The following is a 227,234-nucleotide window of genomic DNA, read 5'->3' as shown; positions in this document are numbered from 1 at the left end:
CTCCTGGCGGGTACGGGCCTTCCGGGCGCGCCAGTGCCGCGGACCCGCGGTGGCGAAGCCGTCGACCATCGCCACCAGGTCGCGCGCCGTCGCCCGGCCGTCGTCCTCCCCGCGGGGCACTCCCGCCCAGTCGCAGACGGCGCGGGTGATCAGCACACTCGCCTCTGTGAACAGTTCGATCCTCGGCCGGTGTGCCCACTCGGCGACGGCGGTGTCCCACTCCTTCACGGCCTGTCCGGCAAGGGCGTCGACGCCCTGCGCGTCCTTGAGGAGCGAGACGAACAGCGCCTTGCGGGCCCGGTGCGCCGAGCCGTCGAGGGTGTGCACCGCTCCCCGGCCGAAGAGCGTGTCCAGGACGGGCGCCGGCAGCGCGGAACGGCGTGCGATGTGCTGCTCGTCGTAGAAGAAGGGCACCGCGTCGAGGCCGTGCAGGGCGATCGCCGGGCGCCCCATGAGCCGCGTCCGCACGGGGGCGCCGCCGTTGCGCCGCAACAGGTCGGGAAGCCAGGCGTACCCCTCGAGAAGCGCGGGCACGGTGGCGTCGGGGCGAAGGATCTCGCGTAGTTCCATGCGGAGAAGGGTTCCCCGCCGCTACTGCGAAATGCCCTCATTCGCCCCGATGTGGTCACTGCCGGTGGTGCTGCCCCCGCAGACTGCGGCCCCTGCTGCGCACGATCTCCGCCGCCACTTCGCTCAGCTTGCGGTTGGTCCGCTGCGAGAAGCGCCGCAGGACGTCGAAGGCCTCGGCCGGGCCGCAGCCCAGGGCATGCATCAGGATGCCGCTGGCCTGGTCGATGACGGCGCGTGAGTCGAGCGCCGTCTCGAGCTGGTTCACCTGGGCGAGAGCCGCCCGGTAGAAGTGGTCACGCACCAGTCCCTGGGCGAACTGCTCGCCCAGCACGACCACCGGATGATGCGCCAGACGGGCGAACGCCCCGGGGTGGAAGCTGTAGAGACTCAGGGTCACCTCCACCTCGCTGCGCCGGAAAGGCATCGTGACGCTGGAGCGGATACCCGACTCCAGGGCTGCGGCGCGGTAGTCGGGCCAGCGTTCCTCGTCCAGCAGGTCGATGGCCGCGACGGGCTCGCCGGTGTCCAGGGCGCTCGAGGTCGGGCCCTCGCCCGAGTCGAGCTCGACGGAGATCAGCGTCGTCAGATCGGGGTGGGTGGCGGCGGCACGGCGCTCGGCCGAGCCGTCGGTCACCGTGGTCGCGGCGCCGCAGCAGGGCTCCACGCAGCGCATCGCCGCTTCCGTGAAGTCCGAGAGCTCGCGGGCGCCGGCGGCGGGTCCCACGGTCAGGTCCGTCGGGGGCAGCATTGCGTGTCCTCCTTCCGCGGGTGCGGCTGCCCGCCCCCTCGCACCACAAACCCCCGGCGTCTCGTGCCGAACTCCTGGTCGTCGCATTGCGCCGCCGCTCGGTCGGATAACTTTCTCCCATGGCGCAGAGCGATGAGTTCGGCGGCGACCTCGAGGATTTCGTCCGCCGGGTGGCTGAGCTGAGAGCCGCGCGAGGGCTGCCGCCGGACGAGCAGCAGACCCTTCTGGACGCGGCCCTGTTCGAACTCCAGCACGTTTCGGAGACCCTGTGGCCCAAGTACGAACGCCTGGCGGCACAGGGGCCGGCCCGGGCGTCGGCGGACCGCACCGAACTCCAACTGCTCCGGGCCCTCTTCCAGCGGCTGCCGCTGCCCGTGGCCCTCATCGGGGGTGACACGGTCGTCCGCCGGATGAACCTCGCCGCCACGGACCTCACCGGCGTACGGGCCGGCTTCGCCGCCGGCCGGCCGCTGTCCAGACTGCTGCGCCCCGGCGACCGCGGCGCCCTGCGCACGCAGGCGGCCGCCGTCGCCAGGGGAGAGGGGCCGCGCAGTCTGCGCGTGCATCTCCAGAAGCGTCCGGAAGAGCCGTTGCGGGCCACACTCACCGCCCTGCGCCCGCCGAACGAGCCGCACCCCGCCGTGCTCATGGTCCTGCAGTCCGACAGGGACCACGACCGGCCCGAAGGCGGCACCCCCGGCCCGCCGGGGACCAGGCTGCGCCGCGCCACCGCCCCCGACCTCGCGGAAGCCGCCGCGCACGCGGCCCAGATGGACCTCCTGGACAGTATGACCACCGCCCTGCTGCGCGCCCCCGGCGGCGAACCGGAAGCCGCGCTCGGCGCGGCCGCGGCGGTCCTCGCCGCCCACGGCGCGGACTGGGCCGTCGCCGACCTCGTCACCGGCGCCGGTCTGCGGCGTATCGCCGTACAGGGCCCGGCCGACGACGAGGCGGCCGCGCTGGCGGCACGGATGGCTGCGCAGGACCCGGCCGACTGTCCGATCGTCGTCGACTGCGCCGGCGAGGGATCCTCGCTGCTCCAGGTGCGCCCGGAGCACCTCGACTGCTTCGGCCGTGACGCCGACGGGGACTCCGTCCTCGTCCAGGCCGACGTGACGTCCCTGCTGTGCGTGCCCGTCCAGGAACGCGGTGAGGCAGGGGGCAGGGTCCTCGGGGTGCTGTCGCTGTTCCGCAGCGGAGGCACGCCCCCGTTCTCGATGGCGCACGCCCGGACCGTCGACGTCGTCTCGCGGCATGTCGCGCTGGCTATGCGGCGCGCCGCATGACGTCCTCGTGCACGGTCTCGTCCCGCATGACCTCGTTGCGCAGTTGGTCGCAGCTGCGGCTGATCAGCCGGGACACGTGCATCTGGGAGATGCCCAGCGTCTGGGCGATGCTGCTCTGGGTCATGTCGCGGAAGAAGCGCATGTAGAGGATGTTCTGTTCACGCTCGGGCAGCTTGCGCAGTCCCGGCTTCACCGCCTCCCGGTCCACGAGCACGTCGATGGCCGGATCGGCCGCACCCAGCGTGTCGCTCAGCGAGTAGCCGTCGTCGGCGCCCGGGAGTTCCGCGTCGAGGGACAGCGCCGTGAAGCTCTCCAGAGCCTCCAGGCCGACCAGCGCGTCCTCCTCGGACACGCCGGCGCGTTCGGCGATCTCCGCGACCGTCGGGGCGCGCCCAGAGACGGTCTGCACCAGGTCCTGGCGGGCGAACCGGACCCGGTTGCGCAGGTCCTGGACGCGGCGCGGCACGTGCAGGGCCCACATGTGGTCGCGGAAGTGCCGCTTCACCTCGCCCACGACGGTGGGCACCGCGAAGCTCTCGAACGCGCCGCGTGAGGGGTCGTACCGGTCGACCGCCTTGACCAGGCCGAGAGCGGCGACCTGCTGAAGGTCCTCGATGGACTCGCCGCGGTTGCGGAACCGGCCGGCGATCCGTTCGGCCATCGGCAGCCAGGCGGACACGATCTCCTGGCGTACCTCCTGCCGGTCGGGCCCTTCCTCGAGTTCCGCCAGCCTGCGGAAGGCGGCCGCTGTGTCGGGGGCGTCGGAGTGAGAGTGCTTGGTGTGAGCGAACGTGGGCATGATGTCGCGACTCCCTGGGATGTGGGGGCTGCTATGCCGGAAAAACGAGTCACCCGGGGACACGGACAGGGGCTTGACGCACCCGGAGCATCCGCTCCCACGGGGCGTGCCTGCTGTCCGAAGCACAACACGCACCTGCCCGGGCGTGTGCCGCCAAAACCTCTCAGCCGACGGCAGGAACGTCGATCCGCGCGTCGACGGGGAGGTGGTACACGGCGAAGGCGTGGCCGATGACCGGTTGCGCGACATTGCGCACCTTGACGCCGCCGGCGGTCATCCCGTGCTCGGTGCCCATGTGGGCGTGACCGTGCACCGCCAGGTCCGCCTCCGCCTCGTCGACCGCCTCAGCGAGGAGGTACGTGCCCAGGAACGGGTAGATCTCCAGTGGCTCCCCGGCGAGCGTGTCGGGGACCGGTGAGAAGTGCGTGAGGGCGATGAGGACCTCGCAGCCCTGTTCCCGCAGATCGAGCAGGGAGCGCGCCAGATCGGCCGCGCACCGGCGGCTGTAGCGGACGAAGGACCTCATCTCCGGCTCGCCGAACTCACCCGCGTTGCGGCCCGCGAAGCCGCCTCCGAAGCCTTTCGTACCGGCGATGCCGACCTTCGTGCCGCCGACGTCGAGCACGGTGCCCTCGCCTTCGAGGACGGTCGCACCGGCGCGCTCCAGCACGGCCGTCACCTCGTCCTGAAGATCACTGTGGTAGTCGTGGTTCCCCAGCACGGCGACGACCGGTACGGGCAGCCCCTCGATCTCGTCGGCCACCACCCGCGCCTCCTCGACGGTGCCGTGGCGGGTCAGGTCGCCCGCCAGCAGCAGCATGTCGGCACGGTCGCCGAGCGTCTCCCAGGCGGGGCGCAGCAGCCCCCGGCTGTCGGACGCCAGATGGATGTCCCCCACGGCAGCAACACGGATCACTCGAGCTCCTCGGGCCGTTCGGGGGCCGTGGCGACGGCGACCGAGAGGTCGGCCCGCACCGGCAGCCCGCCGAGTTCGGTCTCTGCGATACGCAGGATCTCGCTCCTGCACGCGGCCGTGGACACGGTGCCCCACAGGTGCACGTATCCGCCGCGCATGTCGATCTGCACGCCCAGTTCCGAGATCTCCTCGTCCGCGAGACGTTCACGCAGACGCGCGATCCGGTACTCGGAAGCCTCAGGTTCCTTCATGTGGCACCTCCCGCGGCGGGATGACGTCCAGCCGCTCCAGCAGATACAGGAACGCGTCCGGCATCGGCGAGGAGGAGTGTTCGCGGCGCAGCCGGTCCCAGTCGACCCGCTCGCGCAGCGCCCGGGCGATCGGCAGCAGCGCGCCGAAGTCGCAGTGGTGCTCGGACAGCGCCGCGAGCCGGCTCTCCAGCAGGTCGGACGGGGCGAGCACCGGCATGTGTACCGAGTCGACCGGCAGGATCTCGGCCCGGTCGAGCATCTCCTTGGTGACGGGGCGGTGGGCCAGCTCGAAGATCAGGTCGATCTGCTCGCCACCCGCTCTGGCCTTCACCAGCCAGTCCTCCGGCGGGGAGACGACCTGGATCCCCCCTTCGACGAGGGTTCGGACGACGCCTTCCGCGTCTTCCCTGCGGAGGCAGAAGTCGGAGTCGTGCTGCAGCCGGATGGGCACTCCGTGCGCGTAGGCCGCGACGCTGCCCACCAGGGCGAAGGGGTACCCCGACGCCTTGAGCAGTGCGCCCACCTGCTTCGTCGCCTGGAGGATCGCCTGGGTGTGGTCCTGAGGCAGGTCGTCCGGGGCGCTCGCGGCCGGCTGGACGGCGGCGACCGCGTCGAGCGCTCCGCCGGGCCCGGAGGCTCGGGGCAGAGTTCCCGGCCGGGCCGTGTCCTGGGGGTGGTTCATCGCCGGTTCTCCGTCCTGGGTCGGTCTCGGAGGCCGTTGGCCTGTTTTCCCGCTGCTCCCGCTGTCCGCAGACGTCGTGAGGACACGACAGGTACCCCATCGACGGTAATTGATCCGTCCCCGGCCGGTCCCTGTCCGCCGGGCCGCCCGGCGGACAGGGACCCGGCGCCCCACCGCGGCCCCGCTGCGCCGCTCTTCGAGAGGCGGCTGTCCCGAGGCGGCGGGACGGCGGTGTGGCACCGCCCTCGGCGGGTACCCGCACGATCGCGGGTGGCCGCTGCCGAGCAATGCGGCAGCAGTCGGAATGCCGGTACGAGTGTCGAGGAGGCTGGGGCCCATGGTCTCGCGAGCCACCAGGCCGCCGGGGGAGGAATCCGCCGCCGGAGGTGAGCGGTTCGGCGTCGCCGCCGCACGGCGGGGCGACACCGCCGTGCTCTCCCTGAGCGGTGAGCTCGACCACGACACGGCCGAACCCTTGCGGGAGGCCGTGGAGGAGCATCTGCGCAAGGGCGCCAAGCGGATCCTCGTCGACTGCGCAGGCCTCGATTTCTGCGACTCCACCGGGCTGAACGTCCTGCTGCACGGGCGATTGGCCGCCCAGGAAACGGACGCACGGGTGGAACTCGCGGGCCTGCGGCCCCCTGTGGCGCGCATGTTCGAGATCACGGGGGCGCATGCGGTGTTCCGGGTGCACGCCGGCGTGGAGGAAGCGCTGGCCGACGAGCCGTCGACCTGACGGAGGAGGCCTGATGACCACGGGCCCCGGAGGGCACGGGCAGACCCGCCGACTGGCGCTGTTCGGCACGAAAGGGGTCGTCAGCCGGTGTCGTGACTTCACCGAGCAGGCGCTCGCCGACTGGGGGTGGACGGCGGCCGGCCCCGAAGGACCCAGCGACGTCGTGGAGGACGTACTGCTGCTCGTGTCCGAGCTGGTGACGAATGCCTGTCTGCACGCGGGCGGACCCGAGGAACTGGTGCTCAGCAGGTCCGCCGGGTGGCTGCGGGTAGAGGTGGCCGACGCCGACCCGCGCCGCCCCCGGCGCAAGGTGCAGAACGACCTCTCCCGGCCGGGCGGCCACGGGCTGCTCATCATGGAGCGGCTGGCGCACAGCTGGGGCTCGGAGCCCCGTGGCACGGGGAAGGTCGTCTGGCTGGAGGTGCGGCTCAGTCCCGCACGGGGACAGCGGACGAGTCGTCCATGATCCCGGCTCGCAGCTTCTCGAGGATGCGTGCCAGCAGCCTCGACACGTGCATCTGGGAGATGCCCAGGCGCTCGCCGATCTCCGACTGCGTCAGCTCCTCGCGGAAGCGCAGCGAAAGGATCAGTCTGTCGCGCTCGTCCAGCATGGCGATGAGGGGCTTGAGCGCCTCGAGGGAGTCGATGATGTCGAAGGCCGGGTCGTCGATGCCGAGGCGCCTGGTGACGGTGTTCGACACGTCCTCGTCGTTCACCGTGGCGTCGAGGGACTGCGCGGTGTAGCCGTTGGACGCCCGCTCCCCTTCGAGCACCTCCTCTTCGCTTACGTGCAGGTACGCCGCCAGCTCGGCGGTGGTGGGCCTGCGTCCCAGCCGCTGCTCCAGGACGTCGAGCGCCTTGGCGAGGTCGATCCGCAGCTCCTGAAGCCGGCGCGGCACCCGCACCGACCAGCTGGAGTCCCTGAAGAACCGTTTGATCTCACCGATCACGGTCGGGAGGGCGAACGAGGCGAACTCGACCTCGCGGTCCAGGTCGAAGCGGTTGATCGCCTTGATCAGACCGATCGTGCCGACCTGGATGATGTCCTCCATCGGTTCGGCCCGGTTGGCGAACCGGAGCGCCGCGAACTTGACGAGGCTCAGATTGAGTTCCACAAGTGTGTTGCGGACGTACGAGTACTCCGGGGTGCCCTCTTCGAGGTCCGTGAGCCGGGCGAACAGCGTGGTCGACAGCGCGCGGGCGTCCATGGGACTGACGGCCCGAGGGTCGGGGATCTCGGGGAGGCCGTCGGGAACGGCGCGCCCGTCCATCGCGAGGATCGGCTCCGGGCCGCCGGCTGATCCGGGGGTTCCACCGCGGACGGATCGCCGGGTGTGGGTCGAGTCGGACATCGAGGCTCCTTCGACGGGGCGGAGGCCGGCGCTGTCGGGTGCAGCGGGACCGTCGGGCGAGCTCTTTATCTACTGATGATTCCCCTTTGAGGTGCTTTGAAGCAATCGTTCGAGGGCACGCGATTCGTATGGAACGGGCGTCTGAGCAGCAGATCTCCGCCAGCCGCCGCTTCCCCCTCAACGGTGGGCGGGGCGTCGTGGCACGGTGCCGTGATCTGACACGCGAGGCCCTGGACGACTGGTTCGGCATGTCGGGCGCCGACGGACGTGTCCGGGCCCAGGACGCACTGCTGCTCGTGTCCGAGGTGGTTACCAACGCGTGTACGCACGGTGGCGCTCCGTACGAGCTGAGGCTCGACCGCGGCCCCGGCCGGATCCGGGTACAGGTGAGCGACACGGGCACGGCCGGGCCGCGGCCCCGTGGCCCGCACCATCCGGCCCGTGCCTCCGGGCACGGTCTGTATCTGCTCGACCGCCTCTCCGACGAGTGGGGATGGGCGCCCCAGGGGACGGGCAAGGCCGTCTGGTTCGTTGTCACGGTCCCCGATTAGCCCCTCCGCCCCCTCATGCCGTGCCGCCGGCCGCCGGGGTGTCATGACACTGCCCGCGTGCCACAGTGGAGGAGGCCGTGGGCGACGCTGCTTCCGCGGTGACGGGCCCACGGTGCAGCACGTCACGACAGCCGAGGTCTGCGATGGACGCGTCCAGCAGTACGCCCGAGCCTCTACGGGGCCGCGCGGAACTGAGCGAGGAGGGCCTCACCAAGCTGCTGGCGGGGCTCACCGCCGTGCGCGACGGTGACCTCTCCGTCCGCCTGCCCTACGACTCCGGCCTGCTCGGCGAGATCGCCGCCATCTACAACGGCATGGTGGACCAGCTCTCCCTCGTCACTTCCGAGGTGACGAGGGTGGCCCGTGAGGTCGGCAGCGAAGGACGGCTGGGCGGGCAGGCGGAGGTCGAGGGCGTCTCCGGCACCTGGAAGCGGCTCACGGAGAAAGTCAACGAACTCGCCGGGAACCTGACCCGGCAGGTGCGGGCCATCGCCGAGGTCACCAGAGCGGTCGCCGAGGGTGACCTCACCCGCTCCGTCACCGTCGAGGCACCCGGCGAGGTCGGCGACCTCAAGGACAACATCAACGCCATGGTGGAGTCGCTGCGGGCGACGATCCGCGCCAACGAGGAACAGGACTGGCTCAAGACCAACCTCGCCCGGGTCTCCGGCCTCATGCAGGGCACCAGGAGCCTGACCAGGGTGGCCGAACTGATCATGGACGAGGTGCCGCCCCTGGTCCGCGCCCAGTACGGCGGCTTCTTCCTCGCCGAGGAGGGCGAGGAAGGGACCGAACTCGTCATGATCGCCGCGTACGGGGCATCCGGCGGCCCCGCCGGATGCCGCCGCCGGATCCGGCTCGGCCAGTCCCTGGTCGGGCAGGCCGCCCGCAGCAGGCGCACGATCGAGGTGCACGACCTGCCGCCCGGCTACGCGACGGTCTTCTCAGGCACCGGCAGGACGGACCCGAGCCACCTCGTGGTGCTGCCCGTCGTCCTCGAGGACCAGTTGCTGGGCGTCGTCGAACTCGCCGCCGTACAGCCCCTGACGGGCGTCCACCGCGACTTCCTCGACCGGTTCATCGAGTCGGTCGGCGTCAACGTCAGCTCGCTGATCGCCAACACCCGCACCGACGAGCTGCTCGACAGGTCCCAGCGGCTGACCGCGGAGCTCAGCAACCGCTCCAACGAACTCCAGGCCCGCCAGGAGGAGTTGCAGCGCTCCAACGCCGAACTCAAGGAGAAGGCGGCGCTGCTCGCCGACCGCAACCGCGACATCGAACGCAAGAACCTGGAGATCGAGCAGGCCCGTCAGGAGCTGGAGGCCCGCGCACAGCAGCTGTCCCGGACCTCGATGTACAAGTCCGAGTTCCTGGCCAACATGAGCCACGAGCTGCGCACACCGCTCAACAGCCTGCTGATCCTGGCGCAGTTGCTCGCCCAGAACATCGAGGGCAATCTCACCGAGAAGCAGGTGGACTACGCCGAGGTCATCCACTCCGCGGGCTCCGACCTGCTGCAGCTGATCAACGACATCCTCGACCTGTCCAAGGTCGAGGCCGGAAAGATGCCCGTCCACCCCGCGCCCTTCCCCCTCAGCGGGCTCATGGAGCACGTCGAGGCCACGTTCCGGCCCGTGGCGACCGAGCGCGAGCTCACCTTCGAGGCCGTGACGGAGCCGGACGCGCCGCAGTGGCTGACCACCGACGAGTCGCGGCTCCGCCAGGTGCTGCGCAACCTGCTGTCGAACGCGCTGAAGTTCACCGACCAGGGGCGGGTCGAACTGCGGGTCGCCGCCGCGGGCGAGGAGGAGGTGCCCTCCTTGCTGCGGGACTCCGGACCCGTCGTCGCCTTCCGCGTCGTCGACACCGGCATCGGCATCCCCGCCGACCGGCTGCAGAGCATGTTCGGCGCCTTCCAGCAGGGCGACGGCACCGCCTCCCGCCACTACGGCGGCACCGGGCTCGGCCTGTCGATCAGCAGGGAGATCGCCCGGCTGCTGGGCGGCACCATAGAGGCCCAGAGCACCCTCGGACGCGGCAGCTGCTTCACCCTGTACCTGCCGGTCCACCGTCGCGGCTCCACCCGGGTCGAGCCCGGTGAGGTGAAGGGCGAACCCGGCGCCGGGGGCACCGGGCCGGTCGCGCCGGTGAGGGACCGTACGGTCCTGGTGGTCGACGACGACACGCGCAACGTCTTCGCGCTCACCGAACTGCTCGAACGCGAAGGCGTGCACGTCATCACGGCCGACAACGGCAGGGCCGGCATCGAGCTGGTGCGGACCCGTCACGACATCGGGCTCGTCGTGATGGACGTGATGATGGCGGGGACCGACGGCTACTCCGCGATGGAGGCGATCAGGAAACTGCCGCACGCCGCCGACGTGCCGATCATCGTCGTCACGGCGAAGGCGATGGCGGGCGACCGGGCAAAGGCGCCGGCGGCGGGAGCGGACGACTACGTGTCCAAGCCGGTCGACACCGACCGGCTCATGGCGAAGATCCGGCTCCGGCTGGAACAGGGCCGCTGACAGGGCCTCACCGCCACTGCCTCGGGTTCCGCGGTGGCGACCTCAGCCGACGCGTACGGCGATCAGACTGGTGTCGTCGTCCGTGTCGCCGGTCGCGTCCCGCAGCAGCCGGTCCACCTGCTCGTCGACCTCACAGGCCGTGAGCTTCTCGGCGGTGCGGCGCAGTGCCGCCAAGCCCTCGTCGAGGCCGTCGTGGCGGCGCTCGATCAACCCGTCGGTGAAGAGCAGCAGTGTGTCGCCACGGCGCAGCTGCGTCGTCGCCTCCCGGTAGACGGGCGCGAGGGTGGCGCCGAGCAGGATGTCCCGCGGGGGATCCAGCAGCCGCGCCCTGCCGTGACGCAGCAGCAGGATCGGCAGATGGCCGGCGCTCGCCCAGCGCAGCGTCCTGTCGCCCGGGTCGTACAGCGCGCAGAGCGCCGTGGCCGTGGGATGCCCCGCGGTGTGCAGGGTGACCTCGTTCAGCCAGGCCATCAGTCGGGCGGGGGAGTGGCCGGTGAAGGCCAGGCCGCGCAGCGCGTTGCGCAGGGCCACCATGCCGGTGGCCGAGTCGATGCCGTGGCCGGCGATGTCACCCACCGCCATCAGCACCTTCCCGTCGGGCAGCGGCAGGATGTCGTACCAGTCCCCGCCGACCCGGTACTCCTGCGCCGCGGGGCGGTAGCGGGCCGCCACGCTCAGCCCAGGCAGCTTCGTGAGCGACGGCATCTCCGGAACGATCGCCTGCTGGAGCTGGAGCACCAGCCGGTGCCGCAGCGTCGCCTGCGCCCGCACGGCCGTGAGCTGGTCGAACGTCGCCGTCAGCGCGACCTCCGCGTGGTACTCGGCCGAGATGTCCTGGTAGACGCCGGTGATCCCGCACAGGTCCACCCCGTCCAGCAACGGCTCAGCGGCGATCCGGACATGACGCAGCCCGCCGTCGCGGCGGACGACGCGGACGACGGCCGCGGCGCCCTTGCGCCGCTCGACCAGATCGGTGAGGAGTTCGCGCAGCTCGCCGGCGTCGTCCGGGTGCACACGCGGTTCAAGCTCGATCAGCGGGACCGGCGCCGATCCGAAGGGCATCCCGAAGATCGCGTACGTCCGCTCCGTCCAGGTCGACCGGCCCGAGCCGAGGTCGTCCTCGAAGAGCGCCAGGCCCTGCAGCCTCCCGACGGCGCGTCCGCCCGCCGTGCGGTGGTCGCTCCGGGTGTGCCACAGCACGACGGTCCGGTCGTCGCCCGCCGGCAGCACCCGTACATCCACCAGCGGCGCGCCGGCACCGGACCTGTGTTCTGCGGGCAGCCGCGCGGCCCGCTGCGGGGTGCTCGCGTGCCCGGCCCGGCGGGACATGGCCTCGAGATCGACATGGAGCAGCGGGAACGCGGCCTCCACCGGCCGGCCCACCGCCCGGTGCGAGCCGCCCAGCGCCTCGCCGGCCGGACCGTTGACGTGCTCGACGAGCAGGGAGCCGGTCCTGGGGTCACGTCTCAGGGTCACCGCCGGATGGACCAGCGCGTCCAGCAGGTCGTCCAGTACGGGCTGCTCGGACGGCCTTGCCTCCTCGGCCGTCAGCACCCGCGCGGCGACCGCTACCAGGCCGGTGAGCGCGCCGCGCAGGGAGTCCTCCAGGTCGGCGGCGGCGGGCCAGACGGCGAGCGCCAGTCCCACGGTCCTGCCCCGCGACCGCAGCGGGAACAGCGCTCGGGCCGCGCGGTCCGAGGGGCCGGGCAGCGTTTCTCCCGGCGGCGGACCCGTCGGCAGCCACACGGGCGCTCCGTCCGCGAAGGCGGCGCGGACCGGTGCGGGAGCCGCCGGGGGGATCCACTGCCACTGCGACGCCTCGAGAGCGCTCACCCCCGCGTGACCCGCGAGCCGAAGGCACCCGGACCCGGTCAGCCGCCACAGCCACAGCGCTTCCACACCGAGCGGCCGCAGTCCGCTCTCCAGCAACGTGGCCGCGCCCTTGGACACGGTGGCGGCGGCCTCGACGGTCGTGACCACCTGGCGCAGGCGGCGCGCCTCGGCGTGCGGCGGGAGGCCTTCGCCCTGCGCGTCGCCGGGGTCGGCGGCCGTCGGACGGGGTGCGGTGACGGTGATACCGCCGGCCACGCCGTTCACGATGTCCGCGGCGATGTCCTCACGGCTCAGTGAGGCGGACTCGGCTAGGTGGGCGAGATGCTCCGCGGCCTCCGACGGCGCCATGCGCAACTGGGCGGCGAGGATCCCGCTTGCCAGATCGGTCAGATGGCGCCGGGACAGTTCCTCGCGGAGTGCGGCGTTCTCCTCGCCGAGGCGGTGGACCGACGACGCCCGGCCGCTGCGCCCGCCGCCCGCGGGTCCTTCGGCAGGCAGGACCACGACCACTCCCATCTCGAGCAGTCACTGCGACCAGACCATCGGGTGGACGCGCCCCGTCAGGATTTTACGCGCGCCCGTCGGGCCCGGCAGAAGTCGTCCGCCGCCCTCGCGGCGGGCTCTGCCAGACGCCTGGCCGGCCGCCGGAATGTCCCTCGGAGCGCGGGGTACACGCAGTACCCGATCGGCCGCGCCCGAAGTCGCGGCGATTGCGGCACCATCCGGGCGCGGCGCACGGTGGAGGGGTTGATTTCCCGTCCCCGGTCACAAGATCCGGTCGCTAAGGAGTGGTCATGCCACGCGGTTCGAGTTCCAAGAGGGAACGACAGTACGAGCACATCAAGGAGGGGGCCGAGGAACGCGGAGCGAGCGAGAAGCGCGCCAAGGAGATGGCAGCGCGCACGGTCAACAAGGAGCGTGCCCGTTCCGGCGAGTCCAAGAGCGCGAGCAAGACCTCCACGCAGGACATGTCGTCCTCCCGGCGCGGCGGCAAGCGCTCGCAGAGCGGCTCGGAAGGCCCCACGTACGACCAGCTGTACGCGGAGGCGCAGCGCCGCAACGTGCACGGTCGCTCATCCATGAACAAGGACGAACTCAAGCGGTCACTGGGCAAGTGACCGGCCGGCGGGGATGCCGGACGCTACAGGAGGCCGCGGCGTCCGGCATCCGCATGTACGGGCCCGCCCGCTACGCCGGTTCACCGCGATCCGGCCGGCCCGCCCCGGTCGGCCGTTCACGACCCGCCCTTACCGTCGGCCCGGGGGCCCGGCGCCCGTGACCCTTGCCGTCGGCCCGGGGGCCCGGCGCCATTCAGGCGGCCGCGTGTTCTTTCACTGAACCGGCGAGTTCCTTGTCGAGCGCGGCCCGTACCAGCCCTGCCGCGAGGTGCGCCGCGTCGGCGTCGTCCGCCAGCTTCAGCAGCGTCGCCGGGTCGTCGGCGACCCCGAGCCGGCGGGCGCCCTGCAGAGCCTTCTCGTCCAGCAGCGGCCCTGCCTCCGGCCACACCGCCTGCACCTCCCGCAGGAAGATGTCCGCGCCCGCCGGACCGATGCCGGGAACCTCCCGCAGGAGGTGCCGCAGTTCGTCGACGTCCCCGCCGGCCTGCGTCCGCATCCGCCGCAGATCGCCGCCGTACCGCTCGATCAGCAGCTCTGCCCCGTCGCCCAGCTGTGTCGCCGTGCGCTCGTCGTAACGGCGGTAGCCACCGCGGCCGAGGGCGTCGACGCGTTCCTGCCACGACGCCTTCTTCATCGCTTCGGGGGTGCGCATGCCGGCGTCGCTCAGCTCACGGGCCGCCGCGACCGCCACGGAGGCCCGGATACGCGCACTCAGCAGATGGGCGAGGACCAGCAAGCGGTACAGCGGCTGCGGCGTGTCCCGAAGCCTGATGCCGGCCTCCTCCGCGTACGTGCGCCCGTGGTCCTCGAGGAGCGTGTGCAGCACGGCGCGCTGCTGCTTGTCCTTGCCGCCGCTCCCTCGCGTGCTCATCGCCGTTCGCCCTCCTCGTACGGCCAGCGCAGCAGTGCGCCCAGTCCGCCCACCGGCACGTCGTGGGAGCCGTCGGCGGGGACGCTCTGCACCTCGGCGCCGGTCACCACGGCCGAGCGCAGCAGCGCGTCGTCGGCGCGGGCCGCGGAGGGCCGGGTCTCGCCCAAGTACTGCGTCTCCGTGCGGCGTACGGCCAGCTGGTCGGGCTCGTTGCCGACCCAGACCTCGCGCTGGGTGTCGGCACCGTCCGGCCTCACGAACAGCTCGGCGATCCGGTGCTCCCGGGCGGCCTCCACCAGGTCGGGGACGGTCTGCGCGACCGAGTCGTGGGCGGCGCGGAACCGGTCGAGCTCCTTCTCGGCGGTGCGCAGGGCGAGCTCGTGCAGTGCGCTCTCGATGTCCTTGTCGAGCAACCGGGTGGCCGCGCCCTCCGCCCGGCCGCCGTGCTCGGTCTCCACGGCGATCGGCCGCAGCCGCGGGGGCAGCTTGTCGTGGACCGCCCTGCGCTCACGCGCCCCGCCGGCGAGCACGATCAGGTCCGCCTTGACCTCCTGCTCGCGTGCGGCGATCGCGGCCGCTATCTCGCCGGCATTGTGCTCCCAGGTGTTCTCGACGCTCCGCTGGAAGTGCCACTCCGACCAGTCGTCGCGGCCCGTCCGGTGCACCGGCCAGTCCCAGCCCTCGGCCTGGCCGGCGGGGTGGGCGGCGACGGGGGTACGCACCTCCAGGTCCGCGCCCAGCCGGTCGATGTACGCGACCAGGCACACCGGTTCCCGGGCACCGAGGTCGAGGAGCGGCGACACGTGCGGCAGGGCGGACCACCGTACGTCCGCCGATACGGACGGTGGCGTGGCGAGCGGCGGATCGAGGATTACCTCACCCGCGGTCGCGAACACGGCGCGCCCCGGCCCGTGCGTCGGCCCCGGCCGTGACATCAGGGCGTCGTAGACGGCGCGCCAGGTCGCCTCGTCGGCCCCCTGCCGTCCGAGGGAGTCGCACACGTCGCGGGCCTGCAGCTCACGCCGCCTCGTGGTCGACTCGTTCTCCCATCCGGTGTCGAGATGAACGCTGGCCCATGGACCTGGACGCTCGTAGAGAGGGGTGAGAAACGACAGCTGCATGACTTCCTCCCTCGGAGGCCGGGTATCGCGTCACCAGCGGGTACCCGCAAGGTCAACCCACACACGCCACGACCAGCACGACTCGGAAGGGACGGTTGCCGTGAACGAGAGCGAGCACGGGCACAGGGGCGTCGACCCGGCGGACCTCAGCGAACAGGACCTGCTGCGGGAACTCGAGACCATCCACCGCAGCCGCCACGACACACTCCTCTACGGTTCGGCCGCCGCCCTGGAAGCGCACAATGTGCGGATGGCGGATCTGGAGGCCGAGTATCTGCGGCGGCACCCCGACCGGCCGGTGGCCGCGGGCCGTACCCGTGCGGGGGCCCGGGAAAGGACGCAGTGATTGTCCGCGGGACGGACGTCCGGGACACGGAGCAGGCCCCGGCGCACGGGGGCCTGCTCCGTGTCCCGCTTGCCCGGACCCGGGCAGCCTCGAGCGTGTGAACGCGCCGGGCGCGTCCACACGTGGTGTCCGGCGGCTCAGCTGCTCGCGCCGACGCCGGAAGCCTTCGCGAACTCGGTGGTGAACGCGTCGCAGAACGCCTCGAGGTCGCCCGGTTTGCGGCTGGTGATCAGCGTGCCCGGGGCCGCCTCGCAGACGCGCACCTGCTCGTCCACCCACTCGCCGCCCGCGTTGCGGATGTCGGTACGCAGACTGGGCCACGAGGTGAGACTGCGGCCGCGGACCACGTCCGCCTCGATCAGCGTCCACGGCGCGTGGCAGATCGCCGCGACGGGCTTTCCCGCCTCGAAGAACGCCTTGACGAAAGCCACGGCGTCGGCGTCCAGACGCAGCGCGTCGGGATTGGCCACACCACCGGGCAGCACCAGCGCGCCGAACTCGTCGACCGACGCGTCCGCGACCACCTGGTCGACGGGGAAGGTGTCCGCCTTGTCGAGGTGGTTGAACGCCTGCACCCGGCCGGAACGCGTCGACACCAGCTGCGGTTTGTCGCCGGCGTCCGACACGGCCTGCCACGGCTGCGTGAGTTCGACCTGTTCCACTCCTTCAGGGGCCGTCAGAAACGCGACCAGCATGATCAGCTCCTTTCGTTGTTGCTCTCCGCGACGCTGATCTCCGCCAGCGCGGAGTGCGGGTCCTGGGCGGCGGCGAGGTCTCCGAGGCTCACTACGCCGAGCGGGCGGCCGTCCTCCACGACCGGCAGCCGACGCACCGCGTGGGTGCGCATCAGCCGTACCGCGGAGCCCACCGAATCGTCGGGGGCCACGCACACCGGGTCGGGGGTGCACGCGGAGGAGGCACTGACGCCTGCCGGATCCGCGCCCTCGGCGACCGAACGGAGGGTGATGTCCCGGTCGGTGAGCATCCCGACCACCTCGTCGCCGTCGGCGACCAGCACGTCGCCGATGTCCAGGTCCCGCATCAGTCGCGCCGCCTCGACGAGTGAGGCGTCCGGCCGCACCGCCGCCACCCCGGCCGTCATGACTTCTCTTACGAGCTGTGCCATCGCTGTTCGCCTTCCACTCGTCCCTCACCAGCCCGTTCGGGGCGGCTGCCGGGGCCGGGTACCCCACTCCACCGGCACCGACACAGGAAGGGACCGGGCAGGCGCGGTGTTTTCCGACGGTCAGGTTTGGACCCGCGGAGGGCGGGGACCCGAAGATCGGCCGAGCGGCCATGGGATGGGAGAACGGGCCGGGTGCGCGGATCGGCGGAACCGCGCACCCGGCCCCGCCATGCGCCCGAGGCCTGCCGCTGCTACGGCTGCCGCGGCTCCGGCTGTGCGAAGGCTTCGAGGATGCGCTCCGCGGCGAGCGTGGCGGTCAGCCGCCCGTCGCGGACCTGCTCCTCGAGACCGGCCGTCAGCTCCCGCACTCCCGGGTGCCTGTGCAGCCGCTCCAGCAAGGTGTCGTGGACCATCGCCCACGTCCAGCCGATCTGCTGCTCGCGGCGCTTGGCGTCGAGAGCGCCGGTCGAGCCCAGGACCTTACGGTGCTGCTCCAGACGCTCCCACACAGCTTCCAGCCCGGTGCCCTCCCGGGCGCTGCACGACAGCACGGGCGGTGTCCACGCGGCGTCGGCGGGGTTCATCAGGCGCAGGGCCCCGGCGAGTTCGCGTGCCGCGGAGCGGGCGTCGCGCTCGTGCGGACCGTCGGCCTTGTTGACGGCGATCACGTCGGCCAGTTCCAGGACGCCCTTCTTGATGCCCTGCAACTGGTCACCGGTGCGGGCGAGACTGAGCAGCAGGAATGAGTCGACCATGTCCGCCACGGCGGTCTCCGACTGTCCGACGCCCACCGTCTCCACCAGTACGACGTCGTAGCCCGCGGCCTCCATCACGACCATCGTCTCCCGGGTCGCCTTTGCCACCCCGCCCAGCGTCCCCGAGCTGGGGGAGGGGCGTACGAACGCGGCCGGGTCCACCGCCAGGCGTTCCATCCGGGTCTTGTCGCCCAGGATCGAGCCGCCCGTGCGGGTGGACGACGGGTCGACGGCGAGCACCGCGACGCGGTGTCCGAGCCCCGTGAGCATCGAGCCGAGCGCGTCGATGAACGTGGACTTACCGACGCCGGGCACCCCGCTGATACCCACTCGCCTGGCCGCCCCCGCGAGCGGCAGCAGCTCGGTCAGCAGCCGTTGCGCGAGCGCCCGGTGGTCGGGGCGGGTCGACTCCACCAGCGTGACGGCGCGGGCGATGTACGCCCGAGAGCCGTCCCGCACGCCCTTCACACAGGCGTCGATGTCGATCTTCGGTGGCATGGGCAGGCCCTACGACAACGCGTGGCCGAGCGAACCGGCCAGGGTCCGCACCAGGTCCCGCGCCGCGTCCGGGATCACCGTCCCCGGCGGGAACACTGCCGCGGCGCCGGCCTCGTGCAGCGCGGGGACGTCCTGCGGCGGGATCACACCGCCGACGACGATCATGATGTCGTCGCGGCCCTCCGCCGCCAGCTCCTCGCGCAGCGCCGGCACCAGCGTCAGGTGCCCGGCCGCCAGGGACGAGACGCCGACGATGTGGACGTCCGCCTCCACCGCCTGCCGGGCGACCTCGGCCGGCGTCTGGAACAGCGGGCCGACGTCCACGTCGAAGCCCAGGTCGGCGAACGCGGTCGCGATCACCTTCTGGCCGCGGTCGTGCCCGTCCTGGCCCATCTTCGCGACCAGGATGCGCGGCCGCCGGCCCTCCGCCTGCTCGAACTCGCCTACCAGGGCACGGGTCGCGTCCACCGCGGGCGACATGCCTGCCTCGTTCCTGTACACACCCGAGATCGTACGGATCTGGCCGGAGTGCCTGCCGTACACCTTCTCCAAGGCGTCGGAGATCTCCCCGACGGTCGCCATCGCACGGGCCGCGTCCACCGCCAGCGCCAGCAGATTGCCCTCGAGGCCGCCGCCCTTGACGTGGCCGGCCGACGCGGCCGCGGTAAGGGCCCGCAACGCGTCCTGGCAGGCGGCCTCGTCACGCTCGGCGCGCAGCCGCCGCAGCTTCTCGATCTGCTGGGCCCGCACCTGTGAGTTGTCGACCTTCAGCACGTCGATCTGCTCGTCGGACTCCACCCGGTACTTGTTCACCCCGATCACCGGCTGGCGTCCGGAGTCGATACGTGCCTGGGTGCGCGCCGCGGCCTCCTCGATGCGGAGCTTGGGGATGCCGGCGTCGATGGCCTTCGCCATGCCGCCCGCGGCCTCGACCTCCTCGATGTGCCGCCAGGCGCGCCGGGCCAGGTCGTGCGTCAGCTTCTCGACGTACGCGCTGCCGCCCCACGGGTCGATGACCCGGCAGGTGCCCGACTCCTGCTGGAGCAGCAGCTGGGTGTTGCGGGCGATGCGCGCGGAGAAGTCGGTCGGCAGGGCCAGCGCCTCGTCGAGGGCGTTGGTGTGCAGCGACTGGGTGTGCCCCTGCGTCGCGGCCATCGCCTCGACACAGGTGCGGGTGACGTTGTTGAAGACGTCCTGGGCCGTCAGCGACCAGCCGGAGGTCTGCGAATGGGTGCGCAGCGACAGCGACTTCGGGTTCTGCGGGTCGAAACCCTTCACCAGCTTCGCCCACAGCAGCCGTGCCGCCCGCAACTTCGCGACCTCCATGAAGAAGTTCATGCCGATCGCCCAGAAGAACGACAGCCGCGGTGCGAACGCGTCCACGTCCATGCCCGCCCCGATCCCGGCACGCAGGTACTCCATGCCGTCGGCGAGCGTGTACGCGAGCTCCAGGTCGGCCGTGGCCCCGGCCTCCTGGATGTGGTAGCCCGAGATGGAGATGGAGTTGTATCGCGGCATCTTCTGCGCCGTGTACGCGAAGATGTCCGAGATGATCCGCATCGACGGACCGGGCGGATAGATGTAGGTGTTGCGGACCATGAACTCCTTGAGGATGTCGTTCTGGATGGTCCCCGCGAGCTTCTGTGCCGGTACGCCCTGCTCCTCCGCCGCCACGATGTACAGCGCGAGGACGGGCAGCACCGCGCCGTTCATCGTCATCGACACGCTCATGCGGTCCAGCGGAATGCCGTCGAACAGCTGCCGCATGTCGTAGATCGAGTCGATCGCCACACCGGCCATGCCGACGTCGCCGGTGACCCGCGGGTGGTCGCTGTCGTACCCGCGGTGCGTCGGCAGGTCGAACGCGACGGACAGACCCTTCTGGCCCGCCGCGAGATTGCGCCGGTAGAAGGCGTTCGACTCCTCGGCCGTGGAGAACCCGGCGTACTGCCGGATCGTCCAGGGCTGGTTGACGTACATCGTCGGATACGGGCCGCGCAGATACGGCGCCACACCCGGATACGTACCGAGGAAGTCGACGCCGGCCAGGTCCGCGTCCGTGTACAGCGGTTTCACCGGAATGCCTTCCGGCGTCTCCCACACCAGCTCACCGGCCTCCTTGCCGGTTGCGGCCTCGAGCGCCGCGCGCCACTGCTTCTCGTCGGCCGTGCCCGCGGTGGCGGGCCCCAGCTCGATACCCGTGAAGTCCGGGATGCCCATCACGCCACTCCGATCCGGTCGAGGGTTCCGGTCAGCACGGCGACCGCGTCGCCGCCCGCGACGACGAACTCGTCGATCCCGGCCCTCTCGTACGTCTCACGCTGTTCGCCGGGCCGCCCGGCGAGGAACACCCGCAGAGCACCGGCCGCCTTCAGGGCCGCAGCCACCCCCGCCGCCTGCTCCGCGTAGAGCGCGTCGCTGGAGCAGATGCACGCCACCTGCGCGCCGCTCGCGTTGAAGGCCGCCGCGGCCGAGGACGCGTCGACACTCACCGGGTCGTGCACCGTTTCGATGCCGCCGGCCTGGAAGAGGTTGGCCGCGAAACCCGCCCGCGCGGTGTGCGCGGACGCCGGGCCGAGCGCCGCGACGAACACCCTGGGACGGGTGCCTGTCGCCGCCAGATGCGCGTCGGAACGGGCCCGCAGCTCCTCGAACGCCTCGTCGCGGCGGACCACCGGCAAGCCACCCGACGGCCGCCGCGGAGCCGGGTCGCGTTCGACCGCCGGCTCACCGAGCAGCGGGAACTCGCTGACGCCGGTCACCGGTTCACGGCGGGTGTCGAGCCTCCTGCGCCGGCTCTCCCACGTCGCGCCGAGGCGCTCGGCGACGAGTCCGCCGCGCAGCGCGGCGGCCTGGCCGCCGGCGCGTTCGATCTCCTGGAACCACGCCCAGGCCGCCCGGGCGAGCTCGTCCGTGAGCCGCTCCACGTACCAGGAGCCGCCTGCCGGGTCGACGACCCGGCCGAGGTGCGACTCCTCCAGCAGGATCGAGGACGTGTTGCGCGCGATGCGGCGGGCGAACGCGTCCGGCAGGCCCAGCGCGTGGTCGAAGGGGAGCACGGTCACCGCGTCGGCGCCGCCCGCGCCGGCCGCCAGCGAGGCGACCGTCGTGCGCAGCATGTTCACCCACGGGTCCCGCCGCGTCATCATCACCGCGGAGGTCACGGCGTGCTGGCGCTGGGCGGCGGCGCCGCCGGTCACTCCGCACACCTCGGCGACGCGGGCCCACAGCCGGCGGGCCGCCCGCAGTTTGGCGATCGTCAGGAACTGGTCCGCGGTGGCCGCGTACCGGAACTCCAGCTGCCCGCAGGCCGCTTCGGCGTCCAGCCCGGCGGCGGTCAGGTCACGCAGCCAGGAGACACCGGTGGCCAGCGAGCAGCCCAGCTCCTGGGCGGCACTGGCGCCGGCCTCGTGGTACGGAAGGGCGTCGACGCTCACCGCGCGCAGATTGGGATACGTGGTGCTGGAGAGCACGGCGAGCTCGGCGGCGACGGCGGTCCGCTCCTCGATGTCCGCGTGGTGGCCGGTGCGTGCGGCGTGGCCCAGCGGGTCCGCGCCCAGACTGCCGAGTGCCGACTCCGGGGCCGTCGCCCGCTTCCCGTACAGGCGGAGGAGTTCGCGTGCCGCGGCCTCGAAGTCGCCGCCCGCGTCCAGAACCACGGGAGCCAGGTCCAGGTGGACGCCCTCCAGGGCCGTGGCCAGGCCGTCGACGGGTACGCCCGCCTCGCCGACGGCCAGCCACACGGAGGCCGCGCCGTTCTCCAGGTCGGCGAGGATCGCCTCGTTGGTCCGGGCCGGGTCCGGCCGTTCGTGACGCTGGCGTACGTCCCAGCCCGCGACCGAACCGCCCTCCGGAGTGGCGCCGCGGGTGAAGGGGGCGAAACCGGGGAAACCGGCCGAGTCGGCACCGCCGGCGGACGTGTAGAGAGGACGGGTGGTGATCCCGTCCTCCAGCGCCGTGGACAGTGCGTCCTCTGCCGCCGCGCCCGCCGCGTCCTTGCCTGCCTTGCGCAGTACGCCTTCGACCAGGCGCTGCCACTGCTCGTGGGTCGCATCCGGAAACTCGGCGGCCAGTGAGAACCCGTCATCGGGGAGGACCGTCATGCCCCGGATGTTAGGTCAGTACCCACAGTCACAGCAGGTCCGGCGGCTGTGACCTTGCCCTCTCCGGGGCGCTCTTGATCCATTGCGCCCGGTGCCCTATCCGCCTGCCGTCAGAGGGGGGCCGCCCGGTCCCCATGCATGGCGCTACCTCAGGCGGGTACCCGCAACGGACCGGATGACAGGGACCAGAACGGACCGCAGAACTGACAGAAACAGGTGAGTCACATGGGTCTTGGCGGATGCATCATCCTGATCGCCGCCGGAGCGATTCTCACGTTCGCCACCGACTGGGAGGTGGAAGGCGCGAACCTCGACGTGATCGGGCTGATCCTCATGGCCGTCGGCATCATCGGAGTCGCGACCTTCACCAGCATCGCCCGGCGCCGGCGTGTGGTCGTGCCGCCCTCGACGCCGGTCGTCGAGGACAGGCCGAACCCCCGCACGTACGAATGAGGACGGGGCTCGCACGTACGACGACAGGGCGAACCCTGGGACGTACGAATGCGGACGGGCGTGGACCCCGCACGTACGAAGCCGGACCGGCGCAGGCACGGAGGACCGCCGCACGGGAAACGCCCGGGCCCGGCCCGGGGCGTCAACGGGGCGGTCAGGGTTTGACCGGCGGCGCCGGGGGCACCCGGAGCGCGCTCGATGCGCAAGTCCCTTAACCGTTCACGTTCATAACGGAGCCGATCGTGAGCCGTTCCCGTGTCGTCGTCGTGGGAGCCGGGTTCGCCGGTTTCCACGCGGCCCGCACCCTCAGCCGGACCCTCCGCGACGACGCGGAGGTGGTCCTGCTCAACCCGACCGACTACTTCCTCTACCTGCCGCTCCTGCCGCAGGTGGCGGCCGGCATCCTCGAACCCCGCAGGGTCACCGTGTCCCTGCCCGGTTCGCTGCCGCGGGTCCGCCTGGTCCTCGGCCGGGCCACCGGGGTCGACCTCGACGGGCGGTACGTCCACTACGAAGACGCCGAGGGAGGGACGGGCCGGCTCGGCTACGACCGGCTCGTCCTCGCCGTCGGCAGCGTCAACAAGCTGCTCCCCGTTCCCGGCGTCGCCGAACACGCACACGGCTTCCGCGGACTGCCCGAAGCCCTCTACCTGCGTGACCACGTCACCCGGCAGATGGAGCTCGCCGCCACCGCGGAGGCCGAGGCGGAGCGCACGGCCCGCCGCACGTTCGTCGTCGTCGGTGCCGGCTACACCGGCACCGAAGTCGCCGCCCAGGGCGCCCTGTTCACCCGGGCGCTGGCGGAACGGCTGCGCACCGGCCACCGGGAGCCCCCGCCGCGCTGGATCCTGGTCGACATCGCGGAACGGATCCTTCCCGAGTTGGACCGCAGGCTCTCCGACACCGCCGGCCGGGTGCTGCGCGAGCGGGGCGTCGAGGTCCGCACCAAGACCTCCGTCAAGGAGGCCACGGCGACCGGGGCGCTGCTCGACGACGGCGACGACATCGCCACCCGCACCCTCGTCTGGTGCGTGGGTGTGCGGCCCGACCCGCTCGTCTCCGAGGTCGGGCTCCCCGTCGAGCGCGGACGGCTGGTCGTCGACTCCAGGCTCACTGTGCCCGGCCACCCCGAAGTCTTCGCGTGCGGCGACGCCGCCGCGGTCCCCGACGTGACCAGGCCGGGCGAGTACACGCCGATGACGGCCCAGCACGCCTCCCGTCAGGGCAGGACGGCCGGCCACAACGTCGCCGCCTCACTCGGCCGCGGCACCCCCCGCGCCTACTCCCACCACGACCTCGGCTTCGCCGTCGACCTCGGAGGCGTCAAGGCCGCCGCGAACCCGCTCGGCGTGGCCCTGTCCGGGCCCCTCGCGGGCGCGGTCACCCGCGGCTACCACCTCGCCGCGATGCCCGGCAACCGGGTGCGCGTCGCCGCCGACTGGGCGCTCGACGCCGTACTGCCAAGGCAGGCGGTGCAGCTGGGGCTGGTGCGTTCCTGGTCGGTCCCGCTGGACACCGCTTCGCCCGAACTGGCGCGCGTCGGCGGCGCCCCTTCCAAGGAGCAGTGAGATGCAGGACGGACAACTCACGGAGCTGGCCCAGCAGTTGCGGGTGGACGCGGTGCGCGCCGCCGATGCCGCGGGCTCCGGGCACCCCACCTCTTCCATGTCCGCGGCCGACCTCGGCGCCGTGCTGCTGGCCCACCATCTGCGGTACGACTTCGGCCGGCCCGAACACCCGGGCAACGACAGGCTCGTGCTCTCCAAGGGCCACGCGTCACCGCTGCTCTACGCGATGTACGTGGCGGCCGGGGCCATCGACGACGAGGAACTCCTCACCTTCCGCAAACACGGCAGCCGCCTCGAAGGGCACCCCACTCCGCGGCTGCCCTGGGTCGACGTGGCCACCGGCTCGCTCGGCCAAGGACTGCCCGTCGGGGTCGGCATGGCCCTCGCCGGCAAGCGGCTGGACCAGATCCCGTACCGCGTGTGGGTGCTGTCCGGCGACAGCGAGATGGCGGAGGGCTCCGTCTGGGAGGCCGTGGAACACGCCTCGTTCGAACGGCTGGACAACCTGACGCTGATCCTCGACGTGAACCGGCTCGGCCAGCGCGGCCCCACCCGCTTCGGTTGGGACCTCGACGCGTACGCCCGCCGGCTACAGGCCTTCGGCTGGCACACCGTCGAGATCGACGGGCACGACGTCAGGGCCGTCGACGAAGCCCTGTCCGAGGCCGCCGGCACGGTCGGCCGCCCCACCGCCGTCATCGCCCGCACCGAGAAGGGCCACGGCGTGGCCGCCGTGGCGGACCAGGAGGGCAAGCACGGCAAGCCCCTGGCCGACGCGTCGGAGGCGATCGCCGAACTGGGCGGCGTGCGCACCGCCAGGATCGAGGTCCAGCAGCCGCCGGCGGCCCGGGTCCTGCACGAGCGGCACACCGAAGGTCTCACCCTCCCCACGTACGACACCGGCGGCAAGGCCGCCACCCGCACCGCCTACGGGCAGGCCCTGGCCGCCCTCGGCTCCGCACGCACGGACGTCGTCGCGCTCGACGGCGAGGTCGGCGACTCCACGCGCACCCAGTACTTCGCCGAGGCGCATCCCGGCCGCCACTTCCAGTGCTACATCGCGGAACAGCAGCTCGTGGCCGCCGCCGTCGGCATGTCCACACGCGGCTACGTCCCCTACGCCGCCACGTTCGCGGCCTTCCTGACCCGCGCCCACGACTTCATACGCATGGCCGCCGTCAGCCGCGCCTCCGTCAACCTCGTCGGATCCCACGCCGGCGTCGCCATCGGCCAGGACGGGCCGTCACAGATGGGACTCGAGGACCTCGCGATGTTCCGCTCGGTGCCCGGCAGCACCGTTCTCTACCCGTGCGACGCCAACCAGACCGCACGGCTCGTCGCGGCCATGGCCGACCTGCCGAACGTGAGCTACCTGCGCACCAGCCGCTCCGACATGCCCGTGATCTACGGCCCCGAGGAGGACTTCCCCGTCGGCGGCTCCAAGGTGCTGCGCGCCTCGCACCGGGACCGCGTGTGCGTCATCGCCGCGGGAGTGACCGTGCACGAGGCGCTTGCCGCCGCCACCGTCCTCGAACGGGAAGGCATACCGGTACGCGTCATCGACCTGTACTCGGTCAAGCCGGTCGACGCGGGCACCCTGCAGAGCGCCGCCGACGACACCGGCTGTCTGCTCACCGTGGAGGACCACCGCACGGAGGGCGGCCTCGGCGACGCGGTGGCCGAAGCGTTCTCCGACGGACGGCCGATGCCGCGGTTGATACGGCTCGGGGTGCGCAACATCCCGGCGTCCGCCGAGCCCGCGGAACAACTGCACACCTCCGGCATCGACGCCGAGTCCATCAGCGCGGCCGTGCGCCTGCTCGTCGCGGAAGCCATGGTGCGCCCGTGACGAAGGAGCGGACCCACCCCGTGCGGGCCGGCGGGCGGACCGTCGAGATCCAGCGGCCGGACAAGGTGCTCTTCCCCGACGACGGCATCACCAAGGCCGGTCTCGCCGAGTACTACCGGGCGATCGCACCGCACATGCTGCCGCATCTGCGCGGACGGCCACTGATGCTGGAACGGCACCCCGACGGCATCGGCGGGCCCCGCTTCGTACAGAAGAACACCCCGGAGAGCTACCCGGACTGGGTGCGCAGGGTGGAGGTCGGCAAGGAGGGCGGCACCGTGGTCCACACCGTGTGCGACAACACTGCCACCTTGATGCACCTGGTCGACCAGGCGTGCATCACCTTCCACCGCTGGCAGTCACGGGCCGGCCGGCTCGAGCGGCCGGACCGGCTGGTGTTCGACCTGGACCCCTCGGGCGACACGGCCGACGACTTCGGGACGGTGCGGCGCGCGGCGCGGCAACTCGGTGAGCTCCTCGATGATCTGCGCCTCAACTGGGTCCTGATGACCACCGGCTCCCGCGGGCTCCATGTGATCGTGCCCCTGTCCGGCGACGCAGACTTCGACGGGGCGCGGGCCTTCGCCCAAGAGGTCGCGGAGACCCTCGCGCGACGTGACCCCGACCGCTTGACCACCGCGGTGCGCAAACAGGCCCGCGGCGACCGGCTCTATCTGGACGTGCAGCGCAACGGCTATGCGCAGACGGCGGTGACGCCCTACTCCGTGCGTGCCAAGGCCGGGGCGCCGGTCGCCGTGCCGATCAGCCGGGACCAACTGGACGATCCGCGGACGGCCCCCAGGCGGTGGACGGTCGCGGACGCGCTCGAACAGGCAAGCACCGACCCGTGGGGCGACGCGCTCGGCGGCCGGCGGGCACTGGGCCCGGCCGGCCGCCGGCTTGCCGCCCTTCGATAGGAGCGGCCTTTCGTCACTCGTCTACCACCTGTACCAGCGTGACCGCCCGCCACCCGCCGTCGTGCTGCGCATCAGGAATCCCAGCAGCCAGATGACCAGGACGGCGAGGGCGATCCACCACAGGACCTCCAGCGCGAATCCGGCGCCGAAGAGAACGACGGCGAGAAGGAGAACAAGCAGGATAGGAACCATTGTCTGCACCTCCATTACGGCGGGTGCCCGCATTTTCCCGCCGCACACACTGTCCGATGCGAATGGAGTCTGAGCGTAATGGACCGGAAAAGGGGCAATGGCAATGGAAAGGGAAATGAAGTACGCGGCCGCGACGAGACAGAGGAAGAAAGGGCCGACCGCAGGTGGGCCGACCTGCTCCAGGAATTGCGGGTCGCGCAGACCGGCGTGCAGATCCTCTTCGGTTTCCTGCTGACGGTCGCGTTTCAGCCACGCTTCGTCGATCTGTCGCAGACCGACCAGACGATCTACTCCGTGACCGTCGTACTGGGCGCCGCGACCACCGGGGTGCTCATCGGTCCTGTGGCGTTCCACCGGATGCTCACCGGCCGCCGGCTCAAGCCGCAGACGGTCTCCTGGGCCTCCCGCCTGACCGTGCTCGGCCTCGTGCTGCTCCTGTGCACGATGGCGGCCGCCCTCCTTCTCATCCTCCGCGTCGTGCTCGACGACACGATCGCGCTGTGGCTCGTCGTCGCCATGGTGGTGTGGTTCGTGGTGTGCTGGTTCGTTCTGCCCGCGTGGACCCGCGCGACGCGCCGCGGACTCGACTGACGCGATTTCAGCCGCCCTGTCCCACAAGGGGATGGGGCGGTTGTGGTGCCATGAGGCGTCAGCGGTACTGTGCGCGCACCGCCAGACGCATTGGCGCGGTAATCGTGGAGGAATCAGTGATTGAGACCAGAAGAACGTGGCGGCGTACGGGAGCGCTCATAGCCGTCGCTTCGGCCGGCGCGCTCGGCGTCGGCCTTTCCGCCGCACCGGCGATCGCACACACGCCGGTGTGGTCGGTGACCTGTGACGAGGTCAGCGTCGACCTGACCGCGTACAGCCCCACCGAGGAGAACACCGTCACCATCACGGTGGACGGCAAGGAACTGCTGCCGACGAAGACCTTCAAGAAGGAATTCCACGACAAGCTCGACCTTCCCGAGCACGACAAGGAACTCACCGTCCGTCTGATCGTCGTGGCCGGCGACGGCGACCAGTTCTCGCGCGACGAGTCCAAGACCGCGCCGGTCTGCGACGAGACCCCGAGCCCGACGCCGTCGACGACGCCTCCCTCGCCGACGCCGAGCGAGACCTCGCCCACCCCCAGCGAGACGCCCAGCACCAGCGCGCCGGCCACCAGCGCCCCCGCGACCAGCCCCGCGACGCCGCCGAGTTCCGGGACGCCGGGCGGCGGTCTGGCCGAGACCGGTGGCTCCAGCGCCACCCCGGTCATCGCCGGAGCGGCTGCCGCGGTGATCCTCGCCGGCGGCGGCATCATGTGGGCCGCGCGCAAGCGCCGTAGCGCCCAGCACTGACATGACGCAGGCGGGCGGGCCGTGACGGTCCGCCCGCCTTTCGCCGTCCCGGACCACGCCGCCGTGCCGCCGCCCACGCGGCCCCGGCGCATCCCGCCGCCGTCGCGGCCGGTCACCCGTCGCCGCGCGGCGGGGACCGCGCCCGGCTGAGCCCGGTCCGGCCGCTCAGGGTCCGGCCGAGGAGCGGCGGCGTACGAAGAGTGCGCCTTCTGGGCGTTCTCCCTGACGGTCGGTGCTCGTGCCGGGGGTGATCGGCCGCGAGATCAACGCACCTCCCGCACCGGGCCGCCTTTGTCGCCGAGCCGGAGGTGTCGAACCGGCCGTCCGGGCACCGACCATGACGCCGCGTCCTACGGGTCCCGCCGAGGGTGCCGCGCGTCGGCTGCCGCTTCTGGGTCCGCCGACTCACCGGCGCCGGCCGGGCGTTCGGACGCCATGGCCCCAACCGCTCCGGAACAGCGCAGGCGGCAGGGCGGCGGCGCGCGTCCCTCACGGCGAACACTCAGCGGCACGGACGTCGCCCGGCTCGTCGCAGTCGACCGGCACCGTCGTGTTGAACCGGAGTGCTGATGCCCCGTCACGGGAAGATCTTTGTGCGTCCCTTGTGTTCTCCTGTCCTTCATCCCGACCTCTGGCGCGATCCTCCCGGCCCGGCGATGCTGTCCGCCGACAGCGCTTACTGCACGCTCAACCAGCCATCCTCCAGGAGTACTTGTGGGCCTTGGCAGAGCTAGACACACCGTCGTGCTGGCCGCGACGCTGTCCGCACTCGTGGCAGGGGCCGCCGCCCCCGCCGTCGCTGATCCACCGCCCCCGCCGCGGCAGTCCGCCGAAATGCTGAGGCCCGTCGCACCGCCGCCGGCCAGCGCCCCGGGCGGCAGCCGGACATCCGTCGCCGACCCCGACGGCATCCAGACCGCCCACGCGTCCCGGCCGGTCGCACCCGGCGTGCGCCTCACCTCGTACGACCGCCTCGAGGCCGACAAGTGGCTCCGCGTCGACGCGCTCTCCGTCGACCTGGGCAGCGGCATCCAGGCCGACTACCTGTCGTCGGGGAAGGTCGCCGACCGCGGCAGTGTCTCCGAACTCGCCGCCCGGCACGACGCCGGCGAAGGCCGCCGCACCGTCGCCGCCATCAACGGCGACTTCTTCGACATCAACCAGACCGGCGCACCGCAGGGACCCGGTGTCAAGGACGGCGAGATCACCCACTCGCCCGCACCGGGAGCCCACCGGGCCGTCGGCATAGGCCCGAAAGGCGCGGGCCGGGTGCTGCAGATGTACTTCGAGGGCACCCTCACCGTCCCCGGCGGAACCCATCCGCTCGGCGCGTACAACGCCGCCAACGTGCCGGTGGGCGGGATCGGGGCGTACACCTCGGCATGGGGCGAGGCCGACCGCGCCCTCACCACCGACACGGCGACGCCCGTCGCGGAAGCCGTCGTACGCGACGGCAAGGTCATGGAGCTGCGCGACCGGCCCGGCACCGGCAGCGTGCCCGCGGGCACCACGGTCCTCGTCGGCCGCGAGGCCGGGGCCGGCGTCCTCGCGGCCCTGCGGCCGGGCGACGCGGCGAAGGTGGAGTACCGGCCCCGTACCGACAACGGCCCCGTGCCGCGCACCGCGGTCGGCGGCCGGGAACTCCTCGTCGTCGACGGCGTCGCCCAGAACCACGACGGCGCCGGCAACAACACCGCCGCGCCCCGCACCGCCGTCGGCTTCTCGAAGGACGGGCGGGCCATGCAGATCATTACCGTCGACGGCCGGCAGGCAGACAGCGGCGGCGTCACCCTCACCGAGCTCGGCCTGATGATGAAGAAGGCAGGCGCGCACAGCGCGCTGAACCTGGACGGCGGCGGCTCGTCCACCCTGGTCGCCCGCGAACCGGGCAGCGACGCCCTCCAAGTGGAGAACAGCCCCTCCGACGGCAGCGAGCGCGAGGTCCCCAACGGTCTCGCCCTCACCGCCCCCGACGGCAGCGGCACACTGCATGGCTACTGGGTCGAGACCGCCGTACCGGCGTCCATGGCCCCCACCGCCGACCCGGTGCGCGGCGGCCACCCGGAGCGGGTGTTCCCCGGGCTCACCCGCAGGCTCACCGCCGCGGGCTACGACGAGACGTACGGACCGGCAGCGGGCACCCCGCACTGGCGCGCCCTGCGGCCCTCCGTCGGCCGGGTCGACCAGGACGGCGTCTTCCGGGCACGGCGCAGCGGCACGACCGACGTACGCGCCGAACGCGCCGGCGCCGAGGGCGGCATCCGGATCACGGTGCTCGACGACCTGGCCCGCATCGAACCGACCACGCGACGGGTCTCCCTCGATGACGCCGGTACGGCCGGCACCTTCGGTGTCCTCGGCCTCGACGCCCAGGGCAACAGCGCGCCGATCGAGCCCGCCGACGTACGACTCGACTACGACCACGCCCTGTTCGAGGTCCGCGACGACGGACGCGGCTCCTTCACCGTCACCGCGCGGACCGGAGGCGGCACCGCCGGGCGCATCACCGCGACCGCCGGGGGCGTGAGCACCACGCTCGCCGTGAGCGTCGGCCTCGCCGAGCAGGCTGTCACCGGCTTCGACGACGCCGGCTCGTGGACGTTCAGCCAGGCCCGGGCGAGCGGCTCCGTCGCGGCGACACCGGACGGACACGACGGCACCGGCCTCCACATCGCCTACGACTTCACCCGGTCGACGGCGACGAGGGCCGCCTACGCCAATCCGCCGCAGCGTATCCCGGTCGCCGGACAGCCGAGGTCCTTCACCCTCTGGATCAAGGGCGACGGCAACGGCGCCTGGCCCACCCTCCACCTGAAGGACGCCGCAGGGTCCGATCAGCTGCTGCGCGGGCCCTACGTCACCTGGAGCGGTTGGCGGCAGGTGAAGTTCGACGTGCCGCAGGGCGCGGCGATGCCGCTGGCGGTGCACCGGTTCTACCTGGCGGAGACCGCAGCGAACCGGCAGTACACCGGCGGGATCGTCATCGACGGACTCGACGTGCAGGTGCCCCCCGCGGTCGACCTGCCCCGCGTGCCTCCCGTCGTCGACCCCCTGATCGATCCCGCGACCGTCACGGAAGGGCGCGACTGGCAGTTCGCCGTCATGTCCGACGCCCAGTTCGTCGCCCGCGCCCCGGACAGCCCGATCGTCGCCCAGGCCCGGCGGACCCTCCGGGAGATCAAGGCGGCACGGCCGGACTTCCTCGTCGTCAACGGCGACCTCGTCGACGAGGGCTCACCGGCCGACCTGGCGTTCGCCCGCCGTGTCCTCGACGAGGAACTGGGGGACGACCTGCCTTGGTACTACGTGCCCGGCAACCATGAGGTGATGGGCGGGAAGATCGACAACTTCGTCGCCGAGTTCGGGCCCGCGCAGCGCACGTTCGACCACCGGGGCACCCGCTTCGTCACCCTGGACACCTCCAGCCTGACGCTGCGCGGAGGCGGACTCGCCCAGATCAAGGAGCTCCGCGCCCAGCTCGACGCGGCGGCGGCCGACGCGGGCATCGGGTCCGTGATGGTCGTCGAGCACGTCCCGCCGCGAGACCCGACCGGCCAGCAGGCCAGCCGGCTCGGCGACCGCAAGGAGGCCGCGCTGATCGAGAACTGGCTGGCGGACTTCCGCCGTACGACCGGCAAGGGCGCGGCGCTGATCGGCAGCCATGTCGGCGTCTTCCACGCCGCGCACGTCGACGGCGTGCCGTACCTCGTCAACGGCAACTCCGGCAAGGCGCCGGCCGGTCCGGCGGACGCGGGAGGCTTCACGGGCTGGTCGCTCGTCGGCGTCGACGGCGTCTCCCGCGCCGAGCAGGCGGCTGCGCGCCGGGCGCCGTGGGCGGCCCGGCCCGACTGGCTCTCCGTCCAGACCCGCACGCACGTGGACGTACTCGAACTGGAGGCGCCGGCCGCGCTGCGGCCCGGCGAGAGCGGGGACGCGAAGGCGACGGTCGTCCAGGGCACACGCCGCGTTCCCGTGGCGTTCCCCGTCAGCGCGGACTGGTCCGGCTCGCCCAACGTCCACATCGGCCCGGCGGACGGCGCGCGGGGCCGCCATGTGGCCGCCTTCGACCCGGCGACGGGCCGCCTCACGGCGCTGCGTTCCGGGGAGTTCACGCTGGCGGTGACGGTGAACGGCGCGACCACCGAGGTACGCAGGAGCGTGGTGACGCCGCGGGACAGGGCGGCGTGACGCGGAAGGGGGCGGGGTCCTTTCCCACCCCGTCCCCTTCCCGTCCACGGCCGTGGCCCCGGACGGACGCGGACCGTGGCCAAGGAGGAGGGCAAGAGCCTTGTCTCCGGGGTCAGTTGGCGAGTCCGAGGCCCGGCTCGCCCGCCGCGAGAGGGGCGAAGTGCCGTTCGACGTCCCTCTCGGGGACCGCGTCCAGCCGCGCTGGCGACCACCGCGGGTCGCGGTCCTTGTCGATGAGCTGGGCGCGGATGCCTTCGACCAGGTCCGGCGCGGCGAGGGCCGTGCAGGAGACCCGGAACTCCTGCTCAAGGACCGGTTCGAGCGCGCCCAGCTCACGGGCTCGGCGCACCGCGGCGAGGGTCACCTTCACAGCGGTGGGCGACCTGCTCAGGATCGTCTCAGCGGCTTCCTTGGCGGCGGGCTCCCCGCAGTCCGACAGCCGTTCGACGATCTCTTCGGCGGACCCGGCGGCGTAGCAGTGGTCGATCCACCCGCGATGGGGGGCGAGTTCCGCCGCCGGGGCTTCGGCCGCGTACCGGCGCAGCGCCTGCGCGGGATCCGCCGACCGGAGGGACCCGGCGAAGCCGGCGAGGCGGTCGCCGGGCACGAAGTGGTCGGCAAGGCCCAGCAGCAGCGCGTCGCCGGCGCCGACCGCGTCACCGGTGAGCGCCAGGTGGGTGCCGAGTTCGCCGGGTGCCCGCGCCAGCAGATGGGTGCCGCCGACGTCCGGCACGAAGCCGATCCCGGTCTCCGGCATGGCGACGGCCGAGCGCTCCGTGACGACCCGGACGCTGCCGTGCGCGGACACCCCGACGCCGCCGCCCATCACGATGCCGTCCATCAGCGCCACGTACGGCTTGGTGAAGCGGGCGATCCGCGCGTTGAGCCGGTACTCGTCCCGCCAGAAGGCCACCGACGCCCGGCCGCCGGCGCGCGCGTCATCGTGGATGGCGCGGATGTCCCCGCCGGCGCAGAGCCCTCGCTCACCGGCGCCGGAGACGACCACGACGGCGATGTCGTCATCGTGCTCCCAGGCTTCGAGCGCGGCGTCGACGGTGCGCACCATGGTGTGGGTGAGCGCGTTGATGGCCCTCGGGCGATTGAGCGTGATGTACCCGGCGCGCCCTTCGGTGCGCAGCAGCACCGAGCCGTCGGGCGCCGAGCCTTCGCGCAGCGGTGCGGAAACGTCGAGGGGCATCGCGTCGTCCTTCCGGGGCCGGGAGCGTGCGGGTCCATCCTCGCTCACCGGCGGCGAACGCCCGTACGCCCCCTTCCCTCCCAGTCCGACCAGTCGGTATGTTCACTCCGACGTGCACGACGAGGTGACGGAGGAATGCCGGCCATGGCGGAGCGACCCAGCAGCGCGGAGCGACCCCTCACGATCGAAGGCCACTGCGACGAGCGATTCTCGGCGGTCCGCGCCGCCTTCGAGGAGAACTTCACCGAACGGGGTGAGCTCGGCGCCGCCGTGACCGTCCTCGTCGGCGGTGAAACGGTCGTCGACCTGTGGGGCGGCTGGGCGGACGACGCCCGCACCGTACCGTGGCGGAGCGACACCGTGGTGAACGTGTGGTCCACGACCAAGGGACCGACTGCACTGTGCGCCCACGTCCTCGCCGACCGCGGGCTGCTCGACCTGGACGCGCCGGTCGCCGACTACTGGCCCGAGTTCGCGGCGGCGGGCAAGAAGGGCGTCCTCGTGCGCCATCTGCTCTCGCACCGGGCGGGCCTCGCCGGATTGCGTGAGCCGCACTCGCTCGAGCAGCTCTACGACTGGGAACTGACCTGTACCCGGCTGGCCGCGACGGAGCCCTGGTGGGAGCCCGGCACTCGCTCCGGCTACCACGCGCTCACCTACGGCCACCTCGTCGGGGAGGTGGTGCGCCGGGTCAGCGGGCTGCTGCCGGGGGAGTTCCTGCGGCAGGAGATCACCGGACCGCTGGGCATCGACTTCACCATCGGCCTGCCGGAGCGGGACTTCGGCCGGGCCGCCGAGCTGGTGCACCCGGTGGCCGCCGGGAGCAGTGAACAGGCGGCCGCATTCGCCCGGCTGGAGCCCGTCGCGGTCGCCGCCCTGGCCAACCCGCCCACCGGCGCCGGTGCGGCGAACTCCGCCGGATGGCGGGCCGCCGAGATACCCGCCGCCAACGGTCATGGCACCGCCCGTGCGGTCGCCGCGCTGTACGGCATCCTCGCCGGACAGGAGCAGTCCGACGGGCACCGGGTGCTGTCGCCGGAGGCGGCGGAACGGGTGCGCGAAGGCCAGGGCGGCTGCCGCGATCTGGTCCTCGCGGCCGGCTTCGCGCACGACACCGAGGCCGGCCTCGGCCTCTGGCTGAGCGGCAGGAACGGCTCGTACGGGCCCAACCCCCGGGCCTTCGGTCACGACGGCTTCGGCGGCTCCTGCGGACTCGCCGACCCCGAAGCCGGCATGGCCATGGGGTACGTGATGAACCGCATGGGCCCGCACATCGCGGACGACCCGCGCAAGATGGCCCTCGTCGAAGCCCTCTACGCCTCGCGGTAGCGCGCCGGGCACGGCCCTTCCGGATTCTTGCAACACGTTCTACTGTGTGCGCGCCGCCGCGCAAGGGGCGCACCGCGAGACGCCTGGAGGGGCCGTGCACCTTCAATACACGCCGCAGCAGGAACAGTTACGCGCAGAACTGCGCAGGTACTTCGTGGGGATCGTCCCCGACAACGCCTACGCCCGGTACGCCGAGCCGACCGCCAGGAAACGCTTCTACCGTCGCACGATCCGCCGGCTCGGCTCCGACGGCTGGCTCGGCGTCGGCTGGCCCGAACAGTACGGCGGCCGTGGTCTGAGCCCCATGGAGCAGTTCATCTTCTTCGACGAGGCGGCCCAGGCCGGAGTGCCGCTGCCGCTGATGGCACTCAACACCGTCGGCCCGACGATCATGCAGTTCGGTACGGACGAGCAGAAGGCGTACTTCCTGCCGAAGATCCTCTCCGGGGAAGTCGACTTCGCCATCGGCTACAGCGAACCGGACGCCGGCACCGACCTCGCCGCCCTCAGGACCCGTGCCGTGCGGGACGGGGACACGTACGTCGTCGACGGACAGAAGATCTGGACCACCAACGGCGACACCGCCGACTGGATCTGGCTCGCCGTCCGCACCGACCCCGAGGCCCCGCCCCACAAGGGCATCACCATGCTGCTCGTACCGACGTCCGACCCCGGCTATTCGTGCACCTTGATCAACACCCTCGCCTCGCACGACACCACCGCGAGTTATTACGACAACGTGCGCGTTCCCGTCGCCAACCGGGTGGGGGAGGAGAACAAGGGCTGGCGGCTGATCACCAATCAGCTCAACCACGAGCGGGTCACCCTCGCCGCCCACGGCACCATGGCGATCCGCGCACTGCGCGACGTCCAGCGCTGGGCCGCCGACACCAAGCTCACCGACGGCCGCCGTGTGATCGACCTCGGCTGGGTGCGTGGCCGTCTCGCCCGCACCCACACGCGGCTCGACGCCATGAAACTGCTCAACTGGCAGATGGTGAACGCCGTCCAGGACGGCACCCTCACCCCTCAGGACGCCTCCGCGGTCAAGGTCTACGGCTCGGAGGCCCGGCGCGACGCCTACGCCTGGCTGATGGAGATCGTCGGCGCGGCGGGCCCCCTCAAGGAAGGTTCGGCGGGCGCGGTCCTCGCCGGCGAACTGGAACGCGGCTACCGCTCGGCCGTGATCTTCACTTTCGGAGGCGGCAACAACGAGATCCAGCGCGAGATCATCGCGTGGATCGGACTGGGGATGCCCCGGGTCCGACGCTGACCGGCTGGGACGAGGACCGGTAGTGGGCGCCGAAGAGGGATCGTTGGCGTCAAGGTCACCAACCTTCCTCAAAGGTGACGGCGCATCACTTCGCTGTGCTCGATGGTGGCCGTGCCGCGGTCGGTCACCGTGCGACGGCCGGCGACGTCGCTCACCGGGGCCCTGCTGTCTCGCCTGCGAAGGGCCGAAGGCGCGTACACGTGGATGCCGTCGGCCGCGGTGCAGGCGGTGACGTAACCGATCCCGGTTCAGCGAGCCACGTACTCGAAGACGGCCGGGTCCAGGGTGCCGCGGCCCTCGGCGTCGTGGGCAAGCTCGAGGACGGTCTCGCTGTGTCAGGCGGATGGCCCGCGTTCACACCCGGAGGGGATGAGACGCCGCACCGATCAGCGCCAGCCAGTCGGTCAGCCCGGCCGGGTCGACCGTCCCGCACTGGAAGCCGACATGCCCGTCCGGACGGACCGCCACCAGACCGCGGCCCGGGCTGTTGGCCAGCCGCAGGACGGTGACGTAGGAGCCGGTCACCGCCTGCGGCGGCGGGGGAGCCGCGTCGCACTGCAACAGCAGGTGCACACCCGGGCCGGCCAGAAGCTGGTGGAGCCGCCGTGGAGCCCCTCCGAGGCTGACGGCCGCGTCCGGCAGGCGGTCGCCTGGGCGGGGTGCACCCCGCAGGCGCGGTGTTCCCTGCACCGACAAAGGGCTGTGCCGGTAGTTCACCCGCAGCTGGGAGATGAGACGGACGGCATCGGCGACCAGCCTGCGCCGGTCCAGCAGGGCGGGTACGACCGGGGCTGCTCGCGGGGCGGCCACTCCGCGCAGCCAAGAGGGGATCCGCCCGGTCGACGCCTCCGCCCAGAACGCCACATGCGTAAGGAGGATCCGGTGGTGGGCAGCCGGTCTGCGCTCCTGGTCGTAGGAGTCCAGCAGCACGTCATCATCGGGCTCGCCCTCGGCGTGGCCCGCCGCCAAGCCCAGTTTCCAGCCGAGGTTCACCGCATCCTGAATGCCGGCGTTCATGCCCTGGCCGGTGGCAGGCGAGTAGTTGTGGGCCGCGTCCCCCGCGAGGAAGAGCCGCCCCTGACGGAACCGCCGCGCGAGACCGCACCGCAGCGGGACCCGCGCGGACCAGGCCAGGCGCTCGATCCGCGCCGGCAATCCCGCGTCGCTCAGAAGCCGCTGGAGCTCGGCTTGCGGTACGGCGGCGCCGGGCTGACCGAAGTCCCGCCCGGGTTCGCCGGCGGCCGCCCGCGTGGCCAGCAGCCGCCAGGCGGCCTGCTCTCCGAGCGGGAAGAGGAACACCAGCCCATCACGCCCCGCGAACACTTGAGCACCGGAAGGACCGGCGCGACCCGCGGCACCCGCAAGGTCGAGGTCGGCGAGGATCACCTCCACGGCGTACGGTCTGCCGTGCCAGCCGATGCCGGCAAAGGCCCGCACGGTACTGGCGGGCCCGTCACAGCCGACGACGAAAGGACAGCTGATCTCTTCCGTGCCGCGCGGCGATCGCAGGACGGCCGACGCGTCGTGTCCGTCGTCGCGGGCAGCGATCAGCTCAGTGCCCCGTTCCACGCGCACCCCGCGGTCGGCGAGCGCCCGAGTCAGCACTTCTTCGACGTCCGTTTGCCGGATGAGGGACAGATGAGGGAACGCCGTCTCGGGCAGCGCGAAATCGGCCAGCCTAGCTTCGACGACGCGGGAGCCGAGACGGAGAACGGCCGCCGGGGCGGTGTCCGCGCGTTGCAGCACGGCGTCGGTGACTCCGAGGGGGCGCAGAACTTCCAGGGTGCGTGGATGCAGGATGAGGGCGCGGGAGGGCCGGAAGGGCTCGGGCCGACGCTCGACAACCCGGACCCGTGCCCCGTGGTCATGCGCCTCCAGTGCCAGGGTCAGGCCGGTCGGCCCCGCCCCGACGATCAGGACGTCCACCGTCATCATCGCGTTTCGGCTGTCGGACGCCACCAGTCCGAGGGATCGTCCCGCGCCGCACCCTCGACCGGACCGGGGTCCGCGAGGACATCGTCGCGGCGCAGTCCGGGCAGTACGGTGTAGGCAATGGAGCCGGGCACACTGACCAGGGCAAGTACCCGCCACAGAGAACGTGCGTAGTGCTCGGCGCGCTGCGGGTCGTCCCACTCGTACAAGCCGCGGTAACGGCCGTGCTCGTCATGGGGCAGCCACAACTTCGAGGCGAAGCCCGGGAAGCCCACGAACAGCGGGGTGTTCAACAGGCTCTCCGCCCGGAACAGTGCGTGTCCGGGACCGCGGACCAGGCGCAGCCGGAAGACGACCACCAGCGTGCACGGATCCTTCGCCAGGCCGCTGCCGAGGCGGGTCTCCCGGTAAACCCGGGCCGAGGTGCCGTCGGCGAGGCGGATACGCGTTCCCACCCGGTCAATCGACAGATGGACCAGGCGCCGGGCGAGGAACATCCAGGAGGCGAGGAAGCATACGGCGACAGCGCGCCATGCCTCCAGAGGGGCGAGCGGCCCTTGTTCGCTCACGGTGGCCTCCTCCCGAGGGGGACCGGCCTTACAACCACGATGAGGGAACGTGCCACGTCGCGCGAACCCACGAGCGGTTCGGTCGCGTCGGCGTCGCGCCGAGCCGCCGTCGACGGCTCGGCGCGGGCGGCTCGGACGGGATCGTGCCGCGCGCCGACTGCGGGGTGGAAGCGCGACTCATGGGAGTGCCCGGCGGCCACGAGGACCGTCACCCGGGCGGTCAGCGGGTGCCACCACTGGAGGAGCGCGACGGCCGCCGGGCCGACGGCGGTGGCGAAGGCCAGGACGGCACTGCGGGTGGCCTCCCGCCACAGGAGGTTCGGACGGCCCGAGCCGGATCCGGATCAGGGCGTCGAGGACGCGACGCTGCTCATTCTGGAATGGCTCATTGAGCAGAGTGGCGGGGGCCAAGATCCGCGGACACGGCCAGGTCGGTGCTGCGTTGTGCCGTGCCGGGTGGAGCGGGTGGCCGCGATGTCGGCGTCGGCGTGGGCGCGCAGGAGGAGTGCGACCCAGCTGCGGTAGGGCGTCCACCGCTCGGCGATCCGGGCCAGCGCCGGGACACCGGCCGCTCGGCCTTCGAGTGTGTAGGCGTGGGCCATGGCGGCGTGCAGGCGGGGTTCGTGGCGGGGGAAGTGGTCGGGGTGGCCGGCGCCGCGGATGAGGATGAGTTCGGCGGAGAACGGCCCGATGCCGGGCAATTCCTGCAGCGCGGCGAGGGCGTCCTGGGCCGGCAGCGCCCGCAGGCGGGCGGGGTCCAGTTCGCCGGCGATCGCGGCTTCGGCCACTGCGTGCAGCCGCCGGATCTTCTCCTGCGTCAGGCCGGGGAAGCTCGTGATCTCCCGTAGGACCGGCGGGGCGGGAAACGCGGACAGCTCTTGGCCGGCGACCGCGACTCGGTGGCCGTGCCGTTGGGCGAGCAGGCGCTTGACGGCGGCGGCGTGGCTCATACGGACCCGGTTGCCGATGACCGCCCATGCCGCTGCCTCATAGGGGGAGTTGAAACAGACCGGCCGTAGGCCGGGGAACTCGTCCACCAGTTCGGCGACCACCGGGTCGGTGGATCCGAGCGCGAGGAAGCGGGTGGCGTCCACGTCGAGAGAGAGGATCCGGGCCACGTCGGCAGCGGCCTCGCCGAAGCCGTCGCCGACCACGGGAGAGGCCGGTGTGGCGCCGTGGGCGCCGGTGGAGTGGAGCGTGACCTCGGCCCGCACCGCGCCGGCCGGCGCGGCCGTCGTCGTTTCGTCCTGCTGCACCGCGGCGGTGACGGTGAAGCAGCCGTCGGCCGAGGGAAAGGCCAGCCGGAGAGTGCGGTCCTGCCCGCTTCGGTACGGGGCCGGGGTGAAGCCCTTCAGGAAGCCGAGGCCGGCTGCGAGTGAGAACGGGCCGCGGGGAGTGAAGACGACGACGGCCATGGTCAGACTCCGTGGACGGTGAGCCGGTAGCCCTCGGGGCCGCTGAAGGTGAACGTGGGGCCGAAGGGGCTGTCCTGCAGGGCGGTGACGTCCGGGACCCCGGCGTCCAGCAGTTGCTCGTGCAGCTCTGCGGCGTTGGTGGTCCGCAGCCACAGCGCGACCCCCAGGCCCGGACGGGCCTCGCCGCCCGGGTCGATGCCCGGGAGCGGCTCGCGGACGGCGAACGGGATGGGGCTGCTGGCGAAGACCACCGCGCCGGGCGGCGAAGCCGGGGCACGGCGCATGCCGAGGTGCTCCTCGAAGAAGGCCGCTGCGGCCTGAACGTCCTTCACCTGCAGGGCTATGAAGTCGGGGCCGTCGACAGTGGCGGGCATGGTTCCTCCCGGAACGTTGATGTCAGGACTTTGACATAGCGACTGTAGGTTCCACCTCTCGCATATGTCAAAATGCTGACATGGAAGATCGTGCACCCGCTCCGCCGCCCCACCCGGCCGAGGACGTCACCGAGCACGTGGGATACCGCCTCAAACGCGCCTCCGCCGCCCTGCGCACGGCCATGGACAAGGCCCTGCGCGCACACGACCTCACCGTCCCGCAGTACTCCTGCCTCGAACTCCTCGACCAGCGGCCGGGCCTGTCCAACGCCGACCTGGCCCGCGGCACCTTCGTCACCCGCCAGTCCGCCAACGTCGTCCTGCGCGGCCTCAAAGAAGCCGGTTTCATCACCCGGCCCGCCACGACCGATCAAGGCCGTGCTCTGCCGGTCCACCTCACCCCGGCGGGACGGCAGCGCCTGCACACCGCCCGCGCCGCCGTCTATGCCATCGAGGAACGCATGATCAGCGCCATTCCGGGCAATCGCCTGACCGCTCTCCTCAAAGACCTCGACGCGATGGCCGAGGCCCTCGGCGAGTAAGCAACGCACTTCGGCGGGGCCGGCTCCAGGCGCGCCCGCGAGGAGTCCGGTGCCGCAGGCGGGCCCCGAAGCGGTGCCGTCCGAACGTGCCCCCTGCGTAAGCTGCACGGATGGCGCCGGTCAGCGGGCCTCGTGGTTGCGTCGGTTTCGGAGTCCGCGTGCCGAGGGCCGACATGGACGACGGGGTTGGCGTACTCCCGCACCCTTGTGACACAGAGGCGCTTCTCCGTGCTGGAGAGGATGTCGCGTTCGGCCTGCAAGAAGACCGCACGGGCGTGCGACACCCTCACCATCCCCGGCAGCGACCTGCGCATGCCGTCTGAACCGCACCACCGGGCACCAGGACCGCCGATCAGTTCGAGCTGCTGACCACCATTGGCGTCCAGAACCTGACCCGCCCCACACACCGGTAGCAGCGCGGCAGTCGAAGCAACGAGAAAGGACGAGCCACGGGATGCGCGGACGCCCGCAGGGCCGTCATGGCGTTCAGCGTGTTCGTCCGAGAGAACGCCGCGGAGCGTCACCAGGCGGCCCTGGCGGTCGCAGTCCTCGCAGCACTTCGGAGGAATCGTGTGGTGAGTGCCGGCGGGTGTCACGTTGGTTTCGGTCCCCCGGGTCCGTGGCGGGCCGCACGGCCCCCCAGGCCGCAGCAGGACATCAAGCTACCCCGCGGCCCCGCCGCCTGCGTGCCCCGAGCCAGTGGACAGCGTCGTACTTCCTCGGGCGGAGCGCGTACATGGCCGCAAGAACCCGCTGCCTGCCGACCGGGCTACTCACCACTGCTCACCGCGGCACTCGGCCGGTCGATGAGCTCAATGACCTCGTCGTTGGGCCCGTAAACGAACGCCGCCTGGAAGGTCATGGGATCATCGCCCGCGGTGGTGATGGTCACAGGGGCACCCATCGGACGGGCGCCCGCCGCGAGAGCCCGCTTGAACAGTGCGGTGACGTCGTCGGCACGGACGGCGAAGTGGACCACTGCGGCCACGCGGCCGCGGTCGGCATCACTGGGCCGGCCATTGGGATTCAGCGCCTGCGGCGACCCGCCCGGCGGGGTCGAGACGGCGTCGAACAGCTCGATGAGCCGGTCGTCGCCCGCGTCGAGGAAGACGGCGCGGTGCACGCCTCCCCCCGGCACACTCCACTCCCGGACGAAGCGGAACCCCAGGCCGCGGGTGTAGAAGTCCACCGAGGCGTCGAGGTCGTAGGCGCGGACGGCCATGTGGTCCAGTCCCCGGTTCAGGGCGTCGCTGGTCATGTGCGTTCCTTGTCAGGAGGCCCCGGTCGGCATCGGGGTGGAGTGGTGGGTGCGGCGCTCAGCGGGGCGCCGACGCCGTGGCGGAGTGCCGCTACGACCTTGCTCCGGGCGTTGTCCTCATTGAGCAGCCGGCCGAGGTCGGCGTGTCCTGGGTGGCACACCCGGCGGCGGGAGCCACCGGGTGTGTCGTTGTGCGTCACGGGGTGAGGGAGGTGAGGGTGCCTCCTTCGACCTTCAGTGCCGCGCCGGTGGTGGCCGAGGCCCGGTCGGAGCTGGTGAAGAGGATGAGGTCGGCGACCTCGGAAGGCCGAATCAGCCGCTGGATCAGGGACGTCGGGCGGAAGCGGGAGATGAACTCGCGCTGCGCGGCGTCGAAGGACTCCGCCTCGGGGATGAGGGCGGTGATGTATTCCTCGATGCCTTCGGTGTGAGTTGGGCCGGGCAGCACGGAGTTGACGGTGACGCCGGTGCCGGCCGCGGCCTTGGCCAGGCCGCTGGCCACCGCCAACAGGGCGGTCTTGGTCACGCCGTAGTGGACCATGTCCAGGGGGGTGTCGATGGCCGTCTCGCTGGAGACGAACACGATGCGGCCGAAGCCGCGCTCCATCATTCCGGGCATGTAGTGGCGAGCCAGCCGTACGCCGCTGAGGACATTGACCTCGAAGAAGCGACGCCACTCCTCGTCCTGGATCTCCAGGACCGGGGTGGAGGCGAAGATGCCGGTGTTGTTGACCAGGACGTCCACCTCGGGCACCGCTGCCAAGAGCGCCTGAGCGCCCTCGGCCGTGGACACGTCGGCGGCCACGGTCACGATGTCGGCGCCGGGCACACGCTCACGGATGCCGTCGGCCGCTGCCTCGAGGCGGGCCTCGTCGCGGCCGTTGAGGACGGTGCGGGCTCCGGCGCGAGCGAACGCCTCGGCGGTGCCCAGGCCGATGCCCAGCGTCGAACCGGTGATCAAAGCAGTTCGGCCGGTGAAGTCGATGTGCATGCTGTCTTCCCTCGATAGTCCGGCGACGGGCAGAGAATCCCGTCGAGCCGTCCGTCTGAGACGGAACGTTCTCACTGAGAATGAGACGGAACGTTCTCTCTTGTCAAGCCTTGCCAGTGAGAACGTTCTGTCTCATAATGAGGGCGGCCAGTACCGAACCTTCATCCCGAGGAGGTCCCCCGTGGCACGACGTTCGCCGGAGGAGACACGACGGCACATCCTGGAGGTCGCCGGTGAACTCTTCTACGGCCGGGGTGTCCGCGCGGTCGGCATGGATCTGGTGATCAGTACCGCCGGCGTGGCCAACGCCACGCTCTACCGCCAGTTCGCGACCAAGGACGAGCTGGTCACCGCCTACCTCGTCACACGCAACGAGCACTGGTGGAAGCGCCTGCGCGAATCCGCCACCGCGCTCGACGCCCGCGGGAGGATCAGGGCCCTCTTCGACCTCACCCGCGAGGACATGGCCGTCCCGGGCTACCGCGGCTGCGCCACCCTCAACATCACGAGCGAGTTCCCCGACACGGACCATCCGGCCCACGCTGCCGCTGTCGCGCACAAGACCGAAGTGCAGGCCTGGATGCGCGACCAGCTTCGCGAGGCCGGCGACCCGGATCCCGAGGACACGGCCGGCAAGCTCCTGGTCATCCTCGACGGCGCACAGGTCCTGGCGGCCGCGCTGGGGACCGACGCCCCCGGTGACCATATGATCCAGCTGGCCGAGCAACTCCTCGACGCGCGGCTGCCCACCACCCACTGAGCCTGCCGACCGGCACAGGCCCGTACGAGAGGCGGGACCCAGCCGGTTCGACCAGGGGCGGCAGCTCGAGGCAGTAGCCGGACGGGGGAGTTGCAGCCTCTGCCCGCTGGGAACAGCGGGACAGCCTCGATCGATGTCCACGCCTTACCGCGTCGCTGATCCTCCATGAGGGAAAGATCATCGTCCGGAAGACGGGAGCCGCACGCGCCCCGGCCCTGCACGCCTGGGTCGAACAGGCCGTGCACCGAGCGCCGTGCGAGGGCAGACGGCGCAGAAGCTCCTGGACGACGCGTATGCCGGCCGGCGCGTGGCCCTGCCTCCGTCTGAGGGGCAGGACCGTGGGCGCCTCCCAGGTGGGATGTGATCTCGTGCGCGGGTAAGCCGGCGGACCGGCCGCTGACGGCCACGCGCGGGCCGTGCGGGCGCCCCGCGTTGCTGAATCGCGGGGCGTCGGCGCAGGAGTGGTCAGGCGGGAGTGACGTTCTCGGCCTGGGGCCCCTTCGGTCCTTGGGTGACCTCGAATTGCACCTTCTGCCCCTCGGTGAGCTCGCGGAATCCGGTCGCGCTGATGGCCGAGTAGTGGACGAACACGTCCGGGCCGCCGCTGTCCTGGGCAATGAAGCCGAAGCCCTTCTCCGGGTTGAACCACTTCACCGTGCCGGTAGCCATCGTGCTGATCTCCTTCGTGCGGGGCGGGAGAAGGCCCGCGTCGGGCGTTGCCAAGCGATCGTCACGGTTGCCCGGTTTCCTGAGCGGCCGACACGCCAACACGTCTGAGTGAGGTGCATGTTTGCGATCCTGAGCAGAGCCTTCTGCCCGGCTCAGGATCGAGCCGGGCAGGGCAGGGCTTTCGGCTGTTCCGCAATCGCTTGAGCGGGTCTTCGCGGGCGGCCGACGTGCACGGTCAGGCCCGCTCCACCAGTGCCGTGGCGCGGAATCGCCACCCGCTACGAGAAGACCGCCACCATCCACCCGGCCGGATTCCACATCGCGGGCATCTTCCTCGGGTCCGCCCGATGATCCGAACGAAACGGCCTGGTCTAGCGGCCGGCCGCGGGCGGTGGTTGCCTGTAAATGACGGAAGGAGTCCTGGTGCAGACGTGGAGAAGCGGTCCGTGAACCGCGCACCGCGCAATCAGGATCCGCGAGAAGCGGATGGGACTCCTTCCGCCGCCTGCTGTGATCCGCACTGCCTCTACTCTGTGCCCCTGCCTCTGCGGGCGCTGCGCGATCCGACAGCCACACCTCGTGTGCCGGTCCCCTCACGGTCCCGAGGTCCGGCGGCGACGTTTCGTTCACACCGAAGGGTGCATCATGCAGAACACGGTCACCGTAGGCATAGACGGCTCCGCCGAGAGCAACGCGGCTGCCGACTGGGCGGCTCGTGAGGCGACACTTCGAGGACTGCCTCTGACCTTGCTCCAGGCGGGCTACGAACCGACTCCCCGCACGCACCTGCCCGAGGTCGACGTACCTGCCGAGCGCGTGAACCGAGCACTGGACTTCACAGCCAGGAGGCTCCTTGCCGACCACCCCGGTCTGAACGTCGTTCCCCATCGGACGGCCGACGCGCCGGTGACAGCCCTTGTGGCCGCGGCGGAGGCCTCCAGTTTGCTCGCCCTCGGATCGCGAGGGTTCACCAGCCTTGCGGGCTTCATGATCGGCTCCGTGGCCCTGGACGTCACCGCCCAGGCACGAGGCCCGGTTGTACTCGTCCGCGCCGGTGAGCGTTCGGAGGACGAACATACCCACGTCTCCACGATGGAGGCCGCCGCGGGGACGGCTTTCCGACCCGTGGTCCTGGGGATCGATCTCGAGCACCCGGGGGAGGAACTGCTGTCGTTCGCCTTCGAGGCAGCCAAGGCGAGGGCGACGTCACTGACGGCCGTACACGCGTGGAGGACGCGTGCTTCGCAGGCCTACAGTCGGGCACACGACCCCATGCCGACCGCCGAGGACGGCACCATGCGGAACGAGATGCGGCTGTCCCTGGCCGCGGTACTGCACCGGTGGCGCGAGGAGTATCCAGAGGTGCCGGTCACCGAGCGGCTCGCCGAGGAACGCGCCGCCCATTGCCTGCTCCTCGCCGCAGAGGACGCGAGCCTCCTCGTCGTCGGTCACCGCGCCTCGGCCGGTGAGCGCATCGGTCCTGTGACGCACGCGATGATCCACCATGTGTCCTGTCCTGTGGCTGTGGTGCCGCACGCCCTCTAGGGGGAGCAGCGCGTGCGTGGAGGCTTCGGTACTCGTCATCGGCCGACCCTCCTGGCAAGTGCCCGCCTCCGGAGTGCGCCGACGAAGGGACGAGGACCCTGGGGCCGTACGGGTATCAGTAGTGGCCCGACCGGCCCTGGGAACGGGCACGTACTGCGTGTGACGGTGAAAAGAGACCTTCTGACCCTTCGGTGAAAGGCGGTGGGGACGATGGAGTCGCCCCTGGTTGTAGGCGTGGACGGTTCCGAGTCCAGTTTCGTGGCGACCGATTGGGCAGCGGACGAGGCCCTTCGCCATGGTCTACCGCTACGCCTGGTGTACGCGTCCTTGTGGCAGCGTTACGAAGGCGCCGCCCTGGCGACCGACCTCCACCGTCGCGACGGGCAGGTGCTCGCCGACAACATCGTGGGAACCGCGGCAGAGCGCGTCAGGCGCCGTACGCCTGACGTCAAGGTCGTCACCGATGTCCTTCCTGAGGACACGGTGGGCGCCCTGCTGAGAGAAGGGCGGCATGCCTTCGCACTGGTCACCGGGTCACGAGGCCGTGGCAACATCGCAGGACTGCTGCTGGGCTCGGTCAGCCTCGCTGTGGCCGCCGGTGCCCACTGCCCTGTCATCGTGGTGCGAGGCGACAAGGCGGGACTGGCGGGCACGCACGATCGCATCACGCTCGGCGTCGGTGATGCCGACGTCGACTCGCCAGCGGTCCGGTTCGCCTTCCGGGAGGCGGAACTGAGGGGATGCACCCTGGACGTGGTCCGCGCCTGGCGCTGCCCGGCCCACGAGACGACGGACCACCCGCTCCTTGCCGGAGATCCCGATCGCTACCACGAGGACCGGGCCTCGGCCCTGCTCGACGAGGCACTCGAGGCGGCCGTGCAGGCACATCCGGACGTCCGCGTGAAGCGAGCCACGGTCGAGGGACCGGCGCGGAAAGTTCTGCTCGAGAGGTCGGCGACGGCCGACCTGCTGGTCGTCGGTGCACGTCGTCGGCACAGCCATTTCGGCATGCAAGTGGGAAGGGTGGGGCACACCGTCCTGCACCACGCGTCCTGTCCCGTCGCGGTGGTGCCGGGCTCGTGACACGTCGCCTGGATGGCAGGGCCGTACGGCGGGGCCGCTCGACCCTGTCGGGTGCCGTGGACGTGGCACAGGCTGACAGTGAAGGGATCTGCGTCCTTGCGCAGAGCCGATGCACTCCCGGAGGGAACGTGCCGTGAATCGCCGAACGCCGCACACCGTCAGCGACGTGATGACCTCGACCGTCGTCGCTGTGGAGTTGGACGCCACGTTCAAGGAGATCGTGACCGCCATGAAGCAGTGGCAGGTCACCGCGGTGCCCGTTCTGGAGAGCGAGCGGCGCGTCGTAGGAGTCGTGTCCGAGGCGGATCTCCTGACCAAGGAGGAGCTGCGCGACACCGAGCCCACGCTGATCGGCCAGAAGGAGCGCCTGGCGGACTACGCCAAGGCCGGGGCGGTCACCGCGCGGGATCTGATGTCGGCTCCCGCGATCACCGTTCCCGCCGACGCCGCGCTGCCCCGAGCGGCCCGCCTGATGGCACAGCACCAGGTGAAGCGTCTGCCGGTTGTCGACGAGCGGGGATTCCTGAAGGGCATCGTCAGCCGGTCCGACCTGCTCAAGGTCTTTCTCCGGGCGGACGAGGACCTCGCCGAAGAGGTGAAGCACGAGGTGGTCGACCGCTTCTTCCCGGTCTCGCGCGCAGGGATCCAGGTGGACGTCGACAGGGGATGCGTGACGATCACAGGCACCGTCCGGGACGCCTCGCTGATCCCGGTTGCGGAGCGCCTGATACGCGCGGTCGAAGGGGTTGTCGACGTACGCTGCGACCTCGTCGCGCCCACCGCGCTCGACGTTACCGAGCACCTGTGACCCGCCCGAGCGAGCCTCACCTGTCGCCCGCCGGGCGCACGATGACCACCGGGCACGCGGCGTGCTGAGCACAGCGCTGACTGACGGAGCCCAGCATGGCCCGACCGAAACCACCGCGGCCTCTGCTGCCGATCACAAGCAGCTCGGCTCCTTCGGAGGCACGCACCAGGACTTCGGAGGGGTCACCTCGGACCAGCATTTCCCGGACCTCTACCGGTTTGTCATCCTGGAAGACCGCCTGGATCTCCTCGGTGAAGCCGCTGCGGGCCTGCTCCAGATCGAAACCTGGTTCCGTCGCCGGTCCGGCCCAACCGGACTCCGACGGCGTCTCCCATGCGCAGACGGCCTCCACCACGCCGCTGACGAGTTCGGCCTGCCGGGCTGCCCATCGCAGGGCTTCCTGCGACGACGCGGAACCGTCGACCCCTACAACGATGCGGGGGGCTGCTTCACTGCGGTCCATAACGATCTCACCTCTCACCGGGCCCGTCCCCCGGTCCACGCTGCCCGCTTCGCATGCTTTACGCCAACCCGGACTGCTCTCTCCGGTCAGGGCGCACTTCCAGCGCCCGGCTGATGCCGGCCGCCCACGCATCGATTTCCGCCCGATCCCGGTGATCCCCGTAACGGCAGCCGAGCAGGCGGAACAGCAGGGCCCCCTTCCGGCTCAGGTGCCCGCGCCGGATCACACCGGAGAAGCGATGGTGCTCGCGGGGGTGGACGAGATCGACGAGCCGCGCGATGTGCGGCTGCTCGGCTCGCGCGGCAAGCGCACGCAAGGGTCGAGGCAGTGCGGCGGTCATGCCCACGCTGTACATCCACACAGGCCGGCTGGCCAGTTCCTCGGCGTATTTCCTGACGAAGTGCTCGGCCTCCGGCAGCCAGGCACCGTCGTGAACGGCGCTGCCGATCACTAGGGGGCCGACCGGCGGGAACCATGTCTCGCCGGGACACAGCGCGTGCACCTCAACTTCATGGCCACGTTCGCTCAGCCGGGTCCCGACCCGGTCGGCGATCTCCTTTGTCGAGTGATGTTCCGACGCGACGACGATCCGTACGGAAGCCATGGCACCTCCTCCGTGCCTCCAGTCTGCGCCTGCCATGGCGGCCCGCCCGGGTGTCGCCCCTCGAGGGACGGGTGGCGCATCGCGCGAAGAGCCCGTTCGGCCGCCCTCCAGGGCCGTTCCCCCTGGTGAGCGGGGCCCCCGGGTGTGAGAGTCGAAGTGAGAAACCAGCGGCCTCATCGATGTGGAGGAGGTCATCATGAATCGACTGACCGGCAAGACGGCTCTGGTGACCGGCGGTGCACGTGGCATCGGCGCAGCTGTCGTCCGCGCGTATGCGGATGAGGGCGCGCTTGTCATGATCACTGATGTGCTGGAAGAAGAGGGCGAGGCCCTCCGCATGGCGGTGGGAGAAGCAGCTCGATTCCGCAGCCTGGACGTGACGAGCGCCGCGGACTGGTCAGCTGCGGTGGCCGAGACCGAGCGTGCGTTCGGCCCGGTGTCGGTGCTCGTCAACAACGCGGGTGTGGTCGAGTTCGGCTCCATGGAAGCCACGGAACCGCAGATGTTCCGGCGCGTGATCGACATCAACCTCTACGGCCCCTGGCTCGGCATGCGCGCCACCGCAGCGTCGATGAGGCGGGCGGGCGGCGGTGCGGTTGTCAACGTGTCGTCCACAGCGGGCCTCATGGGCTACGCCGACCTCGGCGCGTACGTGGCCAGCAAGTGGGGTCTGCGAGGTCTGACGAAGACGGCCGCCTTGGAGTTGGCCGCATCCGGGATCCGTGTGTTCTCCATCCACCCAGGACCGATCGCGACGCCCATGACCGCGAGCGTTGATCCCGCGATCGTCGCCGACCAGCCGATTCCGCGCTTCGGCACACCGGAAGAGGTGGCCGCCATGGCGCTGTTCCTGGCGGCAGACGCGACGTACTCCACCGGGTCGGAGTTCGTGATCGACGGTGGCGCGACGACCGGAAGCATGATTCTGGCGGGTACCGGGGACTGACTGCGGGGCACATGCAGCCGCCCGGCGAGCAGGGCGGCACACCGGGTCCTACGTGATGTGCCCCGGCCATCGGACAAGCGGACGAGGCTCGGCTCCTGGAGGTACGGGCCAATGCCGACACGCCCGAGGACGTCGCCGGGGGCGCGCGGCCCCTTCAGGCCACATGGCCCATCCAGGCGGATGAGCCGGGGCTTGCGATGCGACGACACCGTTCCCTACCCATGAGGGGTTGCCCCTCAAATGCTCCATGAGCTCGGACGGCTGGAGTCCGTCGCGGCGGGCGTGTGCGTTGACGTCCGTGCGGATGGGAGCGGTGCAGACTGTCGGCATGGCCGAGAATGAAGCGCGGCTCAGCCCTCCCGAGTCGCTGCTGCAGTTGATCGACAATCTCGCGCGGTTTCATCGCGAGCATGAGGAGTACTACTCGCACGCGCCGCTGCGGCAGGCAGGTGAGCTGCAGGCGCGCTCCCGGGTGCTGAAAGCGCTGGCCGACCGGTGGAGCGTGGTAGGCGTGGGTGGGCAGGCGTCGGCGGTGGGGTTTGCCGGCACCGAGGACCTGAATGCCCCTGGGCTCGTCGCGGAGTCGGGAGTTCTCTTCATGGAAGGTGACGGCGAGCCGGCGGAACTGCAGCGGTTGAAGCGTGAGGTCCGGCTGGTGGCAGATGACGCCGAGCAGACGGGTCGCTGGCTGGCTCAGGCGATGGAGCAGGCCTGGGAGATCGCGGGCAGCTTGGCTGCCTACCCCGCTCTGGCCGACCTGCTCGGGGAGCGGCACCGGATCATCGCCAATGACTGGCAGTCGGCCGCACTGCAGTCTCTGATCGCGCGGATGTTGCGGCGCGTCCTTGACCTGCTGGCCAAGGTCGACTTCGCACCGGCGGCACTTCGGGCCGATCTGGGAGGCGAGCGGAGGGCCCCCGCCTACTTGTATTCGGCTTCCGAACTGCTGGACCGGGCGGCGGACCTGATGGCGGAGTCGGCAATGCTGGTGCATGACAACGAGCGGCGCTGGCGCATCTTCCGTGCTCGAGTTCGCGAGTTGCAATCCGCGTAGGCGCATGGCACGGTCCGCCGCGACAGAGGAGGAGTCCGGCGCCGAGGCCGCCGCCGGGAAGACGACCACGATCGCCGATGGTGGCTACCTCGGCACCGGGCTGGTCATCCCGGACCGCCCGACAGCGTCCCTCACGCCATGCTCGGCAGCGCCGCCTCCCTACGTCGTCCGTGCAGGCTGAACGAGACGTCGTCCGCGCAGGCTGAACGCGCCACACCGCATGTCAGCAGGCAGGCAGAACCGGACAGCCCTTAGCGTGTGGAGGACGGGACGCGTGCCGGAACGGCAACGCCGTCTTTCTCGCATCGTGCCCGCCGGCCTGACGTCGTCAAGACAGGAAGTGAGCCGTGATGTCCGACCGACAGCAGACCGGTCCGGCAGACCCAGGACACCGGGCCCGGGGCGACATCGGCAGGCGGGTGGCGGCGCGCCGCGAGCAATTGGGTCTCTCCCGAGAGGAGGTCGCCCGGCGAGCAGGTGCGGCGCCCGAGTACCTCGAATACGTGGAGACGCACCCCGCCACGCACGGCATCGGCTTCCTGCTCCGACTGGCCGACGCTCTCGAAACGAGCGTCGACGACCTCACCGGTGGCAAGACCGATCTTCCCCCCGGCGTAGGCCGGGCCGCCCTTCACCCGGAGCTGGTGGAGCTCGGCAGCGAGGAGTGCTGGGAACTGCTCGGCAGCAACGGCGTAGGGCGCGTCGCAGTGACCACAGAGTCGGGACCGGCGATCCTCCCGGTCAACTACCTCGCCCTCGGCGGAGAGGTCGCCTTCAGGACATCACCCGATGCCGCACCGGCGAAGGCCGCCGGTCACGAGGTCGCCTTCGAGGTGGACCGCATCGACGAGGCGTTCAGCCGGGGGTGGAGCGTCCTCGTCGTCGGCGCGGCACACGAGGCCACCGAACCCGAAGCCGTACGGAGGCTCGAGACGCACAGCCGCAGCGCACCGTGGGCCGGTGGTGCGCGTAACCTGTGGATCACCGTGACGCCCGGTCGGGTGACGGGGCGCCGGATCGTCGTGCGGGACCGGTGAAGCGCGGCCTGGTCGCCGTACAGCGTCAGGTGATGACCAGGACGTCGGACACGGGTCTGTGCGGGGTGGCGCGAGCCTTGGGGCCGTAACCGAAACGGATCCCCATCTGCGGGTATCCCGTACCGGATTCCGGGTTGCGCAGCGCCCAGCGCAGGTCCGGCCATTCCACAGCCTGCGAGTTGAGCGACGTGGCGAGGCCGTCCTGCGTCGCCTGCGGCAGCACACGCTCCATGGCCCGAGGCCCACCGTCGGGGTAGTGCGTCGGGGGAGAAGTGGTCGGAACGCACCACCACGACGACAGCCCGCTCATGACATGCGCTGGTCCGACACAGGAAGGGTCACGCTGTTCTTCCCGGGGCCGGATGCCCACTGTGGACACCTGTGACAGGAGGTGCATGGGTAGCGCCCGCACGTTCGGTGCGAGCGCCGCGCGTGCGCCTCCGTCCACTCTCTGTCAGTGCGCGATCCGTTCCTCACTGGCGCAGGTCGAAGCGGATGTCCACGACTCCCTCGACCGCGCGGACCGCTTTCGCCAGCAGCGGCACCAGAGCGCGGTCCCGCAGAAGGCCACCCAGGGTCACCACACCGTCCGCGACCTCCACGTCAAGCCCAGCCGTGGTCGGCAGATCCGGTAGGACGGAGTTACGGATCTCGGCCGCGATCTCCTCGTCGGACCGAAGGAAGACCTTCAAGAGGTCGCCTCTGCTGACGACGCCCTCCAGCAGACCGAGGTCGTTCACCACGGGCAACCGCTTCACATGCCGTCTCGCCATGATCCTTGCGGCTTCGGCGATGGTCGCGTCCGCGTGGACGGTGACAGCGGGGCTCGACATGAGTTCCTCCGCATACAGCGCGCCGGCTTTGGCGGTGTCTCCGAGCGGTCGGTCGCGAAGCACCTCGTCGTCGACGTGGTACTCCTCTTTGACCAGGAGGTCTGCCTCGGAAACCACGCCGATGACGCGTCCTTCGCCTGCCACCACGGGCAGCGCGCTGACTTTCCACTGGTCCATCAGCTCGACGATCTCCTTGTACGACGCCCGGCTCCCCACTGCCACAGCGGTGTGGGTCATGACGTCGCTCACAGTGTGTGGCGATGCGGACATGGCAACCTCCTTGAGTAGGTGCACCGGCGCTCACCAGCGCTGCGGCCGCTCCTCGACATCGGCTTCAGGTGAAACGGCGACTCCATCGCGGTTCGACCTGATCCCATTCGGCATCCCAGCCGGCCGCGCGGCGCCGTTCGTAGGCCCCTCGGGCGAGCACCGCGGCGAACGCTCCGGCGGTCACTGTCAGGGTTGCTCCGCCCAAGCCGGCGGTCAGTGCACCGACCCAGATGTCGCTGTCGTTCAATGGCGCTGCGGCGACTCTTCCCTCCCGGTCCAGCCAAATGTCCTTGCGCTCCCCACGGACGGTCCCGGGCGGCACCCGGATCGTTCCCTTGACCTCCTCACCGCCGGCGGCGGTCCACCGAGCCGGTACGGGAAGTGCGGCCGGGCGTGAAGTCTCATCGGCCCAGGACGAGGGTTCGGGAGCGTCTGCAAGGACTTCCGCCCGCACCGGTTGCAGGGTGGCTGCCTGCCCCGCGGCGACCGCCCGGTCGTGACCGTAGACGGACCAGCCCGCGATCGTTCCGACGCACGGTGCGCCGACCAGGACCACGGCGCCGACGGCCAGGAGGAACCGAGCTTCGAGAACATCCACCCGGCGGCGCATCGGATGCTCGCGCCATCGGCGGCTCCAGACTGCCGGGAGCATGGGGTCATGATCCTTCCGGGAGTGCCTTGATCTCGGCGGCCACGGTGCCGGCCCACTGCGCGATGCGGTTCAAGTCCCGGAAGTCGCCACCGCGGCCCTCGTCGAGGATCGCCTTGGCCATACGGCCCTTCGCTCCGGCCACGAGCCGTCCCCCGAACGTCACGTGGCCGAGCGCGTCGGTGCGCCGCTGTGCCCGGCGGGCACTTGCAACAGGAGGAATGTCCCGCTCCGACGCCGAGGGGTCGAGCGGGCCGCTGCTGAACAGCCAGACGGGACGTCGGCAGAGGGCTTGAGCGTGCTGCCGGGTGAAGCGCCGGGCGTCCCGGTGCCAGCGGCCCATGTAGAGAGCGCCGCCGATCACCACCGCGTCGTACGGAAGGACGTCCTCCACCTCGGACGGCGGCCGGACCTCCGCCTCCAACCCCTCGTCCCGCATGACGGTGGCGATGATGGCTGCGATCTCGGCGGTAGAACCGTTCTTCGTCCCATACGTGATCAGCACACTGCGAGGCACTGTCCCCACCGCCCTTCCGTGATACGCGGGGAGGCGCGCTGAGCGCGTCGCCCGCCCTTTGTGTGCTTCTACTTCGAGCATGCGCCATCGTTCCGCGAGTGTTGAAGGGACTCCGAGGCAGAGGTCGGGGGCCGAACGGCCCTCCTCCGGCACACGCGGTAGTTCGGAGCCCCCGCGCCTGCTCCGGCCCGGTCACCGGGCCCGAGGGCGCCGGACGTCCCTCCGCACTGCTACGTCCGCCTCTCCTTCCGGCGCGAGCCGGGTGCGACGCCCCTTCGACATCGACACCGCCGCCGACTTCGGCGGCGACCTGGACGAGGCAGCAGCGGAAGAACGCGAAGCCATGATCCAAGACGCGCTCAAACGTGCCGCCGGGCGTGCGGAAGGCCGCCGTCGGCAGGACCCTCACGATCTCCGACGGCGGCTGCCCGGGAATCGGACTGGTCATCCCACACCGCCGCCGGCGCGGCCAGACCGAGCCCCCGGCTTGGAAAGAGGACCACAACAAGTCCCACAAGCAGGTCCGAGCCCGGGTCGGGCACGTCTTCGCCCGCATGAAGACCTGGAAAGTCCTCCGAGACTGCCGCCTCAAAGACGGTCTGCTCGACGGCTCCACGGGGGCGTCCAGGCCGCGGCGCGACATCGCCAGGGAAAATCTCAGGTGCGGTAGCGGGCCAGCTCCCATGGGTCGTGCGCGGAGAAGATCTCGACCTGGTCACCGTGGTCACGGACCAGCTCGCGCAGTCTGGCCTGAGTTCCGAGCCGCAGGTCGCGGTGTGCCTGTGAGTGCGTCTGGACGATGTCGAGCAGCGGATGGGGTTCCTTCGATTCGCCGACTTCCCGGTGGTAGTAGTAGGCGTCGCCGCAGTGGAGGAGCCACCGGTCGCCGTTCAGCACGGCGACCCCGGTGTGGCCGACTGTGTGACCCCCGAGGGGGATGAGTTTGATCTCCGGTGGCAGTCCCTTCGGCTCCAACGCGGTGAAGCCGAACCACTGCTCGCCAAGCTCGTGATCGTAGGTGACCCATTTGGGTTCGTGTGCCCAGTGGGCCGGGCGGTAGCGGAAGCTGGGCGCCTCGGCGCGCGCCACGGCAAGTTCGGCGGCCATCACGTGGACCTGGGCGCCGGGGAAGTCGGGAAGGCCGCCGCTGTGGTCCACATCCAGATGAGTCATGATGATGTGGCGCACGTCGGATGGTGCATAGCCGAGCCTGACGACCTGCCGGATGGCCGTCTCCTCCTCATCGAGCACGGGTTGTGCCATCTCGACCCACTCGGCGCCGAGCGTGCCGCCCGGATCCCCGACGTTGCCGAGACCCAGTCCGGTCTCGACTAGGACCAAGCCGTCGGCGTCGGTCTCGACCAGCAGGCAGTGATTCACGGCAGGCGTGGGCTGTGGGCCGTCGTAGGTTGCTTCGATCGTGCGGACCGATCCGCAGTTCAGGTGATGGATCTTCATGCCGACTAGGCTGCAACTTGAAGCGCGGTTCAAGTCAAGGAGACGTCGATGGATGAAGCGTTGCTGGACATCGCCGAGGTCGCACGGCGCTGCGGACTGACGCCCTCAGCCCTGCGGTTCTACGAAAAGAAGGGCCTGATTGCCCCCGCGGGCCGCAACGGCCTTCGCCGCACCTACCATCCGGACGTGCTGGAACACCTGGGGCTGATCACATGCGCGCGCAGCGCCGGATTCTCGGTTGCCGAGATTGGCCGGTTCCTCGTGGCTCGGCCCTCCGACGCGGATCTGCGCGTCCGCATGGCCGCCAAGGCCCGCGCCTTGGACGAGCAGATCGGCCGGCTCAAGCGGCTCCGTGACAGCCTCCGCCACGCCGCGGTCTGTGATCACGAGCGGATCGTTGACTGTCCCGGCTTCAAGCAGGCCGTCGGCAGCGTGCCCGCACCGGCATCTGGCACAACTGGACCACCGGCGCCGTGATCGAACGATTCCTGATCGCCTACGACCACTGCGACATCGGACTCATTCATCCAGTGGCGAAGAGGGGAGAAGCCGGCGCCGGTCTCGCGGATGCTGCCCCAGAAGACGAGACGGTCGACGATGGCCGCACATCCCCCGGCGCGGCGGGCCCACCTGGGACCCCCGCAGGCACCTCGGTGTGGCGTCCGCCGTGCTCACCATGTCCGCCTCCTTCTACGTGTTGTTGCACGCCGGCCGGCAACCCGGCGACCCCACCGGACAGGGCAGCGCCCTGCACGACGCCTACCTGACGGCCACGACCACCACTTCGCCGGGATCGTGACATGCCATGTGGGCACCGCATTCGCTGCCAGAACCGATCACGCGCAGTAGATGAGATTCGGAGTACGGACCAACCCCCAGCCGCTGTACCGAACAGGCCTTTGTACATGCGGGAAATGGATGAGGATGCCGGTGAAAACGACTTCGACGACGATGCCGGCCAGCAGTAGGGCCACGGACGAGGTGCGCTGCAAGGCACGATGCCGACGGTCCGTCAAGCAGGCTGATGCCGCGATCTCTACGGGCCGCACAGGGACCTGAGGGCCCGGAGCGGGGCCGGACGGTCCCTCCTTGGGTGCCGTCCGGCTGTGTCAGCGTGCACGGAGAGTGCTTCTCGACAACCATGGCCGGGACGAGTTCGGAGGGGATCCGCCGGTACCGGGAGCGGACATGGCGGAGAGCCGAGGACTTCGGCGCTGCGTGGCCGGAACCGACCCGGTTACACGTCGAGATATCGGAGAAGCCCCGGCTCATCGACGGAGGAAACACATGCGCAAGGCCAAGCGTCAGCATCGCTCCGAGCTGTCCGACGAGGAGCTCGCCGCGCTCGACGCCCACTGGAGGGCCGCCAACTACCTGTCGGTCGGGCAGATCTATCTGATGGGCAATCCGCTGCTCAGGCGACCTCTGGAGCCGGCGGACATCAAGCCGCGGCTGCTGGGGCACTGGGGCACGTCCCCCGGGCTCAACCTCGTCCACACACACATGAACCGGGTCATCCGGCGGCGGGGCCTCTCCGCGCTGTGTGTCTGGGGGCCGGGGCACGGCGGTCCCGCCGTGCTGGCGAACTCCTGGCTGGAGGGCAGTTACAGCGAGACCTACCCGGACGTGAGCCGGGACGAAGCCGGTATGGAGCGGCTGTTCCGGCAGTTCTCCTTCCCCGGAGGGGTCCCCAGCCACGTCGCACCCGAGACCCCCGGGTCCATTCACGAGGGCGGCGAACTGGGCTACGCCCTCTCGCACGCCTACGGCGCCGCGCTCGACAACCCGGAGCTGCTGGTCGCCTGTGTCATCGGTGACGGCGAGGCCGAGACCGGGCCGCTCGCGGCCTCGTGGCACTCCAACAAGTTCCTCGATCCCGTACACGACGGCGCCGTCCTGCCGGTGCTCCACCTCAACGGTTACAAGATCGCCAACCCTACGGTGCTCGCCCGGCTGCCCGAAGCGGAGCTCGACGAGCTGCTGCGCGGCTACGGGCACGAGCCGCTGCACGTCACCGGCGACGACCCCGTCGCGGTGCACCGCGCCATGGCGGCGGCGATGGACACCGCCCTCGAGAGCATCGCCCGGATCCAGCGGGAAGCGCGGACCGGCGGCACGTTCGTACGCCCGCGATGGCCCGTGATCGTGCTGCGTACGCCCAAGGGATGGACCGGTCCTGCCGAGGTCGACGGCCTGCCGGTCGAAGGAACCTGGCGAGCGCACCAGGTCCCGCTCGCGGGCGTACGGGACAACCCCGCCCACCTCGCGCAGTTGGAGGAATGGCTGCGTTCGTACCGGCCCGAGGAACTCTTCGACGAGTACGGCCGGCCCCGGCCCGAGGTCCTGGCCTGCGTGCCCGAAGGCAGCCGCAGGCTCGGCGCGACTCCGCACGCCAACGGCGGCCTGCTCCTGCGGGAACTGCCCGTCGAACCGCTCGAAGAGTTCGCCGTACCCGTCGACAAGCCCGGCGCGACCCTGCACGAGCCGACCCGCGTTCTGGGCGATCTGCTCGAAAGCGTCATGGCGGCCACCGCCGGCCGGCGCGACTTCCGGCTCGTCGGACCGGACGAGACGGCCTCGAACCGACTCCAGGCGGTCTACGACGCCAGCGGCAAGGCCTGGCAGGCCCGGACACTGGAGACCGATGAGCATCTGGACCGGCACGGTCGTGTGATGGAGATCCTCTCCGAGCACACCTGCCAGGGCTGGCTGGAGGGCTACCTCCTCACCGGCCGACACGGGCTGTTCTCCTGCTACGAGGCCTTCGTCCACATCGTCGACTCGATGGTCAACCAGCACATCAAGTGGCTCAGGACGTCCCGGTCACTGCCCTGGCGTGCCCCCGTCGCCTCCCTCAACTACCTGCTGACCAGCCACGTCTGGCGCCAGGACCACAACGGCTTCTCCCACCAGGACCCCGGCTTCGTCGACCACGTCCTCAACAAGAGCCCCGAAGTCGTACGGGTCTACCTGCCGCCGGACGCCAACTCCCTGCTGTCCGTCGCCGACCACGCGCTGCGCAGCCGCGACCACGTCAACGTGATCGTCGCCGGCAAGCAGCCCTGCTTCGACTGGCTTTCCCTCGACCAGGCCCGCCTCCACTGCGCGCGCGGCGCGGGTGTCTGGGAATGGGCCGGCACCGAGAGCGCCGGACAGGAGCCCGATGTCGTGCTGGCCTGTGCGGGCGACGTCCCCACGCAGGAGGTACTCGCGGCCGCTGATCTGCTCCGCCGCCATCTTCCCGACCTAGCCGTACGCGTCGTCAACGTCGTCGACCTGGCCCGCCTCATGCCGCACGAGGAGCATCCCCACGGCATGACGGACTCGGAGTACGACGCTCTGTTCACCACCGGCAAACCGGTGATCTTCGCCTACCACGGCTACCCGTGGCTGATCCACCGGCTCACCTACCGCCGCACCGGCCACGCCCAGCTGCACGTACGCGGCTACAAGGAGATGGGGACCACCACCACGCCCTTCGACATGGTCGTGCGCAACGACCTCGACCGCTATCGCCTCGTGATGGACGTCATCGACCGCACCCCGGGACTCGGCGTGCGCGCGGTGACCGTCCGGCAGGCCATGGCGGACGCCCGCACACGCCACCACGCGTGGATCCGCGAACACGGCACTGACATGCCCGAGATCACCGACTGGGCCTGGGGCGGGTGAGCGCGGTCGTCCCCGACGCGGAGCCGACGGACCATTGTCGGGCTCGATACGGCGGCCGTGTGGACCGGTGACGGCGGAGGAGGCCTCGTGGGCCTGGAGAGGCCGCGTGAGGTCGCGCATCCGCAGCCGGTGAGCCGCTGCGTGCGCCGTCCGGATCGGTCAGGCGGGCCGAGGCCTCGCGGCAGGTTCTCGAGCACGAGAGGCTCCGACAGCGGGGGAATACCTGGTGACACGGTCAAGAAACATCGATCCGGCCGATCATGGTTCGCGGCCGGCCGGCCGGCCGGGCGTGCCTGCCGCCCGGTCACGCAGTGATCAACTGGATGGCCTTGCGCACGGCCGGCAACGCGGCGGAACGGCGTTCGGGCGTGCCCGGCTTGTACGGCGGATATCGCACATCGTCGGTCGCGGACGCAGACATGACACCCGGCCCAATGCGCACCGTACTATGAAATAGCTGATGCAACGCACTCTCCTCCGGCGGAGGGAGGCCACCGTGCCTGCTGAGCCCCTCAGCGGCCAAGAGGCACCCCCTACGGTGCGCATTCCCGGGAGCGCCGACACCCGCGGGTACCTGCCGGTCTCGGAACACGGGCTGATCGGGGACCTGCGCAGTGCCGCTCTCGTGGGAACGAACGGCACGATCGACTGGTACTGCTGCTCCCGCTTCGACGCTCCCAGCGTCTTCGCCTCGATCCTGGACGCCGAGAAGGGAGGGAGCTTCGAGCTCGCGCCGGACGTGCCTGCCCGCACGAAGCAGTTCTACTTCCCCGACACCAACGTGCTCATCACCCGCTTCTTCGCGGATGACGGCGTGGCCGAGATCCAGGACTTCATGCCGATCGTCGACGACTCGCGCGAGGCGGACCGGCACCGGCTGATCCGCAGAGTGGTCTGCGTCCGCGGATCACTGCCCTTCCGGGCCAAGGTCTCACCACGGTTCGGGTACGGCACCGAGCCGCACACCGTACACACTGAGCACGGCTTCCTGATCTTCGAGTCGGCCTCGCTCTCTCTTGCCCTGACGTCCAGCGTGCCGGGGGAGAACGACGGACGGGACGTGTGGTCGCTCTTCAAACTCCACGAGGGCGAGAGTGCCGTCTTCGCACTCGACCGTATCGGGGACACGGTGGCTCCGAAAGTCTGCGCCGAGGCCGAGGCGGAGGAACTGTTCCAGGCCACCGTCCGGTACTGGCGACGCTGGCTGTCCACGTCCCGCTACCGCGGCCGCTGGCGCGAAATGGTGCACCGCTCCGCGCTGACGCTCAAACTGCTCACCTATGTGCCGACCGGCGCCATCGTGGCTGCGCCGACGACGAGCCTGCCCGAGCAGATCGGCGGCGAACGGAACTGGGACTACCGCTACGTCTGGATCCGCGACTCTGCCTTCTGCGTCTACGCGCTTCTCCGGCTCGGTTTCACAGAGGAGGCGCAGGCGTTCATGCGCTTCCTGATCGAGTTCGCCCACCTCTCCGACTCCGGGACGGGCCCCCTGCAGATCATGTACGGCGTCGACGGCCGCCGCGAACTGCCCGAGCGTGAGCTGCCCCACCTCGAGGGCTATCAGGGCTCCGCCCCCGTGCGCGTGGGCAACGACGCGGTCGGCCAACTGCAACTGGACATATACGGAGCCCTCATCGACTCGATCTATCTCTACGACAAGTGGGGGGAGCCGATATCCAGCGCACACTGGGACACCTGCTGTGAGCTGGTCGACTGGGTCTGCGACAACTGGGACCAGCCCGACGAGGGCATATGGGAGACCCGTGGCGGACGCAGGAGCTTCCTCTACTCGCGCCTGATGTGCTGGGTGGCGATCGAGCGGGCGATGCGCCTGGCCCAGCATCGCGGGCTGCCGGCCGACATGGCGCGCTGGAGCGGCCAACGCGACGCCATCTACCGACAGATCATGGACAGTGGTTGGTCGGCGGAGCGCGGGGCGTTCCTCCAGCACTACGGCGACAGCGTCCTCGACGCCTCCGTTCTGATGATGCCGCTGGCGAAATTCATATCCCCGACGGATCCGAAATGGCTTTCGACGCTGGACGCACTGGGCGAAGAGTTGGTGAGCGACTCGCTGGTCTATCGATATGACCCGCAGGCCAGCCCGGACGGACTACGGGGCGAGGAAGGCACGTTCTCGATCTGCTCCTTCTGGTACGTGGAGGCGCTCAGCCGCGCCGGACGCCTCGAGGACGCGCGACTGGCGTTCGAGAAGATGCTCACGTACGCGAACCATCTCGGGCTGTACGCGGAAGAAATCGGCCACACCGGCGAGCAGAGCGGCAACTTCCCCCAGGCCTTCACGCATCTCGCCCTGATCAGCGCGGCATTCAACCTCGACCGGGCGCTGGGATGAGCGGTGCGACGCCGGGTGGCGACGGGGACGAGCTGGGCATCCCGCGAGGTGCCCGGCTACCGTCGCACATGGTGTGATGGCACCGTCTTCGCTCCTGCTCGGGCGACGCTGACCGGAAGGCATTCTTGAACATGACTGGGCGACGCGACCGTTGGGCGGAACTGACCGGTGGACAATCCGGAGAGGATTACGCTCGGCGTTTCGCGCAGCTCGCCGAATCAGGTCAGGACGTCCACGGCGAGGCCACTTTCTGCACCGCATTGCTGAAGCCCGCCGCCCGGGTACTCGACGCCGGCTGCGGCACCGGCCGGGTCGCTGTCCGACTCGCGGAGCTGGGCCACCGCTGCACCGGCGTGGACGTCGACTCCTCGATGCTCGCCGTAGCCCGCCGAAACGCCCCCTCGCAGGAATGGCTCCTCGGTGACCTGACCCGTCTGGACACCCTCGGCCTGCAGCATGACTTCGACTTGGCGCTCGCCGCCGGAAACGTCATCCCCCTGCTGGCCCCCGGCACCGAACCCCTTGTCGTCCGGCAACTGGCCGCCGCGCTGCGCCCCGGCGGTCTGCTGGTCACGGGCATGGGACTGGACGCAGCGCACCTGCCGCTGCCGGAACCGCCGGTGACCCTCACGGAGTTCGACCACTGGTGCACGCAGGCCGGACTGACCCTGAGGCAGCGCTACGCCACCTGGAGCGGCGACCCCTATTACCAAGGCTGTGGCTACGCCGTCAGCGTGCACTGCCGCCCGGCCCCGTGAGTCCGCTCATTCCTGCGACGGCCCGGCCCAGGCCCGCGCCCGATTGTTTCGAACGCCCGTCGCCACAGGCATGTGACGGATGCGACGGTACCGCGACGGCAATGATCAACCGGGAGATCGGCAAGCAGCTGAACGATCCGTCGTCAGGAGGGCGGGACCACCGCCACGGGGCACGGGGCGTGGTGGAGGGCGGCGTGGGCGACGGAACCGATGCGGGTGCCCACAGGAGAGCTCCGCACCCGGCGGCCCACCACCAACAGCCCGGCGCGCGAGGCGGCCCACAGCAGGACCTGCCCGGGGCTTCCGATCTCGACATGCTCCGTCACAGCTACGGAGGGGAACCGCTCACGCCAAGGCACGAGTGCTTCCCGAAGCGTCTTCTCCTCGAACGGCACGAGCCCTCCCGCCTCGTCGACGAGCCGCATCCACCCCGGGCTGTAGGTGAAGAACGGCGGCAGACTCCAGGCCCGTACCGCGCGAACCGAGGCGCCTCGTACGGCAGCCGCCTCGAACGCGAAACGCAGCACCGGCTCGCTCTCCTCCGGCGTACCCTGCTGGCCCACGACGACCTCGCCGGTGTCCGCCTCGGGCATCTCCTTGCTCCGGTGGCGCACCGACACGACGGGAATCGTCGCGGCGGCGATCACCTGTTGGCCGTACGAGCCGAGGAGGAAGCCCATCAGCGCCCCGTGCCCCCTGGAACCGAGCACCAGCATGTCGGACTTCTCCGCCTCGCCCAGCAGAGCGCAAGCGGGCACGTCCGGCACCACTTCGCCCGTGACGGAAAGTCCTGGGTACCGGCCGCGCACACGGGTCTCGGCTTCGTGGACGACGGCGTCCGCGGACATGGCCTGCGCCTCCCGGTCCTGGTCGACCGGTGCGTCCGATGGCTGCCCGAGCCGGGCATGCACGATACGGAGCGGTGCCCCACGCAGCGTGGCTTCGCGTGCCGCCCAGTCGGCCGCCGCCAGACTCTCCGGAGATCCGTCTACGCCTGCCGTTATCGCGCGGGTCATCGGAGAGCCTCCGTACGGTTCGACGGGCACGGCCACCGCGGCTCGCCCGATGCCGTCCAGCATCGGGGAGCGGTGCTCGGTAGGCGAGGGCCGACCGGCCCGGGACGCAGCGGTTCGCTCCGGTGACGGCTGTCGTCCGGGCACCGTTGCCGAGGATCCTCCCCGTCGAGCCGGATCGTACGGAGCGAGCCGGAGCGATTCCGCCGAACGGGTTGCGCGGAACAGCCCGCGCGACGGATCCGGGCCCGCGGCCGGCGCCTACGACGACGGAGCTCGGTCTCGAGGAAACGACGCCTTGGAGGCCAGGGCGGCGTCATTCAGGAACAATGTCCGTCCTGGTGCCGGTTCAGGCATCTGACGCGGCTGCGGGGTTCGCGGACCAGGCTGGAACGGGTCTTCACAGGTCGATCCACCCGCGTCCTGCGTAATCGCTTCACAGATGCCTACGAGCCGGTCGCGCCGCTCGGCCCCCCGGCTGTCCGCAACCCCGCCGGCTCCTTGTGCAAGGTGGCCACCGCCGCGAACGGCACCGACCTGAGCTACCTGCGGGCGGGCGCCCGGTATCGCCAAGCCCGCGACGAACCCCCGCCATCCAGACCCTCGCCCGCCTCAGCACCCTGGACGGAAATCTCATGGCGGGGTGCCGTCTTCAGGCTGAGGACGGCAGGCGCGGGTGGTCGCAGTTTCGAGGGGGCACGCGGGGCCGCGACCTCACGCCTCGGGCGGTGCCTCACTCTCCCGGCGCTGCCGCTGGCGGTAATTGCGCATGGATACCTGGGAGCCGCAGCCGGTACTGCAGTACAGCCCTGCCCCGTTGCGAGTGCGGTCGAAGAAACCGAAATGGCACGGGGGGTTGCGGCACGCCTTGATGCGGCCCCAGTCGCCGGTCTGCGCGAAGGTCGTCACCGCGGCCAGTACGGTCCCGAACACACGCGGCACCCCTGCCTGTGGCGACGCCAGCTCGACACCGCGGGCTGTGACCACCGTCGCCAGCGGATAGAGCGCACCTGCCCGCCGCAGGTGTTGCTCGGCGTGCTGGAGCGGCTCGCCCAGGCTCTCCTCATCGCCCGAGTGCGCGAGCAGCAGGGTCACCAGGGCGTCACGCAGCTCGCGTGCGGCCGCGGCATCGGCGTCGGTCGCCACGGTCTCGCCGCCGCACTCGTCGTGCTCCGCGAGCCACGCCGCGAACGAGCGCCCGTCCCCGAACAGCTCTCGCCGTCCGCCTCCGTCCGCGCGCGTGTTCACGAACGCGAGCACGGTCTCCACTGCGGGCATGACGGTGCGGGGGCTGGGTTTCGGAGATCCGGCTGCAGCACTGCTCATCACCCCATCCTACATCAGCAAGACGAGGTACTAAGCCGCCTAACGAGCAACGTAGGGCGCCCCTTTGGTTGACTCGTTATGAGCTAACAGCTTACGGTCGCAACATGAATGGAACTTCGAACCAGCAGATCAGCCCCCGCACATGGCTCATCACCGGCGCGACCTCCGGCATCGGCCGCGAACTGGCCCTCCAGGCACTGGAGAACGGCGATGTCGTCTCGGCGATCGCCCGCGACACCGCTTCCCTGGACGAACTGACCGAAGCGCACGGCGACCGCCTGCTCCTCGTCCGGGCAGACGTCCGTGACGAGCAGTCCGTCCGGGAAGCGGTGGAGCGCACGCTCTCGCGGTTCGGCCGCATCGACGTGGTGGCCAACAACGCCGGCTACGGACTCTTCGGAGCCGTCGAGGAAGCCTCCGACACGCAAGTCCGCGCCGTGTTCGACACCAACGTCTTCGGCGTGCTCAACGTGCTCCGCGCGACGCTGCCGGTACTCCGCGCCCAGCGATCCGGACACATCCTCCAGGGCTCCTCGGTCTACGGGCAGTCCGCCCACCCCGGCGTGGGACTTCTGGCCGCGACCAAGTACGCGGTCGAGGGACTGTCGGACGCGCTGGTGGCAGAGGTCGCACCGCTCGGCATCAAGGTCACGATCATCCAGCCCGGAATGACCGCCACCCCCTTCCTGTCCAACCTCGACGTCGCGGCCGGCCTCGACGACTACGACCAGACCGTCCGCGAGGTCCAGAAGGGCATCGGAGAACTGCCCCCATCCGCGTTCTCCTCCGCAGCCCGGATCGCCGAAGGCATCCGAACCGCGGTCGACAGCCCCAACCCCCCGCTGCGCCTGGCCCTCGGCACCTCCGGCGCCATCGGCATGCGCACCGCCCTGGAGGCCCGCACCGCAGACCTGGACAACTGGAATCGCGTGACGGACGCCGTCGACAGGTGATCGCACGTCCCGCAGGGGCCTCGGCGCTGACAGCAGAGGCCCCCTCGGCGACGCAATCCGCACACGCCCGGCCCGAACACAGCGCCCGAACCGCGCCCAAGCACACCCCGCCGACAGTCATCCGACCTGGACCCGGGAAAGGATCTCCAAGTTCAACGCAACGGCCGCGCCTCGGCGCGATGTTGCCGCAGGCCGGCCAATCTCGCCGGTTGACCGCTGAGCAGGCGCACGCCGACTTCGCCGCCCTCCACGCCGGCCGGGTCCTCGCCTCTCCCTCCCTGACCGGCCACAACTCTGATTACAGGGAGCTGCTTGTCACTTCACGGCAGCTTCGGGAGAACGGGCCCGGGACCGGGCTTGATGGCGGCGTCGCCAGTCGGACCGGCCGAGCCGATGGGCATCGCTGCACGACACCCTCCCGTGGCTCACCGCTGTGAGGTGCGGAACCGCCGACTTGGCCTGAGCGTCGAAAGGCCATGACTGAGAGAGCTGGACAAATCATCTTCGCCCTCACGCTGGCTGCTGGGGTGCTCACGGGCTGTGCCCCGGCTGACGAGGGCTCAGACGCCGTCCGGGCGACACCGTCCGGCCGGACGATTTCCTTCGACCTCTATACGCATTGCGGGATCGACGAGGCCCGTATCGGCTCGACGTATTTCGAAGCGGAGACCCCACTCTCCGATGGCTCGGGAAACCCGCCCGAAGGGTGGGACAACCCCACCCAGCGCGGCACGATGACCTTGAAGTCCGAGACGGAGGCCGTCTTCACCGACGATGCTGGGCATGAGGTGAAGTTCCGCGCCCGGCCCGGTGCGAGTGCCTTCAAGCGCATCTGCAGTTAGACCGTGTCCTACGTGGTGAGGCGGAGGAGTTGTTTGTAGCAGCACAAGGCTGCGGCGAGGCCGAGAAAGGCCAGGTAGTTGCGGGGGTTTTGCTCGTAGCGGTGGTTGAGTCTGCGGTAGCCGGTCAGCCAGGACATGGTGCGCTCGATGACCCACCTTCGGCGCCCCAATCGCTGGCTGGACTCGATGCCTTTGCGTGCGATGCGGACGCCGATGCGCTTACCGCGTAACCATCTACGCAGGTCAGCCCGGTCGTAGGCCTTGTCGGCATGCAAGCGCTGAGGCTTGAAGTGGCGGCCGCGATGCGGGTCGTGTCTCGTTTGGTGGGCGGCCAACATCGGCTTCAAGCCTTCGCTGTCGTGGACGTTCGCGGCGGAGACGCCGACGACCAGGGGCAGCCCCTTCGCGTCCGACAAGACGTGCATCTTGGAACCCGGCTTACCCCGGTCCACGGGGCTCGGACCTGTGTGTTCGCCCCTTTTTTGCGCGCACGTGGGCGGAGTCCAGAACGACGCGGGAGACATCGATGAGGCCGGCATCGTCGAGCCGGTGCACGATCTCCTCGTGCAGCCGGCCCCACACGCCGGCACGCGACCAGATCACGAACCTGCGGTGAGCCGTCGACTTCGACATCCCGAAGCAGGGCGGCAACGCGCGCCAGGCGCATCCGCTGACCAGCACGTAGATAATCGCCGCGAACACCGTCTCGTCAGGCATGTCCTGCGTCCCGCCACCCTGCGGCCGCACCCTCGACGGCGGGATCAACGGCTCCGCGATCTCCCACAGTCCGTCCGGAACAATCCAACTCCACGTACCCCGCCCCATGATCAGCCCAACGACCGCCTCACCACGTAGGACACGGTCTTAGACGTCGTCTCATTTGGTGAGTACGTGCGACGATTCGTCGGCCGGTCGGAAGCCATGAACAGGGGCGAGGCCGATGCGGTACGTCGATCTCGATGCGGAGTTGGGCGACCTGGCAGGGGTCTTGGACCCGGCTCCCGGTATCTCGACGGAGCATGGGCCGTGGAACTCCACCTTGGGGAGCCTGGTGCCGTTACGCCACGGCCTCCGGCCTGGAGGTCGAGATGGGTATCGGGTCCCCGGGGTGGGCGGCGACGGATCCCGTCGATCCAGGAGCGCACCGTGTCCGGCGCCCGCGTGCTGCACCACCCGCCGGGCAGCCTCGCGGAGTTGCTCGCCGCTTGCCGGGCCGAGAGTCGTACGAGCGATTGATCTTTGCCAACCCGATGCGAGGCATCAAGGGGGGCAAGGTGGCGATCAAGATCCCCGCGTCCCTCACTGCTGACGAAGTAGAATCCGTTGCTCGCGCCGCACTGCAGGATCCGGCCCTTCGTGTGGTCGTGGCCTTGTCCGCCATCCGTGGACTGCCAGCCCGCCAGATCCGCTCGATACTGCTCGAGCAGGTGGACTCGCCGGACGCCCGAGCCGATCCGGACAGGCGATCTCCGACTACACGGCCATCGCCATCGCCGATGGCCCAACAGCACCAACTCACACCTGCTGATCCGCCGGAACACAGCAACCAGGCGGTCGGCACGTTCTGGATGGACAGGCTGGTCAAGGATCTGCCGGTGGGCGTCGACCGGCTGAGGCAGGACCGCATCCTCGAAGAAGCCCTCGCCAACGGCGCCGACCCGCTCCACCTCGCGAATGCCGTCTCCCTCGGCGTCAAAGCAGGCCTCTGTTACACCAGCGCAGTGAGCCCACCGGATGCAGAGCAAGCATCGAACACCCGCCGATGAGCAGCCTCGATGCCCCGCTGGCGACTGAGGGGGAAGGGCCACGGCATCATGGCGGAGCAGCCAATCGGGCAAGGGAGCACATGACCATCTTCATCGTCCACGACGATCCTGTCGGTCGTGCCGCCAGCAACTACATTGCCCAGGCAGATCTGGCGCCGTTCGGGCTCCACGGACAGATGGAACAGATCTGGCTGAAGCCCCTCGACGACGGCACGTTCACCATCGCCTGCATACCGTTTTGCACCTACGGCCTCGCGCTCGGAGACCGCGTACTCCTCTCAGACGATGACCAGGTCACGGAGGTCGTAGGGCTCTCCGGACAGCGTGTCCTGCGTATGCTCCTCATGCCCAGCCCAGACCCGGAGCGACTGCACCAGGCCATCACACGCGTCAAGAACACGATCAAAGAAGCCGGGTTGCTGAGCGAATGGAACGGCGACCGCCACGTCGCCGTCGACATCTCCTCCCAGATGAACCCCTCGAAGCTATTCGAGGTCATGGACCGCGAGGTCACAGAGGCCGGCGCAGTCTGGGAGTGGGCCGATGCCAAGTCCTTCTCTGCCGGAAGCTGATCCGCGTCCGTCGACCGGCGCTTGCCTGCGCCAGGGGAACCGGCCCTTCCCGCTCGACGGAGTCGCCTCGTGCCCCTGAGTTCGCGTTTGTGCTCCTTCGGATTTCCTGAATGCAGGAATGTTGGCATCGAGACTTCTACTGCCGACCCGGAATCGAAGGCGCCTCTGCGGCTGCCCTCGATCCGTCACGAGTTCTGCGACATCGCAGACCGGCAGCAGATGACCTACCGCGGTTTCCTCGCCGAGGTGCAGATGGCCGAGTGCGACGATCGGGCCCGGCGCCGCTCGGAAAGGCGGATCAAGGCGGCGAGCTTCCCCCGGGACAAGTCCCTGCGGGCCCCATGAAGGGCTTCCGTGTCCGTTACACGCTCGCTGTCGGGGTGCTCCTCAAAGTTCATGTGTACGCCGACACTCGCGGCCAAGCTGGTGAACGAGTTGGTCGAGGCCGCCGATGAGAAGCAACTGAACAAGGCCATCGCCCGCTTCGGGCGCGTCGACCTTCTCTGCCTCGATGAGCTCGGCTACATGGAATTCGACCGCCGTGGCGCCGAACTTCTCTTCCAGGTCCTGACCGAGGCCGAGGAGAAGAACAGTGTCGCCATCGCCTCGAATGAGTCCTTCGGCGGCTGGACCAAGACCTTCACCGATCCCCGCCTTGCGCGGCCATCGTCGACGGCTCACGTTCGACGGCACCACCATCGAAACCGGCACCGACTCCTACCGCCGTGCCAGCACCCGAGCCCGAGCGGAGGAGCCCACCAAAGCCGGCTGAACCTCTTCGGGGCAGTTGCACGGGGACGGGGCCAGTGCGTCAGTATTGTCTGGCATGACCTATGTGATTACCGCAGCTCATCCTGACGACGCCGCGACGTTGGGGCCCTTGCATCTGCGGAACTGGCTGCGGAACTACCCCAACGCAGACGCAGAGGTCGATGAGTCCTGGATCCGTGAGCACCGCGGTTCGTCCGCCACTGCGGAAGGCATCGCGCAGTGGCGAAAGTTCATCGAGGTAGCAAACCAGCACCGTGCCCCGCACTTCTGCCGTGTCGTCCGGTCCGAGACGGAGATCGTCGGCTATCTCTGCGGCCACTGGGAAGAATTGGAAGAATCGGTCACCCTCGGACCGATGTATCTGCTGGACCACGCCCAGGGCCACGGACTCGGTAGCCGCATGATGACCGAGTTCCTTACCTGGGCAGGACCCGCACGCATCCGCCTGGGGGTCGCCGACTACAACGAAAGCGCGATCCGGTTCTACCACCGCCACGGCTTTGAGATCACAGGCGAGCGTTACCTCTGGCGAGGAAGACTGCCGACCCTGCCGATGACCCGCGAAGCCCTATCGGCCGCCGACGTCAGCTGAGCACAGACATCGGGGCGTGGTCACGGCACCGCACTCATTTTTCGGGTTCTGTTCAACTTCTGTGGCGCGGCCACGCTGAGTGACGGCTGAGCTTCTCCGGGCAGTGAGCGTTTCTCATCCTGAGCGCCAGGCGATCTCGATGGCGTGAACGGCGGCGACCGCTTGCCGACCTGACGATGATTCAGCCCAGCAGGTCGCGGATCTCCCGGACGAGGTCGATGGAGGCGTCGATCTCCAGTTTGCGGTTGGTGAGGCTCTCGACGTTGATCCCGAAAGGCAGGCCGAGGCGGCGGCAGTACGCGATCAGGGCCCGGGCGTTGAGGAGGCACTGCTCGTACGACGCGGCGAGGGGGTCGCCGCGGGTGATCTCGGCCTGGAGCCATCGCGGGACCTCGATGCCGAGCCAGGTCATGAACTCCAGGGTCTTCACCGACCCGCACGGGGCCAGGGTCAGCACTACCGGCTTCGGGTCCAGGCCCTGGTCGCGGCAGCCGTGGGTGTAGTCGGAGAGCATGTTGCGGGTGTGGTCCAGGTCGTAGCAGACCTGGGAGACGAAGAACTCGCAGCCGGCGTCCTGCTTACGCAGCATGCGTGCGTGCTCCGTCCCCGAGGCGGCGTGCCGTTCGGCGATGACCACGCCGCCCATCCGCGGCGGGAGGGAGAACCCGGCATGCCGGCGGTAGGCCTCGGGAAGGCTCGTCCGGACCACCTGGTGCCGGGAGGCCGCGCCGACCAGGACGGTCAGCACCCGGTCGCGGTCGGCTTGCGACCACCAGCGGTCCAGCTGGTCGCCGGTGTACTTGCCCACGGCGCGGTAGACGATCACCGGGCCGGCCCAGTCGGCGAGGTGGCCGTCGAGGAAGTGGGCCGGGTCCATCATCGGCATGAACGGGAACGGTCGCGGGGCCTCGGTCCGGTCGGCCTCGGCGTCCACGTCGTAGAGGATGAGCCCGTCGACCTGCACCGACCGGAGCCGGGTCAGAGCCGCGGCGGCGACGGCGTCGGCCTGCTCGGGGGTGGTGGTCTGCCGTGGCGGGGTCAGGCCGAAGAGCAGGACGCCGTCACGGGTGCGGTCCATGAGCTCGGCGGCTGTCACGGTCTCGGGGGAAGCCATTCGTGCATTATTTCATCCCACGAACGCTTCTGATCTTGTGGTTCGCGGGTGGTGGCGACTGGCGGTCGGGGTCCGTAACGCGGCAGGGCTCCTGGTCGTTGCGCTGGTGATCTCACTCGCCAACGTCTCGACATAGGAGCCCTGTTGGCCCCGTATCGTGCCATGCTCGACGTCCCTCACGAGGTCGTTGAGCACGTTTCCTGGCTCATCTACGCCCGAAGGTGTGAGGTGAGCTCCCGCTGGCGCAAGCTGGGCTGCTTCAGGCAGGCCCTGCTCGTCCTGGTGCACCTGCGCAAGAACGAGACCCTGGCCCAGGTCGCCGCGGGGTTCGGCGTCTCCACCGCCACCGCCGGTCGGTACGTGACTGAGACTGTCGAGATCCTCGCCGAGCGCGCTCCGAGCTTGCACGAGGCTCTGTGCGAGCTGCCACCAGAGGGGTTCGTCATCCTCGACGGCACCCTGATCGCCACGGACCGCATCGCGGCGGATGGGCCGTACTGCTCGATGAAGCACCGCCGTCACGGGATGAACGTGCAGGTCGTGGCTGCCTCGGACGGCAGGCCGCTGGGGTTCTCGCGGGCACTGCCCGGCCGCACGACCTGACCGCGGCCCGCGCGCACGGTGTGATCCAGGCATGCCTGTCCCGTCAGATCCTCGTCTTCGCCGACCGCGCCTACCGTGGAGCTGGTGCCACTATCCGCACCCCGTACTACGGCCGCGACCTGCCCGAGAAGTACGCCCAGTTCAACCGCGACCACACTCGGCTGCGGGCCCCGGGAGAACGCGCTTTCGCCCGCCTCAAGCAATGGCGAATCCTCCGCAAAGCACGCTGCAGCACCAACCGAATCGGCCGCACGGTCGCCGCCGTTCACGCCATCGAGATCGCCTGGCGCTCAGGATGAGAAACCCTCAGTGAGCCCTTTCCAACCTGATGGAGCGGCAGGTTTCGGCGGGATGGGTTGCACGACGAGGCGAGGCTGCTGGCCATCGACCGCATTGCCGCGGACCGCCCCTTCTCCTGCGGCGAACACAAGCGCCACGGTATGAACGTCCGGGTCCTCACCGACCCGTTCGGACGCCTGCTCCGGGCCTCACCCGCGCTGCCGGGCGCCGTTCACCACATCAGGGCCGCCCGGACCCACGGCATCATCCGAGCGCTTACGGAAGCCGACGTCCGGGCCTGGGCGGACAAGGGCTACCAGGGAGCCCGGGGCACGATCCGCGTGCCCTGCCGGGGCCGCTGGAGCACGCTCCCTGCCGGCAAGCGAGCGGTGAACTCCTTCCATGCCAAGGTCCGCGCCATCGGCGAGCAGGCCAACCCCTCCATCAAAGGCTGGTGCCTCCTGCGCAAACTCCGTTGCAGCACCACCCGCATCACCGACATCGTCATGGCCGTCCTGACCTTGCAACTCACAGCGTCAGTCTGAGGCCGGCGAGGCCGCTCACAGTGCGAACGAGCAAAATACCGCCATCAACTACATCAAGGGAGCCATCACCGTGGCAGAGGTCAAAGTCACCTATGACAAGTCCGTGAACGCGGCGTACGTGTACTTCACCGAACCCCAGGCCCGAGTGCAATCCGCGAGCATGTACGCCTGCGACCCGGTGGACGTCGACGGCATGATCAACCTCGACTTCGACGAGCAGGGCCGAATCATCGGCATCGAAGTGTTGGCGGCCAGTTCAAAACTGCCCGAGTACCTGCTCCGGTCCGCAGAGCGACTGGACGCCGAAGGCGCATGAAGTGTTCGAGCATGGCAGCGCGGCCACCCTGCCGCGTCATGCCACGGGTTGGAAAAGCTCAGTAGGTAAAGTCGCCCGAAAGTGAGCCGTGGTCAAAGCGGTTGGGATGACAGTTCGAGGCCGTGGAAGAGATCCCGACTGTCAGTGCCATGCACCACTATCCGTCCATGGCCAGCGTGGTCGATTTGCCGCCGTCCCGACGCGTCCAGCTTCTCCTCCGGTGACGGTGAACTGCTCGGAGTGGTCCTCGGCGAGCCTCCGGGGGGCGACCCGGCATCCGTACGGGACGCCCATGTCACCCTGATGGGCCGCGACCCGGTCCACCGTTCCGCGCCGGTCGTCTCCCCGACCCCCGACGTGTTCACCAACGCGGTGCGACAGTCCACGCCCCTCCCCATGGCCACGCCCTCCGATCCACTCACCGTCACGGTCATGGGCTTCGCCCCGCAGTTCGACAGCAGCGTGGAGGGCGGCCGCTGGTTCTGCGATCTGGAACTGGACACCAAGGACGCCTGCCTGCCGTTCGTCCGGCTCGCCCTGGTCCGCTACCAGCCGGACGCCGTCCCCGGGGCCGAGATGTCGCCGGTCGTCCTCGCCGACCTGGTGCGCACCCTGCCGGACCGGGAACTGCGCGTGCGGACCGGGGAGTCGCTGGACGTCAGTGTCACCGGCCCCTCCTGGGACCCCACCGGTTCGCTGCCGCCACGGATCACCGCCACGCTGCAGCGCCGCCACGGCGCCGTCACCGACGAGGATCTGGGCTGGGTCGACGTCGAGGACACCGTCACCGAACTGACCTCGATCGACGCGGAGTCCGCCACTCGGCCCTTCTACACGGGTCAGGTGCCGGTTCCGTCCACGCGACGCGGAGGGCCGCTCCGTCTGCTGGTCGTGGAGACCGAGGGCATCCCGGCCGACGGCCCCGTACCGACCACTTCGCAGGGGCCGGTGGTCTACTGCGACACCGTCGAGATTCCTTCCGGACGGCGCGAATTCGAGGACCACCACCGAGACGAGGGACGTGAAGGCCGCGACGGGCACGACGACCACCGCGGGCGGCATTCGCACCACGACAGGTTCCCCCACCGCTGATCCGCGGAGCGCGAGCGTCGCCCGGGGCCGCGTGCACGCTTCGGTGCGTCGGGCCGCATGCACGCTCCGGATTGTGGCTCGTGCTTCCGGTGCAGCGGGGTGCTCCGGAGTTCGTCGATCGAGCCGCTGACCGCGTCGGCGAGCCCGGTGATCCCGGGCAGCGCCTCTGGATCGGTACGGATGGCCCACGCCTGCCCTTGCCCGCGTAGGAGATCACCGGGGCCAGAGCCTTGCGGTACCTGGCGGCATTGTGCGCGTGGGGCGAACACGCTGTCCTTCACGCTGCCGAGCCTTGTGTCAGGGCGCCGGCGCGGGCGGCGGCGAGCGTGATCCGCACGGCCTGGTCGGCGGTGTCCTCCTCGATCGGATCGGCACTGACCAGCAGCCGGAAGTAGATCGGTGCGGCCAGCGTTTTGAGCAGCTCGACCGGATCCGTCTCCGCCGGGAGTTCGCCTCGCTCGATGGCGCGGGTGATCACCGGTTCAGCCCGCCGGAACCGGTCGGCGAGGACCCGGCGCCGCGCCTCGGCAATCTCCGGCAGCCGGCCTGCGTCGGAGTACATCGCGGTCTGCACCGCCCTGCCCACCGGGCCTGTCATGCTCTGCGCGAGCGCCCGCGCGAGCGCTTGCAGGTCGGTCTCGATGGCTCCGGTGTCCGGGGTCGGGATGTCGGTGGCGAAGTGCTCTGCAAGCGCGTCCACGACCAGGCTCGCGCGATCCTTCCAGCGCCGGTAGACCGTCGTCTTGTGCACCCCGGCCCGCTGGGCCACCCCCTCGACGGTCAGCTCGGCATATCCCCGATCCAGCAACTCGGCGAGGGTAGCCGCGCGCACCGCCGCCTGCGCCTTGCGGCCGCGCCCGACCGGACGTGCAGGACCCGAGGAACCCAACTCCATTGCAACTCCCAGTTGCGTTAGTGGCCGATTGCATGCCAGGCTCCAGCCTATCGCAACTGGAAGTTGCGCTGAGCCGGGTCCTGTCCAGCTGTGTACCGGACGCCTCAACCCGCGAGCTGAGAAGGAGAGCCATGCCCAGCGCTTCCCGCACCTGGACCCTCGACGCCATCCCCGACCAATCCGGCCGCCTGGTGGTGGTGACCGGAGCCAACAGTGGTATCGGCCAGGTCACAGCCGAGGTGCTCGCTCGCCGAGGCGCCCACGTCGTGCTGGCCTGCCGTAGTCCCGAACGGGGGCAGGCCGCCCTGGATCGGCTCCTCGCCCGGGCACCCGGCGCCCATGCCGAGGTGCGCCGCCTCGACCTGGCCGACCTTGCCTCGATACGCGCCTTCGCCGACGGCTGGGACCATGATCGGCTCGATCTGCTGGTCAACAATGCCGGCGTGGCGATGGTGCCGTTCGCCCGGACCGCCGATGGCTTCGAGTCGCAGTTCGGGATCAACCACCTGGGCACCTTCGCCCTGACCGGGCTGATGATGCCCCATCTGCTCGCCTCGTCTGATCCGCGGGTGGTCACCGTCAGCAGCGAAGGCCAGCGGTTCGCCCGCTTCGACTTGGGCAACCTCAACGCCGAGCGCCGATATCGGGCGATGTTCACCTACCTGCAGTCCAAGCGCGCCAACCTCTACTTCGCCACCGAACTGCAACGCCGCGCCGACGCCGCCGGCCTGAGGCTGCGCAGCATGACCGTCGCCCCCGGGCTCACCCGCACCAACGTTCTCACCGGCGGCGCCAACGCCGACCGTGGTCGACTCTATGGAGCGTCCATCCGGTTGCTGGTTCGCGTCGCCTTCCGCCCAACCTCCGAAGGCGCCAAGACATCCCTGTACGCCGCGACCGTCCCGGACCTCCCGGGCGGAGCGTATGTCGTGCCCGACGGACCGCTGCAGCTACGCGGCGAGCCGATCCTGCGTAACCGGGAGCGCGCCATCCGTGACACCGGCACCGCCCGCCGGCTGTGGGAGCTGTCCGAGAAACTCACAGGCGTTCCCTTCCGGCTGTCCGACGATGCCACATGCCCCGCCCACCCAAGAGTCCTGGATGAGTGAGCCCGACGCCTCAATCGGCACATACGCAATCAGAGATCGGTTGACCTTGGCACCGATGCCCCAGTCGTGCCGGATGCCGGCTGGGGCGAGACGGCGTTGGCCGACCTGCCGGCGAATGTGCCGGCGGGGGTTCTCCGCCGTGTTGTTCCAGGCTGAGCCGACCGTTGAGACTGTCGAACCCTGCCTTGACCAACACTGACGGACAGGTCCAAGTCGGCGTGCCACAGGCTCGTTCTTCCGGTCCGGCCGTACAAGGTGGACGCCCGGGCGCTCGGTGAGAAACGCCTGGGACTCCCGCCCGGCACAGCCCTCGTCCGCGAGGATGACCAGCATGGAGAAGCACCCGCGGTAGGTGGCGGAGGGCGCACGGAGGTTCTGCCGCACGCCGACGGTCCGGGGTGGACGGTCAGCTCGTTCCCGAGACCTTCGTCCGCGAGCAGCTCGAAGAGTTCCTCCATCCTGGAGGACACGGCGGTGGTCGGCTTCACCGGCCGCCCGGACCGAGCCGCCGTCCTCGTGCCCTTATAGGGCGACGGAGCCGTCAGCCGTCCACCGGCAGGCCGGCCGGTTCCTTGATCCGCTTCATGATGATCTGCGAGTTGACCTCGGTGACGCCGGACAGGGCCGTGAGCTTCTCGATCCACAGCTGCTCGTATGCCCGCAGGTCTGCCACCGCGATGCGCAGCAGGCACCCCGGGCTGCCGAACAACCGGTACGCCTCGATGACGTCCGGGATGTCCTGGAGCGCCGCCTCGAATGCCTCGACCGCCTCGCGGTCACGCCGCACCTCGATGGAGACGAGCACTTCGAAGCTGCGCCCCACGGCCTCGGGGTCGATCATCGCGCGGTAGCCCTGGATCACGCCGTCCTGTTCCAGTTGCCGGACCCGGCGCATGCAGGGCGAGGGCGTCAGGCCCACTCGCTGCGCCAGGTCCTGGTTGCTGAGCCGTCCGTCCTTCTGGAGCTCACGCAAGATTGCACGATCGATGGCGTCCATTGCGCAATTATCTACCACACTTTCGCTAACTTGCGAGCCGAAGAGGCAATCATATTGCGGGATAATTCGCCTATCGTTGCGTCACGCTCGAACCACCGCCCCCAGGGCATCGACGAGGAGAACGCAGATGGGACGTATCGTCGTCATCAGCACCGGCGGAACCATAGCCAGCCGCTGGCAGGGATCCGGATTCGCCGCCGATGCCCACGGCCATGAGGTCATGGCGACCGCGGCGGTCCCCGAGAACGTCACCGTCGAGGTCGTCGACCTGTTCAGCGTGAACAGCCCCCGTATCACCACGGCCCACCAGCTCACCCTGCTGCGCACCGTCCACGAGGTGCTCGCCGACCCGGACGTGGACGGCATCGTCGTCACGCACGGCACCGACACCCTGGAGGAGTCGGCCTTCCTGGTCGACCTCCATCACGACGACCCGCGTCCCGTCGTCTTCACCGGCGCCCAGCTGCCGCTCGACGCCACCGACGGCGACGGCCCCGGCAACCTCCACGACGCGCTGCTGACCGCCTCGACGACCCGCGGCCTCGGCGTGCTGGTCGCCTTCGACGGCAAGGTGCACGCGGCACGCGGCACCATCAAGACCCAGACACTCGCGGCAGATGCCTTCGCCGACCCCTCCGGCGCCCGGATCGGAAACGTGGGCTTCGGGCGCGTCTCGGTCCTTCGCCACCCCCGGCGTCCTGCGGGCCTGCCGCTCCCGGCCATGCCCGACAGCCCGCCACGCGTCGACATGGTGATGCACCACTGCGACGCCGACCCGTATCTGCTGAACGCGGCCGTCGGCGCCGGCGCACAGGGCATCGTCCTGGTGGCCACCGGCGCCGGCAACGCCACTCCGGAGACCGTCGAGGCCGTCGCCGCCGCGGTGTCCCGCGGCGTGCTCGTCGCCCTGACCAGCCGTGTCCATGCCGGCCCCGTTTCCGAGATCTACACCCACGGCGGTGCGGTCGACCTCGTAGCCGCCGGGGCCGCGCCGGCGGGCACGCTGCGCGCCGGCCAGACCCGTGTAGCAGTGCTCAGCGCGCTGCTGGCCGCCACCGACCCGCGCGAGCGCGACGAGGTACTGCGCCACGCCCTCGCCGTCCCCGTGCCGGCCGGCGCCGCGTCGCCGTCCGAACTCACCCGGGCCTAGGCCATGCGGCCGCCGCGCACCGCGCGGACCGGCGGCCGTCATTGCGAAAGTCTCGCCCGGCGCCACCCGTGCTCCCGGGCCCCTTCACCCACGCCCCACCGGCGTACCCACGCAACAGGAGAGTCCGAACCTCCATGGCCACGCCCCAGGACCACGTCCACCCCGCGACGCGTACCGAGCACGACCTGCTCGGTGACCGCGACGTCCCCGCCGACGCGTACTACGGCATCCACACCCTGCGGGCGGTGGAGAACTTCCCCATCACCGGCACGACCGTCTCGGCCTATCCGGATCTCGTCACCGCCCTCGCCTGCGTCAAGCAGGCCGCGGCACTCGCCAACCGCGATCTCGGCCTGCTGGACGGACGCAAGGCGGACGCGGTCGTGGCGGCGTGCGAGGAGATCCGGGCCGGGCGGCTCCACGACGCGTTCGTCGTCGACGTGATCCAGGGCGGCGCCGGCACCTCGACCAACATGAACGCCAACGAGGTCGTGGCCAACCGCGCCCTGGAGCTCCTGGGTCACCGCAAGGGCGAGTACGCGCACCTGCACCCGCTTGAGGACGTCAACGCGGGCCAGAGCACCAACGATGTCTACCCGACCGCCGTCAAGATCGCTCTCGACTTCACGGCCCAGCGGCTGCTGGACGCCATGGAGGTGCTGCGCTCGGCGTTCGCGTCGAAGGCCGAGGAGTTCGCGGACGTCCTGAAGATGGGCCGCACACAGCTCCAGGACGCGGTTCCCATGACGCTGGGTCAGGAGTTCGCCACGTACGCCGTCATGCTGGCCGAGGACCACAAGCGGCTCACCGAGGCACGGGAGCTGATCCGCGAGATCAACCTCGGCGGCACCGCCATCGGCACCGGGCTCAACGCCCACCCCGAGTACGCGGCGCTGGCCTGCCGTCACCTGCGCACCGTGACCGGGCTGCCGCTGACGGTCGCCGACGACCTCGTCGAGGCCACTCAGGACGCGGGGGCGTTCGTCCAGCTGTCGGGCGTGCTGAAGCGGATCGCCGTCAAGCTCTCCAAGGTCTGCAACGACCTGCGGCTGCTGTCCTGCGGGCCCCGCGCGGGCTTCGCAGAGATCAATCTGCCTGCGGTGCAGGCGGGATCCAGCATCATGCCCGGCAAGGTGAACCCCGTCGTCCCCGAGGTCGTCAACCAGATCGCCTTCGAGGTCATCGGCAACGACATGGCCGTGACCATGGCCGCCGAAGCGGGTCAGCTCCAGCTGAACGCCTTCGAACCGGTCATTGCCCACAGCCTCCTCAAGAGCCTGTCGCACCTGCGGGCCGGCTGCCTCACCCTCGCCGAACGCTGCGTCGCCGGCATCACCGCGAACCGTGAGCACCTCGCCCACCTCGTGACTCACTCCATCGGCCTGGCGACCGCGCTCAACCCGCACATCGGGTACGAGCAGGCCACCGCCGTCGCCCAGGAAGCTCTGGTGACCGGCCGGAGTGTGCGCGAACTCGTCCTGGCCAAGGGCCTGTTGACCGAGAGCGAGCTCGAGCTCGTCCTCCACCCCGACAATCTCGCCCGCCCCCACGTCCTGACCGCGGCTGCGAGCCCGGCCCTCGGCTGAGCCGCCCGACGGCGCGGCCGGGCGGGTGGCCCGGTTCACGAGAACGGACCTCGCGGCCCCGTAGGTTCGCTCCCCGGAAGTCAGGGTGCGGGGGACGACGAGGACCCACTCGTACGGCTCGTGTTCCAGGGCGCGTTTGAAGGAATTCCTGATGCTCGCCAGGCGGCCGCGCCCTGCGAGGCCGTCCGGGCAGTACTTGCTGCCCCGGTTGCTCAAGGGCCGCACCCATGGGCCTCCGTAGTGACGGCCTAGTCGTGTACGACGACGCCTGCTCGCCGCCCCCGCATTGCCTCGGGCCGCCCGGAAGGAGTCCCGCCACCCGAGGTCTCCGGTCCGCGCAGAGGCGCCGGACAAGGCAAGCGGAGCGTGGGTCACGGCCGACCCGCCGCCGGCACGGGGACCTCTGTCGTGAGGACCTGGCCGCTGCCCGCCGGGACCAGCTCCGGTCCGTCGCTCCACCGGGCCGCGACCACGAACAGTGTCGTGCCGTCGGGGCCGCCGAGCGCGCAGGCGAAGCCGCCTCGGTCCAGCTCGACGGTCTTCAGGACCTGACCGCCCTCGGCGACCCGTACGCACCGCTTGCCGGGCACGTCCGCGTACCAGACGGCGCCCTCGGCATCGAGGCAGATCCCGTCCGGGGTGCCGTCGCCGAGATCGGCCCACACCCGCCGGCCGGAAAGCCCGCCGTCGGTGTCGATGTCGAAGGCCGCCAGGCTGTGGCCGTAGGACTCGGCGACGACGAGGGTCGAGTTGTCGGCCGTCACCGCCATGCCGTTGGGGAAGGCGAGTCCGTCGGCCACCTGCCGAACCGCTCCGTCGGGCGTGGCCAGCGTGACGACGCCTGTCTCGTACGGCGCGCCGGCCATCATGTCGAAGCCGATGCTGTTGACGTACGCGTTCCCGCGGCCGTCCACGACGATGTCGTTCCAGCCCGGCCGCCTGCCCAGCTCGGCATGCGTGACCAGCGTCCCGTCCGGCTCACGGCGCAGCAGGAGCCCGTCGGGGGACGAGACGAGCAGCATCCGCCCGTCGGGGAGGAAGGCGGTGCACAGCGGTAGTGACTTCAGGCGCGCGATCGTCTCGCTCCGGCCGGCGAGGTCCACGGCGATCACCTCGCCTGCGGACCAGTCGGAAAAGTAGAGCCGATCCCCGTGCCATCGGGGCGATTCCACGAGGCCGTGTCCGGTGAGCAGTGTTCGCAGAGCCATTTCTTGCCTCCGTCGTCGGCCATGTACCGGTTCTGACCGCCGGCGGACGGGAAACTCATCGCCCGTGGGCGCCGAGCCGCACCACGGACCGCCGTCGGCGCATGGGACCTGGATCGAGGCTGCTCACGCGGGCCCTCTGGGCGGCAGTGACCCCCGGCCCTTCATTCAGGCCCTGGGCGCCTGTCACGAAGCCCAAGGTGCGGTACGGCTGAGCCGATACATAGCAGCCCGTCTTGCAGCCCGGCAGCGCCAACCCGGTTGACCTGCTGGATCCCTGTCCCGCCGGCGCGTGGGCCCGCGCGTTCCTCGCTCCGCTCGACCGCCTGCCCCCCACCCACGCTGCGGACCTCCGCCGCACGCTGCCCGTGGCATTCAGCAACCCCTGCACCGAGGCCGCGCGCATCCTCAGCGTGCACCGCAACACGGTCGCCTACCGGCTCGCGAGGGGTGCCGCGGGCAGGTACTCATGCCCGTCGAGACGCGGATCATCATGGCGGCGACCCGCAGTGATGCCGATCTCGTCACCCGGTTCACGTGTCCTTCGTAACGCCGGAGTTCCAGGGGAGGGTGAGACCGGCCGTGACGGCGTCGAGGTCCTGGCGGAGGAAGCCGGCGAAGCCCTTCATGGGCTTCGGCGGGCCTTGTTCGGCCTGCCCGATCCACTCCAGCAGGAGGTATCCGCGCTGGTGGCGGACCAGTTCGGCGAAGACGAGTCCGCGCCGGGACGGCCCTTGAGCCGGGCTGCGAACGTCTCGGAGGTGGGGTCGGGCAGCGCGTCCAAGACTCGGCCGGTCTCGACGTCGACCCGCCCGGTGCCGTAGGTGCAGCCCTTGCGGCAGGCGAAGTCGTCCACCCCCAGCACCCGGGGGGCGCGGTCCGGCAATGCCGGCGCCGTCAGCAGCCTGAGTAACCGGGTCCGGCCCGCGGTCAGCCGCAGGCGTCGGCACAGCCGTGCGGCGGGACGGCCCCGTCGAGCTCCGTCGCACCCGACCGCAGCCGGCCTCACGGTCGGGTGCGGTGCCAGGACGAGTGCCTGGCGGATGGTGGAGCACCGATCGGTTCAGCGGTCGCGCCGATTGTGCTCGCGTACTCCGGTGACGAGCACTCCGACGGCGAAGAGTAGGACGAGGATAAAGATGGCGATACCCAGGACGTCCTGGAGCCCACTGGCCAGGCCGCTGTAGCCCACGTCGACTCCGACAATCACAGAGCACACACCTGCGACAAGGGCCGTCCAGCCCAGCCAGCCAGCGACCCGGCGACTGGCGAGGATCGCAGTCCCGAAGAGGGCGAGGGTCAGCCCGAGCAGGATGCGGAAGTAGCTCTGGAGTCCCCATTCCAGCCAGCGCACGGTCTCGGCATTGGCAAAGCGGCTCGTCTTCTCCGCGCCCGACGCGCTGACCCATGAGTCCACGGCCTGCTTCAGTCCCACGCCGTCCAGCCCCTGCAGGACAGCCCAGATCGCGGCGGTCGCAACGGCTGCTGCGGCCGCGAGCTGCGCAAGCAGGGAAGACCTGTCGACGCCGCGCAGGACGCGGTACAGCACGAGCAGGCCGCTCAGTGTCACCAGGACGCCAATGAACTGGCCAAGATGAACGGCGATCCAAGCGCCGCTGTCGGCGTACTCGGTGAAGATCTCAGGGTGGTTGTCTTCCTCCCCAGAGGGATGAAGCGTTGCGGTCAGGATGACATTGAGAAGGAAGCCACCGAGCATGAGTCCGCCGGCGATCGTCAGCGTGCGGCTTCGCGAGCCGGCCGTATCCGCCCCTTCGCCAACGCGCATGTTCCGACCCATGAGCAGACCCCAGTCCTCTCGATGCCACCGACCGACATCCTTGAGGATCACCAGATGCAGCCGCTCTCCCAGGACACGCGGCGCCGCCTCACCCGAATGAAGTCTGATCGCGGCCGATTGCGCGAGCTCCCTGGGGTCGTCGGCACCGGACAAGCAGATCCAGTCGAGGACCGCGTTCCGGTGTCGTCGGCGCCGAAGCCGGGATGCTCCTGGCAGACGCCTCGGACGAGGGTCTTGCAGCCGGGGCAGGCCAGCGGGGGAATGAGATTCTTCTCTGCGTCTGAGCAGCCCTTCCCCTGACTGCAGGTCAGACACGCGTAGGCGGCCGTGACCGGTTCGGGCAGGCCGAGCTGTCGTTCGCGCAGCGCGGTCTGGATCGTGGCTGCTTCGGCGTCCCGGTTGGGCCGGCGGGCGCGGGCCAGGACGGCGGTGATCCGGGTGGGGGTCAGCTTCGCCCCGGCCTGCGGGGTGGGGGCCTTGATCAGCAGTTGCAGGGCGTCCGTGCTGGTCAGTGTGAGGTCGGCGTAGGCGTTCAGGGCGGCGGGGTAGTACTCGCGCAGCGTGCTGCGCAGCCGCTGGAAGGTGCGGGTGCGTTCCCGGATCAGGGTCTGGTGGGCGCGGGCGACGACCAGCCCTCCACGCCCTTGGGCAGCCTCGCGGCGGTCAGTCTCCGGCCGGTGTCGTCCTGGACCTCGACTGTGGTCTTCCGCCCAGTCATCGCCGATCAGCAGCAACTCGTCATCAGGAACATTCGGCCGGTTGCGTGCTTGCTCCGAGGGCGGTGACGGCGGCTGCGGCCGAGAGGACGGCGAGCAGGGCGAACAGTGCGGGGTAGCCGCCGATGGGTCCGGCCAGGAGGGCACCGGCGAAGGGAGCTAGGGCCGCTGCGGCGTGTGCGGGTGCGCCGAGAAGGCCGGAGAGCCGGCCGTAGTGGCTGGTGCCCCAGCGGTCGGTGACGGCGGTGGCTTGGAGGAGGGTGAGGTTGCCTCGGATCACCCCGGCGAGGACGGATACGCCGACGAGCAGGGCGTACGGCCCGGCCACGGTGGCGAGGGCTGCGGTGGTGAGGGCGCCGAGCGCGATCAGGGTGACCGTGCGCGCTGTGACGTTGAGGTGGCGGGCGAGGGTCGCGTACAAGGTACGGCCGAGGGTCTGGCCGACGCCGCCGAGGCCGAGGGCCCACGCGGCTTGGGTGGTGGTGTAGCCGCGCTCCAGGAGGAGGGGGACGAGGCCGATGACGAAGGCGTACATCGCGAACGCGGACAGGGTGAAGGTGACAGCCAGCATCCAGAACGCCCGGCTGCGCACCACCTGCTCATGGCCGCCGGTGACGTTCGGCGGGCTCGGCGGGGCCGGCGGCCACGGGGCTTTCAGTGCGATCGCGTGGGCCGGGACGGTCAGTACGGCGAGGATGCCGGCGAGCACGGTGTACGTGGCGCGCCAGGACATGTGGTCGGCGAGTATCGCGGTCAGGGGTGCGAAGACGGTGGAGGCGAGTCCGCCGGCGAGGGTGACGACAGTGAGGGCGCGGATGTGGTCGGGGCCCCACCAGCGGGTGAGGGCGGCGAAGGCGGGCTGGTAGAAGATCGCGGCCATCGCCCCTCCGGCGAGCAGCCACCCGGCGCAGAAGACGGCCGGGCTGGGGGCCGCGGCTATCACCAGCAGGCTCAGCGAACCCAGGACGGAGCCTGCCGTCATGACGGTACGGGGGCCGCGGTGGTCCAGGACGCGGCCGACGTAGATCCCGGCGACGGCGGAGACGACGAGGGCGGCGGAGAACGCCGCGGTGGTCGCGCCCGCGCTCCAGCCGGTGTCGGCGGTGATGGCCGGGTTGAGGACGGGGAAGGCGTAGTAGACGATGCCCCAGCTGGTGATCTGAGTAAGGCAGAGGGCGGGCAGGACGGCGCGTGGCCGCGACCGGACCCCCGTCCCGGTCGCGACCACGCCGCTTTGAAGGTCGCTCACCTCAGCAGCCGCGGGAGGAAGCGGGAGAGGGAGCGGCGCCAAGGGTGAGGGTGGCAGGGGCCGCGCAGCACCCGCCACCGGTCTCCTCCGCGGCTGTGGGCTCGTCGAAGAGGCCCGCGCCGCCGCACACGCCGGTTTCGGGGAGGGTGAGTTCGACGCGCTCGGCGGCTTCCTGGTCGCCTGCGAGGTGGGCTGCGATGGAGCGGACCTGCTCGTAGCCGGTCATGGCGAGGAAGGTGGGGGCTCGGCCGTAGGACTTCATGCCGACGAGGTAGACGTCCTTCTCGGGGTGGGAGAGCTCGTTGACGCCGTGGGGGTAGACGGTGCCGCAGGAGTGCTGGTTGGGGTCGATCAGCGGAGCCAACTCAACCGGGGCATGGAGCCGCTCGTCCAGGCCCAGGCGCAGCTCGTCCAGGAAGGACAGGTCGGGGCGGAAGCCGGTGAGGACGACGATCTCGTCGACCGGGTCCAGGCGGCGGCCGTCCTCGCCCACCAGGGCGACGCGGCCGTCGTCGGTCTTCTCGATGCTGTCGGTTCGGAAGCCGGTGACCGCGTCGGCGTAGCCGCCATCGACGGCTGCCTTTGCCGCCAGGCCGAGGGCGCCGCGGGCGGGCAGTTGGTCGGCCTCGCCGCCGCCGAAGGTCGAGCCGGAGATCCCGCGGCGCAGGATCCAGGTGGCGTGAGTCCCCTGGCCGTCGTCGGACTTGGCGAGATCGGCGAGGTAGGCGAGGGCGGTGAAGGCGGAGGCACCGGAGCCGATGACTGCGGTGCGCTTGCCCGCGTACCGGGCGCGGACGACGGGGTCCTTCAGGTCCGGGACCCGGTAGGTGATGCGGTCGGCGGCGGCCTTCTCGCCGAGGGCGGCCAGTCCGCTCCCGCCGGCGGGGCTGGGGGTGGACCAGGTGCCGGAGGCGTCGATGACGGCGCGGGCGAATACGCGCTGCTCGCGGCCGTCGGCGTTGTCGTAGTGGACGACGAAGGGCTGGGCCTCGCGGTGGGCGTCGACGACGCGGTCGCGGCCGGTGCGGGAGACACCGGTGACGCGCGCTCCGTAGCGGACCTGCTCGCCGAGCACGTCCGCCAGCGGCTGGAGGTAGCGCTCGACCCAGTCACCGCCGGAAGGGTAGGTGTCCTCGGCGGGCTTGGCCCAGCCGGTCGGGGCCAAGAGCTTCTCAGCGGCCGGGTCGACGAGCTCGCCCCAGCGGGAGAACAGCCGCACGTGAGCCCACTCGCGCACAGCGGCCCCGGCGAGCGCGCCGGCTTCCAGGACGAGGGGTGTGATGTCGCGTTCGAGGAGGTGGGCGGCGGCAGCAAGTCCGGCAGGGCCGGCCCCGATGACGACGACGGGCAGCTCGGCGGTGGTCTCGCTCATGACATGTCTCCGGGTCTTCGTGCTGGTGGGTGGGCGGGGACTTCGGGTGGTCAACAGCAGCCGGCGCCGGTGGCGACGGCCTGGCGCTCGGCTCGCGGGGAGCAGCAGGCTCCCGCTGCTTCCGCACCCTCGCTGGTGCCACAGGAGGGTGAGGACCGGGCGGGCGCCACTTCGGCGGCGGGCTGCGCGGGGGTGGGGCCGCAACAGGAACCCGCCTCGGCGCGACTCGGGCTGGTGTGGGTGACCGGCTTGTTCATGGCGGCTCCCTCGTGTTTCGAAGTTTGTCTATGGCTTGCGTGAGCAGCATGGCACCTGTATCGATAGACGTCAACATAGACATTCATCTATCTTGGAGTCGTCGTGGAACACGTGGAAGCCGTCGTCATCGGGGGCGGGCAGTCGGGGCTGGCCACAGCGCAGGCGCTGGTCAGGGCAGGACTGAAGCCGGTGGTACTGGAGGCATCGGACCAGGCGGCGGGGTCATGGCCGCACTACTACGACAGCCTCACCCTGTTCTCCCCCGCCCGGTTCAGCGCGCTGCCCGGCATGCCGTTCGGTGGGGATCCGGACCGCTACCCGCACCGGGACGAGGTCGTCGCCTATCTGATCGCCTACGCCGCCCGCCTGCAGGTCGACATCCGCACCCGCCGGCACGTGACGGCGGTCCGGGTCGACGGCACCGGGTTCACGGTCGAGCTGGAGAATGGCGGGCGGCTGTGGGCGCGAGCGTTGGTCGCCGCCTCGGGCAGCTTCGGCCGCCCGCACCGACCTGCCCTGCCGGGCCTGGAGACGTTCGCCGGCCGGGTCATGCACGCGGCCGACTACCGCAGCCCGACCGCGTTCGCCGGGCAGCGTGTGGTGGTGGTCGGGGCGGGGAACTCCGCGGTGCAGATTGCCGCCGAGCTCGCCCGCGAAAGCCGCACGAGCCTGGCCACGCGGGCGCCGGTGAAGTTCGCCCGTCAGCACCTGCTGGGCAAGGACCTGCACTTCTGGCTCACCCGCACCGGCCTGGATACCGTCCCGCTGGGTCGGCTGCTGAGGACTCCGCCCGCCCCGCCGGTCCTGGACGACGGCCGCTACCGCGCCGCCCTCACCGCCGGTGCCCCCGACCGGCGCCCGATGTTCAGCCGCCTCGCCGACGACCAGGTCGTGTGGGCCGACGGCACCACCGAGCGGCTGGACGCGCTGATCCTCGCCACCGGCTACCGGCCCCACCTGCCCTACCTTGCCGGACTCGACGGTGCCCTCGACCCGGCCGGCCACCCGCACCACCGCGGCGGCGCCTCTCCCGCGCATCCGGGCCTGGCGTTCGTCGGACTGGAGTGGCAGCGCAGCCTGTCCTCGAACACGCTGCGCGGGGTCGGCCGGAATGCCGCCCGGGCGGCCCGCCGTCTGGCCGCCCACCTGACCCGCGCCTGACCCCCTGCCCCTCTTGGTTCGATGTGTGTCAACATAGACGTATGTCGAATGTGAAGGTTCTGCCGTTGCTGGAGCCCGACGTCGTCGCGGCCTGCTGCCCGCCGCTGAAGGAGCGCCCGATCTCGGCCGAGGAGGCCGAGGTCGCGGCGAAGATGTTCAAGGCCCTCGGTGACCCCGTCCGCCTGCGCCTGTTCTCTGCCGTCGCCTCGCACGAGGGCGGGGAGGCGTGCGTGTGCGACATCTCCGATGTGGGTGTCTCCCAGCCCACCGTCTCCCACCACCTCAAGAAGCTGAAAGAGGCCGGGCTGCTGTCCTCCGAGCGCCGGGGCACGTGGGTGTACTACCGGGTCGAGGCGTCCGTGCTCGCGGCCATGGGCGCGCTGCTGGCCGGCGCCGAGAAGACGGCGTGACCGCGGTGCGGATCGAGGCGCTGCTGCCCGAGCACGCTGAGCAGGTGCTGGCCATCTACCAGTCGGGGATCGACGATGGCAACGCGACCTTCGAGACACAGGCCCCCGACTGGGCCGCGTTCGACAAGGCAAAGCTGCCCAGCCACCGCTTCGTCGCCGTCGACGACGGCAGGGTGTTGGGCTGGGTCGCGGCGAGCGCGGTCTCGGACAGGTGCGCGTACGCGGGCGTGGTCGAGCACTCCGTCTACGTCCACCCCGACGCGCGCGGCCGTGGCGTCGCCCGCGCCCTGCTGGACGCCCTGATCGCCTCGACCGAGACCGCGGGCATCTGGACCATCCAGTCCGGGATCTTCCCCGAGAACACCGCGAGCCTGGCCCTCCATGCACGAGCCGGGTTCCGGATCATCGGCATGCGTGAGCGCATCGGCCGCCATCGCGGGGTCTGGCGCGACGTTGTGCTGCTGGAGCGCCGCAGTTCAGTGGCGGGCTGACTGCCCGGCACGCGGATTCGGTGTCGGCGGGCGGGGGCGCACTGTCCGGCATGGGCATCGATGTCGCGTGGGCCCGCGCCGAGCTGGACCGCTTCCTGGAGCTGACCGAGCGGCGCCGTCCGAACCATTCCCCCGTGACATCGCGGTCATCTCGCCGAGGAAGACCACCAGCGGCGCATCGTCGCCGGCGCCCAGGTGGTCGAACAGATCCTGGCCCGCTTCCTGCCCCGGTGGCGGGACAAGGTGCCCATCAACTCCCGCGTCAACCGCTGGTGCCAGCACCGCGAGGCCGCCCACCGTGCGAACGTCGTCCTGGAACGCGACGCCGAGATACGCCAGCGCCTCGGTGACGACGCCCGAGCGCCGGCGCCGTGCACGCCTGAGCCTGGGGAGCCGCGCGGCCCCTTGTGGCAGAGCGGCCACTTCCGGGAGGCGGTCAGAGCGACCGCACGAAAGATCAAGGCGCGGGGAAATCCCAGGTGGGCTGCCAGGCGCCGCCTCGGCGTCGAGGATGACGTGCTCGATACCCAGGCGGCGCAGGTGGTATCCGGCGGCGAGCCCTCCTTGGCCGCCGCTGATCACCACCACGTCCGTGCGCTGCGTCATGCCGAGGGCATGCCGCTGTCCGTCTTGTCGCGCATGAAAATGGCCGCCACCAGGGCGAGGCCCACTACGGCACCGATGAGCTGCATGGCGATGAAGCCGGGCACGGAGGCCGGTGCGATGCCCGCGAACGTGTCGGTGAAGGCGCGGCCGATGGTGACTGCCGGGTTGGCGAAAGAGGTGGAGGAGGTGAACCAGTAGGCGGCGCCGATGTACGAGGCGATCGCGACGGGGGCGAAGCGGAGCCGGTCGGTGCGGGCCAGGCCGAAGATCAGCAGGATCAGACCGGCCGTGGCGACCACCTCGCCGAGGAGAAGGTTCCCGGCGGAGCGGTCGTGCTGCGACCACTTGATCAGCGGTTCGCCGAACATCGCGTCCGCCAGGATCGCGCCCGCGATCGCGCCGGCGATCTGCGAGGGCACGTACGCGGCGAGCTCGCGGGCGGTGACGCCGGCGCCGCCGCGGCGGGCGGTCCACCACTCGGCCAGCGTGACGGCCGGGTTGAAGTGGGCGCCGGAGACCGGGCCGAGGAGGACGATCAGCACGCCCAGCCCGAAGACGGTGGCGGTGGAGTTGGCCAGCAGCTGCAGGGCTACGTCGTCGGTGAGGCCGGTGGCCTGGATGCCGGAGCCGACCACGACCGCGACGAGGGCGGCCGTGCCGACCAGCTCGGCGGTCGCGCGGGCGACCAGAGGGGCTTTGGGCGGGGTGGCGCCGGGCGCCGGCTGCGGAGCGTCGGCGGTTGTGGCGGACTCCGCCGCAGGGGCGGTGTCGGCGGGCACGGTGGCGGTCAAGGCAGGTTCTCCTCGGGCAGGTGAGACGGGAGCGGGGGTTAGGGGCAGGCCCGCTTGAGGTTCGCTTCTGCGGTGGCCCGCGCGGTCTGAGCGAGGTCGGCGAACTGACCGGCGAGGGCTTCGATGACCTCCGGGCGCAGGCGGTAGTAGATGTACCGGCCGCATGGCTCCGTCTCCACGACCCCCGACTCCCGTAGCACCTTCATGTGGTTGGAGAGGTTCGTCTGCTTCGCGCCCGTCTCCTCCACCAGGTGGGTGGTGCACAGGGTCTCGCGGGCGAGCAGGGCCACGATCTGGAGCCTGAGGGGGTCGGCCAGAACTCGGATCAGATCAGTATCGACTGACGTCATCATGGGCTGATACTGTCACATCAGCTGGGGCTGACACCAGCCTGCACTGACCTTATTGGCTCCTTTGAACGGGATCGCCATGCCCGCGCTTTCCTCGCTCCTCCTGTCGGACGAACGCCTGCCCGCCGGGGCCGCCCGTCTCTCCACCCGATTCGCCGGCCGCTTCGCGCCGGACCCTCAGCCCCACAGATCCCCATCGCAGTCGCCTCACCCCTAGGAAGAACAGATGTCCACCGCTCCTGCCGCCTCCGTCCTGTTCGTCTGCATCCACAATGCGGGCCGCTCCCAGATGGCGGCCGGGTTCCTGCGCCACCTCGCCGGCGACCGCGTCGAGGTCCGCTCCGCCGGCTCCATGCCCGGCGAGCGGATCAACCCCTCCGCCGTCGCCGCCATGGCAGAGCTGGGCATCGACATCTCGGACCAGCGGCCGAAGGTCCTCACCCCCGAGGCCGCCCAGGCCTCGGACTACATCATCACCATGGGCTGCGGCGACGCCTGCCCGTACTTCCCCGGCAAGACCTACCTCGACTGGCAGCTCGAAGACCCGGCCGGCCAGGGCGTCGAGGCCGTCCGCCCCATCCGCGACGAGATCAAGGGCCTCATCGAGGACCTGATCGCCGAGATCGACGCCAAGCCGAAGGTCTGAGGCACACCACGTGACCGAGACGACCCCGACCGACGACGTCCGCGACGTCATCGTCATAGGCTCCGGCCCCGCCGGATACACCGCCGCCCTCTACACCGCCCGCGCCCAGCTCAAGCCCCTGCTCTTCGGCGGCTCCGTCTTCGTCGGCGGCTCCCTCACCACGACCACCGAGGTGGAGAACTTCCCCGGCTTCCCCGACGGGATCGACGGGCCCGACCTCATGGCCGACATGCGGGCCCAGGCCGAGAAGTTCGGCGCCGAGATGATCGACGACGACATCGTCTCCGTTGACCTCACCGGCGACATCAAGGAAGTCACCGACTCCGAGGGCACCGTCCACCGCGCGAAGTCCGTGATCATCGCGACCGGCTCCGGCTACCGCAAGCTCGGCCTGCACAAGGAGGACGAGCTCTCCGGCCGCGGGGTCTCCTGGTGTGCCACCTGCGACGGGTTCTTCTTCCGCGACCGCGACATCGTCGTGGTCGGCGGCGGCGACACCGCCATGGAAGAGGCCACCTTCCTCACCCGCTTCGCCCGCTCGGTAACCATCGTCCACCGCCGCTCCGCACTGCGCGCCTCCAAGGTCATGCAGAAACGGGCCTTCACCGACGACAAGATCTCCTTCGCCTTCGACAGCGAGATCGTCGAGATCAAGGACGCGAACGGGATGCTCTCCGGCGTCGTCCTGCGCGACGCCTTCACCGGCAAGCTGCGCGACCTCGACGTCACGGGCCTGTTCATCGCCATCGGACACGACCCGCGCACCGAGCTGTTCACCGGGCAGGTCGACCTCGACGACGAGGGCTACATCAAGGTCGCCTCGCCCTCGACCCGCACGAACATCCCCGGCGTTTTCGCCGCCGGCGACGTCGTCGACCGCACCTACCGCCAGGCCATCACCGCAGCCGGCTCCGGCTGCGCCGCGGCCCTCGACGCCGAGCGCTACCTCGCCGCCCTCAGCGACCAGGTGCAGGACGCGGCCGAAGTCCTGGCCTGAGCCGACAGACCGGGCACGGAGCCCGGGCACGGACCGTCAGCCGACAGCACGGGCGGACCGCGCCCGGTCCGCCCGTGCCCTGCGCACCGAGCCACAGGAGCGGCCCCTCGAATGATCCATGGTTCCTCGGCGCGCCGGGCGGAAGCCGAAATCCCGGCCGGCCGGTCGGGAGCCACGGACCCTCTCGTCCGAGAGAGAAGCACGCCCTACGGGGCTGGGCCGCGGCCGAGGTGACGCTATGCTCCCCGGCATGGTTGTGGCCCGGGCGACCCGTAGCGTGCCGCGGTCCCGCTCTCGTGCAGCGGGCCCGTGGCGAACGTGGGTGCTCTCAGCCCTTCTTCTCATGCTGATGTACAGCCACGGTGTCAGCGCGGAGAGCGCCGCAGGCCACGCCCATCTCGGGGCGCCCACCAGCGCGGCAGCCCTGAACGCCCAGGACCCAGGTCCCGCCGGGCACAGCCACGAGGCGCCCGGCCCGCACTCCGGCTGGGGGCATACCGGCCACCAGGATGCTCCGGAGCCCGATCACGCTGCTCACCAGTGTGTCTCCGGCCAGCCCCAACAGGGAGCCGCGCTACTCGTCCCGTGCGAGGCCCAAGCCGTTCATCGGCCTCCGTACGCGCATGCAGCCGGAGCTGCTCGACCTGTCACGGCCCTCTTGGCATCTGCCCCCGTGCCTGACTCAGTGGTCCTACGCATCTAAGCCTTCAGGCCGGCCAACCGGTCGATGACCTGTCGGGCGCAACCCCGCGAGCCCCATCTCCGCCGGGGAATCGGCGGCGGCTCGGCCATGCCGTGCGATGCGCCTTGGCCGCAACGGGGAGGGCGTGCGGCGCGGAGCCATGGCTTGCTCACTGCGCTGCGCCCGGCGAGTCCGATCTTCAACCCCGTCCTTCCCGCCTGTCTCGTTGAGAGTCCCAGGCCCCACTGAACTTCCCTTGAAGGGTCCGCTTTGTCCTCTTCGCCCAGTGTCGCCACGACGACCCCGCCTCCGACCCCGCCCCAGCCGACCCGCAGCCAACGCCGCTCCAACAGCAGACGGGAAGGCGCCGCCCTGCCGTGGCGCTATCTCGGCTACGTCGGCTACTACGTGGGTGCCGGCCTCATCAGCGGAGCCGTCGTCCACCACCCCATGGCCCCCGCCCGCTACTCGATGATCGCCGCGTCCGGCGTACTGGTCTTCCTGCTCGCGACCGTCCTCAACGACATCATCCTGGCGTCCGAGAGGCAGCCCCTGACACGCATACTGCGCGTGCTCGGTACCTCGACGATGCTCTCGTTCGGCCTGGGCATGCTCAGCGGCGGCATGCAGCATTTCGCAGACCTGCCGGAACGCTGTGCCGTGCTGATACCGCTCGGCATCGTCCTGTCCTTCGTCGCCTTCTTCCTGAAGGAGGCCAAGAGGCCGTGGCGGCGCATCTTCGGCCTCATGGGTTTCGCAATTCTTGTCGTGACGGCCCTCACCTTCCTGGGCCTTCGCCACATCGCCCCCACCATGGCCGAGTCCGGAGGCGGACACAGCCACAGCGATGTCGTGCCCGAGAAAGGAAGCGGCGAAGGCCAGGAGGGTGACCGCGGCACCGACACCACCAATCCGACCTCCCAGCCCACCGGCTCCCCGAACGCCACCCACCCCGGCAAGGAGCCCGGGCACGACGACGGACACCAGCACTGAGCCAACCTGCTTCCGCGGTCAGAAGACAGATCAGAGTGAAACCCGGCAGTCCGAGGCCGCGCGGCCCAGTGTCGGACCAGTCGGTGAGCGGATCGACCCGACGCCAGACCCAGGTGTATCGGCCCGCAGCGTTGTTCACGCGGGTGATGGGGTGGGTGTCCGTCGAGTGCTCGGGTGGGTTGTTCGACAGCGGGTGGGGTGGCGGCTCGGGCTCGCGGCAAGATCTGTTCGCAGACGGGCGCCAGGTTCTGCTGAAGCTCGGCCCCGGGGCGGACCCCGCGGAAGTCCGGCCGCGACGACTACGGCCGCGGACATCGACCAGGCGCGCGCGGTGGCCGGGCGCCTCGCCGAACGCGGTGAAGTCGGCGCTGGGCTGCGGGGCCATGGGCCTGCGGGCCTGATCGACGCATGCCGCGACACCCGCCGTTCGAGGGAACGGCGGGTGTCGCGTCTCTGGAGCTGCGCCCCCGGCTCGTACGTTCGGTCGGTATGACGTACGCATCAGGCGATCGCACATCCGGCCCCACCCGTCGCGCCGCACTTGCCGGACTTGTCGCCGGGACCGGGGCCGCGTTGGCCGCCGGCTGTACGCCGTCCGACGCGAGGCCCGCGCACGCGCCCAACCCCAGCCCGACGGCGACGGGCACCGCACCCGCCGGCGAGCCCACGCCGGGCGTGATGACCCTGTTCAAAGACCCGGCGTACAACTTCAGCGGGCTGCTCGCGCTCGGCGCGTCCGGTCAGAGATCCGCCGAGGTGGGCGAAGTGCTCACCGCGGTGAACTCGATCAACAAGGCCGGCCTCTCCGCGCAGACGTACGTCGAGACGTTCAGGAAGCTCGGCGACCGGCTGATGGGGGCGCCCGAGGGCGCCAAGCCCGACGAGCAGACCACGCGCTTCCGTGCGCTGCGCGCCGCGCAGTACTACGCCCAGGCGCTGTTCTTCGTCCTCGGCTCCGACGATCCCGGCAGCGAGGAGCGGCTGTACAAGGCCGGGCGAGGCGCCTGGGACAAGTTCTGCGGCCTCTGCGACCCGGCAGCCGTGAAGGCGAACGTCCCGTACGAGAAGACCCCGCTGCCGGTGTGGTTCTTCCGGCCGGACGAGTCCACCACCCGGCGCCCCACCGTGATCCTCACCAACGGCAGCGACGGCCAGAACGTCGACATGTGGACCTATGGAGTCCAGGCCGCGCTGGAGCGCGGCTGGAACGCGCTCGTCTACGACGGCCCCGGCCAGGGGCAGCTGCTCTTCGTGGACCGGGTGGTCTTCACACCGACCTGGGAGAAGGTGGTCACGCCGCTCGTCGACTGGCTGGTGGCCCGCCCGGACGTGGACCCCGAACGGATCGCCCTCACCGGCCTGAGCATGGGCGGCGACCTGGCCCCCCGCGCCGCGGCCTTCGAGAACCGGATCGCCGCACTGGTGGCGATGCCCGGCTGCGTGGCGCCCTGGCTCGGCTTCCCCTCCGAGCTCAGGGAGATCCTCCAGCCGAGCAAGGAGGAGACCAACAACATCTGGAACAAGGAGGTCGTCCCCGAGCTGCGTGCCGACGATGCGGCGACGATCAAGAAGCGCTTCGAGCCCTTTTCCGTCCAGGCGATGCTCGGTGCCCGCGAGGGCAAGATGTTCACCGACTTCTACACCGCGGCCAAGCGCGTCGAGGCCCTGACGATCACGGACGTCGCGGGCCGCATCAAGGCGCCCACGCTGGTCCTGGACTACGACTTCGAGCAGTTCTATCCGGGTCAGCCCCGCGAGTTGTTCGACATCCTGACCTCGCCCAAGGAATACGTGAAACTCACCGCGGCCACCGGGGCGCAGTTGCACTGCTCCCCGATGGCGCCGCAGCAGCACTGCGAGGTCGTCTTCGACTGGCTCGACCAGACGCTGTCGGTGCGCTGACTCACTGATCGTTTCAGAGTGGAGTTCGTTGTCGGGCTTGGCAGTTGGGCGTTGTGTCGGCAGGATCGGTGGGGTGTCTGCTGATCTTGTGCCTGATGACCTGTGGGAACGTGTGGCTCCGCTGTTGCCTGCTCGTCCGCCGCGGCGCAAGCGGTGTCCCGGGCGGTTGCCGGCGGATGACCGTGCTGGGTTGCGGGGCATCGTTTACGTGCTGTGCAAGAGCGTGAGCCGGCGGGATGTTGCGGCTGAGCAGGTCGGCTGCAGCGGTGTGACGGCCTGGAGGCGTCTGCGGGACTGGTGCCGAGGGCCGGTGTCCGGCCCCGCCTCCACGAGGTGCTGCTGACTCAGCTGCGGGCCGCGGGTCTGCTGGACATGGACGAGCGGCCGTCGACGGCTCCTCCGGTGGCGAGTGCGCCGGCAGGAGCCCCGTCGACCGGGCCAAACTCGGCTTCAAAAGGTCGCAGTTGACGGATGGGTACGGCATACCGCTGGTCACCGACCCCGCGCCGGCCAACACCCGCGATCACACCCTGCTGCCCGCCACCCTCAACCGCTTCACCGACCTGGAAGCATCCCTGGGGCCGCTGCCCCAGCACCCGCGACTGAGCCTGGACGCTGGATACGACTACAGCATGGTCCGCCTCGACCTGAAGGCCAGAGGAATCACAGGCCAGATCGCCAAGCGCGGCGCGAAGACCGCGATCCGGACCGGCGGACGGTGGGTGGTGGAGCGCACGAATTCCTGGATGAACAGCTTCGGCAAGCTCCGCCGCTGCACCGAACGACGAAGAGCCCCGTCGAGTTCTTCATCGCCCTGGCCAGCACCATGATCACCGTCCGTTGCCTGATCCGACGTGCCTGGCCCCTCTACCGCTGGGACACCCGCCCACGAAGCTCCCGCGTCCGGTAACCCACTGGCGGCCACTCTCAGACGTTCAGTCAATATTGGCAGCACGAGGAGCCAAGCCGGTTATGAGAGGAGGGTGTTGCCTATCCGGCCGGAGCGGGGAGAGACTGCTTGCGAGCCGAGAGTAGGTGCGCCCGTGGCAGCAGCCGAACCGGAGCACATCGCATGGTTGTCCGAGAGGCAGCTGGCCCGAGCCTGGCCGACCATCCGGGCGACCTGCCTGGACGCCACCGCGAATGCCAACGGAGTCCGCAACAACCTCCTTGTATCGCACTCCACTTGGGGCGAGAGCAAGTGGCGCACGTACCACCCCGCGGACGTCGCCCGGGTGGCCAGGGCGATCGCCGACGGCACCGCGGAGCTCCAGCCGCACTGGCGGAACGACACCCCCGAGGCCAAGCTGCTCGATCAGCGCCTTCGCAGGAAGAACCTGCCCGGTGCCATCGGGTGCGCCCTGCTCGTCGCCGTCCCGTTGGCGATCATCGTCATTCTCCTGATCATCTTCTGGAACGGCTCCGGATCGTCTTCGCCCTCCTACTGGCACTGACCCACAAAGAGTCCGCTCGGTCGAGATCCGCTTCGCCGCCCTCCGCGAACAGCTCCGAGTGCGCCTGGGCGAGCAGCAGATATCGCCGTTGACCTTGATGCCCAGGCGCTCCTGCCTCCGTCAGATCGCGCCTGACCTTGGCCGGGACGCCCGCCGGCAGCGAACCGGGCGGGATCTGCATGCCCTGCGGCACCACCGCGCCGGCCGCTTCAGCGAACCAGCGCGCACCCGCGCGCCGTTGAGCCCAGGGCGCCCACCCCGACCAGCACGCCGTCCTCAATCGTGCAGCCGTGCAGCACCGCCGCCCCAGGCCAGCCACCTCGCCACTCTCGCGATCAGCCGGTTCGACCTCTGCGGATCTCGGGCAAGCCGCTCGGCGTGCTGCTGCACACTCGCGTTCTGTCTACCCAGCTGCCTCACCTACTGGCGGACGCATTGAGAAACGCGAACTCGCCAACCTTGCTGGCGACCACCCTGCTGATGTCGCCGACGCCACCGAACAAGGCATCCACCGCATCAATCAGAACCGGCAGCTGCCCTGGTCCTTCCTCGCCCGCACCGGCCTGACCATCCACCCTCCAACCCCACTGGATCAACGAAAAGATCAGTAAGGCCACACGCCGTAAGACATTGGGTGTGCGGCAGTGGGCCCGAGGGCGGCCTGGGTGTACGGGTGCGGCAGGTCGGATGTCTCGTCGGCCTGCGGGCTGGTCTCGGTCATGCCGTCGAAGCTCCTTGCCTGATCGAGCATGGCGGAGACCTAACGCCACAACCATCAGCAGCCTCGGCTGAGCCGCCGCTGCGGACAGAGACAACGTGGTGGGCGGGGGTGGGAGAGCGGGAGTCATCCCCACCTGCCGAAGCCGAGCTCCTCGAAGAACCTGCTCCATTCGCCGTCCTCGCTGGCGAAGGGGGTGTGGTCAGCTCCGGCGAGACGCTCGCGGAGGTGCTCAACCGCGTCTTTGCGGGCTTGGTCGTCGTCGGGGAGCCTCTTGAGCTCGGTGAGCCCTGTGTCGCCGACGGTGAAGCGTATCGGCGTGCGCATCGCCCGCAGAGGCATCGAGTCCAGCGAACGTCTCGGCTGCGGCAGGCGGGTGATCGAGCGGACGTCGTCCGAGCTGTCCGGCTACCGCCGACTCAGCGCCCGCTACGAGCGCCACTCCCGCAACTGCCTGGCCTTTCTCGGCCTCGCCGCTGACCTGTGCTGCTACAAGCGACTCGTCCGCCTCACCACATGGGACACCTCTAAGCGCCGCAACCGGGAGCCTCCTCCGGTTTGGCGTTCCATGGCTCCGGACTGACCATGCGGACAGAAGTCAGGGACTGCTCCCAGCCCGCGGACCGGCGGAGCGGGCCTCCGCCGGCGCGGATCCATGTCCTTCCCTCGGAGTCCATGAACTCCAGTCGCAGGCGAGTGAGATCGGCGTCTTCGACCGTCACATGGGGCACTGACTCCGACATGGACATCTTGAGCAGAGCCGGCGGAATGTCGATCTTCTGACAAGGCGGCACGGCCTGCAGGTCCCACCAGACGCTCGGCTGCTCCAGCGACAGGCGCATGGCGATGAGGCGGTTGCTGCCATTGAGCACGGTGATCATCGTCGGCGTCCGGTAGTAGGACACCATCTTCGCGTCCACCTGCTCGGCCTCCTCGGTGGTCCGCAACTCCGCCCTGATGCCGAGGACCAGACCGCCGATTGCCGCAAGGACGGTGAGCGCGGCCGTCACGGCGCGTCCTGTCTGGACGAGCGCGGAATCGGAGGAGCCGGGAGAAGGCGTGGGCCGGTCCAGCTCGGCGGCAGGCCGCTGCCGCGCGTCATGGGCGGGCGGCTCGGCCGCATCCCGGCCGGTGTCGCGGTCGGCCTCGCCGTGATCGTTGGCTGATCCGGCACGGGCACTGGCACCGGTGGTGTCGCCGGATCCACTACTCTCACCTGTGCGGTCACTCTCGCTGGCGCCCCCGTTGCCGTTGTGTCCCGTGCCGGTGGGCAGCTCCCCGGCGGCTGAGCCACTGCTTGCCCGGGCTCCTTGGATGTTGTGCCCGTCCGGCTCGGCGTCAGTATCAGCGAGCGGCCGAACCATGGACGCGGCAGCCTCGTCCCCGGTCCCCGAGTCGGCATCCTGGTCGTCTCTTTCAGACATGCCTGATTGTTGTCCGGCTGTCCCGCGCGTATGCCGACAGGTCAGGAAGTCTTCGTCCCGCGCCGGAATGGACGCTGCCGCACCGACATGCTTCCCGCCCCGCGGGGCGCACCCCCGGCCGGGCCTGCGGCCCGGATGTGAAGCCGGGACCCGGCCGTCCGCCGTGCGCATCCGTGAAACGATCCGATGCCGGATGTCGGGCAGGTGCGAGGGCGCCGCGCGAATCCGGCAGGCACCCCGACCCGGGTGGGCGAATGTCCGGGCGGGGGCCCGGGGCGGGTCAGGCGCCGCGCAGGCGTAGGGACTTGCGGGCGATGTCGTATGCCATGGTCGCGATGGGCAGCGCGACGAGGGAGTACACATAGACGGGTTGGGTGGGCGCGTACCCGGAGGCGATCGCGCCGGCGCAGGCTGCTGCCGGTCACCGCGGTCGCCCCGGTGAGGCTGACCGACAGGGCGATCCGCCGGTCCGTGCGCCCGGTGGCGCCGGCGCCCTTCGCGCGGGGCGTGGTCGTCTTGCGGGCGGGCTTGCTGTCCGCCGTCTCGCCGACGTGCCGGGCGGCGCCGACCTGCTCGCCCTGCGCGCACTCACCGGCTCGCCGGCCGCCCTCGTCAAGCTGCCCACCCCGCCCGGCGGATTCGCCGACGCCTGGCGCCGGGGCGACCAGGAGGTCATCGCCACCCTCAGCGCGGTCGCCCTCGCACACACAGGCCTGCGCCCCTGACGAACACGCCTCCCACGGCGAGGGACAGCCGACGGACGGATACAGACCGGGGGACCGGGGCGCGTACGGGCCGGTTGGGCCGCCACAAGGTCCTCGGCGACGAAGCCTTCCACGAACTCTTGTACACGACGGTCGAGATCGGCGATCGCGAGACGTGGGTCCTGGGGGTCTGGGGAGGGTGAAGCGGCCGCGGTGGAGTAGGGTCTTCGCCGGGTCGCCCAGGTCGCGGCGCTTCCCATGCAGGTGGACACGGGTGGCGCGCAGCCCCGTCGGGGACGTCCCCCACATCACGTTGGACCACACCGCATCGAGGACCAGCCTTTGACTCCACATTCCCTGGCGTTCTATGTGGACGTCGTCACCACCGGCACATTGCTCGGCGTGGGCCGCGCGGATTCTCCCGACCACGTCACCAAGGTCCTTGGGTCGGACTTCGCTGAGAACACCTTCGGCGACCACACCATGTGGCGTGACTACGGCCTCGCCGAGTTCTACTGGGACCGCACTTCCGCCGACCACCCCTGGGCCGGCCACCACTTCACCCTGCAGGTGCACCGGCTCGCGCACCGGGATCGTGCCCTCGTCAACGACGCCCTTCGTGCCCGGTACGGGCGGTTCACTCCCAGGCTCCGATTCGAAAAGCTGCAACGTCTGCTGGCGCGACGCGGCGTCCCTCTGCTGGAGATCCCCGAAATCCCGGCGAGCGCACCGTATTTCCGCACGTTCTGGCAGCCCGTTTCCCATGTGGCCGTCTCCGTCATAGGCACCTACGGCGGGCACAGCACCCCGGACCACCTGCGGGTCGGCGACGTGTACAGCGTCCGGGCCCCGATGGCTGCCGAGGAAGTGGAGTGGCGGAAGGCACAGGTCGGGTAGCACAGGACGGCTTGCCGGCCGGCCGACGGTGTTCAGCGCGCGGAGGCACTCCTCCCACGGAACGTCTCCGTGACCGGTGGAGACGAAGTCCCGGGCCCGGCGCAGGTCGCCCCGGCGAGGTGCAGTCGATCCTGCGTTCCTCGGGGTCGGTGACGCTCACATGGTAGTGAAGGTGTCACCGAGCTGGATGAGGGCGTGCAGGCAGAGGCCGGAGTCGACCATCCGCCGCGGTGACGCGGCGTGCACGCCGGTGCGTAGCCTCCGAGGGACAGGCGGAGCCTGTCCCTCGGAGGCTACGCACCGGCGTCGGGCCGGCGACAGAACCTACGAGTGGACGACGAGGCGACCATCCGCATAGGGGAGGGTCTTGGCGCGGGGAAGATGCACCAGGAACTCCTCGAGCGCCGGGATTCCGTCCTCCCGTGGCACCTTTGCCCGGATAGGCTGGCCGGTCACCTCCATCTCGAGGACCCGCTGCGGACCGTGGTCTTGGACGCTCCGAAGCCGGGCGGGAAACGTATTGGCCCCGGGTTCCGTGACGATTTCGACGTACTCGGGCCGGATTCCCACTTGGCTCTCGATGGCGTCTTCCGGAATGTCCCACGCCATGGTCAGGGCCCGGCCCCCAAGAGTGACGTTCCCGTGGGCCCGGTCCACGGTCAGGAAGTTCATTGCCGGCGATCCGATGAAGTAGCCGACGTACGTTGACGAGGGGGCCTCGAAGAGCTGCTCCGGGGTGCCCTGCTGCATGGCTCGGCCGTCCTTCATGACCAGCACTTCCTGCGCAATGCTCATTGCTTCGTACTGGTCGTGGGTAACGTAGATCACGGTGGGCCGGAACTGCTCGGTGATCTCACGGATCTTGCGCCGCAACGAGTGCTTCAGCTGTGGATCGATGACCGTCAGCGGCTCGTCCATCAGCACGGCCGCCACGTCGTCGCGGACAAGACCGCGGCCGAGCGAGATGAGCTGTTTGTCGTCGGCCGTGAGCCGCCGGGCGGGCTGTTTGAGCCGGTCGTCCAGGTCCAGTGCCTCGGCGACCTGATGGACCTTGGCATCGATCCTTGCCTTGTCCCACCGGCGGCACTGCAGGGGGAAGGCGAGGTTCTCGTACACCGTCATCGACTGGTAGATGACGGGAAACTGGAACACCTGGGCTATGTTGCGCGCCTTCGTGGGCAGAGCCGTGACGTCAGCGCCGTCGAAGAGGACCTGGCCCTGTGACGGCCTGACCAGCCCGGACAGGATGTTCAGAAGCGTGGTCTTGCCGCAGCCCGACGGTCCGACCAATGCGTAGGTCCTGCCGGCCTCGAAGGTCAGTCCGAGTGGCTTGAGAGCCCACCGCTCCTCCTCGGACCCGGGCGTGTAGCTGTGCCCGACGTCGACGATGTCCAACTGCGTCATATCAACGTCCTTCCACCGGAGCGAGATCGTAGGAAGGCGTCCGCACGAGCGACCCTTCCTCGTCGAAGGCGAACAGGCGCTCAGGACGCAGTCGCAGTTTCACCAGGTCACCGAGAGCGACGTCATGAATGCCCTCGATCTGTATGACGAACGGGGTCTCGCCCACGGCCGCGTGGACGAACGTCTCCGAGCCGGAGATCTCGACGAAGGTGACCTCGCCCTCGACGCCGGCGGAGGCCAGGCTGACGTCCGTCGCGCGCAGGCCGAACTGGTAGACCCCGTCGGGCAGGTCGGCGAGATGCGCCGACACGTGAGTGGCATGGAAGCCGGCCACCGTGACCTGTCCGCTCTCGATGCGTCCCGTGAAGATGTTCATGGGCGGATCGTTGATGATGGAAGCCACCGTGGTCGTCGCCGGGCGCTCGAAGACCTCCTGCGGCGAACCGATCTGCAGGATCTGTCCTTCGTGCATGACCAGCACCACGTCACCGAGCATCATCGCCTCGGCGGGTTCCGTGGTGGTGTAGATGACCACCGTGTCGCCCTGGTCCGAGAAGAGGGTTCTGAACTCGTCGCGCAACTGTTCACGCAACTTGTAGTCCAGATTTGCCAGCGGCTCGTCGAGCAGGAGGATGCCCGTGCCGCGGGCCAGGGCCCGAGCCAGCGCAACCCGCTGCTGCTGGCCACCGGAGAGCTGAGACGGCTTGCGCCGCTCGAAGTCGGCCAGCCCGACGCGTGCCAGGCTGCTGGTGACACGTCGCCGAATCTCGTTTCGCGACAGTCCCGCCCGCCTGAGCGGGAAAGCGACGTTGTCGAACACGTTGAGATGCGGGTAGTTGATGAACTGCTGGTAGACCATGGCGGTGTCGCGTCGCCACACCGGCGTTTTGAGGAAGTCGGCTCCCTCCCTCGTCAGTGCGCCGGAATCCGCTGCCTGGAGACCGGCCAGGACCCGCAGCAGGGTCGTCTTCCCCGCCATGGTCCGGCCGATCACGGTGTGGAGCCGTCCCGGCACGAAGGTCGCGGTCACCTGCTTGAGATGGTCGACGCCGTCGACGGTCAGGCACAGATCAGTAGCACTCAGGTTCATCGGACCGCTCCCGAGAGGTTTCCCTTGGACAGATAGCGCTCGACCCAGAGGGCGAGAAGGATCAGCGGCGCCACGCCGAAGAGGGCAGCCGCGGACAGGGTCCACCAGGGTGGGATGGAGGAGTTGAGGGCGACGACAGCCTGCGGCAGGGTCTGCACCTCGGTGAAGGTCAGCCGGAAGGCGAAGAAGAAGTCGTTCCAGCCGAACACCGCACAGAACATCGCGGCCACGGTCAGCCCGGGCAGGGAGTTCGGCAGGATCGCACGCACGAAGGTCTGGAACGGGCCGCAGCCGTCGAGCATGGCCATTTCGTCGATCTCACGCGGAATGCCGTTGAAGAAGTCGACCATCACCCAGACCGCGATCGGCAGCAGCAGGGCAACCGTCACGATCACCAGGCCCAGGATCGTGTCCAGCAGGCCCGTCCACTGCAACAGGTAGAAGAACGGGATCACGAGGACGACGGGCGGCATGATCCGCTGTGACACGAAGAAGAAGACGATGTCGCTGTTCTTGATGAAGCCGAACTTGAAGCGGTACCGGGACAACGCGTAGGCGGCCAGGGACCCGAGGACGAGGCTGATGGCCGAGGCGGCGAGGGTGACGACGGCGCTGTTGAAGAAGGGCTGCATCACATCGACACCCCCGGCTCCGCCGAAGATGTTGCGCCACCCGACGACGGTGGGTTCGTACTGCAGCCACGGGAGGTAAGTGGCGCCGCCCTGGACACCGTTGACGTCCTTGAAACTGGTCGTCATGGCCCAGAAGAACGGCCCCGCGACGAAGCAGGCCCACAAGGCGATCACGGTGTACTTGAACACGGGATAAAGGCGTGACCTCATGAGTCCCCCTTCAACTTGAAGGCCCTGGCGAGCAAGGCCGCGACAACCGTGAGCGTGACGATCATCAGGACCAGGTAGGTGAGGGACATCGCCCCGCTGTAGCCGGTCTGCTGATCCCTGAGCCCCTGGATGTAGAGGTAGTAGCCCGGCGTCTCCGTGGAGGAGCCCGGCCCTCCGGAGGTCAGCACGTAGACGCTGTCGGAGAGCTTGGACGCCTCGATCAGCCGGATGATGATCGCTGCGACGGACACCGGCGCCATGAGCGGGAACGTCACCTTCCGGAAGGTGCGCCAAGCGTCCGCCCCGTCGATGGCCGCGGCCATGAACGGTTCCTTGGGGAGGCTCAACAGGCCGGCCAGCAGCAGCAGGAACATGAACGGGGTCCACTGCCAGACCTCGACGGTCATCAGCGCGACCAGCGCCGGACCGGACTCGGTGAGCCAGGGCACCTCGGCGAGGCCGAGCATCCCGAACAGATCGTTCACCGGCCCCAGCGACTCGTGGAAGATCATCTGCCAGATGGCGGCCATCACCACGGGAGTGGTCATCATGGGGACGAGGAACAGCACCCGCCACAGACGACGGCCGCGTGCCTCACGCCAGACGAGCAGGGCCATCCCGAATCCGATCACGTACTGGATCAGGACCGTGCCGCCGGCCAGCAGGACCAGGCGCATGATCGAGGCCCAGAATCGGCTGTCGTGCAGCATCGTCGCGTAGTTGGCCCCGCCTATGAAGTCCAACTGGGGGTTGCTGACGTTCCAGCCGGAGAAGCTGACACGAATGGTGAACAGAAGCGGAAAGATGATGATGAGTGCGAGCGTGAGCAGTCCTGGGAGGAGGAACATGCTCTTGTGCCGGCGTAGAGCTTCCATGGTTGTCCTTGCGGAAGTGGGCGGGCGCCCCCGGGTGGCCGACGGGCTCGGCCGGCCATCCGGGGCGCCCTGCGATCAGGTCAGTTGTCCTCGAGGGCGACCACATGTCGATAGGCGCTCCGGACCTTGTCCTTGCCGATCTGGTCGGTGATCCTCTCCCACTCCGCGGCCACGTCGTCCAGCGCGCGCTGCGGAGCCTTCTGCCCGGCGAGTGCGGCGGCGACGCCGTTGGCCAGTGCCGACATGTACCCGTTGACACCCGGTACGCGCAGGTCGAAGACGCGGTTGGTACTCGACTCCATGCCGGAGAGCGTGCGGACGTACGACTCGGCGACGTCCTTGTCCCAGCCCTGCTGCTCCCAGAAGTCCGCGTCGAAGTGCGCCTTGCGGTAGGGGTTGACACCGAAACGGCCGATGGTCAGGTCCAGAGCCGTGTTGGCCTCGTTGCTGAAGAAGCACAGATAGTCGAAGGCCATGTTCTGGTTGCGCGCGGCCTTGGCCACCGCCGACGTCCAGCCCCAGGTGAAGTAGGGCGCCTGGTTGGGCTTCTTGTCCCACGCCTTCGTGGTGCGGTTGTAGACCTCGTCGGATCCCGGCAACTCCGCCGCCCGGATCTTGTTGCGGATCGTCCCGTCCGGCTGCTGGGCCTGGATGAAGGCGTCGTCCCATGAATAGGACATCAAGCTCTGGCCACCGCCGAACGAGAGGATCTCGTCTCCCAGACCGAAGTTCGCGCCGCCGGGTGCCCAGGTCGACCTGGCCTTCACCATGTCCTCGAGTGCGCGTACGAAACCGGGCGTGTTGATCAGCGGCTTCATGGTCTCGAGGTCGAAGAAGAGGCCGCCGTCGACGTCCGGGTGCTTGACGTACGGTGCCGCCCGGCTGATGAACGCCGAGAACGTCAGGTCGTCACGCTTCGTCACCTCGGCACTGCCGAAGTTCGGCTTGCCGTCACCGTCGACGTCCTTGCCGCTGAAGAACGCGGCGATCTCCTGGTATTCGGTCCACGTCCTCGGAGTCCGGAGGTCCTTGCCCGTGGCCGCCTTGTACGCCGCCTGCCGCTTCGGGTCCTCAAGGACATCCGTCCGGACCTTGAGGTAGTGCCTGTCCCCGTCCACGGGGTACTGCACGACCTTCCCGTTCCAGGTCGCCACGTCCATGTAGGCCTTGGTGACGTCCTTCATGGCGGGAGTGTCCAGATACTTCTTCGGTACCGGGGCCAGATGAGGGGCCATGTCGCCGATCCACAAGGAGGGGTAGAACATGACGTCGTACGCCGGCTGGCCTGCTTGCAGAGGTGTGAGGATCTTCTGGTGCAGCTCCCCGAAGGGGACGTTGATCACCTCCACCTTCGCCCCGGTGATCTCCTCGAACTGCTCGGCATGCAGTTGGGTCGGCTCGCCGATGACGGGGATGGCATGGCTGATGATCTTCAGCGTCTGCCCCGAGTAGTCCTTGCGGCTGATCGACTCGTAGCTGCAGGGACCCGGGACGTCCCTGACCTTCGTCCTGGGGTAGCTCTTGCTGTACTTGCTGTAGCTGATCTCCGAACCCGGCTTGAACAGCGCCGGCTTGTCCGGCTTGTTCTCGACAGGACCCTGACCGGTGCAGGCGGTGGCGCTGAGAGCCACGACGATCGCGGCGGCGACCACGCTCTTGTACGAACTGCTGCGCATGGGGGTACTCCTTCGACCGTCAGGGAATCAAGATCGCTCTGCCGCGTACGGCACCGGCGGACAAGTCGTCGATGGCGTCCTTGAAGGACGCGAGGGGGTATCGCTGGGTGTGCAGGCCGACCTTGCCCTGGGCCGCCAGTACCATCAGCTCGGACAGGTCGTTGTAGGACCCGACGAGGTTTCCGATGAAGTTGATCTCTGTTGAGATGACATCGATCGTCGGAACGTCGAGCCGGCCGCCGTAACCGATCACGTAGTAGTTGCCGTTACGGCGGAGGCAGGCCACCCCCGCCTCCACGGCGCCGCCCTCACCGACGAAGTCCAGAACCGCTTCCGCCCCGTGCCCTCCGGTGAGCTCCAGTACTCGCTCGGTCTCACTGCCGTCGGCGACCAGCGTGTGATCGGCCCCCAGCTCCGTGGCGAGGGCGAGGGCATCCGCGCTCCGGTCGATCACGATGATCTCGACCGGAGAGAGAGCCCGGAGCACCTGAATACCGATGTGCCCGAGGCCACCGGCGCCGATCACCACGGCCCGGTCACCCGGTCGCAGGATCCGGGCCGCCTTGGCAACGGCGTGGTACGCCGTGAGCCCGGCATCGGCCAGAGCCGCCACCGAGGCCGGCTCGAGGGACGAGTCGAGTGCCACGACCGAGCGGGCGGTGGTCTTCAGGTACTCGGCGTAGCCCCCGTCCGCGTCGATCCCCGGGAAGCCCGAACTCATGCAATGAACGTCGTCACCGGCCCGGCAGGCCCGGCACAGACCGCAGGTCACGAGGGGATGCAGGATGACCGGGTCGCCGACCTTGACGTTGGTGACGGCCTGGCCCACCTCCTGCACCCAGCCGGCGTTCTCATGGCCGATTGTGTACGGCAGGACGACCCCGCTCTTGGCGGCCCACTGTCCTTCGAGAATGTGAAGATCGGTGCGGCACACCCCCGCACCTCCTACCTTCACGATCACATCCAACGGACCGGTGATCTGCGGATCCGGCACATCCACGAGCACTGGCGGCTCGTCGTACTCGATGACCTGCACGGCTTTCATGGCGCTCCCTGCGAATCGGCGGGTGGACGGTGCGCCGATTACACAGGCCGCTGCTCGTGGGCCGATGTCTCAAAAACGGTCCGTGGATGTCTCAATGTGATACACGGCATAGGCGCGGCGTCATCGAGCTGTTCCAATCAGTTCATCGAGGGATGACGCGCGATACGGAAGTGTTAAATGCCCCGACGCCGGCCTGGCAGCTCGCTGACTGCGGCCAGAGAGCTGTATCTGGAAGTCACCAAGGATCCGAGCGCCCGTCCGCTCGTGGTCGCTTCGTGGCAGCGCTCGATCGAGTACGAGGTGAAGTCGGGCAGCATCAATGCTCCGTACCTCGAAAATCCCAATCTGGACTGCCCGCTCGCCAGGGCGGCGCTGCCGATCGTGGACAGACTGCACGAGCAGCTCGCCGACGACCCGGTGTCCACGATGATCACGGACCGGGACGGCGTGGTGCTGTCCCGCAAGCTTTCCCACGAGGGTCTGACGACACGGCTCAACCGAGTGCAACTGGCCCCGGGCCATGTGTTCGCCGAGCGCTATGTGGGCACCAACGGCATCGGGACCGCGCTCGCCAGCGGCCGTCCGGTCATGATCGCCGGAAGCCAGCACTACGTCGAGGAACTGCGGGACTTCCACTGCGCCGCCGTGCCGATCCTGCATCCCGTCCGGCGCACGCTGCTGGGGGCCTTCAACCTGACCACGGTCCGTCAGGGCTCCGCCGGGATGCTCATGGCCCTGGCCCGCTCCGTCGCGGGTCAGATCGAGGGGGAGATCGCCGCCATCAGTTCGCGGCGGGAGCGGGCCCTGTTCCAGGCCTACATGGACGCGTGCTCCTCGGTGCGGCCGGGACCTGTGCTGGCCCTCAACGGGGACGTCGTCATGATGAACGAGCAGTTGAGCTCAGCCGTGACAGGGCCGGATCACTACGCGCTGCTCGACCACACACGGGAGATCGCCGCCGATGCCCGTTTCGAAGGGACACGGAGTATCGCCCTCCCTTCCGGACGAGTCGCCGAACTCAGGGTCGGCCGAATCCGTCGCGAGGACAGCGACGAGGGCGCCGTCTTCCGCGTCCGGGTCATCGGACGTCCTCAGCCAGGACCCGCTCCTTCCGCCGGTCCCGGACGATCGCGCCTGGGGCTGGTGGGCTCCTCTCCGCAATGGCTGCGCGCGGTCGCAGAAACCGAGGCGGCGTTCGTCGCCGGATCCTGGCTCCATCTCGTCGGCGAGACCGGCACCGGCAAGCGGACGCTGGTACACGCCGTCCACCGGGCCCACAGCGCCGGGCGCCGTCTCGAGGTGGTCGAAGCGCCACTGTCGGAGACACCGAATGCCACCGAGCATTGGCTGCACGGGGTCCGCGAGTTGCGCGCCAAGCCGTCGACCGTGGTCCTCCTGCGCGATGTCCACCTGCTGGGGGATCGGCTGCGCCGGCAGCTCACAAGCATCCTGGCGCATCCCGGCGGTACCGCCACCGGGCAACTGATCATGACCAGCCAACCGTCCATGGTCACGACCGCCGACGAGCTCGACCGTCTGTGCGGCGCCTCGGTGGAGGTGCCGCCCCTGCGTCATCGTTATGGCGACATCGAGCACCTGATCCGTTTCTTCCTCCTCAAATACCGGCCGGGCGGCGAGAGCAGCTGCTCCCCGGATGCGCTGGCGATGCTGGAGCGCTGCCCGTGGCCGGAGAATGTCCGGCAGCTCGAGGGGGTGATCCGCAGCTTCGGACGGCGCCCGATCGGCGCGATCATCCGTGTGGAGGATCTTCCGCCGGAATGCCGGGTCTCGTCCCACAAGGTCCTCACCGCCATCGAGGCGCTGGAACGGGACGCCATTCTGCGTGGGCTGATGGACCGCAACTCCAACGTTCAGCGGACCGCGCAGGACCTCGGCATCTCCCGCGCCACCATGTACCGCAAGATGCGACGTTACGGGATCGTTCCGTCCAGCCTCACCTAGGCTTTCTCGACTCCTGCTCCGCCAGCCGGCCGGCTCGGCCGCTGAGGTGCCGGTGGCTGATGAGAGTTGCGGCGATGCCGACGAAAGGGAGGAAGTGCTCGGCGCTGACGACGTCCCGGAGCAGCCCACCGTCTGCGCGGGGACATGCCTTCACACACGACGTCGTTGCGCTGGAGGCCCGCAAAGTCGCCGAGGCCGGCGGCCGGTCCCCGACCGTCAGCGCCGACACCCGAGTCCCGAGCCTCCGGCGACTGCCACGGATCCGCAGGCCACCAGCCTGACCATGAGGCAGGTCGCCCAGCCTGCCCATCGATAACCGACCGCTGCCCGCTCTGGAGACATGGGACCAGCTCCTGCGGGTCCCCGGAAGAGTCGTCATGACCAGCTCGAACCACACCCTGACCGAGCCGGCCTCGGCCGCCGCCCTCGACACCGCATGCCGGGTGCTCCGGCTTCCCGCGATGGGGCCCAATTCCCGGACATCGTCAGCCGGGCCGAACGCGAGCACCTGTCCTAGCGAGGACATCCCCGTGGGTTCATGGAAACCGTGGGTTCTTCAGCGCGAACCCACGGGTGTACCGGTGTGCGTCAGGCCGAAGCATCCGTGGGTTCGGGTGAAGCGCGAGGATGCTGAGCGATGCGAGGGGTTCGGCGGTAACGTCGGCCGCACGTCCTGGGGTTATGACGGCCGCCCACCGAACTGCCAGTTGTGCACCTCTATGTCGGCGTACCGGTCCGGGGTCAGGATGGCGCGTGCCACGTCCGGGTCCGGAGCCCGGACCAACGCCGCCGTGCCCAGCCAGGTGGCGCCGTCGTCGGACAGCAGCGGCCCGTAGGCGATCAGCTCGTTCCGGTCGGGCGGCACCGCGAGGTCGGCAGCCTGCCCCGTGCCGAGGCCGAGCACCAGGTACCGGTTGCCGCCGGTCCGGCCGCCGGGGAAGTCCCACATGTTGCGCCCCAGTATGTTGCGCCACCGTCGCAGCAGCACGTCCCGGTAGACGCCGGCCTGGTAGTTCGGCTCGTCGAAGGCGAACGCGCGGGCCGCGGCCGGATCCGGCAGGTCGACGATGTGCACGCTTCCGGTGGGTGAGTCGCCGTCGTCAGCGAGGGTCGGACCCCGGGCGATCATCTCCTTCGCGTACCGGTCCATATAGGACCAATGCTCTTCCAGCAACTCGTAGCGCAGCGGCAGGGAGCCGGGCCGATCGTGGTGGTAACAGAGGAACTCCATGTCCGAAGGATCTCTTTACTGAGGTGACCATGTCGAGCGGGTCTCTCTGCGATGACTGCTCGGCAGCCTCACCCAGGAGCACGCGTGCCGAGCCGCGTAGGCCGGCGCGCCGCTGCTTCCGTCCGCGGACCGCGGCTGCCGATACACCAGCACCGAATTCGCGGCTTCGGGCGAAGAGTTCGGCATCCAGCTCGCGTTCGGCCGCACCGGGCAGTGCTGGGACAACGCCCTCGCCGGGTCGTTCTTGGCAACCATCAAGCGAGAGTTGCTCGACACCACCGCCTGGCCCAGCCGGTCCGTAGCCCGCACAGCGATCTTCGAATTCATCGAAGGCTGGTACAACGTGCACCGGCTGCACAGCAGCCTCGGCTACCTCGGTCCCGCCGACTACAAGGCCGCCCTCGCGGCCTGAACATTCTGATCACGCTGCGAGGGCGAGGTTGTTCATGTGTGCCACGGCCTGGACGGCGTGATGGAGACCGCTGCCTCGCTGTCGGCAGTCGCGGAGGATCTTGTAGTGCTTCATGCGGGCGAATTCGTGTTCAACGCGGGCCCGAACTCGGCGGTGCTCGGCGTGTCTTCTTCCCCTCAGCCAGCAGGGGCGGCCGGGGCGTTTGCGGTGCGGGACGACAAGGCCCGTGTTGATGTACGCACCGTCTCCCAGCACCGTGACGCCCTCGCGCTGCTCGGGCAGGCCGGAGTCCCGCCAGGCCTTCGCATCCGCGGTGGTACCGGGGACCGGCCGGGCGGCGGCGATCACGAGTTTCGTGTCGGCATCGATGATGACCTGCACGTTTGCCGAGAACCGGTAGTTGCGGCTTGAGGCACCGACCTTACGGTCGCGGACCGGGATCAGGGTGCCGTCCACCCACAGCAGTTCCACGGCGTCGGCGGGCCGATGGGCAGGTTCGATGGTCAGAAGCGGCCGCAGCCGGCTGATGTCGCCGTCGATGCGGACGGCGACGTCGAGGTCCGTGGCGACGTCGAGGTCCACGGCGAGGACGAGGCGCTTCTTGAGGGTGGCTTCGATCCTGGATTCAGTTCCTGACGCTACGTCAATAAGGGACCGCCGCCTCTTGGACTGTGCCCTTGGTGACGGCCGGGCCGGCGGCTTCTCTCGCGCAGGGGACACCCTTGGGTGCGTCTCTTCGGTGCTGCAGTCGACTCCTGCCGGTGCGCACGCTCTGTAGCAGGGTTGGGGATCGGGGCGATTCCGTGGGAGGCCGTGGCAGGTCGACAGTGGGCGGTGGAGGTACAGGGTCGTGCGTCGGCGGCGTGTAGAGGGCTGCTGCACTTGGTGCTGCGCGGATGATCGCCGCCACCTGGTCGGGCGGGCGGAACCGGAGGGGTGGTGCGGGTGCGGGCGTCATGGCCGGGTGGACTGCCGGCGTCGGCGCGGGCAGGTGTGAGCGGTGGCGAGAAGTGTCTGGATGCGGTCGCCGACTTCAGCGGCTGCGCGTACGGGGGCCGAGAAGGGCACGCGGATGTCGCGGTGACCGCGGGCATATTCGAGCCTCAGTGTGATCCCGTACCGGTCGAGGCGGAGCGGCCACACACGCAGGACGCCGTGGAGATGGCGCAGGTCCACCAGCCTCGCGAGCTGTGCCACCGAGTCGGGGTGCGCGTCAGTCAGGTGGAGGAGCAGTCCCGCCTCGTGGCCGGCCAGCGGATCCGCCTCCGCCAGGACGAGTTCATCGAGGCCCACGACCAGGATGCCTTCCTCTGCTTCGAGGGTGGCGCGCACGAGGTCCAGGCGTAGTTCGACGGTGGTCCCCTCGAGTTCCGGGCCGACCGGGGTCAGCCAGCCCGACAGGACGACACGGGCGCGCACCCGGTCCCGGACGGCGGTGGGTGCGACATCGGTGAACTCGAGCATTGCGGCCAAGTTGCCGCGAGGGGCGCAGGCGACAGCGACGGCGAGGCGGCTGGCGGCCGACAGCTCCAGCGTCACCCGGCCCCGGGTGTCGAGGGAGTGCAGGCCCACCAGGTCACAGCGGTGTCCGTTCGTCGTCACCGTCAGGGACTCCGCGGCGGCGAGCACGGAACGGACCCGTTCCGCGCCGGTCGGCTGGGCTGCGCGGAGAGCGGCAGCGTTCGTCATTTCCTGACCTCCATCAGGTTAGGCTTGCCTAACTTAATGGATGGTCGGGTGGTTGGCCACCCCCTGTCGGCTCAGGAGAATCAGGCTGGTGATAACGAGGTGCTGCGGCGCTCCCGTGGTTTCTCCGTCAGGTCCCATGACGCGGTGGCGGTCGCCTCGCCGCGGCTGGAGGTCTTCGTTGCGGGACCGGCGAGGCGGGGTCTGCCGCCGGTGCGGGTGTTATGGACCCGGGTTGACGCTGGTAGCCGTAAAGCTCACGGGGGCAGCGGTCCGCGAAGTCGGCCGGGAACCCGGACTTGTCGAGGAGGGTCCGGGACTCGGCCGGGTCGAGCCGGGCGACGGCTCGTCGAGGAGGAGTACGCGTCGGGCGCCAAGGGGGTCCGGTGAGGGCCAGACGCTCCTGTTTTCTGCCGGAGTGTCAGCGGTCCGGGTCGGGCGTATCAAGCTGCGGCGTATGCGGCATGGGTGGACATTGTGAGCGTGGCCGGAACGACGGGGCGCACGGCGGTACGCGCGGACTTGACACCCCGTGCGGTCTAGGGGAATTTAGGCACGCCTTACCTTAGTAGCAGTCTCTACTGTGGCCGTGTGGTGCGCGGCCGACTCAGTCGTATGATCGAACGGAAGGACCAGCATGTCGGGACGTCGCGAGGACAGCGGCCAGGCTGAGGGCGGCGCCGCCCGGGATCTGGTCGGCATAGGTTTCGGTCCGTCGAATCTGGCTCTGGCCATCGCCGTCGCCGACCACAACCGCCGCGACCCCGAACGGGCGCTGCAGGCACGTTTCGTTGAGCAGCAGGAGCGTTTCGGCTGGCACCGTGGCATGCTCCTGGAGGGGGCGACGATGCAGGTCTCCTTCCTCAAGGACCTGGTCACCATGCGTGACCCCAGCAGCCGCTTCTCCTTCCTGATGTACCTTCAGGACCGAGGGCGCCTCGCCGACTTCATCAACCAGAAAACGTTCTTCCCCACTCGGATCGAGTTCCACGACTACTTCGAATGGTGCGCCGCCGAGTTCGGCGACAGCGTCGACTACGGGCGGCGGGTCACCGAGATCCGCCCCGTGCGCAACGGAGACCGAGTCGAGGCCGTCGACGTCGTCTCGGAGAGCGTCTCCGACCCGTCCGACCGAGAGGTGCTCAGGGCCCTCAACGTCTCCGTCGGTACCGGTCTCAAGCCCCGCCTTCCCGAAGGCGTGACCCAGGGCGAACACGTCTGGCATACCCGCGACCTGCTCTTCCGCGCACCGCAGTTGAAGGACCTCCGGCACCGCAGGTTCGTCGTGGTGGGTGCTGGACAGTCCGCCGCCGAAGCCGTCGACTACCTGCACCGGACCTTCCCCAACGCGGAGGTCAACGCTGTCTTCACCCGCTACGGCTACAGCCCCGCCGACGACAGCCCCTTCGCCAACCGCATCTTCGACCCCTCGGCGGTCGACGACTTCTTCACCGCGCCCGAGAACGTCAAGCAGGACCTCTACGGCTACCACCGCAACACCAACTACTCCGTGGTGGACGGCGACCTCATCGAGCAGCTGTACCGCACGCACTACCAGGAGAGGGTCAGCGGCCGGGAGCGGCTGCGGTTCCTCAACACCACCGAGCTCGGCGGGGTCGAGGCCCTGCCCGACGGGGTCCGCGTCCTGGTCCGCTCGCTGACGACGGGCCAGCAGGATGCGCTGGACTGCGACGCAGTCGTGATGGCCACCGGCTACCGTCCGGTCGACCCGCGCGACCTCCTCGGCGACCTTGCTGCCGACTGCCTCACCGACGAGCAGGGCAGGGTGCACGTGGACCGCGACCACCGCGTGCTGATGAGCGAGCATGTGGACGTCGGCGTCTACCTCCAGGGCGGCACCGAGCACACCCACGGCGTGACGTCCTCGTTGCTGTCCACCCTTGCCATCCGCTCCGGTGAGATCGCCGACTCCCTCCTACTGCGCCGTACCGCCCAGGCGTTGCGCGCCGACCGTGGCCGGGAGATCGACGCGTTGCTCGGCTGAGCACACGGCTGACGAACTACGAAGCCGCCCTCCACACCGTTCACGGTGTGGAGGGCGGCTTCGTATGTCCGCCTGCTAACCCCATCCCTCGGTGCGCTCGGTCAACACCGCCGCGATCCGCCGCAGCGCCGATGGGTCCAGCAGACCGTCGTGGTCGTCCGCGACGGTGTGCACGACGACCTCGCCGTCCGTGTACGCCGCCCAGTCCTCGGCGGGCCTTGGGGCGTCGGAGGCGCGGAAGTGGAACAGCGTGCCCTGGTACCGGGCGGGGGAGTAGGCCGACAACAGGCTGGTGGCCGCCGCATGGTTGGCGTGCATCGCCGTCACGGTCGTCTCCTCCAGACCCAGCCCGTCCACCGCCGCCTCAACGGCAGCCGCGCCGGCGTCGTCCGCGGTCGCGTCCCCGTCCGCAACGGAGTAGGAATCGAGCAGCGCCAGCAGCTCCACGCGCTCCCCGCGGGCCTGGAGACGGCATGCCAAGGCGTGAGCGACGACACCGCCCAGCGACCAGCCCAGCAGCCGGTACGGGCCGTGCGGCTGAACCCGGGTCAGCTCCGTCAGGTGGGCTTCGACCAGCTGTTCCAGGGACTCCACGGCCGGTCCGCCCGCCAGGTTCGGCGCCTGAAGAGCGTGGATCGGTACCTCATCCGGAACGTGCGCCCGCAGCGCCGCGTACCGCCAGCCGAGTCCCGTCGCGGGCGCCGGGCACCACAGCGGTGCCTGGTTGCCCGCGGACCGCAGACTGAACAGCACGTCGAGGCCCGCCCCGGTGTGCACCTGCTCGTCCGCCGTGGACCGCAGCCGGCCGGCGAGCGCGGCCGCCGTCGGATGACGGAAGAGGTCCGCCACCGCCATCTGCCGTCCGGTGGCGCGCTGCAGCCGGTCCCGCAGCCTTACCAGCAGCATCGAGTGGCCGCCGAGGTCGAAGAAGTCGTCGTCGATGCCGACCTCTGGCAGGTCCAGCACCTCGGCGAAGATCTCGCAGACCAGGGCCTCGACGAGATCGCGCGGTCCCCGGCCGGTCCGCGACTCCACCGCCTGTGGTGCGGGCAGCGCGCGCCGGTCGAGCTTGCCGTGGTCGGTCAGCGGCAGCGCGTCCAGCTCCACGAACGCCGACGGCACCATGTAGTCCGGCAACATCCGGGTCAACTGGGCGCGCAGCGCGGACGGGTCGAACTCGGCGCCCGCCGCCGGGACGACGTAGGCGACGATGTGCTTGCCGCGCGGGCCGTCCTCACGTACGTCGACCGCCGCTTGGAGGACGGACGGGCCCGCCGCCAGGGCTGCGGTGATCTCGCCGAGCTCGATGCGGAACCCGCGTATCTTCACCTGGTCGTCGGTGCGGCCGAGGTAGTCGATGGTGCCGTCCGGCATCCAACGCACCAGGTCGCCTGTGCGGTACATCCGCGTGCTGGGCGGGCCGAACGGGTCCGCCACGAAACGCTCGGCCGTGAGCGAGCGCCGGTCGAGGTAGCCGCGGGCGAGACCCGCCCCGGCCAGGTACAGCTCGCCGATGACACCGGCCGGTACCGGCTGCAGACGGGCGTCGAGGACGTACGCGGTGGTGTTCGCCGTCGGCCGCCCCACCAGCGGCCGCTCGCTGCCGGCCACGCCAGCGGCCAGCGCGTCGACCGTGCACTCGGTCGGCCCGTACAGATTGAACCCGGCCGTGCCCTCCAGCTCGCGCATGTCCCGCCAGAGCGGGGACGGCACGGCCTCACCGCCCACGCCCAGCGCGAGCAGCGGACAGCGGCCGTCCCTGATCAGCCCGGCGCCCGCCAACTGCATCGCGTGTGACGGAGTGACCTCGATGAAGTCGATCGCGTACGACTCGATAAACGACACCAGCTGGTCCGGGTCGCGCAGCGTGTCCTCGGTGACGATGTGCAGCGCGTGCCCATCGAGCATCCACAACTGCGGCTGCCACGCCGCGTCGAAGGCGAACGACCACCCGTGCGCCACCCGCAGGCTCCGTCCGTCCGCCGCCGCGACCGTCGGCCGGTAGAGCAGCTCTCGGTGGCTGTGGAAGAGGTTGGCGATGCTGCGGTGCTCCACGACGACGCCCTTGGGCAGGCCCGTGGAACCGGAGGTGTAGATGACGTACGCCGGGTGTTGCGGCAGCGGGTGCGGCAAGTCGCCCGTCGGAGCGGCGCTTTCGTCGGAGAGCAGCGCCTGGGTTTCCGCCGCGTCCAGGATCAGGGTCTCCGGGCCGCCGCCTCCCGCGAGATCCGCGAGCGCCCTGGTGGTGATCAGCAGCCTCGGCGCGGAGTCCCGGAGGATGTGCTCGATCCGCCCCGCCGGGTAGCCCGGGTCGATGGGGACGTACGCGCCACCGGCCCGCATGACCGCCAGCAGCGCGACCACGGTGTCGGCTCGCCGGGGCAGCAGCATGGCCACCATCCGTTCTGGCCCGACGCCGCGGTCCTTCAGCAGCCGGGCGAGGCGTGCCGTGCGCCGCTCCAACTCGGCGAATGTGTATGCGATGTCGCCGCACACCAGCGCCGTGGCGTCGGGCGTACGCTCCACCTGACGGGTGAACAGCTCGGTCAGCGTCGCTACCGGCGCCTCGACCACGTCGCCCTTCCAGTCGACGAGCACCTGGCGGCGCTCGTCGGCGGAGAGTAGCTCCAGGCTGCCGAGAGGACGCTCGGGGTTCTCGGTGACGGCCTGGAGCACCCGCAGGAAGCGGGTCGCCATGTTCGCCACGGTGTCGTGGTCGAACAGGTCGGTGCTGTACTCCACGCCCAGCCGCATCCCGTCCCGGCCATGCTCCTCGGTGATCTCGAAGGCCAGGTCGAACTTGGCCGTTCCCATGTCCACCGGCTCCTGCCGGACTGCGACCTCGCCGAGCGCCAGGTCCATCGGTGGCCTCGCCTGGTGGCTCAGCATCACCTGGAACAGCGGGTGCCGGGCCATGGACCGCGCCGGGTTGAGCAGCTCGACCAGTCGCTCGAACGGGATGTCCTGGTGCGCGTACGCCGCGAGGTCGGTCTCCCGGACCCGGGCCACCAGCTCCCGGAAGCCCGGATCGCCCGACGTGTCGGTCCGCAGCACCAGCGTGTTGGCGAAGAAGCCCACGACCTCGTCGACGGCGTCGTCGCTGCGGCCCGCGATCGGTGTGCCGATCGGGATGTCCGAACCGGCGCCCAGCCGGGTGAGCAGCGTGCCGAGGGCCGCGTGCAGCACCATGAACACACTGGCATCGCAGCGCCGGGCCAGGGCCCGGACCGCCTGGTGCAGCGAGGCCGGAATGTCGACGTCGACGGTCGCGCCGCGCAGGCTCGGTGAGGCGGGCCGCGGACGGTCCGTGGGCAGCGGAAGCTCCTCCGGCAGCCCCTCCAGCGTCTTGCGCCAGAACTCGGCCTGGCGGTGCAGCAGTCCGTCGGGGTCCGACTCGTCCCCGAGCAGCGCGCGCTGCCACACCGCGTGGTCCGCGTACCCCACCGGAAGCGGGACGAAGGAGGGGCTGTCGCCCCGGCTGCGCGCGGTGTACGCGTCCGCCAGGTCCCGCAGCAGCGGCAGCGCGGACCAGCCGTCGGCTGCGATGTGGTGCAGCACCAGGATCAGCACGTGGTCCTCGGGGCCCACGGCGAACAGCCCGGCCGCGAAGGGCGCTTCCTCGTCGATACGGAAGCGGCGTGAGGCCGCGTCCGCGAGCCGGTCGGCCAGTTCCTCCTCGGTGACCGGCGTGACTGGGAGCTCCGGCCGCGCCGACTCCGCGCCGAGGATCACCTGCCGGGGCGTGCCAGCGTCATCGGGCAGCACCGTCCGCAGCGCCTCGTGCCGGTCCGTCAGGTCGCCCAGGGCTGCTCGCAGCGCGTCGGCGTCGAGGGCACCGGTGAGCCGCGCCGCGAACGCCATGTTGTACGCCGGGTTCGGCCCTTCCAGCCGGTAAAGGAACCACATGCGCTGCTGCGCGAACGACAGCGGGAGCGGATCCGGGCGCTCCCCGGCCCGCAGCGGCGGCCGGGTGCTGCGCGTGCCCAGGCGCTGCGCCAGCGCGGCCACCGTCGGCGCGTCGAAGACCGTCCGCAGCGGCAGTTCCACCCCCATGGTGGAGCGGACCCTGCTGGCGAGCCGGGTCGCGAGCAGCGAGTGCCCGCCCAGAGCGAAGAAGTCGTCGTCGATGCCGACCTCGGGCACCCCGAGGACCTCCGCGAACAGGTCGCAGAGGATTTCCTCCGAGGGGGTGCGGGGGCGCCGGCCCGCCACTGCCGGGCCGCGCTCGGGCGCGGGCAGCGCCCGGCGGTCCAGCTTGCCGCTCGGCGTCAGCGGAAGCGCGTCCAGCACGACGAACGCGGACGGCACCATGTGCTCCGGCAGCGATCCCGCCAGATGGCGGCGCAGCTCTGCGGCATCGGCGCTGCCGGTCGTGTAGGCGACCAGTATTGGCTCACCGTCAGTACCGAGGTCGCGGCGGGCCACCACGGCGGCCTCCCGGACGCCGGGGTGCTGCGCGAGCACACCCTTGATCTCACCGGGCTCGATGCGGAATCCGCGGATCTTCACCTGGTCGTCGGTCCGGCCCAGGTACTCGATCACCCCGTCCGCGTCGCGCCGGGCCAGGTCTCCCGTGCGGTACATCCGGGTGCCGGGCGGGCCGTACGGGTCGGCGACGAACCGCTCGGACGTCAACCCCTGCCGCCCCAGGTAGCCGTGCGCCAGCTGAGGGCCCGCCAGGTAGAGCTCACCGGGCACGCCGGCCGGGACCGGGCGCAGGGCCGCGTCCAGGACGTACGCCGAGGTGTTCCACACCGGGCGGCCGATCGGCACGCCGTCGCGGTCGGCGCCGTCGGCCGGGCACGGCCAGGCGGTGACGTCCACGGCGGCCTCGGTGGGCCCGTACAGGTTGTGCAGCTCGACCGCGCCGCCGAAGAGGCCGTGGAAGTCGCGCACCAGGTCGGGGGTGAGCGCCTCACCGCTGCACAGTACCCGGACCAGGCCCGTGCAGCGCGCCGCCTCCGGCTCGGCGAGGAAGGCGCGGAGCATCGACGGGACGAAGTGCGCCGTGGTGATGGACTGCTCCTGGATGAGCCGCGCCAGGTACTGCGGGTCCAGATGGCCCTGCGGGCGGGCCACCATCAGCGTCGCGCCGGTGATCAGCGGCCAGAAGAACTCCCACACCGACACGTCGAAGCTGGACGGCGTCTTCTGGAGCACCCGATCGGCGGAGGTGAGCCCGTACTCGCCCTGGGTCCACAGCAGCCGGTTGACGATGGCTGAGTGCGGCACGACGACGCCCTTGGGGCGGCCCGTCGAGCCGGAGGTGTAGATGACGTACGCCGGATCGGCCGGGCGGACTGCGGACGCGGGGGCACCCTGCGCGGAGGGGAGGGCCTGCGCCTCCGGGCCGTCCAGAGTGAGGGCCGTGGACACGTCGGGCAGCAGGCCCAGCGTCGTGGTGTCCGTCAGGGTGGCCACCGGACGCGCGTCGTCCAGCATGAAGGCGATGCGGTCCGCCGGGTAGCCGGGGTCCACCGGGAGGTAGGCGGCACCGGCACGCAACACAGCGGCCAGAGCCACGACCAGGTCCGCAGAGCGCGGCAGCGCGACCGCCACGACCGCGCCGGGGCCCGCGCCCCGCAGGGCCAGCCAGCCGGCGACCCGCTCGGCCCGCGCGTCCAACTCGGCGTAGCTCAGCCGGTCGTCCTCGAAGACCACGGCGGTGGCGTCGGGAGTACGGGCCACCTGCTCGGCGACGAGCGCCGTGAGGGTGGTGTCCGGTACGGGGTGGGTGGTGCCGGGCGCGGTCAGCAGGCGAGCCTCGTCCTCGCCCAGAAGGTCGACGCGGCCCAGTGGTTCGTCCGGCGTGGCGGCGAACGCCTCGAAAGCGCGGCGCAGCCGGTCGGCGAGGGACCGCACCTCCTCCTCGTCCAGCGCGTCGGGCCGGTACCCCAGCTCCAGCCGCAGGCGCGTTCCGGGCAGCACGGTCAGCGCGAGCGGGTAGTGCACGCCCTCGTTGCCGCCGGCGGCCTCCAGACGCAGTCCCGGTGCGAGTTCGGCCAACGACTCCGGATCGAACGGGTAGTTCTCCACCACGGCCAGGGTGTCGAACAGCTCCCGCCCGCCGGCCAGCCGCTGCACCTCGGCCAGGCCCAGGTGCTGATGGGAGACCAGCGCGGACTGCTCCTCCTGGAGCCGGGCCAGGGCCTCTGCGAACGGCTCCGCCGGAGACAGGGCGGCCCGCACCGGGACGGTGTTGACGAAGACGCCCACCATCGACTCGACGCCCGGCAGGTCGGCCGGCCGGCCGGACACCATGGTGCCGAAGACGACGTCGTCGCGACCGAGGGACCTGGCCAGCGTGAGCGCCCAGGTGCCTTGGACGACGGTGCCCAGGGTCAGTCCGCGGGCCCGTGCGACGGCGGTGACCGAGGAGGTCAGCGTGGGGTCGAGTTCGACGACGACCTTCCGCGGCGGCTCGGTCACCGACTCGGACGCGCCGGGCGCGATCAGCGTCGGGCCGTCCAGGTCCGCCAGTGCCGTCCGCCACGCGGCCCGGGCGGCGCCCCCGTCCTGCGCGGCGAGCCAGTCCAGGTACACGCGCGGGGAGGCCGCCGGAGGCAGCGGGCGAGCGGCGTCGCCCGCGTAGTGGGCGAACAGTTCCTGCACCAGCAGAGGCTGCGACCATCCGTCGAGGATTATGTGGTGGTTGGTCAGGACCAGTCGGTGCAGCTCCGCGCCCAGCCGCAGCAGCGTGAAACGGATCAGGGGCGGTTGCCCCAGGTCGAATCCACGGTCCGAGTCCAGGACGGTGAGCCGCTCGGTCTCCCGCTCCCGCTCGTCCTCGGGCAGCCCGGAGAGGTCGGTGAAGCTCCACGGCACGTCCACCCGGGACGGGACGAGTGCGGCCGCCTTGCCCTGCCGGTTGCGGCGGAACACGGCCCTGAGGCCCGGCTGGCGGTCCAGCAGGGCCTGGGCGGCGGCCCGCAGCCGCGGCTCGTCCACCGGCCCCCGCAGCGTCAGCGTCAGATGGCCCGCGTACACGTCTCGGCCGTCACCGTCGAGCTCCGTCCTGAACAGCAGACCCTCTTGGAGCGGGGTCAGCGGGAGGATGTCCTCCAGCTTGGCGCGGGCAGTGCGGCCAGTCACGAAAGCCTCCAGTCGGCTTCGAAGTCGTCGATCTCGTCCTGGCTGAGGGAGATCAGTGAGAGGTCGGAAGGCGTCCAGCCCCCCGCGTCGGGCTCGTCGGTGTGCGCCACCAGAGCCGCCAGGTATGCCAGCCAGCCGTCGGCGAGCGACCGGACGACATCCGCGTCCAGGGCCTCGCCCGCGTACGACCAGGTGGCGCTCAGTCGGGCTCCTCCGGGCGCGGCCGCCACATGGACGTCGATCTCCAGCGCGTGCGCGAGCGGCAGCGCCGGGTCGACGCCGTGGAACATGCCCTCGTCACCGGCGACCGGCTGCCACGGGCTCTCCGCATCGCCCGAACCGAACCGCCCCAAGTAGTTGAAGCAGATCTCGGGCACGGCCGGCGCGGCCAGACGCTCAGCGGTCTCCGGGTTGAGATGGCGCAGCGCGCCGAACCCGAGACCGCCGTCGCCCACGGCGCGCAGCTGCTCCTTGACCGCCTTCAGCGCCAGGCCCGCCGCGGGACCACCCGCTCGCACCTCGGCGAGGTCGACGGGCCCCGGGTCCAGCCGTACCGGGTGAACGGTGGTGAACCAGCCCACGGTCTGCGCCAGGTCGACGCCTTCGGCGACCGTCTCCTCACGGCCGTGCCCCTCCAACTGCACGCTCAGGCCCGCGTCCGCGACTCCCGAAAGGCGACGGTGGTCGGCGACGGAGAGGGCGAGCGCGGTCAGCAGGACGTCCTCGACGTTGGCGTGGAACGCCGCGGGCACCCGGGTCAGCAGCGCCTCGGTGTCCTCGGCGCCCACGGACACGGTGTGCCTGCGGAGGGTCCCGGAAGTGTCCCGGGCCGGGTCCAGGGCTCGGCCGGCCAGGCGCGTCCCGCCGCCGAGGGCACGAGCCCAGTGGTCGGCCTGCCGGACAGTCTCCTCGCGCCGGGCGTACGTGCGCAGCAGCCCGCTCCAGGCACGCAGCGAGGTGCCGGTGGGCGGCGTCAGTTCGCCGCGCCACGCGGCGTCGAGGTCCGCGCACAGGACGCGCCAGGACACGCCGTCGACCACCAGGTGGTGGACGACGAGGACGAGCCGGTTCTCCGGCTCCAGCCACACCGCCTGCACCATGACGCCGGACTCGGGACGCAGCCGGTCCCGGGCGGCCGCGGCCTCGGTCGCCGGGTCCGACTCGGCACGCCGCAGCAGGTCCCCGGCCTGCACCGAACCGGGCGCCGGGACATCCAGCTCCCAGGTCCCGTCGGCCGCGCGCACGAGACGGGCCCGCAGCGCCGGATGCCGGTCCAGCACCGACTGGAGGACGTCGGTGAGCCGTTCGTACGTCAGCCCGGCCGGGGTGCACAGGGTCATGCCCTGGCTGTAGCCGTCAATGGAGGCGGTGGTGGAGGCCGAGTCGGCGAGTTCCCGCAGCCACGCAGTGATCGGCGTCTCCGGCACCCGGCCCACACCGTCGTCAAAGGCTTGGCCCGTCGCGGCCTTCTCCGGCCGGGCGACGGCGGCCAGGGCGGCCGGCGTCTGGTGGCGGAAGACGTCACGGGGGCCGAGCTTCCAGCCCGCCGCGCGGGCACGGCTCACCAGCTGGAGGGAGATGATGCTGTCGCCGCCCAGCTCGAAGAAGTTGCCGTCGGCGTCCACCGTCTCCTGGCCGAGCAAGGCGGCGAACAACTCGCAGAACAGCTTCTCGGCCTCGGTGACGGGCGCCCGTCCACCGCCCTGCTCGGGCAGTTCGGGTACCGGCAGCGCGGCGCGGTCCACCTTGCGGTTGGCCGACTGGGGAAGCCGCTCCATGGGCACCCACAGCGTGGGGACCATGTGCTCCGGCAGCAGGGCCGCCGCATGGGCGCGCCATACATCGGTGTTGGCCGTGTGGCCCGGGGTGGGCACCACGTACGCGACGAGGCGGCGCGACCCCGGCAGGTCGTCGCGGGCGATGACCGCGACCTCGGTGACGCTCTCGTGCCGCCCGAGGACGGCCTCGATCTCGCCCGGCTCGATGCGGAAGCCGCGGATCTTGACCTGGTGGTCGGCCCGGCCCAGGCACTCCAGTTCGCCGTCGGCGGTCCAGCGCGCCAGGTCACCCGTACGGTACATCCGCGCCCCCGGCGAACCGTAGGGGTCGGCGGTGAAACGCTCGGCGGTCAGCGCCGCACGGCCCAGGTAGCCGCGGGCCAGACCGGCGCCCGCGAGGTACAGCTCACCCGTCACACCGGGCGGCACGAGCCGGAGCCGGTCGTCCAGCACGTACGCCGCGGCGCCCCTGATGGGCCGTCCGATCCGGGGCGCGCCCTCACCGGTGACCCGGGCGACCACCGAGTCCACGGTGCACTCGGTGGGACCGTAGAAGTTGTACGCCGTCGTCGCCGGGTGCGCGCCGAGATCGCGCCACAGCGACTCCGGCATGGCGTCCGCGCCGGGCCCCAGCAGGGCGGGCCGGTGCCTGCCCTCGTCCAGCAGGCCGTGCTTGATGAGCTGCTGGAGGTGGGCCGGGGTCAGGTCGAGGTAATCGACCCGCTCCTCGGCGACGTACGCGGCCACGGCCTCCGCGTCCGGGTACGTCGACTCGTCCAGGACGTGCAGCTCGTGCCCGCCCACCATCAGCAGCACCGGGTCGAGCGAGGCGTCGAAGGCGAAGGAGGCGATGTGCCCGACCCGCAGCCTGCGCCCGCCGACCTCGGGCACCTCGGGCGGGAACAGCGTCGAGGTGTGCGCCGCGTACAGGTTGGCGAGGTTCGCATGGGTCACCACCACGCCCTTTGGGCGCCCGGTGGAACCCGAGGTGTAGATGACGTACGCGGCGTCGCCGGGCCTGGCCTCTGCCAGGGTGACCGGCGACGCCGGCTCCTCGGCGTCCACGAGGACCACGGGCAGGTCCGGCCTGTGAGGGAGCGCCTGGGCCAGCTCACGGGTGGTGAGCAGGCAGACGGGCTTCGCGTCGTCCAGTGTCTGCGCCAGCCGCTCCTCCGGATAGTTCGGATCCAGCGGCAGGAACGCGGCACCCGACCGCAGCACACCGAGCAGCGCGGCGACCGTCTCGTGGCGGGGCAGCGCCAGGGCCACGAACCGCTCCGGGGCCGCGCCGTGTGCGGCCGCCAGTCGTGCGATCCGCTCCACGCGGGCGTCGAGCTCGGCGTACGTGATCCGCTCGACGCCACCCGATCGGGAGCCGAGGACCAGCGCGACCGCGTCCGGTGTCCTGCGGGCCTGCCGCGCGAACGCCTCGTGCAGCGGCGGCGCCTCCGGCGCGGCCACGGGCGGCGCCAGCAGAGTGCCCCTCTCCGCCTCCGTCAGAATGTCGTGGTCGCCGATCGGCAGCTCCGGCCGGGCGACGGCGGCGGACAGCAGCCGCACCAGGCGGTCGGCGAGGACCTCGACCGTGTCCGGGTCGAACAGGTCCGCACTGTACTCGGCGAAGCCGCTCACCTCGTCGGCGTGGCTGTCCGGGTCGAACCGCTCGATGAACGTCAGGCTCAGGTCGAACGTCGCTGTGCCGGTGGCCACCACGTGCGGCCGGGTCCGTAGACCCTCCACCGGCAACTCGGAGGCGGTACCGGCCTGGTGCACCACCATCACCTGGAACAGCGGGTGACGGGCCGTGGACCGCGGCGGGTTGAGGATCTCCACCAGCCGCTCGAACGGCAGGTCCTGGTGCTCGAACGCCGCGACGGCCGTGTCCCGCACGCGCCGCAGCAGCGTCTCGAACGACGGCGCCCCGGACACGTCGGTGCGCAGCACGAGCGTGTTGACGAAGAAACCGACGAGGTCGTCGAGCGCTTCCTCGCCGCGCCCGGCAACGGGCGTGCCGACCGGAATGTCCTCCCCGGCGCCGAGCCGGGTCAGCAGGGCGGCCACCGCAGCCTGGTACACCATGAACGGGGTGATGCCGAGCGAGGCCGCGAGCGTCCGTACCTCGCGGGCCAGTTCGGCCTCGACCGTGAACCGGACCATGCCGCCCCGGTTGGACGACTCGGCCGGGCGGGGCCGGTCGGTGGGCAGCCGCAGCTCGTCGGGGGCGCCGAGCAGGGCCTCCTTCCAGTACGCGGCCTGCCGGGCCGTCAGGCTGCTCGGATCGTGGGCGTCGCCGAGGAGCTGTCGCTGCCAGATGGCGAAGTCGGCGTACCGCACGGGCAGCGCCGCCCACTCCGGGGCCCGCCCGGACAGCCGTGCCCGGTAGGCGTCGGCGAGGTCGCGGACGAGGACAGGGAGGGACTGACCGTCACCGGCGATGTGGTGCAGCAGGAGGAGCAGCACATGCTCCTCGGGGCCGGTCTCGAACAGGACCACGCGCAGCGGCGGTTCCTCGGCCAGTGCGAACACGTGGGCCGCCGCAGCGGCCAGGTCGGCCTCCACGGTCTCGGGCGCCGAGCGGAGCACCTCCAGTCGGGGGCCGCGCTCCGGCTCCAGCACGACCTGGTACGGCGATCCGTCGCGCTCCGGGAAGACCGTACGCAGGCTCTGGTGGCGTACGGCGACGTCGGCGACGGCGTCGGCGAGGGCGGACGTGTCCAGCGGCCCGCTGAGGCTCAGCGCGGTGGGGATGTTGTAGGCCGGACCCGGCTCCTCCAGGCGGTGGAGCAGCCACAGCCGCTGCTGCGCGAACGACAGGGGCGCGGGATCACCGGTGCCGCCGGCGGTGTCGGCCGTGAGCGCGGGCCGGGCGGTTTCCTCGTCCCGGCCCTGGGCCTCGTCCAGTACGTGGGCCAGCGCGGCCGGGGTCGGAGCGTCGAACAGCGCCCGCAGGGCGGGCCGGACGCCGAACTCCGCTTCGACGCGTGTGATGAGCCGGGCGGCGAGCATGGAGTGGCCGCCGAGCAGGAAGAAGTCGTCGTCCGGCCCGACCGCCGGAAGCTCCAGCACGGCGGCGAACAGCGCGCACAGCGATGCCTCGCGTGCCGTGGCCGGCTCCCTGCCGGCGGAACGCCCGTACACCGGCGCGGGCAGCGCCCGGCGGTCCAGCTTGCCGTTGCTCGTCAGCGGCAGCTTTTCCAGCGTGACGATCGCCGCCGGCACCATGTGCGCGGGCAGCACCGCGGCCAGGTCCGCGCGCAGCCGATCGGTGTCGGGCGCGGTCGCGCCCTCGGCGGGCACCACATAGGCGACGAGGCGCGGGTCCCCCGGCTGGTCCTCGCGGGCGATGACGGCCGCCTGCGCGATCCCCGGCTCCCGGCGCAGCAGTTGCTCGATCTCGCCGGGCTCGACGCGGAAGCCCCGGATCTTGACCTGGTGGTCGACCCGGCCCAGGTATTCCAGGACACCGTCCCCGGTCCAGCGCGCCAGGTCGCCGGTGCGGTACATCCGGGTGCCGGGGGCGCCGAACGGGTCGGCGACGAACCGCTCCGAGGTCAGCCCCGGGCGGCCGAGATAGCCGCGGGCGAGCCCGTCACCGGACACGTACAGCTCACCGGGCGAGCCCGGCGGCACCGGGTGGAGTCGGTCGTCCAGCAGGCGGACGGCCGTGTTGTGCACCGGGGTGCCGATCGGCACCACCGGACCCGAGTGGTCCGGACGGCAGGTCCACAGCGTGGCGTCGACCGTCGTCTCGGTGGGCCCGTACGAGTTGTACATCCGGGTGGTGGCCGACCAGCGCCGCATCAGCTCCGCCGGGCAGGCCTCGCCCGCCACGATCAGCGTGGCCCCCGCGGGCAGCGACCGCTCGTGCGGCAGCGTCGCCAGCACGCCCGGGGGCAGCGTCAGGTGGGTGACCGCGTGCCGCGCGCAGAACTCTGCGAGCGGCGGCCCCAGCCGCTTGTCGGTGGGGACGACGATCAGCGTGGCGCCGGTGAGCAGCGCCATCGTCCATTCCCACACCGAGGTGTCGAAGCTGAACGAGGCGAACTGCAGCACGCGGCTGCCCGGGCCCGCCCCCAGCTCCTCCGCCATGGTGGACACCAGGCTCGGGATGCCCTCGTGGGTGACCACGACGCCCTTGGGGCGTCCGGTGGACCCCGAGGTGTAGATCAGGTACGCGGCGTGACCCGGCGTAGAGGGGCGAAGCGGGCTTTGCCTGCTACGGGAGGGGCGTGACGTGTCGTCGAGCAGGACGACCGGGAACTCGCCCTGAGGAAGCCGGTCGGCGGACCTGGAGTCGGTGACCAGCAGGCCCGGCCGCGCGTCGTCGAGCATGAGGGCGATGCGGTCGGCCGGGTACTCGGGGTCGACCGGCAGGTACGCGGCTCCTGCCTTCATGACGGCGAGCGCCGCCACCAGGAAGTCCCCCGAGCGGGGGAGGGCCACGGCGACGACCTGCTCCGGTCCGGCGTCCAGCGCGGCCAGTTCGCCGGCCAGCGCGTCGGACCGCTCGTCCAGTTCGGCGTAGCTGAGCCGGTGCTCCTGACCGGCGTCACCCTCGGTCTCCCAGACGAGCGCGGTGGCGTCGGGGTTCTCGCGCACGCGGTCCCGGAAGAGGTCCGGGATGGTGGCGCGCTCCAGCGGACGCCGGTCGCTGCCCCACGTCGTCAGGACCCGCTCGCGCTCCTCCTCGGCGAGCAGGTCCAGATCGCCGAGCGTCGTGTCCGGGGCGTCCAGCACGGCCGCGAGCAGCCGCTCGAAGCGGCCGAGTAGACGTCCGACCGTCTCCTCCCGGTACAGGTCGCGGCGGTAGGTCGTGTCGAGGGTGAGCGTCCCGGCCGCGTCCAGCACCGCGGAGACGGCCAGGTCGAACGCGGCCGCGTTGCCCGGCACCGGCCTTTCGGCCGGCCGCACGCCGGGTAGCTCGAAACCCTCCCAAACGTCACTCCGCAGCGAGAACATGACGTCGAAGAAGACGTGGTGCCCGGCCGTGCGCTCCGGGCGCAGCTCCTGAACAAGGGTGTCGAACGGGACGCTCTGGTGCGCGTAGGCACCCAGACAGACGTCCCGCACCTGCTGCAGGAACGAGCGGAACGTGGTGTCCGGGGTGGCCCGCGTACGCAGCACCAGTGTGTTGCCGAAGTTGCCGACCAGCCGCTCGGCGCCAAAGTCCGTGCGCAGCACGGCGGGCGATCCGACGAGGAGGTCGGGCGCGCCGGCGGCTCGGTGGAGCAGTGCGTTGAACGACGCGAGGAGCGCCATGAAGGGGCTGACGCCTTCGGTCCGGCACATGGCGTGCAAGCGCTCGCGCAGCGCGGCGGGCAGCGTGCGTACCAGCCGCCCGCCCTCCTCGGCGCGGTCCGGCGAGCGGGGGAAGTCGGTGGGCAGGGGCAGCGGCGCGGGCGGGTCCGCGAGCAGCTCGCGCCAGTGGGCGAGGTCGGCGGCCGTCCAGGGCGCGCGCTGCTGTTCGCGTGCGGCGAGGTCTGCGTACTGGAGGGGGAGTTCGGGGAGCGGCTGCCCGGTGTAGACGGCCGCGACCTCCTGGAGCAGGACCTGCCAGCTGCCGTCGTCCCAGGCGATGTGGTGGGCGACCAGCACGAGGACGTGTTCGTCCTCGTCGAGCCGCAGGATCTCCAGGCGGACGGGAGTGTCCGCCGACAGGTCGAAGGGGCGTGCCGTCAGCCGGGCCGCGGCTTCGTCCACCGCCGCCTCGCGGTCCGCGGCTGCGACCGCGGACAGGTCGGTCTCGCCGATGGCCGGCTCGGCCTCCGGTAGCAGGATCTGGACCGGCTCGCCGTCCTCACCGGGCCGGTAGACGGCACGCAGGACGTGGTGCCGCTCGATCACGGTCCGCAGTGCCTGCCGCAGCCCGGATACGGACAACTCGCCGGAAAGGCGCACCGCCACGCATATGTTGTAGGCGGTGCCGTGCGGCTCCAGCTGGTGCAGCAGCCACATCCGGCGCTGCGCCGAGGACAGCGGAGCCGGCCCCTCCGCCCGGACCGGGGGCTTCTGCGGGGATGTGTCCGCTCCGGGCTGCCTGGCTATTCCGCGGGCAGCCAGTTGACGGCGCAGCAGCTCGCGGCGTCGTTCGTTCGCGTCTGCGCTGTGGCCGATGTTCGCACCCGACAAGAAGGTTCACGTCCCCTCAACTGACTGATGGGCCGAACCATAACTTAGGATAGCCTTATCTTGCTATTGTGAGCCCGCTCGCCGGGCTGCCGCCTCGGCGGGGGAGACCCCCAGAGGTGGAGGAACGGCATTGCGCATCAGAGAACTGGCCCTGGATCTCTCCCCGTTGCGGGCCGGCGGGCCCCTCGGCCTGGTTCTCGCCACCCGCGTGCTCGCCCTCCTGTGCATCGGACTCACCTCGGTCGGTGTGGTCGTACAGGTCTACGAGCAGACCGGTTCGTCGGTCCAGGTGGGCGCCGTCAGTCTCGTGCTGGGCGCGGGACTGTTGCTGGGCTTCCTGGCAGGTGGGGTCCTCGCCGACCGCAGGGACCGCAGAGGGCTCATCCTCGTCGGCAGCGGTTGGGCCGTCGTCACCTTCGCCGCTCTGTCGGCGAACGCGGCGGCCGACCGCCCCGCGCTGTGGGTCGTCTACGTCTTCGGAGCGCTGTTCGGTTTCACCGAGGGAGTCGCGGAGACCGCGCTCACCGCGGTCGTTCCCACCTTCGTGAGCGAAGAGCACATACCCGCCACCGGTGCGCTCGTCACCGTCACCACCACCCTCGGATCGATCGCCGGTCCCATGCTCGGCGGTGTGCTCATCGCCGGACCCGGCCTCGCCACCACCTTCGGCCTCGCGGCCGCCGGCACGGCGATCACCACGCTGCTGCTGACCCGCCTCGGCCCCATGCCGCCGACAGGCGTGAGCACACCTTCGCCCGGCGATGCTGAACCGTCCGGCGTACCACCCGCCAGGGCGAAGGAGAACGAGGCGCCGACGGCCGCAGAGACGGGGCAGCCCGGAGTCCTGGAGTCCCTACGGGAAGGGTTCCTCTTCATCCGGGGCAGTCGCGTCGTCGCCGCCGTGCTCGTCGTGGACCTGTGCGCCGCGCTCTTCGCCACGCCGACCGCTCTGTACCCGGAGTTCGCGGAGGAACGGTTCGGCGGCGGGCCCGAGTTGGTCGGCCTGCTCACCACCGCTCCGATGATCGGCGCGGCCGTGGCCTCGCTCGCCTCCGGCTGGACGGGCCGTACACGCCATCAGTGGCGGGTGCTGTGTGCCACGGTGGCCGTGTGGGGCCTTGCGTGTCTCGGCTTCGGCCTCAGCCCGCTCCTCGGCTTCGGTCTGTTCTTCCTCGCCATCGGCGGCCTGGCCGACACCTTCTCCGAGATCATGCGCCGCACGCTGCTGATGCGGCACACCCCGGACCCCCTCCAAGGCCGGGTGAGCAGCCTCTGGCTCGCCCAGGCCATGACCGCGCCCGCGCTGGGAGGCGTCCTGGCCGGCCTCGCCGCGTCGGCGGTCGGCCCGTCCACCGCGGTCGCCGCGGGCGGAGCCCTGTGCGTCGGGACGCTGTGCCTCGTTGCGCTGCTCTACCGTCAACTGTGGCGGGAAACCGACGAGTCGACCGAACAGAAGAGCGATCGCTCGCAGGGTGTTCCGGCAGATGGTGGCAGCCCGAGGAGTAACAGTGACGCAACGGCGGCCACCTGAGCCTTGATGGCCGGTACTTAGGTATGGCTATCCTTTGCTTCGTGCTTCCGTATTCGCAGAGCCGGTCCGCGGCGTCGCCCGTTCGACCCACCGAGACGGTTCCGCGACGGACCTCCGTACACCTCGTCGCCGTCCCCGTGTGCCTGGTCGTGCTCGGGCTGCTCTGCCTGTGCTCCATCGCCCTCGGCACCAAGTGGATCGAGCCGGAACGCGTCCTCGAACTCCTGTGGAGCCCGGACGGCTCGGAGGAGTCCGGGATCGTCCATCAGATGCGGGTACCGCGTACCGAGTTCGGCCTCGTCGTCGGCGCCGCGCTGGGCGTGGCGGGAGCCCTGATGCAGGGGCTGACCCGCAACCCGCTCGCCGACCCGGGACTCCTCGGCGTCAGTGCCGGGGCCTCCCTCGGCGTCGTCCTCACCACCGGCCTGCTCGGCATCACCGCCCCCCAGGGCTATGTGTGGTTCGCCTTCGCCGGCGCCCTGGCCGCGATCGCCCTCGTCTACGCCCTCGGCAGCGCCGGAAAGGGCGGAGCGACCCCCGCCAAACTCGCCCTCGCCGGCGCCGCCGTCACGGCGCTGCTCCAGTCGCTCGTCAACGGCGTCCTCCTGTTCGACGCCGCGGCGCTCGGCGACTTCCGCTTCTGGGTCGTGGGTTCGCTGACCGGACAGCCGGCCGAGGTCCTCGTCGACGTGCTGCCCTTCATCGCCGTCGGAGCGGTGCTCGCCGCCACCACCGCCCCCGCACTCAACAGCCTCGCCCTCGGCGAGGGTGTCGCCACGGCCCTGGGACGGAACGTCGGTCTGGTGCGGCTGCGCGGCGCAGCGGCCGCCACGCTCCTCGCCGGAGGCGCGGTGGCCCTGTGCGGGCCGATCGCCTTCGTGGGGCTGGTGATTCCCCAGCTCGCCCGCCTCCTCACGGGCCCCGACCACCGCTGGATCATGCTGTACTCCGCGCTGCTCGGCCCCAGTCTGCTGCTCGCCGCCGACATCGCCGGGCGCCTGATCGCCCGGCCCGACGAGCTCCACGTCGGCATCGTCGTCACGGTGATCGGGGCGCCGTTCTTCATCGCGCTGGTGCGCCGCCGTCGACTCCGGGAGCTGTGAGCCGTGACCGTCACCGACACCACGCGCGGCGCCGCTGCCGTCCGCAACGCGGGCGGGGCGGTGATCCGGCTGCCCCGGACCAGGGCCTCCTGGATCGTCCGGCCGCGCAGCGTCCTCGTGAGCCTTCTCCTCGCCGCAGCGGTGGCCGCGGCGTTCGTCGTCGAGGTCGCCTTCGGCGAACTCGACCTGCCGCTCCCCGACGTGGTCCGCAGCCTCGCGGGCGGCGGCGACCCGACGACCGCCCTGGTCGTCCACAGCCTGCGCCTGCCCCGCGCGCTGGTGGGACTGCTCTGCGGCGCGGCCTTCGGCGTCGCGGGAGCCATCTTCCAGACGCTGACCCGTAATCCGCTGGCCAGCCCGGACGTCATCGGCGTCTCCGCCGGAGCCGGTACCGCCGCCACCGCCGGACTGCTGATGGGCCTCGGTTCCGGACTCGGCCTGCAGACACTCGCGCTCGTCGGGGGCCTCGGCGCGTCGGTGCTCATCTACGTCCTCGCCTGGAAGAACGGGACGACCGGGTACCGCATCGTCCTCGTCGGCATCGGCATCGCCGCGCTGTGCACCAGCGCCACCAGCTATCTGCTCCTCAAAGCCGGCGTCTACCAGGCCCAGCAGGCCCTGATGTGGCTCACCGGGAGTCTCAACGCGCGCGACTGGGAACACGTCGGCCCGCTCGCCATCGCCCTGGCCGTGCTGCTCCCGTGCGTGGTGCTGCTCGCGCCGTGGCTGGGCGGGCTCCAGTTCGGCGACGAGATGGCGAAGGCGCTGGGACTGCCCGTGCAGACCGCGCGCATCGCGCTGCTCGCCGTCGGCGCCGGGCTGGTGTCGTTCGCGACGGCCGCCGCCGGCCCCATCGCCTTCGTCGCTCTCATCGCGCCGCAGATAGCCGTACGCCTCGTCGGCGTGCCGGGCCCGGCGCTGCTGCCGTCCGCTCTCGTCGGCTCCTTCGTGGTCCTGGCGGGCGATGTGGTGGGACGTCAGCTTCTGCCGGGCACCGAACTTCCCGTCGGCGTCGTCACCGGTGTGCTCGGCGCCCCCTGCCTGCTCTGGCTGCTCGGCAGGTCCAACCGCACCGGCTCAGGAGGGTGACCGTGGAAAAGCGATCGCAGGGGCTCACCGCCGAGGGCCTGACCCTCGCGTACGACGGCCGCAGCGTGGTGAACGCCCTCGACGTGACGATCCCTGCCGGGCGGGTGACCGCGGTGGTCGGCGCGAACGCCTGCGGCAAGTCGACGCTGCTGCGCGGGCTGTCGCGACTGCTCACGCCGAAGGAGGGCGCCGTCTACCTGGACGGCCGGCTCATCCACACCATGCGCGGCAAAGAGCTCGCCCGCCAACTCGGCATGCTGCCGCAGTCGCCCGTCGCGCCGGACGGCATCACCGTACTCGACCTGGTCAAGCGCGGGCGCAGCCCGCACCAGTCGTGGTGGCGCCAGTGGTCGCCCGACGACGAGCAGGCGGTGTACGGTGCCCTCGAGGCGACCGGCCTGCTGGAGCAGGCCGAACGCAGCGTGGACGAACTCTCCGGTGGCCAGCGCCAACGTGCCTGGATCGCCATGGCGCTGGCGCAGGGCACACCGGTCCTGCTGCTGGACGAACCCACGAACCACCTCGACCTCGCGCACCAGATCGACATCCTCGACCTGGTCGTCGACCTCAACCGTGAACAGGGACGAACCGTCGTCCTGGTGCTCCACGACCTCAACCACGCCTGCCGGTACGCCGACCACGTCATCGCCATGAAGGACGGACGGGTCGTCGCCGAGGGTGCCCCGCCCGAGGTGATCGACCGGGAGCTCATCGCCGAGGTCTTCGGCCTGAGCTGCACGGTCATCGAGGACCCGGCAGGAGGCGGCCCGCACATCATCCCCTTCGGCCGCCACCACGGCGGCAGGGCCGGTCACGAGCCCGCCGTCACCGCCCGCTGACAACCGCTCGCCACGATCCGCACCACCCAACCCCCCGCACGAACACCCCGCACCGCTCACCCTGCACGACCTGCGGCACGCCCGCTCGGAAGGACAGTCATGCCCCTTTTCAGAACTCCCGCGATCGAGTCCGGTCAGGCGGCCCGGATGGACCGCCGCCGCTTCCTCGCCCTCGGCGGGGCGCTGGCCGCCACGGGGCTGCTGGCCGCCTGCGGTGACTCCGACAAGAGCAAGGGCTCCGGCAACAACGGTTCCGACAAGTCCGCCTCCGGCCCGTGGACCTTCACCGACGACCGCGGCAAGAAGATCTCTCTGCCCAAGCGGCCCGAGCGGATCGTCGCGCAGTCCCACCCGGCCGCCGCCCTGTGGGACTTCGGCATCCAGCCGGTCGGCCTCTTCGGCCCGCAGAAGACCGCTGACGGCAAGCCCAGCCCGCAGATCGGCAACGTCGACCTGTCGAAGACCACCTCGGTCGGCACGGCGTTCGGCGAGTTCCAGATGGAGAAGCTGATCTCCCTCAAGCCGGACCTGATCGTCACCATCGCCTACGGCCCGATGGTCTGGTACATCCCGGACGAGGTCTACAAGAAGGTCGAGGAGGTCGCCCCGATCGCCGTCATCCAGCTGATGGGCGTGGCCGTGCCGGACGCCGTCAAGCGCTTCGGCGAGCTGGCCGCGGCGCTCGGCGCGGACCCGAAGAGCGCCGAGGTCGAGAAGGCCAAGGCCGACTTCGAGAAGGCCGCGGCGGGCGTCACCGCGGCCGCCAAGGCGAAGAAGGGCCTGTCGGTCGCGGTGGTCTCGGGCACGAAGGAGAGCTTCTTCGTCGCCGACCCGGCCTTCCACGGCGATGTGAAGTACTTCCAGCAGCTCGGTCTCGACATCGTCAAGCCGGCGAAGCCCGAGGCCGGTTTCGAGGCGCTCAGTTGGGAGGAGGCCGGCCGCTACAAGGCGGACCTGGTCCTGGAGGACGCCCGCCCCGAGGGCGGCCTGACGCACCAGCAGCTCGGCGCCTACCCGACGTGGAAGGGCAGCCCGGCGGTCAAGGCCGGTCAGGTGTCGGACTGGCAGACGGAGACGCCGTTCACGTACCAGCGTTTCACCAAGGTGCTGAACGACCTCGCCACCACCGTGAGCAACGCCCGGAGCAACGTGGTGTGACGCTCGCTTCGGTCTAACACATCGGCCCCTGCCACGCGCGCGTGGCAGGGGCCGATGTGCTTTTTCCGGTCTACTGAGCGTCGATCAGGCTCTTCGGGCGCAGATCGGTCCAGTTGGCCTCGACGTGGGCCAGCGCCTCGGCGCGGCTCACCGGGCCGAGGACCGACCGCCAGCCGTCGGGCGCGGTCTGGAAGGACGGCCACAGCGAGTGCTGTCCCTCGTCGTTGACCAGGACCAGGAAGGAGCCGTTCTCGTCGTCGAAGGGGTTCGTCATGGGGTGACGCCTTTCTCGGGTGGGGCGGTAACAGGAGGGGGACGGCGGTATGCGGCGCTGCCGGGGGTCAGGACCCGTCGCCGCCGTCGCGCTCCGCGAGCATGCGGCGCAGAGCCTTCTTGTCGATCTTTCCGATCGCGGTGAGCGGCAGGTCCGTGACCGTCTCCACCCGGTCGGGCAGCTTGAAGGCGGCCACACCGCGCTCCAACAGGAAGGCCCGCAGCGCCTGAACCGTCGGCGCCGAGCCGTCGGGGACGACCACCGCGCAGATCCGCTCACCCTCGCCGACGGGGTCGGGCACGCCGACCGCGGCGCAGCGCCGGACCTGCGGATGGGCCGCGACATGGCTTTCGACCTCCTCGGCGGAGACGCTTTCACCGTTGCGGTCGATGGTGTCCTTGACCCGTCCCTCCACGATCAGGTGGCCGGACGCGAGCTGGCGGACCAGGTCACCGGAGCAGTAGAAGCCGTCGGGGGTGAAGGCGGTGGTGTTGGCTTCGGGGGCGCGGTAGTAGCCGCGCAGCGTGTACGGGCCGCGTACCAGCAGCTCTCCGGCCTCGCCGGGCGCGACGGAGCGGCCGTCGGCGTCCACGATGCGCAGCTCGTCGTCGGCGCTGAGCGGCCGGCCCTGGGTCAGGGCCACCGTCTCGGGATCGTCGTCCGCGCGGGTGTAGTTGAGCAGGCCCTCGGCCATGCCGAACACCTGCTGCACCGAGCATCCGAGCGCGTCGGGGATGGTGCGGGCGAGGTCGGCCGAGAGCTTCGATCCGCCGGCCTGAAGGACGCGCAGGCTCGAGATGTTCGCCGGGTCCCACTCCGCCGCGTCGATCCACAGCGGGATCAGCGGCGGCACGAGCGCGGTGTGCGTGACACGTTCGGCCTCGATCAGCGGGAACGCGTCACCGGGCGCGGGGGAGGCGGAGAGCACGACGCGGCCGCCCACCGACAGGGTGCCCAGCATGCCGGGGCAGGCCAGCGGGAAGTTGTGCGCGATGGGCAGGCAGGCGAGGTAGACGGTCTCGTCCGACAGCTCGCAAGCCTCGGCGCTTGCACGGGCGTTGTACCCGTAGTCGTTGTGGGTTCGGGGGATCAGCTTGGGGACGCCGGTGGTCCCGCCGGACACCAGCAGGAGGGCGATGTCGGCCGGGTCGGGGTCGGGGAACTGCCGAGGCTCCGCGTCGACCTTGGCGAGCGCGGTGTACGGGCCCGGGTCGCCCGCGACCAGCACGTGACGCAGCTCGGGCGCCTCGGCCTGCACGGCGGCGGCCAGCTCCCGGTAGTCGAACGCGGCGTACTCATCGGCGATGACGTACGCGACTGCCCCGGACACTCGGGCCAGGTGGCCGATTTCGGTGAGGCGGTGCGCGGGCAGGGTGAGGGCCGGGATCGCGCCGAGGCGGGCCAGCGCGAAGAACAGGACGGGAAACGCGCCGGTGTTGGGCAGCTGCACGAGGACACGGTCGCCGGCGCGTATGCCGAGGTCCGCCAGCCCGGCGGCCATTCGGTCGGCGCGCTCGTCCAGCTGACGGTAGGTGAGCCGGTCGGCTCCGGCTACGATCGCGAGCCGGTCGCCGTACTGGGTCGCCCAGTCGCGCAGCAGGACTCCGAGGGTCCGGCCGTCCCAGTGGCCGGACGTGACATAGCGGGCCGCGGTCTCCGCGGGCCACGGGGTCAGCCCCGAGGGCAGGGGCGAGGGGGGCTCGGTGGCGATAGGGGGCACGTTCGGCTCGACTCTCGTGGCCGGAGGGCGACTGGCGCTCCTCGCTGGTTTCCGCTCGTCATGGGGCGCGGAGACCGGGGTCGTTCCCGGCATCCACAAACAGGTGTGGTTAGGTTAACCTAAGTCCCGTCGTTGCACACCTCCCGTCGCGAAGGGTGCTACTGGTGTCCATACCTGGCTGGTTAGGGGCGATTTGAGGACGGTTCGCCCTTCCTCGCGCCGAACGGTAAGGACACCCACAGCCGTCCGGAACACGACTCCGATCACGACACGACGTCCTTAGGAAGAAGCCGCTTCATGCTGTCGATCGACGACCTCCGGCGTGTGGTCACCGACTTGCTCGGCCCTGGTGCCGAACCCCCCGGTGACGAGGACAACCTCATCGAACTCGGCCTGGACTCGCTCAAGCTGATGAGGATCGCGGATCGCTGCCGACGGACAGGACTGGACATCGGCTTCGCCGACCTGGCAAGGCGTCCCACCCTGGCCGGCTGGGGCGGCCTGCTCGCCGAGGCGGGGGGCGCAGCCGGATCCGCCGCACCGGCGCCCGACGACAGCCCCCCGGCCGTTCCCGCGGCGCCGCCCGCCGCCTCCTCGGAACCCGGCGACGGAGAACCCTTCCCGCTGGCGCTCATGCAGCACGCGTACTGGGTCGGCCGCGGTGGCTCCCAGGCCCTGGGAGCGGTGGCCGCCCACCTCTACACCGAGTTCGAGGGTTCCGGCGTCGAACCCGCCCGCCTGGGTGCCGCCGTCGCGGCGCTGGCGGAGCGTCACCCCATGCTCCGTGCCCGCATCCTCGACGACGGACGCCAGGTCATCGGAGCGTGGACCCGTGGCACCGCCCTCCCCGTCCTCGACCTGCGAGACGCCTCCCCGCACGAGGTCGAGGAGCGGACCGCCCGCCTCCGCGAACAGCTGTCGCACCAGTTGCTCGACGTCGAGGCCGGGCAGGTCTTCGACATCCGCGTCAGCCTGCTGCCCGAAGGCCGCACCCGCGTCCACGTCGACGTCGACATGCTCGCCGCCGACGCCCGCAGCTACCGCACCCTGCTCGCCGATCTCGTACACCTCTACGAGCACCCCGAGCGGCCCCTGCCGCCCCTGGACTACACCTACGCCCGGTATCTGGCCGAGCGCCGCGCGCAGCCGCCACGCGACCAGGACGTGCGCTGGTGGCGAGAGCGTCTCGGTGAGCTGCCCGGCGCCCCCACCCTGCCCGCCCGCCCCGAGGCCGAGCACGGCGCCGCCCACCGGGTGACCCGCCTGCACCACTGGCTCAGCCCCGAACAGCGCGCCCGCCTCACGGACCAGGCACGGCGTCACGCCGTGACCCCGGCGGTCGCCGCCGCCACGGCCTTCGCCGAGGTCCTGGGCGCCTGGAGCGGCGAGCCCAGGTTCCTGCTCAACGTCCCCATGTTCGACCGCCGTCCCCTCCACGCCGATGTGGACCGCCTCGTCGGCGACTTCACCAGCTCCCTGCTGCTCGACGTCGACCTGAGCGAGAGCCGTACGTTCGCGGAGCGCGCAAAGGACGCACAGGACCGGATGCACCGCGCCGCCGCCCACTCCTCGTACTCGGGCGTCGAGGTGCTGCGCGACCTCTCCCGTGACCAGGGTTCCCAGGTCCTCGCTCCCGTCGTCTTCACCAGCGCTCTCGACCTCGGCGAGCTGTTCGGGAAGGACGTGGAGCGGTGCCTCGGCGAACCCGTGTGGATCGTCTCCCAGGGCCCGCAGGTGCTCCTCGACGCCCAGATCACCGAGATGCATGACGGCCTCCTGGTCAACTGGGACGTTCGCGCGGACGCGTTCCCCGACGGCGCCGCCGAGGCCATGTTCGCCGCGTTCACCGACCTGATAGGCAGGGTCGCCGACGGCGCCGCATGGGACGTTCCCGTTGGGCCACTCGCCACGGAAGCCCAGCTCGCCGTGCGCGCAGAGGCGAACCGCACCGACGGGCCGCTGCCCGAGCAGCCGCTCCACCAGGCGTTCTTCGCCCACGCCGCCACCGCTCCGGACGCCCCGGCCGTCCTCTCCGCCGACTCCACGGTCCTGACCTATGGTCAGCTCGCCGAGCGAGCGCTCCGCGTGGCCGGGGCCCTGCACGCGCGCGGCGTCGAGCCCGGTGACGCGGTCGCGATCCGCCTGCCCAAGGGGCCCGACCAGCTCGTCGCCGTCCTCGGCGTCCATGCCGCGGGCGCCCACTACGTCCCGATCGGCGTCGAACAGCCACCCGCCCGCGCCGAGTCCATCCGCACCCGCGCCGGAGTCACCGTCGTCCTCTCCACCATCGACGGCGGTCGTGATGCGGCCACCCTCCCGCTGGCAGAGGCCGCCGCCTGGCCCACACCCCTGGCCGAACCGGTCCTCGCCGACCCGCGGTCCGTGGCCTACGTCCTGTTCACCTCGGGCTCCACCGGCGAACCCAAGGGCGTCGAGGTCTCCCACCGCGCCGCCGCCAACACCATCGACGACCTCGTCGAACGCCTCGGCCTGGGCCCAGCCGACCGAACCCTCGCGCTCTCCGCCCTCGACTTCGACCTGTCCGTCTTCGATATCTTCGCCCCCCTGTCGGCCGGCGGAGCCGTCGTCACGGTCGACGAGCGGACCCGCAAGGACGCCACCGTGTGGACCGGCCTGGTCCGGCAGCACGCCGTGACCGTCCTCAACTGCGTTCCCAGCCTGCTCGACATGCTGCTCACCGCGGCCGAGCACGAGCCTATGGGCGCGAGCCTGCGCGCGGTGCTGCTCGGCGGCGACTGGGTCGGCGTGGACCTCCCCGTACGGCTGCACGCCCACGTTCCTGGCTGCCGCTTCCTCGGCCTCGGCGGCACCACCGAAACCGCCATCCACTCCACGATCCAGGAGGTCGTGGGCGGTGAGGTGCCCACGCGGTGGACGAGCGTGCCGTACGGAACCCCGCTGCGCAACGTCCGTTGCCGCGTGGTGGACGGCCAGGGCCGCGACTGCCCCGACTGGGTGGCCGGCGAACTGTGGATCGGCGGCGCCGGTGTGGCCGACGGCTACCGGGGCGACCCCGAGCGGACCGCCGACCGCTTCGTCGAGATCGACGGCTACCGCTGGTACCGCACCGGTGACCGCTCCCGCTACTGGCCCGACGGGACCCTGGAGTTCCTCGGCCGGGCCGACAACCAGGTGAAGATCCGCGGCTTCCGCATCGAACTCGGCGAGGTCGAGGCCGCGCTGGCACAGCACCCGGCCGTCCGCCGGGCCACGGCCCTGGTCATCCGCACCGGGCCCACGCCGCGCCTGTGCGCCGTCGTCGCCACCGGCGCCGCGGCCGGACTGACGGAGGACGGCCTGAGGGCCAAGGCCGCCGAGCGGCTGCCCGCCCACATGCTGCCGGACACCATCGCCGTCCTGGACGAGATGCCGCTGACCGCGAACGGCAAGACCGACCGCCGCGCACTGCGCGAAGTGCTCGCCGCCCAGGCCGAGGAAGGCGAGCACGAGGACGCACGGTCCTCTCTGGAGGAGGTCGTCGCCCGGGTCTGGGCCCGTGTCCTCGGCACGGGCCGCGTCGGACGCCAGGACGACTACTTCCAACTGGGCGGCGACTCCATCCTCGCCACCCGGATCACCGCGCAGCTGCGCGAGGCCCTCGACACCGACGATGTGTCCGTCCATGACGTGCTCTCGTCCCTCACCGTCGCGGAGCTCGCCCGGACCCTCGCGGCTCGCGACGCCGACGGCCGGCTCGAACTCGTCGCCGAGATCTCCCTGGAGATCGACTCCCTGTCGGACGAGGAGATCGACGCCCAACTGGGCGACGTCCCGCAGCAGGCGGAGCACCTGGGGCGCGCCGATGGCTGAGCCGCTCGCCGGCCCGGCGGCAGCCGCCGCCGACGCCTGGTTCCGGCGGTACGCGCCGAGGCCGGACGCCTCGGCACGCATCGTGTGCTTCGGCCCGGCCGGAGGCGCCCCCGCCTTCTACCGCGACTGGGCCCGGGCCGTATCCGACGATGTCGAAGTGCTGTCCGTGGTCCTCCCCGGTCGCGAACGCCGCGCCGCGGAACCCGCGCTGACGGACATGGAGACGCTCGCGGACGCCGTGACCGCCGCGCTGCTTCCGGTGCTGGACAGGCCGACCGTGCTGTTCGGCCACAGCATGGGGGCCTCGGTCGCCTTCGAGGTGACCCGCCGCCTGGAGGCGACCGGCGGCCCCCGCCCCGCCGCCCTCGTCGTCTCCGGCAGGCCGAGCCCGCGCCGGCTGCTGGAACGCCCCTCGCCCGTGGCGGAATACGACGACGAGCAGATCGTCGCGTACCTGCGCGGCCTCGGCGGCACCCCGGACGAACTGCTCGACGACCCGGAGGCACGGGAGTTGATCCTCCCGCCCTGCCGGGCCGACTTCCAGGTCATCGGCCGCTACGCCCCCGAGCTCCACCCCCGCGTCGCCACCCCGCTGCGCGTCCTGCTCGGCGACCGGGACGAGTCCGTACCGGACTGGGACGCGTCGCGCTGGAGCGAGGTCGCCACCCGGCTGAGCGGGATACACGTCCTGCCCGGTGGCCACTTCTACCTGGTCCCCGAGCGGACCGCCGTCATCGACCACGTGCTGCGGTCGCTCCACGGGACCGGTGACGCACCCGTCGCCGTACCGCCTGCCGAACTGCCCCGCTCCACCGCCCCCCACGAGGGAAGCGCCCGCCAAGCCGGACGAGCCGACTCCGGGAAAGAGAGAGAAGCCGTGACCTTCGCCCCTGCCTACCACGAGCGCCGAATAACGCTGACCGGCGACGCGCTGAGCACCGCGGCGGCACTGTCGGAGACCTCGGCCGACGCCTACGTTCTCTACGAGAACCGGGGCGCCGTCGGCTGGGCGGAAGGCGAGTACGGCACGGTCGTCGTCCGCGCCGGCGGGACCACCCTGCGCCTCGGCGAGGCCGACCCGGTCGAGTTCCCCGCCGACCGCGGCGTGCTCCACGCGCTCGACCAGGCCCTGGCCGCAGTGCGGGTCGAAGGCTGGCGGGCCTACGGCTGGGCAGCGTTCGAGCTGAGCTACCCCCTGCACGGCCTGCCCGCCCCGGCCGGTGATACTCCGCTCGCCCACATCGCCGTGCCTCGGCGCGAGGTCAGGATCGAGGACGGCGGCGCCCTGCTGCGCGTGCTGGACCCCGAGGACCTCGACGCGCTGGAGCAGCGGGTGCGTTCGGCGGCCGCCCTCGGCGGTGCGGTCGGCAGCACCGAGCGTGTGACCGCCGACGTCGAGCAGCATGACGCCGACGTCTACCGGGCCTCTGTGGCGGCGGCCGTGGAGGAGATCCGCGCCGGCAAGCTCACCAAGGTGATCCTCTCCCGCGTCGTGCCCGTCACCTCTCCCATCGACATGCCCGCCACCTACCTCGAAGGCCGCCGCGGCAACGACCCCGCCCGCTCGTTCCTGTTGCGCCTCGGCGGCTGGGAGACGGCCGGTTTCAGTCCCGAGATCGTCGCCCGCGTCACGGGCGAGGACGGCCATGTCGTCGCCCAGCCCCTGGCGGGCACCCGCGCCCTGGTGGGTGACACGGAGGCGGACCGCGGCCGCCGCGCCGAGCTCTACCGCGACGAGAAGGAAGTCTTCGAGCACGCGGTCTCCGTGCGCCTGGTGGCGGAGGAACTGGAACAGGTCTGCACCCGGGAGTCCGTCGCCGTCGACGACTTCATGTCGATCAAGGAGCGGGGCAGTGTGCAGCACCTGGCCTCGCGCCTGTCCGGTTCCCTCGCCCCCGGCAGGACCGCCTGGGAGGCGGTCGGCGCTCTGTTCCCCGCGGTGACGGCCTCCGGCATACCCAAGGCCGAGGGGTGCGAACTCATCCGCCGCGCCGAGCGCCGACCCCGCGGGCTCTACAGCGGCGCCGTGCTCACGGTCGACGCGGACGGCACGGTCGACGCCGCCCTGGTGCTGCGCAGCGTCTACCGCCATGAGGGGCGGACCTGGATGCGGGCCGGCGCGGGCATCGTGGCGCATTCGACCCCGGAGCGCGAGCTGGAGGAGACGCGCGAGAAGCTGCGCAGTGTCTCGCGCTTCCTGGTACCGGCGGCCGAGACCGAGGGAAGGCCCCTGGCGTCCGCCCTGGACGAGCAGTCCGCAGCGTTGGCCCGTTGAGCTCGACGGGGAAGGACCGGGGCGGTCGTCTGCGCGCGTTCGTGCGCGGCCGACCGCCTCGTACGTCCGTACCGCAATGCGTCAGGGACGCGCAGCAACAGGAGAGTCGTGCAGTACGAGCACAGAGTTGACCTGCCCGGGTTTCCCCCGGGACCCGGCCGACCGCACCCGGGTGTCGTGGAGGTCTGGCGGTTTCACGCCACCCCTGAGGAGGTGGATGCCGCCGAGCGAAGGGCGGACCTTCTCGGTCCTGAGGAGCGGCGGCGTGCGGCGGCCTTCCGGCGTCCCGCCGACCGCGATCTGTACCTCGTCTCCCACGTGGGACTGCGGGTGCTCCTCGGCTTCCGACTGGGGATGGCGCCCGCGTCCGTCGAACTGCGGCGCGCGGCCTGCCCGCTGTGCGGTGGCCCGCACGGGCGGCCGGAGGCAGCGACCGCTCCCGACCTCCACTTCTCTCTCTCGCACGCCCACGGGCTCGCACTGTGCGCCCTCGCCTGCACGCCGGTCGGCGTCGACCTGGAGGCGGCCGCCTCCGTCCCGGACGCGAGTCTCGTGCCTCAGCTTCACCCTGTCGAACGCGCCGCGATCGGACGGCTGCCGGAGAGCCGCCGCGCGGACGCCTTCCTGCACTGCTGGGTTCGCAAGGAGGCTTATCTGAAGGGCATCGGCACGGGCCTGGGGATCGATCCCGACACGGTCCATGTCGGTCTGGGCCCGCGGCATGGCGACACGTCGCCCCCGGAACTCGACGGCTGGGGGCTCGCCACGGTGCCAGTGCCCCTGGGCCATGCGGCGGCGGTCGCCCTGCGGCATCCGGACGCATTCGCTGTCGAGGTCCGCGCGGCCTCGCTCGCTTCGCTCCCCACGGCTTGCGCCGTGTGAGGGGACACGACAACGGAAAAGGCCGCGAGAGTCGGCGACCGCACGGCCTTCCATCCTGGGAGTTCAGGAACTCGGGGTCTCCTCGTTGCCTGAACGCAGCTCCAGCGTGCAGCACTTCACGCTGCCGCCCGCCTTCAGCAGCTCGGAGAGGTCCACCCCGATCGGGTTGTAGCCACGGCCCCGCAGCTGTTCGGCGAGACCCGTGGCGTTGTGCGGCAGCACGACGTTGCGGCCGTCGGAGGTGGCGTTGAGGCCGAAGACCGCCGCGTCGTCGCCCGTGGCGATGACCGCGTCGGGGAACAGCCGCTCCAATACTGCGCGGCTGCCGGGGGAGAAGGCCGGCGGGTAGTACGCGATCGTGTTCTCGTCCAGGACGGTGAGTGCAGTGTCCAGGTGGTAGTAGTTCGGATCGACGAGTGTCAGGCTGATCACCGGACGGCCGAAGAACTCCTGCGCCTCGCCGTGGGAGCGAGGGTCGCTGCGGAAGCCCGTCCCGGCGAGGAGCAGGTCGCCCACGAGGAGGTAGTCACCCTCCCCCTCGTTGACCAGCTCGGCCGTGCGCAGATCGGAGATGCCGTGCGCGCGCAGCCAGTTGCGGTATGCCGGTGCCTCGTCGACGCGCTCGGCGTCACGGAAACGGGCGACCAGAGCTCGCCCGTCCACGACGGTGGCGCCGTTGGCGGCGAAGACCATGTCCGGGAGGCCCGGCACGGGGTCGATGACCTCGGCGGTGTGACCCAGCTCCAGGTAGACCTCACGCAACCGCTCCCACTGTGCGATCGCCAGGGGGGTGTCGACGGGCTTCCGCGGGTCCATCCAGGGGTTGATGGAGTAGACCACGTCGAAATAGGTGGGCCTGCACATGAGATAGTGCCGGGGACGTGCTGTGCGCATGGGTGTAAGTCCCTGAGAGTCGTGGGCGGTTCGGAGTCGGTCACTCGTCTGGGGGGCAAGGCGCCGAAGGTTGGCCGGGCCGGCCCGGGTCTGCTCGACCGGTGCGGCAGGTGTCGGAGGTGCCCGTCGCGGGTCATCTCCGGGGGCGCCGCGGGGAAGCGCAACCAGTAAAGCAAGGCTTACCTAAATATGGCAATGTCGCGCTACGATGGGCTGGTTGTCGGCCCGACGCGGCCGCGATGCCCAACCCACCTCGCGATGCCGTTTCGCTGTTGTGCGGATCGGCTCTTTCCACCCCAGGTGCTCTCATACGGAAGGCGGTCGGCATGTCCAGGGACATGGATGCGCTCGCCGAGGACGGTCACCGGACCGTCGCCGAGCTGGATGAGTCGATCATCGACCTCGTCCGCAGGCGTACCGCCCTGTGCCGGGAGCTGACGGCCCTGCGACGGGCGGCGGGAGCCCCCGCGATCGAACTCTCCCGCGAGAACGCGGTGCTGCGCCGCTACCGCGAGGCGCTCGGTCGCGAGGGAACGTCGCTGGCGATGCTTCTGATCGAGCTGGAGCGGCGGCCGCGTTCCGTCCAGGTGCCGGCGGCACGTCCGGCGCCCTTGGGCGAACGGCTCGTTCCGGCCGAGCGGCATTGAGTCCGAACGCCTCAATGAGGCCGAGAGCGGTACCGGGGCTCGAGCACCTGCCATTTTGCAGTGAGGCTTTCCGGGCCGGGAGCCGCAGCCCAGCGCTCCCACGTGCACCTGCCGGGGGGATTGTGCCTGCCCCAGTCGGTGGGAGACGCCGGGCGGTCGGCAGTCAGGCTATGTCGTCCAGCTTCCCGGCCTTCGCCTCCTCGATGAGGGAGGCGAACTGGTCGGCGCTCATCTGCACGCGCTGGCCGAAGCCGTCCGTCAGAACCACACGGCGCTCTGCGAGGGCGCCCGGGTCGACGAACAGCTGCGGACATCCGCAGTTGCGGTTGCCGCAGAAGGCGGCCACCGGCTCGAGACCGCTGATGTCGCTCATCGTCCACAACCTCTCAGGGATCCACGGCAGTCGAAGTGGAGAGTGACCGCCCTGGGTTGCCTGGTGCATACCCCTGCTGCGTGCCCACAAGTACCACCGTGGAAGGCGCACCGCTGCCTGAACGCACTGGGCTCCGGCCCCGTACCCCACATTGCGAGGACCACCGCAACCCTCGGTAGGGCCGGCCCAAGGGAGCGGATTAGCTATGGCCGAGAAGCGCGACACCGTCACCGGGACGAGCTGCGGGCATTGCGCGGCGAGCAGCACCGAAGAAGTTGCCGGCGCCCTTACCCGGCCTCCCGTCGGGCCATGCCTGTGTCCACGGCGGCTCCTGTTGCCCGTTGACCCGCGGCCGGCGCCACGACTGGCCAAAGGCTGTCCACTGCCTGTACTTGGAGAATCCCTCAACACGGCGAGCAGCGACGGGACGGACCCGGGACCGGGCCGCTGATGGAGATCTCTGCTCGGGCCGCTCGGCCGCCGACCCCGGTCGGCGGCCACCTGCCACGTGCCGCGCGGGGCGCAAAGACGCATAGAAGGCGTAAGTCGCGGCGCAACGCCGTATTGCCGCTGGGGGACTTGTGTAGGTTGACCCCCGTGCAGGGACCGGGAAGCAGCGCCAAGCGGGTCATACGTGGCCTGACAGCCGCGCTGCTGTGTCTGCTGCTCGGCTGTGTGAGCCACGTCTCTGCAGGTGGGCGGCTTCCCGGGTGGGGATGGCTCGCCGCCCTGTTCACGGTGCTCGCTCTGGTGGGCGTGGTGCTGTGCCGTAGCCGTCGGGGCTTCGACGTCCAGGTACTGGTGTTGGGTGCTGCCCAGTTGGTGGTGCACATCGTCTTACACCTGGCCGGGAAGGCGGCTGCCGAGGTCGCGGCCATGTCGCCGGGACATGCGCACCTTCACGGCGTGATGGTGTCCAGCGCGGCTCCGGTCAGTGGTGGTGGTCACCACGCGATGTCGGTGGATATGACGGTGGCCCATGGTGCGGCGGCCCTGGCGACAGCGGTCTGCCTGGCCTACGCGGAGCGGCTGGTGCGGCGGCTGGCCGCGATGGTCGTTCCCAGGTTGGGCTGCTTGCGGCTGTCGCCGCTACCGGAGCCCGCGCCGTGGTTGCTGCCGTGCGGCCCGCGGGTGCTGGGCGCCAGGTACTCGGTGCTGCTCGCGCGTTGCCTGCCCCGCCGAGGCCCTCCGCTGTCGATATCGGCCTGACGACACTTCGCTCCACGTGCTTTCACCATCCCCGCACAGCCACCGCTGTCCGGGGGCGGGTGCGGCATGCTGTTCTTCCTTGAGCGCGGCGTCAGGCCGGTTGCGCGGCTTCTGCCGCGATGTGCGCCGCGCTGCTCATGCAGCGGCGGTCCTCGATTCGACTTCGCGCTGAGCGCCTGCGGCATGTCCGACGGGCGCGTCCTTGGAGTTCCGCATGTCCACTTCGCCTGAAGATCCATCCATAGCAACATCTGCTGGACTCACCGACCAGCCATCCGAAACGGGCAGTTCTGCGACGAGCACAGCGGCACCGCCCCGCTCATCCGCCGTCGACGCCCCCCGGTCGAAGAACCGTTCCCGGCAGGGAGCGCGAGCGCTGCTGATGCGCCTGCACTTCTACGCGGGCGTGTTCGTCGCGCCCTTCCTGATCGTTGCCGCCCTGACCGGGCTCGCCTACGTCTTCGCCCCGCAACTCGACCAGCTGGTCTACGGCGACCAGCTGACCGTCGAGAAAGTCGAGGGCAAGCCGCGTCCGTTGGCGGACCAGGTCGCCGCTGCCCGCGCCGCTCATCCGGAGGGGGCACTGGCCTCGGTCCTCACTCCGGCAACCGAGGAGGAGACCACCCGGGTGGTGCTGGCTGTCCCCGAGCTGGGTGAGAAGCAGCGCACCGTGTTCGTCGACCCCTACACGAACGAGGTCAAGGGTGAGCTGACCACCTTGTTCAACGCCACACCGCTGGCCATCTGGCTCGGCGAACTGCACCGCAGCCTGCATCTGGGAGAGGTGGGGCGGCTGTACTCGGAGACGGCCGCCAGCTGGCTGTGGGTCATCGCCGCCGCCGGACTGGTGCTGTGGCTGGCGCGCAGCCGGTCCAAGGAGGGCAAGTCGGTCCGACGGTCGCTCCTGCCCGACCGCAGCGCCCGCGGCGTGCGCCGCACCCGCAGCTGGCACGCCACCACCGGCCTGTGGCTGGCCGTGGGCCTGTTCTTCCTCAGCGCCACCGGCCTGACCTGGTCGAACTACGCAGGCGCCCGCTTCGAGACCCTGCTGGACAAGGCCCACGCCCACGCCCCCGAGCTCAACACCTCCCTGTCCTCCGGCCCTGGCGGCTCTGGCGACTCCCACGGCAAGCACGAGAACCACGGCGGGTCGGCCTCGTCCAATCAGGCAGCCGATCCCATCGACGACATCGGCCCGGTGCTGGCCACCGGCAGGGACGCCGGGCTCACCGGCCCCCTCAAGCTGACACCCCCGGCGGACGAGCACAGCGCCTGGTCCGTCGCCCAGGACGACACCGTGTGGCCAGTCCACCTGGACGAGGTCGCCGTCGACGCCAAGACCCGCGAGGTCACCGCCCGCAGTCGGTGGGCTGACTACCCGCTGCTGGCCAAGCTCACCAAGCTCGGCATCCAGGCCCACATGGGGAGGCTCTTCGGCCTGGCCAACCAGCTCCTGCTCGCCGCCACAGCCATCGGATTGCTGTTCACCACCGCCTGGGGTTACCGCATGTGGTGGCAGCGTCGACCCACCCGGGCCGACCGCAGCGTCCCCCTCGGCAAGCCGCCCGTGCGCGGAGCCTGGCGGCAGCTGCCCCTGCCGGTGCTTCTCCTCGGTATCCCGGTCGTGGTGGCCATCGGCTGGGCGTTGCCGGTCCTCGGCATCACCCTCGTCGGCTTCCTGGCCGTGGACATCGCCCTCGGCCGCATCCACCACTATCGCCATAGCCGCAGCAGCATCGACGCGTCGACCAGGTAGCCGACCGTACCCACCTCTTCAGGAGTCACTCTTGACAGAACGTCCCGCTCAGGTGTGTACGGCGCGCCGATGGACCGCCCTTACCGCCACCGCCACCGCGGCCGTACTGGCCGCCGCTGCCCCTGCGTTCGCACACGTGGGGGTCTCCGCCAAGGACGCTCGCGCACTGGCCACCGACGTCCGCCTGGAGTTCATGGCGGAATCGGAGTCCGCCTCGGCCGGCATCACCAAACTCCAGGTGTTCCTGCCCGACGGCATCAAACCGGCCGACGTCCGCTACGCCGACGGCCCGAAGGACTGGAAGCTCACCCGCGAGGAGAGGACCTTCACCGTCTCCGGCCCAGCCGTGGCCACCGGCAAGGACGCCGAATTCACCGTCACCATCCGCCAACTGCCCAACACCAAATCGCTGGTGCTCAAGACCCTGCAGACCTACAGCGACGGCCGCATCGACCGATGGATCGAACGCGAGGAATCAACCGGCCACGGGCACGGCAACGCCGCCGCCCCCCGGCTCGACCTGAAACCCGCCGCCGCAACAGCCAGTCCCACCTCCACCGCCAAGGAAACACCCTCACCCAGCAGCAGCGCGACGACGCACACACCCAGCAACACCGCCGGCCCGGACACTGACCGGAAGGACACCGCAACCCGGCAGGACGACGCCACCTCCCCGCTCCTGCCCGTGGCCCTCGGCGTGCTCGCGCTCGCCGCGGTCGGCGGCGGGATCCGGTGGCGGCGCCGTAGTGCCGCCACCCGCCGCTGACCCACCAAGCGGTGCCCGGCCCCCACGGGGTCGGGCACCAGGGAGCGTCACGCCGTGTTCTCGTACAGCTGTGGAGGACGTGTTCCCAGGGCACCACCGCATCCTTCCTCGGCGCGGAGGCCGTCATCTGGGACCGGTCCCCCCGCCAGGCTCGACTCGACGACACCGCCGGCGCTCGCCGACGCCGGTGCGGGCAGGCGAACAGACGGTCGCCAGTGTGCCGGCCAGTGGGAGGGCGCGGTCAGCGGACTCGGGTGCCGCGGGTCCACGGGAGGTGGATTGGGTTGGGAATCCATGAGGATCCCTTTCGCGAGCAGGGACTGACAGTTCGAGCAACCACCTCATGTCCAGCGGGCCCGGCCGGGCCGCCTCGCCAGGCGGCACTGGGTCAGCTGTCGCGGCGCACCAGTCGGTAGCCGAACCTCCGGCCTGTGCCTTCCGATTTGCGCCGGGCTGCGTTGTTCCTGAAGCCCTGCGCTGCCGTGACGAGCCGGTCCACGCGAAAGTTGTCCCGGCGCAAGCGCTGGAATGCCGAGCGTGACATGCCGATCTGCGCGGAGGCGTCCCAGGTGGTTCTGCCGTCGCAGATGGCCTTCAGCACCACGGCGAGGCCCAGCGGATTGATCGCGGGACCGTTGAGGTGGTGATGCTCGGACATGGCTCGGGCCGCTTGCATGGCGGTGGCGAAGGCCACGTCATCCGCCAGCCATTGGCTCAGGGTGTTCTGTGGTACCCCCGCAGACTCCGCGCAGGCGGCGTGGGGCAGCCCCATGGCCGCCCCACGCAATGCCTCAGCCCGGCGCAGTGCGTTCTCCACCTTGAGGTCCGCGACTGGATAGCAGGCGGCGAACAGGGCTCGTTGCGCATGGTCGGCGGCAACCGAGGCGGCGATCACGTCGTCCGCCCACCCCTGGTCGTGGCGAGGCTCCTCGTCGCGTGTATCGGTCACCGGGCCTGCCTTCGTGCGAAGCGGAGGCGGTCACGGTTGCTGTGCCTCTGCGGGAGGGACAGGGAGCCGGAGTCGCGGCGCAGGAGGAGGACGGCGGTGGTGGCCGGTCCGGTCAGGGTGCCGAGCGAAATGCCGACGATGTCGCGGTTGGGCGCGTAGGGGAGGAGCCAGGAAGCGCTGAGTCCGAGGGACAAAGAGCCGATGACAGTCATGCGGAAGCCCTCCTGGAGAAACCCGTCATCGCGGTGTCGGTGGGCGTCAGCGCCACCTGTTCGAGCTGGGTGAGGACGAGCACGGCGAGGTTGTCCAGGGCGCTGCTGTCGCGGGGAACGGTGGTCAGCATGGGTTACCGGTTTCTGCGGGGTTTGGTGAGGAGTTCCTCGATCTCGCGCTCCACCTCGGCGTTGAGGAGATCGCATTCCTCTGTCCACTCGTCGTTGAAGACGGTGTCCATGGACTCCTCCCCGCCGTCGTTGATGAGGGCGACCATAGTCGTTACCGGGGGCAGCGAGGACAGGTGGGTCAGGGCTGCGTATACCGGCCGGCTCACGCTGGACGGCCGGCCCTGGCGAGCGGCACTCAAGCAGACACGGGTCACCGAGCGCCGCGACCGCTTCAGCAACTTCCGGAAACGCCGGTGTGAGACCTGTCGACCCCTTTGACCAGCAGTGAGAGGCTGACGTGAGCCAGTACTGCGACTTGGGCGATCAAACCCTGTGGAACCCGTCCGACGGGGCGTCCCGGCGGTGATCGCCGACACCATCGACGGACCAGTCCAGCTCAAGGCCATGGGAAATGCCGACTACCACCTGGGCTACCACGATTCCACCATCCTCAGCCTCCACGAGTGGTTCACCAGCCACCGGAGCCCGGTTCCCCACGCTTTGGGCGTCGACCAGCCGTCGCAGGTGTACTTCCCCGCAGTGCTCTCCGCGACGCGGATGCACGTGGACCCCGATGCCGGCACCCACAGTTCGCCGTCGTCACCGGCGCTGATGTCCCAGGCGGTGACTTCGTCCGGGCAGTGGGGCCGCCGGCCCGCAGATCGGTGATGACGACTCGCACGAGTGCGGCGGCTGCCGTCGGGTCCGATCGGGCAGCTTGGTGCGCCACCATCGGTGCTCGTCCATGTTCTGCCAGCCTCTCGCGCGCATCTTCGCTGCACCCTCGGGCGTTTGCTCGTGGTCTCGGTCCTTGACGGCGACGTGGAACTGGTAGTTCGTGTCCGGTGGGGTTGAAGGACGCGATCATGGTGCGCCTCCAGTCCGTGACGCCCAGCGCTTGATGCTCGCGTAGTCGCCGGGAGCCTGTACGGGCATGTGCCACGCCCAGGAGGCGAGTCGCAGGTCAGCCGTAGCTGCGGCCAGGGCCGTGACGGTCCAGCTGCCACGTGTAGGGCAGCGGCCCGAGTCGACGCTCCAGAACTCGTCCCGGGCGAACGATTCCGCCCGATGCGCGGACAGGGTCGCTTCGCCGTGGTCCCCGGAGAGCAGCAGTGTCCGCTCGCGGCGAGCCGGCCGTTCGGTCATGGGGGGATGCTGCCGAGGTGCGATCCAATTGAGGCGCGCATTCGCCCGCACGCTGTGCCCGCATACTGGTCGACCCGGTGCCCGGCCCACCCGTGCGGGTAGCGTCACGCCCGGCACGGATCACCTGGGGGGTAGGGCATGGGCTGGGAAGCCGCACCACTGGCAGGCGCACATGTGCGGCTGGAACCGCTCGCGCACAGTCACCACGACGACCTGTGCGAGGCGATCCGTGACGGCGAGTTGTGGAACCTTCAGGTGACGCTCGTTCCCCACCCCCGCGACGTGGGCGCCTTCATCGACGATGCGCTCGCCGCTCACGCCGCCGGTACCCAACTCGCGTACGCGACCGTCGACCTGGCCGGCGGGCGCATCGCCGGGTCGACCCGGTTCATGGAGATCAATCTGCCGCATCGCCGACTGGAGATCGGCTTCACGTTCCTCGGCCGGTCCTGGCAGCGCACCGCCGTCAACACCGAGGCGAAGCTGCTCATGCTCACCCACGCCTTCGAGACGCTGGGCATGAACCGCGTCGAGTTCCTCACCGACGTACGCAACAGCACTTCGAGGGCCGCAATCACCCGTCTCGGCGCCACCCAGGAGGGGGTCCTGCGCCAGCACATGGTGATGCGTGACGGCTGGATCCGCGACTCCGCGCTCTACAGCCTTACACGCTCCGAGTGGCCGGACGCGAAGAACGCCCTCACGGCCCGCCTCGCGCACGAGCCGCCCGCTTTCTGACGGATCGTCCAGGTCGCCTTCCAAGCCGTCGGAGGCAGATGATGGCACCGGTTGCAACGCCTCGACTTCCGGCAGACAGGTGCGGCGCACACCCCGGGCGGACGCTGCCGTTGTGAGCGCCTTCCCGAGTGCCCGGCGTCGGAGCACGGTGTGGAGCAGGTCGTCGGTGATGACCGGCGGCCGGCCGCCGTGCTTGCCCTTGCGTTCTCCCGCTCGATTCTCCGCCGTCGCGGCGAAGAAGCGAACAGCAGCTTGCCCGGCCCGGTGGGGTCGTAGATGCCGGCAGGGGTCCGGCGAGCATCTCCAGGATCAGGCCGTGGGTGGTGAAGTGGTCGGCAAGCGCGGTGAGTTCGGCGGCATCGCGGTCACGGCGCTTCATCTCGTAGACAGTGAAGATGACCCGGCAGTGCGGAGCGTGCGCGTTGACCTCTTGCGCGGTCCGCAGCGCCTCCTCGAACTGGGGGCGCAGCCGCACCCGAGTGCTGGTCTTCTCGCTGAAGATCTTGTCCCTGGGGATGCCGTGCTTACTGAGGGCGTCCAGCTGGGAGTCGAGTTCGTGCCCGAGGGTCGAGCACCTTGCATACCCGATGCGGATGTCCGCGCTTGGCAGGTCGGGGTCGATCGGCGGCGAGGTGCCGGGCCGCCACGGCCGGCCCGGGCCGCGGTCGGCCGGGGTCGGCACCCGCAGCGCCTTCTTCAGTCGGGGCACCATGGGGAAGCGGCGGGTGTGACAGGCGGAGGCGACCGCGCCGCCGCGAGCGGCACGGCGAGCCGGGCGGAGCGTCACACTTCTGACAGGCCTGCTGCTCGACGTTGTCCGCGTCCGACCGGTCGGCCGGGGAGATCTGCTGAGGGCCCGTCATGGGCCCGGATCTTCCACAATGCAAGTCGCAGAAGGGGGTCCGTCCGACCTTTGAGCGAGAACAGGTTCTGAGAACGAGTCCGGAGCCGGCGAGGAGCGGACCACCCGTTCTGGATCTTGTTCGCGCGAAGGACCGTTTGTGAAAAACGTGTGACGTGAAAGCGTCACCGCGGGTTCGGATTTCACCGCCCCTGCAGGTGACAGACGTACTTGTCAGAAGGGGTGCCCCTCGCTGGAGGGGCACCCCTTCTGCATGGGACTGTCTCACCTTGATCCGGCCCGGCACCCTGTGGATCAGCCTGTGTGGACCAGGCGTGGACCACCTGTCGAGGCCAGCGAAGCCCACCCCGCAGAAGGAGTCACTACGCCACCTTGCCGCCGATGAGTCCCACGATCGCCCCGAAGCCCATCATGTAGGTCGTGGAACATGCCTCAGCGGCGGCTTTCACTTGCTCGGAGTCACCGCCGAACGCGGCCAGGAGCACATTCAAGATCAGTGCTAGGACCGTCAGCGCAGCCACCGTGCAGGGGACAAGCATGCCCGAGTAGCCGGACCGCGTACGGCCCCCTGGCCATGCCCGACCCCCAACCGGGCAGGACACCGGCCAAGCCGCTCCGGCCGGACGTGATCACACCCGCGCCACCCACACCAACCCCACCGGCCACGAGGCAAACCGCTCCGCTCCTCTCAACTCAGCTTCACAGGAGCCAGGTTGGTCACGAGCCTGCATCCAGGCACGACGAACACCCCGGTACCATCGGCACCGGAATCCTGATCAGGGCTTCCGCGACCGGACCACCCCCCGCTGTCCAGGCTCAGGGGTGGTCCGGTCTTCAGTTGTTGTGCATTGGACTCCAGCGGCGTCAGCAGACGGACGGGCCACGCTCAGCTCAAGGCCTTGCCCACCTCGTAGATGGTCGGCCGGTCCTCAGGCGCGAAGCTGACCATTGCCTCGACCAGGCCGCCCAGCTCCCCGGGCACGGTTACGGAACGACGTCGTCCGTCCGCGACTGCCTGCCGCTGCACCGGACGCGGTGCGTCGTCGGGATACTCGACCGCCCGCCAACCGGTGGCGGAGATCATCAGGGACGCGCCGAGGGCGTAGACGTCAGCAGCCTGCGTCGGCTCCGCTTCTCCGGTGGCGAGCACGCTGCGCGAGATTTCCGGCGCCTCGTAGTGGACGAGACAGCCCCGGAACGGGAAATCGAATCCCGCTGGAACGTGCCCTCCACGCGCAAGCGCCAGGTCGATGAGATGTGTCCGCTCCGGCCCGACGATGAAGTGAGCCGGTTGCACATCCCCGTGAGCCCAGCCCGCCGCGTGCAGTTCGGCCAGGGCCTCCACACAACCCAGGACCACACTCATATGCGGTTCGACGGACGAACCCTCAGTACGGCACGGCTCCCACAGCCGGTACAGGTCCGGACCCTCACGCCACGGCTGGACATTCCACGTTCCGTGCTCCCACTCCCCGTACGCGATGCCATCGGCACCGAGTCGGTGGAGAACCGCACCCTCACGGGCCGGCGCGAGAGCGGTCCAGGGCTGGCCCGGCCACTCGGCGGTGGCCTCGATCGGATACCCGAGCTTCACCGCGTGCCGACCGCGAGCCCCGTCCACCTCCCAGACCGAGGATCCACGGCGGTTGAGCACGAGGCGCTGAGACGTGGGCATGAGCGCGTCGAGCACCACGATCGGCAGTTCTGGAGTCAGACCGGACAAGATCGTTGTCTCCCTTCATGGGCGCAGCGGCCGACCCTGAGCAGAGGCCGGCCGCACACGGTCGCCGCGGACTACGCCTTGCCGTAGGGACGGCCGCAGTCGGAGTCGCACTGCGCCAGGTTCTCGCCATTCACGGTCCACAGGTCGTCGAAGACCATGAACCCAGCGGCCTTCATCGCCTGTGCCGAGGCGGCCACCATCTCCGGGTCACGCGCGCCGCCGCCAGGCTTCGGGTTGTGGTGCAGGAAGCGACCCGCGTACTTCTCGCAGAGCCCGGCGTACTCCTTCGTGTGGAGGATGAGCGCGTGAAGCCCGAGATCCACGTCATCGGACGGAACCATGGGAACGGTGGCCGTGGCTGCCGTCACCAGGAAGGCCACGGCCTGGTCCGTGATCCGCTCGGCGCGTTCGGGTGTCTGTCCGTCGTGAACGACCACGAAGTGGGCGAGGCTTTCGAACAGCTCCTCGCCGGCCATCGCGCGACCCGTCCTCTGGTCGTTCGCCGTTGCCGTCATGCGTACATCTCCTTGTGTGAGGCGATACACGGGCATCCCGTCCCCCGGCCGTCGAGCTCGGCTCATAGACGACTGGGGAGCGGGCTTGGAGGCCAGCCCCGGACGGGGACGGGGAGCAGTGGAATTGGCACCCTTCCGGGGCGGACCGGTCTAATGGCTGGTGCCGAGGGCCGTCCCCGCCACCAGGCCGGACGCGCTGCTGATGCCGATGATGAACAGCAGCCCGGTGTACCTGCCGATTGCCGCCATCACAGGCCGACCTCGCTGTTGTGGTCCTTCACGGCCAGGCGTTCGCTCAGCTCGTCCCGCGCCCCGAGTGCCACGACATCGTCGGGCATGGCGTCCCACTCCATGCCGCCCTGAACCGGCCGCATCTGCACCCGTCCGCCGAGCTCCCCCATGATCGCCCCGACTCGTCCCGTGGCCACGTCCTTCGCCACGTCACCGATGCCAGGTCGTGGCTGCTGCGGATGGTCCAAGCCCGATAAGGGCGTTGCTTTGTGCGTGGTCATCGCCATGCCCCCTTGTGGTGAGCCTTTGCCGTCACAGCAAGCATCGAGGCGGTCACAGGGCGGGACTAGTGTGATCTCTAGTGTGAAGTTCCCCCAGGGCTTGGGCACTTGAGTTCCCTCGTGGCACTTTCGGAGGAAGATGGACAGCATGAGGATCGGCGAGCTGATCAGAGAGCTGCGTAACGCCCGCGGATGGTCGCAGGGTCGCCTGGCGTCGGAGATCAACGACGCACACGGCACCTCGCTCTCGCGGGAGTACGTCAGCAACTGGGAGTGTTCCAAGATTCAGCCCGGAGAGTTCTACCTCCGCGCACTCTCCGCTGTGCTTGACGTTCCCCTAGCCGTACTCGAGGACGATGTGAAGCGCCGAACCTTCCTTACCGACGTGGCCGGGGCTGCGATAGCTCCGGTCGTTGCCTCCGACCTGCTCACCATGGGCTTTGCGGCCCGCCTCCAGGGCGGCCCCACAACCGAGACATGGGAAGCCAAGCTAGCCACGTATGGCACCCAGTACATGTCCATGGGAGCCGCAGACATGCAACGCCGGGTCGCCGGCGAACTGGTCGCAGTCCAGCAGCAACTGGAGCAGCCCCAACTCTGGTCCGTCGCTTCACGATTGATGACCCTGTACGCCAAGACGTTCCCCGGTTCAGACGGGGCCAAGGCAGTGCACTGGTACCGAATGGCCGCCCAGTCCGCCGACCAGTCGGGCGACGACGACGCCCGCGTCTGGGTCCGAGGACGGGCGGCAATCGCTCTCGGGTACGAAGGCGCATCGCTCGGCGTCGCAGACGTTCTCGCCGACCAAGCCATGGCGATCAGCAAGAAACCTTCCCTTGGCCTACTCAACGCGATCATGGGGAAAGCGCACGCAGCAGCCATCCGGGGCGACCGCACCACCGCCGTGTCCCTGGCCGAGGAAGGGCGTCGCGTCTTTGATCGCGCAGGCTCTCACGAGCAAACGTCGGACTACGCGGTGCCGTGGTGGCGTATGAACGTGTTCCTGTCTCTCCTGCTCGCACGCTTGGGTGACGAGAAGGGCGCAATCGAAGCCCAAGAGCAAGCCGCACGAGAACTGCCCGAGACGCTTCCCCGGTTTGCGACGCACCTTGAGATGCACCGCGGCTTGATGATCGCCCGCAGTGGTGACCCTCACGGAGGCGTCGAGTACGCCCGAGCCGCCATGGCGGCCCTACCGCCGGAGAAGCACTCGCTCACCCTCCGACTCCTGATGACAGAGATCGAGCAAACATGAGTGGAGGACGCTGCCTCGCGAAGCAGGCAGCATCTCCGGAGCGATGCCGGGGGATGTTAAGGCGCTAGAAGATCAGTCTGCATTGGCAGGTACACCGGTCGCCCTGCCCGCCTGGATGCAACATCACGTCATGCGGGCCATCGGTCGGCTGACTCCCGTCGAACTCGAAACCGTCATGACCACCCCGGCCCCCCAAGCCGCGTGCCCCAACCTGCCACCCGAACCTGCATCAGACCCATTCCATGGGGAAGCATCCGCGCGGAGGGTGAAGAGGACATCAGAGTCGTTTACCGAGTGTGCACCGGACAACACGTCACAGACGCAACCGAGTTCCCGCTCGCAAGAGAGGGGTGTCGCGAAAGTGACGCTCAGCCCGCCAGCATCTGACCGGATGATGCAGCTCGCGACCTCGTCTTGGAGGACGGCGGTATGAAGCAATATGGCGAGAGCATGCTTCAGCAATAGTCGGAGCATCTCAGCGAGCGACGAGCAACGTCCCTCCAAAATGGGGGCAGCTGCCGGCCGCGCCTGTCACGCTGCGGCCCATCATTGGAGTTCGCTGAAGCGTTCGGTGTGCCGGGTGCGGCCCGCGACGATGATGGTGTCGTCGGCTTGGACGACGGTGTCAGCCGTCGCGTAGGTGAAGCCTTCGCCCGGGCGTTTGATGGCGACGACGGTCAGGCCGAAGCGGGTTCGGATGGCGCTGTCGCCGAGGCGTTTGCCGATGACGTCGGCGGGTGGATTGGTCTTGGCCATGGCGAAGTCGTCTTCAAACTCGATGTAGTCGAGCATGCGGCCGCGCACCAAATGGGCGACGCGCTGGCCCATGTCGTGCTCGGGGTAGACGACGTGATGGACGCCGAGCTGGGTGAGGATGCGGCCGTGGGCGTCGCTGATCGCCTTGGCCCACACGTCCTGGATGCCGAAGGAGACGAGCAGTGAGGCGGTGAGGATGCTGGCTTCCAGATCGGTGCCGATGGCGACGACGGCGCGGTTGAACTCGTGGACGGCCAGTTGCCTCAGTACGTCCTCCTTGGTGGAGTCGGCGCGTACGACGTGGGTGAGGGAACCGGCCAACTGCTGGACGAGTTCGGGGTTCTCGTCGATGCCGAGGACCTCTGTATCTTCGTCGACGAGCTCGAGCGCCAGGGCCCGTCCGAAGCGGCCCAGACCGATGACCACGACGGAGTCGTCGTGGTCAACGGGGCGGGATTTGGGGCGGCGGTTCCTAGCCAATGACGGGTCGCTCCTCGGGAAGGTCGTACATGCGGACGCGCCGGCGCAGGGCGAGCGCGGAGGCCACGGTGATGGGTCCGAGGCGGCCGATGAACATCAGCACGATCAGCAGGACCTGTTCGGCGGAGGGCAGATCCGCGGTGATGCCCGTGGACAGGCCCACGGTGGCGAAGGCGGAGATGACCTCGAACAGTGACCGGTCGAGGTTGATGTCGGTGAAGACCATGAACACCACCGTGGAGCCGACCACGGCGCCCACCGAGAGCAGCACGACGGTCAGGGCTTGGCGCTGGGTGTCCCCGTGCAGGCGACGGTGGAAGATGTTGACCGCGCTCTCACCGCGTACTTCGGCGTAGATGACGAAGAACAGCACGGCGAAGGTGGTGACCTTGATGCCGCCCGCGGTGCCGGCGCTGGCACCGCCTACGAACATCAGGACATCCATGCCGAGCCAGCTGGCGGGATTCATCTGGGCGGTGTCGACGCTGTTGAAGCCCGCGGTGCGGGGCATCACGCCCTGGAAGAAACCGGCCAGCAGCTTGCCAGGTGTGTCGAGCGGCCCCAGGGTCGCCGGGTTGGTCCACTCGATCGCGGTGATGAACACGCTGCCGCCGACCAGGAAGACACCACTCGCCCACACCACGATCTTGGTGTGCAGCGACCAGTCCCACGGTCTGCGCCAACGTCGCCGCAACTCGAAGAGCACGGGGAAGCCCAGGCTTCCGGCGATGACCGCGAACGCGATCGGCAGGCAGATCCACGGATCGGTGACGAACCCCATCAGGCTGTCCGAGTAGAGAGCGAAGCCCGCGTTGTTGAACGCCGAGACGGCATGGAAGACGCCCAGCCACAGTGCCCTTGGCCACGACGCGTCATGGCCAAGGGCGAAACGCAACGTCAGTACCAGTGCGGTGAGCGCTTCCAGCAGCAGGCTGACCTTGACCACGCCGAAGATGACCAACCGCACATCGCCCAGTCCCAGGGTCTTGGTCTCGGCCGCCGCGGTCAGCCGGGCACGCAGCCCGATCCGGCGAGAGACAAGTACCACCAAAAGCGACGCGAACGTCATGATGCCCAGGCCGCCGAGCTGGATCAGGCCGAGGATCACGACCTGACCGAACCCGGTCCAGTACGTCGGGGTGTCCACCACGACCAGCCCTGTCACACACACGGCGGAAACCGAAGTGAACAGGGCTTCCAGCACGCTCGCTCCGCCGGGACCCGTTCTGGCCGCCGGGAGCATCAGCAGCACCGTGCCCACCAGGATCGCCGTGGCGAACCCGGCCACGACGACCTGCGCCGGATGCCGTAGTCGGGGCCACCGCCGGCTCACCACGGCAGCTCCGCACTGTCGCCGGACCACAGTTCGATCACTCGCACCGGACGACGATATCCACCTGGACAGCGTTCTGTACGCGTCCCTGACGCGAGCCCAGCGCATCTATACGCAGCCCTGACGCGTCGACTCGCCCACGAGTGAGGAGTCGCGGCCTAGCGTTCCCCCATGACCGCGTCACGCTTTCCACCGACACCATATGTGCCCGGTGCAGTCGGGGCGCCGGGCCGCTGGAGGGCGGCGACGTGAAGATCAGAGGTAACGATCGTGGCGCCCGCCTCACCATGTATGGGCTCTCCCTGGCCGGGACGACTCTGATCGTCTGTGGCTTTCTCATCGAGGCAGGGTGGCTTGTCGGAATCGGTGGCTGGATGGTGATCACCGCTGTCCTCATTGAGTTCCTCTAACAGCGGCTAAGAGAGAGCCGCTGCCGCCGCCCTGGCCCGAGCGGTCGCCGGGGCCGAAACCAGCGGACGACCGGCTGTGTCGGCAGGGGATCCTGTACGTCCTGCACCAAGACACCGCGTTGCAACTTCTGCCCCTAGAGCTGGGTTTCGGCTCGGACAGACCTGCCGGCGGCGCCTGGACCGCTGGCGACCGGCGGCCGGCCACCGTGCTTGCCCCTGCGGGCTGCGGTGTCGAGCCCGTCCAGAGTGGACTCGCGGATGTTCTCCCGCTCGGTCTCCGCCATCGCGGCGAAGAACGCGAACAGCAGCAAGCCGTTTGTGAGGATGGAAGGGCACACTGCCGACCGCCGCGGCGGGGACGGCATCTTCTAGCACGGCGGCTTCGCTGTGCACTTCTTCGACCGCGGCTTCGTCAATGACCTCGCCAACGGCTGGGACCTGCAAGAGGTCCATGCCTTCGAGGAGGGGGAGCTGCAGCGGCATTCGTGGCGGGTCACCCAGAGCCTGCACCGGTAGCGGCCGGCAGGCTGTTCGTTCAGCGGGTGTCGGGCCGGTGCTCGGTGATCCACCGGGCGGCGAGGAGCCCGGAGGCGGCGGTGAGGACGGCGGCGGCGATGACGGTGGCGTTCAGACCGAGGGCGTCGGCGAGGATGCCGGCGACGAGCGCTCCGGCGGCGTAGCCCATGTCGCGCCAGAACCGGTACGTCCCGAGTGCGTTGGCCCGCCACGCTGGGTGGGCGTGGTCGGAGATGGACGCGATGAGGGCCGGGTAGACCATCGCGGTGCCCAGACCGAGGAACACCGCGGACAGGATGCCTGCGAGCAGGGGGCGCTCCAACAGGGTGAGGGCGAGGACGAAGCCGACGGCCTGGACGAGCATGCCGTAGACGATCAGGGGTTTGCGGCCGATCCGGTCGGCGAGGTGACCGGTGGGGATCTGCCCGATCCCCCACAGGATCGGGTAGAGCCCCTTGATCAGGCCGACCGCTGCAAGGCCGAGGCCGTGGTCGGTGAAGAGCAGGGGGAAGACGCCCCAGGTCAGGCCGTCGTTGAGATTGTTGATCAGGCCGGCCTGGCTGGCTCCGCGCAGCGAGCGGTTGCGCCAGGAGGTGCGGGTGAACGTGGCCTTCAGGCCGGTGTCCTCGTCCGTGGGCAGGGGCTTGGTGTGGTTGGCGAGTTCGAGGGCGACGTGGGCGGCGGTGTCGCGGACGACCAGGGCCAGGGCGAGGCCCGCGGCGACGAAGACGACGCCGATAAGTTCGGGGACGGGGCGCAGGCCATAGCTGGTGGCGAGGTAACCGGTGAGCAGGGCGGTGACGCCCACCGCGGTGTAGCCGGCGGCCTCGTTAAGGCCGGTGGCAAGTCCTCGGCGGGAGGGGCCGACGAGGTCGATCTTCATGTTGACAGTCATCGACCAGGTCAAACCCTGGTTCAGGCCGAGGAGGACGTTGGCCGCCACGATCCAGCCCCAGGATGGTGCGTAGGCGAGCGCGAAGGGGACAGGGATGCCGAGCAGCCAGCCGGCCACCAGTAGCTGCTTGCGGCGGAAGCGGGCGGTGAGGGCGCCGGCGGCGAGGTTGGTGAACGCCTTGGTGAGGCCGAAGGCGATGATGAAGGAGAAGACCGCCAGGTCGCTGGTCAGACCGAAGGTCTCGGAGCCGATGAGCGGGACCGTGGTGCGTTCCAGACCGACCAGGCCGCCGACGCAGATGTTGACGATGACCAGCAGGGTGAACTGCACCCAGTTCTCCCGCAGGCCGAGCCGGACGGGCCGCCCCTGAGAATCGGTCGGTGCAGCCGCGGTAGGCGTGGTGCTCACGAGCGGGTGCCCGCCGTGCCCTCGACGAGTCGCTGACCGTGGGCAACGGTGTAGTCGGCCGGTCCGCCGTCGAGGACAGCGACATCGGTGTGGCCTGCGCGCTCCAGCAGGCTGGCGGCAGTCATTGCGCGCTCACCGTGCCCGCAGGCCACGACCGATCCGGTCGGGGCGTGAGCGGCGGACTGGTTCAGGGCGCCCAGCTCGATGTGCACCGCGCCGGGGACGTGCCCGGCGGCGAACTCGGCTTCCTGCCGGACATCGACGTAGGGGCGGCCGGAGGCACGGTCGGCGGCGAGGAACGCGGTCGAGGTCTGGGAGTTGCCGTCGGCGAGCCAGGCGGTCATGCCGCCCGCGAGGCGGCCGGCGAGACGCTCGTAGCCGATCTTGTATGCCTGCCAGACGATTTCGCTCAGGTCCTGGTCTTCGCCGGTGACGAAGGCCAGGGGCGCGGTGTCGGGCAGGAGCCAGCCGAGCCAGGTCGCGAACTGCTCGCGCAGCGGGATCGACAGAGAGCCGGGGATGTGACCGGCGGCGTAGTCGGCGGCCGGCCGGACGTCGACTACGTGGCCGCCGTCGGCCATCAGGGCCCGCACTTGCTGCGCGGACAGGGAGGGCAATGTCGGCTGCGCGGTCAGGACCGCCGGGCCGCGCCGGTTGATCTCGCCGAGCCGGTCGAAGTACGCGGGATAGGTGCCCAGGCTCGCAACCAGCTGTGCCACGAAGCTGTCCTCGTCGGGCGCAGCGAGCAGCGGATTGGCCTGCTTCTGCGCGCCGATGGTGGTGGTGCGCTCGGTGCCGGGCGGCGCGGAGCAAAAGGACCCGGCGCCATGCGTGGGCCACACCGCCGTCTCGTCCGGCAGCGCGGTCAACCGCTTCAGCGACCGGTACTGGGCGCGGGCGAGTTCCTCGGTGCGGTCCGCGCCGAGGAGGTCGGTGCGGGCGGCGGAGTTCACGATCAGCGACCCGCCGGTGAACACGCCGAGTTCCCGGCCACCGTCCAGCAGCAGGAAGGACAGATGCTCGTCGGTGTGGCCGGGGGTGGCCAAAGCCCGCAGGGTCAGCCCGCCGAGGTCTACCTCGTCGCTGTCTACCAGCGCCTGGTGCGCGAAGGCCCGGCGGCCGGCGGCGGAGGCGAGCACAGTCGCCCCGGTGTCGTGTCCGAGCTGGACGGCGCCGGAGAGGAAGTCGGCGTGCAGATGCGTGTCTGCGGCGAAGGCGATCTGCAGTCCGCGCCGCTCGGCTGCCGCTCGCAGCGCGCGCAGGTCGCGGCTGGCGTCCATGGCCAGGGCGCGGCCGTCGCCGAGGTCGAGCAGGTAGGCGCTGTTGCCCAGTCCTTCGTCGACCAGCGGTATGAGGTGATCGTCCGCGAAGCCCACGGCGTCCTCCAGGATCTCGGGAGCGGGGGCGTGTGGTCACGCCCACCAGACTCAACTACAATAATCCATAGATTTATGGAGGATGTCATGTCGGAGAACACGAAGAGCACGACGAAGGCGCGGTTGTACGACGCGTTCGCGGCCAGCGGCAAGGCGCTGGCCAGCGGAAAGCGTCTGGAGCTGCTGGATCTGCTGGCCCAGGGCGAGCGCACCGTCGACGCGCTGGCGAAGGCGGCCGGGCTGAACCTGACCACCGCGTCTGCGCACCTGCAGACCCTCAAGCAGGCCGGGTTCGTCGCCACCCGCCGCGAAGGCGTGCGCATCCACTACCGGCTCGCCGGCGACGACGTCGCCCAGCTGTTCGCCCTGCTGCGCAAGGTCGCCGACCGCCACCAGGCCGCCGTACCCGCCGCCCGGGACGCCTACCTCGGCGAGGACACAGCCGTCGAGCTCAGCCGTGATCAGCTGCGGGTCCGGATCGCCGCCGGGGACATCGCCGTGCTGGACGTGCGGCCGGTGGAGGAGTACCAGGCCGGGCACATTCCCGGCGCCCTCTCCATCCCGGTCGACGAGCTCGCCGACCGGATCAACGAGCTCCCCGAGGAGCTGGAGATCGTCGTGTACTGCCGCAGCGAGTACTGCGTTCTGGCCTACGACGCGGTGCGGCTGCTGACCGACCGCGGGCGCCGGGCGATCCGCCTCAACGACGGCATGCTGGAGTGGCGTCTGTCGGAGCTGCCCGTCGACGCCTCGGACCTGACGTGACCGCCCCGGGCGGCGACCTGCCGCCGCATCCGGGGCTGGCCGGTGGGCCGGTCTACCTGGACTACAACGCCACCACTCCGGTCGACCCGCGCGTCGCCGCAGCGATGTGGCCGCACCTGAGGGACTTCTTCGGCAACCCCTCCAGCAGTCACCCCTTCTCCCAGGAGCCACGCCGGGCGCTCGCCGCAGCACGCGCCCAGGTCGCCGACCTGATCGGCGCCGCGCCCGGCGAGATCGTGTTCACCGGCTCCGGATCCGAAGCCGATCTGCTCGCCCTGCGCGGTGCGGTCCTGGCCTCCGGACGCCCGCACCCGCATGTGATCACCCAGGCCACCGAGCATCCGGCCGTCCTTCAGACGTGCCGGACCCTTGAGCGGCTGCACGGCGCCCGGATGACCGTGCTACCTGTCGACGGTGAAGGACTCGTCGAGCCGACTGCCCTGGCCGCAGCCTTGACCGAGGACACGGTGCTGGTCTCGGTGATGGCGGCGAACAACGAGACCGGCGCCCTCCAGCCGATCACGGAACTCGCCGCGCTCACCCGCGAGCACGGGTCGCTTTTCCACTGCGACGCCGCCCAGGCCGTGGGCAAAATCCCCCTCGACGTCGGCGGGCTGGGAGTGGACCTGCTCACGGTCGTGGGGCACAAGATGTACGCGCCGAAAGGCGCTGCCGCCCTGTACGTGCGCGACGGGGTACGGCTGGAGCCGGTCAGCTACGGCGGCGGGCAGGAGCGCGGCCTGCGCGCGGGCACGGAGAACGTCGCCCTGGCCGTCGCGCTCGGAACCGCCGCACAACTCGCGGCCGCCGAACTGGCCTCCGGCGCCCCGGCCCGCATCGCGGCCCTGCGCGACGACCTCCACCAACGGCTGACGGCCGGCCTGCCCGGCCGCGTGCACCTCAACGGCCCGGAGAAGAACCGGCTGCCGAACACCCTGAACGTCAGCGTCGACGGTGTCCTCGGCCACGAGCTCCTCGCAGCCGTCGGCCAGATCGCGGCCTCGACCGGAGCGGCCTGCCACACCGGCACTCACACGCCCTCCACGGTGCTCACCGCCATGGGCCTGGCCCCGGACCGCGCGCTCGGCGCGCTACGGCTGTCCCTGGGCCGCTGGAGCACGGCCGAGGACACCGAGACGGCGGCAGCGGCCCTCATCCGGACGGCTGCCACGCAGTGACCGGGCCGAGTAGCCCGACTCAAGAGGAACCGACGAGCAGCAGGAGAGCATGACTGAGACCACCGCACCCGGCATCACCGTCGACGGCACCGGCCTGCTGTGCGTCACCCTCCTGCTGCGCCTGCGCAAGGACATCGACGGCGCGGAGCCGGGCACCGTCGTCCACGTTCTCGCCACCGACCCAGCCGCACCGCTCGACCTACCCGCCTGGTGCCACATGACCGGACACCACTACCTCGGCCCCGTCTTGGACGACGAGCGGCCGGTGTATGCCCTTCGACTGGCCGCCGACGCGCTACTCACTCGCGCAGACGCGCCATGGCACCCCTCCCCGTAGCCTCCGGAACCGCTGTGCTCACTCGTGCTCTTCCTGCTCGGCCGCAGCCGGGTCGCGTCGCAGCGGGCCCAGGCCGCCACCGGAGGGAACAGTAGTGCGGAAGCTCTATCGGCCCGGACAGTTGAGGTTGGCGTGCTTGAGCGGGGAGAGTCGGGCGACGTCTTGGTCCAGGACCTCGTGCTCCCGCTCCTCGGCAGGCAGGCCGCGCAGCTGATGCTCCGGGGTCCGCTCCAGGTTCGGCGCCTTCGACCCCAGCCCCATACGCGCCAGCGCCGCCAGCCGGTTCAGCGGCAACCTGTCGATCCGCACCCGCCCCAGCCGGAACGAGGAGAACGGAACAAGCTCTGCCCGTCGTCGAGCCAACCTCAGCCTGCTACACCAGTGTGAGCGCTTGGCCGTGCGTTGCGAGCGGCACCTTGAACCCCGACGATGCACTTCGCCTCCTTGGGGGGACGGAGTTCTTGAACGCGCCGAGGATGGCCGCCCGACCGGCCATGGGACAACAACACCTCCACGTCACCAGCCCCCACCTAGGAGCGCACTTCGGGCTCGTGGGGCCCACCGTGACCAGACCCGGTCCCCCGACCCGGACAGTCGAGACGCTGATCTAGAGGATGTGAGAGACCGCGGGGCCGTCTCAAGGCCGTGCAGGGTCACCCCTGACGCCCGACAACGACCGACGGAAGGAAGACGGGACGTGAACAGCGCGAGCCCAGGTGAGGGGCGTGAGCGAGGCCGCCGGCGTTTTCGTTTCCGCTGCGGGGTGGCGGTAGACGTATTGCACGGCACCACATGCTCTGCGTCAGACTGTTCAGCTTCGTCGGGCCCCGACTCGGCTGCGGACGTGTGTTCTCGCGGGTGGCGCGCGCATCCTAATTAGGCGGGGAGAGCAGGTGCCTGCCCCAACTCCCCGATCATCTTGCCCAGGATGGCGGGCACAGCCGGCGGAATCGACGGACGGCGAGGCAGGGCCCGTCCCGGTGCCGTCCCGGTGCCGTCACGGCCGCTCGTTCTGAATGCCGATCTCCGCCCAGATCGACTTCCCGCCGGCCAGGTGGCGGGTACCCCAACGATTGGCGAACTGAGCGACAAGCAGCAGGCCGCGGCCGCCTTCGTCGAACATGCGCGCTCGCCGCATGTGCGGGGCGGTGCTGCTGCCATCGGAGACCTCGCAGATGAGAACGGTGTCGCGGATCAAGCGCAGCTGAACTGGAGGTCTGCCGTAGCGGATCGCGTTCGTGACCAGTTCACTCACCACCAGCTCGGCGGTGAAGGCGACTTCGTGCAGTCCCCAGTCCGCCAGGCGACGGGAGACCTCGTCACGGGCGCCGGCCACGGCGGCAGGGTCGGAAGGTAGGTCCCAGGCGGCGACCTGGCCTGTATCGAGGGCTCGGGTACGCGCGATGAGCAGTGCGACGTCGTCCGACGGCTGTGCGGGGAGCAGAACCTGGATCAGGTCGTCGCAGGTGGCCTCCAGCGAGCGAGCAGGCCGCTCGAGGCGCTGGCGCAGCAGCGCCAGGCCCCTGCCGAGGTCGTGTTCGGGGACCTCGAGGAGGCCGTCCGTGTACAGCGCGAGGAGGCTGCCCGGGGGCACCTCCCATTCGACCGCTTCGAAAGGCAGCCCACCCACTCCCAGCGGAGGGCCGACAGGAAGATCGATGAACTCCGCAGTGCAGTCGGGCGTGACCATGGCGGGCGGGGGATGGCCTGCACCGGCGGCGGTGCAGCGACGCGAGACCGGGTCGTAGACCAGATACAGGCATGTGGCGATGAGATCGGTGGCGATCTCGAGCTCGTGATCTGTGGCTGTGTTCTCCTCCGTCCTGACGTGGGTGACCAGGTCGTCGAGGTGGACGAGGAGCTCCTCGGGGGGTAGGTCGACGTCCGCCAGAGTGCGTACCGCGGTCCGCAGCCGTCCCATGGTGGCGGAGGCGCGCAGACCGTGGCCCACTACGTCTCCGACGACCAGGGCGACTCGTGCGCCCGACAGCGGGATCACATCGAACCAGTCGCCGCCCAGTCCTGCCCGGGAACGGGCCGGGATGTAGCGGTAGGCCACCTCTACCGCCTCCTGGGCGGCGAGCCGCTGCGGCAGCAGGCTCCGTTGCAGGGCCAGGGCGGTGGTCCGCTCGCGTGTGAAGCGGCGGGCGTTGTCCACGGCCACGGCAGCGCGTGCGGCGATCTCCTCGGCGAGGAGCAGATCGTCCTCGTCGAAGGGCTCCCGGCGCTGGTGGCGGACGAGTACGGCCACGCCGAGTGTGATGCCGCGGGCGCGCAGCGGGATGACCATGATCGAGTGCATTCCGAAGGCGCGGACCTTCGCTGCGCGCTCGGGGTCGGACATCTGCCAGCTCTCGATGGCTTCGTCCAGGGTGCGGTGCAGCGAGGGCCGCCCCGTGGCCAGGCAGCGCGCAGGGGGCGAGGATTTCGGGTAGTTGTCCACCTCTCCCGGCTGGATTATCGACTCGGGGATGTCCGGGAGGACGGACTGCTGCGCGGCACGCCGCAGGGCGATGGAACCCTCGGCCGAAGGCATGGGCTCGACGCCGCGGAACAGCGAGTCCAGCAGGTCGATGCTGATGAAGTCTGCGAGCCGGCCCACCGCCACGTCGGCCATCTCCTGAGCCGTGCGTGTCACGTCAAGGGTGCTGCCCACCTGGGTGCTGACGTCGTTCAGCAGGAGGAGCCGCTCTCGGGCCAAGTGCTGTTCGGTGGCGTCGAGCGCGATGAGCTGCACGTGTCGCACCTGTCCTGCCGGGTTCCTCAGTGGGGACACGGATACGGCCCAGAACCTTTCGTCGGCTCCCTGCCGCGGCCGGCCGTGCACCTGAAACTCCTCTGGTTCTCCCGTCTCGAACACCCGGCGCATGCCCTCTTCGACCGTGCTGCAGATGTGGGGAGGCAGGATGTCGGTGACACGCCGACCGCGCATCTGCTCCTCGGTGAGGCCCAGTTCGAGGGCCGCGCCCGTGCTCCCTCGCAGTGCTCGCAGGTCGGCGTCGTAGATCATCAGAGGCAGGTGGCACTGCGCGAAGGCTTCCTCCGTCGTCGCCTCGCCCTTATACGGGCGTCGCTCCTGATACGGGCGTGGCTGCTGTGTCGGTGTGGCCATGATGAGCCACTGTGCGTTGCCTTCGCGGTCGAGTGACGCATACGCCCGCAGCTCGGCTTCCATGTGGTGGCCGTCTTGGTGCCGCAGCAGGGTTGTCCCGCTTCTACCCTCGAGAACTGGGGAAAAGTCGCCCATGGCGTCGGCGTCCGAGCCGAGGAGACGCGCCGCGGGACGCCCTACAACGTCCTCAAACGGGTACCCGAGCAGCCGCTGGGCGCTGGCACTCCACCCCGTCACGGTCCCCCGCGCGTCGACGACTACCGTAGCTGAGGTGACCGGATTCGGAAGCTGATCGGAGCCGTTTCCGAGAGGGGTGGCATTCTCCATGTCCATTCATCGCCCATCCTGCCCCGGGACTCCCGGTCCTGGGGGACGCAGCGGAAGCCGCAAGGCGGCGAAGCGTCGGATCACCGTTGCATTCTCCTTTCCTCACTCTCACTCGTATCTCTCCTTGCACGCAAACGCAGGTCGGTGGGCAGCGAGGCGACGTCGCACCAAGACTGCCGCGTACCTACAGGAGGAGACACCCGGCCGTCCCGCTTGGCCCGGCCCCCAACACGGCGCCCCTGAGGAGTCCTGCTCTGTGCCAGCGCCGCCAGTACGGTGCTTTCCATATGCTGGCCTGAGGCCGGGGCGGTGTGCTGATCACGGGCGGCGGCAGTGGCCGGCCGAACCAGGGCCAGTGGACCTCGTGTGGACCACGCCCCCCGAACAGCGTCCGCGCCCGGTAGTCTGTACGCGCTCCGTCCCAGGTGGCGTGAGCGAAGGTGGTTGCCCGAGCGGCCTAAGGGAACGGTCTTGAAGCCGCTGTGAGTTGCGTCTGATCTTCGTCCATAGGTCGTCGGCGGGCTTCCGCGCGGAGGGCAACGTCCAGGTGCCCGAGTTCACGCTCCGGCGCTCCCGCTGCCCCGCACGACCGGGATCCACAGCTGGGAGTCGGTCTTTGCACCGATCTCCACCGGCTGCGTGCGCAGGAGCTCTGGACCTGTCCGGCTCGTGTACGGGTTCGAAGGGAACCACTGCGTGAACACGTCTCGCCACAGCGCCTGGAGGGCGCTCGGATAGGGCCCGTGGTTGTCGAAGACTGCCCAGGTCCCGGCAGGCACGTCGAGGGCGTCGAGGTCCTCGGCTGCGACCTCGGGACCGGTCACCACGCCGATCCAGTAGTCCGCCTCGGCGCCCTCTTCCCGGCTGTCGGTCAGGTACACCACCGCCGACAGAATCCCGTCCGGCTCTTGGCTGGTCAGCTCCTTCATCCGCACGATTGCCTGCTTGTCCAGGCTTTCCACGTGCGCCGCGGCGGCCGCGTTGAGCCCCTCGCGTACGAGCGGGAGCCGGGCTTTCTTGCCGACGACCCGGAACGACTCCTTCTCGACGATCCGGTAGCGCATGGTCGTACTCCCTTCGACGACGACTCGGAAGGACATGCGCGGCTGTGCCGTGAGCAACGCGCCACTGCGCCGGGCTTCGCCCGGCCCGATGCCGTGCACCGATCGGAACGCCCGGGCGAACGCCTCGCCCGAGCCGTACCCGTACCGCACTGCGATATCGAGCAGCGTCAGGTCCCCGGCCAGCACGTCGGCACCGGCGAGCGTCATTCGTCGCCGCCGCACGTAAACCGGGAGCGGCATCCCGGCGAGAGCGGAGAACAGCCGCCGGAAGTGGTGCTCCGACACCGCGGCGATCCGGGCTACCTCGGCCATGTCGATCTCTTGGTCGAGGCAGGCTTCCAGGTGGTCCAGCGCCTGATTCAGCCGCTCCAGCACGTGTCTCTGTCCTTTCTTCTTGCGTCTCCACCGTAGGAACGCCCACCCTGCCAAACAGCCGCACGCAGCCGCAGAAAGCCACAGCCGCCGGCACCCGAGCCCCAGCCGGAGTCGCCCGCCGCCGCGGTGCCCTGTCGGCCATCGGCGCTACGGTCCGGGGCGCCGACCGGGTCATCGGCCGACCGCAGGGCGAAGGCAGGAGCGGTCCACTGAGGGGCCGACGCGACCGCGCGACCATCAGGCCGCCGTGCTGGAAGTAGAGAAGGTTCGATCGCGTCCCGCCCGACAAAACCGGTACGGGAACTATCGGGCCGGAGCCCAGGCCTTACCTGAGGCTGACACCCATGACTGAAATTGAGGGATTCTGCGAGCCGCGGTTTGCCGCGGTCCGTGATGCACTGGCGGCTTTGCTCAGCAGGGACGACGTGGGCGCCTCGGCGGCCGCCTTCATTGACGGCGAGCCGGTGGTCGACGTCTGGGGCGGTTACGCCGACGCGGACCGTTCCGTCAGCTGGGAGCGCGACACCATCGTCGGCGTGAACTCGACGAGCAAGAACATGACCGCCCTGTGCGCGCTCGTCCTGGCCGACCGGGGTGAACTCGACCTGTCCGCGCCGGTCGCCGCCTACTGGCCCGAGTTCGCCTCGGCCGGCAAAGAGGACGTGCTGGTACGGCACGTGCTGTCGCACACCGCAGGAGTGCCCGACCTGACCGGACCGACCGCGGTCGAGGAGCTCTACGACTGGGAGAGAACAACGGCGGGGCTGGCCGCGCAGGCGCCCGAATGGGAGTCGGGAACGGCCGCCGGCTATCACGCGCTCACCTTCGGCTTCCTTGTGGGTGAGATCGTCCGTCGCATCACCGGCCGCAGCCTTGGCGACTTCTTCGCCGAAGAAGTCGCCAAGCCGCTGGGCGCGGACTTCCACATCGGGCTCTCTGCGGAGCATGACTCCCGTGTCGCACAGCTCCTTCCGCCACCGTCACTGACCGACGAGTACGCCTCCAGTGCGCCGCCCGGACCGGATGGCGCACGCCGGCACTACACCGGTGTCCTGGTCCGTGTCAAGGACGCCAACTCTGTGGCCTGGCGCCGTGCGCAGATCCCAGCGGTAAACGGCTTCGGCAACGCCCGGTCCGTCGCCCTCGTCCAGTCGGTACTGGCTAACCAGGGTTCGGCCGGCGGTGTGCGACTGCTGTCCCCTCAGGGTTGCGAGCCCGCATGGCAGGAGTTGTTCCACGGTGAGGACCGTGTCCTGCGGACGCCGATGTCCTGGACCGCTGGTTTCGGCAAGTTCGGTAATACCTTCGGATGGGGTGGATGGGGCGGCTCACTTGTCATGAGCGACCCGGGCTCACGCATGACGGTGGCCTACGTCATGAACCAGATGATCGACCGGGACCAGCAGGAGGACAACCGCGGCATGGAGATCATCATGGCTGCCTACAGCGGACTGCTCTGACATGCGGGGCGACCGAGGCTGCCCTTTCTCCCTCGCCCGCTCGAAATTCGCAGGTCGCGGGGCCACCGCCGGTCCCGCTCGACGGCCGACTCCGACGCCCGTCAATACCGAGTAGTCGTTGTTCACCACGTCCCAGCGATTCCCTGGATGGTTGCTGTCTGACGTTCGTCCAATCCGCTGAGTTGGGAGCGCCGCGAGCGGACCGAGTTCGAGCCGGCTGGTCATATCCAGCTCGAAGCGGCCGTAGGGGTGGACGTGGGTCCAGAACAGCGGTGACAGAGCCCGCCGGTCGGCGTCGGCGAGCCGCTTCTGCCACTTCTCCTCGCTCAGTGTCCTCGAGGAGCAGGGTGTTGACGTGCACCAACGGTGGACTGCGGTAGGTGAAGGGCGAGCATGGAGACCTCCTGGGACTCCTTGTCGGAGCCGGTCAGGTCGCCGCCCTTGCCGTAGAACGGGTCGTAGTTGGCGGAGTTCCAGTTCTCCATGACCTGGAGCCCGTCGTTGATCTCGCGCCGCAGTTCCGCGTCGGCGAGGCAGCCGCCGCTGAGAGGGCCTTACGGCGTTCGACCAGGCCGCCTCCCTCCTTGTGCATCAGGATCGTGAACGGCCGGTCCAGCTCCGCATCGCCGTGGCTGACAAGGCTTTCTGCGAGATCCGCCGCGTCCTGGCGGACCACCCCGTGGTGTGAGTCATGACGATCATCGTGGCAGCCGCCGCTGACATTGCCGTCGGCGATCACGCGCGGTCACCAGCAGGCCGGACTCCACGAGGAATCGGCGGCAGGTGAAGGGGGCCACCGGATTCGGCCGCTCCCCTTCGCGAGACTCCAACGTCAACGCCGTCTGGCTCGAACTCAGCCTCACAGCGATCGACATACCGCCTGGACCCGTGTCTTGCTGCTGGCCGGCGAACTCACCATTTCCGAGCCGAAGAAGCTCCGTTACCCAGCGGCATCGTTTGGCAGCACATGCCGGCCGCGGGCGGCGTGACCACGTGCAGGGCAGCAGGAGGAGAGCGGTAAGCGACCACAGCGCCATCGAATGGACCGAGGCGACCTGGACCGACCACCGGCTGCGACCGCGTCTCCTCCGGATGCGACAACTGCTACGCCCTCACGCTCGCGAAACGGCTGAAGGCGATGGGCGAGGCGAAGTGCCAGAACGACGGCGACCCCCGCACCTCCGGTCCGGGCTTTGACGTCACGCTGCACCCCGACGCACTGGGCGTTCCCTACGGCTGGAAGAGCCCGCGGGTGGTGTTCGCGAACTCCATGTGCGACTTGTTCCACGCCCGCGTACCGCTCGACTTCGTCCGCCAGGTCTTCCAGGTCATGGCCGACACACCACAGCTCACCTACCAGGTCCTGACCAAGCGGGCCCGGCGCCTGCGCCAGGTCGCCCCGAAGCTCGAGTGGCCCGCCAACCTCTGGATGGGCGTCTCCGTAAAAACGGAGAACGGACTCGCACGGGTCGACGACCTGCTTGCCGTGCCTGTGGTCCGTTGTCTACCACTTCACCGTGACGCTGACCGGCCCGTTGTTGAGTCGTCGTGATGGTCCGAACCAAGGTCTGTCTGGTGCGTTTCAGGGCGCGGTGGCCGGAACTCAGTGAGCAGTAGAGCGATGTCGTCGGCTCGGTGGAAGGAGCCGCGGGCGTTGTGCAGAAGTCGGTCGGCGAGTTCGTCCAGCGAGTCCGCCCGGGCGTGCGCCAGGGATGCTCGCAGGCGGTCGATCCCCACGTCGATATCGGCTCCGGGTTCCTCGACCAGTCCGTCGGTGTAAAGGGCGAGGACGGATCCGGACGGGAGGGCGATTCGGGTTTCGGGGTAGGCGCTCGCGCGCTCCACACCAAGGATGGGGCCGACGTCCAGGTCGAGGACGTCGGTCGTCCCGTCGGGGCGACGGAGCAGAGGTGGGGGGTGGCCGGCGGTGACGGCATAGGCGTCGTGGCGGTGGGGGGCGATGTGGATACAGCAGCAGCTGGCGAGCAGTCCGGGGTCGAGGTCGATGAGGGTTCGGTTGACGCCTCTCATCACATCGGCGGGCATGTGCCCTACGGCCGCGAAGGCCCGCACCGCACTGCGCAGTTGGGCCATGGTGGCTGCGGCGGCGATGCTGTGCCCCTCCACGTCTCCGATCACGAGACAGACCCCGCTGTCGGTGGGGATGATGTCGTACCAGTCGCCACCGATGTCCATTCCGCCGGTGCCGGGCAGATAGCGTACGACGCTGCGGATGCCCGGGACTACTGGCAGCCGGTGCGGCAGGAGCGCCTGCTGCAGGCCGCGCGCGAGGGCGAACTCCGAGTCGTAGAGCCGCGCTCGTTCCAGTGCCTGGGCGATCAGTCCGGCGAGCGCGGTCAGAACGCCGCGGTCCCTCTCCGTGAACTGATGGATCTCGTCGAAGCCGAGCACGCAGGTGCCGACAGGGCGGCTGGAGGCGATCAGCGGAAGATACGCCCACGAGCTGACCCCGCCCGCGGGGATGCCTGGGTAGCCCCCGGAGAGATCCTTCTGCGACTCGATGAAGAGCGGAGCACCGGACGTCAGGGTCTCCGTCCCGGGCAGACTGGCGTGCAGCGGTACGCCCTCCAGCCAGTCCAGGAAGTCTTCGTGGTGGCCAGTGTGAAAAAGAAGGTGCATCGTTCCGTCACGGACCACATAGATCGCCAGTTGCTGGCCTCCGAAGGCCGGCAGGAGCTGGTCGGAGACGGCTTCACAGACTTCGCGGGCGGTAACCGCCTCGGTCAGCGCGCTCCCCAGTTGCAGGACGTGGTACATGACGCCCAGTCGCGCCGGCGGGGTAGCGGGTGCTGCGGCTGCCGAGGAGGCGGCAGGCGTCGAGTCCGGGGGTGGCCGACCGACGGCTACGACCCGGCCGGTCACTCCGTCCGCCTTCGGATGGAGGGAGAAGGACAGCCATCGGTCGGGCGGGCGGCAGGCGAGGAAGGAGGCCGGCGCCTGCGAGATCATCGCGGACCGGTGCCGGTGCTCGACGTCGGGATCGGACAGCCACGGCAGCACATCCCAGAGGAAGTGCCCCAGCAACTCGTCGCGGGACGCGCCCAGCAGTCGCAGGGCACTGTGGTTGGTGTAGGTGACCCGTCCATCGGGGGCGAGGGAGAAGACCCCGTCCCGCAGCCGCTCGACCGCTGCGACGGCCATGTGGCCGGCCCGGGAGTCGACGACCGCGCCGAGCATATGGGTGCCTGCCCGCGTGTCGTCGGCGTCGGGCACGTGGCCCCACAACTCGACCGTTCGGTACACGTCGCCGCCGTGCCCGTGATCCAACAACCGCAGGCGCCTACTGGTGGTCCGGCCGTACATGGCTGCGTCGCGGGCGCAGGCTCTGAAGGAAGCAAGATCGCCGGGGTGAAGGCAGGAAGCAAGCGTTTCGGCTCGTCTGTCGAAGGCACGAGGGTCGAGACCGAAGATCGCGCAGAGTTCGTCGTCCGCAATGAATGTGCCGGTGATGAGGTCCCACTGGAACAAGCCGACCCGCACGGCAGCTCCCGACGGAGCCGGGATCTCTACGGGGGCCGTTCCCGGGTCGCATTCGACAGGATCGCCGGTACGGGCGCGGAGTGCGGCCAGGGAGTCGCCGAGCCGGTTGGCGACACTCCGCAGGTGGCGGCGCTGGGCCTTAGACAGTCCTTCGCTGCCTGGGGACGCCGCCCAGACGACCGCCAGGGACCCGAAGGTCCCGCCGCCCGCGCCCACCGGCACGGAGCAGGAGCCGAAGGCGTACGGCAGGGCCACGGCGAGCTGGGGATGACGGCGCATCGTCTCTTCTGCGTTGGCCAGGTGGACCGTGCGCCCGGTGCTGTACGCAGTGGCCACCGGGATGGGACTGGTCACCGAAATGAGGCGCCAGCCACCGAGCAAGGAGGGGGTGACGCCGCACGTCGCGGCGAGCACGATCGACCGGCGGTCGCGGGAGCGCAGAAAGACACTTGCTGCGTAGGCGCCGGTTCTTTCGACGGCTTCGACGACGGCTGCAGCAAGTAGATCTTCACGCTCCGCCGTCCTGCCGACAGTCATCCCCTGCATGCTTCCAGTGTGCGCAGGTCAGCGCAGGTCAGCTCGGCGGCAACCCAGAGTGATGAACCGATTGCCAGTCGCAGGCTTTGCACCTAGGCCGTGTGTCGAAAGTGGATCTTGAGCTGTGAATGATCACGGGGCATGGGTCGGGGAGATCTCACGGACGAGCAGTAGGCGACGCTGGAGCCGTTGTTGCCGAAGGGCACGCGGGTGGGACGGCCGCCGGTCTGGCCTCGGCGGCAGTTGATCGACGGCATACGGCCCGGACTGGTGTTCCGTGGCGGGACGTCCCCGCTGTGTACGGGCCATGGGGCCGGGTCTACGACCTGTTTCGCCGATGGCAGCGGGACGGCACCTGGCACCCGCTACGAGGCGACTGTGCTGGTCGCAGCGATCAACGAATGGCTATGACCTGTCTCGCGCGTCATCACGTATGTGTTCCCGATGTCGGGATCGCCGAAGAAGAACAGCTTCCACTCGTCGTGCTGATCGCGGTCCACGTAGAAGGACCACGCGTATGTCGACGGGGGTTCAGGAGTCGAGGTGTCAGTGGCCGTTACGGGGGAGCGGCTCTCAACAGCGCAAGGACATGGCCGCGACGTCAGACTTCACGGCCTGGCTGCGCCGGACCGACGCGGCACAGACAGAGGGCGGCACCGACTGGACGGCAATCGAATTCTGTGGGTGCTACGTAGCGGGAGTGCCCTTCGTAGATCACCCAGGCATCCGGGGTGTCCAGGGGCAGTCCCGCCGACTTCGAGGCCGCCTTGGCGGCCTGACCACCACACCGATGGTGTCCGTCATGCCGCCTTTTCAACCTGCCCGCACACGACATGCGCGTTCTTCGGAGCTCGTTGATCGTCTACGACAAGGCCGACTTCGCCCAGGTGCCAAGGACCGGCGTTCGGCCTCACCGGAACGCCCCACGTACCTGCTGCTGGTGCTTGATGACCGGCAGGTGGGTGGCGATGACCAGGTTGCGCACATTGAAGACCGCGTCGCTCGCGGGGCTTGATGCTGACCAACAGCGCGCCATCGAGGTTGGTGCCGGCGAGCAGCCCCTTCAGTGCGAGCAGGGCACGCGGCGGCCCGGGGCGTTCTTGCCCGTGGACTTCCTGGAAGCAGGCGATGTCCGCCCGAAGCCGCGCGATCTGCGGCTTCATCAGCGTGGATGCGTCAGCGACGGGCGCACGCCCGCAGCGGTCTCGTCGAAGTTCTAAAGGTTGCACGTAGCAATCCGGATCTGTGTAACAGGTGCCCCCAGGGCTCGTCATGGCCGGGACAAGCAGCGTAACCAGAGCTTGCTGATTGCGGAGGTGAGGTGCGCTCGGCCCGCTGCCACACCAGCCCCGTCTGAGGGAAGCCGTGCAGCAGCAGCATCGGACGCCCATCGGGTCGACCCGCCACGACCGCGTCGAACACGCCCGCAGCAGTGGAGATGCTCAACTCGCTCACCATCCGCCCCCTTGATACCGGCCGGTCGGTCAGCCTCCAGTCGGGGAAATGGATTGTCAAGGTCGAGGGCACTCGCATTCCCGCAGCGTCGACCGCGGGGCGCTCTCCGGCCGGGTGGCGCTCCAGGACTGCTTGAACATGACGCCGGATTCAACTATAACAACGGGAGGCTGGCTCCCGTCACCCTGCGGCCATGGCGCACGCCACGGTGCGGAGAGCGGTCGCTGCTGCTCGCAGCGCCCCAGGTGGTATTCGGCAGGACCGATCAGCATCGACCCGGCTCACGGGGCTCGGGCTTCGAGCCCTGAAGCTCCCTGACGAACCGGACCGACAGGAAGAGTTGAGGCGACATGAGGGAAGCAGTCATCGTTTCGACGGCACGGACGCCGATCGGGAAGGCGTACCGCGGCGCGTTCAATGACACCCAGGCGCAGGAACTGGCCGCCCACGCCCTCTCGCACGCGGTGCAGCGCGCCGGGCTCGAGGGAGGCGAGGTGGAGGACGTGATCTTCGGCTGCGCCGTCCAGCAGGGGTCCTCCGGTGGCAACATCGCGCGTCAGGCCGCTCTTCGTGCCGCACTTCCGGACAGCGTGTCGGGTATGACGATCGACCGGCAGTGCTCGTCGGGCCTGATGGCGATTGCGACGGCGGCCAAGCAGATCATCGGCGACGGCATGCAGGTCGCGGTCGGCGGCGGCGTCGAGTCGATCTCCCTGGTGCAGAACGACCGGATGAACACCCACCGCATGGCGGATCCCTGGCTGGTCGAGCACAAGCCGAGCATCTACATGCCGATGCTGCAGACGGCAGAGATCGTCGCCGAACGCTACGGCGTGAGCCGGGAACGCCAGGACGAGTTCGCGCTGGTGTCACAGCAGCGCACGGCGGCGGCGCAGCAGGCCGGACGGTTCGACCAGGAGATCGTGGCGCTCGACGGTGTCAAGAAGGTCCTGGACAAGCAGTCCGGGGAGGTGCGGGACGAGGCCGTGACCCTGACCCGGGACGAGGGCAACCGCGCCTCGACCACCATCGACGGCCTGGCCGGGTTGGCGCCGGTGCTGCCGGACGGCCAGGTGACCGCGCATTCCAGCGTCACGGCGGGCAACTCGTCGCAGTTGTCGGACGGGGCTTCGGCGTCGGTGTTGATGGAATCGAAGGAAGCCGAGCGCCGCGGACTGGAACCGCTGGGAGTCTACCGGGGCATGGCCGTTGCCGGTTGCGGGCCGGACGAGATGGGGATAGGTCCGGTGTTCGCCATTCCCAAACTGCTGAAGCAGCACGACCTCACCATCGACGACATCGGTCTCTGGGAACTCAACGAGGCATTCGCTTCCCAGGCGCTGTACTGCCGTGACGAACTGGACATCGACCCGGAACGGTTCAACGTCAATGGCGGCGCCATCTCGGTCGGCCATCCGTACGGAATGACCGGTGCCCGCCTGGTGGGTCATGCCCTGATCGAGGGCAGGCGCCGCGGCGTCAGGTACGTGGTGATCTCGATGTGCGTCGGCGGCGGAATGGGCGCAGCCGGGCTGTTCGAGGTCGTCTGAGGTCCGTGTCCAGGCTGGGGCGCGGGCGGCGCATGGCTGCCGTCGCATGAGTCCGGTGGAAAGCCGGCGGTGAGAGTGGAGTGGATACGGTGTCGAACGTGACGGAAAAGGCCCGAACCGCGGTCCTCGTGGACTTCGGCGGGGTCATCACCTCCAGCGTGTTGCAGGCTTTCACCGAATTCGGCGCCTCGCTCGGCGGCGACCCGCGCCTGCCGCTCGACCTCCTGAGCAGGGACCAGCCGTCACGCACCCTCCTGGCCGATCACGAGTCCGGCCGTATCGACGCCGAAGCCTTCGAGCGAGGATTCGCCGAGCGTCTTCGTGCCCACGGCGCCGACGTAGAGGCGGAGGGCCTCACGGCCCGGATGCAAGCGGGAATGTCGATCGATCAGGACGTGCTCGCCCTGCTCGACGACCTCCGCGCCGCCGGGTATCCCGTTGCGCTGGTATCCAATGCGTTCGGGACCGGAACGTACGACGGCGTCGACCTCGCCGCCGTGGCCGACGCGGTCGTCATCTCCGCCGAGGTCGGGATCCGCAAGCCTTCCCGGCGGATCTACGCGATCGCATGTGAACGCCTTGGCGTCGCCCCCGAGGAGGCAGTCATGATCGACGATCTGCAGCAGAACCTCGACGGAGCGGCGCGGATCGGAATCGGGGGAGTGCTGCACACCGGCGCCTCCGACACCCGCCGCCAACTCGCCGAACGCTTCAGGATCACCGCCTGACCGACGGATCGACCGGTCGAGGGGTATCGGCCATGCCAGGATCGAGACCCGTCACGAGCCGGGCGGCGCTGCTGACGCCCATCCACTTCCGCCCGTCCGCCCAAAGATGTGAATCGAGATCGGATTCACATCTGCTGGCGGCCGAGGAGAGACCCGCACCGCACCACATGCTCACATCCCACGGAAGGCACATCCCGTGGCCAGTGTTCTCGACCCGGTCTGCCGCCACGCGGCCGCGACTCCCGGCAACATCGCGCTGCGCGCGGCGCGGATCAATGGACCTACCGGCAGCTGCGCGACGCGAGCGCACGGTACGCGGGCGCCTTGGCCGCCGCGGCCTGTCCCCGGGGGGTGCCCCTATGTCTTTGGCCAAGGTGGTCGGGTGGCGGTGTGGCTGTCATGAGTGATGACGTGGCTGTTCGGGACTCGGCGGGCGAGGGCATGCGTCCGTGCGACTTCTGTGCTCATCCGGTCGTGATGGAATCGGTCGACGAGCGTGACTGCCCGGTGTGTGGCGAGGCTGCTGAGGGTCAGGCAGCTGAGGCTGGCCGAGATTCGTAGAAGGTTCTGTCGCGGAGCATGGCGAACAGGACGTCGGCCCGGCGCCTGGCGAGGCAGAGCAGGGCCTGGGTGTGGTGCTTCCCTTGGGGTGACGGTTCTACTCGTCCAGGGCGGCGAAGCTCTCCCCGACCAGCCGCTCGGCCATACGCGGCGCCTTCCGGCCGCAACACATTGATCAGCCGCCGACGGCCCGCCTCGCGTATCTGCGCCGGGGACTCGAACCGTTTCAGCAGGGTCAGGACGGCCGGGTGCTGCAACCGCGGCCCTCACACGCGCCCCAGCGACGGGTGGATCTGGGTCAGCAGGCAGTGCAAGCGGTTCGCGACGCGGGTGGCTTCGCCGCCTGGTCGTGAAGAACATGAACCAGCGCTACTAGGCTTTGGGCCGGTCGGCCCCAGGCGCGGGGTCCCAGGGGACGGGGAACAGGATGTCCGTAGAACGTCACACAGCGGGGATGCTCCAGCAGATCGCCCGTCAGCAGGACATCGTCGAAATCGCCCCCCAGGGCTCCACTCCGAAGGCGGCCGCCTTGGCGCACGTGGCGGAGCAGTACGGCTACACATACGGCATGGCGTACAGGACCGGGTTCAAGAACTCGCTCGTCCAAGTCCGGATGTACCGGGACCCGCAGCCCGACGCGCGCGTCCGCGAGGCGGCCACCATCACCGCCCATCCGCAGGCGGGCAACGGCGGGACAGTGCCGGGGCTGGAGCAGGGCTCGCTGAAGCCGCTCCCCGAAGCGGTCGGTGCCGTGGCCGTGCTGAAGGACCTCATCACCTTCGACGTCATGGCCCTGTACGTCGCCGACCGGAGCCTGAAGGTGAAGGGCTACCTCGCCTGCGTGGTCCTGACCGTCCTCCTGCTCATCGACAGGCCGCTGGTCGAAGCGGTCGCCTCCGGCGGGGCGGTCGCGCTTCTCATCACCGTGGCGTTCAAGGTGGGCGCGATCCGCCGCGGGACGATCGCACGGCGGCTGACGGCCGCCGGGTTCCTCGCGGTGCGCGACGAACAGGGCGGCCAGCGATTCCTGCGCCCGGGGCAGCAGTTGCCCGGTCACACCAACCCGTTCGCCGCCTAAGGTCGCAGCATCGAGGCCGCGGGGCTCGATCCGGCCGCATTGCCCGGCTCCGATCCGTCCGCCATGGACTTCGGAAACCGGGAAATCGAAGGGGCAAGGCGTGGCGGGACATCTGGGGCGTGGGTCAGGGCGCCGGCGCGGTCGGGGCGGTACTCCTGCGGCAGCGACGTCGAGCGCCTCGCCGGTGAGTACGCCGAGGCAAAGCGTCGTCTTCAGCGCATATGACGGTGTACGGCGCAGCCGCATGAGCCGGCGCGCCCCACGAGCTTATGAGTCTGGCGTCGGATTCAACTATGCTTGTGGGGATGGACACCAATGCGCCCGAGGACAGCGAGAAGACACCGCCCATGGCGCCTCTCTCGCCACTTCGCGAGCCGCCCACGACGCAGCGCGGAGCGCGGACACGCGCCGCTTTGGTGAAGGCCGCGCGGAAGGTGTTCGAGCGGGACGGCTACCTCGACACCCGCCTGGTCGACATCGCCAAAGAGGCCCGATGTGCGTCGGGATCCTTCTACACCTACTTCGCCAATAAGGAAGAGGTGCTTGCCGCTGTCCTCCTGGAGGCGCAGGAGGACATGCTGCACCCCGGCATGGGCCGCGTGCAGGATACCGACGACCCGTATGCGGTTCTCGAGGCGAGCAATCGCGCGTATCTCGAGGCGTACAAACGGAACGCGAAGCTGATGCGGCTGCTTGAGCAGGTCGCACAAGTGGAGCCGGTGTTCCGTGAGTTCCGAAGCCGGCGCACGGATGTGTTCATCCGCCGCAACGCCCGCGGCATCGTCGACCTGCAGGCGCGAGGTGTCGCAGACCGTGAGGTCGATCCGATGATGGCCTCCCGTGCGCTGTCGGGCATGGTCAGCGTCATGGCCTACAACGCCTTCGCGCTCGGCGAAAGGCAAGAAGAAGGTACGCCGGTGGACTTCGAAGAGCTCGTCTCCACGGTCACCCGGCTCTGGGCGAACGCCCTGCGGTTCCCCGGCCACCGCTGAATCCGGCAGTAGCGCCGGCTGGGGCGAAGGCTGGCCCCTGCGACCGTTCGAAGAAGCGGCGACGAAGAGCGGCTTGCCCGAGCCTGCACGCTCGACCACTTGGCTGATGACACCTGCTACCGCGGGTGCCTTCTCTCCAAGCCGACCGGTAACGGGCGGGGAGCGGCACGTGGCCGTAGCCGTCGCCCAGGCCATGAAGCCGTCGAACGCGGCGGTGGCGACGACACGGCCGGCGGGCCGGGCCAAGTCGGAGGCGTGCGGCCGGTCCGAGACGGTGCCCATCAGCGGGTCGCAGCCGTCGCTCTTGGCTATGTGCGGCATCTCTTGCCTCTGCGAAGGCATTGACCCGCTTCCGCCTTTCCGTAGGTCCGAGCCCCTTGCCGATGAGCCACTCGTACCTCTGGCGACACGCGAAGGTCGCGATGCCGACCGCGAACCCTCTGGCCGCAGCTCGGTAGGACAAGGCGGCCTTCTCCACGGGGTGATGACCCTGAAGGTTGAACTTGACGTCGGATTCAATTATACAAGGGGCAGGGAGCACGGCCGCAGCATCTCGAGGGCCGTGCCCCGGCACCGCACCCCCGGCACGGAGAGGGTTCGCTGTGAACGTTGGACAAAAAGTCGCCGTCGTCACCGGGGGCGGTGCAGGCATCGGCGCCGCGCTGGTCGCACGGCTCGCTCGCGAGGGTGCACGGGTCGTCGTCGCAGACCTCGACGCGGACACCGCACGGGCGGTGTCGGAGCGGGTCAACGCAGACCATCCGGGAAGCACCGTCAGCGCCGGCGCTGACGCGTCGGACACCGCACAGATCCAGCAGCTGATAGCCCTGGCGGAGAGCGCCTTCGGCCGGGTCGACCTCTACTTCGCGAACGCGGGAATCGCCGGGGCACCCGCTCTCGACGCGAGCGAGGGGGACTGGGACCTCTCGATCGACGTGAACGTGCGAGCCCACGTCCGTGCGGCACGGCTGCTGGTACCGCAGTGGCTCGAGCGCGGTGAGGGCTACTTCATCAGCACGGCCTCGGCGGCCGGGCTGCTCACCCAGATCGGCTCCGCCACGTACGCCGTCACCAAGCACGCGGCCGTCGGCTTCGCCGAATGGCTGAGTGTCACCTACGGCGATCGCGGGATCCATGTCAGCTGCCTGTGCCCGATGGGCGTGAACACCAGGATGCTGTCCTTGGGGAAGGACTCCAGGGACCCGCTGGGGAGAGCGGCGGCGCAGGCCGTCATCTCCGCGGGTGACGTCCTGGAGCCGGCCGAGGTCGCCGACGCCATCCTCGCCGCGATAGCGGAGCAGCGTTTCCTGATCCTGCCGCACGAAGACGTTCTCGACGTGTACCGGCAGAAGGGCTCGGACTACGACCGGTGGCTGCGCGGCATGCGCCGCTACCAGGGCTCCCTGCTGGCGCAGGCATGACCGGCGCGCCGGGCGAGCTCGTTCTCGTCGAACACCGCGGATGCGTGCTGGTGCTCACGTTCAACCGGCCCGCCAAGCTGAACGCCTGGACCGACGAACTCGAAGACCGCTACTTCACGCTGCTCGACGCCGCCGAAGACGACCCGGAGGTACGCGCCGTCGTGGTCACCGGGGCGGGCCGCGGATTCTGCGCCGGCGCCGACCTCCAGCGGCTGCAGGCGGTCGGCGAGGTCTCCGAGGCGGACAGGGCGCGGCGCCGGCCGCGCGACGTGCCGCTGACCCTGCGCAAACCGCTGATCGGTGCGGTGGGCGGCGTGGCCGCCGGCCTCGGCATGGTGGAGGCGCTCTACTGCGACATTCGCTTCGGCTCGCCCGCTGCCCGGTTCACCACGGCATTCGCGCAGCGCGGGCTGATCGCCGAGTACGGGATCTCCTGGCTGCTGCCTCGGCTGGTGGGGCACAGCCGGGCAACGGACCTGTTGCTGACGAGTCGCATGGTGGACGCCGAGGAGGCACTCCGCATCGGACTCCTCGACCATCTGGTCCCCAGCGGCAATGTGGTCGATGCCGCTGTCGCGTACGCCGCCGATCTCGCGACGCGCTGCTCCCCGGCATCCATGGCCACCATCAAGAGCCAACTCCGCAACGACGCGGACGGCACCTACGCCGATTCCACGACGCGGGCGGAGGGCCTCATGATCCAGGCCTTCCACGGGGCCGATTTCGTCGAAGGCGTGGCCAGTCACCTCGACAAGCGCCCACCGAGTTTTCCCTCCCTACCTGTCAGGAGTTCGGATGTCCCTGTTTGAGACGTCGGATCGCGCCAAGAAGTACCAGGCGGATCTGCTCGAGTTCATGGATTCGCACATCTACCCCGCTGAGGAGGTGTACGACGAGCAGATGCGCGCGTCGGGTGACCCGCACTTCCAGCCCCCGATCATGGAAGAGCTCAAGGCCGAGGCGCGTCGGCGGGGACTGTGGAACCTCTTCCACCCGCATCCCGAGTGGGGGCCCGGCCTCACCAACCTCGAGTACGCGCCACTGGCGGAGATCATGGGGCGCAGCCACATCGCTTCGGAGGCCTGCAACTGCAATGCCCCGGACACCGGGAACATGGAGGTGCTCACCCTCTTCGGCACCGACGAGCACAAGGAGAAGTACCTCAAGCCGTTGCTCGAAGGCACCATGGCCTCGGCGTTCGCGATGACAGAGCCGGCCGTGGCGAGTTCCGACGCCACCAACATCGAGCTGCGCATGGAGCGCGACGGTGGCCAGTACCTCCTCAACGGCCGAAAGTGGTTCGCCTCGAACGCGATGCACAAGAACTGCAAGGTGCTCGTCGTGATGGGCAAGACCGACCCCACGGCGGCCCCACATCGTCAGCAGTCGATGATGGTCGTCCCGATCGACGCCCCCGGAGTCACCGTCGTCCGGAACCTCCCGGTGTTCGGGTACGCGGATCGCGAGGGCCACGCGGAGATCACCTTCGAGAATGTGCGGGTGCCGGCCAAGGACGTCCTCAAAGGCGAGGGCGAGGGCTTCGCGATCAGCCAGGCCCGGCTCGGGCCCGGTCGAATCCACCACTGCATGCGGGCGATCGGTGCGGCCGAGCGGGCGCTGGAGCTGATGTGCCGGCGTGCGCAGTCACGGGTGACGTTCGGTCGTCCCGTCGCCGACCGGTCCAACGTCCAGGACTGGATCGCGGAAGCGCGTATCGACATCGAGATGATCCGTCTGCTCACGCTCAAGGCCGCGCATCTGATGGACACGGTCGGGAACAAGGAAGCGCGCACCGAGATCGCGGCCATCAAGGTGGCCGCCCCGAACATCGCGTTGAAGATCATCGACCGCGCTATCCAGGTCCACGGGGGAGCAGGTGTGACCGAGGACTTCCCGTTGGCGATGATGTACGCGCATCTGCGGACGTTGCGGCTGGCGGACGGTCCCGACGAGGTCCACAAGCGGGCCATCGCGAGGCAGGAGTTGCGTCAGTACCGTGACGCGGACACAACGGTGGCGAGCGGCACGGGCGCCCACGATGGTCACACGTCAGCGGTGAACTGAGATGACAGGACTCGAGCGCACGATGTGGCCCGCGAGGCACGGATTCTGACCGCGCCGGAGGGCACCGCCGTCCCGACCCCGCGGGTGCTCGGGCTGACCGGTGATCCTGCCGTGAGCGATGCCTCACTGCTCTCATGAGGTTCATGGACGGCCAGGTCGTCGACACGATGTCGATCGCACAGTCGTTGACGCCCGAGCGCCGCCGGACGATCGGGATGTCGTTGCCTCGGACGCTGGCGAAGATCCACGCGGCCGATCTCGAGGCGACCGGGCTGACGGGTCTGGCCGGCCACAACCCGTACGCACAGCGTCAGTTCAAGAGGTGATCGGGCCAGTGGGAGAGGTCCAGGACCCGCGAGTTGCCCGCCCTCGAGGACCTCACTCGGCGCCTCGTCGCTGCCGTCCCCGGAACAGCGCGAGCTGACGCTCGTCCGCGGCGACTTCCATCTGCTCAACGTCATCACCTCCTGCGACAGCGGGGAGGTGTCCGCGGTGCTCGACCGGGAGTTGTAGACATTGGGGGATCCGTTGGCGGACATGGGCAGCCCGCTCCCCCTGCGCCGCGAACTGCGCGGGGTGACGTCCGCGTGACGAGCCGGCTCGGAAGGTGGCGCGCAGCCGGGCGACGAGCTCGACGGGCTGCTCGGGCGCAGGCTTGATCATGGTTCCCTCACAGGTGCGGTACGTGGACGGGGGCGCCGGGCCGCCGCGGGGCAGGCCCGGCGCCGGCGTCGGCAGGGCATCAGCCGCGGTTCAGGATGTCGATGATTTTCCGGGCGAGCTGCTCGGAGGAGGCGGGGTTCTGGCCGGTGTGCAGATTGCGGTCCGCCACCACGTGCGCGCTGAACGGGGCGGCGGCGGCAAAGTCGGCACCGAGCTCCACCAGGCGGTCCTGGAGCAGCCACTTGGCCTTCTCGGCGAAGCCGGCCATGGTCTCCTCGGCGTTGGTGAAGCCGGTCATCCGGTAACCGCCGAACGGCCAGCTGCCGTCCTCGCGCCGGGCGGCCAACAGTGCCGCGGGGGCGTGGCACAACACCGCGAGCGGCTTGCCGGAGTCCAGCGCAGCGGTGAGCAGGCGGCCGGACACGGCGTCGACGGCGAGGTCCTCCATGGGGCCGTGGCCACCGGGGTAGAGGACGGCGGCGTACGCGTCGAGATCCACCTCCTCGAGCTTGACCGGGTTCTCCAGGTCGGCGCGGATGGAAGCCAGGTACTCGGCGATGGCGTCGGCCTGCTCCTTGCCGCCGGTGGACTCGGCGGCGAGGCTGACGGCGTCAACGGTCGGAGCGACGCCGCCGGGCGTGGCGACGGTGACGTCGAACCCGGCCTCGCGCAACAGCCGATGCGGTGTGGCGAGTTCCTCGGCCCAGTAGCCGGTGGCGTGCAGGGTGCCGTCGGCGAGTGTCCAGTGGTCGGAACCGGTGACGACGAACAGAACTGCGGTCACAACTGTCTCCTTCGGGAGGTGCGCGCGTCGCGCGGTGGTGGGGGTCTTCTCGTCCGGCAGGAGGGTGCCGGTGATGGTGCGGAAGTCATGGGTCAGGCGATGGTGACGATCACCTTGCCGCGGGTGTGGCCCTCCTGGTTGAGCCGCTGAGCGTCAGCGGCCTGCTCGAGCGGGAATGTCGCGGCCACGTCCACGCGCAGCTGCCCCCGCTCCGCGAGGACGGTGAGCGCCTCGAGGTCCTCGGCGTCGGGCCGGACGAAGACGTACCGCCCCCCGAGACCGAGGACGGCGCCGTCGGCGACGGAGGCCAGGCGGCCGCCTTCGGCGAGCAGCTCGGGCGAGAGCTTCAGGGCTTCGCCGCCGATCAGATCGAGCACGGCGTTCACCCCCTGCGGCGCCAGTGCGTTGACACGGTCGGTAAGGCCCTCGCCGTAGGCGACCGGCTCGGCGCCGAGCCCGCGCAGGTAGTCGTGGTTGCGCTCGCTCGCCGTGCCGATGACGCGGGCGCCGAGCGCTCGGGCGATCTGTACGGCCGAAGAGCCGACGCCACCTGCCGCGGCGTGCACCAGTACCGTGTCGCCGCTGCCCACCTTCAGGGCGCGAGTCAGCGACTGGTAGGCGGTGAGACCTGCGAGGGGGATGCCTGCGGCCTCCTCGAAGGTGAGGTTGGCGGGCTTGCGCGCGAGGGTGCGGACCGGTGCGGCGACGTATTCGGCGAAGGTGCCGCGGGAGACGAAATCCTCACGGACGTAGCCGATCACTTCGTCGCCCGGTGCGAACTCGGTGACCGAGACACCGGCCTCTTCGACGACGCCTGCCACGTCCCAGCCGGGGATGACGGGGAAGACGGTGTCCATGACGCCGTCCAGGTACCCGGCTTGGATCTTCCAGTCGACCGGGTTGACCGAGGCGGCCTTCACGCGGACCAGTACGGCGTCCGGGGGGAGCTTCGGGTGCGGGACGTCGCCGTATTCGAGGACGTCCGGGCCGCCGTAGGTGCGGTAGGTGATGGCCTTCATGGTGGTGCTCCTTGCTGTGGTGGTGCGGTCGTGCGGTGGTACGGGATCGCAGTGGTGGGGACCGGATGGGTCGTCAGGCGGCCGCGGTGGCGGCAGCAGGCTCGGAGGCGGGCCGGTGTGCCGCACGGGGCGCCTGTCGCTGCCGCTTCAGGCCGAGCAGTGCGATGGCCAGGACGGAGGCGAAGGCGGCACCGGCGAGGGTGAAGCTCAGGGTGAACTGGCTCTCGGCAGGCAGTGGCGGCACTCCGGCCGGAAGGTTCTCGATGGTCCGGGAGGCGAGCAGCGTCGTGATCAGCGCACTGCCGATCGAGCTTCCGACCGAGCGGGAGATGGAGTTGATGCCGTTGGCGACGCCGGTCTGGTGGGGCGGCACTCCCGCGACGATCAGTGCGGGCATCGCGGCGTAGCCGAGGCTGATGGCCGTCCCCACGGCCATCCCGGCGCCGATCACCGAGGGGGCCGAGGAGTGGGCGGCGGCCAGCCACGCGAATCCTGCCGTGCCGATCACCGCGCCGAGCGCGAGGGTGAGGCGTGGGCCGATCCTGCGGATCAGCAGGCCGCCGAACTGGGCGGCGACGAGGGAGGCGATCGTGCTGGGCAGCAGGTACTCGACGGAGGCGCGGAGGACGGATGCGCCGAAGCCGTAGCCCGCGATGTCCTGCGGTATCTGAGCCAGATAGGAGATGCCGAGGAACTGGGCGAACATCCCGAATCCGACGAAGAGGCCCGCGAGGTTGCTGAACAGCACCGGGCGGTTGAGGAACATCGTCATGTCGACCAGCGGTTCGCGCACGCGGGTCTCGGCGAAGGCCCAGACACCCGCCATGACGACCGCTCCGGTGAAGCTGCCCAGAGTGCGTGCGGAGGTCCAGCCCCACTCGTGGCCCTGGGATATCGGCAGCAGCAGCAGGACCAGGAAGAGCCCGAGGGTGAGGGCGCCCAGGATGTCGGTGCGGCCGCCGGTCTTGGTGCCGCTCGCCGGTACGAGGAGGACGACGGCGAGGAGTGTGACCGCAGCCAGCCCGGCGGCCATCCAGAAGACGGGGTGGTAGTCGGCGTTCTCGCCGCGCGTCAGCAGGCCTGTGGTGACCAGTGCGAAGCCGCTGCCGAACGCCAGGGTGCCGCTCACCAGCGACATCGCTCCGGGCAGCCGGTGGGCGGAGACCTCGTCGCGCAGTACCGACAGCGCGAGAGGGAAGATCGCCGTGGCGGCTCCCTGGAGAACGCGGCCGGCGATCAGCCAGAGGAGCGAGTCGGTGGTGGCCGCAAGGACCGAGCCGGCGATCATCACCACCAGCACGCCGATCAGGGTCGGCTTCTTCCCGTGCTGGTCGCCCCGGCGGCCGAGCAGGGGAGTGAAGACGGCTGCGGAGAGCAGGGTCGCGGTCGTGACCCAGCTGACCTCGGCGGCACTACTGCCGAGGCTGGTCCCGATCAGACCGAGTATCGGGACCACAAGGGTCTGCATCATCGACACGACCATGGCGGCGAGGCTCAGGACGAGGACGACCGCGATCTCATGTCGGTGTCGGCCGGGTGACGGGTCTACGGTTCGGGGCACTGGGGCTCTCTTCGGGGCGGGTGGCGCGGGAGCCGGGAGAACAGGCTCGGCTCGGAAAGCCAGATGCTTGATGAACTCAAGCAACGACGGTGAAGGTAAACGTCAATGGTTGAGGAAGTCAAACGTTGAGCTTCACCTAGACTGGAGACATGTCCCGCACCCCCGCCACGCACTCGGCCCCCGAAACTCCTGACCTGAAGGGGGGCGACCCCGCTTACGTCGACCTCCTGGAGCGCTTGGCGCGCGCTGCTGCCGGGTACTACCGGGACCTCGCCGCGGCGGCCGCGGTGCAGGGGCTCACCATGACGCAGGCCAAGATGCTCATCCTGCTCCGGCAGCCCCTGCCCATGCGCGCTCTCGCGGGACTGCTCGCCTGTGACGCGTCCAACATCACCGGGCTCGTCGACCGGCTGGAGGCTCATGGGCTGGTCTCCAGGCACCTCGACCCGGCCGATCGGCGGATCAAGAACGTGGTCGCGACGGAAAAGGGCTTGGAGGCGGTCCGAGTGATCCGCGCCGACATGCGGGCCACCTCTGCGGCCTTCAACCGTCTCGACGACGAGGGTCGCCGCAGCCTCTACGAGCTGCTGGGGCGCCTGCACCCCGACGAAACCGTCTGACCCACCCGCCCGGGTCCCCCGGACGCCACGCGCGATCCGCGAGTGGGTGGCCGGGTACGCCGCCCGGCGCGACGGCCTTCAGGCGTCACCACCGGCCAACCGGATCCCGGCTTCTGCGTCTGCGCGTTCCAGTGCGCCCGCCTCGCGGGGCGGGCCCAAGGGCCCCGTCGCCCGGGGAGTGGGGCCACTGTTCATGCCCGTACTGACCGGCGCGCCTCCATGTCTCCCTCGCGGAGGCGGGGCGCACGGTCACCGTCGAACTCGGACGCAACGAACGGTGGGGAGGGCGGTCGATCCCACCGGACACGGGCGACCGGGGCCGGCTCCGAAGCGGCACGCGTCACCCCGCGGGGACGTCACTGTCCGGCTGTGTGCCACGGCGCGGGCCGGGTGTGGCGCGCCGTCGGCCTCCCGCCGTAGGGCGTACACCGGCCGCACGTCACCGGGGAGAGGACCGAGGTACTCGTGGCCGGTCATGTGGCACCAGGCGGGCAGGTCGAGCGGGGCGGCGGTGTCGGTGGCGATGCTCGTATCGTCCGCTCACCCAAGCCTCAGTGAGATGCAGCGTCAATGCCTCGAACAAACCCGGCCCACTCCGGAGTCACTGGCGGCGCGCGGACGACGCTGGCAGTGGATTGAGCGAGCGCGAAGGGTCAGCCGAAGGTCGAGACGACGGCCGACGTCTGACCAGAGGAGATCATGGTGATCACGTCCTCGGGCGTGCCTCGTGAGGCGGTGAAGTGGAAGACCTTCCCGGTCTCCTGTGCGGCGGTTCTCCACTCGGGGCCGGCGGGGAGTGTCCCGCCGTACCAGTGGCGCCCATCGGGCTGGCGGACCAGCATCTGGTCGCCGGTCAAGGTCGTGTGCCAGCCGGGACACGGCTCTGCCCACGTGAGACTCGCAGCTCGGGGTGTTCGCTCTTCTGGGTGACGTAAGGGGTGACCTCTCCACGCGGGAAGGCGCTCAGCGCCTCGTCTCGTACCTGGTCAGGGTCGTGCCGCCGGGAAGCGTCCGAGTCTCCACGAGGTTGAGGTTCACCCAGTTGTCCAGCGCGGTGAAGAACGGCGTGCCGCCGCCCACCAGGACCGGTGCGGTGGCCAGCACGTACTCGTCAATCAGCCCTGCCCGCATGGCCGCCCCGGCAAGCGTCGCGCCGCCGATGTCCATCGGGCCGCCGTCCTCGGCCTTGAGCCGGGTGATCTCGGCGACCGCGCCGCCGGTGACCAGGCGGGTGTTCCAGTCGACCTTGTCGATCGTCGAGGAGAACACCACCTTCGACATGTCCCGCCAGCGGCGCGCGAACTCGATCTCCGCCAGGGTGGCGTTGGGCTGCTGGTCGCCGGTCGGCCAGTAGGAGCTCATCGTCTGCCACAGCTTGCGCCCGTACAGCGTCAGGGCGGTCGCCTGCAGCTGGTCGGACCAAAACTGGAACAGCTCGTCGCTCGGCACGCTCCAGCCGATGTCGTCGCCGGGCGCGGCGATGTAGCCGTCCAGAGTCACGTTCATGCCGTAGATCAGTTTCCGCATGCCGTCAGCCTTCCCTGAGTCGGTCTCACGCGTACAGACCGGCGCGGCGCGGGAAACTCATCGGTGCGCGATCTGAGCCCACATGTAGTCCTCGTGCTCGGCGGCTCAGCCGCAGACTCGTCGTTCCGCCGAGGAAATGGCAGCGATCTGAGACTGATCTTGGGTGCCATCGCGGTGAGACAACAGAGAACCAGCAGGTCACAGAAGATCGACATGTCATCGGCGGCGAGACCCTAATCCGGTATCAGGTGGCGCCGGACGGAGGCCTCGTTGCCTAGAGGTCCCAAGGCCTTGGTAGAGAGCGGCAGCGTTCCGGTGCCACCAGGCGTCAATTTCTAGAGCGATGCTGACTCGTTGGTGTTGGTGGTTCGAGCCCGCCATCGCGGTGACCTCTTCATTGACCCGAGCTCTCCAAGCTCCTGGGCAGACCGGGGCCCGCGGGTGAGCTGGTGCCACGAACGGCTACTGAGGTGGCGGACCGGCCCTCGCGTCGAGTCCTGGGATTAGGTCGCTGCGTGGTTCCGCATGCGCTCGTGACAAGGGAAAACAGCAGCTATTGGGGAGGACAGTCTTGATCAACTGCGGCATCGACTGGGCGGAGAAGACGCACGACGTCGCCCTGGTCGACGACAAAGGCGAGTTACTCGCCAAGCGGCACATCACCGACGACGCGGCCGGCTACAGGATTCTGCTCGACCTGCTCGCGGAGTACGGAGGCAGCGAGGAGAACCCGATCCCCGTGGCGATCGAGACGTCCCGTGGCCTGGTGCCCGGGTGCTCGCCGAGATCGGCGACGACCGCACACGGTTCGCCGACGCCCGAGGCCTCAAGGCGTATGCCGGCTCCTCGCCCGTCACCCGAGCCTCCGGCCAAAAGTCATCAATCACCCGGCGCTGGGTGAAGAACGACCGGCTCAACCACGCCGGTTACCTCTGGGCCTTCTCCGCGATCACCGCCTCACCAGGCGCTAGCCCACTACCGGCGCCGTCGCAACAACCACGCAGACTGGCACGCCGCCGCCCAGCGCAACCTCTTCAACCGCATGATCGGCCAGCTCTACCACTGCCTCCAACAGAGCCATCGATATGACGAGGCACTGGCCTTCCCAGCTCCACCCGACGAGGTGGGCTCAGCGGCCGCATAACCAGAGGTCTTATCTCACCTGAAGCGATCAGAAGCATGCCTAGCGGGGCAGGCGGCCCAGCACAGCACGGAATCTCTCCCGCCCTGCCGTGACGCTCGCGTTCCACAGGCCTGAGGCGTCACCGCTCAGCGAGAGGGACTGGAGCCGTTGTTCCTCGGCGAGCAGGCTCGCACCCACCACGTTCTGGTCCAGCATCCCCATCGAGGTGAGCGCCGCATGGCCGCAGGACACCGCGTCGTCAGCACTTCCCGAGCCGTGGGCTAGCAGGGCATACCGCAGGCAGAGGACAGCGAAGAAGGCGTAGGTGTCGGCGACATCAGTGATCCCCTCCTCGTCAGGCTGAAGCTCCGGGAACCGCTCCAGCAGGCGTACGCGCTCGGCGGCGTCGACGAGCGGCCGGTCGGCATGCCAGAGATCGCGCACGGACTCCGCAAAGAAGTCCAGATCGGCTTCCCGCCCCGGCGCGCCCGCCCGCAGGCCCACGAACAGTGGCGCCATGCGTTCGGTGCAGGCGGAGACATACAGGCGAATCGCCTCGCCGCCACCGTCACGAAGCGCCTCCGCGACGGCCTCCTCGACCAATGTCTCCACGTCCCACCCTTATCCCGTTCGAGCAGATCGACAGGTTACACAGCGGGCTGACGGCCACAGCTTGACGACTACAGTCTGCAGGTCCTCAACGGCACCGCCCGCCAGGTCCACGGCGCCGACGTCGCGGTCATCGTCACCAACGGCCGCGTCACGGCGCCTGCCGTCGTCTTCGCCAAGCAGCAGCGCCTCGATGTCGTCGACCGCCACACCCTCGGTGTGTGGGCGGCCGGCTCACGCCCCTTGTGGGAACTGCTCCGGGCCGTCCCACCGCCCCGCAAGCCGACTGCCCTTTCCTGAAGCTGCCCCCGCAACTGCCCGTCCCCAGACCACGAAGAGGAACCACATGCTCGACAACGAGCAGCAGCGCACAGGATCCAGGTTGTACTCCAGCGGGGCTGGGCCGGCTCTTCCGTAGCGCCGGTTGTCCGGGCTCGCTCGCATATCCGCCGGGGGCGGCTCAGCGGGGGCAGCGGCAGGCACCCTGGGCAACCAGATGCCGCGCGTACGGGGTGGGCATGGCCTTCATCTGGACGCCGGTGCGCAGCGGCTTCACGAGATAGCGAAAGCCCTTGATCGGGCCGTGGCAGATGAACCCGGTGGGCGTTGGGATGCCGATGCCGTCGGGGAGACGGTGAAGCCCAGCCCGGCGTAGAAGTCCGTCAGCTCCGGCTCGTGCGGGGCGAGCAGTACCGCCCAGCTTGCCCGCCGCGTGCGAGCCTGCGGCCTGTTCCTACATGCGTGACGACGAGGTCATCGTTTACGCGACGGCGGATCCCCGTACCGGCATAACGCCATCCCGCCTGTGGCATTTCTTCCGGTACCGCGTCGAGGCCCGATGTGAGACGTCAGTGCCGGCGGAGACCTGGCGGGTCTTTGGATGACTGGCTCATCGACCACGAAACCGGTATCGATCTCGACGTCTGGGGCATGAAGTGGCACTGCCTGTACCCGGGGGCCAAGCTTCTCCCCGAGTCGGAGGGCGACCCCGCCGCTGGCCGAAGTGATCTCGGGATCGAATTCCGCGAGGCCCGCATTGAGACCAACGTGCACAACCTCACCCTGCTCTTCTCCGGGCTTCAGGTGACCGAGGTCCCGGTCGGATACACGCCCTTCGTCACGGAGTAGTGATCAGGGTTCGTCTGATCGACGTCTGCTCGTAATGTGGTCTTGCACCTGCGGGCCCGGTCGCCGCCGCGTTGGTGCTCCTGCATGGCCGTTTCGGCACCGCGTTCACGGCAGGAAGCGAATCCAGTGGCTCGCTGTCGCGGCCAGGCCGCTCACGCTGACGCCCCAGGTCAGCAGCGCGAGCGATACACGCATCCGCAGGTGCCGCCCCGCGCTGACCTCAAGGCCCGTGCAGTTCAGCTGAAGGTGCCAGGCATGTCCAGCCGCGACTGTGCCGTGCTGCGTCTGACTCATGTTCCTTCTCCGTTTCGGTCCGACTGATGTACCGGCTCAGTGAGCAATGGAACTGTCAGGAGCGTGCCTGCTGTTGTGTTGTCCATGCGGCGCGGTCACGTCCTCGCCGCTAAGGTCGGGACAAGCCCTGGTTGTCCCGGTGTTGTCCCGATCGCGACCGAGGGCGGGTCAGGGGGATGGGGGACGATTCTTGGCGAACACGCAGCGTGGCCGACCGTGGAGTGACCTCGATGCCGACGCGGACATCACCGAGGAGGCCGCCCGGCTGGCGCAGTTCCTCCGCGAGCGGGTGACCGCCAGCGGCGCCAATCTTCGGTCGCTGGAAGGCAGGATGCCGTATTCCCGGTCGCAGATCAGCCGCATCCTCGGCGCGAAGGTCCTACCGGACGAAGCCTTCGTCGACGCGCTGCTCGCGGCGACCGCGACCAAGGACGCGCGGACGCGCGAGACGCATTGCCGACGGGCCGAGACACTCCTGGCCGCCGCACGTGCCCCGCGGCAGGCGTCCCCTCCGCTTTCGCCGGAAGTGGCGGCCGAAGTTGCCGCTGTGCAGGCCAGGCACCTTCAGACCTACGAGCAGCTGACACAAACACTCGACCAGCGAAACGAGTTACGCGAGGCCCTTACCAGGTCGGAGAAGATCGTCTTCGTCCTGTCGGCCATGCTCCAGGTCCAGAACCAGCGCATCAACACACTCACTCAGGAACGGGACGGCCTCCTCGGCAGCCGGGCGGCCTCGATCGCCGAGGTCCAGGAGAGGCTGGACCTCGCCTGTGACCAGGAAATGCGCACCCGCGAGGAATTGCAGCACGCGCAGCAGCGACAACAGCGGGCCGAAGCCCTGCTCCGCCGCTCGCAGGCCGAAGTCGAGCGCCTCAGAGGTGAGCTGGAGCGCCTCGGCGCGGGCGGGGCCGACCCCGATGGGGGCATCGCCGACGAACCACGGACCGTTTCTGTTTCGCTGCCTCCAGCCGTGGCGTCCCTCGGCGACTCTCCGGCCGCAGCCGACATGGCCAGAGCACTCGACCGGGCGGCGGCAATCGGGGTGGAGGACAACGAGATCCTCGATCAGGCGGAGCACCGCCTCGCCCACTTCCCGATCCCGCGATCGGGGCTCCTTGAGGGGTTACTGGACCAGCTCTCCGAGGGCGCCGTCGCCCAGGCCGCAGCCGCCTCCCTGCCCCACCTGGATCTTCCGTACGGCGGCGACGCGCGCCGCCTGCTCGACGACCTCAGTGGCAGGACCGTCGACGAACCCCTTCACCTGATCGCGCGATTCGTCGAGTTCGGGGCTGCCCTGGCCGAGGACGAGCTCGGCGCGCAGCTGCGGGCGTGGAACGACACGCTTGTCCGAGAGGACATGATCTCCGCCGCCGCACTCGGAGAGATTCGGACCGCTGCCGGTCACCGACCTGCTTCCGAAGCGCCGACAAGTGTGGTCGCCCGACTGCGACGCCGACGCAGGCCAGTGGCCCAAGGCGTGGCCGCCGCCGTGATCTCACTCACGGCAGGCTTGGCGCTGAGCACATTCGCGGCACCGACCGACGACGACGGCAAGGACGGGCCCGTGGCGAAACCGTCTGCTTCCGTCACCCCCCACGCCTCTCCTCCCATGGCCACGGCCCCGCTGTCACCCACGCCCATCACCATGACGCTGTCCATGAGGCTTTGGACGTCGGCAGACGGCGCGGCACAACGCACGGCAGACCTTCGCGGACAGATTCCCCGCATCAATGCGGCGCTGAATGGCCGACAGCCTGTCATGGTGCTCATTTTCACGAGCTCGCCGACGGAGTCCCTCCCGTTGGCCTCCGACATGTCCCAGGACCTGGCACGGCTGCTGCCCAAGGAGATGGCCTCCATGCGGCAGGCACAGTTCAAGGCCTATTGGAGGGGCGGCACGTCCGGCAGCGTGCAGTTGGAGATCTACACACCTAAAGGCGCGACTGTGCAGCCTTCGGCTTCGGATCCGTTGTCCAGCGCCTGATCCGACGGGTACCTGCTCGAGGGCAATCGCCGGTTCCGGCAGCAGGACAGGCCTCACATCGGCGGCTGCCGTACCGGGTTCTGCCGGCTGATGGTGCCCGCGCGGACCTCCGCGGGACGCCGGTGCATGGACTGCTCGGCGTTCAAAGCGGCGGGCGCCGACCACGGTCCTCCACCGCTGCCGGCATCCGACGGCGCAGCGCCCGGGGTGGTGGGGGTGCCCCTATGTCTTTCGAGGCGTCTGTTCGATCACCGAGTCCCAAGAGCATTACGACACGGCTGCTTACGCGTCGGGATGTTCCGGCAGGGCGAGCCAGTCCGACCAGGAGATCTCGCGGCCGAGGAAGCGCGGCTGCTCGAACGGCCAGACGGCGGAGATCCACTGCGGCACCAGCGCGTCGAGGGCTTGCTCGACCTTGCTGCCCACCAGCTCGTCCACCACCCACCAGGAGATCTCGCCGTCGGCGCCGGCCCTCTCCGGTGGGTCGATGTAGACGCAGCCGAGCAGAGCTGTCTCCGCCGCGTCGAACAGCGCGTAGTTGAAGGATTGGTGTGCGGCGATCTCCTTCTCGTGCCGCAACAGGTCGGCCTGGTCAGCCTCGTAGGTCATGGTGGGCGCGGGCCAGCCCCAGGCCGGGCCGAAGATGGTCCACAGCCGCTCGCGCGAACCCATCACAGCCGGATAGTCGAGCGGGGTGTCCGCCTCCCGGATCGGCCGCAGGTGATGACCACTGTCCGGCAGCGGTACCAGGACGGGGTGGACGAAGTCATCGGGAAGCCAGCTCATGGCGCCCGACCGTAGCAGCGCGCGCGTCCGTCCGCTCCCCCGAATTCTCCTCGTACCGCCAAGCCCTGCTCTCATGCCGGGCAGGGCCCGCGATCAACCGATCGAGACTCCCGTTCGATCGACGGACTCCGTGATCGGTATGGCAACGGCTTCAGAGCTCGAGGATGCGGCTCTTCTGTGCCGCGAACTCGGCCTCGGAGAGCACGCCTTGCTCCTTGAGCTGAGCGAGCTCCTTCAACTGCGAAATCTTGGTGTCCATCGGCACTGCAGGTGCAGGTGCAGGTGCGGGTGCCGGAGCGCTGTAGGCCTCGCGCGACGCCGCGGCGGTCTGCCCGTAGTCCTGTTGCGCCCATCGGCCGGCCTGGCGGCGCGAGACGCGGTTGGAGACGGCGGTGGCGGTACCGGAGATGACTGCGGTGCGGGCGACCCCGCGAAGTAGACCAGGCATGACAGGTTCCTTGTTGTCGGGCAGGCGTCGGCCGTCAGGAGGCGGATCCGGCCTCGACGGCCTCCAGAGCCGCCATGAGGTCCTCGGGCGGGATCCTTCCGTTGGCCACCATCCGTGCTCCGCTGCGGCGCAGAGCCGCTGCCAGCGGCGCGGCCCACACGTTCTCGTACACGATGACGCCCGCCGAGTTGCCGGGTTCAAGGACGGCGGCGGCCTCCTGGAGGTCGTCCTCACCGAGCAGGCCCGAGGAGGCGCCCTCGAACACGGCCAGGTCGAGTTCTCCGTCGCCGTCCATGTCGGTGAGCCTGAGCGCTCTGACCGAACCGTCTGCCTCTTTTCGGACGAAGGACAGGTCGAGGATGCGGATGATGCGCCGCTCGACGAGTTCGAGCAGCAGGGGCAGGCCTTCGCCGGTCATGCGATTGCCCGGGAACTCAAGGATCAGGTAATCGACAGGGCCCATCTCGGAGAGTTCGTCGTCGCTCATACCGACTCCTCGTCTGGCGGCTTCTCGCCTCCGATGGTGCGGCAGCCGCGCCCGCAACCGCGCGCAATGCCACCTTCCATTCCAACACCGCAGGACCTGGCACGCACCTTTGGGACGGCCCTGGCCACCACTCTCCTTGCGGCGAGGCGGGCACCGTCCTGCTGGACGCCTGCCACATCGCCGGCCGCACGTCACGCAAACGGCTGCCTCCTTACCAGACCAGCCCATGGGAAGGCTCACCCAGCCGTTGTTGGTGCGGGAGCAACTTTCCCGGCCCGCCCATGCCCGTGAGTCTTGCGGGCTCCCGGATCCGGGAGCTGTTCCAGCTGGGGGTGGTACAGGGAAACGTGCCAATCAGCGTCGGAGTGATCTCCTACGCCGGGCAGCTCAACTTCTCGTTGGTCGGCGACGCGGACACCGTCCCGGACCTGGACATCTTCGCCGCCGGGATGTCGCAGGCGCTGGACCGGTTCTGATCGCACACGTCCCGGAAAACGAGTGCCCCGGTCGCACCGACCGGCAGCCGCATCGCGCCCTCCTGCGGTCTGGCTTGTACGCGCCGATGCCTGTTGGGCCGGTCCGACCGGCACCCAAACGCGGGCTTCGAGGCTGGAGGCCGACCCATCCACCCCGACGATCACCGGATCACTCACTGCTCACTCTCCCATCCCTGACAACCAGCACGCGCCTCCTCTGTCAGCTTCCAGCCTCGGCGCAGCCGCCCACCCAGGCCAGGGGCCATGAGGCTGATTGGGGAGCCGCTCGGCCCGCCCTGTATCCCTGACCCGGCCGGGCGGGGCGGCCGGGTCGCTGATCCCCCACCGGGCAGCAGTCCGCCGCGGACGGCTCGGTGACGCACGTCCAGCCTCCACCGGCAGGCAACGCCCTGCATGTGGGGAGGCGCGAGGAACAGTGGCCGGGGATGGGGGAAGCCGTGGCGTGGCGGCGCTCGACGGCTGGGGTCACGCTGGGAGGACAGAGAACGGACGGCGGCGTGGAGACCTCTTGGGGGTGCCATGACTGGTGCGGACGGGCGTCGGCCGATCGTGGTGGGCGTCGACCCCGATCCCTCGAGGCGGCTGGCGCTCGCCTGGGCCGCCGACGAAGCGGATCGGCGTGCCCTGCCGCTGCGGCTTGTCCATGCCCAGGGCGTGCCGACCCGCGGATACCGGTCGGGGGAGGTACGGCCGTCCTGGGAGGAGTGGAACCGGGCGCTGCACGGCCTGGGTGACCAGGTGCTCAAGGAGGCGGTCGCCTTCGTCGAGTCCCGGCGTCCGGCGGTGGAGGTGTCGACACTGCTGGCGGAAGGGGAGCCGGCCTGGGTACTGCGTGAGGAGGCGCGGAGCGCCGCACTGGTCGTGGTGGGCTCCTGGCACCTGAGCAGACGGCGCGAGATGTTCACTTCCGCCTCTGTGGCGCTCCCGCTCTCCGCCCACGCTCCCTGCCCGGTGGTGGTCGTACCGGAGCCGGAGCACATCACCGAGGAGCCCCCGTACCTCGTTGTCGGCGTCGACGGCAGCCCGCACTCGGCTGCGGCCGTGGATGTGGCCTTCGAGGAGGCGGCCCTGCGCGGAGCGCTCCTGCGGGCCCTGTACGTGTGGCATCCGCCGCTCCTCGGTGTCCTCGATGAGGAAGCCGCGGTGCGGGAGTGCCGCCGGGTGCTCTGGGAGGCGGTCGCGGGCCGCACCGCGTCGCATCCGGACGTGGAGCTGCACCACGAGGTCGTCCGCGGACACCCGGTGCGGGTCCTGTCGGAAGCCTCGGAACACGCCCTCGGCCTGGTCGTGGGAACCCGGGGGCACGGAGGATTCATGGGCATGCTGCTGGGCTCGGTGAGCCAGGGCGTGCTGCACCAGGCCCACTGCCCGGTCATCACGGTCCCGGTGTGAGGCGACGAATGGCCTGGGCGCCTCTGCCCCGGACGACCCTCGTGCCGTCGGCCGGCCCGTCGCGCCATGAGAAGGCGCCGCCGGTCGAGGGCGGCGAACCGGCGAAACGTCCGCCGAGCTCCCTGGAGTCCGCGATGGCAGCCTCATCCACTGCTCTTCGTTCAATCCGGCCGATTCCACCGGCGACGAGGACTTCGTCACTGTATGGGATCGGATGATGCGCACCGGTACGGACCCGCTGGTACCGGACGGAGGGAGGGACGATGCGGTCGGTGCCGCGTCCGGTTCCGGTGCGCGTCCCCCGGTACGGGAAGTCGCTGCCGATGAGGTTTTTGCCGTGCTGGGCACGTCACGGCGCGGCCTGTCGGCGGCGCAGGCACGGACCAGGCTGGAGGGGTACGGGGCCAACGAACTTCCGCGGGCGGGGCGCCGCGCCGTGTGGCGGCAGCTGGGGGCGCAGTTCACGGATCTGTTCGCCGTGGTGCTGATCGTCGCGTCGGGGATCACCTTCCTGGCGTATTCGCTGGAGCAGCCGCGGGACGTGGGGACCCTGCAGCTGGCGGTGGCGATCCTGGGGGTCGTGGTGCTGAACGCCGCCATCGGCTTCGCCCAGGAGTACTCGGCGGAGCGGACGGCCCAGGCGCTGGAGGCGATGGTGCCCCACACCTGCCGGGTACTGCGCGGCGGTGAACGGTTGGAGCTGCCGGCGCGGGAGCTGGTGCCGGGCGACGTGGTGGTGCTGGAGGCCGGCGACGCGGTGTCGGCGGACTGTCGGGTCGTCGAGGCGCACGAACTCGCGGTGAACAACGCGCCGTTGACCGGGGAAAGCAACGCCGCGGGCCGTACGGCCGATCCGGTGGCGGCCGGGCCGCCAATGGAGGCCCGCAACTGCGTGTTCATGGGGACCGATGTCGTCGCGGGGTCCGGACGGGCCGTGGTGTTCGCCACTGGTGCGACGACCGAGTTCGGGCGGATCTACAGGCTGGCCGCGGCGGCTCCTCGACAGAAGACGCCGCTGCAGCACCAGGTGGCCGACATGGCCAGACGGGTAGCGGGGGCTGCCCTGGCGATGGGCGCCCTGGTGTTCGCCGTGCGGCTGCCGACCGGGGAGTCCGTGGTGTCCCTGTTCGTGTTCGCGCTGGGGGTGATGGTGGCGCTGGTGCCGGAAGGGCTGCCCGCCACCCTCTCGGTGTCACTGGCGATCGGCGTACGGAGGATGGCGCGCCGCCACGCCCTGATCAAGCAGTTGCTGGCGGTTGAGGCGCTCGGGTCGACCACGGTCGTGTGCACCGACAAGACCGGGACGCTCACCCAGGCGGAGATGACCGTCACCCAGGTGTGGGCGGGGGGTGTGACGCACCCGGTGAGCGGTGTGGGGTACGCCCCCAGCGGTGAGGTCGCCGACGCGGCAGCGGTGCGTGGGCTGCTGCGGGTGGCGGGCCTGTGTTGCAACGCCCGTCTGGTTCCGCCCGAGGGCCCTGGGGGCCGGGAGAACTGGCGGGTGCTCGGCGACACCACCGAGGGAGCGCTGCTCGTCGTCGCCGCCAAGGCCGGGCTCGACCTGGGCGCGGAGGAGGCGGTGGCGCCGCGGCTGACGGAGTTCCCCTTCGACTCGACCCGCAAGCTGATGACCACGGTGCACAAGAGCGGCCCGGCCTACCAGGCGTGCGTCAAGGGAGCGCCCATGGAGTTGCTGGCGCGGTGCACCGGCATGGAGTGGGAGGGGCGGTGGGGGCCGCTGACCGAGGAGAAGCGGGCGGTGGTCGTCGCGGCGAGCGACGCGCTGGCGTCGCAGGGGCTGCGGGTGCTGGCGGTCGCGCGGCGGGAGCTGGACGGGGCCCGCCCCGCGCAGGAAGAGGCTGAGTCCGGGCTCACGCTGCTCGGCATGGTCGGCATGCTGGACCCGCCGCGTCCGGAGGTCACCGACGCGGTCGCCGCCTGCCGACGGGCCGGCATCCGGATCGTCATGGTCACCGGCGACCACCCGCTCACCGGAGAAGCCGTAGCCCGCCGGGTGGGGATCGTACGGCGGTCGGATCCGGTGGTGGTGACGGGTGCCGGGCTCGACGCGATGGACGACGAGGCGCTGGACACGCTGCTCGCGGAGTCGTCCGAGCTGCTGCTGTGCCGGGTCAGCCCGGAGCACAAGATGCGGGTGGTCAACGCCTTCCAGCGGCGGGGCGAGGTGGTCGCGGTGACCGGGGACGGTGCGAACGACGCCCCGGCGCTCAAGCACGCGGACATCGGCGTGGCGATGGGGGCCTCGGGTACCGACGTTGCCCGGGAGGCGGCCTCGATGGTGCTGCTCGACGACTCGTTCGCGTCCATCGCGACGGCGGTACGGCTCGGCAGGTCCGTCTACCAGAACATCCGCAAGTTCCTGGTCTACGTCTTCAGCAGCAACATCGGCGAACTCGGCCCGATCCTGGCGGCGACGTTCGCCGGGTTTCCGCTGGTGCCCATCAGCGCGGTGCAGATCCTGGCGATCGACCTGGGCTCGGACGTGATGCCCGCCCTGGCGTTGGGCGCGGAACGGCCAGAGCCGGACGTGATGGACCGCCCGCCGCGCTCCCGGCGCGAGCGGCTGTTCTCGGCCGCGGGGGTGGGACGGATCCTGTTCCTGGGCGGCATCCAGGCGCTGGGCGTGTGCGCCGTGTTCTTCTGGCACATCCATTCCGCCGGCGTCCCGTTCGAGGACTTCACCGAGGACGATCCCGTCTACCGGGAGGCCGTCACGCTGGCCCAGGGTGCGATCGTGTTCAGTCAGTTCTTCATCTCGCTCGCGGTGCGCACCGACCGGGAGAGCGTCCTGAAGGTGGGGCTGCTGTCCAATCCGGCTCTGCTGGCGGCAGGCGGCTTCGGTATCGCCCTCATGGCCGCGATCAGCTATGTGCCGCTGCTGCAGGCCGTCTTCAACACCGCCGCGCTCGACGCCGCCGACTGGGCGGTACTGGCCGGGCTCGGCACCCTCCCCCTGATCGCGGACGAGGCCCGCAAGGCATGGCTGCGCCGCCGCGCGGACCGCCGGAAAGGAGTCCCACGGTGAAGGTGATCGTCGTCGGCTGCGGACGAGTGGGGTCCATGCTCGCCGGTCTGCTCGCCACCGAAGGGCACGACGTGGCTGTCGTCGACCGCCGTCCCAAGGCGGCCCAGCGGCTGCCCGACAGCCCCCGCATCCGCTTCCACGAGGGCAACGGCTACAGCCGCGGCGTCCTCACGGCCGCCGGGATCGAGCACGCGGACGCCTTCGTGGCCGTCACCTCCGGGGACAACAGCAACATCGTCAGCGCGCGTACGGCGAAGGAGACGTACCGGGTGCCGATCGTCCTCGCCCGCATCTACGATCCCCGGCGCGCCGACATCTACCGCGAACTAGGCATCCCCACCATCGCCAGCGTCCGCTGGACCGTGCACCAGCTCCATCAGATGCTGCTGCACCGCCACCTGAGCCCCGAACTCAGCTTCGGCAACGGAGAGACCCTGCTCGTCCGTTCGGAACTGCCCGACTACCTCATCGGGCGGCGGCTGACCGAGTTCGACATCGACGGTGAGATTCGCGTCGTCGAGGTCACCCGTGGGGGCCGTTCACTGATACCCGCGCACAGCACGCCCGTCCAGGCGGGCGACCTGGTCACCTTCGCCGTCGCCGCCACCGCGCTCGGCAGACTGCGCGGCTTTCTCGACAAGGAGCTGGGGACGTGAACGTGCTCATCGCCGGCGCCGGACGGCTCGGCACCCAGATCGCTCAGGTGCTCTCCGCAGCCCGCAACGAGGTCACCCTGATCGACGTCGACGACGACCGTGTGGCCGAGTTGGAGAGCCGTATCCCAATGGTGCGGCTGGTCGCGGGAGACGCCTGCGAACCAGCCCTCCTGGAACACGCCGGTGCACTGACAGCCGACCTCGTCGTCGCCACCACCGGGGACGACGAGGACAACCTCGTCATCAGCCTGCTCGCGAAACGGCAGTTCGCGGTGCCCCGAGTGGCCGCCCGCGTGAACGACGCCGACAACGCCTGGCTGTTCGACGGGCGCTGGGGCGTCGACGTCGCCGTCCCCGCCGCCACCCCGCTGATCTCCCTCATCGAGGAGGCCACCGGGGCCACGGACACGGTTGCCCTGCTGCGGCTCAGCAAAGCAGGCGTCGACGTCATCGAAACGGTCATCACGCCACAGTCCAGGGCCGTGGGCCGGGCGCTGGGTGGCGTCCGGCTGCCCGAAGGGACGGTCGTCGCCACGATCGTCCGCGACGGTCAGCCCACTGTGCCGGATCCGGCCATTCGGCTTCAGGCCGGGGACGAACTCCTCCTCGTCTCGCACTCCGCGACCGAGCAGGAGATCCACGCGGCGTTCCAGTGAACCACCCCGGATTCGGAGTCCCGAACGGCCACCGCCTGCTGTCCTGGCAACCCAGCGCCGCCAGCTGTCAGGTGTCCGGCTGCCGACCACCGTTGGAGTGGCGGATTACAGCGACTCGATCTCCGTCGGTTCCGGACTGCGGATGCCTCACCTCTCACCTCCAGGTTTCCCCTGGCCACGCTTCGCTGCCTTGGGGAGGGGCGGTCACTGCGAGGGCCGACGGCACTGCCGCCGCGCCTTGGTGTCATGGACGAGGGCGGAGCAGACGGATCACTCCGGTGCCGAGGGCGGGGCGGGGAAGGCTCGGGCGGCGCCGCGCACGCGTAGGCCGACATCACTGCCGAGGGCGTGGGGTACCGAGGCCGGGTCGAAGATCCGGGCGAGCACCGGTGTTCCGTCCGTCAGCCGCAGGGCGAGCAGGGCGTCGTGGCCCTGGAAGTCACGGCGTACAACAGTCGCCGTGATCACTGCCGCAGTGGTGGGCGGGACGACCTCGATCTGCTCGGGGCGCAGCAGTACCCGCCCAGGGGCGGCCAGCGGACAGCCGTCGGTGGCGACGACCGGCACCAGCCCCAGCGGTGTACGGGCCCGGTCGCCGGTCATCTCGGCGGGCAGCCAGACGGCTTCGCCGATGAAGTCGGCCACCCAGGGGGTGGCGGGGGAACTGTAGACGAGGTCCGGCGGTCCGCTCTGCACGATCAGGCCGTCGTGCATGACGGCGATCTCGTCCGCGATCGACAGGGCCTCGGCCTGGTCGTGGGTGACGAGAACGGCCGTGGCGCCGTCGGCGCGCAGGGCCCCGCGTACGTCACGGCGCACCTCGGCACGCAGAGCCGCGTCCAGGGCACTGAAGGGCTCGTCGAGCAGGACGACCGGTGGGCGAGACGCGAGTGCCCGGGCCACGGCGACGCGTTGCTGCTGGCCGCCGGAGAGCTGGTGCGGCATCCGGTCCTCGAACCCGGCGAGGCCCACGAGCGCCAGTACGGCCTCGGTCCGTCCGGTCCGCCGGCTGTGCCGGTCGAGCCCGTAGGCGACGTTGGCGCGCACCGGGAGATGCGGGAAGAGCGCGCCTTCCTGCGGGACCACCGCGATCCGCCGCCGCTCGGGCGGCACCGTGCGGCCGGGGGCGGCGATCCGCTGGCCGTCAAGGCGGATCTCCCCGGCGTCCACGGCCTCGAATCCTGCGATGCAGCGCAGCAGCGTGGTCTTGCCGCTGCCGGAGGGTCCGAGTACCGCGGTCAGCGTCCCAGAGTGGACCGTGAGGTCCGCCCCGCGCAGCGCCCGCACCGGGCCGAAGGACTTGTGCACCGCCCTGACGCGCAGCTCCGCCATGTCAGCTTCCTCCGGACGGGGCGAGGGCGCCGGTGCGGGCCGAGAGCCACCAGGTCGGTACTGCGGCGAGCAGCACCAGCAGGGCGGCGTAGGGTGCGGCGGCCGCGTAGGCGGAGACCGATGTCTGGGTCCACAATTCGGTGGCGAGTGTGTCCATTCCGGTCGGGCGCAGCAGCAGCGTGGCGGGCAGCTCTTTCATGCAGGTGAGGAAGACCAGGACCGCCCCGGCGCCGATGCCGGGCGCGGCAAGCGGCAAGGTGACCGTGCACAGTACGTGGGATCTGCGGCGGCCGAGCGAGCGGGCCACCTCCTCCAGCGCCGGCGGAGCCTGCTGCGCGGCGGTGCCGACCGCTGCTACGGCCAGTGGGAGGAACAGGGCCGCGTAGGCGAGGGCTAGCAGCCAGACGCTCTGGTAGAGCGGGTCGGCCACGTTGATCCCGAAGAACACCAGCGAGAGGCCGATGACCAGGCCGGGCAGTGCGTGCGAGAGGTAGGCCAGGCGGTCCAGGACGACGGCGGCAGGGCCGGGTGCGCGAGCGCCCAGCAGTCCTAGCGGCAGGGCGAGCAACAGGGTCACGCCCGCACCGGCGGCGGAGACGGTGAGCGAGTTGCCTGCTGCCGTGGCCAGCCCGGTCAGAGTTCCGGGCCGGGAGACGCCCTCGCCGAACCACCGCGCCAGACTCGCCGCCGGGATGCCGAGCGTCAGCGCCCCCGTGCCGACGAGACCGAATGCGGCAGGCCATCGCAGGCTGCCCAGGCACAGCAGTACCGGTGGGCGGCCCGCGCCGCCGAGGCGGGCGTAGCGAGCCGCCCGCCGCCGGGTCATCTGCTCGCCCGAGACGATGAGCACGGTAAGCGCGACCAGCACGGTCGCCAGCACCAGGGCGCCGGTGCGGTCGAAGCCGAGGCTGATCGAGGCGAAGATGGCCCGGGTGAAGACATCCGTCCGCAGGACGGAGACCGCGCCGAAATCGGAGAGCACGTAGAGCGCCACCAGGAGCGCCCCCGCTCCCACTGCGGGCTGAACCTGGCACAGTGTCACTGTGATGAAGGTGCGCCACGGGCCGCTCCCCAGTGACCGGGCCACCTCCTCCTGCGCGGGGTCGGCACTCGCCAGCGCGGCGGCGACGGGGAGGAAGACGTACGGGTACGACACCAGCGTCAGGACCAACGCGGCCGCCCAGAATCCCTCGAACCCTTCCACCGTGGAGGCCCACGCGAACGCCGCCACATAGCTGGGCACCGCCAGGGGGAGCGCGGCGAGCACCCCGAACAGCCGCCGCGCCGGCAGGTCGGTGCGCGTGACCAGGAACGCCGAGGCCACGCCGAGTGCCGTGCACGCCGTGGTCACGACCCCGGCCAGGGCCACACTCCGGGCCGCGAGTTCCCCGGTCCGCGCCGTGAACAGTTCCTCACTGATGCGGGCCCAGCCCGCGTCACCGACCCGGACTGCCAGATAGACCAGCGGGATCAGCGCCACACCGACTCCGGCCACCGCGGCAGCAGCCAGTGCCGGGCGCGGTACCACTCGCCTTGCCCGGCGGCGCGCGACGGCCGTCGACGCCATGGTCAGGCCAGCCCTGAATCCTTGATCATCTGGATCGTGGTCTGCAGGTCGTCCAGGTCGTTGAGATCGATGTCCGGCGTCTTCAGGGAGGACAGCTTCGGCAGGCCAGGCGCACTGGCCACACCGGCCACGAGCGGGTACTCGTATGTCTCCTGGGCGAAGGAGGTCTGTGCCTGCTTGCCCAGCAGGTAGTCGAGGAAGGCGCGGGCGTCGGGATCGTCGCCGGCTCCCTTCAGCACGCCGACGCCGGAGACGTTGACCAGGGCCCCGATGTCGCCGTTCGGGAAGAAGTGGTTCTTCGCCTTGAGCGCGCCGACGGTGGCGCCCTGCTCCTTGGCCAGTTCGTACACGTAGTAGTGGTTGACCAGCCCTGTGGCGAGACGACCCCTGTCCGCGTCGGCGACGATCGGCGCGTTGCCCTCCCTGATCTGGGCGTCGTTGGCCTTCAGCTCCTCCAGGAAGTCTTGGGTCCGCTCCTCGCCGTGCTCGACCCTCATCGCCGTGATGAACGCCTGGAACGAGCCATTGGTCGGCGCGACGCCCACCTTCCCCTTCCACTCCGGCTCGGTCAGCTCGAACACGGACTCCGGCAGATCCTCCTCGGAGACCTGGTCGACGTTGTAGACCAGGGTGCGCGAACGGCCAGTCACCCCGACCCACTCCCCGCCCTCGTCCCGGTAGGCAGCGGGCACCTTGTCCAGCACCTCGCCCGGCAGCTCTGCGAACAGGTCCTGTCCGGCCACAGCCCCCAGTGCACCGGCATCCTGCGCGAGGAACACATCCGCCGGAGTCCGGCTGCCCTCCTCCTGCAGCTGCGCCGCCATCGCCGCCGTGTCTCCGTAACGCACCTCGACCGTGACGCCACTGGCCTTCTGGAAATCGTCCAGCACCGGCTTGACCAGAGGCTTGCTTCGCCCGCTGTACACAGTGATCTTCTTGTCCGAAGCCTCCCCGGCCAGCTGCGCTCCCTCACTCCCGCCACTGCCGCAGCCTGCGAGAAGCAGAGTCAGCAGACTGCCGATGGCGACCGTGGTGACGACTCTTGGGCGGGTTGCATGCATGTGCTGCTCACTCCTTGGCCGTCTCCTCGAAGCGGGGCTCACTTAGGATAGGCTAACTTTACAGGAGGTATAGGAGAATCTGTACATTTTGAGGAGGGGTGATCACTACCGGGCAGCTCGGCGGCGCCGGACGCTGTCCTCGTGTTCTGCTTGCTCCAAGGCCAGGTCAGCGCGGGCGAGGTCTTCCCGCAGACGGGGGATCCAGTGGCGTCGCAGGGCGCGGACCCGGTGCCGGGTGCTGATGGCCTCGGCGCCCACCAGCTCGGCGGCGGCGTGGGCGGCCGCGTACTCGGCGGCGGCGCGCACGGCCCGGCCGTAGGCGGCCTCGGCGTGTACAGGGCCGTGTTGGTGGGAGCGGCGGCGGTGGGCGGACGGGCGGGTACGGACGTGGAGACCGCCGCCGGATGGCGTACCTTCATGGAGACGGTCCAGTGGTTCGTGATCTCGGCGGAGCCGATGCCCTCGGCGGCTGAGTCGAGGGTGTGTTCTCCGCTCAGGAGCAGCCCCCGCAGCAGCCAGTTTTCGGCGTCGGGCAGCAGGTCCCGCCAGGCGCGGGCTGCTGCTTCCTCCGCGTGCAGCAGCCGCTGATGTTCGGAGCGGAGGATGCGGAGCTTCTGTTCCAGCAGGTCCGCTCCGGGCTCGGCGACGTCGAGGCTGTGCCGGAGGCGCAGTCGCCCCGCACGGCCGGGCGGCGTACGGCGGGCGCCGGTGCGTGTCATTGGGACGACTCCGTGTCCAGGGCATCCGTCGCCCCGTGGGCCGAGGAGCCGGGCGGGGAGCATCGAGAGCTGGCTGCGGGGCAGCGTGAGCAGGGCCCGCCAGCCGCGTTCCAGAGAGGTGTCCAGGTCGCTGCGCTGGTCGGCGAAGTCCCGCAGGAACGCCTCCTCGTAGTCCATGTAGCGGCGGTCGGTGGGGCTCAGCGCCGCTTGGCCGACCAAGTCCGCGAGGTCGCGGACCTGCCGGGCGCCGGCCAGTGCGGCAAGCAGCTGGGCCGCGACGTCGAGGTGGTCGTCGCGGGTGCGGCCTGGGCCGGCGCCCTTGCGCATCAGCCGGGAGAGGGAGGACAGGGCGCCGTGGAGAACGGCGTGGTGAGCATGACGGGGAGGGTGGACAAGGCCGTTGCCCCCGAACTGCTCGCATCGGTGCGGGACATCGATGACGTGATCAGGTCGTCGACGATATGGAAGCGGTCTGAGCCGTGATCGTCCGGCTTGGCGGGTTTCACCGGTGGGGGTCGGAGTGGGCCAGCTCGGCGAGAAGCTGTTCGGCCTCCGAGGCGGTGAGCCGCTCTTCGAGTAGCGGCAGGTAGATCTCCTCTTCCTTCGCGAAGTGGACCTTGACCAGTGTGTACAGGCCGTACAGGACGCGTCGCAGTGCGGCCTGGCCTTCGCCGTTGAGCCCGTCCCGGCCCATCGCCTCCCGCAGTGTGCCCAGCTCACGCGCCAGTCGACCGACCTCGGCGTGCTCCCTGGACATGGTTGCGGTCGCTTCTGCGGCGCCCATCACTCGAGCGACCGCCGGGTACAGCACCCGGTCCTCGGCTTCGGCATGCGGGATGAGGTGATCGGTCAGGAAGAGCTGAAGGTCGGCGAGCGCGGTGTCGAGCGCCTCCGGCGTCGCTCGGCCCACGGTATCGGCGACCGTGCGCAGTGCTTCGATGTGTGGCAGCAGGTGCTCGTGCTCGTGGTGCAACTGCTGGGTCAGCGTGGTCACGATCTCCTCCTTGCTCGGTAGGGCTGTGGTGGTCGCCCCTGTCATCAGGCTGGGGAGCTCGACGGCTCGCGCCCCCCGAGGCGCGGTCCGCTCAGGGCCGCGACGGCCACCTCCGTCGGCGGCTGGTCATCCATGGGGCGCACGTCACTGCATGCGGGTGACGAGGAAGTCGGCGCTGCCGGACAGCGTGGTGAGCCGGGGCGTGTCCTCGTCCTCGATGCGGATGCCCGACCGTTCGCTGAGGACCTCGACAAAACTCAGGAAGTCCAGCGAGTCCATCTCGAGCACGTCGCGGAAGGCGTCGTCGGGGTCCAGCACGGTGACGTCGGCGTCGGGGATGACCGAGGAGATCGATTCCCTGACCATGTCCAGTGCATCGGTTCGGTTCATGTTCACAGTTGCTCCGGGTTCTGCAGAAGGCGGGAGACCGCCGTGAGGTAGCGGGCACCGACGGCACCGTCTGTCGCCCGGTGGTCGGCCGAGAGGGTCGCCGTGACCACGGGGCGCACGCCCAGCAGCCCGTCGACGGCACACGGCCGGTCGACGACCCGCCCGAATCCGACCAATGCCACTTGTGGCGGGTAGATCACGCCCAAGACGGTCTCCACGCCCTGGTCGCCCAGGTTGGTGACCGTGATCGTGGCGTCGGACACCTCGGAACCGCGCAGCCTGCCGGTGCGGGCCCGGCCGACCAGGTCCTTCAGGGCGGTCATCAGCTGCGGGAGTGCCAGGGTGTCGGCGTTGTGCAGGGCGGGGGCGACGAGCCCTCCGCCGCGCAGGGACACGGCCATGCCGAGGTGGACGCCCTCGCCCGCCATGAAGTGGTTGTCGGTCCAGAAGCCGTTGAGGTCAGGGACCTCCCGGGCCGCCAGGGCCGCCGCCTTGAGCAGCAGCGCCGCGGGGAGCAGCCGTTCACCGACCGGGCTCCCACGATTGTGCTCGTGCAGCCAGTCCATCGCGGCGGCCATGTCCACGGTGGTGGAGAGGTAGTAGTGCGGGATGTCCCGGTTGGCGCGGGTCATCAGGCCGGCGATCGCCTGGCGCATGGCTGCCGCCCGGTCTTCGGTCGGGGGCGCGGCAGAAGGCCGTGGAGCGGAAGAACGTGCCGTGGTGACGCCCGCAGGCGCGGGGGCGGGTGCGGGTGGGATCGACGGGCCGGGGACTGCCCGGCGTACGTCCACGGCACGCACGGCCGACTCCCTGCCCGTCCCCGTCACCGTGGCCACGTCGACGCCCAGTTCGGCGGCGAGCCGCCGGGCGAAGGGAGTCGATCGCACGCGTGGCGGCCGAGAAGTGGCTCGGGCAGCCGCGTCCTCGACGTCGGTCCGGGTGACGCGCCCTCCGGGTCCGGAGCCGTGCAGCGTCTCCAGATCGACGCCGCTGTGCTCCGCGAGGTGCCGGACCAAGGGGCCCGCCTCGATGTGGCCGCGCTGCCGAGCGGCGGACGTTACCGACGGCACCGGGACCGGGACGGGTCCGGGTGGCGGGGATGGAGCCTCGGAGGGCTCGGCCTTCCTCGACACGAGGGGGACTGGTCCCTTCTCCACCTTCTCGGCATTCGTAGGGCCCTCGGGCCTCCTGGTCTTCCCTGGTTTCCGGGGTTTGTGCGGCTTCCCTGCCTCCTCCGGTTCCTGCGGCTTCCCCGCCGTCGGCCCGATCAAGGCGAGGGGAGTGCCCACCGGGACCGTCGCGCCCGGTTCGACGAGCAGCTCCGTCATGGTCCCCGTCTCGAAGCACTCCACCTCGATCGTCGACTTCGCGGTCTCGACGACCGCGACCGGATCGCCCTTGTGGACGAGGTCACCGGGCCCCACCAGCCACTCCAGGAGCGTGCCCTCGTCCATGTCGGCGCCCAGGGACGGCATGGTGAACTCGCCCATGATCAGTCCACCGCCCGGTGGGCCGCCGCGACGATGTCGGCGGTCTGCGGCAGGGCGGCCTCCTCCAGCCGCCTGGCGTACGGCATGGGCACCTCCGCGCTGCACACCCGCTCGACAGGCGCGTCCAGTTCGTAGAACGACTCCTCGGCGATGCGGGCGGACACCTCCGCGGCGAGGCTGCCGGTGCGCCAGCCCTCGTCGATGATCACCGCACGGTGGGTACGGGCCACGGACGCGGCGATGGTCACGCCGTCGAGAGGCCGCAGCGTGCGCAGGTCGATCACTTCCGCGCTGAGCCCCTCGGCGGCCAGCTCGTCCGCCGCCGCAAGAGTCTTGGGCAGCGAACCGCCGTACGTGATCAGGGAGATGTCGGTGCCGGGCCGGCGGATCGCGGCATGGTCCAGGTCCACGGGGGCGGTGGGCGGGAGGAGTTCGCCGGAGGCGTTGTAGAGGCTGCCGTGCTCGAAGATCAGTACGGGGTCGGGATCGGCGAGCGCGGGAGCCAGCATGTGGCGTGCGTCCTCAAGGGTGGCGGGGGCGAGGACGCGGATGCCGGGGATGTGGGCGTACCAGCCCTCCAGGCTGTGTGAGTGCTGAGCGGCGAGTTGCCGTCCGGCGCCCGTGGTCATGCGGATGACCAGCGGCACGGGCAGTTGGCCACCCGACATGTGGAGCAGGGTAGCGGCGTTATTGAGGATCTGGTCGAGGGCGAGCAGGCTGAAGTTGACGGTCATGATCTCGACGATCGGCCGCATCCCGGCCAGGGCGGCGCCGATGCCGGCGCCGACGAACGCGGACTCCGACAGCGGGGTGTCGCGGACGCGTTGGGGGCCGAACTCCTCCAGCAGTCCGAGGCTGACGCCGAAGCATCCGCCGTACCGGCCCACGTCCTCGCCCATGAGGAAGACCCGGTCGTCGGCGCGCAGAGCCTCCCGGAGGGCCTCACGCAGCGCCTCCCGGTAGGTCGTCTTCGCTTCCTGCGTTCCGCCAGCGCCCATGGTCAACTCACCACTCCCGTCGACGCACTGGTGACGTGGCGGAGCAGGGTTTCGACCGGCTCCTCGGGTGCCTGTTCGGCTGCTTCCACGGCTCGGTCGATTTCGGCGGTGATCTGTTGCTCGATTCGAGCGAGCTCCTTCTCGCCGGGTTCACCGTTCTCGCGCATGCGGTCCATCAGCCGGTTGATCGGGTCCCGGGACTTCCACTGTTCGATCTCCGCCTTGGCGCGGTAGCGGTCCGGGTCGTACATCGAGTGGGCACGGAAGCGGTAGGTGCGCAGCTCCAGGAAGTGCGGTCCGGTACCGGCCCGTACGCCCTCGACCGCCCGTCGGGCGGCCTGCTCGACGGCCTCGACGTCCATGCCGTCCACGGCCCAGGCGGGCATGCCGTAGGAGGCGGCGCGCATCGCCAGGTCGGTCTGCGCGTGCTCCCGGGCGAGCGCGGTGCCCATGGCGTAGAGGTTGTTCTCACAGACGAGCAGCAGAGGCAGACTCCACAGCGCGGCAAGGTTCGCCGTCTCGTGGAACTCGCCCTCGGCGAAGGCCCCGTCGCCGAAGAAGCAGCAGGTGATCCGGGACTCTCCGCGCATTCGGTCGGCAAGTGCGAGTCCGGCGGCGAGCGGAAGCCCGCCGGCGACGATCGCGCTGCCCCCGTAGAAGCGGCGACTCGCGTCGAACAGGTGCATGGATCCGCCCCGGCCGCCGCTGCATCCAGTGGTCCTGCCGTACATTTCGGCCATGACTGCCTCGGCTGTGATGCCGCGCGCCAGGGCGTGCCCGTGTTCGCGGTAGGTGGAGACGACCGCGTCCTCGGGTGTCAGTGCCTTGTTGACGCCGACAGCGACAGCCTCCTCACCGATGTAGAGATGGACGAAGCCGCGGATCTTGGCGGCGCTGTACAGCTCGACGCACCGCTCCTCGAAGCGCCGGATGCGCAGCATTGCCTCCAGCAGGTCCATGCGGTGCCCGGTGCCCGGTCGGTCGACCGGATCGACGCCAGCGGTCCGCTGGAGTCCGCGGTCGCCCAAGCACTGGCTGCCGTACGCCCGTGGGGCACCGGCCAGGCCCCGGTCTTCCGCCGCCCCTATATGGAGCTGGACTAGAGGAGCGGTCATGCCCAGGTATCCGGGCGCGACCGTTGGTTGCCGGTGCGCCTCTCCAGGTTTCGCGGGACGTGGCGCCGTCCTTCATGGTGGTTGTACGGGCAGAACCCAGGCCCAGCAGGCGGGGCAGCACCGGGCATCGCAGGCTCACTTCGGCTCTTCGGGAGGAGGCCACCATGGGTGAACAGAGACCGCTTCCCCCTGGGGAGGCTTGGCGAGCCGTGGCCGCATGCTTCCTCACCACCTTCCCCCTGCTCACGCGGCGCCGAATCCGCCTCCCGAAGGAACGGGTGGGAATGGGGCTGCGCTTCGCCGATGGCACCTCGGCCCGGGTGTACCGGGAAACCCGCCTCGGCAGCGGCCTGGCGAAGGACCCCTGCACACTGGTGGTCACCTTCAGGCTGCGCCTGGTCCGCGGGCCCGCGCACGCACTGTTCCGCAGGGAGAGCCTGCTGAACACGCCACTGTTCGTGGGCTTCCCCGGTTTCACCTCGAAGCTGTGGCTGGCCCACGACGAGCACGACCGCTACCGAGGCGTGTACGAGTGGGACGGCCGGGAGCGCGCCGAGCACTACGCGCGTTCCCTGTGGCGGGTTCTGGCTCTGGTCAGCATGCCCGGCTCGATCAGCTACGCCGTGCTGCCCGGCCTGCGCCGCGACGACGTGATCGCAGACCCCGGGCTGATCGAGGATCTCGTTTCGCACGACGCCGCGGCATGGTGGCGCATCCAGGCCGGGGTGTGACAACTGCGGTGGACATCCTGGTCGTCGGGGCCGGCACGACCGGCCTCACCTTGGCGCTACAGGCTCATGACCACGGAGCACGGGTCCGGGTCGTCGAGCGGCGTCCCGAGCCGTTCCGGCCCTCCCGTGCGCTCATCCTGCATCCACGCAGCCTGGAAGTCCTGCGCCCACTCGGCGTCACGGACGCCCTGCTGGAGCAGGCGGACACCGCCCCGACGGCCCACCTGCATCTCGGCTCCCGCGTCGTCGAAACCAGGCTCGCGGACCTCGCGCTGCCCGACACTGCGTTCCCTCATCTGTCACTCCTGCGGCAGATGGACGTCGAAACAGTGCTGACGCAGGCGCTCGCCGACCGCGGGGTAACGGTGGAACGGGGAACCGAACTGATCAATGCCCGCGACGACGGGCACAGTGCGTGGGCCTTGCTGCGATCGCCGCAGGGCCTCGAGGAGGTCCACTGCCCCTTCGTCGTCGGCTGCGACGGCCCGGCCAGTACCGTGCGGTCCTGTGCTGGTATCGGGTGGCACGGCAGGCCCTACGCCGCAGAGGTGGTCCTCGCCGACCTCGAGCTCGATGCCGTCTCCGGACCTTCGGGGCCGTCCGGTCCTTCTGGTGCCCAGCTCTTCGTGGGGCGCCAAGGGCTGTTGTTCCTTTTCCAGCTCGGAGAGCAGGCCACCTGGCGACTGCTGGCCACGCGGGCGTCGACCGGCGAACCCGGGCAGAGCTTCGGCCAGCCCGGAGCCGCCGTCCCGAGAGCCGAGGTCCAGCGCCTCCTGGACGACGCGGGGCTTCCGGCAGGCATCGAGCACCTCGCATGGTCTGCGCGGGTGCCGCTGCAGTGTGCGCTCGCTCGGCGGTTCCGCCAGGGGCGGCTCTTCCTCGCGGGGGACGCGGCACACAACTACTCGCCGGCCACCGGCCAGGGCATGAACGCCGGCATCCAGGACGCGGTCAACCTCGGCTGGAAGCTCGGCTTCGCGGCGGGCCGCTTCAGCGGGGAGTCCGCAGACGTGCCAGGCACAGACGTGCTGCTCGACTCCTATGAGAGAGAGCGCAGGCCCGCTGCCCACCGACGGATAATCCTCACTCACACCGCGTTCTGGGCAGAGGCGTCGACCGGCCTGATCCCCTCATGGCTGCGCGCGGTGGCCGCTTCGCTCGCGACCCCGGCCATACCCGTCCTCCTGGGGCAGCGACGGCTGATCGCCGAGGCGCTCCGGGTCATCTCCCAGTTGCGGGTCAACTACCGACGCAGCCCCCTGTCGGTGGAGGGAACACCGCGCCTGCGGGGCGCTCCTCGCCCAGGCGACCGCCTGCCGGACGCAACCGTCAGCGTCGGTGGACCTCCCAGGCGGCTGCACCAACTGCTGGCCCGTCCAGGTGTGCACCTCCTCCTGCAACGCGACGCCGATCCGCTGCCGGACGCTGTGACCGGTCCCCACGTCCATGTCCTCCGGCTGACGAACAGCCCCGGTCACGGTCTGGTGGCCGTCCGCCCGGACGGCCATGTCGGCTTCCAATGCGGGACCATTGACCAAGCCGGGCTGGTCGGCTGGCTCTCGCTGATCGGCGCAGCGGCACCTCCGCCCATCCGGCCATGAACCGCGAGCGCCGGAGCCCGACGGCCCCATGGGAGTCCGACAGACTTATGATCCCGCTTGTGAACGGACCAACCGGATCCTCGGTCAGGGCCGTTCGGCCCTACAACCCGTCGGCGAGCGGCGGTCCCATGGAATTGAGCCGAGGGCCACAAGGAGACACGGCGAAGCGGAGCGAAACCGCGCACCGTGCAATTCGGGCCCGCAAGAAGCGGGCGGCCCTCGGCTCCATGAGCGTCGGCAGCGCGGCTGCGTGCCACAACCGGTCCGTGTCCTCCGGCCGAAATGCGGCGAGGGCGGGGCTCGGCGACTCTGGAGATCGGGGCAGTGCCGGGAGGAGCATCCATGCACTGGGAAACGATCCACAAGGACACCGCACTGGTCGTCCCAGCCCGTCTCACCGACTACGACCGGGCCCGCTCCGACTTCACCTGGTCGCGGGCGCGCACCGCACTGGCAGAGCTGCCCGGCGGCGGGCTCAACATGGCCCACGAGGCGGTCGACCGGCACGCGGCCTCGGAGCGCGCGGACAAGGTCGCGCTGCGGTGCGTGGCCCGGGACGATTCCGTCTCGACTGTCACCTACGCGGAACTGGCCCGTCGTACATCCCGCTTCGCGAACGTCCTGCGGTCACTCGGCGTCAGCCACGGGGACCGTGTGTTCACGCTGCTGGGCCGCTGCCCCGAGCTCTACAGCACGGTGCTGGGCACGCTGAAGAACACCAACGTGGTCTGCCCGCTCTTCTCCGCGTTCGGCCCAGACCCGGTGGAGCAGCGGCTGCGTCTCGGCGACGCCCAGGTCCTGGTCACCACCGCGGCCCTGTACCGGCGCAAGGTCGCCGAGCGCCGGGCGTCCGTTCCCGGCCTCAAACACGTCCTGATCGTTGGCCCAGGCGCGGAGGAGCTGCCCAGCACGGTCTCCTTCGACGACGTGATGTCCGCAGCCCCGGACACCTTCATCATCCCGCCGACCTCGCCCGACGACATGGCCCTGCTGCACTTCACCAGCGGCACCACCGGCACACCGAAAGGTGCGGTCCATGTCCACGAGGCCGTGGTCGCGCATTACGCCACGGCCGCGTACGCCCTCGATCTGCAGCCCGAGGACGTGTACTGGTGCACCGCCGACCCCGGCTGGGTCACCGGCATGTCGTATGGGATCGTCGCCCCACTCGTCCACGGCGTGACGGTGGTCGTCGACGAGGGCGACTACGACGCCCAGCGCTGGTACCGGATCCTCGGCGAAGAGCGGGTCACCGTCTGGTACACGGCCCCTACGGCCCTGCGGATGCTCATGCGCGCCACCCCCCGCCAGGGCCCGTACGATCTGCCCCGCTCCTACGACCTGTCGGCCCTGCGCTTCATCGCCTCCGTCGGCGAGCCGCTCAACCCGGAAGCAGTCGTGTGGGGCCGGGACGTGCTGGGCCTGCCGGTGCACGACAACTGGTGGCAGACGGAGACCGGCAGCCCGCCAGCTCCTTGCGGAGGCGGTCAATGCTGAGCAGCGTGACCCCCAGTCGGTCGGCCAGCGCCCCGGAGAGCGTGGACTTCCCGCTGCCGGGCAGCCCGCCGACGAGCGTCAGGCAGACGGCGGAGGTACGCAGGTGGCGCAAGGTTGTCGAGACCAGCCGCCGTGATGCCGTCTCCGCGTCCGGCGCGCCCTGGCGGGCCTGGATCAGGGAGACCTTGGCCCGCACGAAGGCGCGGTAGGCGACGTAGTGGTGCCGCAGGGACGGGGGTGCGGGGTCGCCGGAGTACTCGCTGTACTGGGCGAGGAAGTACGCGGCGGCCTGTGGGGCGCCGAGTTGTTCCAGGTCCATGGCGAGGAAGGCGGCGTCGTCGAGGCCGTCGACGTAGCGGAGGTGGTCGTCGAACTCCAGGCAGTCCAGGACGCGAGGACCGTCGTCGAGGCAGAAGATGTCCTCGGCGAGCAGGTCGCCGTGGCCGTCGACCACCCGTCCCTGGGCGATGCGGGAGTCGAACAACCGCTTGCGGCCGATGAGATAGAGGCGTACCAGCTGCTCGATCTCCGCCATCCCGTCGGGCACGTGGCCGTCGTCGGCCAGAGCGCGGACCTGCGCGAAGCTGGCCTCCCAACGCGACGACAGCGCGTCCCGCGTGCCTTGTTCGTCGATGTCCCGGCCGTGGGGCGCCTGCGCGTGCCACGCGGCGAGGTGTCGGGCGACGGCCCGCAGGACGTCGTCGACGGCGGCCCCTTCGCGTACCAGACGGGACAGGCGGCGGTCCGCCGGCATGCGGCGCATCACCACGAGTGGTTCGGGCGTCTCCGCATCGGGGCTGCGGATTTCGCCCAGGCCCAGCTAGACGTCGGGAGCGAAGCGGCGGTTGAGAGCGACTTCGCGTTCGCACGCGGCCCGACGAGCCGCGACCGTGGTGTAATCCAGGAATCCCAGGTCCACTGGCTTCTTGAGCTTGTAGGCGCGGTGGCCGGCGAAAAACACGATCGCGGTGTGCGTCTCGCACACCTCCGCACGCGGTAGCGGCTCACCGTCATGCCGGGCACTGCTTCGGAGCACTGACGCGTCGGCCCGGGGCACTGACAGGACCGACGTCACCTGCGAGCCGGGCTCAGTCATGAGGGACGACGGCTACGGGGCAGCGCCCGTGATGGATCGCGGCCTGGGCCACGGGACCCAGGTGGGGCGGAAGCCCGTGCCGGTGTGCGCGTCGGCCAACGACCAGCAGCGCGGCGCCTTCGGCGGCCCGTACGACGGCCTTGGCGGGGCTGTCGAGACGGATGCCCTCGGCCACGTCCACCTGCGGGTACTTCTCACGCCAGGGGCGGAGCACCTTGTCCAGCTGCTTCTGCGCGTCCTGAGTGATCTCTTGGGAGACGTCATGGTCCACCCCCCAGGGGACGCGTGCATGGAGCGGCACGCTTCGGCCGTGGATGGCTTGGAGAGGAACGCCTCGTGCCGCGGCGGTGTGGAAGGCGAAGTCGAGCAGGTCGTCGGAGGATCCGTGCAGTTTCAGGGCCACGACCACGCGGCTCGCGAGTGCCTGGGGCGGCCCCTCCTGGCCTTCGGCACGGACCAGTACGACCGGCCGCTCGGCCCGTGCCACGACGGGCATGCTGACGTCTCCCAGGAAGTAGCTCTCGACGGGCTCCAGCCCCCGTGAACCGAGGACGATCATCTCGGACTCCGACGCCGCTTGGAGCAGGGCGTTCTTCGCGTCTTCAGCGACCAGATTCCCGACGATGGACAGGCCCGGGTGACGTGCCTGGAGCTCCGCTCGCGCGGTGTGCACGAGACGCTTGGCCCAGTAGTTCTGATCGACTTTCGAGGGGACGCCGGGCGGTTCCGGCGCCAGCAGTGGCCACGCGTGCAGCAGGCGCAGGGTGAGCTTGCGCTTCTCCGCCTCGTCGGCGGCCCAGCGGGCGGCCGCAAGACTCTCGGGTGAGCCGTCGAGGCCCACGGTGACGGCTGCTTGCATGGCGGCGGCCTCCGTCTCGTACGAAGCTGGAAATGGCCGTGAGTGACGGTGAATGAGTCCGATGGCGTGGAGGTCCGGACGTCGCCGACACGCCGAGCGTGGTGTCTTCTCTCCTTCGAGGAGTACCCCAATCCGCGCTGCAGCGCATGTGGACCTGTGGCCACGGGGCCCGAGGCGCGAAATCCGGCACGAGAGGAGCAGAGGCAGTGACGATTCCCCTGGTCGTCGGGATCGACGGGTCCGAGGCGAGCCTGGAGGCGGTGGACTGGGCCGCCGGCGAGGCCGTCCGGCACGAGGTGACGCTCCACCTCCTGCACGCGGCGGCGCAGGACGACGAAGCGTCCGATGTGATCGGCACAGCCTCGGAACGCGCCAGGAAAGTCGCCCCCACGGTGCGGCTGTCGAGCGAGGTGCTGCATGTGGACGCGGCCTCCGCGCTGGTCGACAAGGGGCGCAACGCCTTCGCGCTGGTGCTCGGATCCCGAGGGCTCGGAGACCTCGCCGGGATGCTCCTTGGCTCGGTCAGCCTGGCCGTGGCCGCCCACGCCGACTGCCCGGTCGTCGTCGTGCGCGGTGGGATGGAGCACCGCAACAGCCGGTTCGGGAACGTCGTCGTCGGCGTCGAGGACGGGGAGGGCAGCGGTACGGCCGTGCAGTTCGCTTTCCGCGAGGCCTACGTGCGGCGCTGCCGACTGGTGGCGCTACACGCCTGGAGTGTCCCATTCGGGACCCCTGGGCCCCCGGGCGTGTCCGGATACGCCCTCCAAGCCTTCCGGCGCCCGCCGACACAAGTGCTGTCTGAGGCGCTGCGTGAGCCCGCGGAGCGGTACCAGGACGTGCCGGTGAACAACGAGGTGGTCGAGGGCCCGGCACGACGGGCGCTCCTGGACGCGGCCTCCAACGCGGATGTGCTCGTCGTCGGGGCCCGCAGGCGGCTTGGGCACCTCGGTTTGCAGCTGGGTCTGGTCAACCACGCGGTTCTGCATCACGCTCCGTGTCCGATCGTGGTCGTGCCGCAGATATGACCGGTGGTGGGCGGCGTGGGCCGAGTGGTGGTCGGCAGGGACCTTCGGCCCCGTGACCGAGTCCTGCCGCCCCTGGAAGGTGGTGAGGAAGAGAAACGTTGCGGGGGACGCACCAGCGACAGCTGGAGGCCAGGCCATGAGCGCACAGGATCCGCCGCACCAGGAGCAGCACCAGCGCAAGGGCACGAACCCGCTGAGGCGTACGTCCGACCGTGTCGAAGCCGGGTGCTCCGCATTGCTGTTCCTGGTGCTCGCCCTCGGACTGCCGGTGGCTTTGGTGAGCGCCGGACTGGCTGTCTACCAGTCCACGATGCGCACCGTCCAAGCCCAGGCCGCAGAACGGCACCAGATCACCGCACGAGTGACCTCGGCCCCCGAGGCAGCACCGGGCAGTGCCGCGGACGAGAAGCAGACGGTTCGGGTGAGCTGGACAGGGGAGGACGGCCGGCAGCGGGCCGGAACCACCCGCGTACCCCTGGACAAGACCGCGGGCTCGACCGCGCGGATCTGGGTGGACCGGGAAGGAACCGTCCAGGAGCCGCCGATGTCCGCGGACAATGCGACCGCCACCGGCTGGCTGACGGGCGGCCTGACAGCGGTCGCCGTGTACGCCGGCTTCGTCGCCGGGCGAAAAGCTGTGCGGTTGGCGCTGAACAGCAGAAGGTACGCGCAGTGGGACGCCGAATGGGACCTGGTGGAGCCCACGTGGTCCGCGCGGTTCCACGGGTGAGAGGCAGGGGTCCCGGGGCGGAGTCCAAGAGGTGACCGTGATGTCCGATGCGACTACCACGGATCTGTACGAGGTCACGATGGCGATGTCGTACCTGCAGGAGGGGCTGACCGGCCCGGCGACGTTCAGTCTCTTCGTCCGTGACATGCCGCCCGACCGGGGGTTTCTGGTGGCCGCCGGCCCGGAGTCCTCGCTCGACTTCCTCTCCGGCTATCGGATCACCTCTGAGGACATCGACGCGTTCGCCTCGGCGCTGCATCGGCCTGTCCGCGATCTGGAGCCGCTGCTCGGCACGGAATTCACCGGTGAGGTACGGGCGATACCGGAAGGGCGGATCGTCCTGGCGGGAGAGCCGCTGCTGGAGGTGACCGCTCCGCTTCCGCAGGCGCAGCTGGTCGAAACGTACGTACTCAACCAGGTCAGCCACCGGACGACGATTGCCTCGAAGGCCGCCCGGTGCGTCCTCGCCGCGGCGGGACGCCCGGTCGTGGACTTCTCCCTGCGACGCACCCACGGCCCCCAGGCCGGTTTCCAGTCCGCGCGGCTGGGCGGCCTGGTCGGTTTCGCCGGGACAAGTAACGTCGCCGCGGCCACGGCTGAGGGGCTGCCTGCCGTCGGCACGATGGCCCACTCCTACATCGAGGCGTTCGCGACGGAGGAGGACGCGTTCCGTGCCTTCGCCCGCTCCCACCCCGGCCCGGTGACGCTCCTGGTGGACACCTACGACACCGAGGAGGGAGTTCGGGTCGCGGTGCGGGTGCTGCGAGACCTCGACCACGCGGCCCGCGGGCCCGGCTCGGCCGTACGGCTGGACAGCGGCGACCTCGGTGCCCTGTCCGTGCGCGCCCGCGCACTCCTCGATGCCGGCGGGCTGCCGGACGTCCGGATCATCGCCAGCGGCGGTCTCGACGAGTACTCCGTGGACGAACTGGTCCGCTCCGGTGCGCCGATCGACATCTACGCTGTCGGCACCCGCGTCGGCGTCTCGGCCGACGCCCCGTTCCTGGACTCCGCCTACAAGCTGGTCGAGTGCGACGGCCGGCCGGTGATGAAGCTCTCCTCCGCCAAGGTGACCGCCCCAGGGCAGAAGCAGGTGTTCCGTCGCCCCGGATACGGCGATGTGATCGGGGTGCGTGATGAGCAGCGTCCCCGGCAGGGCGGGCCGCTGCTGGTGACGGTGATGGAGAGGGGGAGGCGCACCGTCGAGCGCCCCACTCTGGAGGAGAGCAGGGAGAGGTTCGCCGCTGACCTGGCCGGGCTCCCTCCGGCGGCGCGCAGGATCCGGGCGCCCGTTGCGCCGCGGGCGGTGACCTCCGTTCGACTGACCTCGCTCAGTGAACAGGTCCGGCGCCGTATCGAAGGCGAGGTCCTGGCCTCGGCCGTGGACCTGCGAAGCCGTGAGCAGAGCGTCCGGATCACAGCGGTCCGTACCGGGATGATGAGGAACGTGATGGCGCATACGGTGGAGTGGAAGGTCCGTCTCTACCTCTTCGAGGAAGAGGGAACGACCAAGGCGCGCGTGGTGCTGAACACCGGGACCAACGAGTTCACCGGGCACGGTGACGCACACCGGAACCCCGCGGACATGGATGTGCCGGAGATCGGTGACGAACTGGCGGCGGGCAGGGCGATGCACGACCTCGGCCGGCAGCTGGTGGATGTTGCGGAGCGTGACATCGAGGGTGTGAGCCCACCCGCCACTGGGCCGAGTGCTCGGCCGGAGACCGGCTGGCCGTTGCCGGATGAGATACGAGGAGGATGACCGATGACGCTGCCTGTCCGTCGTGGCAGGGGTGCTTTCCCGGTATGGGACCCCTTCCGCGAACTGGAGGAACTGCACACACGCATGGACCGGCTGATGCAGTCGGCTTTCCCCGGTGGCGGTGAATTGGGAGTGGCTGGGGCGTGGGCGCCACTGTCTGACGTCGAGGACACCGAGGACGCGTATCTGGTGGAGCTGGAACTTCCCGGTGTGGACAAGGACCAGATCACCGTCGAGGTCGCCGAGGGCGAGCTCGACATCCACGGTGAGATCAAGGAGAAGGAACGCACCGGTGTGGTTCGGCGCCAGACCCGTCACGTTGGGCAGTTCGACTACCGCACGAGTCTGCCGCCGAACGCGGACACCGCACACGTCAGTGCTGAGCTGACCAACGGAGTGCTCACTGTGCGCGTCCCGAAGGCTGAGAAAGGCAAACCGCATCGCATCGAGATCGGTGGCTGACTCAGCAATTCCGTTGCAGGGGTCAGGTGCCGTCGCGGGAAGTACGAGAGTCGTCTGCCCGGTCGGCGATGTGCCCGGAGACCGAGACCACGCCGTCCACACTCCTGCACAGCCGCTCGATCACCTGGATCAGGGTCTTGACCTCGACGGATCCCCCCAGGGCGACCTGCCCGTCGCGCACCTCGACCGTCACGTCCGAGGCAGCAGGGCCCAGCGTCCCGCGCAGTACGTCTTCGGTGATCTCGTCGCGGATGGCGTCATCACGGCGCAGGAAGACTCTTAGCAGGTCACCGCGGCTCACGATGCCCTGCAGCCGGTCGGCCTCGTCCACCACGGGCAGCCGCTTGACGTTGTGTGCCGCCATGAGGCGAGCTGCCTCGACAACGGTCCATTCGGGACGCGCGCACACGGCGGGAGCCGACATCAGTTCCTCGGCCCTGGCGCCCTCGGCCTTGGCACGCTCCCATTCCTCAAGACGGGGGACCGGTGTCAGGCCGGAAGGATCGACTTGGGCGGAAGACTTGCGCAGCAGGTCGGCCTCGGACACCACGCCCATGGGGTGGTCGAGTTCGTCGACGACCGGCACGGCGGTGACATCGTTCCCCGCGAGCAGCTTGACGATCTCCTTGAACGGCATGTCGCGCCGCGCCCGCACGACGTCTCGGGTCATGAGGTCTGCGACCGTGCGATGGTGCATGTCGCCTCTCCGTTCCTGGTGGAGACAACCGGTGGTGACAGGGGTGGTCGGTTGCCCAGCGGGCCATGGCCATGCACG

General features: G+C 70.1%; 203 protein-coding genes and 21 pseudogenes (1 of these 224 only partly in view). 114 read left to right on the top strand and 110 right to left on the bottom strand.

Features of this window, described 5'->3' with window-relative positions; genetic code table 11:
• Positions 1–570 carry the start of a cytochrome P450 gene (locus MDN94_RS34255; protein ID WP_482729708.1) on the bottom strand. Its footprint begins 678 nt before the window's first position, so only the first 570 of its 1,248 coding nucleotides appear in the window; it begins with the start codon at positions 568–570; its stop codon lies off the left edge, out of view.
• A 55-nt stretch (positions 571–625) separates the two neighbouring features.
• A complete protein-coding gene (locus MDN94_RS34250; RefSeq protein WP_482729707.1) occupies positions 626–1,318 on the bottom strand; it encodes an ANTAR domain-containing response regulator in 693 nt (230 codons plus the stop codon).
• Between the two features lie 119 nt (positions 1,319–1,437).
• Here MDN94_RS34250 and MDN94_RS34245 point away from each other — a divergent pair, with 119 nt between their 5' ends.
• Positions 1,438–2,604: a PAS domain-containing protein gene (locus tag MDN94_RS34245; RefSeq protein ID WP_482729706.1), complete on the top strand. Its 1,167-nt coding sequence runs from the start codon at positions 1,438–1,440 to the stop codon at positions 2,602–2,604.
• On the opposite strand, the gene MDN94_RS34240 is transcribed toward MDN94_RS34245, so the two are convergent.
• The 4 genes from MDN94_RS34240 to MDN94_RS34225 form a co-directional block, all read right to left on the bottom strand.
• Positions 2,585–3,403, bottom strand: a complete 819-nt coding sequence (locus MDN94_RS34240; protein ID WP_482729705.1) for a SigB/SigF/SigG family RNA polymerase sigma factor — start codon at positions 3,401–3,403, stop codon at positions 2,585–2,587. The two genes, MDN94_RS34245 and MDN94_RS34240, sit on opposite strands and share 20 nt — an antisense overlap.
• A 163-nt stretch (positions 3,404–3,566) precedes the next feature.
• The gene (locus MDN94_RS34235) at positions 3,567–4,319 is read right to left on the bottom strand and encodes a metallophosphoesterase family protein (protein WP_482729704.1); all 753 of its coding nucleotides are present in this window, start codon (positions 4,317–4,319) and stop codon (positions 3,567–3,569) included.
• Complete coding sequence (locus tag MDN94_RS34230) at positions 4,316–4,570, bottom strand: BON domain-containing protein (protein ID WP_482729703.1); 255 nt, start codon at positions 4,568–4,570, stop codon at positions 4,316–4,318. Before MDN94_RS34230 ends, MDN94_RS34235 begins: the two co-directional genes overlap by 4 nt.
• Positions 4,557–5,252 carry a nucleotidyltransferase family protein gene (locus MDN94_RS34225; RefSeq protein WP_482729702.1) on the bottom strand — a complete coding sequence of 232 codons (696 nt, stop codon included), beginning with the start codon at positions 5,250–5,252 and terminating at the stop codon, positions 4,557–4,559. The genes MDN94_RS34230 and MDN94_RS34225 overlap by 14 nt, the downstream gene beginning before the upstream one ends.
• 337 nt (positions 5,253–5,589) lie before the next feature.
• On the opposite strand from MDN94_RS34225, the gene MDN94_RS34220 reads away from it, so the two are divergent.
• Complete coding sequence (locus tag MDN94_RS34220; RefSeq protein WP_482729701.1) at positions 5,590–5,988, top strand: STAS domain-containing protein; 399 nt, start codon at positions 5,590–5,592, stop codon at positions 5,986–5,988.
• 13 nt (positions 5,989–6,001) lie between these two features.
• A complete protein-coding gene (locus MDN94_RS34215; protein WP_482729700.1) occupies positions 6,002–6,454 on the top strand; it encodes an ATP-binding protein in 453 nt (150 codons plus the stop codon).
• On the opposite strand, the gene MDN94_RS34210 is transcribed toward MDN94_RS34215, so the two are convergent.
• Complete coding sequence (locus MDN94_RS34210; protein ID WP_482729850.1) at positions 6,417–7,259, bottom strand: SigB/SigF/SigG family RNA polymerase sigma factor; 843 nt, start codon at positions 7,257–7,259, stop codon at positions 6,417–6,419. The genes MDN94_RS34215 and MDN94_RS34210 overlap by 38 nt on opposite strands.
• Before the next feature lie 209 nt (positions 7,260–7,468).
• Here MDN94_RS34210 and MDN94_RS34205 point away from each other — a divergent pair, with 209 nt between their 5' ends.
• Together MDN94_RS34205 and MDN94_RS34200 are read left to right on the top strand one after the other, a co-directional pair.
• Complete coding sequence (locus MDN94_RS34205) at positions 7,469–7,891, top strand: ATP-binding protein (protein ID WP_482729699.1); 423 nt, start codon at positions 7,469–7,471, stop codon at positions 7,889–7,891.
• A 143-nt stretch (positions 7,892–8,034) separates the two neighbouring features.
• A complete protein-coding gene (locus MDN94_RS34200; RefSeq protein WP_482729698.1) occupies positions 8,035–10,419 on the top strand; it encodes a hybrid sensor histidine kinase/response regulator in 2,385 nt (794 codons plus the stop codon).
• A gap of 42 nt (positions 10,420–10,461) precedes the next feature.
• Here the strand turns inward: MDN94_RS34200 and MDN94_RS34195 are convergent, their stop codons facing one another.
• Positions 10,462–12,768, bottom strand: coding sequence for a SpoIIE family protein phosphatase (locus MDN94_RS34195; protein WP_482729697.1), 2,307 nt, complete (start codon positions 12,766–12,768; stop codon positions 10,462–10,464).
• 278 nt (positions 12,769–13,046) lie between these two features.
• On the opposite strand from MDN94_RS34195, the gene MDN94_RS34190 reads away from it, so the two are divergent.
• Complete coding sequence (locus MDN94_RS34190) at positions 13,047–13,370, top strand: plasmid stabilization protein (protein WP_189472948.1); 324 nt, start codon at positions 13,047–13,049, stop codon at positions 13,368–13,370.
• A 193-nt stretch (positions 13,371–13,563) separates the two neighbouring features.
• On the opposite strand, the gene MDN94_RS34185 is transcribed toward MDN94_RS34190, so the two are convergent.
• Entirely contained in the window at positions 13,564–14,241 is a 678-nt protein-coding gene (locus tag MDN94_RS34185) for an endonuclease (protein ID WP_482729696.1), read from the bottom strand.
• Complete coding sequence (locus tag MDN94_RS34180) at positions 14,238–15,362, bottom strand: baeRF2 domain-containing protein (protein ID WP_482729695.1); 1,125 nt, start codon at positions 15,360–15,362, stop codon at positions 14,238–14,240. Before MDN94_RS34180 ends, MDN94_RS34185 begins: the two co-directional genes overlap by 4 nt.
• Positions 15,363–15,462: 100 nt before the next feature.
• Between MDN94_RS34180 and MDN94_RS34175 the strand changes: the two genes are divergently transcribed.
• Entirely contained in the window at positions 15,463–15,708 is a 246-nt protein-coding gene (locus MDN94_RS34175; protein WP_482729694.1) for a DUF6158 family protein, read from the top strand.
• A 137-nt stretch (positions 15,709–15,845) separates the two neighbouring features.
• Here the strand turns inward: MDN94_RS34175 and MDN94_RS34170 are convergent, their stop codons facing one another.
• From MDN94_RS34170 to MDN94_RS34150, 5 genes are all read right to left on the bottom strand, one after another.
• Positions 15,846–16,403 (bottom strand): type 1 glutamine amidotransferase domain-containing protein, encoded by a 558-nt coding sequence (locus tag MDN94_RS34170; RefSeq protein ID WP_482729693.1) that lies wholly within the window; start codon positions 16,401–16,403, stop codon positions 15,846–15,848.
• 2 nt (positions 16,404–16,405) lie between these two features.
• Positions 16,406–16,834, bottom strand: a complete 429-nt coding sequence (locus MDN94_RS34165; RefSeq protein WP_482729692.1) for a CBS domain-containing protein — start codon at positions 16,832–16,834, stop codon at positions 16,406–16,408.
• Positions 16,835–17,085: 251 nt separating this feature from the next.
• A complete protein-coding gene (meaB, locus tag MDN94_RS34160; RefSeq protein WP_482729691.1) occupies positions 17,086–18,087 on the bottom strand; it encodes a methylmalonyl Co-A mutase-associated GTPase MeaB in 1,002 nt (333 codons plus the stop codon).
• A 9-nt stretch (positions 18,088–18,096) separates the two neighbouring features.
• Positions 18,097–20,307, bottom strand: coding sequence for a methylmalonyl-CoA mutase (scpA, locus tag MDN94_RS34155; protein ID WP_482729690.1), 2,211 nt, complete (start codon positions 20,305–20,307; stop codon positions 18,097–18,099).
• Positions 20,307–22,190 carry a methylmalonyl-CoA mutase family protein gene (locus tag MDN94_RS34150; RefSeq protein WP_482729689.1) on the bottom strand — a complete coding sequence of 628 codons (1,884 nt, stop codon included), beginning with the start codon at positions 22,188–22,190 and terminating at the stop codon, positions 20,307–20,309. Before MDN94_RS34150 ends, scpA begins: the two co-directional genes overlap by 1 nt.
• Before the next feature lie 225 nt (positions 22,191–22,415).
• Here MDN94_RS34150 and MDN94_RS34145 point away from each other — a divergent pair, with 225 nt between their 5' ends.
• From MDN94_RS34145 to ligD, 4 genes are all read left to right on the top strand, one after another.
• Positions 22,416–22,643 carry a DUF6458 family protein gene (locus MDN94_RS34145; RefSeq protein WP_482729688.1) on the top strand — a complete coding sequence of 76 codons (228 nt, stop codon included), beginning with the start codon at positions 22,416–22,418 and terminating at the stop codon, positions 22,641–22,643.
• A gap of 242 nt (positions 22,644–22,885) precedes the next feature.
• A complete protein-coding gene (locus MDN94_RS34140) occupies positions 22,886–24,211 on the top strand; it encodes an NAD(P)/FAD-dependent oxidoreductase (protein ID WP_482729687.1) in 1,326 nt (441 codons plus the stop codon).
• 1 nt (position 24,212) lies between these two features.
• Positions 24,213–26,060: a transketolase gene (locus MDN94_RS34135; RefSeq protein ID WP_482729686.1), complete on the top strand. Its 1,848-nt coding sequence runs from the start codon at positions 24,213–24,215 to the stop codon at positions 26,058–26,060.
• The gene (gene ligD / locus MDN94_RS34130; protein WP_482729685.1) at positions 26,057–26,977 is read left to right on the top strand and encodes a non-homologous end-joining DNA ligase; all 921 of its coding nucleotides are present in this window, start codon (positions 26,057–26,059) and stop codon (positions 26,975–26,977) included. The genes MDN94_RS34135 and ligD overlap by 4 nt, the downstream gene beginning before the upstream one ends.
• 21 nt (positions 26,978–26,998) lie before the next feature.
• Here the strand turns inward: ligD and MDN94_RS34125 are convergent, their stop codons facing one another.
• On the bottom strand, positions 26,999–27,169 hold the full coding sequence (locus MDN94_RS34125; protein ID WP_159694679.1) for a hydrophobic protein: 171 nt from the start codon (positions 27,167–27,169) through the stop codon (positions 26,999–27,001).
• A 78-nt stretch (positions 27,170–27,247) separates the two neighbouring features.
• Here MDN94_RS34125 and MDN94_RS34120 point away from each other — a divergent pair, with 78 nt between their 5' ends.
• From MDN94_RS34120 to MDN94_RS34110, 3 genes are all read left to right on the top strand, one after another.
• On the top strand, positions 27,248–27,760 hold the full coding sequence (locus MDN94_RS34120; protein ID WP_441266207.1) for a DUF6328 family protein: 513 nt from the start codon (positions 27,248–27,250) through the stop codon (positions 27,758–27,760).
• A gap of 116 nt (positions 27,761–27,876) precedes the next feature.
• Positions 27,877–28,512: an LAETG motif-containing sortase-dependent surface protein gene (locus MDN94_RS34115; protein WP_482729684.1), complete on the top strand. Its 636-nt coding sequence runs from the start codon at positions 27,877–27,879 to the stop codon at positions 28,510–28,512.
• 747 nt (positions 28,513–29,259) lie between these two features.
• A complete protein-coding gene (locus tag MDN94_RS34110; RefSeq protein ID WP_482729849.1) occupies positions 29,260–32,700 on the top strand; it encodes a phosphodiester glycosidase family protein in 3,441 nt (1,146 codons plus the stop codon).
• A 112-nt stretch (positions 32,701–32,812) separates the two neighbouring features.
• Here the strand turns inward: MDN94_RS34110 and MDN94_RS34105 are convergent, their stop codons facing one another.
• Positions 32,813–33,898 (bottom strand): enoyl-CoA hydratase/isomerase family protein, encoded by a 1,086-nt coding sequence (locus MDN94_RS34105; protein ID WP_482729683.1) that lies wholly within the window; start codon positions 33,896–33,898, stop codon positions 32,813–32,815.
• A 144-nt stretch (positions 33,899–34,042) separates the two neighbouring features.
• Here MDN94_RS34105 and MDN94_RS34100 point away from each other — a divergent pair, with 144 nt between their 5' ends.
• Both MDN94_RS34100 and MDN94_RS34095 read left to right on the top strand, forming a co-directional pair.
• Positions 34,043–35,227, top strand: a complete 1,185-nt coding sequence (locus tag MDN94_RS34100; protein WP_482729682.1) for a serine hydrolase domain-containing protein — start codon at positions 34,043–34,045, stop codon at positions 35,225–35,227.
• A gap of 94 nt (positions 35,228–35,321) precedes the next feature.
• Entirely contained in the window at positions 35,322–36,500 is a 1,179-nt protein-coding gene (locus tag MDN94_RS34095; protein WP_482729681.1) for an acyl-CoA dehydrogenase family protein, read from the top strand.
• 354 nt (positions 36,501–36,854) lie between these two features.
• On the opposite strand, the gene MDN94_RS34090 is transcribed toward MDN94_RS34095, so the two are convergent.
• The 4 genes from MDN94_RS34090 to MDN94_RS34075 all read right to left on the bottom strand — a co-directional run bounded on the left by MDN94_RS34090 (position 36,855) and on the right by MDN94_RS34075 (position 40,790).
• A complete protein-coding gene (locus MDN94_RS34090; protein ID WP_482729680.1) occupies positions 36,855–38,459 on the bottom strand; it encodes an FAD-dependent monooxygenase in 1,605 nt (534 codons plus the stop codon).
• Positions 38,432–39,001, bottom strand: a complete 570-nt coding sequence (locus tag MDN94_RS34085) for a hypothetical protein (RefSeq protein ID WP_482729679.1) — start codon at positions 38,999–39,001, stop codon at positions 38,432–38,434. The genes MDN94_RS34090 and MDN94_RS34085 overlap by 28 nt, the downstream gene beginning before the upstream one ends.
• A gap of 344 nt (positions 39,002–39,345) precedes the next feature.
• The gene (locus tag MDN94_RS34080; protein WP_482729678.1) at positions 39,346–40,416 is read right to left on the bottom strand and encodes a DNA-3-methyladenine glycosylase family protein; all 1,071 of its coding nucleotides are present in this window, start codon (positions 40,414–40,416) and stop codon (positions 39,346–39,348) included.
• 2 nt (positions 40,417–40,418) lie between these two features.
• Positions 40,419–40,790, bottom strand: coding sequence for a VOC family protein (locus tag MDN94_RS34075; protein WP_482729677.1), 372 nt, complete (start codon positions 40,788–40,790; stop codon positions 40,419–40,421).
• 80 nt (positions 40,791–40,870) lie between these two features.
• On the opposite strand from MDN94_RS34075, the gene MDN94_RS34070 reads away from it, so the two are divergent.
• On the top strand, positions 40,871–41,332 hold the full coding sequence (locus MDN94_RS34070) for a MarR family winged helix-turn-helix transcriptional regulator (protein WP_482729676.1): 462 nt from the start codon (positions 40,871–40,873) through the stop codon (positions 41,330–41,332).
• A 769-nt stretch (positions 41,333–42,101) separates the two neighbouring features.
• Here the strand turns inward: MDN94_RS34070 and MDN94_RS34065 are convergent.
• On the bottom strand, positions 42,102–42,590 hold the full coding sequence (locus MDN94_RS34065; RefSeq protein ID WP_482729675.1) for a VOC family protein: 489 nt from the start codon (positions 42,588–42,590) through the stop codon (positions 42,102–42,104).
• A 196-nt stretch (positions 42,591–42,786) separates the two neighbouring features.
• Positions 42,787–43,581 (bottom strand): SDR family NAD(P)-dependent oxidoreductase, encoded by a 795-nt coding sequence (locus MDN94_RS34060; protein WP_482729674.1) that lies wholly within the window; start codon positions 43,579–43,581, stop codon positions 42,787–42,789.
• A 181-nt stretch (positions 43,582–43,762) separates the two neighbouring features.
• Here MDN94_RS34060 and MDN94_RS34055 point away from each other — a divergent pair, with 181 nt between their 5' ends.
• A complete protein-coding gene (locus MDN94_RS34055; protein ID WP_482729673.1) occupies positions 43,763–44,341 on the top strand; it encodes a TetR/AcrR family transcriptional regulator in 579 nt (192 codons plus the stop codon).
• A 465-nt stretch (positions 44,342–44,806) separates the two neighbouring features.
• Here the strand turns inward: MDN94_RS34055 and MDN94_RS34050 are convergent, their stop codons facing one another.
• A complete protein-coding gene (locus MDN94_RS34050) occupies positions 44,807–45,010 on the bottom strand; it encodes a cold-shock protein (RefSeq protein ID WP_482729672.1) in 204 nt (67 codons plus the stop codon).
• A gap of 645 nt (positions 45,011–45,655) precedes the next feature.
• On the opposite strand from MDN94_RS34050, the gene MDN94_RS34045 reads away from it, so the two are divergent.
• From MDN94_RS34045 to MDN94_RS34035, 3 genes are all read left to right on the top strand, one after another.
• Positions 45,656–46,555, top strand: a complete 900-nt coding sequence (locus tag MDN94_RS34045; protein WP_482729671.1) for a universal stress protein — start codon at positions 45,656–45,658, stop codon at positions 46,553–46,555.
• A 210-nt stretch (positions 46,556–46,765) separates the two neighbouring features.
• Positions 46,766–47,638 (top strand): universal stress protein, encoded by an 873-nt coding sequence (locus MDN94_RS34040; RefSeq protein WP_482729670.1) that lies wholly within the window; start codon positions 46,766–46,768, stop codon positions 47,636–47,638.
• A 133-nt stretch (positions 47,639–47,771) separates the two neighbouring features.
• A complete protein-coding gene (locus MDN94_RS34035; RefSeq protein WP_482729669.1) occupies positions 47,772–48,446 on the top strand; it encodes a CBS domain-containing protein in 675 nt (224 codons plus the stop codon).
• Positions 48,447–48,462: 16 nt separating this feature from the next.
• Here MDN94_RS34035 and MDN94_RS34030 read toward each other — a convergent pair whose 3' ends face one another.
• Together MDN94_RS34030 and MDN94_RS34025 are read right to left on the bottom strand one after the other, a co-directional pair.
• Positions 48,463–48,909 carry a universal stress protein gene (locus tag MDN94_RS34030; RefSeq protein WP_482729668.1) on the bottom strand — a complete coding sequence of 149 codons (447 nt, stop codon included), beginning with the start codon at positions 48,907–48,909 and terminating at the stop codon, positions 48,463–48,465.
• Between the two features lie 58 nt (positions 48,910–48,967).
• Positions 48,968–49,513: a flavodoxin domain-containing protein gene (locus MDN94_RS34025; protein WP_482729667.1), complete on the bottom strand. Its 546-nt coding sequence runs from the start codon at positions 49,511–49,513 to the stop codon at positions 48,968–48,970.
• 196 nt (positions 49,514–49,709) lie between these two features.
• Between MDN94_RS34025 and MDN94_RS34020 the strand changes: the two genes are divergently transcribed.
• From MDN94_RS34020 to MDN94_RS34005, 4 genes and pseudogenes are all read left to right on the top strand, one after another.
• Positions 49,710–50,459 carry an SDR family oxidoreductase gene (locus tag MDN94_RS34020; protein WP_482729666.1) on the top strand — a complete coding sequence of 250 codons (750 nt, stop codon included), beginning with the start codon at positions 49,710–49,712 and terminating at the stop codon, positions 50,457–50,459.
• A 328-nt stretch (positions 50,460–50,787) separates the two neighbouring features.
• A complete protein-coding gene (locus tag MDN94_RS34015) occupies positions 50,788–51,513 on the top strand; it encodes a hypothetical protein (RefSeq protein ID WP_482729665.1) in 726 nt (241 codons plus the stop codon).
• 28 nt (positions 51,514–51,541) lie between these two features.
• Positions 51,542–51,631 (top strand): annotated as a pseudogene (locus MDN94_RS34010) (IS5/IS1182 family transposase); the annotation flags it as partial.
• A 232-nt stretch (positions 51,632–51,863) separates the two neighbouring features.
• Positions 51,864–52,550 (top strand): helix-turn-helix domain-containing protein, encoded by a 687-nt coding sequence (locus MDN94_RS34005; RefSeq protein ID WP_482729664.1) that lies wholly within the window; start codon positions 51,864–51,866, stop codon positions 52,548–52,550.
• 25 nt (positions 52,551–52,575) lie between these two features.
• Here the strand turns inward: MDN94_RS34005 and MDN94_RS34000 are convergent, their stop codons facing one another.
• Positions 52,576–52,782 (bottom strand): hypothetical protein, encoded by a 207-nt coding sequence (locus tag MDN94_RS34000; RefSeq protein ID WP_482729663.1) that lies wholly within the window; start codon positions 52,780–52,782, stop codon positions 52,576–52,578.
• A gap of 24 nt (positions 52,783–52,806) precedes the next feature.
• Between MDN94_RS34000 and MDN94_RS33995 the strand changes: the two genes are divergently transcribed.
• Positions 52,807–52,935, top strand: a complete 129-nt coding sequence (locus MDN94_RS33995; RefSeq protein ID WP_482729662.1) for a DUF1918 domain-containing protein — start codon at positions 52,807–52,809, stop codon at positions 52,933–52,935.
• A gap of 88 nt (positions 52,936–53,023) precedes the next feature.
• On the opposite strand, the gene MDN94_RS33990 is transcribed toward MDN94_RS33995, so the two are convergent.
• The 3 genes from MDN94_RS33990 to MDN94_RS33980 form a co-directional block, all read right to left on the bottom strand.
• Positions 53,024–53,653 carry a CBS domain-containing protein gene (locus MDN94_RS33990; RefSeq protein ID WP_482729661.1) on the bottom strand — a complete coding sequence of 210 codons (630 nt, stop codon included), beginning with the start codon at positions 53,651–53,653 and terminating at the stop codon, positions 53,024–53,026.
• A 64-nt stretch (positions 53,654–53,717) separates the two neighbouring features.
• Positions 53,718–54,305: an Rv1733c family protein gene (locus MDN94_RS33985; protein ID WP_482729660.1), complete on the bottom strand. Its 588-nt coding sequence runs from the start codon at positions 54,303–54,305 to the stop codon at positions 53,718–53,720.
• Positions 54,306–54,309: 4 nt separating this feature from the next.
• Positions 54,310–54,807 carry a flavodoxin domain-containing protein gene (locus MDN94_RS33980; protein ID WP_482729659.1) on the bottom strand — a complete coding sequence of 166 codons (498 nt, stop codon included), beginning with the start codon at positions 54,805–54,807 and terminating at the stop codon, positions 54,310–54,312.
• 91 nt (positions 54,808–54,898) lie between these two features.
• On the opposite strand from MDN94_RS33980, the pseudogene MDN94_RS33975 reads away from it, so the two are divergent.
• Both MDN94_RS33975 and MDN94_RS33970 read left to right on the top strand, forming a co-directional pair.
• Positions 54,899–55,183: pseudogene (locus MDN94_RS33975) on the top strand (DUF4259 domain-containing protein); the annotation flags it as partial.
• 19 nt (positions 55,184–55,202) lie between these two features.
• Positions 55,203–55,448, top strand: a pseudogene (locus MDN94_RS33970) (IS5/IS1182 family transposase); the annotation flags it as partial.
• A 28-nt stretch (positions 55,449–55,476) separates the two neighbouring features.
• Here MDN94_RS33970 and MDN94_RS33965 read toward each other — a convergent pair.
• On the bottom strand, positions 55,477–56,277 hold the full coding sequence (locus tag MDN94_RS33965) for an MBL fold metallo-hydrolase (RefSeq protein ID WP_482729658.1): 801 nt from the start codon (positions 56,275–56,277) through the stop codon (positions 55,477–55,479).
• Positions 56,278–56,325: 48 nt separating this feature from the next.
• On the opposite strand from MDN94_RS33965, the gene MDN94_RS33960 reads away from it, so the two are divergent.
• The 5 genes from MDN94_RS33960 to MDN94_RS33940 all read left to right on the top strand — a co-directional run bounded on the left by MDN94_RS33960 (position 56,326) and on the right by MDN94_RS33940 (position 63,066).
• Positions 56,326–56,754: a MerR family transcriptional regulator gene (locus MDN94_RS33960; RefSeq protein ID WP_482729657.1), complete on the top strand. Its 429-nt coding sequence runs from the start codon at positions 56,326–56,328 to the stop codon at positions 56,752–56,754.
• Between the two features lie 178 nt (positions 56,755–56,932).
• The gene (locus MDN94_RS33955) at positions 56,933–57,076 is read left to right on the top strand and encodes a hypothetical protein (protein ID WP_482729656.1); all 144 of its coding nucleotides are present in this window, start codon (positions 56,933–56,935) and stop codon (positions 57,074–57,076) included.
• A 488-nt stretch (positions 57,077–57,564) separates the two neighbouring features.
• Positions 57,565–59,949, top strand: coding sequence for a phosphoketolase family protein (locus tag MDN94_RS33950; RefSeq protein ID WP_482729655.1), 2,385 nt, complete (start codon positions 57,565–57,567; stop codon positions 59,947–59,949).
• A gap of 460 nt (positions 59,950–60,409) precedes the next feature.
• Positions 60,410–62,308, top strand: a complete 1,899-nt coding sequence (locus MDN94_RS33945) for a glycoside hydrolase family 15 protein (protein ID WP_482729654.1) — start codon at positions 60,410–60,412, stop codon at positions 62,306–62,308.
• Positions 62,309–62,439: 131 nt separating this feature from the next.
• Positions 62,440–63,066 (top strand): class I SAM-dependent methyltransferase, encoded by a 627-nt coding sequence (locus MDN94_RS33940; RefSeq protein ID WP_482729653.1) that lies wholly within the window; start codon positions 62,440–62,442, stop codon positions 63,064–63,066.
• A gap of 143 nt (positions 63,067–63,209) precedes the next feature.
• On the opposite strand, the gene MDN94_RS33935 is transcribed toward MDN94_RS33940, so the two are convergent.
• Complete coding sequence (locus MDN94_RS33935; RefSeq protein WP_482729652.1) at positions 63,210–64,082, bottom strand: universal stress protein; 873 nt, start codon at positions 64,080–64,082, stop codon at positions 63,210–63,212.
• Positions 64,083–64,793: 711 nt separating this feature from the next.
• Positions 64,794–65,405 (bottom strand): CGNR zinc finger domain-containing protein, encoded by a 612-nt coding sequence (locus tag MDN94_RS33930; RefSeq protein ID WP_482729651.1) that lies wholly within the window; start codon positions 65,403–65,405, stop codon positions 64,794–64,796.
• Between the two features lie 104 nt (positions 65,406–65,509).
• Here MDN94_RS33930 and MDN94_RS33925 point away from each other — a divergent pair, with 104 nt between their 5' ends.
• Together MDN94_RS33925 and MDN94_RS33920 are read left to right on the top strand one after the other, a co-directional pair.
• A complete protein-coding gene (locus MDN94_RS33925) occupies positions 65,510–66,358 on the top strand; it encodes an SDR family NAD(P)-dependent oxidoreductase (RefSeq protein ID WP_482729650.1) in 849 nt (282 codons plus the stop codon).
• A gap of 476 nt (positions 66,359–66,834) precedes the next feature.
• Positions 66,835–67,200, top strand: coding sequence for a hypothetical protein (locus tag MDN94_RS33920; protein ID WP_482729649.1), 366 nt, complete (start codon positions 66,835–66,837; stop codon positions 67,198–67,200).
• A gap of 8 nt (positions 67,201–67,208) precedes the next feature.
• On the opposite strand, the gene MDN94_RS33915 is transcribed toward MDN94_RS33920, so the two are convergent.
• A protein-coding gene (locus MDN94_RS33915) for an IS5 family transposase (protein ID WP_482729648.1) occupies positions 67,209–68,025 on the bottom strand; the annotation gives its coding sequence in 2 pieces (ribosomal slippage) (positions 67,209–67,677 and positions 67,676–68,025; 819 coding nt in all).
• A gap of 449 nt (positions 68,026–68,474) precedes the next feature.
• On the opposite strand from MDN94_RS33915, the gene MDN94_RS33910 reads away from it, so the two are divergent.
• The 5 genes and pseudogenes from MDN94_RS33910 to MDN94_RS33890 all read left to right on the top strand — a co-directional run bounded on the left by MDN94_RS33910 (position 68,475) and on the right by MDN94_RS33890 (position 70,901).
• Positions 68,475–68,966 carry a hypothetical protein gene (locus MDN94_RS33910; RefSeq protein ID WP_482729647.1) on the top strand — a complete coding sequence of 164 codons (492 nt, stop codon included), beginning with the start codon at positions 68,475–68,477 and terminating at the stop codon, positions 68,964–68,966.
• Between the two features lie 80 nt (positions 68,967–69,046).
• The gene (locus MDN94_RS33905; protein WP_482729646.1) at positions 69,047–69,538 is read left to right on the top strand and encodes a DUF4265 domain-containing protein; all 492 of its coding nucleotides are present in this window, start codon (positions 69,047–69,049) and stop codon (positions 69,536–69,538) included.
• 165 nt (positions 69,539–69,703) lie between these two features.
• Positions 69,704–69,874 (top strand): annotated as a pseudogene (locus MDN94_RS33900) (IS21-like element helper ATPase IstB); the annotation flags it as partial.
• A 75-nt stretch (positions 69,875–69,949) separates the two neighbouring features.
• Positions 69,950–70,310: pseudogene (locus tag MDN94_RS33895) on the top strand (ATP-binding protein); the annotation flags it as partial.
• A 54-nt stretch (positions 70,311–70,364) separates the two neighbouring features.
• On the top strand, positions 70,365–70,901 hold the full coding sequence (locus MDN94_RS33890; protein ID WP_482729645.1) for a GNAT family N-acetyltransferase: 537 nt from the start codon (positions 70,365–70,367) through the stop codon (positions 70,899–70,901).
• A 181-nt stretch (positions 70,902–71,082) separates the two neighbouring features.
• Here the strand turns inward: MDN94_RS33890 and MDN94_RS33885 are convergent, their stop codons facing one another.
• Entirely contained in the window at positions 71,083–72,015 is a 933-nt protein-coding gene (locus MDN94_RS33885; RefSeq protein ID WP_482729644.1) for a methylenetetrahydrofolate reductase, read from the bottom strand.
• 162 nt (positions 72,016–72,177) lie between these two features.
• Between MDN94_RS33885 and MDN94_RS33880 the strand changes: the two are divergent.
• From MDN94_RS33880 to MDN94_RS33865, 4 genes and pseudogenes are all read left to right on the top strand, one after another.
• Positions 72,178–72,917, top strand: a pseudogene (locus MDN94_RS33880) (transposase family protein).
• 66 nt (positions 72,918–72,983) lie between these two features.
• Positions 72,984–73,442, top strand: a pseudogene (locus MDN94_RS33875) (transposase family protein); the annotation flags it as partial.
• 70 nt (positions 73,443–73,512) lie between these two features.
• The gene (locus MDN94_RS33870) at positions 73,513–73,758 is read left to right on the top strand and encodes a DUF2283 domain-containing protein (RefSeq protein ID WP_482729643.1); all 246 of its coding nucleotides are present in this window, start codon (positions 73,513–73,515) and stop codon (positions 73,756–73,758) included.
• A 240-nt stretch (positions 73,759–73,998) separates the two neighbouring features.
• Positions 73,999–74,850 (top strand): hypothetical protein, encoded by an 852-nt coding sequence (locus MDN94_RS33865; RefSeq protein WP_482729642.1) that lies wholly within the window; start codon positions 73,999–74,001, stop codon positions 74,848–74,850.
• A gap of 277 nt (positions 74,851–75,127) precedes the next feature.
• On the opposite strand, the gene MDN94_RS33860 is transcribed toward MDN94_RS33865, so the two are convergent.
• Positions 75,128–75,745, bottom strand: coding sequence for a TetR/AcrR family transcriptional regulator (locus MDN94_RS33860; protein ID WP_482729641.1), 618 nt, complete (start codon positions 75,743–75,745; stop codon positions 75,128–75,130).
• Between the two features lie 131 nt (positions 75,746–75,876).
• On the opposite strand from MDN94_RS33860, the gene MDN94_RS33855 reads away from it, so the two are divergent.
• Positions 75,877–76,854 carry an oxidoreductase gene (locus tag MDN94_RS33855; protein ID WP_482729848.1) on the top strand — a complete coding sequence of 326 codons (978 nt, stop codon included), beginning with the start codon at positions 75,877–75,879 and terminating at the stop codon, positions 76,852–76,854.
• 541 nt (positions 76,855–77,395) lie between these two features.
• Here the strand turns inward: MDN94_RS33855 and MDN94_RS33850 are convergent.
• Positions 77,396–77,851, bottom strand: a complete 456-nt coding sequence (locus tag MDN94_RS33850) for an Lrp/AsnC family transcriptional regulator (protein WP_482729640.1) — start codon at positions 77,849–77,851, stop codon at positions 77,396–77,398.
• A 127-nt stretch (positions 77,852–77,978) separates the two neighbouring features.
• On the opposite strand from MDN94_RS33850, the gene MDN94_RS33845 reads away from it, so the two are divergent.
• A complete protein-coding gene (locus MDN94_RS33845) occupies positions 77,979–79,001 on the top strand; it encodes an asparaginase (protein WP_482729639.1) in 1,023 nt (340 codons plus the stop codon).
• 134 nt (positions 79,002–79,135) lie between these two features.
• Positions 79,136–80,587 carry an aspartate ammonia-lyase gene (gene aspA / locus MDN94_RS33840; protein ID WP_482729638.1) on the top strand — a complete coding sequence of 484 codons (1,452 nt, stop codon included), beginning with the start codon at positions 79,136–79,138 and terminating at the stop codon, positions 80,585–80,587.
• A gap of 371 nt (positions 80,588–80,958) precedes the next feature.
• On the opposite strand, the gene MDN94_RS33835 is transcribed toward aspA, so the two are convergent.
• From MDN94_RS33835 to MDN94_RS33810, 6 genes are all read right to left on the bottom strand, one after another.
• On the bottom strand, positions 80,959–81,795 hold the full coding sequence (locus MDN94_RS33835; RefSeq protein WP_482729637.1) for an SMP-30/gluconolactonase/LRE family protein: 837 nt from the start codon (positions 81,793–81,795) through the stop codon (positions 80,959–80,961).
• 622 nt (positions 81,796–82,417) lie between these two features.
• Positions 82,418–82,648, bottom strand: coding sequence for a hypothetical protein (locus tag MDN94_RS33830; RefSeq protein WP_482729636.1), 231 nt, complete (start codon positions 82,646–82,648; stop codon positions 82,418–82,420).
• Positions 82,649–82,855: 207 nt separating this feature from the next.
• Positions 82,856–83,641: a hypothetical protein gene (locus MDN94_RS33825; RefSeq protein WP_482729635.1), complete on the bottom strand. Its 786-nt coding sequence runs from the start codon at positions 83,639–83,641 to the stop codon at positions 82,856–82,858.
• Entirely contained in the window at positions 83,638–84,324 is a 687-nt protein-coding gene (locus tag MDN94_RS33820; protein ID WP_482729634.1) for a hypothetical protein, read from the bottom strand. Before MDN94_RS33820 ends, MDN94_RS33825 begins: the two co-directional genes overlap by 4 nt.
• A 7-nt stretch (positions 84,325–84,331) precedes the next feature.
• A complete protein-coding gene (locus MDN94_RS33815; protein WP_482729633.1) occupies positions 84,332–85,555 on the bottom strand; it encodes an MFS transporter in 1,224 nt (407 codons plus the stop codon).
• A 1-nt stretch (position 85,556) separates the two neighbouring features.
• Positions 85,557–86,927, bottom strand: a complete 1,371-nt coding sequence (locus MDN94_RS33810) for an NAD(P)-binding domain-containing protein (RefSeq protein WP_482729632.1) — start codon at positions 86,925–86,927, stop codon at positions 85,557–85,559.
• Between the two features lie 360 nt (positions 86,928–87,287).
• On the opposite strand from MDN94_RS33810, the gene MDN94_RS33805 reads away from it, so the two are divergent.
• The 3 genes from MDN94_RS33805 to MDN94_RS33795 are packed head-to-tail and all read left to right on the top strand — an operon-like array spanning position 87,288 to position 89,247.
• Positions 87,288–88,346 (top strand): flavin-containing monooxygenase, encoded by a 1,059-nt coding sequence (locus MDN94_RS33805; protein ID WP_482729631.1) that lies wholly within the window; start codon positions 87,288–87,290, stop codon positions 88,344–88,346.
• A gap of 41 nt (positions 88,347–88,387) precedes the next feature.
• Positions 88,388–88,756, top strand: coding sequence for an ArsR/SmtB family transcription factor (locus MDN94_RS33800; RefSeq protein WP_482729630.1), 369 nt, complete (start codon positions 88,388–88,390; stop codon positions 88,754–88,756).
• Positions 88,753–89,247 carry a GNAT family N-acetyltransferase gene (locus MDN94_RS33795; RefSeq protein ID WP_482729629.1) on the top strand — a complete coding sequence of 165 codons (495 nt, stop codon included), beginning with the start codon at positions 88,753–88,755 and terminating at the stop codon, positions 89,245–89,247. The genes MDN94_RS33800 and MDN94_RS33795 overlap by 4 nt, the downstream gene beginning before the upstream one ends.
• 486 nt (positions 89,248–89,733) lie before the next feature.
• On the opposite strand, the pseudogene MDN94_RS33790 reads toward MDN94_RS33795, so the two are convergent.
• The 3 genes and pseudogenes from MDN94_RS33790 to MDN94_RS33780 form a co-directional block, all read right to left on the bottom strand.
• Positions 89,734–89,853, bottom strand: a pseudogene (locus tag MDN94_RS33790) (FAD-dependent monooxygenase); the annotation flags it as partial.
• Entirely contained in the window at positions 89,850–90,644 is a 795-nt protein-coding gene (locus MDN94_RS33785) for an aquaporin (RefSeq protein ID WP_482729628.1), read from the bottom strand. The pseudogene MDN94_RS33790 and the gene MDN94_RS33785, both read right to left, overlap by 4 nt.
• A 38-nt stretch (positions 90,645–90,682) precedes the next feature.
• Positions 90,683–90,997 carry an ArsR/SmtB family transcription factor gene (locus MDN94_RS33780; protein ID WP_482729627.1) on the bottom strand — a complete coding sequence of 105 codons (315 nt, stop codon included), beginning with the start codon at positions 90,995–90,997 and terminating at the stop codon, positions 90,683–90,685.
• Between the two features lie 223 nt (positions 90,998–91,220).
• Here MDN94_RS33780 and MDN94_RS33775 point away from each other — a divergent pair, with 223 nt between their 5' ends.
• The 7 genes and pseudogenes from MDN94_RS33775 to MDN94_RS33745 all read left to right on the top strand — a co-directional run bounded on the left by MDN94_RS33775 (position 91,221) and on the right by MDN94_RS33745 (position 97,668).
• Positions 91,221–91,640: an arsenate reductase ArsC gene (locus MDN94_RS33775; RefSeq protein ID WP_482729626.1), complete on the top strand. Its 420-nt coding sequence runs from the start codon at positions 91,221–91,223 to the stop codon at positions 91,638–91,640.
• Between the two features lie 10 nt (positions 91,641–91,650).
• Entirely contained in the window at positions 91,651–92,637 is a 987-nt protein-coding gene (gene trxB, locus MDN94_RS33770; RefSeq protein ID WP_482729625.1) for a thioredoxin-disulfide reductase, read from the top strand.
• A gap of 952 nt (positions 92,638–93,589) precedes the next feature.
• Positions 93,590–94,312, top strand: a complete 723-nt coding sequence (locus MDN94_RS33765) for a hypothetical protein (RefSeq protein ID WP_482729624.1) — start codon at positions 93,590–93,592, stop codon at positions 94,310–94,312.
• 489 nt (positions 94,313–94,801) lie between these two features.
• The gene (locus MDN94_RS33760; protein ID WP_482729623.1) at positions 94,802–96,214 is read left to right on the top strand and encodes an alpha/beta hydrolase family protein; all 1,413 of its coding nucleotides are present in this window, start codon (positions 94,802–94,804) and stop codon (positions 96,212–96,214) included.
• Between the two features lie 73 nt (positions 96,215–96,287).
• Positions 96,288–96,557 (top strand): transposase, encoded by a 270-nt coding sequence (locus MDN94_RS33755; protein ID WP_482729622.1) that lies wholly within the window; start codon positions 96,288–96,290, stop codon positions 96,555–96,557.
• Positions 96,558–96,612: 55 nt separating this feature from the next.
• Positions 96,613–97,124: pseudogene (locus tag MDN94_RS33750) on the top strand (transposase); the annotation flags it as partial.
• Between the two features lie 133 nt (positions 97,125–97,257).
• Positions 97,258–97,668, top strand: a complete 411-nt coding sequence (locus MDN94_RS33745; RefSeq protein ID WP_482729621.1) for a hypothetical protein — start codon at positions 97,258–97,260, stop codon at positions 97,666–97,668.
• Positions 97,669–97,711: 43 nt separating this feature from the next.
• Here MDN94_RS33745 and MDN94_RS33740 read toward each other — a convergent pair.
• The 3 genes and pseudogenes from MDN94_RS33740 to MDN94_RS33730 form a co-directional block, all read right to left on the bottom strand.
• Positions 97,712–97,970: pseudogene (locus MDN94_RS33740) on the bottom strand (gamma carbonic anhydrase family protein); the annotation flags it as partial.
• A 114-nt stretch (positions 97,971–98,084) separates the two neighbouring features.
• Positions 98,085–98,285 carry a hypothetical protein gene (locus MDN94_RS33735; RefSeq protein ID WP_482729620.1) on the bottom strand — a complete coding sequence of 67 codons (201 nt, stop codon included), beginning with the start codon at positions 98,283–98,285 and terminating at the stop codon, positions 98,085–98,087.
• A 227-nt stretch (positions 98,286–98,512) separates the two neighbouring features.
• Positions 98,513–98,713 (bottom strand): hypothetical protein, encoded by a 201-nt coding sequence (locus MDN94_RS33730; RefSeq protein ID WP_482729619.1) that lies wholly within the window; start codon positions 98,711–98,713, stop codon positions 98,513–98,515.
• Here MDN94_RS33730 and MDN94_RS33725 point away from each other — a divergent pair.
• Positions 98,694–98,903: pseudogene (locus tag MDN94_RS33725) on the top strand (IS5/IS1182 family transposase); the annotation flags it as partial. The gene MDN94_RS33730 and the pseudogene MDN94_RS33725 overlap by 20 nt on opposite strands.
• Before the next feature lie 10 nt (positions 98,904–98,913).
• On the opposite strand, the gene MDN94_RS33720 reads toward MDN94_RS33725, so the two are convergent.
• A complete protein-coding gene (locus MDN94_RS33720) occupies positions 98,914–99,810 on the bottom strand; it encodes a hypothetical protein (protein WP_482729618.1) in 897 nt (298 codons plus the stop codon).
• 374 nt (positions 99,811–100,184) lie between these two features.
• Between MDN94_RS33720 and MDN94_RS33715 the strand changes: the two genes are divergently transcribed.
• Both MDN94_RS33715 and MDN94_RS33710 read left to right on the top strand, forming a co-directional pair.
• Positions 100,185–100,535 (top strand): hypothetical protein, encoded by a 351-nt coding sequence (locus tag MDN94_RS33715; RefSeq protein ID WP_482729617.1) that lies wholly within the window; start codon positions 100,185–100,187, stop codon positions 100,533–100,535.
• Between the two features lie 321 nt (positions 100,536–100,856).
• Positions 100,857–101,411, top strand: a complete 555-nt coding sequence (locus MDN94_RS33710) for a hypothetical protein (protein ID WP_482729616.1) — start codon at positions 100,857–100,859, stop codon at positions 101,409–101,411.
• A gap of 324 nt (positions 101,412–101,735) precedes the next feature.
• Here the strand turns inward: MDN94_RS33710 and MDN94_RS33705 are convergent, their stop codons facing one another.
• From MDN94_RS33705 to MDN94_RS33680, 6 genes are all read right to left on the bottom strand, one after another.
• Positions 101,736–102,815: an ABC transporter ATP-binding protein gene (locus MDN94_RS33705; protein ID WP_482729615.1), complete on the bottom strand. Its 1,080-nt coding sequence runs from the start codon at positions 102,813–102,815 to the stop codon at positions 101,736–101,738.
• Position 102,816: 1 nt separating this feature from the next.
• Entirely contained in the window at positions 102,817–103,905 is a 1,089-nt protein-coding gene (locus MDN94_RS33700; RefSeq protein ID WP_482729614.1) for an ABC transporter ATP-binding protein, read from the bottom strand.
• Positions 103,902–104,747, bottom strand: coding sequence for a carbohydrate ABC transporter permease (locus MDN94_RS33695; protein WP_482729613.1), 846 nt, complete (start codon positions 104,745–104,747; stop codon positions 103,902–103,904). Before MDN94_RS33695 ends, MDN94_RS33700 begins: the two co-directional genes overlap by 4 nt.
• Complete coding sequence (locus tag MDN94_RS33690; protein ID WP_482729612.1) at positions 104,744–105,622, bottom strand: carbohydrate ABC transporter permease; 879 nt, start codon at positions 105,620–105,622, stop codon at positions 104,744–104,746. The genes MDN94_RS33695 and MDN94_RS33690 overlap by 4 nt, the downstream gene beginning before the upstream one ends.
• Positions 105,623–105,702: 80 nt before the next feature.
• Positions 105,703–107,298, bottom strand: coding sequence for an extracellular solute-binding protein (locus MDN94_RS33685; RefSeq protein ID WP_482729611.1), 1,596 nt, complete (start codon positions 107,296–107,298; stop codon positions 105,703–105,705).
• 19 nt (positions 107,299–107,317) lie between these two features.
• Positions 107,318–108,343, bottom strand: a complete 1,026-nt coding sequence (locus MDN94_RS33680; protein ID WP_482729610.1) for an NAD(P)-dependent alcohol dehydrogenase — start codon at positions 108,341–108,343, stop codon at positions 107,318–107,320.
• A gap of 177 nt (positions 108,344–108,520) precedes the next feature.
• On the opposite strand from MDN94_RS33680, the gene MDN94_RS33675 reads away from it, so the two are divergent.
• Positions 108,521–110,305, top strand: coding sequence for a sigma-54-dependent Fis family transcriptional regulator (locus tag MDN94_RS33675; RefSeq protein WP_482729609.1), 1,785 nt, complete (start codon positions 108,521–108,523; stop codon positions 110,303–110,305).
• A 679-nt stretch (positions 110,306–110,984) separates the two neighbouring features.
• On the opposite strand, the gene MDN94_RS33670 is transcribed toward MDN94_RS33675, so the two are convergent.
• A complete protein-coding gene (locus MDN94_RS33670; RefSeq protein ID WP_482729608.1) occupies positions 110,985–111,536 on the bottom strand; it encodes a YciI family protein in 552 nt (183 codons plus the stop codon).
• Between the two features lie 112 nt (positions 111,537–111,648).
• Between MDN94_RS33670 and MDN94_RS33665 the strand changes: the two genes are divergently transcribed.
• Positions 111,649–111,948, top strand: a complete 300-nt coding sequence (locus MDN94_RS33665; protein WP_482729847.1) for an integrase core domain-containing protein — start codon at positions 111,649–111,651, stop codon at positions 111,946–111,948.
• Positions 111,949–111,957: 9 nt separating this feature from the next.
• Here MDN94_RS33665 and MDN94_RS33660 read toward each other — a convergent pair.
• Positions 111,958–112,476, bottom strand: a pseudogene (locus tag MDN94_RS33660) (transposase); the annotation flags it as partial.
• A gap of 426 nt (positions 112,477–112,902) precedes the next feature.
• The gene (locus MDN94_RS33655) at positions 112,903–113,637 is read right to left on the bottom strand and encodes a DUF2470 domain-containing protein (RefSeq protein WP_482729607.1); all 735 of its coding nucleotides are present in this window, start codon (positions 113,635–113,637) and stop codon (positions 112,903–112,905) included.
• 634 nt (positions 113,638–114,271) lie between these two features.
• On the opposite strand from MDN94_RS33655, the gene MDN94_RS33650 reads away from it, so the two are divergent.
• Positions 114,272–115,639: a lysine N(6)-hydroxylase/L-ornithine N(5)-oxygenase family protein gene (locus MDN94_RS33650; protein ID WP_482729606.1), complete on the top strand. Its 1,368-nt coding sequence runs from the start codon at positions 114,272–114,274 to the stop codon at positions 115,637–115,639.
• Positions 115,640–115,714: 75 nt separating this feature from the next.
• Here MDN94_RS33650 and MDN94_RS33645 read toward each other — a convergent pair whose 3' ends face one another.
• On the bottom strand, positions 115,715–122,731 hold the full coding sequence (locus tag MDN94_RS33645) for an amino acid adenylation domain-containing protein (RefSeq protein WP_482729605.1): 7,017 nt from the start codon (positions 122,729–122,731) through the stop codon (positions 115,715–115,717).
• The gene (locus tag MDN94_RS33640) at positions 122,728–130,638 is read right to left on the bottom strand and encodes an amino acid adenylation domain-containing protein (RefSeq protein ID WP_482729604.1); all 7,911 of its coding nucleotides are present in this window, start codon (positions 130,636–130,638) and stop codon (positions 122,728–122,730) included. Before MDN94_RS33640 ends, MDN94_RS33645 begins: the two co-directional genes overlap by 4 nt.
• A 130-nt stretch (positions 130,639–130,768) precedes the next feature.
• Between MDN94_RS33640 and MDN94_RS33635 the strand changes: the two genes are divergently transcribed.
• The 5 genes from MDN94_RS33635 (at position 130,769) to MDN94_RS33615 (ending at position 136,358) form a co-directional block, all read left to right on the top strand.
• Entirely contained in the window at positions 130,769–132,169 is a 1,401-nt protein-coding gene (locus tag MDN94_RS33635) for an MFS transporter (RefSeq protein ID WP_482729603.1), read from the top strand.
• A gap of 137 nt (positions 132,170–132,306) precedes the next feature.
• Complete coding sequence (locus MDN94_RS33630) at positions 132,307–133,272, top strand: FecCD family ABC transporter permease (protein WP_482729846.1); 966 nt, start codon at positions 132,307–132,309, stop codon at positions 133,270–133,272.
• A gap of 3 nt (positions 133,273–133,275) precedes the next feature.
• Positions 133,276–134,361, top strand: coding sequence for a FecCD family ABC transporter permease (locus MDN94_RS33625; protein ID WP_482729602.1), 1,086 nt, complete (start codon positions 133,276–133,278; stop codon positions 134,359–134,361).
• 2 nt (positions 134,362–134,363) lie between these two features.
• On the top strand, positions 134,364–135,200 hold the full coding sequence (locus tag MDN94_RS33620; RefSeq protein WP_356621718.1) for an ABC transporter ATP-binding protein: 837 nt from the start codon (positions 134,364–134,366) through the stop codon (positions 135,198–135,200).
• Positions 135,201–135,299: 99 nt separating this feature from the next.
• Positions 135,300–136,358 carry an ABC transporter substrate-binding protein gene (locus MDN94_RS33615; protein WP_482729601.1) on the top strand — a complete coding sequence of 353 codons (1,059 nt, stop codon included), beginning with the start codon at positions 135,300–135,302 and terminating at the stop codon, positions 136,356–136,358.
• Between the two features lie 70 nt (positions 136,359–136,428).
• Here MDN94_RS33615 and MDN94_RS33610 read toward each other — a convergent pair whose 3' ends face one another.
• Together MDN94_RS33610 and MDN94_RS33605 are read right to left on the bottom strand one after the other, a co-directional pair.
• Positions 136,429–136,632: an MbtH family protein gene (locus tag MDN94_RS33610; RefSeq protein ID WP_482729600.1), complete on the bottom strand. Its 204-nt coding sequence runs from the start codon at positions 136,630–136,632 to the stop codon at positions 136,429–136,431.
• 67 nt (positions 136,633–136,699) lie between these two features.
• Positions 136,700–138,352, bottom strand: coding sequence for a (2,3-dihydroxybenzoyl)adenylate synthase (locus MDN94_RS33605; RefSeq protein WP_482729599.1), 1,653 nt, complete (start codon positions 138,350–138,352; stop codon positions 136,700–136,702).
• A gap of 297 nt (positions 138,353–138,649) precedes the next feature.
• Between MDN94_RS33605 and MDN94_RS33600 the strand changes: the two genes are divergently transcribed.
• From MDN94_RS33600 to MDN94_RS33590, 3 genes are all read left to right on the top strand, one after another.
• The gene (locus tag MDN94_RS33600) at positions 138,650–142,183 is read left to right on the top strand and encodes a non-ribosomal peptide synthetase (RefSeq protein ID WP_482729598.1); all 3,534 of its coding nucleotides are present in this window, start codon (positions 138,650–138,652) and stop codon (positions 142,181–142,183) included.
• On the top strand, positions 142,176–144,458 hold the full coding sequence (locus tag MDN94_RS33595) for a salicylate synthase (protein WP_482729597.1): 2,283 nt from the start codon (positions 142,176–142,178) through the stop codon (positions 144,456–144,458). The genes MDN94_RS33600 and MDN94_RS33595 overlap by 8 nt, the downstream gene beginning before the upstream one ends.
• Positions 144,459–144,635: 177 nt before the next feature.
• Complete coding sequence (locus tag MDN94_RS33590) at positions 144,636–145,340, top strand: 4'-phosphopantetheinyl transferase family protein (protein ID WP_482729596.1); 705 nt, start codon at positions 144,636–144,638, stop codon at positions 145,338–145,340.
• Between the two features lie 63 nt (positions 145,341–145,403).
• On the opposite strand, the pseudogene ddaH reads toward MDN94_RS33590, so the two are convergent.
• Positions 145,404–146,258, bottom strand: a pseudogene (gene ddaH, locus MDN94_RS33585) (dimethylargininase); the annotation flags it as partial.
• Between the two features lie 302 nt (positions 146,259–146,560).
• Between ddaH and MDN94_RS33580 the strand changes: the two are divergent.
• The gene (locus MDN94_RS33580) at positions 146,561–146,881 is read left to right on the top strand and encodes a chorismate mutase (RefSeq protein WP_482729595.1); all 321 of its coding nucleotides are present in this window, start codon (positions 146,561–146,563) and stop codon (positions 146,879–146,881) included.
• 163 nt (positions 146,882–147,044) lie between these two features.
• On the opposite strand, the gene MDN94_RS33575 is transcribed toward MDN94_RS33580, so the two are convergent.
• On the bottom strand, positions 147,045–147,254 hold the full coding sequence (locus tag MDN94_RS33575) for a hypothetical protein (RefSeq protein WP_482729594.1): 210 nt from the start codon (positions 147,252–147,254) through the stop codon (positions 147,045–147,047).
• A 597-nt stretch (positions 147,255–147,851) separates the two neighbouring features.
• On the opposite strand from MDN94_RS33575, the gene MDN94_RS33570 reads away from it, so the two are divergent.
• The 3 genes from MDN94_RS33570 to MDN94_RS33560 all read left to right on the top strand — a co-directional run bounded on the left by MDN94_RS33570 (position 147,852) and on the right by MDN94_RS33560 (position 150,985).
• Positions 147,852–148,463 carry a hypothetical protein gene (locus MDN94_RS33570; RefSeq protein WP_482729593.1) on the top strand — a complete coding sequence of 204 codons (612 nt, stop codon included), beginning with the start codon at positions 147,852–147,854 and terminating at the stop codon, positions 148,461–148,463.
• Positions 148,464–148,845: 382 nt separating this feature from the next.
• Entirely contained in the window at positions 148,846–150,219 is a 1,374-nt protein-coding gene (locus MDN94_RS33565; protein WP_482729592.1) for a PepSY-associated TM helix domain-containing protein, read from the top strand.
• Between the two features lie 31 nt (positions 150,220–150,250).
• Complete coding sequence (locus MDN94_RS33560; protein WP_482729591.1) at positions 150,251–150,985, top strand: DUF1775 domain-containing protein; 735 nt, start codon at positions 150,251–150,253, stop codon at positions 150,983–150,985.
• 388 nt (positions 150,986–151,373) lie between these two features.
• Here the strand turns inward: MDN94_RS33560 and MDN94_RS33555 are convergent, their stop codons facing one another.
• The 4 genes from MDN94_RS33555 to MDN94_RS33540 are packed head-to-tail and all read right to left on the bottom strand — an operon-like array spanning position 151,374 to position 152,484.
• The gene (locus MDN94_RS33555) at positions 151,374–151,934 is read right to left on the bottom strand and encodes a hypothetical protein (RefSeq protein WP_482729590.1); all 561 of its coding nucleotides are present in this window, start codon (positions 151,932–151,934) and stop codon (positions 151,374–151,376) included.
• Positions 151,931–152,146, bottom strand: a complete 216-nt coding sequence (locus MDN94_RS33550) for a hypothetical protein (protein ID WP_482729589.1) — start codon at positions 152,144–152,146, stop codon at positions 151,931–151,933. Before MDN94_RS33550 ends, MDN94_RS33555 begins: the two co-directional genes overlap by 4 nt.
• Positions 152,143–152,277: a hypothetical protein gene (locus MDN94_RS33545; RefSeq protein ID WP_482729588.1), complete on the bottom strand. Its 135-nt coding sequence runs from the start codon at positions 152,275–152,277 to the stop codon at positions 152,143–152,145. Before MDN94_RS33545 ends, MDN94_RS33550 begins: the two co-directional genes overlap by 4 nt.
• Positions 152,278–152,280: 3 nt before the next feature.
• The gene (locus MDN94_RS33540) at positions 152,281–152,484 is read right to left on the bottom strand and encodes a hypothetical protein (RefSeq protein WP_482729587.1); all 204 of its coding nucleotides are present in this window, start codon (positions 152,482–152,484) and stop codon (positions 152,281–152,283) included.
• Positions 152,485–152,680: 196 nt separating this feature from the next.
• On the opposite strand from MDN94_RS33540, the gene MDN94_RS33535 reads away from it, so the two are divergent.
• Entirely contained in the window at positions 152,681–152,986 is a 306-nt protein-coding gene (locus MDN94_RS33535) for a DUF3732 domain-containing protein (protein ID WP_482729586.1), read from the top strand.
• A 195-nt stretch (positions 152,987–153,181) separates the two neighbouring features.
• Here MDN94_RS33535 and MDN94_RS33530 read toward each other — a convergent pair whose 3' ends face one another.
• Positions 153,182–153,463 carry a hypothetical protein gene (locus tag MDN94_RS33530; protein ID WP_482729585.1) on the bottom strand — a complete coding sequence of 94 codons (282 nt, stop codon included), beginning with the start codon at positions 153,461–153,463 and terminating at the stop codon, positions 153,182–153,184.
• Positions 153,464–153,601: 138 nt separating this feature from the next.
• Between MDN94_RS33530 and MDN94_RS33525 the strand changes: the two genes are divergently transcribed.
• A complete protein-coding gene (locus MDN94_RS33525; protein ID WP_482729584.1) occupies positions 153,602–154,201 on the top strand; it encodes a GNAT family N-acetyltransferase in 600 nt (199 codons plus the stop codon).
• On the opposite strand, the gene MDN94_RS33520 is transcribed toward MDN94_RS33525, so the two are convergent.
• The 5 genes from MDN94_RS33520 to MDN94_RS33500 all read right to left on the bottom strand — a co-directional run bounded on the left by MDN94_RS33520 (position 154,164) and on the right by MDN94_RS33500 (position 157,813).
• Positions 154,164–154,913 (bottom strand): recombinase family protein, encoded by a 750-nt coding sequence (locus MDN94_RS33520; RefSeq protein WP_482729583.1) that lies wholly within the window; start codon positions 154,911–154,913, stop codon positions 154,164–154,166. The genes MDN94_RS33525 and MDN94_RS33520 overlap by 38 nt on opposite strands.
• A 512-nt stretch (positions 154,914–155,425) precedes the next feature.
• A complete protein-coding gene (locus MDN94_RS33515; protein WP_482729582.1) occupies positions 155,426–155,584 on the bottom strand; it encodes a hypothetical protein in 159 nt (52 codons plus the stop codon).
• Between the two features lie 365 nt (positions 155,585–155,949).
• Complete coding sequence (locus tag MDN94_RS33510; protein ID WP_482729581.1) at positions 155,950–156,786, bottom strand: serine/threonine-protein kinase; 837 nt, start codon at positions 156,784–156,786, stop codon at positions 155,950–155,952.
• A 71-nt stretch (positions 156,787–156,857) separates the two neighbouring features.
• Positions 156,858–157,301, bottom strand: coding sequence for a glycine-rich domain-containing protein (locus MDN94_RS33505; RefSeq protein ID WP_482729580.1), 444 nt, complete (start codon positions 157,299–157,301; stop codon positions 156,858–156,860).
• Between the two features lie 248 nt (positions 157,302–157,549).
• Entirely contained in the window at positions 157,550–157,813 is a 264-nt protein-coding gene (locus MDN94_RS33500; protein WP_482729579.1) for a hypothetical protein, read from the bottom strand.
• A 148-nt stretch (positions 157,814–157,961) separates the two neighbouring features.
• Here MDN94_RS33500 and MDN94_RS33495 point away from each other — a divergent pair, with 148 nt between their 5' ends.
• A complete protein-coding gene (locus tag MDN94_RS33495; protein ID WP_482729578.1) occupies positions 157,962–159,068 on the top strand; it encodes a helix-turn-helix domain-containing protein in 1,107 nt (368 codons plus the stop codon).
• Positions 159,069–159,614: 546 nt separating this feature from the next.
• Here MDN94_RS33495 and MDN94_RS33490 read toward each other — a convergent pair.
• The 3 genes from MDN94_RS33490 to MDN94_RS33480 form a co-directional block, all read right to left on the bottom strand.
• Positions 159,615–160,304 (bottom strand): potassium channel family protein, encoded by a 690-nt coding sequence (locus tag MDN94_RS33490; RefSeq protein ID WP_482729577.1) that lies wholly within the window; start codon positions 160,302–160,304, stop codon positions 159,615–159,617.
• The gene (locus tag MDN94_RS33485; RefSeq protein ID WP_482729845.1) at positions 160,297–161,637 is read right to left on the bottom strand and encodes a TrkH family potassium uptake protein; all 1,341 of its coding nucleotides are present in this window, start codon (positions 161,635–161,637) and stop codon (positions 160,297–160,299) included. Before MDN94_RS33485 ends, MDN94_RS33490 begins: the two co-directional genes overlap by 8 nt.
• Positions 161,638–162,181: 544 nt before the next feature.
• A complete protein-coding gene (locus tag MDN94_RS33480; RefSeq protein ID WP_482729576.1) occupies positions 162,182–162,358 on the bottom strand; it encodes a recombinase family protein in 177 nt (58 codons plus the stop codon).
• Between the two features lie 76 nt (positions 162,359–162,434).
• Here MDN94_RS33480 and MDN94_RS33475 point away from each other — a divergent pair, with 76 nt between their 5' ends.
• A complete protein-coding gene (locus tag MDN94_RS33475; RefSeq protein ID WP_482729575.1) occupies positions 162,435–162,563 on the top strand; it encodes a hypothetical protein in 129 nt (42 codons plus the stop codon).
• Between the two features lie 19 nt (positions 162,564–162,582).
• On the opposite strand, the gene MDN94_RS33470 is transcribed toward MDN94_RS33475, so the two are convergent.
• A complete protein-coding gene (locus tag MDN94_RS33470) occupies positions 162,583–163,866 on the bottom strand; it encodes an MFS transporter (protein ID WP_482729574.1) in 1,284 nt (427 codons plus the stop codon).
• On the bottom strand, positions 163,863–165,242 hold the full coding sequence (locus MDN94_RS33465) for an MBL fold metallo-hydrolase (protein ID WP_482729573.1): 1,380 nt from the start codon (positions 165,240–165,242) through the stop codon (positions 163,863–163,865). The genes MDN94_RS33470 and MDN94_RS33465 overlap by 4 nt, the downstream gene beginning before the upstream one ends.
• 87 nt (positions 165,243–165,329) lie before the next feature.
• Here MDN94_RS33465 and MDN94_RS33460 point away from each other — a divergent pair, with 87 nt between their 5' ends.
• Genes MDN94_RS33460 through MDN94_RS33450 form a run of 3 tightly spaced genes read left to right on the top strand, consistent with a single transcriptional unit; the run spans position 165,330 to position 167,522 of the window.
• Positions 165,330–166,007, top strand: coding sequence for an ArsR/SmtB family transcription factor (locus MDN94_RS33460; RefSeq protein ID WP_482729572.1), 678 nt, complete (start codon positions 165,330–165,332; stop codon positions 166,005–166,007).
• Positions 166,004–167,185, top strand: a complete 1,182-nt coding sequence (locus MDN94_RS33455) for a cysteine desulfurase family protein (RefSeq protein ID WP_482729571.1) — start codon at positions 166,004–166,006, stop codon at positions 167,183–167,185. Before MDN94_RS33460 ends, MDN94_RS33455 begins: the two co-directional genes overlap by 4 nt.
• Before the next feature lie 49 nt (positions 167,186–167,234).
• On the top strand, positions 167,235–167,522 hold the full coding sequence (locus MDN94_RS33450) for a sulfurtransferase TusA family protein (RefSeq protein ID WP_482729570.1): 288 nt from the start codon (positions 167,235–167,237) through the stop codon (positions 167,520–167,522).
• A 105-nt stretch (positions 167,523–167,627) separates the two neighbouring features.
• On the opposite strand, the gene MDN94_RS33445 is transcribed toward MDN94_RS33450, so the two are convergent.
• From MDN94_RS33445 to MDN94_RS33435, 3 genes are all read right to left on the bottom strand, one after another.
• Complete coding sequence (locus MDN94_RS33445) at positions 167,628–167,885, bottom strand: hypothetical protein (protein WP_482729569.1); 258 nt, start codon at positions 167,883–167,885, stop codon at positions 167,628–167,630.
• Between the two features lie 634 nt (positions 167,886–168,519).
• Positions 168,520–170,967, bottom strand: a complete 2,448-nt coding sequence (locus MDN94_RS33440) for a SpoIIE family protein phosphatase (RefSeq protein WP_482729568.1) — start codon at positions 170,965–170,967, stop codon at positions 168,520–168,522.
• A 551-nt stretch (positions 170,968–171,518) separates the two neighbouring features.
• Positions 171,519–172,400 carry an AraC family transcriptional regulator gene (locus tag MDN94_RS33435; RefSeq protein ID WP_482729567.1) on the bottom strand — a complete coding sequence of 294 codons (882 nt, stop codon included), beginning with the start codon at positions 172,398–172,400 and terminating at the stop codon, positions 171,519–171,521.
• 344 nt (positions 172,401–172,744) lie between these two features.
• Here MDN94_RS33435 and MDN94_RS33430 point away from each other — a divergent pair, with 344 nt between their 5' ends.
• Positions 172,745–173,860 carry a serine hydrolase domain-containing protein gene (locus MDN94_RS33430; RefSeq protein WP_482729566.1) on the top strand — a complete coding sequence of 372 codons (1,116 nt, stop codon included), beginning with the start codon at positions 172,745–172,747 and terminating at the stop codon, positions 173,858–173,860.
• A 326-nt stretch (positions 173,861–174,186) separates the two neighbouring features.
• Here the strand turns inward: MDN94_RS33430 and MDN94_RS33425 are convergent, their stop codons facing one another.
• On the bottom strand, positions 174,187–174,345 hold the full coding sequence (locus MDN94_RS33425) for a hypothetical protein (protein WP_482729565.1): 159 nt from the start codon (positions 174,343–174,345) through the stop codon (positions 174,187–174,189).
• A gap of 635 nt (positions 174,346–174,980) precedes the next feature.
• Here MDN94_RS33425 and MDN94_RS33420 point away from each other — a divergent pair.
• A pseudogene (locus MDN94_RS33420) lies at positions 174,981–175,412 on the top strand (DUF5131 family protein); the annotation flags it as partial.
• Here MDN94_RS33420 and MDN94_RS33415 read toward each other — a convergent pair.
• Complete coding sequence (locus MDN94_RS33415; protein ID WP_482729564.1) at positions 175,373–177,907, bottom strand: SpoIIE family protein phosphatase; 2,535 nt, start codon at positions 177,905–177,907, stop codon at positions 175,373–175,375. The pseudogene MDN94_RS33420 and the gene MDN94_RS33415 sit on opposite strands and share 40 nt — an antisense overlap.
• A gap of 119 nt (positions 177,908–178,026) precedes the next feature.
• On the opposite strand from MDN94_RS33415, the gene MDN94_RS33410 reads away from it, so the two are divergent.
• The 4 genes from MDN94_RS33410 (at position 178,027) to MDN94_RS33395 (ending at position 181,631) form a co-directional block, all read left to right on the top strand.
• Complete coding sequence (locus tag MDN94_RS33410) at positions 178,027–178,593, top strand: transposase (protein ID WP_482729563.1); 567 nt, start codon at positions 178,027–178,029, stop codon at positions 178,591–178,593.
• Between the two features lie 273 nt (positions 178,594–178,866).
• The gene (locus tag MDN94_RS33405) at positions 178,867–179,118 is read left to right on the top strand and encodes a hypothetical protein (RefSeq protein ID WP_482729562.1); all 252 of its coding nucleotides are present in this window, start codon (positions 178,867–178,869) and stop codon (positions 179,116–179,118) included.
• A 585-nt stretch (positions 179,119–179,703) separates the two neighbouring features.
• Positions 179,704–180,903 (top strand): acetyl-CoA C-acyltransferase, encoded by a 1,200-nt coding sequence (locus MDN94_RS33400; RefSeq protein ID WP_482729561.1) that lies wholly within the window; start codon positions 179,704–179,706, stop codon positions 180,901–180,903.
• A 98-nt stretch (positions 180,904–181,001) separates the two neighbouring features.
• Positions 181,002–181,631 carry an HAD family hydrolase gene (locus tag MDN94_RS33395; protein ID WP_482729560.1) on the top strand — a complete coding sequence of 210 codons (630 nt, stop codon included), beginning with the start codon at positions 181,002–181,004 and terminating at the stop codon, positions 181,629–181,631.
• A gap of 661 nt (positions 181,632–182,292) precedes the next feature.
• Here MDN94_RS33395 and MDN94_RS33390 read toward each other — a convergent pair.
• Positions 182,293–182,533, bottom strand: a pseudogene (locus tag MDN94_RS33390) (IS110 family transposase); the annotation flags it as partial.
• 86 nt (positions 182,534–182,619) lie between these two features.
• Between MDN94_RS33390 and MDN94_RS33385 the strand changes: the two are divergent.
• The 6 genes from MDN94_RS33385 to MDN94_RS33360 all read left to right on the top strand — a co-directional run bounded on the left by MDN94_RS33385 (position 182,620) and on the right by MDN94_RS33360 (position 188,073).
• On the top strand, positions 182,620–183,270 hold the full coding sequence (locus MDN94_RS33385; RefSeq protein ID WP_482729559.1) for a hypothetical protein: 651 nt from the start codon (positions 182,620–182,622) through the stop codon (positions 183,268–183,270).
• 305 nt (positions 183,271–183,575) lie between these two features.
• On the top strand, positions 183,576–184,262 hold the full coding sequence (locus tag MDN94_RS33380; RefSeq protein WP_482729844.1) for a TetR/AcrR family transcriptional regulator: 687 nt from the start codon (positions 183,576–183,578) through the stop codon (positions 184,260–184,262).
• Between the two features lie 602 nt (positions 184,263–184,864).
• Positions 184,865–185,683, top strand: a complete 819-nt coding sequence (locus tag MDN94_RS33375; RefSeq protein WP_482729558.1) for an SDR family oxidoreductase — start codon at positions 184,865–184,867, stop codon at positions 185,681–185,683.
• Positions 185,680–186,492: an enoyl-CoA hydratase-related protein gene (locus tag MDN94_RS33370; protein WP_482729557.1), complete on the top strand. Its 813-nt coding sequence runs from the start codon at positions 185,680–185,682 to the stop codon at positions 186,490–186,492. The genes MDN94_RS33375 and MDN94_RS33370 overlap by 4 nt, the downstream gene beginning before the upstream one ends.
• Entirely contained in the window at positions 186,479–187,747 is a 1,269-nt protein-coding gene (locus tag MDN94_RS33365) for an acyl-CoA dehydrogenase family protein (RefSeq protein WP_482729556.1), read from the top strand. Before MDN94_RS33370 ends, MDN94_RS33365 begins: the two co-directional genes overlap by 14 nt.
• Before the next feature lie 134 nt (positions 187,748–187,881).
• Positions 187,882–188,073, top strand: coding sequence for a hypothetical protein (locus tag MDN94_RS33360; protein WP_482729555.1), 192 nt, complete (start codon positions 187,882–187,884; stop codon positions 188,071–188,073).
• Between the two features lie 52 nt (positions 188,074–188,125).
• Here the strand turns inward: MDN94_RS33360 and MDN94_RS33355 are convergent, their stop codons facing one another.
• From MDN94_RS33355 to MDN94_RS33340, 4 genes are all read right to left on the bottom strand, one after another.
• Positions 188,126–188,410, bottom strand: a complete 285-nt coding sequence (locus tag MDN94_RS33355; protein WP_482729554.1) for a hypothetical protein — start codon at positions 188,408–188,410, stop codon at positions 188,126–188,128.
• A gap of 79 nt (positions 188,411–188,489) precedes the next feature.
• A complete protein-coding gene (locus MDN94_RS33350) occupies positions 188,490–189,194 on the bottom strand; it encodes a type 1 glutamine amidotransferase domain-containing protein (RefSeq protein WP_482729553.1) in 705 nt (234 codons plus the stop codon).
• A gap of 92 nt (positions 189,195–189,286) precedes the next feature.
• Positions 189,287–190,213 (bottom strand): NADP-dependent oxidoreductase, encoded by a 927-nt coding sequence (locus tag MDN94_RS33345; RefSeq protein ID WP_482729552.1) that lies wholly within the window; start codon positions 190,211–190,213, stop codon positions 189,287–189,289.
• A gap of 73 nt (positions 190,214–190,286) precedes the next feature.
• On the bottom strand, positions 190,287–191,774 hold the full coding sequence (locus MDN94_RS33340; protein ID WP_482729551.1) for an MFS transporter: 1,488 nt from the start codon (positions 191,772–191,774) through the stop codon (positions 190,287–190,289).
• A 149-nt stretch (positions 191,775–191,923) separates the two neighbouring features.
• Here MDN94_RS33340 and MDN94_RS33335 point away from each other — a divergent pair, with 149 nt between their 5' ends.
• Positions 191,924–192,394, top strand: coding sequence for a MarR family winged helix-turn-helix transcriptional regulator (locus MDN94_RS33335; RefSeq protein ID WP_482729550.1), 471 nt, complete (start codon positions 191,924–191,926; stop codon positions 192,392–192,394).
• 653 nt (positions 192,395–193,047) lie between these two features.
• On the opposite strand, the gene MDN94_RS33330 is transcribed toward MDN94_RS33335, so the two are convergent.
• Together MDN94_RS33330 and MDN94_RS33325 are read right to left on the bottom strand one after the other, a co-directional pair.
• Positions 193,048–193,251: a hypothetical protein gene (locus MDN94_RS33330; RefSeq protein WP_482729549.1), complete on the bottom strand. Its 204-nt coding sequence runs from the start codon at positions 193,249–193,251 to the stop codon at positions 193,048–193,050.
• Between the two features lie 106 nt (positions 193,252–193,357).
• Entirely contained in the window at positions 193,358–193,921 is a 564-nt protein-coding gene (locus tag MDN94_RS33325) for a dihydrofolate reductase family protein (protein ID WP_482729548.1), read from the bottom strand.
• Positions 193,922–194,477: 556 nt separating this feature from the next.
• Between MDN94_RS33325 and MDN94_RS33320 the strand changes: the two are divergent.
• Positions 194,478–194,624 (top strand): annotated as a pseudogene (locus tag MDN94_RS33320) (IS110 family transposase); the annotation flags it as partial.
• 53 nt (positions 194,625–194,677) lie between these two features.
• Positions 194,678–195,065, top strand: a pseudogene (locus MDN94_RS33315) (transposase); the annotation flags it as partial.
• Positions 195,066–195,104: 39 nt separating this feature from the next.
• On the opposite strand, the gene MDN94_RS33310 reads toward MDN94_RS33315, so the two are convergent.
• Positions 195,105–195,656, bottom strand: coding sequence for a hypothetical protein (locus MDN94_RS33310; protein ID WP_482729547.1), 552 nt, complete (start codon positions 195,654–195,656; stop codon positions 195,105–195,107).
• Between the two features lie 75 nt (positions 195,657–195,731).
• Here MDN94_RS33310 and MDN94_RS33305 point away from each other — a divergent pair.
• Positions 195,732–195,953, top strand: a pseudogene (locus tag MDN94_RS33305) (restriction endonuclease); the annotation flags it as partial.
• A gap of 431 nt (positions 195,954–196,384) precedes the next feature.
• Positions 196,385–196,781 (top strand): annotated as a pseudogene (locus MDN94_RS33300) (YxiG-like protein); the annotation flags it as partial.
• A gap of 105 nt (positions 196,782–196,886) precedes the next feature.
• Here the strand turns inward: MDN94_RS33300 and MDN94_RS33295 are convergent.
• On the bottom strand, positions 196,887–197,075 hold the full coding sequence (locus MDN94_RS33295; protein ID WP_482729546.1) for a hypothetical protein: 189 nt from the start codon (positions 197,073–197,075) through the stop codon (positions 196,887–196,889).
• 190 nt (positions 197,076–197,265) lie between these two features.
• On the opposite strand from MDN94_RS33295, the gene MDN94_RS33290 reads away from it, so the two are divergent.
• Complete coding sequence (locus MDN94_RS33290) at positions 197,266–199,062, top strand: helix-turn-helix domain-containing protein (protein WP_482729545.1); 1,797 nt, start codon at positions 197,266–197,268, stop codon at positions 199,060–199,062.
• Positions 199,063–199,344: 282 nt separating this feature from the next.
• On the opposite strand, the gene MDN94_RS33285 is transcribed toward MDN94_RS33290, so the two are convergent.
• The 3 genes from MDN94_RS33285 to MDN94_RS33275 form a co-directional block, all read right to left on the bottom strand.
• On the bottom strand, positions 199,345–199,848 hold the full coding sequence (locus MDN94_RS33285) for a GNAT family N-acetyltransferase (protein WP_482729544.1): 504 nt from the start codon (positions 199,846–199,848) through the stop codon (positions 199,345–199,347).
• Positions 199,849–199,999: 151 nt separating this feature from the next.
• Complete coding sequence (locus MDN94_RS33280) at positions 200,000–200,296, bottom strand: SHOCT domain-containing protein (RefSeq protein ID WP_482729543.1); 297 nt, start codon at positions 200,294–200,296, stop codon at positions 200,000–200,002.
• A gap of 34 nt (positions 200,297–200,330) precedes the next feature.
• The gene (locus MDN94_RS33275; RefSeq protein WP_482729542.1) at positions 200,331–200,783 is read right to left on the bottom strand and encodes a DUF6325 family protein; all 453 of its coding nucleotides are present in this window, start codon (positions 200,781–200,783) and stop codon (positions 200,331–200,333) included.
• 158 nt (positions 200,784–200,941) lie between these two features.
• Here MDN94_RS33275 and MDN94_RS33270 point away from each other — a divergent pair, with 158 nt between their 5' ends.
• The 5 genes from MDN94_RS33270 to MDN94_RS33250 all read left to right on the top strand — a co-directional run bounded on the left by MDN94_RS33270 (position 200,942) and on the right by MDN94_RS33250 (position 207,030).
• Positions 200,942–201,259 carry a WS/DGAT domain-containing protein gene (locus tag MDN94_RS33270; protein ID WP_482729843.1) on the top strand — a complete coding sequence of 106 codons (318 nt, stop codon included), beginning with the start codon at positions 200,942–200,944 and terminating at the stop codon, positions 201,257–201,259.
• Between the two features lie 540 nt (positions 201,260–201,799).
• A complete protein-coding gene (locus tag MDN94_RS33265; RefSeq protein ID WP_482729541.1) occupies positions 201,800–202,672 on the top strand; it encodes a universal stress protein in 873 nt (290 codons plus the stop codon).
• Positions 202,673–202,886: 214 nt separating this feature from the next.
• A complete protein-coding gene (locus MDN94_RS33260; protein ID WP_482729540.1) occupies positions 202,887–205,718 on the top strand; it encodes a cation-translocating P-type ATPase in 2,832 nt (943 codons plus the stop codon).
• On the top strand, positions 205,715–206,374 hold the full coding sequence (locus tag MDN94_RS33255) for a potassium channel family protein (RefSeq protein ID WP_482729539.1): 660 nt from the start codon (positions 205,715–205,717) through the stop codon (positions 206,372–206,374). Before MDN94_RS33260 ends, MDN94_RS33255 begins: the two co-directional genes overlap by 4 nt.
• Entirely contained in the window at positions 206,371–207,030 is a 660-nt protein-coding gene (locus MDN94_RS33250) for a potassium channel family protein (protein ID WP_482729538.1), read from the top strand. The genes MDN94_RS33255 and MDN94_RS33250 overlap by 4 nt, the downstream gene beginning before the upstream one ends.
• 270 nt (positions 207,031–207,300) lie before the next feature.
• Here the strand turns inward: MDN94_RS33250 and MDN94_RS33245 are convergent, their stop codons facing one another.
• The 5 genes and pseudogenes from MDN94_RS33245 to MDN94_RS33225 form a co-directional block, all read right to left on the bottom strand.
• Positions 207,301–208,362 carry an ABC transporter ATP-binding protein gene (locus tag MDN94_RS33245; RefSeq protein ID WP_482729537.1) on the bottom strand — a complete coding sequence of 354 codons (1,062 nt, stop codon included), beginning with the start codon at positions 208,360–208,362 and terminating at the stop codon, positions 207,301–207,303.
• A 1-nt stretch (position 208,363) separates the two neighbouring features.
• Positions 208,364–209,842: an ABC transporter permease gene (locus tag MDN94_RS33240; protein WP_482729536.1), complete on the bottom strand. Its 1,479-nt coding sequence runs from the start codon at positions 209,840–209,842 to the stop codon at positions 208,364–208,366.
• 89 nt (positions 209,843–209,931) lie between these two features.
• Positions 209,932–210,990 (bottom strand): iron ABC transporter substrate-binding protein, encoded by a 1,059-nt coding sequence (locus tag MDN94_RS33235; protein ID WP_482729535.1) that lies wholly within the window; start codon positions 210,988–210,990, stop codon positions 209,932–209,934.
• Between the two features lie 105 nt (positions 210,991–211,095).
• Positions 211,096–211,296 carry a V-type ATP synthase subunit D gene (locus MDN94_RS33230; RefSeq protein ID WP_482729842.1) on the bottom strand — a complete coding sequence of 67 codons (201 nt, stop codon included), beginning with the start codon at positions 211,294–211,296 and terminating at the stop codon, positions 211,096–211,098.
• Between the two features lie 143 nt (positions 211,297–211,439).
• Positions 211,440–212,036, bottom strand: a pseudogene (locus tag MDN94_RS33225) (ATP synthase beta subunit C-terminal domain-containing protein); the annotation flags it as partial.
• A gap of 27 nt (positions 212,037–212,063) precedes the next feature.
• Between MDN94_RS33225 and MDN94_RS33220 the strand changes: the two are divergent.
• Positions 212,064–212,192 carry a hypothetical protein gene (locus MDN94_RS33220; RefSeq protein WP_482729534.1) on the top strand — a complete coding sequence of 43 codons (129 nt, stop codon included), beginning with the start codon at positions 212,064–212,066 and terminating at the stop codon, positions 212,190–212,192.
• Positions 212,193–212,211: 19 nt separating this feature from the next.
• On the opposite strand, the gene MDN94_RS33215 is transcribed toward MDN94_RS33220, so the two are convergent.
• From MDN94_RS33215 to pdhA, 5 genes are all read right to left on the bottom strand, one after another.
• Positions 212,212–212,703 (bottom strand): hemerythrin domain-containing protein, encoded by a 492-nt coding sequence (locus MDN94_RS33215; RefSeq protein ID WP_482729533.1) that lies wholly within the window; start codon positions 212,701–212,703, stop codon positions 212,212–212,214.
• 144 nt (positions 212,704–212,847) lie between these two features.
• Positions 212,848–213,093 (bottom strand): acyl carrier protein, encoded by a 246-nt coding sequence (locus tag MDN94_RS33210; RefSeq protein ID WP_482729532.1) that lies wholly within the window; start codon positions 213,091–213,093, stop codon positions 212,848–212,850.
• Positions 213,094–213,095: 2 nt separating this feature from the next.
• On the bottom strand, positions 213,096–214,583 hold the full coding sequence (locus MDN94_RS33205; RefSeq protein WP_482729531.1) for a dihydrolipoamide acetyltransferase family protein: 1,488 nt from the start codon (positions 214,581–214,583) through the stop codon (positions 213,096–213,098).
• A 2-nt stretch (positions 214,584–214,585) separates the two neighbouring features.
• Positions 214,586–215,581 (bottom strand): alpha-ketoacid dehydrogenase subunit beta, encoded by a 996-nt coding sequence (locus MDN94_RS33200; RefSeq protein ID WP_482729530.1) that lies wholly within the window; start codon positions 215,579–215,581, stop codon positions 214,586–214,588.
• Between the two features lie 2 nt (positions 215,582–215,583).
• Complete coding sequence (gene pdhA / locus MDN94_RS33195) at positions 215,584–216,540, bottom strand: pyruvate dehydrogenase (acetyl-transferring) E1 component subunit alpha (RefSeq protein WP_482729529.1); 957 nt, start codon at positions 216,538–216,540, stop codon at positions 215,584–215,586.
• A gap of 3 nt (positions 216,541–216,543) precedes the next feature.
• Here pdhA and MDN94_RS33190 point away from each other — a divergent pair, with 3 nt between their 5' ends.
• The 4 genes from MDN94_RS33190 (at position 216,544) to MDN94_RS33175 (ending at position 220,525) form a co-directional block, all read left to right on the top strand.
• Positions 216,544–216,684 (top strand): hypothetical protein, encoded by a 141-nt coding sequence (locus tag MDN94_RS33190; protein ID WP_482729862.1) that lies wholly within the window; start codon positions 216,544–216,546, stop codon positions 216,682–216,684.
• Between the two features lie 176 nt (positions 216,685–216,860).
• On the top strand, positions 216,861–217,427 hold the full coding sequence (locus MDN94_RS33185; RefSeq protein WP_482729528.1) for a hypothetical protein: 567 nt from the start codon (positions 216,861–216,863) through the stop codon (positions 217,425–217,427).
• Complete coding sequence (locus tag MDN94_RS33180; protein ID WP_482729527.1) at positions 217,424–219,028, top strand: FAD-dependent monooxygenase; 1,605 nt, start codon at positions 217,424–217,426, stop codon at positions 219,026–219,028. The genes MDN94_RS33185 and MDN94_RS33180 overlap by 4 nt, the downstream gene beginning before the upstream one ends.
• 282 nt (positions 219,029–219,310) lie before the next feature.
• A complete protein-coding gene (locus MDN94_RS33175; protein ID WP_482729526.1) occupies positions 219,311–220,525 on the top strand; it encodes an AMP-binding protein in 1,215 nt (404 codons plus the stop codon).
• Here the strand turns inward: MDN94_RS33175 and MDN94_RS33170 are convergent.
• Both MDN94_RS33170 and MDN94_RS33165 read right to left on the bottom strand, forming a co-directional pair.
• Positions 220,467–221,510 (bottom strand): annotated as a pseudogene (locus tag MDN94_RS33170) (bifunctional aminoglycoside phosphotransferase/ATP-binding protein); the annotation flags it as partial. The gene MDN94_RS33175 and the pseudogene MDN94_RS33170 overlap by 59 nt on opposite strands.
• Positions 221,511–221,613: 103 nt before the next feature.
• A complete protein-coding gene (locus MDN94_RS33165; RefSeq protein ID WP_482729525.1) occupies positions 221,614–222,480 on the bottom strand; it encodes a universal stress protein in 867 nt (288 codons plus the stop codon).
• Positions 222,481–222,686: 206 nt separating this feature from the next.
• Between MDN94_RS33165 and MDN94_RS33160 the strand changes: the two genes are divergently transcribed.
• The 4 genes from MDN94_RS33160 to MDN94_RS33145 all read left to right on the top strand — a co-directional run bounded on the left by MDN94_RS33160 (position 222,687) and on the right by MDN94_RS33145 (position 226,459).
• Positions 222,687–223,505 carry a universal stress protein gene (locus MDN94_RS33160; protein WP_482729524.1) on the top strand — a complete coding sequence of 273 codons (819 nt, stop codon included), beginning with the start codon at positions 222,687–222,689 and terminating at the stop codon, positions 223,503–223,505.
• A gap of 136 nt (positions 223,506–223,641) precedes the next feature.
• Positions 223,642–224,235 carry an Rv1733c family protein gene (locus MDN94_RS33155; RefSeq protein WP_482729523.1) on the top strand — a complete coding sequence of 198 codons (594 nt, stop codon included), beginning with the start codon at positions 223,642–223,644 and terminating at the stop codon, positions 224,233–224,235.
• A 40-nt stretch (positions 224,236–224,275) separates the two neighbouring features.
• The gene (locus MDN94_RS33150) at positions 224,276–225,997 is read left to right on the top strand and encodes a nicotinate phosphoribosyltransferase (RefSeq protein ID WP_482729522.1); all 1,722 of its coding nucleotides are present in this window, start codon (positions 224,276–224,278) and stop codon (positions 225,995–225,997) included.
• Between the two features lie 3 nt (positions 225,998–226,000).
• Positions 226,001–226,459 (top strand): Hsp20/alpha crystallin family protein, encoded by a 459-nt coding sequence (locus MDN94_RS33145; protein ID WP_482729521.1) that lies wholly within the window; start codon positions 226,001–226,003, stop codon positions 226,457–226,459.
• A gap of 22 nt (positions 226,460–226,481) precedes the next feature.
• Here the strand turns inward: MDN94_RS33145 and MDN94_RS33140 are convergent, their stop codons facing one another.
• Positions 226,482–227,156 (bottom strand): CBS domain-containing protein, encoded by a 675-nt coding sequence (locus MDN94_RS33140; protein WP_482729520.1) that lies wholly within the window; start codon positions 227,154–227,156, stop codon positions 226,482–226,484.
• Between the last annotated feature and the right edge of the window lie 78 nt (positions 227,157–227,234).

The organism is Streptomyces sp. WAC00040 (assembly GCF_056835925.1).
The sequence above is the reverse complement of the archived record's forward strand: the minus strand, read 5'-3'. Positions and strand labels throughout refer to the sequence as shown.

Bases quoted from the DNA above. Each gene is read 5' to 3' on its own strand.
- MDN94_RS34120 (WP_441266207.1), top strand. From the start codon at position 27,248: ATGGACCGGAAAAGGGGCAATGGCAATGGAAAGGGAAATGAAGTACGC.
- MDN94_RS33700 (WP_482729614.1), bottom strand. From the start codon at position 103,905: ATGAACCTGAGTGCTACTGATCTGTGCCTGACCGTCGACGGCGTCGAC.
- MDN94_RS33185 (WP_482729528.1), top strand. From the start codon at position 216,861: ATGGGTGAACAGAGACCGCTTCCCCCTGGGGAGGCTTGGCGAGCCGTG.
- MDN94_RS34075 (WP_482729677.1), bottom strand. From the start codon at position 40,790: ATGCCCGCCACTGTCGACGGCCCCGACTTCATAGCCCTGCAGGTGAAG.
- MDN94_RS33810 (WP_482729632.1), bottom strand. From the start codon at position 86,927: ATGAGCGAGACCACCGCCGAGCTGCCCGTCGTCGTCATCGGGGCCGGC.
- MDN94_RS33450 (WP_482729570.1), top strand. From the start codon at position 167,235: ATGACTGAGACCACCGCACCCGGCATCACCGTCGACGGCACCGGCCTG.
- MDN94_RS34220 (WP_482729701.1), top strand. From the start codon at position 5,590: ATGGTCTCGCGAGCCACCAGGCCGCCGGGGGAGGAATCCGCCGCCGGA.
- MDN94_RS33610 (WP_482729600.1), bottom strand. From the start codon at position 136,632: ATGACGAACCCCTTCGACGACGAGAACGGCTCCTTCCTGGTCCTGGTC.
- MDN94_RS34135 (WP_482729686.1), top strand. From the start codon at position 24,213: ATGCAGGACGGACAACTCACGGAGCTGGCCCAGCAGTTGCGGGTGGAC.
- MDN94_RS33145 (WP_482729521.1), top strand. From the start codon at position 226,001: ATGACGCTGCCTGTCCGTCGTGGCAGGGGTGCTTTCCCGGTATGGGAC.
- MDN94_RS34165 (WP_482729692.1), bottom strand. From the start codon at position 16,834: ATGGCACAGCTCGTAAGAGAAGTCATGACGGCCGGGGTGGCGGCGGTG.
- MDN94_RS34185 (WP_482729696.1), bottom strand. From the start codon at position 14,241: ATGAGCACGCGAGGGAGCGGCGGCAAGGACAAGCAGCAGCGCGCCGTG.
- MDN94_RS33675 (WP_482729609.1), top strand. From the start codon at position 108,521: ATGCCCCGACGCCGGCCTGGCAGCTCGCTGACTGCGGCCAGAGAGCTG.
- MDN94_RS34180 (WP_482729695.1), bottom strand. From the start codon at position 15,362: ATGCAGCTGTCGTTTCTCACCCCTCTCTACGAGCGTCCAGGTCCATGG.
- MDN94_RS33200 (WP_482729530.1), bottom strand. From the start codon at position 215,581: ATGGGCGCTGGCGGAACGCAGGAAGCGAAGACGACCTACCGGGAGGCG.
- MDN94_RS34070 (WP_482729676.1), top strand. From the start codon at position 40,871: ATGGAAGATCGTGCACCCGCTCCGCCGCCCCACCCGGCCGAGGACGTC.
- MDN94_RS33400 (WP_482729561.1), top strand. From the start codon at position 179,704: ATGAGGGAAGCAGTCATCGTTTCGACGGCACGGACGCCGATCGGGAAG.
- MDN94_RS33595 (WP_482729597.1), top strand. From the start codon at position 142,176: ATGGCTGAGCCGCTCGCCGGCCCGGCGGCAGCCGCCGCCGACGCCTGG.
- MDN94_RS33425 (WP_482729565.1), bottom strand. From the start codon at position 174,345: ATGGAGAACTGGAACTCCGCCAACTACGACCCGTTCTACGGCAAGGGC.
- MDN94_RS33355 (WP_482729554.1), bottom strand. From the start codon at position 188,410: ATGATCAAGCCTGCGCCCGAGCAGCCCGTCGAGCTCGTCGCCCGGCTG.
- MDN94_RS34150 (WP_482729689.1), bottom strand. From the start codon at position 22,190: ATGACGGTCCTCCCCGATGACGGGTTCTCACTGGCCGCCGAGTTTCCG.
- MDN94_RS33550 (WP_482729589.1), bottom strand. From the start codon at position 152,146: ATGACTGTCATCGGCTCTTTGTCCCTCGGACTCAGCGCTTCCTGGCTC.
- MDN94_RS33615 (WP_482729601.1), top strand. From the start codon at position 135,300: ATGCCCCTTTTCAGAACTCCCGCGATCGAGTCCGGTCAGGCGGCCCGG.
- MDN94_RS33845 (WP_482729639.1), top strand. From the start codon at position 77,979: ATGGGACGTATCGTCGTCATCAGCACCGGCGGAACCATAGCCAGCCGC.
- MDN94_RS33140 (WP_482729520.1), bottom strand. From the start codon at position 227,156: ATGCACCATCGCACGGTCGCAGACCTCATGACCCGAGACGTCGTGCGG.
- MDN94_RS33280 (WP_482729543.1), bottom strand. From the start codon at position 200,296: ATGCCTGGTCTACTTCGCGGGGTCGCCCGCACCGCAGTCATCTCCGGT.
- MDN94_RS33405 (WP_482729562.1), top strand. From the start codon at position 178,867: ATGACCAGGTTGCGCACATTGAAGACCGCGTCGCTCGCGGGGCTTGAT.
- MDN94_RS34105 (WP_482729683.1), bottom strand. From the start codon at position 33,898: ATGCCCCTCGACGTTTCCGCACCGCTGCGCGAAGGCTCGGCGCCCGAC.
- MDN94_RS34200 (WP_482729698.1), top strand. From the start codon at position 8,035: ATGGACGCGTCCAGCAGTACGCCCGAGCCTCTACGGGGCCGCGCGGAA.
- MDN94_RS33235 (WP_482729535.1), bottom strand. From the start codon at position 210,990: ATGCATGCAACCCGCCCAAGAGTCGTCACCACGGTCGCCATCGGCAGT.
- MDN94_RS33440 (WP_482729568.1), bottom strand. From the start codon at position 170,967: ATGGACATGGAGAATGCCACCCCTCTCGGAAACGGCTCCGATCAGCTT.
- MDN94_RS33775 (WP_482729626.1), top strand. From the start codon at position 91,221: ATGTCCACCGCTCCTGCCGCCTCCGTCCTGTTCGTCTGCATCCACAAT.
- MDN94_RS33500 (WP_482729579.1), bottom strand. From the start codon at position 157,813: ATGACCACGCACAAAGCAACGCCCTTATCGGGCTTGGACCATCCGCAG.
- MDN94_RS34190 (WP_189472948.1), top strand. From the start codon at position 13,047: ATGCCACGCGGTTCGAGTTCCAAGAGGGAACGACAGTACGAGCACATC.
- MDN94_RS33460 (WP_482729572.1), top strand. From the start codon at position 165,330: ATGTCGGAGAACACGAAGAGCACGACGAAGGCGCGGTTGTACGACGCG.
- MDN94_RS33760 (WP_482729623.1), top strand. From the start codon at position 94,802: ATGACGTACGCATCAGGCGATCGCACATCCGGCCCCACCCGTCGCGCC.
- MDN94_RS34060 (WP_482729674.1), bottom strand. From the start codon at position 43,581: ATGCACATCGACTTCACCGGCCGAACTGCTTTGATCACCGGTTCGACG.
- MDN94_RS33335 (WP_482729550.1), top strand. From the start codon at position 191,924: ATGTCCCGCACCCCCGCCACGCACTCGGCCCCCGAAACTCCTGACCTG.
- MDN94_RS33670 (WP_482729608.1), bottom strand. From the start codon at position 111,536: ATGGAGTTCCTCTGTTACCACCACGATCGGCCCGGCTCCCTGCCGCTG.
- MDN94_RS34100 (WP_482729682.1), top strand. From the start codon at position 34,043: ATGGCGGAGCGACCCAGCAGCGCGGAGCGACCCCTCACGATCGAAGGC.
- MDN94_RS33385 (WP_482729559.1), top strand. From the start codon at position 182,620: ATGTCCGTAGAACGTCACACAGCGGGGATGCTCCAGCAGATCGCCCGT.
- MDN94_RS33950 (WP_482729655.1), top strand. From the start codon at position 57,565: ATGCGCAAGGCCAAGCGTCAGCATCGCTCCGAGCTGTCCGACGAGGAG.
- MDN94_RS34145 (WP_482729688.1), top strand. From the start codon at position 22,416: ATGGGTCTTGGCGGATGCATCATCCTGATCGCCGCCGGAGCGATTCTC.
- MDN94_RS33265 (WP_482729541.1), top strand. From the start codon at position 201,800: ATGACTGGTGCGGACGGGCGTCGGCCGATCGTGGTGGGCGTCGACCCC.
- pdhA (WP_482729529.1), bottom strand. From the start codon at position 216,540: ATGGACCTGCTGGAGGCAATGCTGCGCATCCGGCGCTTCGAGGAGCGG.
- MDN94_RS33260 (WP_482729540.1), top strand. From the start codon at position 202,887: ATGATGCGCACCGGTACGGACCCGCTGGTACCGGACGGAGGGAGGGAC.
- MDN94_RS33965 (WP_482729658.1), bottom strand. From the start codon at position 56,277: ATGAAGATCCATCACCTGAACTGCGGATCGGTCCGCACGATCGAAGCA.
- MDN94_RS33860 (WP_482729641.1), bottom strand. From the start codon at position 75,745: ATGGAGTTGGGTTCCTCGGGTCCTGCACGTCCGGTCGGGCGCGGCCGC.
- MDN94_RS34045 (WP_482729671.1), top strand. From the start codon at position 45,656: ATGCAGAACACGGTCACCGTAGGCATAGACGGCTCCGCCGAGAGCAAC.
- MDN94_RS33545 (WP_482729588.1), bottom strand. From the start codon at position 152,277: ATGCTGACCACCGTTCCCCGCGACAGCAGCGCCCTGGACAACCTCGCC.
- MDN94_RS33705 (WP_482729615.1), bottom strand. From the start codon at position 102,815: ATGACGCAGTTGGACATCGTCGACGTCGGGCACAGCTACACGCCCGGG.
- MDN94_RS33920 (WP_482729649.1), top strand. From the start codon at position 66,835: ATGACTGAGAGAGCTGGACAAATCATCTTCGCCCTCACGCTGGCTGCT.
- MDN94_RS33855 (WP_482729848.1), top strand. From the start codon at position 75,877: ATGCCCAGCGCTTCCCGCACCTGGACCCTCGACGCCATCCCCGACCAA.
- MDN94_RS33295 (WP_482729546.1), bottom strand. From the start codon at position 197,075: ATGAGTCAGACGCAGCACGGCACAGTCGCGGCTGGACATGCCTGGCAC.
- MDN94_RS33720 (WP_482729618.1), bottom strand. From the start codon at position 99,810: ATGTCTGAAAGAGACGACCAGGATGCCGACTCGGGGACCGGGGACGAG.
- MDN94_RS34020 (WP_482729666.1), top strand. From the start codon at position 49,710: ATGAATCGACTGACCGGCAAGACGGCTCTGGTGACCGGCGGTGCACGT.
- MDN94_RS33410 (WP_482729563.1), top strand. From the start codon at position 178,027: ATGATCACGGGGCATGGGTCGGGGAGATCTCACGGACGAGCAGTAGGC.
- meaB (WP_482729691.1), bottom strand. From the start codon at position 18,087: ATGCCACCGAAGATCGACATCGACGCCTGTGTGAAGGGCGTGCGGGAC.
- MDN94_RS33150 (WP_482729522.1), top strand. From the start codon at position 224,276: ATGTCCGATGCGACTACCACGGATCTGTACGAGGTCACGATGGCGATG.
- MDN94_RS33945 (WP_482729654.1), top strand. From the start codon at position 60,410: ATGCAACGCACTCTCCTCCGGCGGAGGGAGGCCACCGTGCCTGCTGAG.
- MDN94_RS33525 (WP_482729584.1), top strand. From the start codon at position 153,602: ATGGGCTGGGAAGCCGCACCACTGGCAGGCGCACATGTGCGGCTGGAA.
- MDN94_RS33835 (WP_482729637.1), bottom strand. From the start codon at position 81,795: ATGGCTCTGCGAACACTGCTCACCGGACACGGCCTCGTGGAATCGCCC.
- MDN94_RS34245 (WP_482729706.1), top strand. From the start codon at position 1,438: ATGGCGCAGAGCGATGAGTTCGGCGGCGACCTCGAGGATTTCGTCCGC.
- MDN94_RS33345 (WP_482729552.1), bottom strand. From the start codon at position 190,213: ATGAAGGCCATCACCTACCGCACCTACGGCGGCCCGGACGTCCTCGAA.
- MDN94_RS33370 (WP_482729557.1), top strand. From the start codon at position 185,680: ATGACCGGCGCGCCGGGCGAGCTCGTTCTCGTCGAACACCGCGGATGC.
- MDN94_RS34205 (WP_482729699.1), top strand. From the start codon at position 7,469: ATGGAACGGGCGTCTGAGCAGCAGATCTCCGCCAGCCGCCGCTTCCCC.
- MDN94_RS33415 (WP_482729564.1), bottom strand. From the start codon at position 177,907: ATGCAGGGGATGACTGTCGGCAGGACGGCGGAGCGTGAAGATCTACTT.
- MDN94_RS34210 (WP_482729850.1), bottom strand. From the start codon at position 7,259: ATGGACGGGCGCGCCGTTCCCGACGGCCTCCCCGAGATCCCCGACCCT.
- MDN94_RS33730 (WP_482729619.1), bottom strand. From the start codon at position 98,713: ATGCGCACGCCGATACGCTTCACCGTCGGCGACACAGGGCTCACCGAG.
- MDN94_RS33325 (WP_482729548.1), bottom strand. From the start codon at position 193,921: ATGCGGAAACTGATCTACGGCATGAACGTGACTCTGGACGGCTACATC.
- MDN94_RS33175 (WP_482729526.1), top strand. From the start codon at position 219,311: ATGCGGCGAGGGCGGGGCTCGGCGACTCTGGAGATCGGGGCAGTGCCG.
- MDN94_RS33495 (WP_482729578.1), top strand. From the start codon at position 157,962: ATGAGGATCGGCGAGCTGATCAGAGAGCTGCGTAACGCCCGCGGATGG.
- MDN94_RS33695 (WP_482729613.1), bottom strand. From the start codon at position 104,747: ATGAGGTCACGCCTTTATCCCGTGTTCAAGTACACCGTGATCGCCTTG.
- MDN94_RS33655 (WP_482729607.1), bottom strand. From the start codon at position 113,637: ATGACGAACGCTGCCGCTCTCCGCGCAGCCCAGCCGACCGGCGCGGAA.
- MDN94_RS33380 (WP_482729844.1), top strand. From the start codon at position 183,576: ATGGACACCAATGCGCCCGAGGACAGCGAGAAGACACCGCCCATGGCG.
- MDN94_RS33885 (WP_482729644.1), bottom strand. From the start codon at position 72,015: ATGGCTTCCCCCGAGACCGTGACAGCCGCCGAGCTCATGGACCGCACC.
- MDN94_RS34025 (WP_482729667.1), bottom strand. From the start codon at position 49,513: ATGGCTTCCGTACGGATCGTCGTCGCGTCGGAACATCACTCGACAAAG.
- MDN94_RS34000 (WP_482729663.1), bottom strand. From the start codon at position 52,782: ATGGAGCGTGTGCTGCCGCAGGCGACGCAGGACGGCCTCGCCACGTCG.
- MDN94_RS33780 (WP_482729627.1), bottom strand. From the start codon at position 90,997: ATGATGACGTCAGTCGATACTGATCTGATCCGAGTTCTGGCCGACCCC.
- MDN94_RS33990 (WP_482729661.1), bottom strand. From the start codon at position 53,653: ATGTCCGCATCGCCACACACTGTGAGCGACGTCATGACCCACACCGCT.
- MDN94_RS33530 (WP_482729585.1), bottom strand. From the start codon at position 153,463: ATGACCGAACGGCCGGCTCGCCGCGAGCGGACACTGCTGCTCTCCGGG.
- MDN94_RS33580 (WP_482729595.1), top strand. From the start codon at position 146,561: ATGTCCAGGGACATGGATGCGCTCGCCGAGGACGGTCACCGGACCGTC.
- MDN94_RS33930 (WP_482729651.1), bottom strand. From the start codon at position 65,405: ATGAGCAGTGCTGCAGCCGGATCTCCGAAACCCAGCCCCCGCACCGTC.
- MDN94_RS33935 (WP_482729652.1), bottom strand. From the start codon at position 64,082: ATGACCCGCGCGATAACGGCAGGCGTAGACGGATCTCCGGAGAGTCTG.
- MDN94_RS33600 (WP_482729598.1), top strand. From the start codon at position 138,650: ATGCTGTCGATCGACGACCTCCGGCGTGTGGTCACCGACTTGCTCGGC.
- MDN94_RS33165 (WP_482729525.1), bottom strand. From the start codon at position 222,480: ATGCAAGCAGCCGTCACCGTGGGCCTCGACGGCTCACCCGAGAGTCTT.
- MDN94_RS34080 (WP_482729678.1), bottom strand. From the start codon at position 40,416: ATGGCCGTCGTCGTCTTCACTCCCCGCGGCCCGTTCTCACTCGCAGCC.
- MDN94_RS33505 (WP_482729580.1), bottom strand. From the start codon at position 157,301: ATGACGGCAACGGCGAACGACCAGAGGACGGGTCGCGCGATGGCCGGC.
- MDN94_RS33520 (WP_482729583.1), bottom strand. From the start codon at position 154,913: ATGGTGCCCCGACTGAAGAAGGCGCTGCGGGTGCCGACCCCGGCCGAC.
- MDN94_RS33850 (WP_482729640.1), bottom strand. From the start codon at position 77,851: ATGGACGCCATCGATCGTGCAATCTTGCGTGAGCTCCAGAAGGACGGA.
- MDN94_RS33690 (WP_482729612.1), bottom strand. From the start codon at position 105,622: ATGGAAGCTCTACGCCGGCACAAGAGCATGTTCCTCCTCCCAGGACTG.
- MDN94_RS33205 (WP_482729531.1), bottom strand. From the start codon at position 214,583: ATGGGCGAGTTCACCATGCCGTCCCTGGGCGCCGACATGGACGAGGGC.
- MDN94_RS33680 (WP_482729610.1), bottom strand. From the start codon at position 108,343: ATGAAAGCCGTGCAGGTCATCGAGTACGACGAGCCGCCAGTGCTCGTG.
- MDN94_RS33890 (WP_482729645.1), top strand. From the start codon at position 70,365: ATGACCTATGTGATTACCGCAGCTCATCCTGACGACGCCGCGACGTTG.
- MDN94_RS34005 (WP_482729664.1), top strand. From the start codon at position 51,864: ATGTCCGACCGACAGCAGACCGGTCCGGCAGACCCAGGACACCGGGCC.
- MDN94_RS34250 (WP_482729707.1), bottom strand. From the start codon at position 1,318: ATGCTGCCCCCGACGGACCTGACCGTGGGACCCGCCGCCGGCGCCCGC.
- MDN94_RS33285 (WP_482729544.1), bottom strand. From the start codon at position 199,848: ATGAGCTGGCTTCCCGATGACTTCGTCCACCCCGTCCTGGTACCGCTG.
- MDN94_RS33360 (WP_482729555.1), top strand. From the start codon at position 187,882: ATGAGGTTCATGGACGGCCAGGTCGTCGACACGATGTCGATCGCACAG.
- MDN94_RS33210 (WP_482729532.1), bottom strand. From the start codon at position 213,093: ATGAACCGAACCGATGCACTGGACATGGTCAGGGAATCGATCTCCTCG.
- MDN94_RS34170 (WP_482729693.1), bottom strand. From the start codon at position 16,403: ATGCTGGTCGCGTTTCTGACGGCCCCTGAAGGAGTGGAACAGGTCGAA.
- MDN94_RS33940 (WP_482729653.1), top strand. From the start codon at position 62,440: ATGACTGGGCGACGCGACCGTTGGGCGGAACTGACCGGTGGACAATCC.
- MDN94_RS34030 (WP_482729668.1), bottom strand. From the start codon at position 48,909: ATGGACCGCAGTGAAGCAGCCCCCCGCATCGTTGTAGGGGTCGACGGT.
- MDN94_RS33430 (WP_482729566.1), top strand. From the start codon at position 172,745: ATGACTGAAATTGAGGGATTCTGCGAGCCGCGGTTTGCCGCGGTCCGT.
- MDN94_RS34050 (WP_482729672.1), bottom strand. From the start codon at position 45,010: ATGGCTACCGGCACGGTGAAGTGGTTCAACCCGGAGAAGGGCTTCGGC.
- MDN94_RS33905 (WP_482729646.1), top strand. From the start codon at position 69,047: ATGACCATCTTCATCGTCCACGACGATCCTGTCGGTCGTGCCGCCAGC.
- MDN94_RS33575 (WP_482729594.1), bottom strand. From the start codon at position 147,254: ATGAGCGACATCAGCGGTCTCGAGCCGGTGGCCGCCTTCTGCGGCAAC.
- MDN94_RS33925 (WP_482729650.1), top strand. From the start codon at position 65,510: ATGAATGGAACTTCGAACCAGCAGATCAGCCCCCGCACATGGCTCATC.
- MDN94_RS33650 (WP_482729606.1), top strand. From the start codon at position 114,272: ATGTCGGGACGTCGCGAGGACAGCGGCCAGGCTGAGGGCGGCGCCGCC.
- scpA (WP_482729690.1), bottom strand. From the start codon at position 20,307: ATGGGCATCCCGGACTTCACGGGTATCGAGCTGGGGCCCGCCACCGCG.
- MDN94_RS33275 (WP_482729542.1), bottom strand. From the start codon at position 200,783: ATGAGCGACGACGAACTCTCCGAGATGGGCCCTGTCGATTACCTGATC.
- MDN94_RS33985 (WP_482729660.1), bottom strand. From the start codon at position 54,305: ATGCTCCCGGCAGTCTGGAGCCGCCGATGGCGCGAGCATCCGATGCGC.
- MDN94_RS33685 (WP_482729611.1), bottom strand. From the start codon at position 107,298: ATGCGCAGCAGTTCGTACAAGAGCGTGGTCGCCGCCGCGATCGTCGTG.
- MDN94_RS34225 (WP_482729702.1), bottom strand. From the start codon at position 5,252: ATGAACCACCCCCAGGACACGGCCCGGCCGGGAACTCTGCCCCGAGCC.
- MDN94_RS33800 (WP_482729630.1), top strand. From the start codon at position 88,388: ATGTCGAATGTGAAGGTTCTGCCGTTGCTGGAGCCCGACGTCGTCGCG.
- MDN94_RS33960 (WP_482729657.1), top strand. From the start codon at position 56,326: ATGGATGAAGCGTTGCTGGACATCGCCGAGGTCGCACGGCGCTGCGGA.
- MDN94_RS33565 (WP_482729592.1), top strand. From the start codon at position 148,846: ATGCGCCTGCACTTCTACGCGGGCGTGTTCGTCGCGCCCTTCCTGATC.
- MDN94_RS34125 (WP_159694679.1), bottom strand. From the start codon at position 27,169: ATGGTTCCTATCCTGCTTGTTCTCCTTCTCGCCGTCGTTCTCTTCGGC.
- MDN94_RS34215 (WP_482729700.1), top strand. From the start codon at position 6,002: ATGACCACGGGCCCCGGAGGGCACGGGCAGACCCGCCGACTGGCGCTG.
- MDN94_RS34195 (WP_482729697.1), bottom strand. From the start codon at position 12,768: ATGGGAGTGGTCGTGGTCCTGCCTGCCGAAGGACCCGCGGGCGGCGGG.
- MDN94_RS33365 (WP_482729556.1), top strand. From the start codon at position 186,479: ATGTCCCTGTTTGAGACGTCGGATCGCGCCAAGAAGTACCAGGCGGAT.
- MDN94_RS34040 (WP_482729670.1), top strand. From the start codon at position 46,766: ATGGAGTCGCCCCTGGTTGTAGGCGTGGACGGTTCCGAGTCCAGTTTC.
- MDN94_RS33245 (WP_482729537.1), bottom strand. From the start codon at position 208,362: ATGGCGGAGCTGCGCGTCAGGGCGGTGCACAAGTCCTTCGGCCCGGTG.
- aspA (WP_482729638.1), top strand. From the start codon at position 79,136: ATGGCCACGCCCCAGGACCACGTCCACCCCGCGACGCGTACCGAGCAC.
- MDN94_RS34230 (WP_482729703.1), bottom strand. From the start codon at position 4,570: ATGAAGGAACCTGAGGCTTCCGAGTACCGGATCGCGCGTCTGCGTGAA.
- MDN94_RS34065 (WP_482729675.1), bottom strand. From the start codon at position 42,590: ATGACCAGCGACGCCCTGAACCGGGGACTGGACCACATGGCCGTCCGC.
- MDN94_RS34240 (WP_482729705.1), bottom strand. From the start codon at position 3,403: ATGCCCACGTTCGCTCACACCAAGCACTCTCACTCCGACGCCCCCGAC.
- MDN94_RS33155 (WP_482729523.1), top strand. From the start codon at position 223,642: ATGAGCGCACAGGATCCGCCGCACCAGGAGCAGCACCAGCGCAAGGGC.
- MDN94_RS34015 (WP_482729665.1), top strand. From the start codon at position 50,788: ATGGCCGAGAATGAAGCGCGGCTCAGCCCTCCCGAGTCGCTGCTGCAG.